The sequence below is a fragment of the uncultured Arcticibacterium sp. genome, from assembly GCF_964021845.1.
GTDB lineage: Bacteria > Bacteroidota > Bacteroidia > Cytophagales > Spirosomataceae > Arcticibacterium.
Genome location: NZ_CAXHZC010000001.1, coordinates 1384116 through 1555923 on the forward strand (window position 1 = coordinate 1384116; position 171808 = coordinate 1555923).

Annotated in this window: 161 protein-coding genes, 1 other RNA gene and 1 pseudogene; 105 read left to right on the plus strand and 58 right to left on the minus strand. The window is 37.1% G+C overall.

Annotation, left to right across the window (positions count from 1 at the left end):
• Positions 1-68 precede the first annotated feature (68 nt).
• Genes AADJ06_RS05925 through AADJ06_RS05940 form a run of 4 tightly spaced genes read right to left on the minus strand, consistent with a single transcriptional unit; the run spans position 69 to position 1909 of the window.
• The gene (locus AADJ06_RS05925; protein WP_341225487.1) at positions 69-272 is read right to left on the minus strand and encodes a hypothetical protein; all 204 of its coding nucleotides are present in this window, start codon (positions 270-272) and stop codon (positions 69-71) included.
• 17 nt (positions 273-289) lie between these two features.
• The gene (locus AADJ06_RS05930; protein WP_341225488.1) at positions 290-769 is read right to left on the minus strand and encodes a hypothetical protein; all 480 of its coding nucleotides are present in this window, start codon (positions 767-769) and stop codon (positions 290-292) included.
• 2 nt (positions 770-771) lie between these two features.
• Complete coding sequence (locus tag AADJ06_RS05935) at positions 772-1392, minus strand: hypothetical protein (protein ID WP_341225489.1); 621 nt, start codon at positions 1390-1392, stop codon at positions 772-774.
• A 28-nt stretch (positions 1393-1420) separates the two neighbouring features.
• Positions 1421-1909 carry a sigma-70 family RNA polymerase sigma factor gene (locus tag AADJ06_RS05940; protein ID WP_341225490.1) on the minus strand — a complete coding sequence of 163 codons (489 nt, stop codon included), beginning with the start codon at positions 1907-1909 and terminating at the stop codon, positions 1421-1423.
• Positions 1910-2053: 144 nt separating this feature from the next.
• On the opposite strand from AADJ06_RS05940, the gene nagA reads away from it, so the two are divergent.
• Positions 2054-3154, plus strand: a complete 1101-nt coding sequence (gene nagA / locus AADJ06_RS05945) for an N-acetylglucosamine-6-phosphate deacetylase (protein ID WP_341225491.1) — start codon at positions 2054-2056, stop codon at positions 3152-3154.
• Here the strand turns inward: nagA and AADJ06_RS05950 are convergent.
• A complete protein-coding gene (locus AADJ06_RS05950) occupies positions 3151-4572 on the minus strand; it encodes a S41 family peptidase (RefSeq protein WP_341225492.1) in 1422 nt (473 codons plus the stop codon). The genes nagA and AADJ06_RS05950 overlap by 4 nt on opposite strands.
• A 156-nt stretch (positions 4573-4728) precedes the next feature.
• Between AADJ06_RS05950 and nusB the strand changes: the two genes are divergently transcribed.
• The 5 genes from nusB to AADJ06_RS05975 all read left to right on the plus strand — a co-directional run bounded on the left by nusB (position 4729) and on the right by AADJ06_RS05975 (position 7386).
• Positions 4729-5835 (plus strand): transcription antitermination factor NusB, encoded by a 1107-nt coding sequence (gene nusB, locus AADJ06_RS05955; protein ID WP_341225493.1) that lies wholly within the window; start codon positions 4729-4731, stop codon positions 5833-5835.
• Positions 5836-5898: 63 nt separating this feature from the next.
• Positions 5899-6228 (plus strand): YtxH domain-containing protein, encoded by a 330-nt coding sequence (locus AADJ06_RS05960; protein ID WP_341225494.1) that lies wholly within the window; start codon positions 5899-5901, stop codon positions 6226-6228.
• Positions 6225-6662 carry a DUF1573 domain-containing protein gene (locus tag AADJ06_RS05965; protein WP_341225495.1) on the plus strand — a complete coding sequence of 146 codons (438 nt, stop codon included), beginning with the start codon at positions 6225-6227 and terminating at the stop codon, positions 6660-6662. Before AADJ06_RS05960 ends, AADJ06_RS05965 begins: the two co-directional genes overlap by 4 nt.
• A 32-nt stretch (positions 6663-6694) precedes the next feature.
• A complete protein-coding gene (gene yajC / locus AADJ06_RS05970; RefSeq protein ID WP_341225496.1) occupies positions 6695-6976 on the plus strand; it encodes a preprotein translocase subunit YajC in 282 nt (93 codons plus the stop codon).
• Between the two features lie 107 nt (positions 6977-7083).
• The gene (locus AADJ06_RS05975; RefSeq protein WP_341225497.1) at positions 7084-7386 is read left to right on the plus strand and encodes a DUF721 domain-containing protein; all 303 of its coding nucleotides are present in this window, start codon (positions 7084-7086) and stop codon (positions 7384-7386) included.
• A gap of 22 nt (positions 7387-7408) precedes the next feature.
• Here AADJ06_RS05975 and arsB read toward each other — a convergent pair whose 3' ends face one another.
• Genes arsB through AADJ06_RS05990 form a run of 3 tightly spaced genes read right to left on the minus strand, consistent with a single transcriptional unit; the run spans position 7409 to position 9441 of the window.
• Positions 7409-8458: an ACR3 family arsenite efflux transporter gene (gene arsB / locus AADJ06_RS05980; RefSeq protein ID WP_341225498.1), complete on the minus strand. Its 1050-nt coding sequence runs from the start codon at positions 8456-8458 to the stop codon at positions 7409-7411.
• Between the two features lies 1 nt (position 8459).
• Positions 8460-9077, minus strand: coding sequence for a protein-tyrosine-phosphatase (locus AADJ06_RS05985; RefSeq protein ID WP_341225499.1), 618 nt, complete (start codon positions 9075-9077; stop codon positions 8460-8462).
• Between the two features lie 34 nt (positions 9078-9111).
• Complete coding sequence (locus AADJ06_RS05990; RefSeq protein WP_341225500.1) at positions 9112-9441, minus strand: metalloregulator ArsR/SmtB family transcription factor; 330 nt, start codon at positions 9439-9441, stop codon at positions 9112-9114.
• A 274-nt stretch (positions 9442-9715) separates the two neighbouring features.
• Here AADJ06_RS05990 and AADJ06_RS05995 point away from each other — a divergent pair, with 274 nt between their 5' ends.
• The 6 genes from AADJ06_RS05995 (at position 9716) to AADJ06_RS06020 (ending at position 18933) form a co-directional block, all read left to right on the plus strand.
• Positions 9716-10273, plus strand: a complete 558-nt coding sequence (locus AADJ06_RS05995) for an RNA polymerase sigma-70 factor (RefSeq protein ID WP_341225501.1) — start codon at positions 9716-9718, stop codon at positions 10271-10273.
• A 9-nt stretch (positions 10274-10282) separates the two neighbouring features.
• The gene (locus AADJ06_RS06000; RefSeq protein ID WP_341225502.1) at positions 10283-11275 is read left to right on the plus strand and encodes a FecR family protein; all 993 of its coding nucleotides are present in this window, start codon (positions 10283-10285) and stop codon (positions 11273-11275) included.
• A gap of 114 nt (positions 11276-11389) precedes the next feature.
• Positions 11390-14770, plus strand: a complete 3381-nt coding sequence (locus AADJ06_RS06005) for a TonB-dependent receptor (RefSeq protein WP_341225503.1) — start codon at positions 11390-11392, stop codon at positions 14768-14770.
• Between the two features lie 11 nt (positions 14771-14781).
• Positions 14782-16287: a RagB/SusD family nutrient uptake outer membrane protein gene (locus AADJ06_RS06010; protein ID WP_341225504.1), complete on the plus strand. Its 1506-nt coding sequence runs from the start codon at positions 14782-14784 to the stop codon at positions 16285-16287.
• Between the two features lie 130 nt (positions 16288-16417).
• Positions 16418-17716, plus strand: a complete 1299-nt coding sequence (locus AADJ06_RS06015) for an ADP-ribosylglycohydrolase family protein (protein ID WP_341225505.1) — start codon at positions 16418-16420, stop codon at positions 17714-17716.
• A 305-nt stretch (positions 17717-18021) separates the two neighbouring features.
• Positions 18022-18933, plus strand: a complete 912-nt coding sequence (locus AADJ06_RS06020; protein WP_341225506.1) for an EamA family transporter — start codon at positions 18022-18024, stop codon at positions 18931-18933.
• Positions 18934-19292: 359 nt separating this feature from the next.
• On the opposite strand, the gene AADJ06_RS06025 is transcribed toward AADJ06_RS06020, so the two are convergent.
• Together AADJ06_RS06025 and AADJ06_RS06030 are read right to left on the minus strand one after the other, a co-directional pair.
• Complete coding sequence (locus AADJ06_RS06025) at positions 19293-20843, minus strand: RagB/SusD family nutrient uptake outer membrane protein (RefSeq protein ID WP_341225507.1); 1551 nt, start codon at positions 20841-20843, stop codon at positions 19293-19295.
• A 12-nt stretch (positions 20844-20855) separates the two neighbouring features.
• On the minus strand, positions 20856-23966 hold the full coding sequence (locus tag AADJ06_RS06030) for a TonB-dependent receptor (RefSeq protein ID WP_341225508.1): 3111 nt from the start codon (positions 23964-23966) through the stop codon (positions 20856-20858).
• Positions 23967-24458: 492 nt separating this feature from the next.
• On the opposite strand from AADJ06_RS06030, the gene AADJ06_RS06035 reads away from it, so the two are divergent.
• Positions 24459-25493, plus strand: coding sequence for a transcriptional regulator (locus AADJ06_RS06035; protein WP_341225509.1), 1035 nt, complete (start codon positions 24459-24461; stop codon positions 25491-25493).
• Between the two features lie 3 nt (positions 25494-25496).
• Here AADJ06_RS06035 and AADJ06_RS06040 read toward each other — a convergent pair whose 3' ends face one another.
• Both AADJ06_RS06040 and AADJ06_RS06045 read right to left on the minus strand, forming a co-directional pair.
• Entirely contained in the window at positions 25497-26054 is a 558-nt protein-coding gene (locus AADJ06_RS06040) for a hypothetical protein (protein WP_341225510.1), read from the minus strand.
• Between the two features lie 122 nt (positions 26055-26176).
• A complete protein-coding gene (locus AADJ06_RS06045; protein WP_341225511.1) occupies positions 26177-28636 on the minus strand; it encodes a glycoside hydrolase family 95 protein in 2460 nt (819 codons plus the stop codon).
• Between the two features lie 392 nt (positions 28637-29028).
• Here AADJ06_RS06045 and AADJ06_RS06050 point away from each other — a divergent pair, with 392 nt between their 5' ends.
• The 5 genes from AADJ06_RS06050 to AADJ06_RS06070 are packed head-to-tail and all read left to right on the plus strand — an operon-like array spanning position 29029 to position 35168.
• A complete protein-coding gene (locus AADJ06_RS06050) occupies positions 29029-30276 on the plus strand; it encodes a ribulose-bisphosphate carboxylase large subunit family protein (RefSeq protein WP_341225512.1) in 1248 nt (415 codons plus the stop codon).
• Positions 30276-31625 carry a four-carbon acid sugar kinase family protein gene (locus AADJ06_RS06055; protein WP_341225513.1) on the plus strand — a complete coding sequence of 450 codons (1350 nt, stop codon included), beginning with the start codon at positions 30276-30278 and terminating at the stop codon, positions 31623-31625. The genes AADJ06_RS06050 and AADJ06_RS06055 overlap by 1 nt, the downstream gene beginning before the upstream one ends.
• 18 nt (positions 31626-31643) lie before the next feature.
• Positions 31644-32306 (plus strand): aspartate/glutamate racemase family protein, encoded by a 663-nt coding sequence (locus AADJ06_RS06060; RefSeq protein WP_341225514.1) that lies wholly within the window; start codon positions 31644-31646, stop codon positions 32304-32306.
• A 1-nt stretch (position 32307) separates the two neighbouring features.
• Positions 32308-33585: a bile acid:sodium symporter family protein gene (locus AADJ06_RS06065; protein WP_341225515.1), complete on the plus strand. Its 1278-nt coding sequence runs from the start codon at positions 32308-32310 to the stop codon at positions 33583-33585.
• Positions 33582-35168: a nucleoside hydrolase-like domain-containing protein gene (locus tag AADJ06_RS06070; RefSeq protein WP_341225516.1), complete on the plus strand. Its 1587-nt coding sequence runs from the start codon at positions 33582-33584 to the stop codon at positions 35166-35168. Before AADJ06_RS06065 ends, AADJ06_RS06070 begins: the two co-directional genes overlap by 4 nt.
• A 28-nt stretch (positions 35169-35196) precedes the next feature.
• Here the strand turns inward: AADJ06_RS06070 and AADJ06_RS06075 are convergent, their stop codons facing one another.
• Positions 35197-37413: an ATP-binding protein gene (locus tag AADJ06_RS06075; RefSeq protein WP_341225517.1), complete on the minus strand. Its 2217-nt coding sequence runs from the start codon at positions 37411-37413 to the stop codon at positions 35197-35199.
• 159 nt (positions 37414-37572) lie between these two features.
• Between AADJ06_RS06075 and AADJ06_RS06080 the strand changes: the two genes are divergently transcribed.
• Positions 37573-38136 carry a biliverdin-producing heme oxygenase gene (locus AADJ06_RS06080; protein ID WP_341225518.1) on the plus strand — a complete coding sequence of 188 codons (564 nt, stop codon included), beginning with the start codon at positions 37573-37575 and terminating at the stop codon, positions 38134-38136.
• Positions 38137-38231: 95 nt separating this feature from the next.
• Here AADJ06_RS06080 and AADJ06_RS06085 read toward each other — a convergent pair whose 3' ends face one another.
• Both AADJ06_RS06085 and AADJ06_RS06090 read right to left on the minus strand, forming a co-directional pair.
• Positions 38232-39938 (minus strand): hypothetical protein, encoded by a 1707-nt coding sequence (locus AADJ06_RS06085; protein WP_341225519.1) that lies wholly within the window; start codon positions 39936-39938, stop codon positions 38232-38234.
• A gap of 336 nt (positions 39939-40274) precedes the next feature.
• Positions 40275-42242 carry a VCBS repeat-containing protein gene (locus AADJ06_RS06090; protein WP_341225520.1) on the minus strand — a complete coding sequence of 656 codons (1968 nt, stop codon included), beginning with the start codon at positions 42240-42242 and terminating at the stop codon, positions 40275-40277.
• A gap of 302 nt (positions 42243-42544) precedes the next feature.
• On the opposite strand from AADJ06_RS06090, the gene AADJ06_RS06095 reads away from it, so the two are divergent.
• Together AADJ06_RS06095 and AADJ06_RS06100 are read left to right on the plus strand one after the other, a co-directional pair.
• Positions 42545-43939, plus strand: a complete 1395-nt coding sequence (locus AADJ06_RS06095) for a sulfatase (protein ID WP_341225521.1) — start codon at positions 42545-42547, stop codon at positions 43937-43939.
• 329 nt (positions 43940-44268) lie between these two features.
• The gene (locus AADJ06_RS06100; protein WP_341225522.1) at positions 44269-44946 is read left to right on the plus strand and encodes a hypothetical protein; all 678 of its coding nucleotides are present in this window, start codon (positions 44269-44271) and stop codon (positions 44944-44946) included.
• Positions 44947-45019: 73 nt separating this feature from the next.
• On the opposite strand, the gene AADJ06_RS06105 is transcribed toward AADJ06_RS06100, so the two are convergent.
• The 3 genes from AADJ06_RS06105 to AADJ06_RS06115 form a co-directional block, all read right to left on the minus strand.
• The gene (locus AADJ06_RS06105) at positions 45020-46717 is read right to left on the minus strand and encodes an amidohydrolase (RefSeq protein ID WP_341225523.1); all 1698 of its coding nucleotides are present in this window, start codon (positions 46715-46717) and stop codon (positions 45020-45022) included.
• 151 nt (positions 46718-46868) lie between these two features.
• Positions 46869-49466, minus strand: coding sequence for a sodium-translocating pyrophosphatase (locus AADJ06_RS06110; RefSeq protein WP_341225524.1), 2598 nt, complete (start codon positions 49464-49466; stop codon positions 46869-46871).
• 108 nt (positions 49467-49574) lie between these two features.
• Positions 49575-52442 carry a S8 family serine peptidase gene (locus AADJ06_RS06115; protein WP_341225525.1) on the minus strand — a complete coding sequence of 956 codons (2868 nt, stop codon included), beginning with the start codon at positions 52440-52442 and terminating at the stop codon, positions 49575-49577.
• Positions 52443-52470: 28 nt separating this feature from the next.
• Here AADJ06_RS06115 and AADJ06_RS06120 point away from each other — a divergent pair, with 28 nt between their 5' ends.
• The 6 genes from AADJ06_RS06120 (at position 52471) to AADJ06_RS06145 (ending at position 59239) form a co-directional block, all read left to right on the plus strand.
• A complete protein-coding gene (locus tag AADJ06_RS06120; RefSeq protein ID WP_341225526.1) occupies positions 52471-54945 on the plus strand; it encodes a PIG-L family deacetylase in 2475 nt (824 codons plus the stop codon).
• An 80-nt stretch (positions 54946-55025) separates the two neighbouring features.
• The gene (locus AADJ06_RS06125; RefSeq protein WP_341225527.1) at positions 55026-55901 is read left to right on the plus strand and encodes a VWA domain-containing protein; all 876 of its coding nucleotides are present in this window, start codon (positions 55026-55028) and stop codon (positions 55899-55901) included.
• Entirely contained in the window at positions 55898-56569 is a 672-nt protein-coding gene (locus tag AADJ06_RS06130) for a hypothetical protein (protein WP_341225528.1), read from the plus strand. The genes AADJ06_RS06125 and AADJ06_RS06130 overlap by 4 nt, the downstream gene beginning before the upstream one ends.
• Before the next feature lie 6 nt (positions 56570-56575).
• Entirely contained in the window at positions 56576-57520 is a 945-nt protein-coding gene (locus AADJ06_RS06135) for a phosphoribosylaminoimidazolesuccinocarboxamide synthase (protein WP_341225529.1), read from the plus strand.
• 3 nt (positions 57521-57523) lie between these two features.
• Positions 57524-58756, plus strand: a complete 1233-nt coding sequence (locus tag AADJ06_RS06140; protein ID WP_341225530.1) for a pyridoxal phosphate-dependent aminotransferase — start codon at positions 57524-57526, stop codon at positions 58754-58756.
• 3 nt (positions 58757-58759) lie between these two features.
• A complete protein-coding gene (locus AADJ06_RS06145) occupies positions 58760-59239 on the plus strand; it encodes a DUF456 domain-containing protein (RefSeq protein WP_341225531.1) in 480 nt (159 codons plus the stop codon).
• A gap of 72 nt (positions 59240-59311) precedes the next feature.
• Here AADJ06_RS06145 and AADJ06_RS06150 read toward each other — a convergent pair whose 3' ends face one another.
• From AADJ06_RS06150 to AADJ06_RS06165, 4 genes are all read right to left on the minus strand, one after another.
• A complete protein-coding gene (locus AADJ06_RS06150) occupies positions 59312-60904 on the minus strand; it encodes a LysM peptidoglycan-binding domain-containing protein (protein ID WP_341225532.1) in 1593 nt (530 codons plus the stop codon).
• Positions 60905-61333: 429 nt separating this feature from the next.
• Positions 61334-62986 (minus strand): glucose-6-phosphate isomerase, encoded by a 1653-nt coding sequence (gene pgi / locus AADJ06_RS06155; RefSeq protein ID WP_341225533.1) that lies wholly within the window; start codon positions 62984-62986, stop codon positions 61334-61336.
• 52 nt (positions 62987-63038) lie between these two features.
• Positions 63039-63836 (minus strand): GH25 family lysozyme, encoded by a 798-nt coding sequence (locus AADJ06_RS06160; protein WP_341225534.1) that lies wholly within the window; start codon positions 63834-63836, stop codon positions 63039-63041.
• A gap of 125 nt (positions 63837-63961) precedes the next feature.
• Entirely contained in the window at positions 63962-64597 is a 636-nt protein-coding gene (locus tag AADJ06_RS06165) for a peroxiredoxin (RefSeq protein WP_341225535.1), read from the minus strand.
• A 129-nt stretch (positions 64598-64726) separates the two neighbouring features.
• On the opposite strand from AADJ06_RS06165, the gene AADJ06_RS06170 reads away from it, so the two are divergent.
• The 11 genes from AADJ06_RS06170 to AADJ06_RS06220 all read left to right on the plus strand — a co-directional run bounded on the left by AADJ06_RS06170 (position 64727) and on the right by AADJ06_RS06220 (position 72175).
• Positions 64727-65359 (plus strand): ATP-binding cassette domain-containing protein, encoded by a 633-nt coding sequence (locus AADJ06_RS06170; RefSeq protein ID WP_341225536.1) that lies wholly within the window; start codon positions 64727-64729, stop codon positions 65357-65359.
• A 1-nt stretch (position 65360) separates the two neighbouring features.
• On the plus strand, positions 65361-66542 hold the full coding sequence (locus tag AADJ06_RS06175; protein WP_341225537.1) for an FtsX-like permease family protein: 1182 nt from the start codon (positions 65361-65363) through the stop codon (positions 66540-66542).
• A gap of 46 nt (positions 66543-66588) precedes the next feature.
• Positions 66589-67038, plus strand: coding sequence for a DUF3299 domain-containing protein (locus AADJ06_RS06180; RefSeq protein ID WP_341225538.1), 450 nt, complete (start codon positions 66589-66591; stop codon positions 67036-67038).
• A gap of 24 nt (positions 67039-67062) precedes the next feature.
• A complete protein-coding gene (locus AADJ06_RS06185; RefSeq protein WP_341225539.1) occupies positions 67063-67653 on the plus strand; it encodes a hypothetical protein in 591 nt (196 codons plus the stop codon).
• Positions 67654-67735: 82 nt separating this feature from the next.
• Positions 67736-68782 (plus strand): putative zinc-binding metallopeptidase, encoded by a 1047-nt coding sequence (locus AADJ06_RS06190; protein WP_341225540.1) that lies wholly within the window; start codon positions 67736-67738, stop codon positions 68780-68782.
• A gap of 71 nt (positions 68783-68853) precedes the next feature.
• Positions 68854-69189, plus strand: a complete 336-nt coding sequence (locus AADJ06_RS06195; RefSeq protein ID WP_341225541.1) for a LysR family transcriptional regulator — start codon at positions 68854-68856, stop codon at positions 69187-69189.
• A 19-nt stretch (positions 69190-69208) separates the two neighbouring features.
• Positions 69209-69943 carry a molybdate ABC transporter substrate-binding protein gene (gene modA, locus AADJ06_RS06200; protein ID WP_341225542.1) on the plus strand — a complete coding sequence of 245 codons (735 nt, stop codon included), beginning with the start codon at positions 69209-69211 and terminating at the stop codon, positions 69941-69943.
• Entirely contained in the window at positions 69936-70337 is a 402-nt protein-coding gene (locus tag AADJ06_RS06205) for a TOBE domain-containing protein (protein WP_341225543.1), read from the plus strand. Before modA ends, AADJ06_RS06205 begins: the two co-directional genes overlap by 8 nt.
• On the plus strand, positions 70334-71008 hold the full coding sequence (gene modB / locus AADJ06_RS06210; protein ID WP_341225544.1) for a molybdate ABC transporter permease subunit: 675 nt from the start codon (positions 70334-70336) through the stop codon (positions 71006-71008). The genes AADJ06_RS06205 and modB overlap by 4 nt, the downstream gene beginning before the upstream one ends.
• The gene (locus tag AADJ06_RS06215) at positions 71005-71871 is read left to right on the plus strand and encodes an ATP-binding cassette domain-containing protein (protein ID WP_341225545.1); all 867 of its coding nucleotides are present in this window, start codon (positions 71005-71007) and stop codon (positions 71869-71871) included. Before modB ends, AADJ06_RS06215 begins: the two co-directional genes overlap by 4 nt.
• A 133-nt stretch (positions 71872-72004) precedes the next feature.
• A complete protein-coding gene (locus AADJ06_RS06220) occupies positions 72005-72175 on the plus strand; it encodes a hypothetical protein (RefSeq protein WP_341225546.1) in 171 nt (56 codons plus the stop codon).
• Positions 72176-72326: 151 nt separating this feature from the next.
• Here the strand turns inward: AADJ06_RS06220 and AADJ06_RS06225 are convergent, their stop codons facing one another.
• Together AADJ06_RS06225 and AADJ06_RS06230 are read right to left on the minus strand one after the other, a co-directional pair.
• Positions 72327-73343 (minus strand): hypothetical protein, encoded by a 1017-nt coding sequence (locus tag AADJ06_RS06225; RefSeq protein WP_341225547.1) that lies wholly within the window; start codon positions 73341-73343, stop codon positions 72327-72329.
• A gap of 135 nt (positions 73344-73478) precedes the next feature.
• Positions 73479-74381, minus strand: a complete 903-nt coding sequence (locus AADJ06_RS06230; RefSeq protein WP_341225548.1) for a TIM barrel protein — start codon at positions 74379-74381, stop codon at positions 73479-73481.
• A gap of 147 nt (positions 74382-74528) precedes the next feature.
• Here AADJ06_RS06230 and AADJ06_RS06235 point away from each other — a divergent pair, with 147 nt between their 5' ends.
• Positions 74529-75575 carry a 6-bladed beta-propeller gene (locus AADJ06_RS06235; RefSeq protein WP_341225549.1) on the plus strand — a complete coding sequence of 349 codons (1047 nt, stop codon included), beginning with the start codon at positions 74529-74531 and terminating at the stop codon, positions 75573-75575.
• A gap of 284 nt (positions 75576-75859) precedes the next feature.
• On the opposite strand, the gene AADJ06_RS06240 is transcribed toward AADJ06_RS06235, so the two are convergent.
• From AADJ06_RS06240 to AADJ06_RS06250, 3 genes are all read right to left on the minus strand, one after another.
• A complete protein-coding gene (locus AADJ06_RS06240) occupies positions 75860-76606 on the minus strand; it encodes an SDR family NAD(P)-dependent oxidoreductase (RefSeq protein WP_341225654.1) in 747 nt (248 codons plus the stop codon).
• A 68-nt stretch (positions 76607-76674) separates the two neighbouring features.
• Positions 76675-77022, minus strand: coding sequence for a gliding motility protein GldC (gene gldC, locus AADJ06_RS06245; protein WP_341225550.1), 348 nt, complete (start codon positions 77020-77022; stop codon positions 76675-76677).
• Positions 77023-77135: 113 nt separating this feature from the next.
• Positions 77136-77858 (minus strand): DUF4197 domain-containing protein, encoded by a 723-nt coding sequence (locus AADJ06_RS06250; RefSeq protein ID WP_341225551.1) that lies wholly within the window; start codon positions 77856-77858, stop codon positions 77136-77138.
• A gap of 131 nt (positions 77859-77989) precedes the next feature.
• Between AADJ06_RS06250 and AADJ06_RS06255 the strand changes: the two genes are divergently transcribed.
• The 11 genes from AADJ06_RS06255 (at position 77990) to AADJ06_RS06305 (ending at position 90150) form a co-directional block, all read left to right on the plus strand.
• The gene (locus AADJ06_RS06255; RefSeq protein ID WP_341225552.1) at positions 77990-79243 is read left to right on the plus strand and encodes a competence/damage-inducible protein A; all 1254 of its coding nucleotides are present in this window, start codon (positions 77990-77992) and stop codon (positions 79241-79243) included.
• Positions 79244-79256: 13 nt separating this feature from the next.
• Positions 79257-80489 (plus strand): dihydrolipoamide acetyltransferase family protein, encoded by a 1233-nt coding sequence (locus tag AADJ06_RS06260; RefSeq protein ID WP_341225553.1) that lies wholly within the window; start codon positions 79257-79259, stop codon positions 80487-80489.
• A 3-nt stretch (positions 80490-80492) separates the two neighbouring features.
• The gene (locus AADJ06_RS06265) at positions 80493-81923 is read left to right on the plus strand and encodes an MBOAT family O-acyltransferase (RefSeq protein ID WP_341225554.1); all 1431 of its coding nucleotides are present in this window, start codon (positions 80493-80495) and stop codon (positions 81921-81923) included.
• Positions 81924-82928, plus strand: a complete 1005-nt coding sequence (locus tag AADJ06_RS06270) for a hypothetical protein (RefSeq protein WP_341225555.1) — start codon at positions 81924-81926, stop codon at positions 82926-82928.
• A 1098-nt stretch (positions 82929-84026) separates the two neighbouring features.
• Complete coding sequence (locus AADJ06_RS06275) at positions 84027-84920, plus strand: c-type cytochrome (protein WP_341225556.1); 894 nt, start codon at positions 84027-84029, stop codon at positions 84918-84920.
• Positions 84920-85327, plus strand: a complete 408-nt coding sequence (locus AADJ06_RS06280; protein ID WP_341225557.1) for a DsrE family protein — start codon at positions 84920-84922, stop codon at positions 85325-85327. The genes AADJ06_RS06275 and AADJ06_RS06280 overlap by 1 nt, the downstream gene beginning before the upstream one ends.
• A gap of 84 nt (positions 85328-85411) precedes the next feature.
• A complete protein-coding gene (locus tag AADJ06_RS06285) occupies positions 85412-86758 on the plus strand; it encodes a hypothetical protein (RefSeq protein ID WP_341225558.1) in 1347 nt (448 codons plus the stop codon).
• Between the two features lie 16 nt (positions 86759-86774).
• A complete protein-coding gene (locus AADJ06_RS06290) occupies positions 86775-87341 on the plus strand; it encodes a YeeE/YedE thiosulfate transporter family protein (RefSeq protein ID WP_341225559.1) in 567 nt (188 codons plus the stop codon).
• Positions 87342-87343: 2 nt separating this feature from the next.
• Complete coding sequence (locus tag AADJ06_RS06295; protein ID WP_341225560.1) at positions 87344-87826, plus strand: DUF6691 family protein; 483 nt, start codon at positions 87344-87346, stop codon at positions 87824-87826.
• Between the two features lie 75 nt (positions 87827-87901).
• Complete coding sequence (locus AADJ06_RS06300; RefSeq protein ID WP_341225561.1) at positions 87902-88696, plus strand: sulfite exporter TauE/SafE family protein; 795 nt, start codon at positions 87902-87904, stop codon at positions 88694-88696.
• Between the two features lie 47 nt (positions 88697-88743).
• The gene (locus AADJ06_RS06305; RefSeq protein ID WP_341225562.1) at positions 88744-90150 is read left to right on the plus strand and encodes a rhodanese-like domain-containing protein; all 1407 of its coding nucleotides are present in this window, start codon (positions 88744-88746) and stop codon (positions 90148-90150) included.
• A gap of 93 nt (positions 90151-90243) precedes the next feature.
• Here AADJ06_RS06305 and AADJ06_RS06310 read toward each other — a convergent pair whose 3' ends face one another.
• Together AADJ06_RS06310 and AADJ06_RS06315 are read right to left on the minus strand one after the other, a co-directional pair.
• A complete protein-coding gene (locus AADJ06_RS06310; protein WP_341225563.1) occupies positions 90244-91056 on the minus strand; it encodes a hypothetical protein in 813 nt (270 codons plus the stop codon).
• Between the two features lie 95 nt (positions 91057-91151).
• A complete protein-coding gene (locus tag AADJ06_RS06315; RefSeq protein ID WP_341225564.1) occupies positions 91152-93881 on the minus strand; it encodes a DEAD/DEAH box helicase family protein in 2730 nt (909 codons plus the stop codon).
• A 330-nt stretch (positions 93882-94211) separates the two neighbouring features.
• On the opposite strand from AADJ06_RS06315, the gene AADJ06_RS06320 reads away from it, so the two are divergent.
• Together AADJ06_RS06320 and AADJ06_RS06325 are read left to right on the plus strand one after the other, a co-directional pair.
• Positions 94212-94544, plus strand: coding sequence for a type II toxin-antitoxin system RelE/ParE family toxin (locus AADJ06_RS06320; RefSeq protein WP_341225565.1), 333 nt, complete (start codon positions 94212-94214; stop codon positions 94542-94544).
• On the plus strand, positions 94528-94830 hold the full coding sequence (locus AADJ06_RS06325) for a helix-turn-helix transcriptional regulator (protein WP_341225566.1): 303 nt from the start codon (positions 94528-94530) through the stop codon (positions 94828-94830). The genes AADJ06_RS06320 and AADJ06_RS06325 overlap by 17 nt, the downstream gene beginning before the upstream one ends.
• A gap of 270 nt (positions 94831-95100) precedes the next feature.
• On the opposite strand, the gene AADJ06_RS06330 is transcribed toward AADJ06_RS06325, so the two are convergent.
• The 8 genes from AADJ06_RS06330 to AADJ06_RS06365 form a co-directional block, all read right to left on the minus strand.
• Complete coding sequence (locus tag AADJ06_RS06330; protein ID WP_341225567.1) at positions 95101-96018, minus strand: SDR family NAD(P)-dependent oxidoreductase; 918 nt, start codon at positions 96016-96018, stop codon at positions 95101-95103.
• Between the two features lie 76 nt (positions 96019-96094).
• Complete coding sequence (locus tag AADJ06_RS06335) at positions 96095-96661, minus strand: Crp/Fnr family transcriptional regulator (RefSeq protein WP_341225568.1); 567 nt, start codon at positions 96659-96661, stop codon at positions 96095-96097.
• A 591-nt stretch (positions 96662-97252) separates the two neighbouring features.
• The gene (locus tag AADJ06_RS06340) at positions 97253-98479 is read right to left on the minus strand and encodes a DUF418 domain-containing protein (protein ID WP_341225569.1); all 1227 of its coding nucleotides are present in this window, start codon (positions 98477-98479) and stop codon (positions 97253-97255) included.
• 117 nt (positions 98480-98596) lie between these two features.
• A complete protein-coding gene (locus AADJ06_RS06345) occupies positions 98597-98878 on the minus strand; it encodes a hypothetical protein (protein WP_341225570.1) in 282 nt (93 codons plus the stop codon).
• Position 98879: 1 nt separating this feature from the next.
• A complete protein-coding gene (locus AADJ06_RS06350) occupies positions 98880-99236 on the minus strand; it encodes a hypothetical protein (protein WP_341225571.1) in 357 nt (118 codons plus the stop codon).
• Positions 99237-99610: 374 nt separating this feature from the next.
• Entirely contained in the window at positions 99611-100573 is a 963-nt protein-coding gene (locus tag AADJ06_RS06355) for an NAD(P)-dependent alcohol dehydrogenase (protein ID WP_341225572.1), read from the minus strand.
• 5 nt (positions 100574-100578) lie between these two features.
• The gene (locus tag AADJ06_RS06360; RefSeq protein ID WP_341225573.1) at positions 100579-100788 is read right to left on the minus strand and encodes a hypothetical protein; all 210 of its coding nucleotides are present in this window, start codon (positions 100786-100788) and stop codon (positions 100579-100581) included.
• A 129-nt stretch (positions 100789-100917) separates the two neighbouring features.
• On the minus strand, positions 100918-101838 hold the full coding sequence (locus AADJ06_RS06365; protein WP_341225574.1) for a helix-turn-helix domain-containing protein: 921 nt from the start codon (positions 101836-101838) through the stop codon (positions 100918-100920).
• A 450-nt stretch (positions 101839-102288) separates the two neighbouring features.
• On the opposite strand from AADJ06_RS06365, the gene AADJ06_RS06370 reads away from it, so the two are divergent.
• The 9 genes from AADJ06_RS06370 to AADJ06_RS06410 all read left to right on the plus strand — a co-directional run bounded on the left by AADJ06_RS06370 (position 102289) and on the right by AADJ06_RS06410 (position 110493).
• Positions 102289-102600, plus strand: a complete 312-nt coding sequence (locus AADJ06_RS06370; protein ID WP_341225575.1) for a hypothetical protein — start codon at positions 102289-102291, stop codon at positions 102598-102600.
• A gap of 182 nt (positions 102601-102782) precedes the next feature.
• Positions 102783-104876 carry a phosphate acetyltransferase gene (gene pta / locus AADJ06_RS06375; protein WP_341225576.1) on the plus strand — a complete coding sequence of 698 codons (2094 nt, stop codon included), beginning with the start codon at positions 102783-102785 and terminating at the stop codon, positions 104874-104876.
• Between the two features lie 2 nt (positions 104877-104878).
• Entirely contained in the window at positions 104879-106066 is a 1188-nt protein-coding gene (locus AADJ06_RS06380; RefSeq protein WP_341225577.1) for an acetate kinase, read from the plus strand.
• Positions 106067-106286: 220 nt separating this feature from the next.
• Positions 106287-106901, plus strand: coding sequence for a hypothetical protein (locus AADJ06_RS06385; protein ID WP_341225578.1), 615 nt, complete (start codon positions 106287-106289; stop codon positions 106899-106901).
• A gap of 236 nt (positions 106902-107137) precedes the next feature.
• A complete protein-coding gene (locus tag AADJ06_RS06390; RefSeq protein ID WP_341225579.1) occupies positions 107138-107461 on the plus strand; it encodes a hypothetical protein in 324 nt (107 codons plus the stop codon).
• A gap of 4 nt (positions 107462-107465) precedes the next feature.
• Positions 107466-108065 (plus strand): hypothetical protein, encoded by a 600-nt coding sequence (locus AADJ06_RS06395; protein WP_341225580.1) that lies wholly within the window; start codon positions 107466-107468, stop codon positions 108063-108065.
• Positions 108066-108324: 259 nt separating this feature from the next.
• Positions 108325-108822 carry an antitoxin Xre/MbcA/ParS toxin-binding domain-containing protein gene (locus tag AADJ06_RS06400; RefSeq protein WP_341225581.1) on the plus strand — a complete coding sequence of 166 codons (498 nt, stop codon included), beginning with the start codon at positions 108325-108327 and terminating at the stop codon, positions 108820-108822.
• Positions 108822-109289: an RES family NAD+ phosphorylase gene (locus AADJ06_RS06405; RefSeq protein ID WP_341225582.1), complete on the plus strand. Its 468-nt coding sequence runs from the start codon at positions 108822-108824 to the stop codon at positions 109287-109289. Before AADJ06_RS06400 ends, AADJ06_RS06405 begins: the two co-directional genes overlap by 1 nt.
• Before the next feature lie 631 nt (positions 109290-109920).
• Entirely contained in the window at positions 109921-110493 is a 573-nt protein-coding gene (locus AADJ06_RS06410; RefSeq protein WP_341225583.1) for an N-acetyltransferase, read from the plus strand.
• A 109-nt stretch (positions 110494-110602) separates the two neighbouring features.
• On the opposite strand, the pseudogene AADJ06_RS06415 reads toward AADJ06_RS06410, so the two are convergent.
• Positions 110603-110748, minus strand: a pseudogene (locus AADJ06_RS06415) (transposase); the annotation flags it as partial.
• Positions 110749-111043: 295 nt separating this feature from the next.
• On the opposite strand from AADJ06_RS06415, the gene AADJ06_RS06420 reads away from it, so the two are divergent.
• The 5 genes from AADJ06_RS06420 (at position 111044) to AADJ06_RS06440 (ending at position 114785) form a co-directional block, all read left to right on the plus strand.
• Entirely contained in the window at positions 111044-111277 is a 234-nt protein-coding gene (locus AADJ06_RS06420) for a thioredoxin family protein (protein WP_341225584.1), read from the plus strand.
• A gap of 75 nt (positions 111278-111352) precedes the next feature.
• Positions 111353-112072: a hypothetical protein gene (locus AADJ06_RS06425; protein WP_341225585.1), complete on the plus strand. Its 720-nt coding sequence runs from the start codon at positions 111353-111355 to the stop codon at positions 112070-112072.
• A 590-nt stretch (positions 112073-112662) separates the two neighbouring features.
• Positions 112663-113268 carry a MarR family winged helix-turn-helix transcriptional regulator gene (locus tag AADJ06_RS06430; RefSeq protein WP_341225586.1) on the plus strand — a complete coding sequence of 202 codons (606 nt, stop codon included), beginning with the start codon at positions 112663-112665 and terminating at the stop codon, positions 113266-113268.
• Between the two features lie 550 nt (positions 113269-113818).
• Positions 113819-114181: a hypothetical protein gene (locus AADJ06_RS06435; protein WP_341225587.1), complete on the plus strand. Its 363-nt coding sequence runs from the start codon at positions 113819-113821 to the stop codon at positions 114179-114181.
• Positions 114182-114281: 100 nt separating this feature from the next.
• Positions 114282-114785, plus strand: a complete 504-nt coding sequence (locus AADJ06_RS06440) for a hypothetical protein (protein ID WP_341225588.1) — start codon at positions 114282-114284, stop codon at positions 114783-114785.
• Positions 114786-114851: 66 nt separating this feature from the next.
• Here the strand turns inward: AADJ06_RS06440 and AADJ06_RS06445 are convergent, their stop codons facing one another.
• Together AADJ06_RS06445 and apaG are read right to left on the minus strand one after the other, a co-directional pair.
• Positions 114852-115622 (minus strand): class I SAM-dependent methyltransferase, encoded by a 771-nt coding sequence (locus AADJ06_RS06445; RefSeq protein WP_341225589.1) that lies wholly within the window; start codon positions 115620-115622, stop codon positions 114852-114854.
• The gene (gene apaG / locus AADJ06_RS06450; RefSeq protein WP_341225590.1) at positions 115622-116008 is read right to left on the minus strand and encodes a Co2+/Mg2+ efflux protein ApaG; all 387 of its coding nucleotides are present in this window, start codon (positions 116006-116008) and stop codon (positions 115622-115624) included. The genes AADJ06_RS06445 and apaG overlap by 1 nt, the downstream gene beginning before the upstream one ends.
• Before the next feature lie 71 nt (positions 116009-116079).
• On the opposite strand from apaG, the gene ung reads away from it, so the two are divergent.
• From ung to AADJ06_RS06470, 4 genes are all read left to right on the plus strand, one after another.
• Positions 116080-116745 (plus strand): uracil-DNA glycosylase, encoded by a 666-nt coding sequence (gene ung / locus AADJ06_RS06455; RefSeq protein WP_341225591.1) that lies wholly within the window; start codon positions 116080-116082, stop codon positions 116743-116745.
• Positions 116746-116866: 121 nt separating this feature from the next.
• Positions 116867-117205: a metalloregulator ArsR/SmtB family transcription factor gene (locus AADJ06_RS06460; RefSeq protein WP_341225592.1), complete on the plus strand. Its 339-nt coding sequence runs from the start codon at positions 116867-116869 to the stop codon at positions 117203-117205.
• Positions 117189-117644: an SRPBCC domain-containing protein gene (locus AADJ06_RS06465; protein ID WP_341225593.1), complete on the plus strand. Its 456-nt coding sequence runs from the start codon at positions 117189-117191 to the stop codon at positions 117642-117644. The genes AADJ06_RS06460 and AADJ06_RS06465 overlap by 17 nt, the downstream gene beginning before the upstream one ends.
• A gap of 11 nt (positions 117645-117655) precedes the next feature.
• Positions 117656-117892 (plus strand): DUF1059 domain-containing protein, encoded by a 237-nt coding sequence (locus AADJ06_RS06470; protein WP_341225594.1) that lies wholly within the window; start codon positions 117656-117658, stop codon positions 117890-117892.
• 76 nt (positions 117893-117968) lie between these two features.
• Here AADJ06_RS06470 and lepB read toward each other — a convergent pair whose 3' ends face one another.
• The 5 genes from lepB to AADJ06_RS06495 form a co-directional block, all read right to left on the minus strand.
• Positions 117969-119093: a signal peptidase I gene (gene lepB / locus AADJ06_RS06475; protein ID WP_341225595.1), complete on the minus strand. Its 1125-nt coding sequence runs from the start codon at positions 119091-119093 to the stop codon at positions 117969-117971.
• Positions 119094-119173: 80 nt separating this feature from the next.
• The gene (gene dapB / locus AADJ06_RS06480) at positions 119174-119890 is read right to left on the minus strand and encodes a 4-hydroxy-tetrahydrodipicolinate reductase (protein WP_341225596.1); all 717 of its coding nucleotides are present in this window, start codon (positions 119888-119890) and stop codon (positions 119174-119176) included.
• A gap of 72 nt (positions 119891-119962) precedes the next feature.
• Entirely contained in the window at positions 119963-120790 is an 828-nt protein-coding gene (locus AADJ06_RS06485; RefSeq protein ID WP_341225597.1) for a DUF5683 domain-containing protein, read from the minus strand.
• Positions 120791-120824: 34 nt separating this feature from the next.
• The gene (locus AADJ06_RS06490) at positions 120825-121700 is read right to left on the minus strand and encodes a ParB/RepB/Spo0J family partition protein (RefSeq protein ID WP_341225598.1); all 876 of its coding nucleotides are present in this window, start codon (positions 121698-121700) and stop codon (positions 120825-120827) included.
• A complete protein-coding gene (locus tag AADJ06_RS06495; protein ID WP_341225599.1) occupies positions 121697-122320 on the minus strand; it encodes a hypothetical protein in 624 nt (207 codons plus the stop codon). The genes AADJ06_RS06490 and AADJ06_RS06495 overlap by 4 nt, the downstream gene beginning before the upstream one ends.
• Before the next feature lie 520 nt (positions 122321-122840).
• Between AADJ06_RS06495 and AADJ06_RS06500 the strand changes: the two genes are divergently transcribed.
• Entirely contained in the window at positions 122841-123830 is a 990-nt protein-coding gene (locus AADJ06_RS06500) for an alpha/beta hydrolase (protein ID WP_341225600.1), read from the plus strand.
• A gap of 4 nt (positions 123831-123834) precedes the next feature.
• Here the strand turns inward: AADJ06_RS06500 and AADJ06_RS06505 are convergent, their stop codons facing one another.
• Entirely contained in the window at positions 123835-126180 is a 2346-nt protein-coding gene (locus AADJ06_RS06505) for a T9SS type A sorting domain-containing protein (protein WP_341225601.1), read from the minus strand.
• The gene (locus AADJ06_RS06510) at positions 126177-126518 is read right to left on the minus strand and encodes a transmembrane 220 family protein (protein WP_341225602.1); all 342 of its coding nucleotides are present in this window, start codon (positions 126516-126518) and stop codon (positions 126177-126179) included. The genes AADJ06_RS06505 and AADJ06_RS06510 overlap by 4 nt, the downstream gene beginning before the upstream one ends.
• Before the next feature lie 162 nt (positions 126519-126680).
• Between AADJ06_RS06510 and ffs the strand changes: the two genes are divergently transcribed.
• The 3 genes from ffs to AADJ06_RS06525 all read left to right on the plus strand — a co-directional run bounded on the left by ffs (position 126681) and on the right by AADJ06_RS06525 (position 128227).
• Positions 126681-126765: signal recognition particle sRNA small type (ffs, locus tag AADJ06_RS06515), an RNA gene on the plus strand.
• A gap of 45 nt (positions 126766-126810) precedes the next feature.
• Entirely contained in the window at positions 126811-127467 is a 657-nt protein-coding gene (gene fsa, locus AADJ06_RS06520) for a fructose-6-phosphate aldolase (RefSeq protein ID WP_341225603.1), read from the plus strand.
• Between the two features lie 40 nt (positions 127468-127507).
• Positions 127508-128227 (plus strand): ATP-binding cassette domain-containing protein, encoded by a 720-nt coding sequence (locus AADJ06_RS06525; protein ID WP_341225604.1) that lies wholly within the window; start codon positions 127508-127510, stop codon positions 128225-128227.
• Here AADJ06_RS06525 and AADJ06_RS06530 read toward each other — a convergent pair.
• The 3 genes from AADJ06_RS06530 to kdsB are packed head-to-tail and all read right to left on the minus strand — an operon-like array spanning position 128211 to position 131268.
• Positions 128211-128900: a hypothetical protein gene (locus AADJ06_RS06530; RefSeq protein WP_341225605.1), complete on the minus strand. Its 690-nt coding sequence runs from the start codon at positions 128898-128900 to the stop codon at positions 128211-128213. The genes AADJ06_RS06525 and AADJ06_RS06530 overlap by 17 nt on opposite strands.
• Complete coding sequence (locus AADJ06_RS06535; protein WP_341225606.1) at positions 128900-130465, minus strand: PglZ domain-containing protein; 1566 nt, start codon at positions 130463-130465, stop codon at positions 128900-128902. Before AADJ06_RS06535 ends, AADJ06_RS06530 begins: the two co-directional genes overlap by 1 nt.
• A 59-nt stretch (positions 130466-130524) precedes the next feature.
• Positions 130525-131268 carry a 3-deoxy-manno-octulosonate cytidylyltransferase gene (kdsB, locus tag AADJ06_RS06540; protein ID WP_341225607.1) on the minus strand — a complete coding sequence of 248 codons (744 nt, stop codon included), beginning with the start codon at positions 131266-131268 and terminating at the stop codon, positions 130525-130527.
• A gap of 113 nt (positions 131269-131381) precedes the next feature.
• Between kdsB and AADJ06_RS06545 the strand changes: the two genes are divergently transcribed.
• From AADJ06_RS06545 to AADJ06_RS06590, 10 genes are all read left to right on the plus strand, one after another.
• Positions 131382-132233 (plus strand): LysM peptidoglycan-binding domain-containing protein, encoded by an 852-nt coding sequence (locus AADJ06_RS06545; RefSeq protein ID WP_341225608.1) that lies wholly within the window; start codon positions 131382-131384, stop codon positions 132231-132233.
• A gap of 158 nt (positions 132234-132391) precedes the next feature.
• Positions 132392-133168: a TIGR02757 family protein gene (locus tag AADJ06_RS06550; protein ID WP_341225609.1), complete on the plus strand. Its 777-nt coding sequence runs from the start codon at positions 132392-132394 to the stop codon at positions 133166-133168.
• A 146-nt stretch (positions 133169-133314) separates the two neighbouring features.
• Positions 133315-134190 (plus strand): aldose 1-epimerase, encoded by an 876-nt coding sequence (locus AADJ06_RS06555; protein ID WP_341225610.1) that lies wholly within the window; start codon positions 133315-133317, stop codon positions 134188-134190.
• A gap of 23 nt (positions 134191-134213) precedes the next feature.
• Positions 134214-134807: a bifunctional nuclease family protein gene (locus AADJ06_RS06560; protein WP_341225611.1), complete on the plus strand. Its 594-nt coding sequence runs from the start codon at positions 134214-134216 to the stop codon at positions 134805-134807.
• A 51-nt stretch (positions 134808-134858) separates the two neighbouring features.
• Complete coding sequence (locus AADJ06_RS06565) at positions 134859-135713, plus strand: lysophospholipid acyltransferase family protein (protein WP_341225612.1); 855 nt, start codon at positions 134859-134861, stop codon at positions 135711-135713.
• Between the two features lie 64 nt (positions 135714-135777).
• Positions 135778-136656 (plus strand): permease-like cell division protein FtsX, encoded by an 879-nt coding sequence (locus tag AADJ06_RS06570; RefSeq protein ID WP_341225613.1) that lies wholly within the window; start codon positions 135778-135780, stop codon positions 136654-136656.
• Between the two features lie 12 nt (positions 136657-136668).
• Positions 136669-136944 carry a DUF3098 domain-containing protein gene (locus AADJ06_RS06575; protein WP_341225614.1) on the plus strand — a complete coding sequence of 92 codons (276 nt, stop codon included), beginning with the start codon at positions 136669-136671 and terminating at the stop codon, positions 136942-136944.
• Positions 136945-136947: 3 nt separating this feature from the next.
• On the plus strand, positions 136948-137736 hold the full coding sequence (locus AADJ06_RS06580) for an undecaprenyl-diphosphate phosphatase (RefSeq protein ID WP_341225615.1): 789 nt from the start codon (positions 136948-136950) through the stop codon (positions 137734-137736).
• Entirely contained in the window at positions 137736-138419 is a 684-nt protein-coding gene (truB, locus tag AADJ06_RS06585) for a tRNA pseudouridine(55) synthase TruB (protein WP_341225616.1), read from the plus strand. Before AADJ06_RS06580 ends, truB begins: the two co-directional genes overlap by 1 nt.
• Positions 138406-139332, plus strand: coding sequence for a bifunctional riboflavin kinase/FAD synthetase (locus AADJ06_RS06590; RefSeq protein WP_341225617.1), 927 nt, complete (start codon positions 138406-138408; stop codon positions 139330-139332). Before truB ends, AADJ06_RS06590 begins: the two co-directional genes overlap by 14 nt.
• Before the next feature lie 3 nt (positions 139333-139335).
• Here AADJ06_RS06590 and pheA read toward each other — a convergent pair whose 3' ends face one another.
• From pheA to AADJ06_RS06605, 3 genes are read right to left on the minus strand one after another with little or no spacing between them, the layout of a single operon-like run.
• A complete protein-coding gene (pheA, locus tag AADJ06_RS06595; protein WP_341225618.1) occupies positions 139336-140409 on the minus strand; it encodes a prephenate dehydratase in 1074 nt (357 codons plus the stop codon).
• Position 140410: 1 nt separating this feature from the next.
• Positions 140411-141721: a dicarboxylate/amino acid:cation symporter gene (locus AADJ06_RS06600; RefSeq protein ID WP_341225619.1), complete on the minus strand. Its 1311-nt coding sequence runs from the start codon at positions 141719-141721 to the stop codon at positions 140411-140413.
• A 20-nt stretch (positions 141722-141741) separates the two neighbouring features.
• The gene (locus AADJ06_RS06605) at positions 141742-143637 is read right to left on the minus strand and encodes a DNA topoisomerase IV subunit B (protein ID WP_341225620.1); all 1896 of its coding nucleotides are present in this window, start codon (positions 143635-143637) and stop codon (positions 141742-141744) included.
• Positions 143638-143791: 154 nt separating this feature from the next.
• Here AADJ06_RS06605 and AADJ06_RS06610 point away from each other — a divergent pair, with 154 nt between their 5' ends.
• From AADJ06_RS06610 to AADJ06_RS06640, 7 genes are all read left to right on the plus strand, one after another.
• A complete protein-coding gene (locus tag AADJ06_RS06610) occupies positions 143792-146230 on the plus strand; it encodes an SLBB domain-containing protein (RefSeq protein ID WP_341225621.1) in 2439 nt (812 codons plus the stop codon).
• A gap of 14 nt (positions 146231-146244) precedes the next feature.
• Entirely contained in the window at positions 146245-147336 is a 1092-nt protein-coding gene (locus AADJ06_RS06615) for a hypothetical protein (RefSeq protein ID WP_341225622.1), read from the plus strand.
• Positions 147337-147350: 14 nt separating this feature from the next.
• A complete protein-coding gene (locus AADJ06_RS06620) occupies positions 147351-148184 on the plus strand; it encodes an ABC transporter permease (protein WP_341225623.1) in 834 nt (277 codons plus the stop codon).
• Between the two features lie 6 nt (positions 148185-148190).
• Positions 148191-149435: an ABC transporter ATP-binding protein gene (locus tag AADJ06_RS06625; RefSeq protein ID WP_341225624.1), complete on the plus strand. Its 1245-nt coding sequence runs from the start codon at positions 148191-148193 to the stop codon at positions 149433-149435.
• Positions 149436-149488: 53 nt separating this feature from the next.
• Positions 149489-150592, plus strand: a complete 1104-nt coding sequence (locus tag AADJ06_RS06630) for a DegT/DnrJ/EryC1/StrS family aminotransferase (RefSeq protein WP_341225625.1) — start codon at positions 149489-149491, stop codon at positions 150590-150592.
• Positions 150576-151742: a glycosyltransferase family 4 protein gene (locus AADJ06_RS06635; RefSeq protein ID WP_341225626.1), complete on the plus strand. Its 1167-nt coding sequence runs from the start codon at positions 150576-150578 to the stop codon at positions 151740-151742. The genes AADJ06_RS06630 and AADJ06_RS06635 overlap by 17 nt, the downstream gene beginning before the upstream one ends.
• Before the next feature lie 206 nt (positions 151743-151948).
• On the plus strand, positions 151949-153580 hold the full coding sequence (locus AADJ06_RS06640) for a hypothetical protein (protein ID WP_341225627.1): 1632 nt from the start codon (positions 151949-151951) through the stop codon (positions 153578-153580).
• 57 nt (positions 153581-153637) lie between these two features.
• Here AADJ06_RS06640 and AADJ06_RS06645 read toward each other — a convergent pair whose 3' ends face one another.
• Both AADJ06_RS06645 and AADJ06_RS06650 read right to left on the minus strand, forming a co-directional pair.
• Positions 153638-154003, minus strand: coding sequence for a DUF779 domain-containing protein (locus AADJ06_RS06645; protein ID WP_341225628.1), 366 nt, complete (start codon positions 154001-154003; stop codon positions 153638-153640).
• Positions 154004-154061: 58 nt separating this feature from the next.
• Positions 154062-155585: an aldehyde dehydrogenase family protein gene (locus AADJ06_RS06650; RefSeq protein ID WP_341225629.1), complete on the minus strand. Its 1524-nt coding sequence runs from the start codon at positions 155583-155585 to the stop codon at positions 154062-154064.
• Positions 155586-155819: 234 nt separating this feature from the next.
• Here AADJ06_RS06650 and AADJ06_RS06655 point away from each other — a divergent pair, with 234 nt between their 5' ends.
• Positions 155820-156746 carry an AraC family transcriptional regulator gene (locus AADJ06_RS06655; protein ID WP_341225630.1) on the plus strand — a complete coding sequence of 309 codons (927 nt, stop codon included), beginning with the start codon at positions 155820-155822 and terminating at the stop codon, positions 156744-156746.
• Here the strand turns inward: AADJ06_RS06655 and AADJ06_RS06660 are convergent.
• A complete protein-coding gene (locus tag AADJ06_RS06660) occupies positions 156739-157350 on the minus strand; it encodes a DinB family protein (protein ID WP_341225631.1) in 612 nt (203 codons plus the stop codon). The two genes, AADJ06_RS06655 and AADJ06_RS06660, sit on opposite strands and share 8 nt — an antisense overlap.
• Before the next feature lie 41 nt (positions 157351-157391).
• Here AADJ06_RS06660 and AADJ06_RS06665 point away from each other — a divergent pair, with 41 nt between their 5' ends.
• From AADJ06_RS06665 to AADJ06_RS06725, 13 genes are all read left to right on the plus strand, one after another.
• A complete protein-coding gene (locus tag AADJ06_RS06665) occupies positions 157392-158282 on the plus strand; it encodes a bestrophin family ion channel (protein WP_341225632.1) in 891 nt (296 codons plus the stop codon).
• Between the two features lie 309 nt (positions 158283-158591).
• The gene (locus tag AADJ06_RS06670; protein WP_341225633.1) at positions 158592-159209 is read left to right on the plus strand and encodes an HPP family protein; all 618 of its coding nucleotides are present in this window, start codon (positions 158592-158594) and stop codon (positions 159207-159209) included.
• Positions 159210-159284: 75 nt separating this feature from the next.
• A complete protein-coding gene (locus tag AADJ06_RS06675) occupies positions 159285-159614 on the plus strand; it encodes a HopJ type III effector protein (protein ID WP_341225634.1) in 330 nt (109 codons plus the stop codon).
• A 307-nt stretch (positions 159615-159921) separates the two neighbouring features.
• The gene (locus tag AADJ06_RS06680) at positions 159922-160854 is read left to right on the plus strand and encodes a hypothetical protein (protein ID WP_341225635.1); all 933 of its coding nucleotides are present in this window, start codon (positions 159922-159924) and stop codon (positions 160852-160854) included.
• A 145-nt stretch (positions 160855-160999) separates the two neighbouring features.
• Entirely contained in the window at positions 161000-161416 is a 417-nt protein-coding gene (locus AADJ06_RS06685; protein ID WP_341225636.1) for an antibiotic biosynthesis monooxygenase family protein, read from the plus strand.
• A 135-nt stretch (positions 161417-161551) separates the two neighbouring features.
• Entirely contained in the window at positions 161552-162403 is an 852-nt protein-coding gene (locus AADJ06_RS06690; RefSeq protein ID WP_341225655.1) for a sialidase family protein, read from the plus strand.
• 75 nt (positions 162404-162478) lie between these two features.
• Positions 162479-163153: a response regulator transcription factor gene (locus AADJ06_RS06695; RefSeq protein WP_341225637.1), complete on the plus strand. Its 675-nt coding sequence runs from the start codon at positions 162479-162481 to the stop codon at positions 163151-163153.
• A complete protein-coding gene (locus tag AADJ06_RS06700) occupies positions 163150-164436 on the plus strand; it encodes a HAMP domain-containing sensor histidine kinase (RefSeq protein ID WP_341225638.1) in 1287 nt (428 codons plus the stop codon). The genes AADJ06_RS06695 and AADJ06_RS06700 overlap by 4 nt, the downstream gene beginning before the upstream one ends.
• Before the next feature lie 99 nt (positions 164437-164535).
• The gene (locus AADJ06_RS06705; RefSeq protein ID WP_341225639.1) at positions 164536-166944 is read left to right on the plus strand and encodes a TonB-dependent receptor; all 2409 of its coding nucleotides are present in this window, start codon (positions 164536-164538) and stop codon (positions 166942-166944) included.
• A 278-nt stretch (positions 166945-167222) separates the two neighbouring features.
• Positions 167223-168236 carry a hypothetical protein gene (locus AADJ06_RS06710; protein WP_341225640.1) on the plus strand — a complete coding sequence of 338 codons (1014 nt, stop codon included), beginning with the start codon at positions 167223-167225 and terminating at the stop codon, positions 168234-168236.
• Between the two features lies 1 nt (position 168237).
• Positions 168238-169158, plus strand: a complete 921-nt coding sequence (locus tag AADJ06_RS06715; RefSeq protein ID WP_341225641.1) for a hypothetical protein — start codon at positions 168238-168240, stop codon at positions 169156-169158.
• Positions 169159-169691: 533 nt separating this feature from the next.
• A complete protein-coding gene (locus tag AADJ06_RS06720) occupies positions 169692-170228 on the plus strand; it encodes a DUF2975 domain-containing protein (RefSeq protein WP_341225642.1) in 537 nt (178 codons plus the stop codon).
• Between the two features lie 3 nt (positions 170229-170231).
• Positions 170232-170441 carry a helix-turn-helix transcriptional regulator gene (locus AADJ06_RS06725; RefSeq protein WP_341225643.1) on the plus strand — a complete coding sequence of 70 codons (210 nt, stop codon included), beginning with the start codon at positions 170232-170234 and terminating at the stop codon, positions 170439-170441.
• A gap of 216 nt (positions 170442-170657) precedes the next feature.
• On the opposite strand, the gene AADJ06_RS06730 is transcribed toward AADJ06_RS06725, so the two are convergent.
• Together AADJ06_RS06730 and AADJ06_RS06735 are read right to left on the minus strand one after the other, a co-directional pair.
• Positions 170658-170954, minus strand: a complete 297-nt coding sequence (locus tag AADJ06_RS06730; protein WP_341225644.1) for an integrase core domain-containing protein — start codon at positions 170952-170954, stop codon at positions 170658-170660.
• 43 nt (positions 170955-170997) lie between these two features.
• On the minus strand, positions 170998-171192 hold the full coding sequence (locus tag AADJ06_RS06735) for a transposase family protein (protein WP_341225645.1): 195 nt from the start codon (positions 171190-171192) through the stop codon (positions 170998-171000).
• Positions 171193-171808: the final 616 nt, after the last annotated feature.

Below are 171808 nucleotides of genomic sequence, written 5' to 3' on the forward strand. Positions count from 1 at the left end.
AAAATCTACAACCTAACTCCTATGGGTCAGCCACAAATAGTAGTTCCCCCCTGTTTCACTTAATTTAGCTATCTACTACATTTATCTTTATTCATATTACTCACAGCACTTCCTGACAATAACATAATATGAGCAAACGCTCCACAAATCAGAATATTACTAATGCCTTTATAGTAACCTGATTCTTTTAAAATTGCTGAACATGCCATCATTACTCCAGCCCATATTAAAGCACTTACTATTACTGGGATTGCTTTTCTTAATTCTTTCATTTTTTCTATAGTTTAAATTATGCTGCGGAGAGCATTGCTAGCAGATAGCCCGAAGCAAATCCGCTTAGGATGCATAGCTCTTCCATATCGTTTATTTGTTTAATCGTTTCTATGTCGTAGTTGTAACTAAATCTCTTCCAATTAAAAGCGGGAATTAGTCGCAGCACCACCTCTTGCTTTTCATCATAGACATCAAATTTCCCTTTAAAAACGCCATTGTACTTTACAGAGAACTCTCTTTGACGTTTTTCAGAGTCTCTAATCTTTATTTGCATTCTCCCTCGCCAATTAAACTCCATACTTCCCACCTCTCGCTTATTTCTAAAAATCAAGATTTTCGTTCGCCAAAAATTAGCGGGCTTTATTTCAATAAGATTGCCTTTAAGCCTAGACGAAGCCTTGCTAGAATACCAATTTTCATAAACTACATCACTAATAACTTTATTTCCGTCCAGAAGCTTAAAACTTCCTTTACCTGATGTTGATTCTATTCGCATAATTATTGTTCGTCTATTTGTTCTATTGCCTCACCCGCAGCCTTCATATTTTTACTATAAAACCTAAAAAGAAAATAGACCATAGGCACAGCAATCAATATGGAAAGGCCAATTACCGAGAAGAGCTCCTCTTTAGCAGCAGCAAAGTCCGTGAAAATATCTTTTCCAATAAATACCTTCAAAACCACAGGAATAAAAAATAACATAGTAGGTAAACTACTCCAAACACCCACTTTTTTATAAAAGACCGATGCCTTTTTTAGGGCTATAAAGTTCTGTTGGCTTTCTTCTATACTGTTTTCCAGAAGATTTATCTTCTTCATTTTAGCAATGAAATCCCATGATATATATCCAGAGAAAATAAATAATGCTCCGCTCAATAAAGCACAAACCGCCAGAGGTGTAGTTTGGAAACTTCCATTCAGCATATTTAATAATAAACCTACCAGCAAGGCCATACACATACCTAAGCCACCGATAGTTTCAAAAAGAACCATCTTGCCTAAGCTATTCTTACTCTTTTCATGAGCCATTTTCAAAATAATTTCATTCGTGAGTTTTTTCTGTTTTTCTAACTCCCCACTTAGCTCTTGCCAAGTTTGTTTCATTTCTTCTAATTCCATATCTGTAATGTTTATAGTAAAGCTGTCGCTAAACTTTAGCAATACCTTTCTTCAATTTTTCCTTTATCCTGCCCATTCTAGTACCTACATTACTTACGGTCAGTCCGGTAATCTGAGCAATCTCTTGATGGCTTTTATCTTCTAAAAAAAGTAATATCACCGCCTTTTCTATGTCATTTAGCATACTAATATGTTGGTACAGGTCTTTGCTTCTTTGCTCTAAAACGGGGTCATAAGAATCTTCCAAAACATGCAGTCCTGCGTCAAAAGACACCATCTGCCCTTCTTTTTTAGTCTTTCTTAGGCGGCTGATGGCGGTATTTAGTGCCACACGATACAGCCAAGTAGAAATTTGCGACTGGTTTTTAAACTTCTCAAAAGCCTTCCACAGCTGCAGTACTATTTCTTGGTATAAATCCTTCCTGTCTTCGGAATCATTTCCATAGACAGCCGTCACCTTATAAATGAGGGCTTCATTTTCTTTAATAGTTTCTACAAATGCGTTTTCTGTATTCAAACCGTTTTTTTATGAATTCAATTAGTTAGTCGTAGGCTGTCCAAAAAAATCACAGCATCAATCAAATATTTTTAAGATTATTATTTCAACAGCCCAAAAACATTTTGATAATATTACCTTTAAGGTACAAAAACATCAGCCCAAATGCCCGCCATTTCTACCAAAAGACTTTTTACTGCAGGTACCGTTTTCAATAATAAAACCATTACCTATGAAAATGGTAAAATCACGGCCATTGAAGACTTTCAGGGTACTCCCAAATATCAGAACATCGCTGCTCCATTCTTTGACACCCATATAAATGGTGGCGAAAAGCTGTATTTGACTGAGCAAGTAAGCATGGAAGCCATTGATGATATTTTCACCGCCTCTGTAAAAACAGGCACATTCTATGTTTTGCCCTGTGTCATTACCTCTTCTCCTGAAAACATTTTGAAGGGCTTAGCCGCCATTAAGGAATACATGAGGCTAAATCCAAAATCTGGGGTGATGGGCTTACACCTAGAAGGGCCATTCTTAAATCCAGTAAAAAGGGGAGCACATTTGGCCAAATATGTCAGAAAACCGAGCAATGAAGAGCTTGCGGGCATCTTGGCGGCTGGCAAGGGAATTATCAAATTAATGACCATTGCCCCTGAACAGTTTACCGACGAACAGATAAAAATGATACAAGCCGCTGAAATTTGTATTTCGGCTGGGCATTCTGATGCCACCAATGTAGAAGCTAACCATGCCTTTGACTTAGGAATAAACTTGGTGACACACCTCTTTAATGCCATGTCTGGTTTACATCATAGAAAACCAGGTCTTGTGGGTGCCACCTTAGCACGTAAAGAAGTTTGGGCTCCCATTATTTTAGACGGCAAACATTGTGATTTTGACGCTGCCAAAGCGGCTTTCAATGCCAAACCAGATAGGCTTTTCATTATTTCTGATGCTTTATTTTTAGGCCAAAAGAAAGTAAAGTTTCAATGGAAAGAGTTTGACGCCACCCTCATTAATGGTGAATATATCAACAGCGATGGCAACTTAGCAGGCTCTGCTGTTTCTGTAGGGGAATGCATTAAAAATGCCGTGGAGCAAGTTGACATTCCGCTTGAAATAGCTATTGATATGGCTACTGAAAGACCAGCAAAGGCTATTGGCTTAGAAAAGGATATTTGTAAAGTAGACGTGGGCTATCCAGCTATTTTCACTTCGTTTAATAACGACCTAAATACATTTGAAGTATTAAACAAGGCTTAGTTGCCTTTTAACTTCTCTATCAGTATCCTTTCGTAGCTGTCTATATTTTTGTCAAAATCTTCTAAAGTATACTCTACTTTTATATCAGGTTGAATAAAAAAGGATTCATCCGCCTTCTGGCTTCTTGCATGCACTATTCTGTACTCCGGAATTCTCACGCTGATTTTACTATTCGGTAGCTTGGCTATATACCAGCTACCAGCATGGCTTCCCCAATTCGCTCCTCCAGGGATAGTTCCTATAAAAGTAGCTCTGTCCATATTATCTAAAAGTGAAATGGTAAAAGTGGTAGCCGAATATGAAGCCGCATCCATAAAGACGTAGAGTTTTTCTTTATAAACGAGCTTAGAAGGTTTCTTTTTAGCGGGTTTCCCTGTAGCTCTATATCTATATATACTATCTTTTTTATTAAAGTAAAGTGGGGCTAATAATGGCGTGATTCCCTTTAAAGGTGAAAACACTTTGAAATAGGCCGATCTTTTAAAAGCCATGGTGTCAATCAGCTTATAAGGCTCGGATGCCACATACTTCATTACTTTAGATATGTTAGGAATATAGCCACCACCATTTGACCGAAGGTCCAAAACCAAATGCTCTATTGAATCTTTCTTGGCTTGCTTTATTTGCTTTCTAAATTTTCGTTTAAACTTAGTTTGAAACAAATCTAAAGGCGAGCCTTTAAAAACAAAAGATGTCACATCTATTTTAGCCAAAGCCAATGTGGAATCAATCACGGTATAAGACAAGTTTTTTCTGATTTTCTCAGGATACCTATGTGCTAAAATAGCACCCATTTGTTTTGTGGTAATGGTGGCTAGTTTAAACTGTATTACGGAATCCTTTTCCATATTTCTTAGCACCAAATTCACAGTGTCTTTCAAATCAAAGAACTTAGGATAGTAAGCATAAAGCATTTTGGTGGCATAAAGTTGCTTGGCATTCTCATTCCCATTATCTGTTCCTATATTAGTTTTTAAAAATTCCTTAACACTTTCTATAGACTTCCCATCAATTTCCAAAAGCTCTAAACCTCTTACCAAAGTAGTATCGGCAGAAGCATTATACTGTATCAAGTTTTTGCCCTCCACCTCTGCCATAATGAATGGAAGCTTATAAGGATGCTCTTTCCGCCACTTTTTAGGATGTAAAAAACCTGTATGCAAATCTTTAATTTGATAAATTAATGGAGAGATTTTAAGAAACAAATCTACCTCTGAAATAGAATCCGTTAAAGAAGCCTTAATTTCCAAATAGTTTTTTTCGTAAGCCTCCGGAGATTGATACCTAAATAGGCCGGGATGAATTTGCTGCATTCTCTTATACAGCACGTCTATATCTTCTTTTGCCTCATCAGCACTGAGTATCTGAGCTTTTGCTCCAATAGAGAAAAGTATAATGACAAAAAAAAGACGCCACATACAGCTTAAAGTCAATTCTTAGATTAATTATATTGAATACTTTCAAAATTAGGCTGAAATAGGCGTTTATCTTCAAATCCTTTTAATTATCTTTGCGGCACATTAACAGTTCTTTGAATAAATATGCTGAACCGCCGTCTTATCCGAATTAGGGCTATGCAATCTTTATACGCCTACGAGCAGTCTAAAAAGGCTAATTTCTTACTAGCCCAAGACATGATTCATGAGGCCTTTGCTCCCGACCTAAACTCCATGGAAGTTCAAGACCGAGTAAAACTTCAGGGCTTAACAAAGTTAGGAATTCAGCAATTGGAAGATGATTTTTCTATTGAAGGTGACAAAGAAGACTTTGAGCAACCTAATGAAGTAAAACTAGCCGTTAGTAAAGCTACCAGCTACTTTCTTGAGAAAAACAAAATAGATTTTGACAGCCTTATTTTACGCACTGCGAAAGAGGCCGATAAAGTTTTTGAGATTTATTACATGCTGCTAAACCTATATTTAGCCTTGGCAGAAATGTCAGACAGAGATATAGTTCATCCAGGAAAAAGCAGATTAAGCAGTAATAAGTTAATAAAAGAATTTGCGACTAACCCTGATTTAGAGAACATGACCCTGCGTCAGACTTTTAGATGGGATGAAGAAGTTGATTTTGTAAAAAGTCTTTACAACCAAGTTTTAAAGAAAAACCCAAAGTATCTTGAATACTGCGAAAAACTAAATCATACCTTAGAGGAAGACACAGCTCTGCTAAAGTATTTAGTTAAAAACGTTTTCTTGAAAAATGAGGTTGCCGCTAATTTCTTTGAAGGACAGCACCTTTATTGGTCTGAAGACAAAGAAACGCTAAGAGCTATGGTAGCCCATAGTTTTCAAAATTTCTCGGAAGACAATAAACTAACAATAGCCAAACCAGATGAAGTTTGGCAGGAAAGAAAAGATTTCCTGATGGTTTTGTTTAAAAACGGCGTTAAAGAAGAAGAAGAGTTAATGAGAACTATTTTGCCTAGCCTTAAAAACTGGGAGTATGATAGAATAGCCGAAACAGATAAGATTCTTTTAAAAATTGCATTGATTGAAATGAAGGAATTCCCTGGAATACCTGTCAAAGTAACAATCAATGAAATAATAGAAATAGCTAAAACATACAGCACCCCTAAAAGTGGGCAGTTTGTGAATGGTGTTTTAGATAGGCTTTCAAAAGAGCTCGTTGCCAAAGGTGACATCAAGAAGACTGGCCGCGGAATGTTGGATAATAAATAAGTTAGAATCATTGCCTAAAATGGCTTTTTAAGATAATTTTAAGCACTAAATCAATAATAGATCATGAGTAAATCGTCAGGTTCATTTTTAGCATTCATAGCGGGTCTTGCAGCGGGAACTGCTATTGGAATTTTATATGCTCCGGAAAAAGGAGAAGTAACAAGAGACAAACTGGCTGATACTTTAGGGAAATATCGTATCCAGTTAGAAGAATTCATAGCCGACCTTATAGAAAGAGGTGACGAGGTAGCCATAGAAATGGCTGGTGGTGGAGATGTAGACAGCAAAGCAAAAGCTGACGGAAAAAAAGTAGTGAACGAAGCCCGTCAAAAAGCAGAAAAACTACTGGAAGATGTAGAAAATTTAATGTCACAAATTAAATCGAAAGCATGAAATATATAGCTAGTTTACTTTTGGGTGTGGTTTTGTTTTCATGCAATACCACAGCCACCCAGGAAAGCTCATCAGAAGAGGCTTCGCTTTCAAATGCTAAAATTAGCTTTGAATCACCATCGCATGACTTTGGAACCATCACAGAAGGTGACCAAGTATCGCATGCATTTAAGTTTACAAACACTGGAACTGACCCACTTCAAATTACAGCAGTGAATGTATCTTGTGGCTGTACCGTGGCTTCAAAACCAATAGGTATGGTAGGCGTAGGTCAGTCTGACGAAATCGTTATTAACTTTAACAGCACAGGTAAACCAGGTGTCAATAAGAAAACGGTTTCTGTGCTTTCAAATGCACAAAACCCTTCGGAAATACTTTCTTTTACTGCCACAGTAAATAAGGCAGCGGGAGAAACCGACTCTGAAAACCTTTAGAAAATTAACCTTAAAACCGAATAACAATCACTATGGTATTATTACAAGCAGACGCAGGAGCAGGAAATTATAGTTTTTTAATATTAATGGCAGGTATGTTTGCTGTTATGTATTTCTTCATGATAAGACCGCAACAAAAAAAGCAGAAGGAACAACAACAAATGGTTAACGAATTAAAACCAGGTGACGAAGTAGTTACTTCTGGCGGGCTTCATGGTAAAGTAGTAGCTACAGACGATGAGACTGTAACCATATCTACTGGCGGTGCAGCTAGACTCACTTTTGAGAAAAATGCCATCGGTAAGAAAAAATAAGTAAACCCACATGCTGAAGACCTGTTTGCCTAGTGTAAGCAGGTCTTCTTCTTTTTATATCCAAGTATTTTTTGTAGCTTACATACACAGTGAATCAATATAATAAAGTGAGAAGAAACGCCAGAGATAGCCAAGCTATGCCTTTAAAGGATGCCCTAGATGCATTCCTGGATTCTTTTAACTTAAAATCCAAATATAACGAGACCCAGCTAGTAGCTTCTTGGCAAAAGATAATGGGTCAAACAATAGCTTCTAGGACTGATAAAATCTTTATAAGAAGTAGCACGCTCTTTCTTAGAATTACCTCTGCCCCACTCCGTCAAGAATTGGTCTTAGCCAAATCAAAACTCATCACACTCATTAATAAGGAAATGGGTCAAGATTTGGTAAATGACGTGGTTTTCATCTAGGTTCTAAGTTTTGCAAAGTCCCCTATGTTGTAATAGTAGGAAAGTACTTTTTCCTTAACCAAAAGGAAACTCTAACTAATAGTATCAAAGCAGGCACCTCTACTAAGGGACCAATTACACCAGCAAAAGCTTCACCTGAATTCAAACCAAAAACTGCAATGGCCACCGCTATAGCTAATTCAAAGTTATTTCCTGCCGCCGTGAAGGCTACAGAAGCCGTTTTATCATAAGATGCTCCCATGGCCTTGGTCAGGAAAAATCCAATGATAAACATCAAAGTAAAATAAATAAGCAATGGAACGGCTATAATTACCACATCCATTGGAATCTCTACTATTAGTTCCCCTTTTAAGGAAAACATAACGATGATGGTGAATAATAAAGCGACCAAAGTCATAGGTGAAATAGCTGGAATAAACTTCTCAGTATACCATTTCTCTCCTTTTAACTTCACTAAAATGAATCTGCTTAAAATACCCAGAAGAAACGGAATACCTAAGTAAATGGCTACGCTCTCCGCAATAGTCCCAATAGAAATATCGACTATGGCTCCTTCAAATCCGAAATATGGAGGAAGAACCGTAATAAACAACCATGCGTAAAAGCTATAAGCAAAAACTTGGAAAACACTATTCAATGCCACCAATCCAGCTCCGTACTCATTGCTGCCTTCAGCTAGGTCATTCCAAACCAACACCATGGCAATACAACGAGCTAAGCCTATCAAAATAAGACCCACCATATAAGAAGGATAATCTCTCAAAAATGTAATGGCTAATAGAAACATTAAAACTGGGCCTATTACCCAGTTTAGCAAAAGTGAAATTGATAAGATTTTAGTGTTCTTGAAAACCTTAGGTAGTAATGCATAATTCACCTTTGCCAAAGGCGGATACATCATCAATATTAGACCTATAGCTATGGGAATATTAGTACTTCCGCTACTAAATGAATTTATGATATCAGGGAAAGTTGGAACAAAATAACCAATGGCTACTCCCACACCCATTGCCACAAAAATCCATAAGGTTAGATTTCTGTCTAGAAAGCTTAATTTCTTTGCTTGTGCCATATTATGCTTGGATTTGAGAGAATACGTAAAATAATTCTGTTGCTATTTGTAAACTTCTTTCCATATATTTTTCAGCTTGCTGAGGCGTATTGTCAAATGCTTTAGGATCTTCAAAAGTTATAGGAATTCGCTTTTCTGCTCCTTCTATAAAAGGGCAGGCACCATCTGCACTAGAACAAGTCATAATGGCAGCAAAAGCCGACTTTGGATTAAAAGCTGCATCAAGCTTCTTTGAAAAACAAATTATTGGATGTTGGTTAGCATCATACTTGACACTGTAAACCGGATTATCTCCTTTTGAAAGCGTTTCAATCTGAAAGCCCGTATTCTTTAAGGTCTCTGCAGCCATTGGAAAAAGAGCCGTAGCCTCTGTTCCTCCAGAATAAGAAAACACCTGCTTTATATTAAAATGATGAGCCAATGTTTGTGCCCAAACCTGAGATAAATGACTTCTGCGTGAGTTATGAGTACAAATAAAGTTCAGTCGTATTTCTTCATTAGCATTTACCTTTACCTGAACAAAATCTATCAATGGCTTTAGCGTCTCTTTACGTGAGGCGGAAATGGTTTCAACATTCAGTGTTGAAATGGTTTGATTAATTTTAGTAAATAATGACATCGTATATTTTTGGTTTGTTATATAAATATTTTTTTTAACAGCAGGTTTTACTGCTGATATCTTGTTCTAAAAAATCAAACATGATGGCTTTCATTTTGGCCCATTTTTCAGAATCAATGCAGTAACACACGCTAGTTCCTTCTACACTACCCTTTATGAGCCCTACCTTCTTTAATTCTTTCAAATGCTGAGAAATAGTAGCTTGAGCAAGGCCTATTTCATTCACCAAATCACCACAAACGCAGGCGTCAATTTTAAATAAATGCTGTAAAATTGCGACCCTGGCTGGGTGACCAATAGCTCTAGCAAGTACCGCTATTTCGTTTTCTTGGTCCGTAAATATTTCTGTTTTTGATAAGCCCATCTCGTTTTTTTATTACTTAATTGTAATAATACGATTAATGTATTTATTGACAAAACTATTTCTACTTACAGAAAGAGTTTTTATAATTCTGAAATAAGCTCTAAACCTTGGCTACCTTTAATAAAGAAGAATATCTCCAGTTTACCATCCCCTAAAACCAGTGGCTCAAAGAGCTTAAATGCTATAAAAGATAATTTTTCAAGTATTTTATAAAATTATTTAGGGATTTGGTGGACTTGTTCTACTCTTAACTAAACCTGTTGAAATTTAAAAAATGTTGAGCTCTAAAAATACAGAAGACCAAGAGTTGGTAGGCTTCCTTTTTGAAAGCAAGAAATGGGCTTTTGAGGAAATCTATAAGCGGTATTGGAAAAGATTATTGGGCGTGGCCTTTCACCATATAGGTGTAATGGAAGAGGCTGAAGGTTTGGTACAGGAAATTTTCTTAAGCCTGTGGAAAAGAAGAAACGACGTGGTAATTAAAAGGCTAGACCTTTATTTAACCCTCGCTATCAAAAACAAAGTTTACGATTATATCAAATCACAAATTAGCTATCGAAAATATCAAGAATACTTGATTTTTCAAGAGCTAAAAGTTCATTCCGACACCGAGAACATTGTTAATTATCTGGAATTGACAAAAGCCGTAGAAAAAGTATTGGACAGGCTTCCTGAAAAAAGTGCCGAAATTTTTAAACGAAGTAGGTTTGAAGACCAGTCGGTAAAGCAGATTGCTGGAGATTTAAACCTAAGCTCCAAAGCCGTAGAATACCATATCACTAAATCATTGAAATTTCTTCAAGAAAACTTGAAGGCTTATCACTATAACTAATCTTGAATTATGACTCTTAAAGAGTTTAACGATTTATCAAAAAAATATCTAGCTGGTAATACCAGTGAGGAGGAAGATAGGTTCCTGAGCGAATGGCAGGAACAACAGCCAAATGACGAAGAACTACCTTTGAGTAAGGTAGAGGAGTTTGCAATAGAGAAAAGAATTTGGAAAAACATCAATAAAGGTTTAAACCAAGAAAAGATATTTACACTTAAAAGATTATTTATTGCGGCCGGAATAGCCGCCACTTTACTTTTAGGTTTTATTTACTTCTCGCCTGATTTAAACAGCACAAAGGCGACACAACTTTCAGAAAACAAGAGACAAGGTATTGAGCTTAAAAACACCTCATTTAAAAAGGAAAAAGTAAAATTAGAAGATGGCACCGTAGTGGAGCTTTCAGAGAATAGCAGCCTGATTTATGGTAAAGGTTTTAATAAATCTAAAAGAGAAGTTTATCTCAAGGGAGAAGCGTTTTTTGAAGTAGAAAGAGATGTAACTAGGCCATTTATAGTTCATACTGGCGAATTAACAACTGAAGTTTTAGGCACTAGTTTCAAAGTTAAGCATAACAAAAAAACGCGTAAGGTTGAGGTAGAAGTGGCTACAGGCAAGGTATCGGTTTACAATGAAAAGAAGTCAACCAAGAATAAGAAAAATGGCGTCATAATCACACCTAATCAAAAAGTGATTTTTGATGAGGTGTCAGAAAATATAGAACAGAGTATTGTTAGTAACCCTAAGCCCTTGGAAAAAGAGAAAATGGTGACAAGTGCCTTGGTTTTCACAAGCATACCTTTAAATAAAGTACTCTCACAGCTTTCTGTTATCTACGGAATTGATTTTGTTATAAATAACTCAAAATTACAAGAATGTAAAATCACCGCAGATTTAAACGATTTAACCATGTTTACCCAGCTCGAGCTTATTTGTAAATCGATAGACTCCTCGTATGAGCAGAGAGGGTCTGTCATATTTATAAATGGCGAAGGGTGTTAAAAAAATAAGCCGAAAATGCTACGAACATTTCCGACTTAAGTGTACTGTTCATGTTTTGACCGCACGAACATATACGATTTCAGTTTCTTAATCATTAAAAAACTTTTTAAAACTATGAAAAAAAAGATACCTATTCCAAAACATCTCTGGAAGTTTATGAAAATCACTGGTCTACAGATTATTCTCTTACTTATAGGATTAAGTTTTGCCTCGGCTAAAGAATCGAGTGCACAAGAGGTTTTAGATAGAACTATTACCTTAAAAACAGACAAGCAGGAACTACGAGACGTACTTAAACAAATAGAAAAACAAGCAGAAGTTAAGTTTGTTTATAGTACTAAAATAGAACCAGGGAGACTTTTATCTATTGACCTAAAAAAAGCAAAACTCTCTCATGTACTTGACAATATCCTAAAGCCCGTTTCAGTAGGTTACGAGGTTATAGAGAATAGGATACTTCTAAAAAAGCTTTCAAAAAAACAAACTTTTTTAATAGAAGAGCCAAAAGAAAAACTATCTAATCAGGTAACCTTACTCGAAATTTCAGGTACTATAAAGGATGAAAATAACTTAACACTTCCGGGTGTTTCTGTTATTCTGAAAGGTAGTCTTACTGGAACAACCTCTGATGCAGATGGCAAATACAAAGTAGCGGTCCCTGATGAAAAGGCTACTTTAATATTCAGTTTTGTGGGTTATGTAAGCCAAGAAGTACTAGTAGGAACCAAAAGCACCATTGATATTACTTTAAAAACGGACGTACAAACACTTGAAGATGTAGTGGTGGTAGGCTATGGTACCGTAAAAAAATCAGATTTAACAGGTGCTGTATCTAGCGTTAAGGCAGAAGAAATAGCAGCATACCCAGCTGGTGGAATTACCCAAGCCCTTCAAGGTAGAGCAGCGGGCGTTCAGATATCTTCAAACAATGGTGACCCAGGTGCTTCATTTAAGATAAGAGTTCGTGGTAGTTCTTCTATTAACGCCAGTAGTGACCCCATCTTTGTGGTTGATGGTTTTGTGGGAGGCCAGTGGCCACCACCAGAAGATATTGCTTCTATTGAAATATTAAAAGATGCTTCTGCCACAGCCATATATGGTTCAAGAGGAGCTAATGGGGTAGTAATGATTACTACCAAGCAAGGGAAAGCAGGCAAAACGCAGATTAATTTCAATACTTCTTATTCTTCTCAAAATGAAATTAACCGATTAGATCTCCTTGATGCAGACCAATTTACCGATTACATTCAAGAGGTTAATCCTGATTATGTATCGCCGGGTGGCAGCACAGACTGGCAAGACCAAATGTTCAGAACTGGAGCAATTCAAAACCATCAGCTATCTTTTTCTGGCGGAAATCAAAATCTAAAATACTATCTATCAGGTTCTATTTTTGACCAAAAAGGTATCATCATTGGTTCTGACTTTGACAGATACTCCCTTACTAATAACCTATCTTTTAAAGTAAACAACAAAATCCAAATAGGGATGAACATGTTTGCTCAGCGAAGTTCCAGAAATGGAATTGTAACCCAGGAAGGGTCTGGGGGGTCTGGAGGACTAGGAGTTGTTTCGTCTGCTTTTAGATTTATGCCAAACCAAGATATTTTCAATCCTGACGGAACTTATACTACAGCCCTTTTAGGAGACCCTATTGATAATCCTTATGCTTTAGCAAGAGAACCAGAAAATGAAACAATCGCGGATAGGATACAAGTGAACTTCTCTGCAGATTTTGAAATATTGAAGGAGCTTAAATTCAGAACTACTTTGGGAGCATCAACCACCAATACGCGGGCAGCTACATTTACACCTACAACTTTAAATGCAGGTAGAAATGTAGGTGGCAATGCTACTGTAAATGGCGGTAAAAGCACCAATATTATTAATGAAAACTACCTAACTTTTAGTAAAACTTTTGCGGAGAGGCACAATGTAAATATCTTAGGAGGTTACTCCTATCAGAAAACCAACGGTGAAGGCTGGGGAGGAAGAAGTCAAGGCTTTATATCTGATGCACTTTCTTACTGGAACTTGGGAGCTGGCTCTGTATATCAAGCACCTAACTCTGGAACATCAGGAACGCAGCTATCTTCTTATTTTGGACGCGTTAATTATGGTTTTGACAATAAGTATTTATTTACTTTCAACGGACGATATGACGGTTCTTCTAATTTCAGCAAAAATAATAAGTGGGCTTTCTTTCCTTCGGGAGCATTTGCATGGAATATCATGAATGAAGACTTCATGCAAAACTTTGACCTATTTACCTCTTGGAAAATCAGAACTAGTTATGGTATAACGGGAAATCAAGCCATTAGCCCATATCAAACCTTAGCTCGTTTCTCTCCGGTATTTACCATTCTGAATGGATCTCAAGTAAATGCAGTTAGACCAACCACAGTGGCAAATGATAACCTAACCTGGGAAACCACAACCCAGTTTGACATAGGAACTGACATAAGTTTTGCTAACAATAGATTTGTTTTAACAGCAGATTATTATTCCAAAATAACCAAAGATTTACTTTTTGCTGTTCCTCTTCCTCAATATTCTGGTTATCAGACTCAACTAAAAAACATAGGTAAAGTTGGTAATAAAGGAATAGAACTTGGTTTAGATTCAAAAATATTAACTGGTGAATTTAAATGGGATTTAAATTTCAACATCTCAGCCAACAGAAACGAAATACTTGAATTACCAGAAGGCTCAGATATTCAGTACGCAGCAGGTCCCGGCCATATGGTAGGCCTTGGAAATACCAATATCCTAAGAGTAGGTGCCCCAGTAGGTAGCTTCTTTGGATGGGTATATGATGGCGTTTATCAAGAAGGAGACGAATTTCTTCCTGGTGGTGGTTTTGAACAGATAGCCGGAGGAGAAAAATTCAGAGATATTGATGGTTTAAAAGATAACAACGGCCTCTTAACCGGGCAGCCTGATGGTGTTTTAAATTCTGATGATAGAGATATAGTTGGCGACCCAAACCCTGATTTCATTTGGGGATTAAACAGTAACTTCATCTGGAAAAACTTTGACCTTAGCCTGTTTTTCCAAGGTTCTTACGGAAACGACCTATTGAGTTTTTCTTTGTTAGAAATAGAGTCTATGGCCGGTAGTTATAACTCTACCACCAGGTCTTTAGAGAGATGGACACCCACAAACACTGACACCGACATTCCAGTAAGGTCTGCAAACAGGTCTCAAAGAGTATCTACAAGGTGGGTTTATGATGGCACGTACGCTCGTTTAAAGAACCTAGCTCTAGGGTATAACTTACCTGCAAGTGTAGCTAGCAAATTAAAAATGAGTAAAGTAAGAATTTATGCTAGTGCTCAAAACATCCTAACATTCACAAAGTATCCAGGGTATGACCCAGAAGTAAACTATAACTCTGCTGGAAGCGGAAGTAGTTCTAACAGAAATCTTGGTCTGGATTACGGAAGTTATCCAAATGCCAAGTCATATACCATAGGATTAAACATAGGCTTATAAATAGTAAAGACATGAAAAAATTAATAACAATCATATTAATTGGCCTTTTAGTAAACGTAAGTTTCTCTTGTGCCGACTTAGAAGAAAACCCAGTGGGCTTACTCTCTCCTGAAGCCTTTTACAAAAGCAAAAGCGACGTAGAAAGTGCTATTTTTGGTGCCTATAGCTGGCTAGCTTCTGAAAATATATTTGGAAGACAATTTCAAGGCTCCATCATGTTAAAAAGTGACATGGTAGACATTGGTAATAGAAGTACCTCTCCTGAAAGAGTCCAAATTAATGACTTCAAAATGGACGACAGCAACGGCATGGTTGCACGGTTTTGGCCAATTTGGTTTCAGGTTATCAGTGCCGTTAACTCAGCAGAAGCTGGTGCTCTAAGTTTGGACCTACCAGAAGACGAAATAAACCCATTGATAGCTGAAGCTAGATTTGTGAGAGCCTTTAGTTATTTCCATCTGGTAAGGTGTTTTGGCGACCTTCCGTACATTGACCAGTTTGTTAATGACCCTAGTTCTGTCAAAACTGTTAGCAAAACTACCGAAGCAGAAATCTACAATAAGATTATTGCCGACATGGATTATGCTAAGCAATGGTTACCTGACAAGCAGCCTAATGATATAAGAACAAGACCAACGGCTGGGACTGCGGCCAGTTATTTAGCTTCTGTATATCTGACCTTACAAGATTATCAAATGGCTTATAATGAAGCCAAATTTGTAATTGACAATAAAGATAGATTTGGCTACCGACTAGAAAGCGACTTTCAAGACCTTTATAGAGCTGAACTTGGCGACCAAATAAAGGAAACAATATTTGCATTTGATTTCTTAGGGCAAATTAACTCAGGAAATGCCAATGACGACAGTATGCCTCCTATGGTGGGCACAAGGCATCCCCTAGTTCAAGGTTACGGTGTTTTGGTGCCATCAATGAAGGTCTATGAGACTTGGGATAACCGAGATTACAGAAAAAGAGTAAGCTTTGAGGATACTTTAAAAATAGACGGTCAGGTAGTGCCTTATTCAGAATTCCCTGACCCAAGACCTCACATTGCTAAATGGAGAAGGTTCCCAGGTAACTCTGGGTCAAATGGAAGATACTCTGACTTTAACTATCCTGATTTCAGATATGCAGAAGTTTTACTTATTGCAGCAGAAGCTTCCGCAGAAATTTCTGGACCAAACGCAGAGGCGTATGGCTATTTAAATCAAATCAGAGAAAGAGCTAGAAACGAAGCCGGGGTTCAAAACGCCTTCCCCGAAGATGTTCCTACTACTTTAAACAAAGCTGATTTCATTGATTTAGTTTTGGATGATAGAAGACTTGAATTAGCTTTTGAGTGGAAACGCTGGTACGATATCAAAAGAAGAAACCTAGGCGAGCAGGTTTTTAAAGGTGCTAACTCATTAGAACCAAGACCTGAGTTTGACGCTAGTAGAGATTATCTTTATCCATTACCAAGAACTGAGATTGACCTAAATCCAAATCTAAAACCTCAAAACCCTGGATATTAGTCATACCTAAGTTTAAAATAAAAATGGTCATTTAAGTGTTATAAATGCCGTCAAAATTGACGGCATTTATCTTTTAAACTTCTCTTAGACCACCACATATAATTTGTATTAAATTCTAAAAAATTGAAATATGAAACTAAACAAAAAGGCTTTTGCACTAATTCTGCCAGCTAGAGCAAATGCTACTTTTTCTAAACTATTACTTCTTACCTGCATTCATATTATCCTTACTGGTAGCTCAAGTTTTGGACAAGCTGTTCAAACCATAGAGAAACAGGAACTTAGAGATAAAATAGAAGCGTATTGTTTAGGTCAGCTAGTTGGTAACTATATCGGATTTCCGTTTGAAAATACGTATAAAGAAGAGCCTATTCCTATACTAATTGACCGCTACTACACCATTAAAGACCTTCAAACGCAGAACCTTCTCATGAATGAAAATGATAGACGTGCTCATGGTGATATTATGGCCGACGCAATGGGAGGAGCCTGGAGCGATGATGACACCGATATAGAATTTGTTACTCTGCATGCCGTAGAAAAATATGGACTAGACATAAATTACAGTGAAATTACTGAAATGTGGAAAGCACATATTAATAGGTTTATTTGGGGGGCAAATAGACGGGCAAGAGATTTGATGGAAGATGGAGTGCTACCTCCAAAAACAGGAAACAAAGAGAATAACCCACACTGGTACAGAATCACATCACAGTTGGTTAATGAAATATGGAGTGTTTTCTACCCTGGCATGCCAGACCATGCTGCCGAAAGAGCCGAATGGGGTGCCAAAATTATGTGTGACGACTGGGCTGTGCATGCCACTCAGGCATACGCAGTTATGTACAGTGCAGCTTTTTTTGAGAAAGATGTTAATAAATTAGTAGCTCAAGCTGCCAATAGTTTGCCTACAAACAGCCCATACAAGAGAGGTATACTAGACGTAATAAAATGGCATAAGCAGCACAAAGACTGGTACACTACTCGCCAGCTAATTCACGATAATTACTATGAATACGTAGATGACTTCAAGGTTCCCGACCCTTACCTATCTTCAGTAGTTAATGGCTTGGCTGGAGTAATGGCAATTCTTTACGGACAAGGTGATTTCCTAAAAACTGTGGCCATATCTGTAAGTGCTGGCTATGATTGTGACAATCAAGCCGCCACATGCGGAGGCTTATTAGGCGTTATAAATGGTACAAAAGGCATTCCAGAAGACCTACTTTTAGAGTTACCCTCAAGAGGGAAATGGGAAGTCCCATTTAATAACACATACATTAACTACTCAAGAGATGATTTACCTAATTACAACACCATCTCAGACATAGTTGATAGAATACTAGCGATTACCGAACAGGCTATTGTTGAAAAGGGAGGCCATAAATATCAAAAAGATGGTAAGACTTTTTATCAAATATTAAAATAGGGATTTAACATAGACTTTTGACAAGTTCCATGTTTTAAACTTAATCCAAACCTCAAAATTCTGAATAATAATTAAGTAGTACATAGAGAAAGAGTGGTTTATTAGTTTGTATAAATGCCGTCAAATTTGACGGCATTTAACTTTGGCCTATAGCCTACCATACGCCAATTTAAAAGCATACTAATAGCACTATTCCCTAGTTTCTTTTAAAGAAAACCAACTGCCTTAAAAATAAACAAGCCTTAAACTTTTTACACTTGCTATTCTTCTAATTTTGTTGACTTAAATAGTAGTAAATTTATCTGATGAACTTTTTCAACAACTACAAAAGCAATCTTTTCCTTAACCTTCTTTTAGTATACATTGTTTGGGGAAGTACCTACATGGGGGTCAAAATAAGTTTAGAAGACCTTAGCCCTCTCCTACTCACTGGCTTACGCTTTTTTATTGGTGGTCTTATCCTATTTATTTTCCTCTTGTTTGCAAAAAAAATGCCTAGTCTTAAAGACGCAAAAGGAAGTATGTTTATCGGATTACTTTTGACAGGATTTGGAACTAGTTCACTGGCTTATGCCATTCAGTTTTTACCTTCTGGCTTGGTGGCACTTTTAGTAGCACTTTTACCAATCTGGATGTTCCTTTTAGATTTCTTTTTCTTTAGCAAAGCCAAACCTTCCTTACTTTCGGGTTCTGGAATGATAATAGGCCTAATTGGAGTTCTATTTTTATTTAATCCTTTCGGCTTAAAAGGTGGTATCAGCTCTACTGAAATTATACCTATTCTAATTGTATTTTTCAGCTCGCTCATTTGGGCATTTGGCTCCTTAATGAGCACAAAAACTAGACAAGCTAAAGGCATGGCTGGCTTAAGTTTTCAAATGTTAGCTGGGGGGATTTTTGCACTCTTTGCATCCATATTTTTAGAAAGTAATCAGCTATCTGCTATTCAAACCATGTCTAGTTCTACTTTGATGGCCATGGCCTATTTGATTTTCATTGGTTCTTTCATTGGTTATTCAGCCTATATCTGGCTTATCAATAATGCTCCACCAATTTTAACATCGACTTATGCTTTTGTAAACCCCATAGTTGCCATTATTATCGGCTTTTACATCGCCGACGAGGTATTAGATTCCTCCTCTGTAATAGCCAGCGGACTAATTCTCCTTGGAGTAATAGGTATGACTTTAGGAAGAAGAAAAAAGGGAGAGTTTTAATACATATTTACGCCATCATCCGTAAAAGCAACCGTCTCTTTTCGGGTAATAATTCCTTTGACCTTGCTTACTTAAACCTCTGACAGTAAACCGTCAAACGCATTGACAATGATTATTTTTTCAGCCACGTGCTGCTACATTTTACCAATAAGCATGGTGTTTAAACATCTGAAGCGGAAATATCTATCACTTTTGGGCAGTCAATTTGCCTGTTCAAAAGCTTAAATTAAGATAAGAATTTCAATCTTCATGTTGCCTCCTGGCCTTTGTTGCTTTCACTATTGCTAAATAAAACTAAAAAGGGGAAGAAGTAAAACTTCTCCCCCAAAACACACTTCAGGTAAACTTAAACTAGGTTATTAGTAATTTGGGTTTTGAACTAGGTTTGGATTTCTATCTAGTTCACTTTGCTGAAAAGGTAATAGGTAGTTTTTAGGTAAAAACTGCATAGGCTGTGAACCTACCGTAGGCATACCATTAAGTTTTGACTCTGCCAACTTCCAACGTTTTAAGTCAAAATAACGCAAACCCTCCATAGCCAACTCCACTCTACGCTCGTCACGAATATATTGACGTAAGGCTTCTTTGGTGCTGTATTCGCTTTGTGCTACTGGCGGCATATTTACCGTAGGTCTTGCACGAACTTGGTCAATAGCAGAATACACGGTAGCATCAGGACCAGAAGCTTCATTTTTAGCCTCAGCATACATTAAAAGTACATCAGCATAACGTAAATGAACATAATCTTGGTGCGATGTAGGAGCCGTAGCACCTGAAATAGGCACCTTATTAAGGTCTACATATTTCTCCATTATGAAACCAGTCAAACTTGGATTGTCTATCACCTGCTCTACTTGGGTAGTTGGGTTGGTCCATGTTTCACTTGGAAGTTTCATGGTCATGTACAAACGAGGGTCACGGTTAGCATAATTAGTAGTATCCAACGATGTGCTGTTTGCCATTTTTCCATCTGTCATTTGATAGCTGTCCGCAAAACTTTTGAAAGGCTGTAAAAGGGCCCAGTTGGCCATTTCTATTTCATAACCTGCTGGCTGAGGAGAAGAACGCTGTGGGTTACCAATGGCATAATTGGTAGAGAACATAATCTCACAGTTTATTGACGGATTTGCCTGTCCATTCTCCAAGAAAATATCATTATAACTATTAGCCAATTGGAAATTCCCACCATCAATCACTTGTTTCAAAACGGTGGCAGCGTCATTCCATTTTTCTTGTGTTAACAATACTCTACCAAGCAAAGCCTGTGCACTCCCTTTAACTGCGTGACCCATATATTTGGTATCTGGCAATTTAGAAATTGCAAAATTCAGATCTTCCTCAATTAATGCATAAATCTCTTCTTGGCTACTTTTAGCTATTCTTCCTTCATCAATGGTAGTGAAGTATTTCTTGTAAAGAGGTACTTCTCCAAATAACTGAACTAAATCAAAGTAACTCAAGGCTCTAATAAATCTTACTTCTGCCTTATAAATATCTAACTGATTAGCAGCTACGTTTTCTTGTGCCTTGTCTACATTTTCAAGGAACACGTTACAACTGGTGATGGCACGGTATGGCGACGAATACATGTTTGAAATAGCTCCACCTGTAGTAGGTGAAATATTCCCCAAGGTCATTTCAAAAATGTTTCGTTGGTTAAAGTTTATAACACTATAAGCATTATCTGTAAGACCTTCAAAATAGATTCTTTCATAACCTAAAAAGTTACTTTGTAAACGTGAATACACACCAGCTAAGCCGGTTTCTACATCTGCCTTCGTTTTCCAGAATCCTTGACTGGCCACACTGTCCAGTGGATTTTTATCTAGAAAGTCTTTCTCACAAGAGCTCAAGAAAAATACCAACAAGACGGTAATTGAAAATTGTGAAATTTTATATTTATTCTTCATTGTAATACTTTTTTAGAATTTAAGATTTAAGCCAAAGTTCAGGATTCGAGCCTGCGGATACGACATGTAAACATTCGTATAAGAAGTTAATGAACGCTCAGGGTCTTGCCCTTCAAACTTTGTAAATGTTAACAGGTTATCACCCGACACAAAAACAGTACAATCTTTAGCTTTAATTTTACTCGTAATATTATTAGGAATAGCGTAAGACAGCATCACACTTTTCAAACGTAAGTAAGATCCATCTTGCAAGAAATAAGTAGAGTTGCTATAACTGTTTACACCAGCATATCCGTCAGTATGTAATGCCGGAAGTACATTGCTTGGGTTTTCAGGAGTCCATGCATCTCTCCATTTTGTCATTGGCGGCATTCCTCCAGCAAAAGGCTGTGGTCCCCAATATGACATCACTGATTTTTGACCTTCTATCCCTTGGAAAAAGATGTTTAAACCAAACTGCTTGTAATCAAAGTTAACACCGAAGTCATAAGCAAATTTAGGGTATAAACCATTGACCGGCTGACGGTCATCACCATTAATAACACCATCACCATTAAGGTCTTTCATCTTTAAATCACCTGGTTTTTGATTAGGATTTAAAGTACTAGTTGGTAATGAACCATTACCAATATCAGACTCCTGAATGATTCCATCAAAAATGTATAGGTTCATTTGGTTATACGGGAAACCAACAGCTCTAATAGTGTTTCCAATACTTGGAGAGCTAATATGAACTACCTCATTTTTATATTGCGAAAGCTGGAAATAAGCATTGTAGTTTAAATCGTTAATACGATTACGGTGTTTCAAAGACAATTCATAACCACGGTTACGCATTTTACCATCATTTAGGGTAGGGTCTGATAATCCCATACTAGCAGGAATAGGCTGCTTGGCAAGAATATTATAAGTAAACTTATCAAACCAGTCAAAAGTTACTCCAAATAATCCGTTCTTAACTTCTAAGTCAAATCCTACATCTGCAATTCTCGTAGTTTCCCATCTTAAACTCTGGTCTCTAAAAGTATTAACAACTGCTCCCTGCGTTAAAGAGGAACCGTATGGATAAGCCACCGTAATGTCAAGGTTATCATGATATGCATAAGCTCCAATATCGGAGTTTCCTAAAATACCATAAGAACCTCTTAGTTTTAAGTTGCTTAGCCAACTTACATTATCTTTCAAAAAGCCTTCTTCAGAAGCTACCCAACCAGCAGATACTGAAGGAAATACACCCCATCTATAATCTGGCGACACTCTAGACGTTCCGTCATAACGGATATTACCTTCAAGCAGATATTTGTGCTTAAAAGAGTAATTAACACGTCCAAAAACAGACTGTAATGACCATTCATAAGGAGCATTATAGCCCAACATTCTAGCTGTTTGTTTAAATAACTCTTGATTTTCAGCTGTATAAGCTTGTAACTCCGTAAGGTCAGGATTTACGGTATTAGAGCGTGTAGCTCTAAGCTGCTGATGCCTGAAGCTGTTCTGCTCATAACCTCCCAAAAGCATGACGTCATGGTCATCTGAAAGTGTAGTTTCATAGGTAGCTACAGAGTAAAAAGTTTTGGTATAATCTTTAGAATAATCATCCGTTACACCTAAAACATCCGCATTTTTAGGAATAGCAAGGTAATCTCCAGTTACAGGGTCTTTTTCATGTAATGAATAAGCCGTATAATTTTGCTGATGCATTTTGTAGAATATATCTACATAGTTTACCGCCGCTTTTGTAGTTAATTTAAAACCTTTAAAAGGCATGAAGTCTACGTAAATCTGAGGGTTTAAGTTAACCTCTTTGTAATACTGATTTCCCATCAGAAACGTTTCCTGAAGACTAGGTCTACCACGTATAGGAGCTTCTCCAGCATACGACCTCGTTACAGGACGGCCACTTCCGTCTGGAAGAAAAGGCTCATTAAGCGGGCTAGTAGTATAAATATACATTGGCGTAAATAATGAGTTAGCAGCAGGCTGACCTGTGTATTTGCTTGTAAGATTTACCGATGTTCCAATGGTTAACCACTTACTAAGTTCTAGGTCATTTTTAACAAGACCGTTATATCGGTCAAACTTATAACCCGGAATCATAGAATTCTGGTTAAGAGCATTGAAAGAAACACTGTATGTATTTTTTTCGCCACCACCAGATATAGACATGTTGTTATTCGTAACCGTAGCATTCTTAAACCAATAGTCAATAGCGTCAAAATTAGGATACTCGCTACTTCCTGCTGGTGCATTACGGTAAGCATCAATGTTCGCTTGAGTATAAGGCAATGCTTTTCCATCGTTGGCAGATGCCGTATTTAACATTTCCATGTACTCGGCAGAGTTCGATATTAAATCTGGCAATCTAGTGGGAGATTGAACAGATATATTACTACTAATTGTAATTACTGGAGCACCCTTTTTACCTTTTTTAGTAGTCACCAAAATCACACCATTGGCAGCACGTGCTCCGTAAATAGCCGCCGAAGAGGCATCTTTTAAAACAGAAACACTTTCAATATCTGCAGGAGAAAGGTTTGAAAGAGAACCTGATACACCATCAATCAAAATCAAAGGGTCATTCCCCGCACCAAAAGAGCCCATTCCTCTAATACGAATGTTGGGAGTATTCAAACCAGGCTCAGCACCCGGCTGTGTAACCACCACTCCGGTAAGGCGACCTTGGAGTAAGTTGGCAGAATTTGTTTGAGGTCTTGTGGTTAATACTTTCCCAGAAACGTCATCTACAGAACCAGTTAAGTTAACTTTTTTCTGAGTTCCGTATCCTATAACCACCACTTCCTCTAAGTTTAGGAAGTCATCTTGCAATACCACGTCAATATTAGATTGGTTGACAATTGTAATTTCTTGTGTTTTCATTCCTATGAAAGAATATACTAACACTGCATTATCAGGAACACTTATACTGTAACGCCCTTCTTGATTTGAAAATGTTCCGACGGTGCTGGCTTTCATTGCCACAGACACACCTGTTAAAGGCTCGCCTGATTCGTCTGTAATTTTTCCCGTTATAAGCTTTGTTTGACCAAAACCTTGCAAAACGCAAAAGGAAAAGAAAATAATAGTAAAATACCTGAGGTATTTAATAAATAGAGTTGACTTCATAATATTAAGGTTTACATTAGAAATGTGATTTTCTGGTTAAAAAGTATAGTATTTACTAGGTAAAAGTAAACCTCACAAATGAGCTGACTGTCCTGAGCCATCCTGAACCATAGACTAATTTTAAAGTACTTAATTCAACAAACTCACTTTTATAATTAAACTATTCCAATATAATACATCAATATAAGTCAACTTAGGAGATATTTAAGGTGAATATTCTTAGTTCACTTTTGAGAATGGGAGAGAAAAAAGAACACCAAATAAAGTTATTAATACTTTCTATTATTTTCTTTTACTTTCATTTATCGCAACCTTTGACAGTAAATAAAAGCAAAACGATAACACATATTCAATTAAATATGTTTTTACATCCATTTTCATCCACAATCATCACTTGTACTTAGAGCGACCGAATGGTACTTGAAAAGTATTGGAAAGAATAGTATCTTTATTGACACCTTACCATCCCTATCAAAAGCTTAGAAATAATAAATGAAAGAACACCCGCTAATACAGCTCATTTCGATAGATGGTTATTCGGCTACGCCCAAATACCTACAGCTTGCTAATTCTATATTAGCAGCCATCAGCAAGTCGGCCATGGAGAAAGATGAAACCTTGCCCTCTATCAATGAATTAAGCTATGGCTGTGATATATCAAGAGATACAGCCGAAAAGGGTTATAAGTATTTAAAAAAAATGGGAATCCTAGATTCCGTACCCGGCAAGAGTTATTTTATAAAAAGTACCACCTACCATCCTCAGCCAAACATTCTTTTACTGGCCAATAAGCTAAACGCTCATAAGAAAATCATATATGATTCCTTAGTCGCTTCTTTAGACGAAACAGTATTCATAGACTTTTACGTTTATAATAATGACTATAACTATTTCAAAAAACTCCTTAAAAACAACAACCAGAATTACACCCATTATGTAGTCATTCCGCATTTTACAGAAGGAAGCGAAAGGATACATGAGTTTATCAATTCAGAGATACCTAGTGAAAAGTTAATAGTGGTGGACAAACCTATTCAGGGAATCAAAGGCGAATACGGTGCTGTATGTCAAAACTTCAAAGCAGACATTTTCAATGCCATGGAGCAAGCACGAGACGCTCTTGCGAAGTATCAAAAGATAAAAATAATTTTCCCTCAAGATGCACATCACCCTAAAGAGATACTAGCCGGCCTATCTCGCTTTTGTGAACAATATTCTTTTGAACTGGAAGCTATCAGTGGATTATTAGAAGAGGAAATTGAAAAAGGTGTGGCCTACATCAGCATCACAGAGAGCGATTTAATATCCTTGGTAGAAAAAGCGATAGCCTCTCCCTTTAAAGTCGGAACTGACGTGGGCGTTATTTCTTATAACGAAACACCGCTAAAAAAAGTAATACTAAACGGCATTACCACCATTTCTACAGATTTCCAGATGATGGGTCAAAAAACAGCCCAATTGATTCAGAATAATACCAAAGAACATATTGAAGTTCCATTTTATTTGACTTTGAGGGCTTCGCTGTAAGGCTTAAATTTTAGGCCTCCAATTAGGGTTAAACTCCTTTGCCTGAAATCCAATGTGGCCCAGATCAACTGTAACTGTGTTTCCTTTTTTGTTTTGAGACTTTACATTATCCATAATTAGGCAAAAAGAAATCAATAGTTCTATATCAGAATCATTATCTGCAATTAGTCTGTAATTATCCCCAGAGAACCAACTTACTGCTTCTTTGTCCCACCAAGCAATTTGTTTATCATTTCTATAGATTGAATGCTTTCTCCCTCTATGCCCAAATATTTCATATAAATCGCCGGCTACCTGGCATTCATAATGTAGCTTCCAAAGATTCTTTGTCCGAAACTGGAATATATTATTATCATATCTAATTAAGTCGTAAGACGTTTTAAACCATGCCCATTTTTGATTTAGCTGGTATCTTGACTTACCTTGAGTTTTATTAAATAAATTTATTTCACTCAGAATAGTAAATAGCTCCTTCCTTGCATTAAAAGCTCCTTTACCATCTAAATGAATGTTGTACTCCGCACCAATGGATATTTTCCGTTGATTAATGTCTATTTCCATCTTTTGTTTGTGTGTTTAATCTGGCGGCCCTTCATTGAGGCATCATTTCATACCTCAAAGTCCTATTAATGTAAGTATCCAAAAACATACCAAGAACTAAAGAACATAAAAATCACATCCATTTACTTAACCAAAATCTCATACGTATCCCCTATTTCAGTATTGAACGAAGTCCTGAAATAAACCTGATTATTGACTGTCACTTTTGAAACTTCAGTTTTAACATTCTTCACTTCTAATTCAACTTTTGTTTGAAGTACGCAAGAATTTCCGTGTCCTGATGTGATAGAAGCCCCTTTCAAGCTTCCGTTTGACCAATTCATATTTATTTCAAAACCACCTCTAGCTACCAAACCATTTACATTTCCCTTGCTCCATTCTTCAGGCAAAGCAGGTAATAACTGGATAATGCCTTTATAGCTTTGTAGTAACATTTCAGAAACACCAGCAGTAAAACCAAAGTTGGCATCCATCTGGAATGGTGGGTGGCTACCGAATAAATTAGGATTGGTGCTTTTAAGAAAAACTCGATCCACGTTTTCAAGTGCCTTTTCAGCGTCTAAAAGTCGGGCATACAAACTTATCAGCCATGCGGCACTCCATCCTGTATGACCGCCACCATTTGATAATCTAAAATTCAGTGACTTTTTCGCGGCTTCAGCTAACTCAGGCGTTTCTAAAACGTTAATCTGCGAGCCAGGGTGCAATGCAAATAGGTGTGACATGTGGCGGTGACCTGCATCAGCTTCTTCAAAAGGGCTTGCCCATTCCATTAACCTTCCGTCCTCTCCAATTTTATATCCCAGTAATTGCTTTTGTGCATTTGCTACATTGGTTACAAATTCATTCGCTATTCCTAATTCTTTTGATGCCTTTAAGAAGTCATCAAACAAGCTCCAAATAACTTGTTGGTCATGTGTAGGTCCCATGCTAATTTGGCTTTTATTGCCATCAGGAGTTATGAATGAATTTTCTGGAGAAGCAGCTGGACCAGAAACTAATAGTCCGGTTTTTGGGTCTGTAACCAACCAGCTAAGTGAAAATTCTACCGAAGATTTTAACGTGGGATACATTCTTTTCAGGAAATCCTTATCACCCGTAAAAGCATAATGCTCACCTATGTGCTGACAAATCCATGCCCCCGCACCAGTGTGCATTCCCCAACTAGCGGCTTCACCTGGTGAAGTATAGCCCCAAACATTGGTAATAGGGTGCACCACCCATCCATCTGCATGGTAGTGCGTTTTAGCCGTTTTGGAGCCTGGCTCTACCAATGACTCAATTAGGTCAAATAAGGGCAAATGCATTTCTGGTAAATTGGTAGACTCTACTGGCCAATAATTCATTTGCAGATTGATATTGGTGTGATAATCGCCATTCCAAGCGGTTTTAATTTTATTAGACCAAATTCCTTGAAGATTAGCCGGCATAGTACCAGGACGAGATGATGAAATTATCAAATAACGACCATACTGAAACATGAGCTCCGCCAAATGCTTGTCGCTTTTCCGCGAATCTTTAAAAGCCATTAATCGCTCATCGGTAGGTATTAAATCCTTTTCTCCGTTTGTAATATCAAAAGCCACTCGCTTAAAATAATTTTGATAATCGGCTATATGCTCGTTTAAAAGTATGCTGTATGCTTTTTCGCTGGCTTTTTCAATGTTGCTTTTGGTTATAGTTTTATAGTCTCGCCCCTTGTAAATAGGGTATTCTAATTTATAATCTGTAGATGCGGAGAGATAAAGCGTTACTTCATCAGCATTCGAAATTGTCAATTTTCCATCTTTACTGACTACTGTTCCGTTTTTAGCAACAGCTTTTAATCTTGCCATGTATTGCAAGCCATCACCGCCTTTTCCATTTGAAAGTGCACCTGTCAATACCAATTGGTCTCCTTCCGAAAACGTAGTAAAACGTTCTGGTCTGTCCATGCCACAAGAGAAGGAAACCTTACCCTTTTTATCTGCCGTAAAATTGGCTACCATGACCTGGTCAGGAGCACTTGTAAAAATTTCTCTTTTAAACTTCACACCACCCTGCGTATAACTTACCCGTACCATGGCATCATTTAAATCAAGCTCTCTATGGTAGTTTGTGTAGGGTTCATTTTTGTTAAAATCTAACCATAAATCACCCAGTGTTTGAAAGCTTCCAAAAGGCACTTTATAACCTTGACCTTTCCCAGAGCCACTTCCAATGCATATTTGTGTCTTATTGGTAAGCTCCGTGGCTTCCTTATATTTTCCCTGAAACAGTAAGCTTCTAATTTCTGCGAGCGAATTAAAAGCATCTGGATTGTCATTATCATCAGGACTTCCAGACCACATAGTTTCCTCACTCAGCTGAATTCTTTCTTTATTCACATCACCAAATACCATTACACCCAAAGCTCCATTTCCTAATGGAAGTGCTTTTAGCCATTCTGCATCATCTTTGTAAGTGCTTATATCATCTTTGATAGAAGAATTGGCTGGAGAGCTATACCAAAGTTTTAAGGAAGAAGAATCTTCCGACTGTGCGGTAGCATTGCTAGTAAAAATGGACAAGCCAATAAGGAGATTTAGAAGCTTTTTTCTCATTTGAAGATTTTTTTGGGTTGAATAATTGAATATTTTAGGGTAAGAATCGGCTTATAAAAACTTAGTTTAATAAACTAATAAATCAGACCAAACGAGAGGCTCTTAATTTAACATTAAGACCTTTATTATAACCTCTTTGAGTATAAAAAATATTAGTCATATTAAATATATTATCACAACTCTCGAGTGTTTTTTGATTGAACAATATTGGTTTGAAATCGCTAATCTAAGCTTTTTAAAACTTTAGCCCATACGGAATTCACTTTCGTTTAATTTCTTTTATTTACGATTAATTTGCTTTCTTTACTTTTCAAATTAAGGTTTTCAAAATCATATTAGCAAGATCTTAAAAAAATAATTAGCGATAAAATAAGAAAATTGACCCTTATAAAATGGAACGTATTACGGCTACCTATTTAGTAGAAACGTGCTATGATTTAAAAGACGCTGCACACGTTTTAGCTGGCGAGCAATCAAGTGGAACTTTCGTTTCTGTCCCTGGTGAATCTGACGAATTAAAAGCCCGTTTTGCTGCACGTGTAGAGCAAATAGAGGAACTAGAATCAGCCTCACAGCCAAGTTTACCAGGTGATTTTGGCTCAAACATGACCTTTAAAAGAGCGAAAATCACAGTCTCTTGGTCTGAAGAAAACTTTGGTACCAATGTACCCGCTTTAGTTTCTACCTTACAAGGAAACCTATATGAACTGAAACAATTTACAGGTTTAAAGCTTGATAGCTTCAATCTACCAAAGTCTTTTACCGATAAATTTAAAGGACCACGGTTTGGAATAAAAGGAACTAAGGATTTAGCAAGTGTTTCTTCCGACAGGCCCATGATTGGCACCATCATAAAGCCAAGTGTAGGCTTAACGCCAGAATATACTGCAGACCTAGTAAAAGTATTAGCAGAAGCAGGAATTGACTTTGTGAAAGATGATGAATTAATGACTTCTACGTCCAATTCTCCTTTTGAAAAAAGGGTAGAAACGATTCAAAAAGCAATCAATGCTCATCAAGATAAAACTGGAAAAAGAGTAATGTACGCCTACAATATTAGTGGCGACATAGACCAAATGCAAAGCCAATATGAGTGGATAGTGAAACATGGGGGCTCCTGTGCAATGATTAGTATAAACAGCGTGGGTTGGGCTGCTACCAAGAAAATTAGTGAGATGGGTGAGCTATCTATTCATGGTCACAGAAATGGCTACGGAATGTTAAATCGTCACCCTCTTTTGGGAATCAATTTTCCTGCCTATTCCAAGATTTGGCGGCTTGCTGGTGTAGACCAATTGCATGTTAACGGTATTGAAAACAAATTTTGGGAGTCGGATGACTCCGTGGTTCGTTCTATAAATTCTTGCTTAAAACCGTTTATAAATGAGCAAGGCATTTTACCCGTAGTTTCTTCAGGTCAATGGGGCGGACAAGCTTTTGAAACTTATAAAAGAACTCAAACTACTGATTTACTCTACATGGCAGGTGGTGGAATAATGGCACATCCATCTGGCCCTGCAGGTGGAGTGAGGGCTTTGAAACAAGCTTGGAAAGGTGCTGTGGATGGCAAAACACTTCAAGAAACGGCTAAGGATTGTAAAGAATTTGGTGAGTCGGTACAAAAATTCGGTAGTAAGTAATGAACATCCAAATAGCATTTTATGGCGATGACTTTACGGGCTCTACGGATGCACTAGAATCCCTTTCAAGAGCTGGACTAAAAACGGTGTTGTTTTTGGATATCCCTACACCTGAACTTTTAGGACAATTTGAAGATTTAGACGCAATTGGAATTGCAGGATTGACACGAGCTATGCCACCTAAAGAAATGGAGGATGAGCTGCTTCCTGCGTTTCAAGCTTTTAAAAATTTGACACCAAAGTATGTGCATTATAAAGTATGTTCTACTTTTGATTCTTCCGTTGAAATTGGCAATCTAGGTACTGCAATTAACTGCGGCAACAAGGTTTTTGGGCAAAATGTAGTACCTATTCTAGTAGCTGCACCACACTTAGGGAGGTACTCGGCTTTTGGAAACTTATATGCTCGTATGGGGGCTGGTTCTAAGGGAGATATTTATAGATTAGACCGCCATCCTTCCATGAGTAATCATCCCACTACACCTGCGGATGAATCAGACTTAAAATTGCATTTATCTAAGCAATATAGCGGTAAAAGTGGCTTAATAGATTTGGTCGATATTGAAGGCGAAATTGATGAAATTTCACATAAGATTGACCAAATGATTTCAGAAGATACGAAAGTGATATTTTTTGATGCCATGTATGAAAACCAACTATCTAAAATTGGGGAATCTTTTGAGCGACTAGCGTCCAAAACAAAGACTCTTTTTTCTTTAGGCTCATCTGGTATTGCAAAAGCTCTTGGGAACTTTTGGGCACAACAAGGTACATTCAAAGAACAAAAAAACTGGAAAAATATTAAACCTGAAAAAGCTATAATCGTGCTTTCTGGCAGTTGTTCACCCATTACAGGTGAGCAGATTACATGGGCTGTAGAAAACGGATTTTATGAAATAGCCGTTGACTCTGATGTGTTAGACCAGGAAAAAACAGCTTCTAGAATAAGCGATTACACCAATAAAATGGTGGATTCGCTATTAAAGGGTAGAAGTGTAATTCTGCATACATGTAAAGGACCAAATGACCCACGTTTGGCCAAAACCAAAGCATATTCTTCTGGTGAAAATATCGCAAGCCAGTTTGGTAAGGTTTTAGGTTTGGCTGCCAGAAAAGCTTTGGAAAAAGTACCGATTACAAGGCTCGTTATAGCGGGGGGCGACACCTCTGGCTATGTCGCCAAAAATTTAGGCATAGAAGCGGTAGAGATGATTGCACCTATTTATCCAGGGGCACCATTGTGCGTGGCATATGCTCGCAACTCGCCAGTTGACAAAATGCAAATCAATTTGAAAGGTGGACAAGTAGGCGATGAAACCTATTTTGAACTATTAAGACAAGGTAATTAAACGAAAATACTTAAAACTATGAGCAAGACATTAGGACTAATTCACACTTCGGCCACGCTGGTGCCGGTATTTCAAGAGTTGATAGACCAATACCTAAAGGGTAAGGATATTAAGGTTTTTAATATTGTGGATGACAGTTTGATAAAAAATACGATAGCTAGAAACGAGTTTACTCAAGACACCGCTAGACGCGTGGTAGATTATGTGGGTTCTGCAGAAGCAGCGGGAGCAGATTATATCATGGTGACTTGTTCTTCCATAGGGTCGGCAGTGGAAACTGCTGCCGGACTAACAGGTGTGCCTGTACTTAGGGTAGACCAGCCAATGGCAGATAAAGCTGTGGAAATGGGAACGAAAATAGGTGTGGTGGCTACGCTGCCTACTACTCTAGGGCCAACAAGCGACTTGGTACTCAGACGAGCTCAAAAGGCAGGAAAAGAAATAGAATTAACTTCAAAACTCTGTGAAGGGGCTTTTGAAGCTTTAATGGGAGGGAAACCAGAAGTTCACGACAAAATGGTGGCGGAAGCACTCATAGAATTATCTACCAAAGTAGATGTGATTTTATTAGCTCAAGCATCCATGGCTCGCGTGGTAGGCCAGCTATCTGAAGAAGATAAAAAAGTCCCAATTTTGGCTAGTCCAGGGATAGCAATGGAGTATTTATCAACTGTATTTTAAAATGTTATTATTACAACGTAGTGGACTTTGGATAGCGGCATTATCGATCATTGGGCTAGTTATTAGTGTGTTTTTTGATGCTTTTGATTTAACCAAACTTTTTGCAGTATTAGGTGTTGTGTCTTTTGGTGTTGGCGTTGGTGCGGTTTCAGCACTAAAGAGTTACAGTTACACCATCTGGATTATTGTAGCCATTGTGTGTGGTATGCTTTACCCTTCCACTTTTTTGCATATCGGCGACTTTGACATGCGAAACAAGTGGCTCATTTTGATAGTGATTCAGTTGGTGATGTTTGGCATGGGTACCCAAATGAGTTTGAAAGATTTCTCGGGCATAGGTAAAATGGGGAAAGGTGTGCTGGTGGGTGTAGTGTGTCAGTTTACTATTATGCCTCTAGCTGGTTATGGACTGACAAAAGTGTTTTCTTTTGAGCCAGAAGTAGCCGCAGGAATCATCTTAATAGGCTCATGTAGCAGCGGTTTGGCTTCCAATGTTATGGTTTTCTTGGCAAAAGCTAATTTACCACTCTCGGTTACTTTAACAGCGGTAGCTACTTTACTTGCTCCTGTTATGACTCCTTTATTGATGACACTTTTGGCAGGAACTTATGTAGAAATAGATTTCCTAAGCATGTGTTTTCAAATTATTCAAATCGTAATTGTACCTATTGGTGCTGCTCTTTTGGCGGAAGCTTTGCGGACATATTCACCAAAGTTTAAGAAGCAAGTCTATTTGGCTGCTGTTTTTTCTATGGTATGGCTAGTTGCCATGATTTTTGGAGGATGGGCATTCATTTCTACCACATTTTCTGGTCTTTCGGTTCAATTATTAGAAATGGTCAATTTCGTAGCAGGAGCTATCATTTTCGGTGTGATTTATTACCATGTTTCTAAATGGCAACCCCAGTTACCTTCTTTCATGCCAATTATTTCTATGTTTGGTATTGTTTATTTCACTTTGGTAACAACGGCAGCTAGTCAAGAAAATATCATGCAAATAGGCCTTATACTTTTTTTAGTGGCCGTTATTCAAAACGCTTTGGGCTATACCTTAGGTTACTCGCTTAGCAGACTGTTAAAACTCAATAAAAACGACGCAAGAACCATAGCCCTAGAAGTTGGACTTCAAAATGGTGGTATGGCAGCAGGTTTAGCGGGTGTCATGGGTAAATTAGCCACGGTAGGTTTAGCCGCAGCAGTTTTTAGCCCTTGGATGAATATTTCAGGCTCTATTCTTGCTAATTATTGGAGGAAAAAGGAAGAACAAGAGGGACTTTGAAAAAGAAAATCTTACTTTCAAGAAAAGGCCAAACCATTTTTTTAAATAAAATCGACCCAGACGGTAATATGAAGTATGTCTTAAAAATTATAGCTTTGGCTATTGTTGTTTTTTCTTGCTCCAAAAAAGTAAGTACAAACAGCGAAGTAGAAAGTCAAAAATCCAGAACCATTGTCACCACAGATGGTGAAATAGATGATGTGGACTCTTTCATTAGAATGTTGCTTTATGCCAATGAATTTAAGCTAGAAGGTTTAGTGATAAGCAGCTCCATGTGGCATTACAAAGGTGACGGCAATGGCACTTTGTTTACTTCAGAAATGGAAATGACAAAGAAATTGTATGGAGCTATCCCAGACCTTCGCTGGCCAGGCACAGAATGGATGAATCCGCTCATTGATGCTTATGAAGAAGCATATCCAAAACTCAGCCAGCATGCGGAAGGTTTCCCAACAGCCTCACACTTAAGAAGTTTGGTAAAAGTAGGAAATATTGACTTTGAAGGAGAAATGGAGAAAGTTACAGAAGGTTCTGAGTTTATTAAGGCCAGCCTTTTGGATGATAATATGGAGCCACTTTATCTACAAGTTTGGGGTGGTACAAATACCATTGCGAGGGCCTTGAAATCTATTGAAGAAGAATATAAAAACACAGAACAATGGGAGGCTGTTTATAAAAAAGTCTGTGATAAAGCCATCATTTATGCCATACTAGACCAAGATGCTACTTATAGGAAATACATTGCCCCCAACTGGCCTGATGTTAAGATTTTCTATAATTCTAATCAGTTTTGGTGTTTCGCATATCCTTGGAAAAGTGCAGTACCTACTGAGCAGCATTATCTTTTTGAAGGTAAGTTTATGGGAGAGGAAATCATCAACAATCATGGACCCTTGCTGAAACAATATTATAGCTACGGTGATGGATTAAAGCAAGAAGGCGACGATGAACACATTCATGGTGATTTAAGTAAACTAAAAGGAACTCAATGGGGAGATTTTGGTCAATATGACTTTATCTCAGAAGGTGATTCGCCAGCTTATCTTCATTTGATTGATGTGGGATTAGATAACCTAAACAATCCGTCTTGGGGAGGTTGGGGTGGCCGCTTAGTGCAATCTACAGAGCAAGCAAACCGCTGGGAAGATGGAGACGCCGCCAAAGATTTCAGCCCATACACCAAGGAGATGGATGCCACTTATCCTCAGATTAGATGGGTAAAAGCCATTCAAGAGGACTTTGCCGCCAGAGCAGACTGGTGTATTAATGATTTTGCTGATGCTAATCATGCACCTATAGTAACAGCTGTGACTCCAAATGAAATCTCTGCAAAACCAGGCGAAACTGTCAGTTTAGAAATCTCTGCCAGCGACCCGGATGGCAATGAAATAGCGACTATTTTCTGGATTTATAAAGAAGTAGGTACTTATGAACAAGAAGCTCAGCTAAGTTCAAATGGTATGACTGCCACTATAGAACTAGCAGATTCTGATACGGGAACTCTTCATATTATAGCAGAGGTGAAAGATAACGGCGTGCACTCAATGACTCGTTATCAGCGTTTCGTAATAAAGGTTGAATAGAAAACCTTTAAGCCGTCATTGGTGATTTTCAAACAAGCTTAAAATCAATAGTAAAAGTAGCTCCCTTATCAGCTTCTCCAAAAGCGGAAATAATTCCAGAGTGCACGTCAACAACCTTTTTACATATGGCTAAACCTACACCAGAGCCAGCAATATTACTGTTGCTGTGTATTCTTTGAAAAACCTGAAAAATATTACCCGCGTATTTATTCTCAAAACCTAAACCATTATCTCTTACATTTATACGTAAGTATGGATTATTATCATTCATCACTTTTTCAAAATCAATATCTATATGAGGACTTCTAATAGGTGCAGCAAACTTGATAGAATTACTAATCAAATTACTGAATAACTGCCTCAACAACACTGCATAACCTTTGATTGCTGGAATATTAGGGGCTATAGAATATGTTAAATTTGACTCTTCAAATTCTAAAAATGCCTCCTCTATTAAACTATTCAAATCAACCTCGTCATAATCACTTTGAAGGTATTTGGTTTTATTTAATGTTAGAAGGTCATCAATAAGATTTTGCATTCTACTTGCAGAATTATTAATCTTATCAATCATTTTTTGACTAGATTCTGGAAGTTCAAATTTGTTATCATCCATCAAAATAGATGTAAAAATTCTAATCTTACGCAAAGGTTCCTTAAGGTCATGCGTGCTTATCCAATTTATATTTTCTAGTTCTTCATTAGCTTCCTTAAGTTTTTGAAGCAGGCCTTCCTGACGTTTTTGAACATGCTTACTTCTTAAATAGGTCAAATGCCTTTGCAAAGAAAATATGGTTTGCTTAGCAATATCAATTTCAACTTCATCCCACGGTCTTGACATATTAGAAACTACCTCTTGCCATGACGCAAAAGATTTCCTTGGACTTAAGCCGTCCTTGTCTTTCTCAATAGCTTTATCTGGGTTTCCAGCCCATTTTATTTCCTTTTTCACCTCTTTCCTAAACCAAATAGCATAAGTATTTACATCTAAACTAAATGCAAGAAGTCCAGCTATTTTACCACCCTCCGGACTATCATAGTCTTTCACCAAGTTGTTTGATACCTGATAATCGCTACCATCCAGGTTAAAGTACTCCATTAGCCTATTAAGTTCTTTCTCCTCTAGTACTTCGCCATGTTTTATTGGAAAAATGGTAGAATTACAAAAAAAACCGTCAGCTTGAGTTATCAATTTTAAGTTGTCCCACGGTGTGTCAAGAGAATCGCTTTCGGTTATGTTCAGTTTTTCTTGAAACAGTTTTAAGTAAACTTCCAGCGACATCTTCTTTTCATAGTTCATTGCAATTTCCTGCACACCTATTCTTGAAGTAAGAAATTGACCTTGTAAAAGAGCAGATACTCTAACATAGAAAGAAAGGTTTTTAGGCGAATAATGGTGGCACGCAATTAAACCCCAAAGTCTCCCATCTTTTATCAGTGAGATTGTCAAAGTAGCCCCCACTCCCATATTTTGTAAATACTTAATATGAATAGGCGAGACACTTCTTAACACAGACATACTCAAATCTACTTGCTCATGAGAAGCCTCAGCATTTAACGTTAATAAAGGAACCGGAGAATAGCCAATATCGGCAATCATTCTTACTAAGTTCTTCATATATAACTGCCTCGCCTGCGGTGGTATATCTGTATGAGGATAATGCAAACCTAGAAATGATTCTAATCTCTCTTCTTTAGCTTCAGCGAAGACCTCTCCGTTATACTCTTCATCAAATTTGTAAATCATTACCCTATCGTAACCCGTAATTTTCTTTATCAACTCGCTACTTCGTTGAGCCAGTTCCTTCAAATCTTTAGCCTGCGAAGCAAGCTCCGCAAACTCAAAAGACGTTGAATTTAAAAACGGGATATCCTTTGAATGACCTTCATTTGGTTCAAATTCTAAGATGTAAAAATCACCCGAACGATGAACCAACAAATCCATAGGAGAATCAAGCACATTTAGAGGTATCATACCGTTTTGAGTATAACCCTCTTTAAATACCAATTCTTCAAATTTGGAGTAATCCTCTTTTGATAAAAAAGAACTCAAGGAAGACTCAAGGAGCAATGGAGGTAAAACCTTTAGTTTAGACCAATTTTCAGAACAATACTTAATTATATGTTGATCATTAACGACTAATAAATAACCATGTGGCTGAATAGAACCAGGAACATGAATTGGCTCACTTTCGCAGTTCTCCAAATTCACCAAATCGCGATAAATAATACTTTTAGGCTCCATAGAATAAAAAATACAGCTTATAATGCCACTTTAATACAAATTAAAAATATCAAAGTTAATTAATATCGTATTCAATCGGGACTTAAAACAAGATATAAGGAGTATAATCTTTAATTTTAGAACTTAAACATATTTGACTTTAAATTCACTCGCCAAAGAATGATTGCCGAACAGCTCAAAAAAGATACGCTAGAAGAACATCAAAATCTAGAAGGAATGATAGTAAGGAGACTAAAGCAATTGGAGAACAAAGCTGACCTTGCCAAAGTTTTAAAAAGCTTTTACGGCTTTTATAATCCATTAGAAACCGCGATAGAAAAGTTCATTTTCAAAAGTTCTTTGCCAGACATGGAAACACGCCGAAAGTCCAGTTGGCTTTTACAAGACCTTCAAAATTTAGAAGTAAACAATGAGGAGCTCCCTCTTTGTGATGACATTACTACAATCTCAAACAAAAGTCAAGCACTAGGAGCTATGTATGTTCTAGAGGGTTCTACACTCGGCGGTGAACACATAAATAAAATGCTTCAAAAGCAACTTAATCTTAATGACGAGGCTGTTCTTACTTTCTTCAGTTCTTACAAAGAAAATACCTATAAGAAATGGGCTATATTTCTAAAATTTCTAGAAAACCAAACAAACTCAAAAGAAGAACAGCAATTAGCTATTCAATCGGCTAATGAAACCTTTACAAAATTTCACAAATGGTTGACTAAGGATTGATATCAGCCTATATTGACAGAGCTTATTAATGCTAATTATCAACCTTTTTCAGCTAAAACATTGGGCTCTGAAAATAAACTAACTACTAAACGCTTCTAATTTAAGGTAATAACATGCCTAAAAGGCGTAAAGCCTGTCAAGTAAACTGAAGGCGAATTTCTATCTGCTGATACGCCACCGCGTAAGGTCAGCCCCTTATGCTCTAGCTTCCCAGGCCCAAAACTCAAAGTATCATTACCAACTTTATAGCTTGCTTCATTCCCACTGAACAAAAATGCGTTTGGCTCAACTTCGGATGGCGAAACACCAGATAACTCCCCACCAGGCCTAAATATTAATTCCATAGAAACCGGAACGCCGTCAGTACCATGTAAATCAAACTCCACCTCTAAGCCACCTTCTATTTCTTTAATCTTGACGGTAGACTCTAAGTATTGAACCTCGCTCTGTTTTCTTATGCTTTTAGGCATTTTATGCCAATCTCCATTGGGGTCAATATTTTCCTTACTCACCGGTTGATAATACGGACCTTCTAACTTTTTGGTCATTACCCATGTATCTCCTTCTTTTGAAATAGAAGGTGACTCAAACTGCCCTTTCCCAAAGAATGATGCATTAATTCGCATGGCTTGTAATACAGCGTTATTCTTATGAAAAGTCAAAAAGTTAGGATTATTGATAAGCAAAGTAGCATCCCAAGAATCTCTACGGATTCGTACTAAATTAGAGAAAGGGAAAAACTTAGCATAACTAGTTGGAAATGGTTTAGCTGAAGGTAACTCTTTCCATAGGAATTTTTCCTCTAAAAAATGGTCTAGATTCCCATTCGTTTTATTAAAATACTTTTCCTCTATCAGCTGGCACATCGCAGCAAACTGAGGATTACGGTCTAAAATAGCCATGTATCGATAAGAGAAGTAATAATTTTCAAAAGTCTTAATACCGCCCTTGTCTTGCCTGTTTGAGGCATCCGTAACCACTTCGCCATTTGGATGAACAAAATACATGGTCATCTCTAGATTTTTCCTTACGTAATCTAAGAGTTCAGGTTTATTTAGCCCGATGGCCACCGTAATAAGTGCTTTGTTAACAATGGCTGAATAGATTCCAGTGCTTTTCTCTGTGTATTGACCATCAGCATCCAAATCAATGCCTTCTGCCAGCCACTCTTCTACTCGCTTTACATATTTATTGTTTGGCCATAAATCATTTATTCTAACCAAAGCAGCACTTACCACCCAGCGGTGATTTGGAGTGTGTATCCCACCTATACTTAGTGCCCCTCCTGCTGCCAACAAGAATGCTTTTAGTTCACTAAATAGCTTATCCGACTCCTCAACATTAGCTTGCTTTAGTAATTGGCAACTTGCTGTTACTCGTTCTACTATAAAGCCAGTATCAGGTGTAGAATGGAAATTAGTACTTAATAGGTCAATAGTACCATCAGCATGCTGAATTTTTCTCAGATACTTTGCTGCTAAAACCAATTTAGATTTTAAATCAGCAGATTTATAAAATTCTGATTCTTTGTTTGTAAAGCCTATAACCCCACGTGTAATCAGGGCATTAGTAGAGTGAGGATTTGGAATATCAACCCTATCTTTTACACCACCAAAAGCCTTTGAAGAATGGTCAAGGATTTGATATTTCAAAACATTACTAATACTAGTGTCATTGAGCTTTATCAAATCTAGTATCCATTGGGGCTTATTTTCCGTCAGCATAGTCGTGGCAGACATCCCTAAAACGGGCAAAATACTCAGTAACAATGTACTTAGTGTGACAAATTCTCTTCTTTTCATTTTCGGCTTTAAATTTTCTAAAATTCTAATTCATGTATTTATCTAAAATACTACTATTAAGAATCAATTTCTAAACTTTGGAAGTGCCTTATACACACTTCATCTACTTTCAATACTTTATTCCAATACTTGCCAAAAGAGCATTGACAAACACGTGGCGTAATTGCTACTAACAGTTTTCTTTATTAATTCACAGCATGAAATAATTAATAAGCCTCGTACTTCTCCTTACAGCATGTAAAGCCAATGGGAAACTATTCATGCTTACTGATGATGTAAATGGGAAATTGATTCTGATTAAAAATGGTGCTATTTAATACGGTAAACAGGCTGAGTTTACCGCTCAAACAAATACATAAAACCGTCTTCAGCTCCTACTAACAAGCTTGGTTTTCCATCCTTGTTTAAGTTAATCATAGTAGGTGACGTGGTATGTCCCGCTAGCCTTTGACTTGAAATATCACCCCTAAAAGCCAGTTGGACTAGACCATTTTCTGTTCCTAAATTTTCAAAAAGCACCACATTTAAACCATTCACCAGAAGGTCTAAATCGCCATCTTCATCCCAGTCTACAAAACACCATTTTCGTCTGCCGCTACCGCCAGCTTCCCCTACATTTAAGCGTAAAGGTCCCGTTTTGTTAACTTTTACATCATTTCTATTGGTAAAGCCAGAGCCATTCACTCCTTTAAAAATACGATTCCCTGGCATTAACTTCAGTATTCCATCTTGCTCAAAACGTTCAAAATAAGCCAAATAACCTTCATGGTCTAGCATGACCAAATCCATCAAACCGTCTTTGTTCCAATCTATGGCATTCGGCGTAGTTCGCCATTGTGTAGCTAATTCTGTTGACTTAGGATTCCACCAATTCCATTTCGGTTTTGGAACTTCCATATTGGCCCAATCCATGATGACAGGCTGAGATTCCGCTAGTTTTGGTTTCCCTATTTGACCAATATTTCTATGCCAGGTTATGGTACCCCAAATAGAATTCACCAGAACATCTTTCAATCCATCCCCATTCCAATCTGCCACCGAAAGCGTGGTATAACCCCACTTGGCTTCTGCAGGGCCTTGAATAGAACCTTTCTCTCCTGCCAAATACCGAATAGGCTCATTATTTACTTCTAAATAAGCTGGCTTTGCCCATGTTCCGTTTAAATTCTCTACAAAACCAATGTAACCAGCAGAATTTCCACATATTAAATCATCGTCGCCGTCATCATCCCAGTCTACCGCAAACGGTGTAACTAAAGCCCCAAACTTAATATGCTCGGCTTTTTGCTGAAAATATTTTGGACTTTCAAACTGCGGCATACGGTCTTTTACTGTTCCCGTATTTTCTACTAAAGCCACACGTCCATCTTCATCACCGATAATAAGATCTATGTCGCCATCTTTATCCCAATCCACAGCTGTTGGGATAATCATCTCCAAATCCATCTTTATTAAACCAGAAGCATTACTTAAAAATCTGCCTTCGGCAAAAACGGGCTTACTGCGTGAACCAACATTTTCAAACCAAGTCAATCTGTCAAGAAATTCACCACATATCAAATCAAGGTCTCCATCGCCATCAAAATCATACATATTTGGCGATGGTGCCCCATAAACGTTAATTGGCTTATTGTTGGCTAATATTTTACCTCTATTTTCATATTTACCATTTAGGTTTTCCAGATAATAAACCACACCACGCAAAGGGCCATTTGTCCAATTCCCTTCCTTATCAAAAGCATTATCCCAGCCGTAATCTGACCAATCGTCTATTCCAGCCAATAAATCTTGGTCGCCATCACCATCAAAATCCACATATTTCCATTGACTAAACCTTATCTTTTTATGATTTTTCTCTAAAGATTTATTATCAAAAATTATTTTGGGATTATTGAAAAACTCGGTTTCAAAGTTTAAATATTCAATCCCTGGTCCTAAAACTTTGGCTTGCCCATTTACATTAGAAACCTGTAAGTTTTTAAACCCTTTGGCAATCTTTCTCCCTTTTTCGAAAACTACTTCCTTATCAGTCTTTTTAGATTTGTTCTCAAAAAAGTAGGTACCATTAGAAGGCTTGTCAGGACATGAAACTATCAAATCCATGTCACCATCCTTATCAAAATCCATAGGAAGTGGCCAAGCCCAGAGCCCCACTCCTAAATCAACCACTAGGTCATCGTTTTGATAAGCAATTTTTCGAAAATCTGGATTTTCAGTAGCAACAATAGGCTTTGAAGATTTACAAGCTAAAAAAGGCAAAAGAAAAATTATAAAGTAGGCGGTCTTCTTTTTAGTTAAATTCATTTCAATCGTATCGGGTTAAATGTATACGCCTCATGGCAAGCGTTCTATTAAATTTATAGCTTTTAAAGTCATTAAGTCAAGTAAACATTCCAAAATAGATAAAAGGCAAGATTGAGAAGTTTAAGCAAAACCAACAAAAACGATTCTTGCATAACAAGCCATTAATAATTATTGAAAAAAGAAGCAAAAACCTCCAATTGACATAATTACCCCTCTTATGAGACATATGAATGTATAATTCTCATTTTCTTTGTGTTTGTCATTGTAAACCAATGCCAAGACGGTAAACCTTTATCAAAAAAATGAAACCTTCATATCTAACGCTTACGCTGTTTTTGGCTATCTGCTCCTTTTCTATAAAATCCAAAGCTCAGGATAAGCCAAACATTATCTTGATAAATGTAGATGATATGGGCTGGAAAGATGTGGGTTTTATGGGAAGCAAATACTACGAAACACCCAATATTGATAGCTTGGCAGCTATGGGGATCATTTTCACCAACGGCTATGCCGCCTCGTCAAATTGTGCTCCTAGCAGAGCTAGTCTGATGACCGGGAAATGGACACCACGCCATGGTATTTACACGGTTGATGCCTCTGAAAGAGGGCTGTCAAAACACAGAAAAATAATTCCTACCAAAAACACCGTAACCCTGAGCAGAAACTATGAAACAATACCCGAAATTTTAGGCAAAAATGGCTACCAAACTTGTCATGCAGGAAAGTGGCATTTGAGCAATAATCCATTAGAATACGGTTTTCAAATCAATATTGGTGGTGGACATAATGGTCACCCAAAAAGTTATTACCCGCCTTATAAAAACGTAAACCTTTCAGCAGATAAAGGTCAATATCTTACAGATTTAGTGATGGAGAAAACCTTAGATTTTGTAGATAGTACCGAGTTTCCATTTTTTCTTTATTATGCTCCATACGCAGTACATACCCCTATTAATCCCGTAAAGAGCCTCCTAGCGAAATACTCAGTTAAACCTGCTTCTGAGGGTCAAGACAATCCTAAATATGCCACTATGGTGGAAAATCTAGATCGGAATATTGGTTTGCTAGTTTCTAAATTGAGAGAAAAAGGAATCTTTGATAATACACTTATTATTTTCACATCCGACAATGGCGGTTTGTACGGCATCACTAAACAAGGCCCGCTTAGAGCAGGAAAAGGAAGTTATTACGAAGGTGGTATTCGTGAGCCTTATATCTTCGTGATGAAAGATAAGATTAAGCCAAACACTATCAGCCATGTACCCATTACCAATTTAGATGTTCTGCCCACCATTTTAAACTACGCAGGTATTTCAGAAAACACATCTAAAACTGATGGTGACAACCTTGCAGCCATTTTAGAAGGTTCAAAAACGGAGCTAGAGCGACCATTATTTTGGCATTTCCCTATCTATTTACAAGCTTATAATAAGAGCGATAATGAAAACCGGGATGCCTTATTTAGAACAAGACCTGGCTCTGTGGTAAGGTATGGCGATTGGAAACTACATTATTATTTTGAAAACAATGAAGTGGAGCTCTACAATTTGGATGAAGATATAGGAGAAAGAAATGACCTTACTTCTAAAGAGCCTAAAAAAGTAGAAGAACTGCTAAACTACTTAAAAGATTGGTGGGCAAGCACAAATGCTCCGATTCCTCAGGAATTGAACCCAGAATATGAAGGAGACATTTAGATTGGGGATTGTGACACTTCTTAAGTGCCCCTATCTTAGAGCTTAGTTTTTGAGGTCCTATTTTCACGTCTTCGTTTTAGTACCTAGCTAATATTCTTCAGGGTTTGACTATGTTAAGCTCAGTATCTTACAAAAACCCTTTCTAACAAGATTAGATGCCGCAATAAAGACCATATAGCTCTATCCTATTTAATTCATACCTCCACTTAAGGCTCCTCTACAGAAATATCATGTCCCGCTCAGTAAGAAAAAGCCCTATTATCAAACATAAAATTTGAATAGCGTACTAAGCGAGGGATAAATTGTGCTAACAATAAACATAGCATAAAATGAAAAAATCAATTTTACTTACCCTTTTAACATTAGGTCTTACTTCTATAAATAGCTTCTCTCAAGATTTGAAAAGTGGTAAAAACACCATCATAAAAGTAGATTACCTCTACGCCTCTTTACTTTTGAATAACCTTGATAAATATGCTCCTGCCACATCAAGAGAAAAGAAAAGTTACGACAGTATCCAGAAACAGCTTAATATAGATTGGCAGAATAATTTATACGACAAAGCCTTAGCTGCTTTGTCTGAGAATGACATTAAAACAGAACCTATAAATGCATTGGAAAACTATAAGGTTCTTTATAACAATGGCTTCCCTACTATATTGATGGCGAAATCGGCCATTAAAAAGATGGTTAAAAACGGTTATAACTCTGACAACTTTATTCTTATCAAACTCAGCACCGAAGCAGATACTGGACTTAAAGGAGCTTCCACCACTACCGTAAACAAGTTTACGCCAAAAGCCAAAGTAACTATCGATGTCTTTACTTCTGATGGTAAAAAAGTGCATTCCGCTGACCATACGGCCTCTGCACCTGAAAAAGTAACCAATAAAGCCTATTTCGGAAGTAGATTTGACAAACTAGATGATGACATGATACTTAGACTTAAAGAGCTATATGAGCCTTTGATAAGTGAGGCTATTTCTGAGGCTGTGGCTAAACTTTAGCCAATTGTCCATCCAAAGACCATTTAAGCCAAAGCTCTCTAAGTTATGGCTTTTACTTTTTTTAGTATAATAACTATTTAGCTGTATACACCACCTTACCATCAAAAATGGTCATAGCCACTTTAGTTTTTAAAATATCTGCTTCTGGAATAGTCATAATATCTTTATCAAAAATGGTAAAGTCGGCTAGTTTGCCTTTTATGATAGAACCTTTTATTTCCTCATCAAATGCTCCAAAAGCAGCATCTATAGTATAAGACTTTAAAGCCTGCTCCCTCGTCATTTTTTGCTCTGATTCATATCCATTTTCTGGTGTTCCTTTTAAAGTCTTCCTGCTCACACTAGCGTAAAAACAAGCAATAGGATTAATGGGCTCCACCGGAACATCTGTGCCATTAACAATAGGTACTCCAGATTCTAAAAGTGATTGCCACATGTATGCACCTTCTTTAATTCGCTGCTCTCCTAGCCTATCTATAGCCCAAGGCCTATCAGACGACATATGAATGCCTTGCATGGCAGGAATTACATTTAACTCCGCAAACCGGGGTATATCAGACGGATTAAGATGCTGAGCATGCTCAATTCTGAATCTATGGTTCTGACTTTTATTCGGATATTTTTCAAAACCCAATTCATATTTATCAAGAATCTCTCTGTTGGCTCTATCACCAATGGCGTGACTACAAACCTGAAAACCGTTTTCTAGTGCTTTGTTAACTATTTTCTCAACACTTTTCAAAGGAATGGTAGAATGGCCGAAATGACCAGGCATGTCAGAGTATTCATCTAATAACCAAGCTCCTCTAGAACCTAAGGCTCCATCAGAATGAATTTTTATAGCCCTGATGTTTAAGAGCTTATCTTCATCAAAAACAGGCCCTTTTTTAAACCAATCTTCCAGCAAATTGCTGTCGGTACTTGACAGCATAGCATGAAGTCTAACCTTTAGCTTACCTTCTGCTTTCATTTTCCTATAGAGCTCTACAGTTCCTTTATAAATTCCGGCATCATGAAAACTGGTTATTCCGTTTCTGTGACAAGCTGCTATAGCTGACTCAAAGGCTTGTTGAACCCTTTCAGGGCTATCTTCAGGTATGGCACGGCCAATTATAGATTGAGCCCTTTCATTAAAGATACCCGTTGGCCTTCCATCTGGGTATCTAATTATTTCGCCACCTTTTACTTTCTTGGGAGTTTTGTTAGTGACCCCAGCCATTTCCATAGCTTTGGCATTAGCAAATGCCGCATGTCCGCTGGCATGACCCAGATAAACAGGATTATTGGGAGAAACAGCACTTAAAGCCTCATGGGTTTGAAAACCTTTGACCATAGATGCTGGAAGTTCTGACCATTTACTTTGGTGCCAACCTCGTCCTAATATCCATTCGCCAGGTTTGGCATTTTTGGCAGCTTCTTCCACTACATCAATGATATCTTGATAACTGGTAGTTTTGCTTAAATCCAGTTCTAATTCATTATATCCCAATCCCATAAGATGCCCATGCCCCTCTATGAAACCAGGTGTCATAGTTTTCCCTTCCAAATCTAACATTTCGGTGTTAGCCCCTTTGAACTTCAGAGCCTCCTCCATGGAACCACAAAAGAGAATTAAATTATCTTTAATAGCCACTGCTTCTACTTTAGGCTTAGCCTCATCCACTGTATAAATAGTGCCACCATGAATGATAAAATCTGCTTGTGAAGTATCATTTCCTGCTTTAAAGGAAAAGGCTATAAATACGGACAAAACGACAAGTATAATTCTCATGGCTGATTTCGGATAATAAGATTTAAGCTAAGAGTTTATTTTGTTAAAGTAAAAATTTACCTAATAAATTATGGAAGAGGTAGTAGCAAAAAAAAGCAGGCCGCCAATAAGATTGACAGCCTGCCTTAGTATTAATTAAGAAAGAAAAGAATTACTTCTCTCTCACACTTACCGCTATTCTACGGTTTTGTTTTCTTCCTTCTTCTGTATCATTTGTAGCTATGGCGTGCTTTATGCCATAACCTTCAGACTCAATACGCTCAGCACTTATTCCCATCCCTACTAAGGCCGACTTAACCGCTGCAGCTCTATCAGAAGACAATTTTAGATTTGCATCAGCATCTCCAGTATTATCTGTATAGCCACCTATTTTAATCTTGGACGTTGGGAATGCTTTCAATACTTGAGAAATATTAGCAACCTCACCCATGGTATTCGCATCTATAGTAGCACTACCTGTAGCAAAATTTAGATTTTGAAATTCGAACCAGTTATCTTTTCCCGCTTCTGTGTTTTCATCTTCTATAAAATCAACCAATCTCTGCTCCATACTTCCTTCTACAAATCCAAGACTTATGTTCTCTCCAAACATTTTAGTTCTATTAGTAGGTAGTTCCTTAAATACTGCATAACCTTCTTTTTCAACCGTAGGTTTATCTACAGCAATATGAGGTGCAATAACTAAGGAAACGATAGACATCAACTTAATAAGAATGTTCATTGATGGTCCTGAAGTATCTTTGAATGGGTCTCCTACCGTATCTCCAGTTACCGCAGCTTTGTGAGCTTCAGAACCTTTATACTCCATTTTACCATTAATTAAGACACCTTTTTCAAAAGATTTCTTAGCATTATCCCAAGCTCCACCAGCGTTATTCTGGAAAATACCCATCAAAACACCTGAAACAGTAACACCTGCTAAAAGACCTCCTAAAACCTCTGGCCCGAAAGTAAAACCTACTATCACTGGAGTAATTAAAGTGATAAGACCGGGAAGCATCATTTCTCTAATAGACGCCTTAGTAGAAATATCTACACATTTATCATATTCAGGTTTTCCTGTTCCTTCTAAAATACCAGGAATCTCTCTGAATTGCCTTCTTACCTCTTCCACCATTTCCATGGCTGCTCTACCTACGGCAGCAATAGCCAAAGAAGAGAAGATGAAAGGAATCATAGCTCCTACAAAAAGACCAGCTAATACATTAGCCTTATAAATATCAATAGATGAAATACCTGAAAGACCAACAAAGGCAGCAAAAAGGGCTAATGCTGTTAATGCAGCAGAAGCAATGGCAAAACCTTTTCCACTGGCAGCAGTAGTATTACCTACAGCATCTAAAGTATCTGTCCTTTCTCTAACTTCCGCTGGAAGCTCACTCATCTCTGCTATACCACCTGCATTATCAGCAATAGGCCCGAAAGCATCAATAGCCAACTGCATAGCCGTAGTGGCCATCATACCTGCCGCTGCAATAGCAACACCATAAAGACCTGCAAATTCAAATGATAAAAAGATACCCGCAGCTAAAACCAAAATTGGAATAACTGTTGACTCCATTCCTACAGCCAAACCACCAATGATGTTGGTTGCGTGACCTGTAGAAGATTGATCAACTATAGACTGAACAGGCTTTTTGCCCATTGAGGTATAATACTCCGTAACAATAGACATGATAGCTCCTACCACAAGACCTAAAATAATGGCATAAAAAACATCTATGTTAGTAAATGCTTCTCCTCTAATACTCATATTTTCAGGTAAGATATACATCACCAAAGGAAATGAAGCTATACCTGTAAGAGCCATTGAGCCCCAGTTACCAATATTAAGTGCATTTTGAACGTTTCCGTTATCATCCTTTACACTCACAAAGAATGTGCTGATAGCTGAGAATACTAAGCCCATACCAGCAATAAGCATTGGTAATAAAATAGGAGCTCCTCCACCAAAATTATCAGGAGAATCAATCTCTCTACCCAATACCATGGTAGCCAAAATAGTGGCTACATAAGAACCGAATAAATCGGCACCCATACCTGCTACATCACCTACATTATCTCCTACGTTATCTGCAATAGTAGCAGGGTTACGAGGGTCATCTTCCGGAATTCCTGCTTCTACTTTACCTACTAAATCAGCTCCTACATCGGCAGCTTTGGTATAAATACCTCCACCTACTCTTGCAAAAAGTGCAATAGACTCAGCTCCTAAAGAGAAACCTGCTAATACTTCTAAAGCTTTCTCCATGCCATGTGTGTCTCCCGTACCAGAAACAAACAAATGATAGAACCAAACAAACAATAAACTAAGAAACAATACAGCTAAACCTGCCACACCAAGACCCATTACTGAACCCGCAGTGAAAGAAACTTTTAATGCATCTTTTAAAGACGTTCTAGCAGCTTGTGTAGTTCTTACATTGGCTTTAGTGGCGATGTTCATTCCTACATATCCTGCAAATGCAGAAACAAATGCACCTATAACGAACGCAACACCTATTAACCAATGAGAATTTTCAACAAGGGTTCCTGACCATGTCAAAAGTAGAGCCACCGCTACTACAAATATTCCCATCACTCGCCATTCGGCTTTTAAAAACGCTAAGGCTCCATCTGCAATAGCCTGAGCTATTTCCTGCATTTTACCTGAGCCGGCATCTTGCTTGTTTACCCAATTGGCTTTTACCACCATAAAAAGTAGTCCGACTACTCCTAAAAGTGGCACTAAATAAAATAAAGAATCCATAAAGTTTTCTGGTTTATTTTTGGTTTAATTGTATAATAGTATGTTAAAAAAGTTCAGCAAATTTAGGGTTTCCATCAAAGAAAAAAAATTTAAACAATATAGCCTCAATCAGTTAGGACAATTCCCAATTTCAGCTTTGAAATTAGTGTTTATTTTTGATTCAAATCCTGGGTTTAATAAAATTGAATTTGGAGCTGTATAATTGATATTTGAACTTTCTTTAATCAGTTGTGACGAAGAGATTGGACTTCCATAATAACTCTGTTCGCTACTTTCTATAATGGTTGACTCTAAAGTTATAGGCGTGGTGGCATCTAAGAAACTAAATGGAATATTGACCAATTCTGGGCATGACCAATACTGAAGGCAGGTAGCTGTAACAGTCAATGGAGCACTTACGTTGTTTACAAGAAGACCATCACCATACGCTGTATTACCATTGTATTTCCACTCAATGGTCCCATCACAACCTAAACCAAAAAGCAAATAACTCTCCGTGGCACATAGGGTAATGGGAGAAGTTTGGGGTGCAGTGCTTGAAATACCATAAGAATATGGGTTACCTTCTTTATCATTCCCTGATATGGTAGTCCCATTTTTATTAAACGTTGCCGAAATTTCAGACCCTTTTATTAAAGTTTCAATTTGAGTATTACTAGCATATAATGACGATGTAGGATAGGCAAAAACATCTGGAACACTTCTAATTCTCACTGTAGATTTTGCTAATGAACCTGAACATAAACCTGGACGCTCCGATATTGCATAATAATATTTAGTTCCTAGGGTAAAAGTAGGCACCACTAAAGTATCGTTGCTAGAAAGCAAGTTCGTTAAATCTGCAGCTGCGTACCATTTAACAGAGGGTTCACCAACTGGCTCTTTTGTTTTAATGATTACAGAAAAACCCGATACACATAAAGGATCCAAGGTAGAATCATCGTTTGCCTTTAAAGTCCAAACACCTACAGGAAGTTTATCTTCATACACGTTCAAATCACCAGCAGCTTTAAAGCTTCCTGAACTTGGCAAGGGGTCACCTATCAAACTAGCACCATTTACATTAAAAACTGTAGTTACCATGCCAGAGCTTGCTGTTCCTCTTCCATAGTCACTTACTCTAACCAAATCTACCTCCACACCTTCTGGCGAAACTATACTAAAAGAAACTTCTTCATTAAAAGGTGTAGCCCCACCATCAGGAATGTCACAATTGTTTTGAGTGCCTCCATCTTTCTTTTCCCAGGTAATGGAAATTGAGACCGAATCTATCAATCCTGCAATACCCGTAACATTGACCGTAGGATATTCGCCACTCTTTAAAAAACCGTCAAAACCTACTGGTGAACCTGAGTAAGATGTTTCTTTGGGTCCAAAAGCATTGGCAGGAGCGGCACCTGGCGTAGCTACTACATAATTATTCTCTCCATCACAGTAAAAGGCAGTCAAATCTGTAACAGAAGGTTTTGAACTAAAGACCTCATTATAAACAAGCTTTAAGTCGTCTGACTCCACAATACAGCTACCCAAAGTTCTTACTAGCTTATACGTACCTTCGGCCTTGGCATAAAAGCTCTTAGCATTTGAAATACTAACACCGTTCAAAAACCATTCATAATTCTCAGAAGAAACAGCATTAATATCAAATAGAGCAGAATCTCCTTCACACAAAAAATTGGTAGGGCTTATAGTTGGCTGTTCAGCAAATAAGTTTTCTCCTTTACAAGCCACCGCTTTCAATAAGTTAACTCTACCAGTACCAAACATTCCTAAGCGTGTTGGATTTTCGCTATCAATATTATCGGAGGTAATTTTAAGAATCGTTTCTAAACTATCACCACTTAATGTAGGAAAACAAGCTCTCAAATATGCTGCACATGCTGATACCAAAGGCGTAGCCATGGACGTACCGTTAAAAGAAGCATAAGTATCAAACGGAATGGTACTCAATATACCACGACCGGGAGCCGAAATATCAACGTACTCACCATAACTGGAAAAACTACTCATGGCGTCATCTATATCTAAACTGGCTACGGCTACCACATGTTCGTAAGCGGCAGGGTATTGTAAAATACTATTTCCCTCATTTCCAGCAGCTGCTATTACCATGACCCCATTGGCGTAAGCGTCATTAATCACATCTTGCTCTAACTGTGAGAAACCTCCACCTCCCCAAGAAAGACTAATTATTTTTGCTCCTTGATTTACCGCATATGCCACTCCTTCATAACCATGGGTAATAGCCCTGTTGCCACCATAATTCGCCGTTCCCTTAATAGGCATAACTTTAACCCTATTATTTCCTGCGGAGGCTATTCCTGTAATATTATTATTAACAGCAGCCACTATTCCTGCCACATGTGTTCCATGCGAAAAACTAGCGTCAGGTGGAGTTGGGTCGGCATCATTATCACCTACATCATAGCCTGTCACCAAATTGGCTGCTAAATCTGGGTGAGTTATATCAAAAGCATTATCTACCACCGCCACTATAATATTTTGTACGCCTGGGTTAACATCCCAAGCTTCTGGAGCTTTTATCTTGTCTAAAAACCATTGCTGATTATAAAGCGTATCACTAGGCACACTAATTATTTCCCTTTTTCTGATTCTTTCTACATACTCCACGGTAGGATCTTCTTTCAGATCTTTCAAAACCTGTTCAATAGCAAGATCATTATTAAGTTTAATTCTGAAAACATCCTTTATTTCATCGTTTTTAGAAAAGAAATAAGGATTTGATGCATCCTCTATTTTGGAATTCGTTTTTTCAACAATTCCATTTATTATGGGGATTTCGCTTTGAATATTTACATCATTTGTAAGTTTAACCAAACCTCTTTTAATGAAATTGGGTTTAAGCTTAACATATATTTCTCCTTCAACAAAATCGTTGTTAATTTGCTGAGCCTTGCCAATGGTCACAAATGATAACCATACTAAGCACGCCGTTTTAAAGAATCTTTTTATCAATCTAATATATTTGAATATTCGCAAATTAATGAAAAAACTAAGTTTACTCCTTCTATTACTTACTTGTTTTATTGTAAGGTCTTTTGCTCAAAACCAAAATTATAGCACTGGCTCTCTTCTTCAAGGGCTCGACAAGTTAAATGTAGTAGGAACTGCCTTATACATTGCGGCACACCCAGATGATGAAAATACGCTTTTGATTACATGGCTAGCAAATGAAAGAAAGGTAAGAACAGGCTACATAGCCATGACCAGAGGTGATGGTGGTCAAAATTTAATTGGAACAGAAAAAGGTGATTATGCTGGCTTGCTTAGAACACGAGAATTATTAGGAGCAAGAAGCATTGATGGTGGCGAACAATTTTTTACAAGAGCTAATGATTTTGGTTATTCTAAAACTACCGAAGAAGCTCTAGCTACTTGGGGCAAAGAACAAGTACTAGCTGATTTAGTTTATCGAATTAGAAAATTTCAACCAGATGTATTAATAACCAGATTCCCACCTGACGAAAGAGCAGGACACGGACATCATTCAGCCTCTTCCTTATTAGCCGAAGAGGCTTTTGATGCTGCCGCAAACCCTAAGGCTTTTCCTGAGCAATTAAATGAAGTAGATGTTTGGCAAGCCAAAAGATTGGTTTGGAATTTTTATAATAGAGGTTTTACCAATACACCTCCTGAAGATGATAGTGACTTTATCTCCATGGATATTGGAGCTTATAACCCTTATTTAGGTGAGTCATATGGTGAAATTGGTTCTAGAGCCAGAAGTATGCATAAAAGCCAAGGTTTTGGTGCGGGGCTTTTTAGAGGGGAAAGAATAGAAATTTTAAAACATACCAAAGGAGAAGCAGCAAAAGAAGATTTATTTGATGGTGTAAATACCACATGGAGCCGTATAAAAGGAGGCGACATAGTCACAAAAATCATTATTGACATCAAAAGGAATTTCAAGCCAGAAATGCCAGCCGCCTCTGTGCCTGCTTTAAATCAGCTTTATAAGTTGATACAGACCTTACCTGAAAGCCCAATAGTTGACACTAAATTAGCTGAATTAGAAAACCTGATTCTCCGCTTTTCAGGAATTCATCTTGAAATTAACGCCAAAGATTATAATGTAAGCCCTGGCGACAAGCTAAGTGGAACCCTAAGATTAATCAACAGGTCTTTTTTAAAAGCAAGTCTTGCTAGTTTCGACATACCAAGCCTGGAGTACAAGCTCAATGAAGAAAAACAACTTAGTGATGGCGAAAGACTAGAAATACCTTTCACTGTAGCCGTACCAAAAAGCATGGCTATTTCGCAGCCATATTGGTTAAAGGAGGAGCACCCGATTGGTAATTACGTAATTAGCGATGAGTCATTGAAAGGTCTACCACTCTCCCCTCCCGCTATTGTTGGTCAAATAAAACTTAACATTGAAGGTCTTATCCTGACTATTAATAAACCTATTGATTATAAGTATGTAGAACCGTCTTTTGGTGAAATATACAGACCCTTAGAAGTTAGCCCTACTATTACTTTAAGTCCAAATACAAACTCGCTTGTTTTTAATAGCACTAAGGCTCAAGATATTTTGGTAACAGTTAGAGCTTCAGAAGAGCTAGTAAAAGGAAATGTGTATTTAGAACTACCTAATGGTTGGTCATATTCACCATCAAATGCTTCCTTTAACCTTAAGGAGAAAAATAGTGAAAGTGTTATAAAGTTTAGCGTGATTCCACCAAAAGAAGCATCAGAAGGTCAAATTTTGATAAAAGCTAACGCCAATGGTCAAACTTTTGAACATGCTAGAAACAGCATTAAATATGACCATATTCCTCAAACTACTACTTTCCCTAAAGCCGAAATAGAACTAGTAAAACTTGACCTTAAAAAGAAAGGAAAGAAAGTAGCTTATATCCAAGGTGCTGGTGACGATATACCAGAAGCGTTGAAACAAATAGGTTACAAGGTTGACTTTCTGACAGAAGAAGATTTAAGTAAAGACCTGTCTAGCTACCAAGCTATTTTGATAGGAATTAGAGCTTATAACGTACATGAGTGGCTTCCGTTTTACCATAATAAACTCATGAATTATGTAAAAAATGGCGGAAACCTTATCTGTCAATACCAAACGAGTAGAGGCTCCGAGAGCTTTACAGAAAAAATGGGGCCTTACCCTTTTAAACTAAGCAGAGACCGAGTAAGTGAAGAAGACGCAGAAGTTAGCTTTTTAAGGACTGATGAGCCTATACTTAATACACCAAACAAGATAGGAGCAGCTGATTTTGACAATTGGGTACAGGAAAGAGGTTTGTACTTTGCCTCCGATTGGGAAGCCAATTACCGCGGTGTTTTCTCTATGAATGATAAAAATGAAAGCCCAAAATCAGGAAGCCTTATTTATACCAAATATGGAAGCGGAAACTATGTTTATACAGGTCTTTCCTTTTTTAGAGAGCTTCCGGCTGGTGTATCAGGTGCATATCGCTTGATGGCTAATTTGATTTCAATGAAATGAGTTGGAGTAAAACAATTTCTTATTGGGAGATAATTTTAATTCTTTCCTTTCTTCTTTTTTATGCCCTCTACTTTTTTAGAATGCATAAAATAGGAAAGCAACTGGGTAAACCTTCAAAAGCTATTTACTTTAAGTTTTTTCTAAGAATCACTTATTTAGCCTTAATGATAATTGCCCTCTTAGGGCCTAGTTTTGGTATTTCTGAAACAGAAGCACGTTCATCTGGTAAAGACATTTTCTTTGCGGTAGACCTATCAGCATCTATGGACTGTACAGATGTTTCACCTAGCCGTTTAGAGAAAGTTAAAATTGAAATTACCAACCTCATAGAGCAATCTAAGGGAGACCGCTATGGTGTCATGGTGTTTTCCTCAAAAGCCTATTGGCAAATCCCTTTGACTTTTGATGTAAACCTAGTGAAAGAATTTATAGCTGGTATGAATACCGATATGATGCCAAACCCAGGGAGTAACCTGGAGGCTCCATTATCCATGATTCAACAAAAGTTTAGCCAAAACCAAGATAAGACTCGGTCTCAAATAGCTTTTGTATTTACCGATGGAGAATCATATTCTGAAGTGACGGAAGAGACTCTTTCAAAAATGAAACAAGAACAAAAGCAGCTGGTGATAGTGGGTGTGGGTACTGAAGTAGGATCGGATATTTTAGAGAATAATAGTCCCCTACTTCTGGAAGATGGCAGCTTGGCTATATCAAGGCTTGATTTAAATGGCTTAAAAGAAGTTTCTAGAAATGCCAACGCAAAACTCTACACATTAAGCTCCGAACAAGATAATTTAGAATTGGCTGTACAAGACATCAAAAACCTTAAAAGTGCTGTTATAGACAGGAACAAACTTATGGTAGCTAATAATAAGTTTCAAAATTTTCTCTTAGCGGCTTTTATTTTAGTTGCTCTCGATATTTTAATATCCACTAAAGTATTCCAGATTTGACACCTTTTTTCTTTCATATCATCAGGTTACTTTTTAGCTTCATTTCGCCTACTGACGCAAATGAAAGGGATGCTTTGCTTAGGCAATTAAACAATGCTTTTGATGGTAAAAACTGTGAATTTGTCAAAAGCACTTTTGATACATTACAATTCAAACAACTACCCATTTCTGTGGAAGCAAGGATAAAATTGGCCGATTGTTACCTTATACTAAATGATACTGCCAGCTTAAGACAAGAGCTTTCTTTCCTCTCTTATGTTAGAACTCCCTCCCAAAAATCTATCATTCTAAATCAAAAAGCTCAGCTAGCCGCCGTTAAAGGAGATACTTTAGAAGCAATAAATCTTCTAAAAAAGGCAATTGAGACGGAAAACACTAATACCTTTGCCAAACGGAATTATGAGTTGTTAAAAAAGATTTATCATCCTAATGAAAACAGGACTCCCCCACCAACCGCTCCAAAAACTGAAGATGCAGTGGATGAAGAAGCAGGAGGAATAGTGGATGCTTCTGGAGCTAAAGATGATGAACTTAATAGCAGTACACCTCCTAAGATAGAAAGGGCACAAGCTTTAAAACTTTTAGATGCCATGAGGGCAAACGAATATAACAAATTGCCAGTGCTTATAGACGCTGCGTCTGATACACTGGATTTTGGAAATTGGTAACAAAAAATGAACGTATTAAAAGAATCAAATTTTAGTTTTAAAGGTCAGCAGAGCCTTTACCACGGAAAAGTAAGAGACGTTTTCGGTTTTGAAGATGGCTTGCTAATGATAGCATCTGACAGAATTTCGGCCTTTGATGTAATACTGCCTGAAGCCATTCCCTGCAAAGGACAAGTCCTTAATCAAATAGCAGAAAAATTCCTTAAAGCCACGGCAGACATAGTGCCTAACTGGCTAGTGGCTGTTCCTGACCCTAATGCTACGTTCGGTCTAAAGTGTGAGACTTTTCCTGTAGAAATGGTGGTTCGTGGCTATTTAGCGGGCCATGCATGGAGAGAGTATAAAAGCGGAAAAAGAGAGGTTTGTGGTGTAAGTTTGCCAGATGGTTTAAAAGAAAATGATAAACTTCCTACGCCCATCATCACCCCTACTACCAAAGCTCACGAAGGCCATGACGAAGACATTTCTAGAGAAGAAATTCTAAAGCAAGGGATTGTAGACGAAGCTAAATACGTACAACTAGAAAAATATACTTTAGCTCTCTTTCAAAGAGGAACAGAAATAGCAGCCGAGCAAAATCTCATTTTAGTGGATACCAAATACGAGTTTGGAGAGAAAGACGGCGTCATTTATTTGATAGATGAAATTCATACACCAGACTCTTCTAGGTATTTCTATAAAGATACTTACACGGAGAATCAAGAGAAGGGATTACCTCAAAAGCAGCTTTCAAAGGAATTTGTGAGAGAGTGGTTAATAGCCAATGGTTTTCAAGGTAAAGAAGGACAATCTGTGCCTGAAATGACACCTGAAAAGTGCCAAGAAATAAGTACACGCTACATAGAACTCTATGAAAAAGTAACTGGTGAGGTATTTGTTCCAGCTAATAATGTAGATATTTATAAAAGAATAGAGAAGAATGTGAATTCATTCTTGGAAAAAAGAGGATAAGAAATGGAGTATAAGAAAAGCGAACGCCTTAACAATTTATCATATGCAATTAGAGGTCCTATCTTTGATAAGGCCCAGGCATTAGAGGCAGCTGGACATAATATAATCAATCTGAATATTGGAAATCCAGCACCGTTTGGCTTTGATATTCCCGATGAGATAGTGGAAGACATGATTCTCAACATCAGAAACGCTCAAGGGTATTGTCACCATTTGGGTATTTTCCCTGCCAGAAAAGCCATCATGCATTACACGCAGCAAATTGGCATTCAAGATGTTCGTATTGAAGATATCTTCATAGGAAATGGCGTAAGTGAGCTTATTGTGATGTGCATGCAAGCTCTTATAAATCCTGGCGATGAAATTCTTATTCCTTCGCCAGATTATCCATTGTGGACTACCGCCGTGGGGCTTTCTGGTGGTAAAGCAGTGCACTATGTGTGTGACGAAGCTGCCGATTGGAATCCAGATGTAGCCGATATGGCGTCCAAAATCACTTCAAAAACAAAGGCCATAGTACTTATAAACCCAAACAACCCAACGGGTGCGGTATATGAGAAAGATGTGCTAGAGCAAATTGTAAAACTTGCAAGAGAGAAAAATTTGATGGTTTTCTCTGATGAGATTTATGACAAAATCCTTTTCGACGGCAATAAACATGTGCCAATAGCTTCTTTAAGTGATGAGGTATTCTTCATGACTTTTGGAGGTTTGTCAAAAAACTACCGTGCCACAGGTTTTAGAGGAGGCTGGGTTATAGCCAGTGGAGCCAAAGAAAAAGCTAAAAGCTATTTAGAAGGCATAAACCTGCTAGCAAGTATGCGTTTATGTGCTAATGTACCTACGCAGTATGCTATCCAAACAGCTTTAGGTGGTTATCAAAGTATTGACGACTTGGTGGCTTCAGAAGGGCGTTTAAGAAAACAGAGAGACTTAATTCATTATAGACTTACGGATATTCCGGGTATTACCTGTGTAAAACCTAAAGGCTCCCTTTATGTCTTCCCAAAAATTGACATGAAAAAGTTCAATTTTGGAACAGACGAACAGTTTACCCTAGACTTACTAACCGACCAAAAAATATTAGTAGTACCAGGGTCTGGGTTCAATGCCTTTGATAAAGACCACTTTAGAATTGTATTTTTACCAAATACAGAAACATTAAACAAAGCGGTAAACGGAATAACCGAACTTCTCGATGAAAAGAGAGTCAATATTCCGGCGGCGGCTATTTAAAAAATGGATATCTTTTTACTCATTATAGGCGGCTTATTTCTAATCATTGGTTTGATTGGTTCGGTTCTACCCATTCCAGGACCTCCTCTGACCTTTGGTGGTGTAATTGCTCTTCATTATTCAAAATACGCCAATTTTTCAGAAGACCTTTTAATAGGTTTAGGCATAGCCACGGCCTTAGTTACGGTATTAGACTACTATGTTCCTATCTGGGGAACTAAGAAATTCGGCGGTACTAAAGCAGGCATAAGAGGCTCCATGGCCGGACTCATCATCGGGCTTTTCTTTGGCCCTTTCGGAATATTTATCGGAGCATTTTTGGGTGCTCTGATAGGCGAATATATGTTTGGTGACAAACACAATGCTCTTAAAGCTGCCATTGGTAGTTTCGTTGGCTTTGCTGCTGGCATGGCCATCAAAATTACGCTATGCTGCGTGATGATATTTTATGCTGTTAAGGAGGTTTGGGGCTTTTGGGCTTAGCACAAAAAATTAGCCCCTTTCATTGAAAGGGGCCAATTTGGTTACTGAGTGAATCTATACTACTTAAAATCTTTAAATCGGTTTTACTTTTATTCTATCGCCGATTTCTATAATATTTGAGGTTAAACTGTTAAGCTTATATAACTGCTTTACCGTGACTCTGTAATTGACCGATATTCTGTAAAGCGTTTCGCCTTTTCTTACGGTATGAATAACAAAATCTTCAATCTCTTTCTTCTCCACTTTAGGTGTTCCAAGCACCTGATTCTTTAAATTTTCGGAGTAACTACTGGCCAATACTGGCTTTACACTTACTTCTTTTACTACTGGCTTCGGTTTTTCAGATTCAGCTTCTGCAACTTTACTTTCCGTTACCTTCCGCTTCGCAATTGGTTTAGCTTCTGCCACTTTTATTTCCGCTTCCTCCACTACCTTTTTTACTGTAGCTGGCTTGATAACTTCGCCTTCTGAAAAACTAAATGCCGTATGTGTACCTAAAATCGGGTCCTTCTTAATCTCTCCTTTTGTTATTACTATGTCCTTAATTTCGACATATTCCACTGGAGCGTTTTTCTCTCTTTTGTCTTGCAAGTAAACTACCCTACCGCGTTGAAACTGCTCTACAGATTCCAGTCTGTTAAACTTCAGTAGTTCGTCTAATTTCACACCGTAGAGCATCGCAATATCCCAAAGGCCTTCGCCTTCTCTTGATATGTGTGTAGCTATTGGCCCTTTATTATCTTTTTCTTCCAAGTAATAAATCTGACCTATGCTCACCACATCGTTTTCTTGCATATCATTATATTCTAGAAAACTCTTCTCTGATATCTTAGCTTTATAGGCCAAATCCACATAAGAGTCACAAAAATCAGCTTTGATGCCTTTTTTCCCATTGATTCTGAAAAACTGTCCGCCTCTTTCTTTGGCCAAACTTGGCTCTTCTGTCAGAATAGGAAAGTCTTTCTCCTCTTTATGAAAGTCTGTATTGCTAGATATCTCAGCCAATACACGAACATCATTATATCTGTCAGCCGAAACTATAATTAAAACTGGTAAAGCATCTTTAGCCATTCGTTCTTCTTTCAGCCACATATTCTGTGCTTTAAGTTCCGAAGGCTCTAACCTTAGGTCTGCGGCTATACTGTTAAGCGTTTTTCCACTTCCATAAGGATAGCTGTAAACCACTTTTTCTTCATTTGGCTTGAAAGCCCCCATGGCTTCTTCTACCACCATTTTAAAAGCTAAAAACTGAATAACAGCACTATAAGCAGGCCCATCTAATGGCAAATACTTTTTACTGTTCCAATCTTTATTTACACCTAACAGATTCACAATGTCTCTTTGAGCAAGTGCTGCAAACAAAGTAGTACCCCAATTATTATAAAGAACGTTATTGCGACGAAGCCCTATAATGGCTGCGTCCGTAGCGACAAAAAAGTTTTTACGCTCGTCTATCTTATCATTTACTTGCAAATCTAAATCTGCAGCTAAATCTTCTGTCAAACACCAAAATACTCCGTGGTCTAAGAGATTACTTTGATTCGTCTCGCTTTGGTATTTATTGTAAATCACGAGGTATCTGAAATCTACTGGAACACCAGTGTTTTTTAATACCGGATTTACTTCTGGCAAAAACAAGGAAAGTAATTCATACTGTCTCTTCATCTCAACCTTGTTAGTCTTCAGCTTCTCTACCTCTTTTTCTAAAAGAAACTTGGTAGCATCATTCAACTGAAAAACTACATCAGCAAAATTAATTTCATACAGAATTTCTGATAATTGAACTTGCCTGTTTGATTTGAATGAGGAAAGCGACACGCAAAATACAAACAGGCAAATAAAGACCTTTCGGGGTTTTAGGGGTTCAATTTGGTTTATCAAAAAAGCACGTAAGTCCATTGATTTTGACTATCAGCTCGACTAAAAGGGAGACTTATTTCCCGCCTAACGATTTGATGTTTCAAACATAATTTATTGAATTTATACTTCCAAATAAAAAGACAATAAATATTAAAAATATAGTCTTTTCAGTAAATATTGAAAATATCATACAAAAATAAATGCCTTTTTACAGGCATTTATGATAGATTTCTCTTATTTACTCCACTTTTTATAAGTGTTAATTAATCCGTTTGTAGATGCGTCATGAGAAGAAACCTCTTCCTCTGCAAGTAGCTCAGGGTAAATAGCTTTGGCTAATTGCTTGCCTAGCTCCACTCCCCACTGGTCAAAACTGAAGATATTCCAGATAACTCCTTGTACAAAAATCTTATGCTCATACATGGCTAGTAAGCTCCCCAAAGTTTTAGGTGTTAACTTCTTTACCAAAATAGAGTTGGTAGGCTTATTACCTTCAAAAACCTTAAATGCTTTCAAAGCGTCAATGTCTTCTTGTGACATTCCTGAGTCTTTCAGCTCTCCTACTACCTCAGCTTCAGTCTTACCATTCATTAAAGCTTCCGTCTGTGCAAAGAAGTTTGCCAAAAGCATTTTATGTTGGTTCCCAATTGGGTTTTGACTTTGAGCATGAGCTATAAAATCACAAGGAATAAGTTTGGTTCCTTGATGTATTAATTGATAAAAAGCATGCTGCCCGTTAGTACCTGGCTCTCCCCATATAATAGGACCCGTTTGATAATCTACTTTATCACCATTTCTAGTTACATTTTTACCATTTGACTCCATGTCGCCCTGTTGGAAATAAGCAGCGAAACGATGCATGTATTGGTCATAAGGAAGAATGGCGTGCGAGTCGGCATTAAAGAAATTATTATACCAAATTCCTAAAAGGCCTAATACCACAGGAATGTTTCTTGCCAGCGGTGTAGTTTTGAAATGATTGTCCATTTCGTGAGCACCGGTAAGTAGGCCTACAAAATTGGTATAACCAATACTACAAGCGATTGACAACCCAATGGCACTCCATAAACTATATCTACCTCCTACCCAGTCCCAAAACGGGAACATATTTTTAGGGTCAATACCGAAAGCAGCTACGCCTTTAGCATTGGTAGACAAAGCCACAAAGTGCTTCTTCACATCTTCTACGCTTCCGCCATTCGCTAAAAACCATTGCTTGGCTGCATCAGCGTTTGCCATGGTTTCTTGCGTAGTAAAAGTTTTAGAGGCTATCATAAACAGCGTACTTTCTGCTTTTAAACCTTTAAGAGCTTCCGTAACGTGGGTGCTGTCTACATTTGACACGTAGTGCACATTTAAACCTTTTTTTGCATAAGGCTTCAGAGCTTCTGTGACCATTACTGGCCCTAAATCAGAACCTCCTATACCTATATTAACTATGTCTTTAATCTTTCTTCCAGAATAACCTTTCCACTCACCAGACCTTACACTATTTGAAAAGGTTTCCATTTGAGCCAAAACAGCGTTAATCTCAGGCATCACATCTTTACCATCTACTAAAACAGGCTCGTTTGACCTATTTCTTAAGGCTGTATGCAATACCGCTCTTCCTTCTGTTTCATTAATAATGTCGCCAGCAAACATTTTTTGAATAGCATCTTCTAACTGACATTCTTCAGCCAATTTCACCAAAGCAATCATCGTTCTTCCGTTTATTCTATTTTTAGAATAATCCAGAAGAATATCTTTAAAGCGAATAGAAAACTTTTTAAACCGCTTTGGGTCATCAGCAAAAAGCGTCTTTATATCCGTTTTTGCGATGGTTTTTTGGTGGTTCTTTAATTTACGAAAAGCGTCCGTTTGAGAAAAATCAACAGATTGTAGCATAGAAAAATAGATTGACTTAGGTTATAAAACAAAGATGTTTCAAAATGCAGAACTAGCGAAGAGTAAGCCTCTCAATCTCAAAATCATCCCGCATAAATACATTAAAATCTACAGATGATTCTATTCCCTCTAATTTCCCTTTCATGCTATGTTGCCAAAAGTAAACTTTAGAAAGGTCGTATCCTTCTAATTGGGGAACTTCATATTGTGAAATCCACAGGGGATAATCAGGGAAATTATCTCTTACATAACGTAAGTAGATATGTTTATTGGTGTATATGATAGGCTTTATGCCATAGTGTTTCTCAATAATCTCTAACCACCTACCCACATTCTGCACTATTTGCCTTCTATTTCTTCCATAGCCTAGCGTTTCCCAATCTAACACAGGTGCTAAATCACCTTTTTCCAAATCTACATTTAAAATAAAATTTAAGGCTTGAAGCCTAGGGTCAGTTTGCGGATTAAAAAAATGATACGCACCTCTTCTTATATCCTTTTCCCCCAGAGCAAACCAATTGTCCTGAAAACGCTTGTCAACAAAATCTATTCCTTCTGTAGCTTTTACAAAGCAAAATCGAACAGACGAACGATGCTTATTATAGGAGCTTACCTTATCCCAATCAATGTCGCCATTATGATGAGAGACGTCAATCCCGTGAGTTTTGTATTTTAAGGGTATTCTAACTTTTACCTCTTCTTGTTGGTCAGAATTTCTCATTCCGTCAATTACGGACGAGGGATACCATACCAGCAAAAACAGTAATGTTAATGCATAAAGCGTTTTGAGACGCCACAGTTTATTAAGCAAGCGGTCTAAGACCGTAGAATTATTTTTTCTTTTTTTCACTCGTTCACAAAGCTAGAAATATTCGTTTTCAGAATCAATAGCATAAACCTTAAAAGTTTGTCTTTCAACTAAAAAGGAGTTACTCATAAAATGAATAACTCCTTTAAAATATTGCCTTAGAAATACTATTTATTAGGCTGAGGCGTGTATCTCAAATATGGTTTAACCTCTCTAACTCCTTTTGGAAACTTCTTGATAGCATCTTCCGTAGAGATACTTGGTACCACTATGGCGTCATCTCCATCTTTCCAGTCTGCCGGAGTAGCTACACTGTGGTTATCAGTAAGCTGAAGACTATCTATCACTCTTAATAACTCCGTAAAGTTTCTTCCTGTAGAAGCTGGGTATGTTAATGTAAGTTTGATTTTCTTATCAGGTCCGATAATAAATACCGAACGTACTGTAGCCTTGGCAGAAGCATTAGGGTGAATCATATCATATAACTCAGCTACTTGTCTGTTCTCATCGGCAATAATCGGGAAATTCATTTTCACATTACTTACCTCCTCAATATCCGGAATCCATTTATTGTGAGAATCCAAACCATCTACCGATACAGCTAAAACTTTTACGTTCTTCTTTTCAAACTCTCCTTTTAAAAGGGCTGTCTTACCTAGCTCGGTAGTACAAACTGGCGTAAAATCAGCAGGGTGAGAAAAAAGCATTCCATAAGAATCGCCCAACCATTCGTGAAAACTAATTTTTCCTTGCGTAGTATCCGCTGTAAAATCTGGTGCAATATCTCCTAATCTTAGTGACATGGTATTGTTGTTTTATTTAAAATTTACTTTTCTATTCTTAAACAAGGGCGGTCGGCTAATAAATCCCGATTGCCGATATTTTTGCCATTTTATTTAATCGCTGTTGCTATTGACTATTTTTGCAGTGAAATGGCTATACTTCAAACGAAAAACCTTCAGCACTCGTATACCAAAGGTATTGACTTTGTATACCCTGATTTGCATTGCAATGCAAACCAGCAACTCCTCATTTTAGGTGAAAGTGGAAAGGGAAAATCTACATTGCTACATTTATTAGGACTTATTCTGCCTATTCAGCAGGGTTCAGTAAGTATCAATGGTATAGAAACCAGTCAATTAAATCCCAGCAAAGCGGCGGCCTTTAGGGCAAACAATGTTGGAGTCATTTTCCAGCAGCACCAGTTTGTCAAATCCTTAAGTGTTTTAGACAATATTCTCCTTGCAAATTATTACGCCAAGAGAAGCCTAGATAAAAACAAAGTCAATCAAACAGCCGACCGTTTAGAAATAAGTGACTTGCTGCATAAAAAGGTATATGAATTAAGCGGAGGCGAAATGCAGAGAATAGGCATTGCCCGGGCTTTACAAAATGAGCCAAAATTACTATTAGCAGATGAGCCTACCTCAAACTTAGATGATGTAAACTGTGAGCGAGTTTATCAACTTTTGGCAGATACGGCTGCGGAACAGAAAGCCGCATTAGTTATTGTAACGCACGACCAACGTTTGAAAAATAAAATTGCTAACCAAATCCATTTATAACATGCTATTAAAACTGGTTTGGAACAAAATATGGCATAAGAGACTCAGCAGTTTTCTGTGTATTCTTTTAATGGGAATTGGTGTGGCTATTATTTCATTGGTAGCAAACCTATCAAAACAACTGGAGGGTAATTTTTCTAAATCAATATCTGGAATAGACATGGTGGTGGGTGCTAAAGGCTCTCCTTTGCAATTAATTTTATCTTCTGTTTTTCATATTGATGCCCCCACTGGTAACATTCCACTCTCAGAGGTTAATAATTTAAAGCGTAATCGCCTTGTCAAAACATTAATTCCCCTTTCTTTTGGAGATAATTATAGAGGATACAGAATAGTAGGCAGCGAGCTATCTCTTTTAAAGCACTATCAAGCAGAATTAAATGAAGGCATACTTTTCAAGGATGATTTAGAAGTGGTGCTAGGCTCTTACACTGCTAAAGTGCTTGACCTTAAAATTGGCGATAGCTTTGAAAGTTCCCATGGCTTAGATAGCGAAGGCGAAACCCACGAAGAAAAAGCCTATACAGTGGTAGGAGTTTTAAAACCCACAAATACAGTTTTAGACAAGCTCATCCTTTCTAACCTAGAAAGTATTTGGCATATTCATGAGCATGAAGGCGAAACCCATGAACATGAGGACCATGAGGTAACTGCGGCTTTAGTAAAATTCAGGTCACCCATGGGACTGATGACTATCCCCAGAATGGTGAATGAAAATACCAGCATGCAGGCTGCACTACCTTCTATAGAGGTGAATCGCCTTTTCCAACTCTTCGGTACGGGTATTGAAATCATGAAATACCTTGCTTATCTTATTGTAATTATTTCTGGCATAAGTGTTTTTATATCGCTTTTTAATTCACTTAAAGACCAGAAGAATGAAAAGGCATTGATGCTAACGCTGGGAGCTAGCCGCACTAAGGTCTTCACACAGCTTCTATTAGAAGGTTTACTATTGAGTTTTATTGGCTACTTCCTGGGTATTCTTTTGTCAAAGCTTGCTCTATTTTCAATTTCTAAACTATTGAGTGAAACCAACTTCACCGAAATTAATATTTGGCAATTCGGTGCCGTGGAAATTTATTTGCTAGCTATGGCGTTACTTATAGGTATAGTTTCGGCAGCACTTCCGGCTTTGGGCATATATAAAGTCAACATTTCCGAAACCTTATCAAGGGAATAACGGTTCTTATTTCTACATTTTAATTGGTTCTAAAATCAAATAGACAATGACATTCAAATCATTACTTCTTATATCTACTCTTTTTTGGGGAACAGCTTTTACGCTAGACGAACCGACGGTAATTACTTGGAAGACCTTGACAGACGTAAGTTTTGATAAAAAATGGAATCAAGAAGAAGGCATGTTCATACTCATTCCTAAATTTGGAACGTCAGTTACTCCACTGAAAGACAAACAAGTACAAATAACAGGGTATATGATTCCGATCGATATTGAAACTAACTATTACGTACTTTCGGCAAATCCTTATGCGTCTTGTTTCTTTTGTGGCGGAGCCGGACCAGAATCAGTCATGTCAATAAAATTTAAAGGCCCTGTTAAACGTTTTGATACGGACGACAGAGTGACACTTTCTGGAAAACTTACCCTAAACAGAGACAACCTAGAGGAGCTAAACTACATCTTAAGTGAAGCTACGCTAGTAGAAAAAAAATAACTTAAACTCTTTTATTTAGATAGAATGAAAAAATCATTTTTACTGGGAATCATTGCAATACTCTTAATTAATTTGGACGCAAGGGCACAATACGATAACAATATTGCCATTGGCTTAAAAATTGGTGAGCCTATTGGTTTAAACGTTAGGAAATACTTCCAGTATGGGGATAAAACTTTTGATGTAAACATAGGTACTTATGGGCTTTTATATGGTCAGCACAGAAAATACAGAGACGGCCCATATCATCTTAAAAACGTAAATAGTGGAAAATATACCGCTTCGCAACCAGCGGGAGTCATGTTTCAGGGTATATATTCTTGGCACAGACCTGTAGGAAAGGGCGACGCTTTAAAAGTATATTATGGCTTTGGGGGACAGATAAACTACCGAACTTATGTTTCAGAAGATAACCTTATAGGCACCAATCAAAATGGAGAAAAACATGTTTCTATGGGGCCAACAGGGAATGCTGGTGTGGAATACAATTTACCGGGCAATGATTTAGGGATTTTCCTAGATGCGGGAGGTTTTATAGAAATAGTACCTGATTTACTTTTTATGCACCCACAAATTAGTGCTGGTGTTAGAGTAAATCTTATCAGAGGAAAATAAAGGATTAAGAAAATAGAATATAGGCGGAGTAATTCTTTAGAGTTACTCCGTTTCTATTTTTAACAGTCATAGCTTAACAAAAATGAAAGTTTATAATTGCGACAACTGCCAAAATCACCTCTACTTTGAAAACGGTAGATGTTTAAAATGTAGACATAAGGTAGGTTTTGACCCTCAAAAACTACGCTTTATTTCGCTTATACACGAAGCTGATAATGTGTATTTAAACCATCAAAACCGAGACGAAAAATTTAAGTTTTGCAAAAACGCAGACCACAGCACCTGCAACTGGATACTTCCTACATCGTCTTCCCATACTTTTTGCAGAGCCTGTACACTAAACAGAACCATCCCAAACTTAGCTACCGAAAAGAACAAAAAGCGATGGAATTTGATTGAAAACGCAAAGCATCGGCTTGTTTACTCCTTACTGAGAATGAATCTCCCAGTTAATCCTAAAATTGGTGATGAAAAAGAAGGCATAGCTTTCAAATTTGTGGAAACGCTATCTCCTGATAAAATAATGTACACAGGACATAGCAGTGGTACTATTACTATTAATATAGAAGAAGCCGACGAAAAACTAAGGATTAGCAATAAGGCTGATTTGGGCGAAAAATACAGAACTTTACTAGGTCATTTCAGGCATGAAATAGGTCATTACTACTGGGATGTTTTAATAAAAGACAAGCCAAGAGTGGAAGATTTTAGATGGAACTTTGGAAACCACAGAGAAGATTATGGTAAAGCCATGAAAGCTTACTACGCCAATGGTGCACCAGAAAACTGGCAAAAGTATTTCATTAGCCCTTATGCCACAGCACACCCATGGGAAGACTGGGCTGAAACCTGGGCACATTACCTCCACATGATGGATACACTAGAAACTGCCTTTTCTTTTGGCATAGGGCTCACAGGAGGAAAACGAAATGTTAACATTGATAGCGACCCATATTCGGTAGAATCTTTTGACAGAATTATGGAACTGTGGTTACCGCTGACTTACGCATCAAATAGCCTTGCCCGTAGCATGGGTCATACAGATTTTTATCCATTTATAATTACCACTCCCGTAAAAAAGAAACTGGCTTTCATTCACAAATTATGTTACTCCTTTAGAAACTATTAAAATCAATGCTTTGGCCCGTCAAGTTGAATGCATTTTTTCGTTATGTTTGCAAAGGAATAACGAAATGAGTAATGAATCTTGGCATCAAAAGTAGATTCTGGATAGAGTCAGAAAATGAAAAATTTTTAGGCTCTGGGCGAGTAGAACTATTGGAAAAAATAGATCGACTCGGTTCTATTAGCAAAGCCGCCGCCGAAATGAAAATGGCTTACCGCAAAGCATGGGGCTTAATAAAGTCCATGAATGAACTTTCTGATAAGCCATTGGTAATAAAGCAAACTGGGGGAAAACATGGCGGAGGAACTGTAGTAACAACTGAAGGAAAAAAAGCCATAATTCTATACAAAGAATTTGAAGAGGACCTTAATTTTTTCTTGGAAAGTAGAATGTCAAAATTAAAGCTCTAGTCAATATTGAAACCAAAGAGTGAGAAATCTAATTTATATATTTTTAGCTAGCATAGCTTTTCAAAGCTGTAAAGAAAATGAGCAAAAACTAACCATTGCCACGGCCGCAAATATGCAATTCGCCATGGATTCATTGACCCACTATTTTTCTAAACAAACGGGCATTCCTTGTCAAGCAGTGATTGGTTCCTCTGGCAAATTAACTGCTCAAATCACCGCTGGAGCACCCTATGATATTTTTGTGGCGGCAAACATGAAATATCCAAACAGCCTGTATAAGCAAGGATTGACATTTAACAAACCTAAAGTTTACGCCAAAGGCACGCTCATTTTATGGACGCTTAAAGATTCTTTAATTCCGAGCATTAAATATTTAGAAAATCGAGAAATCAACCATATAGCTCTAGCAAACCCCGATACTGCTCCGTACGGTACTGCGGCCATGGAAGTGTTAAAACATTATCAATTAGACCTAAAGCTTAAAAACAAACTCGTTTTTGGTGAGAGCATAGCTCAAACAAATCAGTTTATTCATTCAGAAGCAGCTGAAATTGGCTTTACTTCTTTATCAACTATTAAAGGCTCTGAATTGACTGATAAAGGCAATTGGTTAGCGATTGACACGAGTATTTATAAACCCATAGAACAGGGCGTAGTTATGCTAAAAAATCAACACAAAGACGCCCAACAGTTTTACGATTTCTTGTTTACAACAGAAGCCAGAAACATTTTAAATCATTTTGGGTATGAATAGCTTTTCAGGACAAATTGACCAAATAGAAAGCAGTGGAAACATCTCCATAGTAAGTGTAAGGATTGGCGAAGGCGTAGTTATAAAGTCGGTAATTATCGACACGGAAGAAACTGCTCCATATTTGGCGAAAGCAACTGCTGTTAAAACGCTATTTAAAGAGACCGAAGTTATCCTTTCTTTAGAAGAAAACCCCTCAATAAGCCTTCAAAACAAGATTTCAGGGACAATTATAGCATTAGAACAAGGTGCATTACTTAGCCGAATAGAAGTTCAGACTTTGTATGGAAATTTAGTTTCCATTATTAGTAGCAATGCCGTTAAAACACTCAAACTTGATGTGGGAACGCAAGTGACCGCCATGATAAAACTTAATGAAATAACACTGGCTCCATGATAGATTGGCAACCCATCATATTGACACTCAAACTTGCAGGATTGACCAGTTTAATCCTCTTTGTGATTGCCATTCCTTTGGCCTACTGGCTCTCCTTTACCAAATCAAAATGGAAACCAGTTTTTGAGACTTTGATAAGTATGCCGCTGGTACTCCCTCCTACTGTACTTGGTTTTTATCTTTTGATAGCTTTTAGCCCTTCAAATGCCTTCGGAAACTGGCTGAACGAATGGTTTGGCATCAAATTCATTTTCTCTTTTGCTGGCTTAGTCATAGCCTCTATTATATATAGTTTGCCATTTATGGTGCAGCCCATTCAGGCTGGGCTTTCTGCTTTACCAACTTCGCTTAGAGATGCTTCCTATACCTTGGGAAAAAGCCGTTTTGAAACATTGGCTAAAGTTCTTTTGCCAAACATCAAACCTGCTATTTTAACGGGAATAGTGCTGAGTTTTGCCCATACTGTAGGCGAATTTGGTGTAGTACTCATGATTGGCGGCAATATTCCCGGCAAAACGAAAGTGGCATCTATTGCTATTTATGATGAAGTGGAAGCCTTGAATTATGGTGCTGCCAACCAATATTCTTTGATACTTTTCGCCATTACATTTTCCATTTTACTTACGGTCTACTTAGTAAATGGAGGATACTTAAAGCGTATGAAAGCATGATTAAAATCGACATAAAAAAAAGCTTTCCGTCAGACCTTTGCCTTGATTTACATCTAGAAATTAATAAAGGTGATTTCGTCACGCTTTTTGGGGCATCTGGAGCAGGTAAAACTACTACACTTAAAATGATTAGTGGTTTATTGAAACCTGACTCAGGGCAAATTCTAGTCAATGATTCCACTTGGTTTGACTCTGAGAATAAAGTTAACCTCCCCACACAGAAACGCAGTTTCGGTTACGTTTTTCAAGATTTTGCTTTGTTTCCCAATATGACCGTTAGGGAAAATTTAGAATTTGCCCTTCTAAAAAGTCAAGATAATGGTATAATTAATGAGCTCATAGAACTCACCGAGTTAGAGAACCTACAAAACAGAAAACCAGAGACGCTTTCTGGCGGTCAAAAACAGAGAGTTGCTTTAGCTAGAGCATTGGTACAGCAGCCTGAAATTCTACTTTTAGACGAACCGCTTTCTGCTTTGGATATGCATATGAGGCAGAAGCTGCAAACCTATATCTTAAAACTGCATAAAAAGTACAATTTGACTACTATATTGGTAAGTCATGATATTGGTGAAATAGTAAAACTCTCCGACCATATTTTTGAAATAGAAAATGGTCAAATAGCAAAGCAAGGAAATGTAAAAGAGTTTTTTGGCCTGAATAAGACCAGTGCAAAATTCAAGTTTAGTGGTGAAATTATAGAGATTACTAAAGAAGACGTTATCTATGTAGTATCCATTTTGATAGGAAACGATTTAGTTAAAATAGTGGCAGACAAAAATGAGATTGAGCCCCTGAGCAAAGGCGACAAAGTCTTTGTGGCCTCTAAAGCATTTAATCCAATTATTCACAAGGTGAATTAAAGAACCCTTTCATTTCGTATACCCTTTAGCTGTATTAGCACTTAAAAAAGTTTCATTTATACTATTCCAAGACTAAATTCTTTTAAGATTCAAATATTTTGGTTAACTTACTTACAATAAACCTCATACAAATATGGAATCTAACTTAAATGTCGGAATTATTTTCGCAGTGATTGGCTGCATTTGTGCCATTTTAGGCTTTCTACTTTTCACTGAAAGTGCCGTAATCCAATATTCTAGCTTGGGTGTAGGAGCTATTATAGCTTTATTCGGTTTGTTATTAAGTAAAAGCAAAAAGAAGTAAGAAACTCTCGATTGGAATAGTTTTATGAACAAAACAGCTGTCAATAACAATTGTTTTGAATGGAAATATATGGTCAAAGCATAAACCAAAAAAAGTGACCCTGGAAAACCAGAGCCACTTTAACGCTAAACATATTAACCCAAACAATCAATTAATTCTTATATAGGTATACAGAAGAAGCTGATGCTAGTGTTTGGTCCATACTTGGAGTTAAATTCCCTCCAGAACCAATGTTTGAGAAAGCTAAAATTCTTCCGCCTCCGTTTCCAGCTTCTGCTATATAAACTGTTCCAGTTTCACCATCGTAAGCCACATCTACAGGATTACCTAATTTTGTATTGCTACCACTTACTCTTATTTGGTCTGAAAGTGCTATAGTTCCACCAGAAGATGTTGAGTTAAATTTGCTCATAAAGTCCCCTATCACATGGAATCCACCGTCATCTTGTCCGTTAGATGCTGCAGCAATATCCGTAAGTACCATTGTTCCAGTCATGCTATCATAAGTTAAACCATGTGTTCTTACTAAACCTTCTATAGCTACCGTTTTAGATGCACTCATAGATGTGGTAGAACTATTTGAAAGGAAATCAGTATACACAGCTAGCTTATTTTCTGTGTCTACCACAGCGTATAGGTCGTTTCCTATAAAAGTGATACCCCAAAGCTTTATATCAGTTGTGATAGTATTTCTCAAGGTAAAACTGTTTCCAGATTTTTGATAAACGAAAAGCCTACCATCTTTGGTAGCATCGTTTCCATCTGCATCTGCATTATCAGCAACTACATAAAGGTTGCCATTAACAGCAAGCTCTCTTGGACTAGTCATATCACTAGTACCTGATAAATCTACATTCACATCAATGATTCCGCCAACAGAGGTACTAGCCATAGCTGTAAAACCTTCAATACTGTTATTAGATCTTGAAACTTGAAACACAGAACTTCCGTCATAGTAGGCTCCATCAGCAGCCGTAGAGGACGTTTTCAAAGTAGTAGAAGTAGTAGAAGAACCACTAACATCATAAACTGTAACATTACCGTCTGAGTTATTGGTAGCATAAATACTAACCATAGATGGCGTTACTTCATTTTCGTTGTCGTCACAGGAAGTTAGGAAAACAGCCGTTCCTAAAATCATTCCTAAAGTCATTTTTAAGTTTTTCATAATTTGAGATTGTTTAGGCCTCATGTACGCCTAGGCTCAAAATATAGATCGACTCAAATACCCCTAAATGACGAATAAAGACTTTCTATCGACAAAGTTACCAAATACTTCTACCTATCTAATAAACTTTAAGCCTTATGTTCCAAAACAAGCCTTTAAAGCCTCTAAACCTTCCTTATGGGCCGAAATTGCCGTAAAGTTTTCAGTACTCTCCTTTTCAATACTTTGCTCCAAAACAATATGAGCATGAATATTCTTAGCACCTAAGTATTCCGCGGCTTTATTATAATCAATATCCCCATTTACAGTAAACTCTTCTTTCCATACACCACTTTCAGACTGACGAATATGGAGCTCTACTATCCTATCCTCATACATTTTCATTATATCAAACACCGCAATTTCAGAATCTCTAGAACCTCTAAATATCCAATGAAGGTCAAAACAGAAACCAACATTTTCAGGGCGAGTGTTTTGAAGCATGTGGTGAATCTCTTTAGCTCCTGCCAGCATTTCCGTAGTATGCGTATGGTATGCCAGTTTTATTCCCATTTTTCTTAATTCGGCACCCAGTTTATCCAAAGCTTTCACCTGCCTTTTTAACTGTTCATCCGTCTTGAATATTTCTTTGTTCCAATCAATAGGATTAGGGTTGGTAACAATAATTTTAGTACCATACGCCCTCACTACCTTTGCTATCTCTAGGATGGTCTTGATAGATTTATCCTCCTCCCCTTCTACATGTAAAACACTGTTTACATAAATAGACGGCATCTTTATGTCAAATTTCTTTAAAACAGAAATCAAGCGTTTAGCCATTTCTGGGCTTGTAATACTGTACTCAATGTTTTTAAAACCCGACTTAGAAAATTGCGTCAAATCAAAATCTAAGTCTTCGCCCCAAACTTTCCCCTCTCTTTTAAAGAAAGTACGCCAGTTATAAGAACTGCATGAAAAAACGTTCTCGTTATTTTCTATTTGAAGCTTATTTACCACAGCCACAGCAGGTACTGTAGCCAAAAATGTTCTCCTTTTCATATATTATATAGGGTTCAATATTTAATACTAGCTAAAATTCTTCCTTAATATTGGCAATTGCAAAATTATCACAGCCAGAAAATCAGAAATAAATCAAACAACCTTTGACTTAAAAACGCTAATTTTATAGCAAATCAACCTATAAATATGACATACCTCAGCAGAAGAAACGCCTTAAAACTCACTGGAACAGCCCTATTGGGTTTAGGTACCAGCAATTTTAGTTTTGGAATGAATGATGAAATTTTAATTGGCCATGGCGACTTTAAATACAAAGTCAATATGGGATGGGGAATGTTAGACGCAGGAAAAAATCCTGTAAACGACTGCCACGAAATGGTGGAAGACAGCTCAGGAAGGTTATTTATGCTGACCAACGAGACAAAAAACAATGTCTTAATTTATAGTAAAAATGGAAAACTACTGGACTCATGGGGACATACCTACCCTGGTGCTCATGGTTTAACAATAGCTGGTGAAGGCTCAGACCAATTTCTTCTTATATGTGACAATAACCGTCACCAGGTCATCAAAACGGACCTAAAAGGAAATGAAATTTTCAAAATAGAGTATCCTAAAGAAACTGGTGAATACGAATACCCAACTCAGTTTGTCCCTACAGAGTCTGCTGTAGACAAAGAAACCGGCGAAATATATGTGGTAGATGGCTACGGCCTAAACTTCGTGATAGTATACGACCAAAACGGAAAATACCTGAGACATTGGGGTGGCCGGGGAGAAGGAAATTATCAATACAAGTGTAACCACGGCGTTCTTATAGATGAAAGAAAAGGACAAGAAAGAAGTTTAATTATAACTTCGCGTCAAGAAAACTGCTGGAAACGTTACAGCATGAATGGTAAATTTCAAGAAAGAATAGAAATGCCTGGTAGCTTTATTTGCCGACCAGTTATGAGAGGAGAGAATCTTTATGGAGCGGTTTTTCGTTCAACTTTGGAATCGAACCAAAACTCTGGTTACGTACAAATAGTTGATAAAAACAATAAGGTAGTAAGTACGCCAGGTGGTAGTAAGCCCGTTTATGAAAACGGTAAATTAAATGCCCAAAAGAAAGAAGACCCTGCCAATGTATTCATGCATCCGCATGATGTATATGTAGACGCTGACGAGAATATTTACATTGCCCAATGGGCGTCTGAGAAAACCTATCCTATTAAATTGGAAAGGGTTTAGCAATAGATGTTTGTCATGATTTTGGCATTTCGGCCAAAATCCCGCCAAACGAAATTGCGGCTTCGATTTTCCAAAAGGGTTACACCCTTTTTCTACCGAGATTTAGCCCCTAAGGGGCTAGAAACACGGCTTACATAAAGTCTCTGGATTTTTTGATAACAGCCTATTCCGCTGCAAACTGCCCCGTAGGGGCATAACATCGGTAAAAAAATCAAAACTGAAAACCCTCCGTTTTGGCGTGTCTTTTTGTCCTCAAAGCAAAAAGCATGACAAAACGGTTTTTCTTACTTCCTGTAAACTGTAGTAGGTGCGGCTTGTGCCTTAGCGTAGATAGTCATATCAGCTATTGTCACATGGTCTGGGACAGAAACAGCATAGGCGATAGCATCCGCGATATCCTCTGCCAGTAAAGGTTCAAAACCCGCATACACACTCTTCGCTTTAGCCTTATCTCCCTTAAAGCGAATTTCAGAAAACTCTGTTTCTACCGCTCCAGGTGCAATGTTTGTGACTTTCACCCCGTGCTCTGTATGGTCTAATCTTATTCCTTCCGATATCGCTTCCACCGCTTTTTTAGTGGCACAGTACACTGTACCGTTAGCATAGGTTTGTTTCCCTGCTACCGAACTCAGGTTTACTACATGACCGCTTCCTCTTTCCACCATTCCTGGCAAAACGGCTTTGGTTACATATAAAAGGCCAGTCACGTTACTATCCATCATAGCATCCCAGTCTGCCAAGGCTCCTTCTGCCACTGGGCCATGCCCGTGAGCATTTCCAGCATTATTTACCAAAATATCAATATTTTTAAAGCTTTCAGGTAGCGAACCAATAGCTTTTAAAACAGCATCTTTATCTCTTACATCAAAAGTTAAAATGGTACTTTCTACACGAAGGTCATGTTGAAGTTCTTCTAGCTTCTCCTTTCTTCTTCCGCATAAAACTAAGCGAATATTAAGTTTAGCTAAAGCTATGGCTGTGGCTTTTCCTATTCCAGAAGAGGCACCTGTTATTAAAGCAGTTTTCATGATATCTTGGGTTTGATTGACTTAAAACAAAAATCCCAAGATTCTGTGAGAAACTTGGGATTTTTAAGAAATTATTGTTGTTGCTGTTGCTGTGCCTGCTCTTCAAGGTGTTTTGTTATTTCCTTTCCAGCAGAGTGAAGTACTTCAATAACCTTAGGGTCATTTGTGCTATCTTTTATCATTTGAGCCAAATTACCTATCAAATCCACCGTGAAATGATTCATCTCATCTACTGGCATATCTTTGGTCCAAAGGTTAATTCCTAAAAGGCCTTTGTGGTATTGGTCCCAAACACCCACACAAATGGCTTTGGTCTCATTTATACCCTCATTTGGGTTTTCTGTAGCGTCCCAAAAAATCTTATCTGGAATTCTATTGTCGTCTAACTCTACGGTTATATTAATTTCTGATTTGTTCATTCAGCGTTTATTTTTTTGCAAAGGTAATTTTTTGGAGGCAATCATTCCCCAATAACAGTCGCAAAACATTGGACTCTTTAAAATAGTTTAGTCAAAATCAATATTTGATTTACCTAAAGATTACTACCAAAAACCTTTTTCAATAAATCAGACGTTCTAGCCAAAGGGTCTTTTCTGATTTTGGCTTCCTCCTCTGCTATCATGATAAACAAACCATCGATGGCTTTTTGCGTAGCATAACCCACTAAATCTGGGTCTACCTTTTTAGTGAAAGGTATTTGATTATAGGTATTTGCCAAATCTGAGTAATTCTTGGTAGCTCCAGTTTTTGACAAAGCTTTTTCCACTACAGGAGAGAACAAATTAGTCAATTCAGCTGTAGTTGTTCTTGTTAAATATTGCGTTGCTGCATCTTGCTCACCTTTCAGGATACTAAGAGCATCCGTAATGGTCATTTGCTTAATAGCACTTACAAATATTGGTTTGGCTTCTTTGGCAGCCTCTTCAGCACCATGATTAAGGGCCATTACAAATTTATCAACCTCGTTTCCAAGACCTATCTTACGCAAAGCTGTTTCTACTCGCTGCACATCTTCAGGAAAAGGAATTTTGATTTTAGCATTACCCAAGTAGCCATTTTCTTTTGAAACCACATCAGCCCCTACAGATGCACCCTTTACCAAAGCCTCTTTTAAGCCTGCGGCAATATCATCACTACTTAATGCACCTCCAGAACTACCTAAAACAGCCTCGGCTACTTTGCCTAGGTTAATGCCTTGTGCACAGGAATTGAGCATAAAAGAAGAAAATAGAAGTGCTATAAATACTTTTTTCATTTTTGAATTATTGGTTTATAAGAAGTGTTAATTGGAAAATTGACCGATTTTCGGGAAATTTGACCCAATTTAGTAACGCAAAAATAGCTAGGGTATTCTTTTGACCAAGCCCAATTAATATTTATTAATATATGAAGCATATCAATGCTGAAGTAATTACCATCGGAGATGAGATTTTATACGGTCAAATTACAGATACAAATAGCCAGTGGATAAGTGGCGAATTAGATAAAATTGGCGTACGAACTATTCGTAAAACCAGTATTGGTGACGAAAAACAAGAGATTCTTGACATTCTCACAGAAGCTCAAAAAAGAGCTGATATCTTAATTTTTACGGGTGGCTTAGGCCCGACCAAAGATGATATTACCAAAAAGACCATTGCTGAGTTTTTCAATGACACCTTAGCTTTAAATGAAACCGCTCTGGAAAATGTCAGAGAGCTTTTCGAAAGCAGGGGTTTTGAATTGACCGAAATAAACAGGCAACAGGCCTTTATTCCTACTAAAGCTACCTACCTAAATAATGCAGTAGGAACAGCTCCTGGCATGTGGTTTAATGAAAACGGCAAGATTATCGTGTCAATGCCGGGTGTACCTTTTGAAATGAAATACCTGATGGAAAATGAGGTATTACCACGACTCAGAAAACATTTCAAAACGCCGTTTATCCTTCATAAAATTATCAGGACTATAGGTATAGGTGAATCATTTTTAGCTTCCAAAATTGAAAATTGGGAAGATGCCTTACCTCCACATATCAAATTAGCTTACCTACCAAGTTTAGGTCAAGTAAAGTTAAGATTGACTGGTTTTGGTGATGATAAAGAAAAACTAAAGGCGGATATTGAAGCGGAAGCCGAAAAAGTTTATCCAACTTTAGGTAAAAACCTTTTCAGTAAAGATAATGAGGAATTAGAGTTAGTTTTGGCAGATTTGCTGCTTAAAGAAAAAGCTACTTTGGCTACCGCCGAAAGCTGTACAGGTGGTTATTTGGCTCATACCCTTACGGCTAATTCAGGTAGTTCTGCTTATTATTTAGGCTCTGTAATTTCATATTCCAATGAAGCCAAGATGGATTTACTTGGGGTAAAAAAAGAAACTTTAGAAGCACACGGTGCTGTATCTGAAGAAACTGTGATTCAAATGGCAGAAGGAGCTAGAAAAGCATTAAATAGCACATATGCTTTAGCCACAAGTGGCATAGCGGGCCCAGGAGGTGGAACAGATGAGAAACCAGTAGGAACCATTTGGATAGCCTGTGCTGGTCCAGAAAAAACGGTAGCAAAAAAGATATTGTCTACCAAAACACGTTTAGTAAATATCCAATACGGCAGCAAGTCAGCTTTGGGTTTACTAAGAAAAATGATTTTAAAGGAAATTTGATTTAAGATAATCAATGGCAGAAATAAAAATGAAATTGCCCTCTATGGGCGAAAGTATCTTCGAGTGTACTATTCTTAATTGGTTAGTAAAAGAAGGAGATACGGTGGCAGTAGATGACATGGTTTTAGAAGTAGCAACGGATAAAATCGATACGGAAATAGGCTCTACGCATACTGGTAAAATTATCAAGTTTTTAGTACAACCTGGAGAAGTAGCGTCTATAGGGAAGCCATACTGCATTATAGAAAGTGATGGAGAGGCTCCACAAGAAGAAAACATAGCAGAAGAGCTAGAAGAAAGTATTTCTGAAATAGATGTTCAAATAAAAGAGCCTGTAAGCAAAAGTACCGGCGACAAATACTTTTCTCCTTTAGTATTAAGTATAGCCAAAGAAGAAGGGATAAGTAAAAGTGAGCTGGGCCAAATAGATGGCTCCGGCATGCATGGTAGAGTTACTAAGGATGATATACTAGCTTATATTAAAAAAGGTAAAAAAGGAAACACGTTCAAGCTTCAAAAAGAAGAATTTACCGCAGGAGAAGACACCGTCATAGAAATGGATAGGCTCAGAATGATGATTTCTGACCGTATGATAAGTTCAAAAAGGACTGCCGCTCACGTAGCCTCTTTCCATGAAACAGATATGACGCCAATAGTAAGATGGCGTGAAAACAATAAAGATGCTTTCTTTAAAAAATATGGTGAAAAAATAACCTTCACCCCTATTTTGATAGAAGCCGTGGCTAAGGCTATCAGAAACTTCCCGATGATTAATATTCAAGTGGATGTACCTAGAATTATCAAAAAAGGAGACATCAATATTGGTATGGCAGTAGCCCTGCCCAATGGTAATCTTATAGTACCAGTCATTCATCATGCCGACCAGTATGATTTACCTGACTTGGCAAAGAAGGTTAATGACCTTGCTTTAAGAGCCAGAAATAACAAGCTAAAACCTGATGAACTAATGGGCGGAACTTACACCATTAGTAATATTGGAATGTTTGGAAACTTAGCCGGCACACCTATTATTATGCAGCCGCAGGTAGCCATTATGGCCTTTGGTAAAATAGCCAAAAGAGCCTCTGTGATAGAAACGCCAGACGGAGATATGATTGGCGTTCGTCAAAAAATGGTCATTTCTCACTCTTATGACCACAGAATAGTCGATGGTTCTTTGGGTGGTCTGTTTGTTAAGCAGGTTTCTGATAATCTTGAAAACTTTGACACCCACAGAGTAATATAAAGCATGGTTTTTAACTCCTTCGCTTTTCTTATTTTCTTTCCGCTGGTAACGCTGCTTTATTTTTGGTTACCTCACAAATATAGATGGTGGCTACTTTTAGCATCCAGCTGTGTTTTCTATGCTTGGTTTAAGGTCTCTTATCTTTTGATACTGGTCTTCACCATTATAGTGGACTATTTTGCGGGTTTGTGGATAGAAAGAGAACAAGGAAAAAGACGGAAATGGGCTTTGGTGATTTCGATTTTGGCCAATGTGGGTGTCCTAGCCGTTTTTAAATATGCCAATTTCATGATAGGAACGGTTAATGCCGTTCTTTTTAGAGTTGGTCAAGAAACCTTTGACCTTTGGGAAATTTTATTGCCAATTGGCCTCAGCTTTCACACCTTTCAAGCCATGAGCTATACCATAGAGGTGTACCGTGGCAGAGTGCCAGCAGAGCATAATATTTTCAGATATGCCCTTTACGTGATGTTTTACCCTCAGCTGGTCGCTGGACCTATTGAGCGTCCGCAAAATGTCATTTATCAGTTTTACGAAGAGCACAAATTTGATTTCCAACGTGTAGTAAGCGGTCTTAGACTCATGCTTTGGGGCATGTTTAAGAAAGTGGTGATAGCAGATAGGCTCGCCATTTTTGTTGATTTAGTTTATGACAATCCTTACGAATACAGTGGTATGCCTATTATCATTGCCACCATATTTTTCGGTTTTCAGATTTTCTGTGATTTCTCTGGCTATACTGATATCGGCTTAGGAGCAGCCAGAGTCATGGGTTTTGATCTCATGAAAAACTTTGACAGGCCATACTTTTCAAAGAGTATTTCGGAGTTTTGGCGTAGATGGCACATTTCACTTTCCACCTGGTTTAAAGACTACGTTTACATTCCTATGGGCGGAAACAGAGTTTCCAATTTCCGTAAATACTTTAACCTCTTCTTTATCTTTATGATAAGTGGGCTGTGGCACGGAGCCAGCTGGAACTTTGTCATTTGGGGTTCTTTACATGGTGTTTATCAAATAGTTGGTAGGTTTACGGGCGAGTTCCAGAAGAAAGTAATAGGACTTCTTAAAAATGAAACCTTAGAAAAAATGATACATGCCAGTATTGTATTTTTCTTGGTAAGTATAGCTTGGGTATTTTTTAGAGCCCGTCAATTTGGCGAATCCATGTATCTATTGAAAAACATGGCGGCAAAATCAAGTCATAGCTTTACCGAAATAGTTAACCTGATTGGTCAGCAAGACTTAATAGTGGCCATATTAGCCGTAGCACTAATGGAAAGAGTACATTGGATGCAAAGAAACATCAATATAGCCGAGTGGTTTGATGCCAAACCAAAATGGCAAAGATGGAGTGGCTATTACCTTTTATTGGGGGCTATTGTCTTTTTCGCAGTTTATTCTAATACGCAGTTCATTTACTTTCAATTCTAAATGGAGCAAAGAAAACAATTCCTTATTTTCTTAAAGAAACTACTCGTTTTTGGTAGTCCGATGCTTCTTTTGGTGGCTTCCTACTTTGTTTTTGACCCTTTTCACGTAGTCAGAAATTATGAAGCCTACCCTGATAATTATCTAGAGAGTTATAACCGAAACAGAATTAGCACGCAGGTTTTCTTAAACAATAACGCCGAGCAAGATTATAAATCATTCGTTTTTGGAAGTTCAAAGAGTAGCGTTTTCTACACGGAAGACTGGGCAAAATATATAGGCGACCCAAATCCTTATCATTTTGATGCTTCCAACGAAATTATCTCAGGAATAGCGAGCAAAATTGACTTTATAGACCAGCAAGGAAACGACATCAAAAACGCTCTAGTCATTTTTGATGGGGAAACTTTTAATTCTACCATAGATACCGCCAATTCTATAATCCATATTCAAGATTATAACTGGAGTGGGCAGCATCCGTTTCTTTATCAATTGGTGTTTTTTAAGGCATTCTTTAAAGACATGTACTTCGTCAAATTCTTTGACAAGCTTATTTTCAAAAAGTACCGAGCATATATGTATGGAGCTTTTGAAAACAAACACATGCTTTACACGCCCGTAAACAATGATTTCATTTTTCAGGGATACATAGACCAACTAAAGGAAGATTCTTTAGCTTATTATAATCGCGATTTGTTTTACAAAAGAAGTGAGGAAGAAACAACAGCAAGTGCGGGTATAAAACCTTACCAGGTCAATTATCTCAATAACATGAAGGCCATTTTTGATAAACACGGCACCAAGTATAAAATAGTTTTTGGACCAAATTATGACCAAAAGCTAGTTAATCCAGAGGATTTGGCCATCGTCAATAAGATTTTTGGCAATGCCAATGTCTATGATTTCACAGGGCAGAATGAGCTGACCAATCCCCTACCAAACTACTACGAAATCTACCATTATAAACCTACCGTAGCCAGAAAGGTTTTGGAGGAGATTTATCAATAGAGCTTTTACATTTGAAGATTACTTTTGTCACCTTTTTTTACGAAAAAAGTCGCCAAAAATAAATGGATATTCGCTTTGTATTCTACCAATATTTAACCCCTACGGGGTATGAATAACCCATCAAATCTTCCTGAAAAATATCGCTAAATACCATTTGAGGAATAGTTTTGTCTTTTTTTTGCATGAATGGCAAAAAGATCGCCTAAACCAACATTTGGGATTTTCGTCTACATGAATTTTATCCTTTTTTACCCCTTCAGGGTAGGAGGCTACCATAATCTTACCCTTCATTTTCTATTCATATTTTACCCCTTCGGGGTAAGAAACTCCCGTAATTTTCTCTTTCATTTTCTATTCATTTTTCACCCCTTCGGGGTAAGAGACAACAGTAATCTTCTCCATTATTTTCTATTCGTTTTTTACCTCCGCAAAGTAAGAAACCAATTATTCAGCTATAATTCGAAACATGGTAAAAGCGAATAAAGGATAAAACGAGATAAAAATTCGACGATGAAATGTCCCGTAGGGACAAAACATCGGTAGATATAATCAGTTGATAACGAAATGTCTCTTAGCGACGAAACATTGGTAGCAATTAAACATTCAGCAAAAAAAAACGTCCCTTAGGGACGAAGCATCGGCAGACAGAATCTTTCTACAAGAAAATGTCCTGTAGGGACAAAACGTCGGTAGCAATTAAACAATCATCAAAAAAAATGTCCCTTAGGGACGAAACATCGGCAGACAGAATCATTCGACAATGAAATGTCGATAAGCCTACAGCAATACCTTGATAATAAGCCATACCTCCGTAAAAAAAAGTGATTGTAGCTAAAGGCCTAACTTCCATATAAAAAATAGCCAGAAGTAATAGAAAGTCGTCCTTATGTGACAGCTCTCACTTTAGACAAGTTTAGATATACCTAGTTTTAAAACTTCTTAAAGTAATGGCAATTGAAACAAGACGAAAAATTAATCAAAGAGGGTAAAATAATCCTGACAATCCTAAAGCTCTTATTGCTGTTTTTAGTAGGGCTTTACCCTATTATAAAACTCTCCGTATTTTTTTCAGAAAATTGGCCTGAAAAAAATGTACAAATGGAGCCATCAACGCAATACGTACCCGAAATAAAACTAGCTGCAGCTCCATCACAGAATAGAATGAATAGAGCCGAAAACAAAGAACAATTAAAATATGGAGAGGAATTAATACGAAACACAGCTCACTACATAGGTTTTAAAGGGACGGAAAAACAAATAACAAACGGACTTAATTGTCAAAACTGTCATTTGGACGGAGGACAAAAACCATGGGGAAACAATTACCTTTCTGTGGCAGCAAACTATCCTCAAATAAGAAAACGCTCGGGCAAAGAAACAGATGTTTACGGTAGAATAAATGGCTGCTTACAAAGAAGTCTAAACGGCTCCCCATTAGACAGCACCGTTAAGGAAATGAAAGCCATGGCTGCCTATATCCTCTGGTTAGGACAAGACGTTCCAAAAGGAAAAAAAGCAAAGGGTTCTAAGATTTATCCATTAGCATTTTTAGATAGAGCGGCAGACCCTATAGCCGGAAAACCTATTTATGAAAGTAAGTGTGCCAGCTGTCATCAAAGTAGCGGTGAAGGCTTTTTAACACCAGACGGAAGAGCATTTACCTACCCTCCACTATGGGGTCCATTATCTTATAATGACGGTGCAGGTTTGTATCGAATCTCAAAATTTGCCGGCTATATAAAAATGAATATGCCCTTTGGCGTGAGCCATAAAAACCCACAATTAAGTGATGAAGAAGCCTGGGACTTAGCGGCCTATGTAGACAGCATGCCTAGGCCTGAAAAAGATAAAACAAATGATTGGCCAAATATAGCGGACAAACCTATTGACCATCCTTTTGGACCTTTTGCAGATCCTTTTCCTAAGAGTCAGCATAAATATGGTCCATTTAAACCTATTCAAAATTGGTACGAAACTCAAAAAACAAAATAATGAAACAAGCACTCGCTCTTGCCCTAATTTTCCTTGCTTCTCTTGGAGTTCAAGCTCAAGATAAGCACAAAATAGTCTTCCATTTAGCCACAGGAGACACCAAGGAACAGCAATCTCTTACTCGTCAATTAAACAATATGCACAACTACTGGCCAGAGGCAGAAATAGAAGTGGTAATACACGGTGGAGCCATAGCCTTTATGATGAATGAAAAAAGTGTAGCCAAAGAAGCCATTATTAAAAACATGGAAAACGGAGTCGTTTTTGCGGTTTGTCAAAACACGATGAGAGGCAAAAATGTAACAGAGAAAGAGATTATACCAGGTGCCATTTTTGTACCCAATGGAATTGGCGAAATAGTACTTAAACAAGAAGAGGGCTACGCCTACATTAAAGCTGGATATTAAGCTTAGTAAGGCCCATGTGACAAAAGTTACATGTTTCCATTTAGGATGATGATAGCTTTGTAATTCCACTTTTTAGTACTTTCTGTGAAAGCCTTATTACACTTCATCATTACATTTTTGATAGTCTTTCATGTTTCCGCTCAAGAAAATGAGCCAGTGAAGCATGAGAGTCTATCTGCTTTTTTGGCCAAAGGCAAAATAAGTGGTAAAACACGCTTTTACTTCATGGCCACAGACAATGAAAGCACACTCAACGACTACCAAGCTTTAGCTGTAGGAACAGGGATAGCATATGCTACCCCTACATTTAAAGGGTTTTCTGCTGGAATTAGTGGCTTTTTTATAGTCGATGTCTTTTCGTCAGACCTTTCCGTTTTAGACCCATCTACAGAGAATCCTAGCAGATACGAATTAGGCCTTTTTGATGTAACAGCTCCAGAGCAAAAAACTAATCTGACTCGACTGGAAAACCTCTTTATTCAATATGAAAAGAAAAACATCAAACTAAAGTACGGCCAATTCACTCCAAAATACCTTTTCATAAACCCTCAAGACGGAAGAATGAGTCCGACTATGGTTCGTGGTTTTGAAGGGAATTTAAAGACTAATAAATCAAATTTGATGCTTGCATTTATTCATGGAGTATCTCCCCGTTCCACTGTAAGTTGGTATAAGGTTTCTGACACTTTTGGTATATACCCAGTGGGAAGAGCTACTGATGGCACGGCTGGTAATTATCAAGGAAATATTAGTACCCCTGGTATCCTACTAGCCGAATGGAATCAAAAAACAGAAAACGGAATTCAGCTAAAATTAGGCTCTATGTCTGTTCTGGACGTTTTCCAAACTTGGTATACTAATATTGGTCTCAGCAAAAATGGCTGGAATCTAAACGCCATGGGTATTTACCAGCACGCTTTAAACGGAGACACTAACCAATCTTATATTGACAGCGACGAAAAAGCCTTAGTTTTTAGTGGGCAAATATCCAAAGATATTAATAAATGGAAGGCTAGTATCAACTATTCTAGAATAGCCGACAAAGGAAGGTTTTTAATGCCAAGAGAATGGGGACGCGAACCGCTTTATACTTTCTTACCTAGAGAAAGAAACGAAGGTGCCTCAGATGTACATGCCGCGAGTATCAAAATACAAAATACCATATCCAAAGAACTAAACTTTAAGCTAGGCGTAGGCAAATATTGGCTACCCGATGTTACAGATGCTAGTAAAAATAAATATGCCATGCCTTCTTATACGCAAATAAACCTAGAAGGCAACTACGCCTTTCAAGGCTGGTTAAAAGGAGGCACTATAAAAACATTATTTGTCAGGAAAATAGGCACTGAAGACAGCTATGCTAATCCAAAACAAGTTTTCAACAAAGTGAACATGAGCACTTTAAATTTAATTTTCAATTACACTTTCTAACAATCTACTTAATTGTATGCTTGATTTTTTAAAACAACCGTGGCCTTGGTACGTGGCCGGCCCATTGATTGGCCTTACTGTACCTCTTTTATTGCTTTTAGGTAATAAATCACTCGGAATTTCATCTTCTCTTAGGCATGTATGTGCCATGTGTATTCCAGCAGGAATCAAATTCTTTGATTACAACTGGCGTAAAGAAGTTTGGAATCTATTTTTTGTAGTTGGTGTGGCTGGCGGAGCATTTTTAGCCACATTTTTATTGGCAAATCCAGACCCAATTCTCATAGGGGAGCGAACCCATGAATTGCTGCTTTCTTATGGATTGACAGATTTTTCAGGACTAATTCCAAACGAATTATTTGGCACAGCCCAAATACTTTCTTTGAAAGGCTTGATTTTCTTTGTTATTGGTGGCTTTATGGTGGGTTTCGGAACTCGCTATGCAGGTGGCTGCACCAGTGGACACACCATCATGGGCTTATCTAATTTACAGTGGCCTTCTTTAGTAGCTACTTGCTGCTTTATGGTAGGTGGCGTAATCATGACACACTTAATTCTTCCTCACATTTTTAAACTTTTTTGATAATGAATAATACAACAGAAAAACTACCTGAGGCTTGCGAAGCCCCAAACTCTTCAAAATCAAACGAGAGTTTCTTTTCTAACCTCAAGTACCTTCTTATAGGTGCTATGTTTGGTGTGGTCTTTATTAAAGGAGAAATAGTTTCTTGGTTTAGAATTCAGGAGATGTTCCTTTTTGACAGTTTCCATATGTATGGCGTGATTGGCTCTGCCGTTATCACCGGAATTATTTCCGTTTGGCTTATTAAGAAGTTTAATATTAAGACTATAAACGGCGAGCAAGTGGTTATTAATCCTAAGATATTTAACAAAGGACAGATTTACGGCGGACTAATATTTGGACTTGGCTGGGCACTTACCGGAGCATGCCCTGGTCCACTTTATGCACAGTTAGGTGCTGGTTATATGGCTATTATAGTAACTATTCTCTCTGCCATAGCTGGTGTATGGGTATTCGGAAAGTTTCGTGACAAGCTTCCAATGTAGCTATGTAACAAGCGTCACAGGATGCGGAGCATGAAGCAGGTACATTTGTATTAGATAAATCACAAAGAAGAAAAGATGACAGAAATTATAGGATTTGCATTGGCCACAGTAATAGGAATAAGCTTAGGGCTTATTGGCGGTGGCGGAAGCATTTTAACCTTACCAATTTTGGTTTACTTACTGGGTTTTAATCCAGTGCTTAGTACAGCCTACTCGCTTTTCATAGTTGGCTCTACGTCCTTAATTGGTTCGTTTAACTATATGAAGAAGGGCTTAGTGAACTACAAAACGGCCATCATTTTTGCCATTCCTTCTTTTATAGCGGTTTTCTTAACCAGAAAATATTTGATGCCGGCCATACCAGAGGAGTTATTTACTCTAGGTGGCATGGTCATCACTAAAGACCTGGCCATCATGGTGCTTTTTGCCTTAGTAATGTTAATGGCATCTTACTCCATGATTACAGATAACAAACCTGAATCTGACGAAAACGAAGCCCTTAAGTACAAAATCCCGCTGATTGCGGCAGAAGGCTTGGTGGTAGGAACATTGACAGGTGTGGTAGGTGCAGGTGGCGGTTTTTTGATAATACCTGCTTTGGTTTTATTGGTGAGATTGCCCATGAAAATGGCGGTAGGCACCTCCCTTTTGATTATTGCGGCTAAGTCATTAATTGGCTTTGTGGGTGACCTCGGAAACCAAGTAATCGACTGGAACTTCCTTTTGATTTTCACAGGACTTTCCATTGTCGGAATATTTATTGGCACTTATTTGACCAAGTTTATTCCTGGCGGAAAGCTGAAGAAATCCTTTGGATGGTTTGTCTTAATTATGGCTGTTTACATCCTGCTTAAAGAGATTGTACTATAAACTTAATAGAGAAAAATAGAGTTATTTAACTAATAAATATTACATCAATGAAAATAGAACAAATATATACTGGCTGCCTTGCACAAGGAGCGTACTACGTAGAAAGTGAAGGAGAAGTGGCTATTATAGACCCACTACGTGAAGTAGAACCTTACCTAAAAAAAGCCGAAAAAGAGAATCATAAAATCAAGTATGTTTTTGAGACGCATTTCCATGCGGATTTCGTTTCTGGTCACTTAGATTTATCAAAGAAGTCTGGTGCTCCAATAGTTTATGGACCAAACGCCGTAACGGGTTTTGATGCCATTATAGCTACAGACGGACAAACGTTCCAATTAGGTAATGTAAGCATCAAAGTATTACACACTCCGGGACATACCATGGAATCTACCTCTTATCTTTTGATAGACGAGAATGGTAAAGAAACTGCTCTTTTTAGTGGAGATACCCTTTTCATAGGAGATGTAGGAAGACCAGATTTAGCTCAAAAATCAGACTTGACTATTGAAGATTTGGCTGGTCATTTATTTGACTCCCTAAGAAACAAAGTGATGGTACTGCCCGATGACGTTACGGTATATCCTGCTCATGGTGCGGGGTCTGCCTGTGGTAAAAACATGAGTAAAGAAACTACCGACTCGCTGGGCAATCAAAAGCAAACCAACTATGCTTTAAGAGCTAATATGACCAAAGAGGAATTTATAAAAGAGGTAACAGACGGACTAGCTCCACCTCCACAGTATTTCCCTGAAAACGTCAAAATGAACAAAGAAGGTTACGAGTCTATAGACATGGTGATGAACAGAGGTGCTCAGGCTTTAAGCCCTGCCGCTTTTGAAGCTGCTGCTAATGAAACCGGTGCCGTGGTTTTAGATACCCGCGACGCTCAGGACTTTGCAGCCGGATTTATCCCGAATGCCATAAACATAGGCCTTAACGGCCAGTTTGCCCCGTGGGTAGGTGCTTTAATTCCAGATTTAAGACAAGAGATTCTTTTAATTACCGAGCCTGGTAAAGAAGAAGAAACCGTGATTAGACTAGCCAGAGTGGGTTATGATAACACCATTGGCTATATAAAAGGTGGTTTTGAGGCATGGAAAGAAAGCGGTGCCGAAGTAGACACTATAGAGTCTATAGATGTAAGCGAGCTAGCCAAAAGAATGGAAGGCGACATCAATGTAATAGATGTGAGAAGACCTGGCGAATACGAAGCGGAGCACGTAGAAGATGTGCCAAACTTTCCCTTAGATTTCATCAATGATAACATGGCAGAGCTAGACCGTGACAAAAAATACACCATTCACTGTGCAGGTGGCTACCGCTCTATGATGGCAGCTAGTATCTTAAAAGCCAGAGGCTATGAGGTGGTGGATGTAATGGGTGGCTTTGGAGCCATTAACAAATCAGGTTTGTTTAACACAACGGCCTACGTTTGCCCAAGTACTTTGAAGTAAAACCCCTAATATAGTGACTCCCCTAATTAGTTTTAGGGGAGTTTTTTTTGTTTTTGGGGCTGTCTAAAAAAAGGAAGACTACAGTAGCTGTATTTAATATTCGTAAAATTCTTTTATAGTAAAATTGAACTCTTCTTCTTTAGGCTTAATTAAAGAGTTCAAATAATACCTGTGAAAATAACCATTCAATACGATTATTTTCTTACCATGATATTCTCTAACAAAGTGCAAAATATTTTTAGACATTGTTTGGTTTCTTAAATCCCAAAATTCTGATGCCTTTTTGAAACCTTCAAAATAACTAATGCTATCACCATCACTTTTAACGTAATATGTGTCGGAGAAAATCGGATATTCAGACATGATGCCCAAAAGTTTTTTATAATGATATTTTTGCCTGACTTTAGCAGCTTTATCTGTTTCAGGATTATTAAAGGCTCGGGCCCCTAAATAGGCAAATGAATTAAGGGTATCATTTGCTTCAAGGAAGTTTTGGTAAATTCGATTATCCAACGAGTTCAACTGTTTATTTCTATAAAGACTATCCAATAATTCGAATGCTTTGCTATCTGTTGGTCGAGACCCAATTTTTATTCTGTATTCATTTCTACCTGTGAATTCGTATGGCCTTACATCCACATCAAAGTTGTTCATGTATTTTACAGTAGCAATATTTTCATTGCTTTCCCACGTTTTCTTAAAGTCAAACTCTTTGTTAAAGAATGAAGAATCCACCTCGAAAAGTATCAAGTCCGGCTTGACCTTAGTCAAGATATTGTAAAGGCTATCAGGTGTGAAATTTTGGACAGGTTGATGAACAGTTCCAAGAAGCACCAATTCAGTTCTTTTACTTGTACAACTGCAAAAAAGCAAGCCAATAAAAATAAATTCTAAAAATCTTTTCATTTTAATAGGTTCTCAATATTGCTATCAACGGTTAGTATATGAAGCGTAGACTGCCGATAGGCGGCTATGATTTATATACCCTGTTGTAGTCTGTTTTATTTCCATTTATTTACTCGCTCAATTCTACCTTCTAACTCTGTCGCCAAGGAGTTTAGTCGAGAACGAAGCAGAATCTTTCTTCCTTCTATGTTCCTTGTGAAAATCAGTTCGCAACTACCAACGTAATTTCTCCAATTTTTCTCAAACTTCTGAGCCATATTTTTAAGTCGTCCGATACTCTCTGGAACCGAATGATAATCCCGTTGCTCTTTTAAGCTTAGCAATGAACTTTTTCGGACTATCAAATACCTAGGATTGTCTATTTCATCAACAATCTCCATTAGTGACTGAATGAACAACGACTTTTCAAAAGTCGAACCTCCTTCCAAATGACAATATACCACTCCATATTCGCTCTGAGTAGCTTCAACGTCTAGCTTGTTTCGGTCAGTGGTAATTTGCTTCAGCTCACATAGTGTATCCAATAAAGCGATTCCAATATTCTTCAGGTCTTTTGAAATATCTCTATACTTTAAGAAAAGCCTTAACGACTTAAACAGTAGACGACCAAATATCCCGAGTCCAATAACTCCAAGAATTCCAATCCACCATAACAAGTCTTCAGGTCTTCTTATGTTTCGCATATTCCTCATTAGAATTTCAAAACTGGTTTCACCAAAGGCCATCAAGCCTGAACCAAGCACAGCGAATAAGTACGCCATTGTTCTGTTTAGGCTCATAGATTTAGCTTTTTGGTAATCACCTTTAGGAAAGGGAATCTTTATTTCTTCGACTAGGATGTTCCCATCTTCCAGTGCCTTTTTCCATGCGGATCTCAAACCATCTCGATTCTTGGCTAGTTCGTAAATTTTCTGGTTGAATGCTTCAATATCGTTTTGAGAATGAAATTGACTAGGAATTGACATTCTATCAATTCCGCTTTCTATCGAAGGATTTAATGAATATGATACACCCACAAAGGCCTTGAATCGCCTTTTTAGAAGTTCTATATCAGCCCCTCCTTCTGTTTCACCAAGGTCAACACAGACCAGATGCCAGATGTTTCCTGTCTTATTGTCGTCACTTGTCAATTTTCGAATAGCTCGTCCTCTCATCTGGTTAGAAAGAACATAAGAGCCTACAAAGCTTGCAAGTATGAGTGAATTGATGGCAGGTGCGTCCCAGCCTTCTCCTAGTAATGATTTTGTTCCAATTAAAATTCGAATATGCCCTTCCTCGAAGAGATGAGTTATGATATGTACAATCTCATGCTTGAGCCTTTCAGAATTTCTTATCTGAGTAAATGCTGAATCATAGGGTAAATCGCTGGTAGAAATAGAGTCAATACCATGTTGTGAGCATATGTGCTTGAATTTGGGAACGATAATCGTTGGAATGATGATTATTGAGCCTGTGAGTACCCCAATATTTCTGTCTACTCCCTTATTTCTTCGGAGCTTCTCAAAGATAGGGAGAACACCAATTTTATTAATTGGTAGAGAGTTCTCTGAGCCACTGACCAAATACTCTTTTCGTATATAGTCGGTCAGAATTACCATCCGCAAGGATTCATCAAGTTGTTCTGATTCGAACTCAACAATCTTATTTACGCTCTCTAGTTTGCTTAAACTAGAACTCAGAAGCTTTCTTCTCTTTTCGACACTTCTTAGTGTTATACTCTTTCGCTCAATAGCTCCATGCCTTTTTAGCTTATTTAGTAGCTCCTCTCTATGTTGTTCATTTCCTTGAAGGAAATCAGCAGTCGAGTACAAATAGAATTTCAGGAGTATTTCTAACCATTCATAGTCTAGTGCTGGAATTTCAATTTTGGAATCTCCGATTACCTCCAAGTGAACTGTACTTATTTCACCACCTATTGAATTGAGGAAGATTATGGTCGCTGAATACTCTTCAAGATTAGAGTAAATCCATTCAAGCTCTTGCTCAGGATGAGTGAATATTTGAAGGTTAGAGAGTGTCTTTTTTAGTGCTGAATCACTTTTTATTGATTCTACTAACTGCTCAATTGTGTTTCTGAATTCGACTAGCTTGGTGTTTTCTTCAGGAGTTGGACTAGATAACAGCAAATAGTCCTGATGGGGACATAAATCTCCTTCCACAACCAATTCGGGAACTGAAATTTCTGCATCAACTGGGCCATTCAAATCGAGATATCGTTTCCATTCGGTATAACTGACATCATACGGAGGAGTTGCTGTAAGTCCAACAATGGTTGGGGAAAGATGGAACTTCACTTCATCGAGTGATTTCCACCATGCATTTTTTAGGTGGTGGGCTTCATCAACTATTATGGTTCCAATACCTTGTTTTATGAGTCGAGCAATAACTTCACTTGCTTCTTTTGAAGAATATCGTGCATTACTTTCAGAAAATCCTTCTTCTCTTTCCTCTTCATTCGCTTCGTTTTCGGTTTGTTCTTTTATGCCTGAACATGCAGCAAAAAGTCCTTGATACGTTGAGATGGTAAGAAATTGGGGCTTCTTTATATCATGAGATATCCAAGAAGGCACTTCGTCAGATTGAAGGAACAACTCCGTAAACCGTTTAATCCATTGATTTCGAATAGCAATGGTCGGTGCAAAAATCAGTGTTGGCTTATTCAATCTTAAGGCGACTTCTAATCCAAGTATTGTTTTCCCCGAACCTGGCGGTGCGATAACATGAAGATGATCGTCTTCGAGATGAGTTTCCAATTCATCAAGCACCCTTTGCTGATAACTCCTCCATGAGTACTTGAATTTTATATCTTTTGGAAATTCCTTCAAATGCGGTTGGTTTTAATAGACTACAACGAATGGATATAACACATATTAATCATACCCATTTTGTATGATACACTAATCTAATAGTTTATTTAATGATTTAGGCTCCCTATATAACTTTAAATTAAAGACCTATCCGTTTGTAAACGTTTCTTAAGGGTTAATAAACATTATAAAAAAGCAATCAAGCTTCTTTTAATGCTATAAAAATCACTGACGTCTTTTCTACCTAGAAATGATGTTCATTGGTCTTAATACGGATTACAATCAAAACTAAAGAACCAGAAACTTAATTGATTTTGAAAATGTTGTCTAAGTAGTTAACTTTATTCTGTGGATAGAAAAGTAATAGCATACAAACACTACTTTTTGGACTTTTATAAAGCACAAGACAACAAAGTTCAGCGTAAAATAGAATGGACTTTAAAGCTTATTGAAACCAATAATCAAGTACCTATTAAGTATTTCAAACACCTCACGAATACCAAAGGACTTTATGAAGTCCGAGTAGAGGTCGGTTCAAATATTTACAGGATATTTTCCTTTTTTGATAAAGGAAACTTAGTGGTTTTAGGCAATGCCTTTCAAAAGAAGACTCAAAAGACACCAAAACAGGAGATTGAAAAAGCACTTAAAATAAAAGAAGAATATGAAAGAGGTAAATAACATTACTACGCTTGACCAAATTTTGGACGACAAGTATGGCAAACAAGGTGAGCCTGCTAGAGAAGCTTGGGAACAAGAGTTTGAAGCATTTAAACTTGGTGTGCTTTTGGAGGAAGCGAGAACTAAACTTGGTATGACTCAAGAAGAACTCGCCATTAAATGTGGTACCAACAAATCATATATTTCTAGAATTGAAAACAACAATTCAGACATCAGACTTTCCACTTTAATGAAGATCATCCAGAAAGGTCTCGGTGGGCATTTAAAGCTTTCATTGGAAGTTTAAATTGCACTCTTTTAGTCCGCTTACCCTACCTGAGAGCCTAAGTGACAAAAGCACCTTGCCTAAACTTTCTGTTCGGGCAAGGTGCTCGCAAGTTTCTCCCCTATTGGTTTAGATTCACGGAAACTCCAATATTAGCCGGGGGCTGATAACACCTTCAACAAAACTAGATTTACCCACCATTGAAGGAAACCTTCTAGAACATGGTAAAAAGGGTCTTAATCGCTGCATTCGAGCCTAATTTTTAGCTGTTTTTTTTTAAGTTTCTTTATATTAAAACTTAAATGTGTTTTTTGTCAGTTCGAGGCTACCATTCCACATGCTTTTGTGAAAATCCCTGTTGTAAGAATCAACAGATGTTTTAACTACTTTCCCATCCGAGAAATAAACTCCTTTTAAGTTTTTGTACTTTTCAGAATAAGCAAGGTTTGCTAAATTTCTTCCTGCTTGGGCTGGTGTATGTACGTTGCTTTTTAATATTGTCAAAACAGGGAATACGTTTTTCCATAAAAATCGCATAACAGGTGAATAAGTTTTGGCAAGTCCTGTTCCTGGTGTCATTCCTGGGTCATAGGCATTTACCCTAATGTTTGTTTTTTTTAATCGCTCTTGTAATTCATAAGCGGTCATTATGTTACACAATTTTGATGTAGAATACCTTCTTTGTCCTACTATGTTAGGTTTTTCGGAAGTTTCTTTTGGGAAAGCAAGCTCTTGAACACTGGTGTAAATAGGTGGTTCTATTGGCGTTTTGAGTGCTGGGTCGTGAGTTTCGCTAGATGTGAATGTTATGTGTCCGTCATTTTTCACGAAGGGTAATAATTGCATAGTCAAGGCAAACGAACCGAGATGATTTACACCAAACGTTTGTTCAAATCCATCTGCCGTAAATTGTGTTTCGCCAATATTCTGTACTCCTGCATTATTTATCAAGATAGAAATGGAATTGTTTTTTTCTTTGGCAAATGATTCAGAGAATTTTCGTATCGATGCTAAAGAAGCCAAATCTAATTCCAAGCATTTTAGGTTTTTATGACCTGTTTTGGTTTTTATTTTTTCTATTACTACTTTTCCTGCTTTAATATTTCTGGCAGGAATGATAATTTGTTCGTTCTTGGCAATTTGAGCCATTTGTAAAGCACACTCAAAACCAATTCCACTGGTTGCTCCTGTAATAATTATTGAATCCATGTTTTTTTATTAAAATGATGAAACAAAGTTCAGCACTTCAAAAGCAAAAACTTTTGCCATTTGGCAAATAATGAATTCAGATGCTTTTTCGAATTCTGCTTAATGATGATTGCGTGATTCCTAAATAAGAAGCGAGATAGGAAAGCGGAATTCTGTTGGCTAAATTTGGAAATTTTTCAAGAAAATTTAGATACCTTGTTTTGGCATCTTCGGCTAACATCGGACTTAATTTATTTACCTTTTCAACCAATGCCTTTTCTGTTATTTTATTGATAATGCCGTCCCACAGAATGATAGTATTTGACAAATCGTTAAGTGATTCTATAGAAAATACAAGTAGTGTACAATCTGTTACAGCCTGTACATATTCTGAAGAGGGAATTTTTTGATTGAAGCTGTTTATGTCCACTACAAAATTGTTTTCATCAACAAAGTATTTGGTGATTTCATCCCCTTTGCTGTTATAGTAACATACCCGTAAAATACCTTCTTCAATAAAAGCTACTTGTTTTGGTATTTTTCCTGCTTCGGAAAAGTAATCGCCCTTTTTCAACTCCAATACCTGTGCTTTTCTCTTTATCAAGTCAATTTGCTGTTGATTTAGCTGCCCAAATTCCAACAGATAGTTTATTAAATTGTCCATAGTCACAAAGGTTGTCATTGCATTTTACTGGGAGTTTGTCAAATGACAAAAAAGATTGGTTGATTTTCGTATTATGTTATCTGTACGGTTTTTCTGGTAGCAGGTAACGGTTAGATATAACACCCATTCTATATGACACTAATCTAATACTTTATTTAATGATTTAGGCTCCCTAGAAAACACTTTAAATTAAAGACTTATCCGTTTGTAAACGTTTCTTAAGGGTTAATAAACATTATAAAAAAAGAATCAGACTTCTTTTAATCCTATAAAAATCACTGAGGTCTTTTTAACCTAGAAATGATGTTCATTGGCCTTCATACCGATACTAGGAAATACACCAGATTCAAACCAAAGTAATAAGAGTTCAACCAAAAGCACCTTGCCTAAACTTTCTGTTTGGGCAAGGTGCTCGCAAGTTTCTCCCCTACTGGTTTAGATTCACGGAAACTCCAATATTAGCCAGAGGCTGATAAAACCTTCAACAAAAGAGATTTACCCGCCATTGAAGAAAACGTTCTAAAACATGGTCGAAAGGGCCTTAATCGCTACATTCGAGCCTAATTGTTACCATGCCTCAACTTCATCAGTTTAGTTATTTGGATAACGGATATTTATCCACTTTTTATAAGTCAGGCTACGCCAAACCCATTCCAAGGGGCCAAATTTGAAATGTCTTAACCAGATAGTGCTAAGAATAATTTGCGATGCTAAAACAAGAACAGCAATACCTGATGTATGTAATAAACCGATTTTACCAATTAAATTAAATCCAAAATTGTAAAATATAATAATCATAATTATAGTCTGAAACAAGTAATTGCTCAGAGCCATTCTCCCCATAGGAATTAAATATCTAAATGCTCTTCTACCTATCGAAGTTTCAGCAATCTTAAATATGGAAGTTATATAGAAAATGCACATAAATATCTGGCCAGCTAATACTAATAGCTTATAAAGAATATTTAATAAAGTTGGCGGGAACATAAAGGAACTTCCACCAATTATTTTAGCTGAAAAAGTAGCCAGAAGACCTACGGTTAAACTGGCTATTAGCAATAATGTTGATTTTGATTTTTTTGTAAAAAAATCAATGGAAGCGAAATAGTAACCAAGAAGAAAAATTCCAAGGAATCTAAAATACCCCCCTGACGGAATATAACCTAAGTATTTCCAGACAAGATTATGAATGTTTAAAAAGAATATGTCTGCAAGTGAACCATTCTGGAATGTACTTATAACTGCTTCAACTGTCATATCCGGATACTGAACATGTGCAATGGCAGCTGTTTTTTCAGGACTAGCAGAACTCAAAGCCTCAGAAAATGGCAAGAGAGACAAATCAATTAAAAGTGGAAAAAGCAGGAAAAATAACGACCAAAGAAATAGATTTTTCGACTTGACATTCCGGAATAAAATGAGGATAAAACCAAATATTGAATAGGCAAGTAAAATGTCTCCAAACCAAATTAAACTGTGCAAGAGTCCTATCAATAACAAAAAAAACAGCCTTCTTCGATATGTCTTTAAAAAATTAACAGAATCTTCTTTATTCTTTTCATATTGAATATAAAATCCAACAGCAAAAAGAATGGAGAAGAGGGTGTAAAACTTTCCTGTTACTATGATACCTAAAAACGAATATAATTTTTCATCTAACTGAAAATCAGTTATTTGTTTAAGATCATCAAAGGGCATAAAAACGTATCCGCTAAAAAATGCCATGTTCATGAAAATGATTCCAAGTAAAGCGAAACCTCTTAGAATGTCTAGAATTTCAATCCTTTGTTTTGGTTCTATTGGCTGATTAGATGTCATTAGGTCAATATTTTATTTGAAAGAGAAATTATATTCATGGCAAAAATTCCAATAAATGTGGTTTTGACTTATGCCTGGTAACGGCCACTTTATAGTGCGTATCCCGAAGGGTATGCCCTATACAGAATGTTGTAGGGCGTTTTTTCTTATTATTTTTATCACTCTGTAAATCACATATCCAATTACAATAAGATTAATCAAATGCCATATATTCAATCCGATGTAATTTGCTTTTTGCCAAAAGTCCATGCTTTCCAAACTCCAATATTCACCTTTGGATTCATCGTAGAAATCGTCATAATTCATTAGCAATAATCCAAGGAATACGTAGACACTCAAGTCGAAAAGAATTATTCCGATAGCAATTAAAATGTTCTTTATTGTCAAATATCTTTTCATTCTATCCGTCCCAAACTGAAAAGTCAGTGACTTTGTTCTTTTCAAAATTAATTGTCATTCTTCCTGTGTTTATTCCGCGTTTTGAATATCCCAAAAAATAGCCAAATTCGTTCTTTGTTTTAGATTCAGGTTCACCCAATAATTCTATAATTTGAGCTTTTGTCAATCCCTTTAGTTCGTAATTATTTCTCAAACTATTCATCATTTCCCAACGTAGTGACCATTCAGTTTCCGATTCAGTCCAATTTTTCCACCTGTAGGAATCAAATTGTTCGTGAGTAATTCTCCCTTTAAGTCCAAATCCGATTAGAACTATTACTCCAATCATCAAAATCCCATATTTAAGTTTCTTGCTCAATATTTAGTTTCTTTAAATGCCCTACAACGGTAAGATATAATACACATTCACCATACCCATTCTGTATGATACACTAATCTAAGATGTTTTTTATTTATTTGAGCTACTAGGGGCCATTATACTAGATAATTATCCGTTTGTAAACGTTTCTTAACGGTGAATAAACTTATATTTCTGAAGAGAGAAGACTACACTTTTAATTCTACATACTTCACGCTGTCTGTAGAGAAATTTCTATTTTAGAACTTAACAGCATCCAGATGAAAAATTAAGACTTAGTATATTAATTATTGTGGGTCAGACCTTTTGGACCCAGTAAACTTCCCAACAAGACAGGCCTCTGCCCTGTTCGTTTAGATTTACCTAAAGTATTGTCATACATGAATTACCACGTTTCCTTTTTTATGTCCTTTCTCTACGTATTCATGAGCATTTACAATGTCTTCCAGAGGATAAGTCCTATCTATTATTGCTCTTAATTGTCCCGCTTCAAAAGACGCTTTTAGTTTTGGTAAATAATCGGGTTCTATTTTTAAAAAACCATCATCCACAGATACATAATTTCCGTTTGGGCTAAGTGAGTTTTTACAGGCATCTTTTAAATCGGAAGTTTTATTTTTTCCCACCGCATCTAAAATAAAATCGTATTCTTCTAATTCATTTCTTGCATCTTTATTGGTGTAATCAATCATTAAAGTAGAACCAAGTGAAGCCATTAAGTCAAAATTTCTTTCACTACACACGGCCGTAACTATTGCTCCATGATGTTTGGCTATTTGAATAGCTGCCGTACCTATTGCACCTGAAGCACCATAAATCAGGACTTTCTGTCCTTTTTTAATAGCTGCATTTTTCATAAAGTGTAATGCCAATGTTCCTCCATAAACAACAGCGGCCGCATCTGCATGACTGGCATTTTTAGGTTTCAAAAACACCTCTCCCGAAGAAATTTCTTTAGCAGACACACATTTATACTCCGCATAAGTTCCTCTACTTATTCCTGTAAATCCGAATACTTCATCCCCTTCCTTCAAGATTTCAATATTCTTATTAGTTGCCTCTATTCTACCAGAAAAGACCAAACCCAATATAGGATTTCGTGGTTTTGAAAACCCCATAAACAGTCGCATTCCAAATTTCATCAACTGTTTCATTGGAAATTTATGACCACCAGGAGGGTTTAATCCACGAATAACACAATCACTTGCAGTTACTGCCGTAGCATGAATTTTTACTAATAGTTCATCTTCTTTCGGAATAGGTTTATCTAGCTCAGTAACTTGCAATACTTCTGGTTTTCCATACGCTCTGCATAAAACGGCTTTCATCTTTGTCATATTTTTTATTCTAACTCTTCACACTCAAAACTTGATTCAGCTAAAAGATTGATAATTGCCATAGGCGAGATGCAAAAACCTTCAACTCTTAAAACCTTATCACAATCCTCTAAATCAAAATTCCACTCTAAATCAGCGGACAAATCATCAAGTTTAGGTTTTAATTTTCGGATATCTTCGTCAGTCTCCACTGTGGTTTTGAATACAAGAATCACTATTATTTTCTTTAAAATGGGTTCTAATTAGTGCCAAACACAATGATTATTGACCCTGCCTAGAAATCTTCAACAAAGATATAGGCGGAAGATGCTTAGGATTCTGTAAGAAACAATTTGATATTAGGACTAATCAATCATTTTTCTATAATGAGCGGGTGTTAAACCTTCCTGCTTTTTGTATAAGCGGCTAAAGTAGGATGGGTCATTAAATCCTAATTCAAAAGCGATTTCTTGAATGGAAAGGTCTGTCTGAAAAAGTAAAACTTTCGCTTCGCTAATTATAGACTCTTTAATCCAGCCAGATGGAGATTTCTGCGTTATTAATTTAATGCTTTTATTCAGATGATTAGGGCTGATATTAAGCATAGAAGCATAGCTTGATGCCTGATGTATGGACTTTACATTTTTATGAAGCAATTCTATAAACCTGTTGGTCAGCTCAATGGCAGTTTTGTTTTTATGACTAGAAAGAGGCCGATAATCCACATTTATATCACAAAGAGTAGCAATAAGATGAGATTGAAGGATAAGTTTATTTTGTAGCCCTTTAGTGCTGTACTCATCCAGCATTCTAACTAGTGCTTGGGCTAAATATTTTGCCGATTGGTTTTTGAGTTTAATAATTGGATTCCCCCAAACAGTCAAAAATTCGAATGATTTCAATAATTCCCGACTTCCAATTTGTCCGATTAAAAAATCATCACTAAAACCACAAATAAAACCTTCTCCCTCCTCTCCTTCTTTGAAGTTTTCTTCACTATGGCTAAAAACCTTTCCTTCAGGAATAATAATACATTCATTCTCATGAATTTTAATTGGTTCTGAACCCGCTTTCATTGTCAATACGCCACTTGTCAGAAAAATGAGTGAATGCGTTTTTGCCTTTACGGGCGGCACCGGAGGTTTAGAGATTTCGGTTAAATCTTGTAAGCGTGCAATATAAAAATCTTCGTAACCCTGTCTGAATATGTCATTTCTTTTTGACCCAAAGCTCATGAAAGACTCTAAAAATTCATTTGGTTTAAGCGTTTCTATTTTGGATTTCATCTGTTTGACTTTTCGCCTGCGGCTATCGTTTGTAGATAATAAGTAGAGCAATAATAATGGAAACTATTCAAATATATTCTTTCTTAAAAGTAAATCCATATGGTCTAAAAGGCAGCCTCACACTAGAGAAATTTCTATTTTGGACCTTAAACAGCATCCAGATGAAAAATTAAGACTTAGTACATCGATTATTGTGGCTCTTGGGCTTTCGCTTTTAAGTTTGATTCAAGACAAACCGAAGGTCTTAATTATAGGTGATTCCATTTCTATAGGTTAGACGCCTTTTGTAAAGGACAAACTAGCAAACCGTGCCCAAGTTTTTCATAATGCCGACTTTTTGAAAACGGAGTTGGGCAATTAATTGCTAAAAATCTTATTAATCCCCCTCCCACAAAACGAATGCGGTAATTTTTAGCACTACTTACACACATTCTTAGCATACCTTTGGGCATGCGATTAAAAAACCTTGATAAAGTCTGGCATAGAAATGAGTCTTGCTCCATTTTCAATCTGCCATTTGCCTGCTATTCTGTTCAGCCTCTTTTTCACCAAAAAGGAATTAAGGTTCAGAAATATGTAGTAAGCTTTAAAGCCTCCGTCCTATTTCCAGAACCCATGGATAACATTTTTGACACCGTTACCGAAGCCGAAATAGCCTGCGAAAACCATTTGACCAAACTGATGAATTACCTCTTTGGCAAAATGGAACACATCATAGAGCAGGATTGCGATAAATGTAATGCGGAGCTCGTGACCTCTTAATATGCGTATCAGTCACCTTGGTGCAAAGTATGTAGCATAGCTTAAATCTTTACTACCAATACTTATTCCCAAAACCTGACCATAGTCATGCCGGGTCTAATATTGTTTTAAGACTTTTGCCATTTTAAAAATCAACAGAATTAGTTTTTTGGTATCTTGAAGCCAAGCTAATGACATAGAAAATGAGCAAAGGAATTTATATAACCACAACTGGCCCAAACAGCGGCAAATCGATTGTATCACTTGGCATGATGCAAATGCTTTTGGGCAAAGCAGCCAAAGTAGGCTACTTCAGGCCTATTATTGACAACCTAAAGCAGGGTAAAATGGATAATCACATCAGCACCATGATTAATCATTTTGAACTACTTATCAAACCAAAAGATGCCTACGTATTTACCAGAGGAGAGCTAATTGAAAAGCTAAATCAAGGAAAAGAAGACGAGATTATCAGTAAAATAATTGACAGATACAAAGCCCTGGAAGAGCAGTTTGATTTTATCTTAGTAGAAGGTTCTGACTTCTCTGGCGAAAGCTCCATTATAGAGTGGGACATCAATGTTTTGATTGCCAAAAACCTTGGTATTCCGGCCATAATATTGGCTACAGAGACAGGTAAAACAGTGGAAGAACTTGCCGGTAATTTACAAATGGCCAGCGACTCCTTTAAGGGAAATGGTGTTTCTGTTTTGATGGCTATTGCCAATAAAGTTTTGCCCGAAAACCAAAAAGCAGTAGAGCAAGTTTTAAAGGAAAAACTCCCTGAGAGCGTATTAATAGAGGTAATTCCTAAAAACACAAGCCTTTCGCAGCCATCTTTAAAAGAGATAGTGGATGACCTAAACGGTAAGGTGCTCTTTGGAAAACAGTACCTAAATAACCAAGCCGGTTTTTTTAGTGTGGGAGCCATGCAGCTGAGAAATTACCTAACGCACCTCAAAGAAAGCAGCCTTGTGATTACCCCTGGCGATAGGGCCGATATTATCTTGGGAGCATTGCAAGCAAACCTTTCAGCCAATTACCCTGCTATTTCAGGCATAGTGCTTACTGGTGGTTTAATACCAGAAGAAGCTATTTTGAAACTAATAGAGGGTTTGTCTGATGTGGTGCCAATCATTTCTGTAAGTGAAGGTACTTATTCCATCACCAACAGAATTGGCGACATCAAGCCAAAAGTATATGCCGAAAACACAGAAAAGATTAATGTTTCTATTCAGGTTTTTGAGCAAAATATTGACGTAGAAAGCCTTGCCAATAAACTTATCACGTTTGAACAAAGCGGCATAACGCCAAGAATGTTCCAGTATAACCTGGTCAAAAGAGCTAAAACCAACAAAAAGCATATAGTACTGCCAGAAGGTTATGACGAAAGAATTCTTAAAGCGGCTAAACAACTGGTGGATTTAGAGGTGGTAGAAATAACCATTTTAGGAGAAGCTTCCAAAATAGCCCACCGACTAGCCAACCTAGATATACAGCTAGATTTGTCTAAAATAAACATTGTAAATCCTACAGAATCACCAAACTTCAAAGCTTACGCCAATACCCTATTTGAATTGCGTAAGCACAAAGGCCTTAACGAAGACATGGCCAAAGATTTAATGGCAGATGTATCCTACTTTGGTACTATGATGGTGCACCTGGGCGACGCCGACGGAATGGTTTCTGGTGCTGCTCATACCACCCAGCACACCATTAGGCCAGCACTGCAGTTTGTCAAAACCAAGCCAGATGTGTCTGTGGTTTCTTCGGTATTTTTTATGTGCCTGCCAGACAGAGTTACCGTTTATGGCGACTGTGCCATTAATCCAAATCCGTCGGCAGAAGAACTGGCAGAGATTGCTATTTCTTCCGCAGAAACGAGTCTTAACTTCGGAATTGAGCCTAAAATAGCCATGCTTTCTTATTCTTCTGGAGCTTCTGGCGTAGGGGCAGATGTGGATATTGTTAGAAAAGCGACCGAAATAGTAAAGGGCAAAAGACCTGATTTAAAAGTAGAAGGCCCTATCCAGTACGATGCCGCCGTAGATATGAAAATAGGTAAAAGTAAACTACCAGATTCTGAAGTAGCAGGTCAGGCGAGCATCTTCATTTTTCCAGATTTAAATACAGGAAATAACACCTACAAAGCTGTGCAAAGAGAGACCGGAGCACTGGCGATTGGCCCAATATTACAGGGCCTAAACAAACCTGTAAACGACCTCAGTAGAGGCTGCACCGTCAATGACATTTTTAATACCGTAATCATAACAGCTATTCAAGCACAAGGGCAATAAATATGAATATTTTAGTTTTAAACTCTGGGAGTTCTTCTATCAAATATCAACTGTTTCAAATGCCAAAAGCTGTGGTACTGGCTTCTGGCTTGGTAGAGCGAGTAGGTCAAAAAGACGCTCGACTCAGCCACAAATCTATAAACGGCAAAAAAGAGCTAGAAGCAGAAATCCCTGACCATAAAACAGGTTTAAAACTCATTGCGGATTTAATAGTGGACAAAGAGGTAGGAGCCATAAAAAATGCGGATGAAATAGCAGCCGTAGGCCATAGGGTGGTACATGGCGGCAGCAAACATGGCGATACTACCAAAGTGGACAACAAAGTAAAAGAGGAAATAAAAGAACTATTTTCGCTCGCTCCATTGCATAATCCGGCAAACTTGGAGGGAATAGAAATTGCAGAACAAATTTTCGACAAATCTGCTCAGGTGGTAGTTTTTGACACCGCTTTTCATCAGACCATATCAGAGAAAGCTTATAAATATGCCATACCAAATAAACTATCAGATGCTGGTATTAGGCTCTATGGTTTTCATGGTACCAGTCATAAATATGTCACCAAAAAAGCTCAAGAATACTTAGGCAAAACCGAAAGCAAAATCATAAGCATACACCTAGGAAATGGCTGTAGTATGACTGCTATAGAAAACGGAAAAAGCGTAGACCACAGTATGGGTTTCACACCTTCGCAAGGCTTAATTATGGGAACCAGAAGCGGCGACATAGACCATAGTCTTATATTTTACATGGTAGACACGCTAGGCTATGAGCTAGACAAAGTAAACAAGCTTTTGACCAAAGAAAGTGGCATGCTAGGCCTAACTGGGCATAGCGATTTAAGAGATATTCAGAAAGCGGCTGAAGCGGGTGATGAGAATTGTATTTTGGCCTTAGAAATGAATGCTTATCGCATCAAAAAGTACATAGGCTCTTATGTAGCAGCTATGAACGGCCTGGATGCCATTATTTTCACGGCAGGGATAGGAGAAAATTCTAGCTTTTTAAGAGCAAAAACTTGTGAGCAAATGGACTACCTAGGCATTGAAATAAACGCAGAAACTAATACTCAAAAATTAGATAGCCTTCTAGACATTAGTGCTGAAAATGCCAAAGTCAAAACCTTAGTTATTGCCACCAACGAAGAGCTAGAAATTGCCAGTCAAACCTACCGCTTGCTTAGCTTAAAATAAGCTTCAAAGTTTTGTAGGAAGAGCTAGCGAACCCAAGTTCATCTTACCGAATAATAAATGCTTTTGGCAGTACCAAGGTTTTTCTCCAACTTCACTTATTAGACGGGCACATTTACCCGAAAACAGACGCTTAAAAGTACATATATTAGAGATATAGACGCTACTCGGTTAGGAGCTGGGGGCTATGCTAATGTTAGCTTTCATTTAAAAGACAAACAAAATGTCCATACAATTTGACTTAATCTCCCCTTCTATTACAAACTTAGTATCCGAATTTATTAGGCTGAGACAGAGCCAAAAAAAGGAAGAGCTTGAGTCCACAGATTGGAAAACCCTTGAGAAGGCCTACTATAATCATCTGAAATGGAGATTTGAGTATCCCAAAAAGGTATTTAGTCAACAAATTACCACCGGAATAGTAATAAGTCTAGTCGTTCTCATATTAATAATTTCTGGATTAGCTTTTTCATTTTGGCAATTGCACTATGCCTTAACTGTAGGAGACTTTTCATCGTTAACAACTGAAGCCTCCATAGAAACCGCTGGAAAGGCTTCAATAAACTCATCAATCATTGGAGCGGTAGTTTTAGTAATATCCTTAGCCTTCTTCTATTTATACTTAAAGAATGTTTTTCAAATCCAATACCCAACTCCTCCACACGTAGGATTTGGCGAAACGGACTTGAAAGAGGGAATTAAATCAAAACTTTTTGGTTCAAAGGGAAATAGCAATTCGGAAAAAAACAGAGATAAAGTGTATGAAAAAATAATCCTTGAAAAGTATTTGAAAGCACTAAGTCAAGAATTATACAAGAACGAAATAATTGATAATTAAATAGAAAACAAATAAAAAGCATTGCCACAATTAGGCCCGAATGCAACGATTAAACCCCTTGAGCTAAGCTAAGAACTCCGCCACTTTCGGACAGGAACACCTAAACTTTCACCCTTTAGATTGTTCTTTCTATAGAACTAAATTTTTCATTCAAGGCACACATAATATATAAGACGAAATATTCCCTTCGGTCATACTCCGCTTATAATCACCGTTACCTGCAAACTAAAAAAACTATGAATACAGAAGATTTTGTAAAAGGAGTTTACCAAACAAAAGAGGAAATGATTAAAAGTTACTTCGACAATACAACTAAGACTTATGTTGGAGAATTAATTAAGTCGCTTAATATAGATTCCAAACAAATGGAAACCTTAAAAAAAATTATTGATGGAACCCTTACGGATGGATTTTATTCTTTGCTTGTCGGAATTGATGGTGGTGCTTCTATTGGGAATAACTTGCAACAAGAATATAAATTGTTTGACGAAGAAAACAATTCTCTAACCGAAGATATTACAGGTTTTGCTTATGACTATTTTCAAGAATCCAATTTATAGATAAATGAATTTTGATTTAGAAGATAAGCTTAACGAATATGTAAAGCGGAATGATTTAGATTCTGCGATAAAAATTACGGAATCGGAATTGAGCAAGATTCCTGAAACGGAATTTCATCAATTAATTGGAATGACTCTTCTTCATTTGGAATCAGAATTAAGTGAATTTATTTCCAAATTCTATTCAAGTGTAAAACTGAAATACACTTTTAATTTTTCAAAAAAGCTCAAAGCCTTTTACTGCGAAATGAACGGATTTACTATAAATTATGATAGATGGTTTATAGACCTATTTTCATTTAGCGAAATCGGACAAGAAGATTATGAATGGTTAGCAGATTTTGAGCACAGTACGAATAAGGACTTGACTATAACCGGATTTGAAAACCTTCAAAAAGTTTACGAAGACGTTTATAAAAATCAAAAACACGACATTCTAGAAATTGAACAAGCCTATGAGGTTGCGGAATTGTTAGTCATTTTACGTTTGCAAGAACTCTTTAGAGAAACCTATAAAAGGGCTAAAGAAAGCGAAAAAAAGTGGAGTAATTATCCAATGTTCGTGACAGCTCACGATTATGAAATAATTTACAAAATAAACTGAATAGATAAAAGCCAGCACCTAACAATTAGGCTCGAATGCAGCGATTAAGGACCTTGAGCTAAGCTAAAAACTCCGCCACTTTCGGACGTGAACGCCTAGACCTTCACCCTTAAGGTTGTTCTTTTAAAAAACTACATTGTTCGTCAAGGCACACACAAAATATGGCAGTCAAGCAGGGCCGTCTGCGGCTATACGGAACCTTGGCGGCAATTTTGCAAAACCAACAATTTGATTGTACCTTCACAGCAAATACACTGCAATGAACAATTCAATAAAAACTACCCGATTTAACACAAAAGATAGTATCGACAGAGCGAAACTTCGAAGAAAAGACATTCGAAAGTGGACTTTAATTGCTGACGGAAAAACTTTTACTTGGTCTAATCGATTAGAAAGAGTTCAAGTTATTCGTGGAGGTGTACCATATGGCTCCTTAGAAACAATCAGCAAAAAAATTAACAGTCCTGTTAAAATGGTATTAAATATTGTAGGTGTACCTCAAACTACCTATAATAAAAAGAAAGGCGACCATGCTCTTCTAGATAGTAGAGACAGTGAGCTCGTCTTGAGAATATCGGAATTGATTGATTTTGGGCTTGATGTATTTAATAAAGAGAATGAGAAATTTCAGCGTTGGCTGAATAAACCAAATCTATCATTAGGTGGTATAGCTCCAATAAAATTTCTTGATACAATAAGCGGAATTAACGAAGTGAAATTTTGCCTTAACAGAATAGAGTACGGAAATTTTGCATAATGAAACTCTACCGTATAGAAAGAAAAAAATATCTTAAAACAACTTTATCTGGTATTGGAGCTTCCAAGTCTAAAGGTTTCAGATGGAACAGTGAAGATACAAGATTGGTTTATACAGCCGAAAGCAGAGCTCTCGCTATGTTAGAGGTTTCTGTTCATCTTGATCTTAGTGAAGACTTACCTAAAGACCGTTTTTTTATTGAAATAGAAATTCCCGACGACATTACTGCACTGGAAGTTTCCATTAATGACTTACCTCCCAACTGGGATTCAAAACCTCCCCTACTTGTAACACAAATTATCGGAGACGACTTCGTTTTAAACAATGACGCAGCAATATTGAAAGTTCCAAGTTGCATAGTTCATCAAGAATACAATTACTTGATAAACCCATTACACCCTGATTTTAAGAAGATTAAAGTGATAAGTGAAACTCGAATGTCATTTGACGAAAGAATGAAAAATTAATTACCACCAACAATTAAGATTAGGCTCTTGAGCTAAGCTCAGGACGGGCTTAATGTAGCTTTAGTTTCGATAAAGCCTCTTTGGTTTTCGCAGCTAGTCCTTGCTTTTAGATAGCTCTTTTTATTAAAAATGTAAGCATCAGACATACCTCTCCCACCTCCTAATTTTGGAGTAATTTTGTCTCTTACCCTGCCTTTCCTCCTTGCGGCGGATAGGCTTTTTGTCTTTTCCCATCGCTTTAAATTTGGTTTTACGCGAACTGGCGATCCTACCCAGGGTGGCCCTCTTTCTGGTTCTAAGGTCCTTATAATCTTCCATGTCTTGCTATGGCCATTCGTTTGCATTTACCCATAGGCATTCTTTGCAAATTTGCTCTATACTGTACTTTTGCTTCTGGCATTCAGGTTCATTCAAGTCCGCTTTAGTCCTGTTTAATTCCTTTGTCATAAAAAACAGAATTGCGAAACGCCGCCAAAACAAATCGGTACAAAATGTTTCAGCATTCCGGCCGATTTATAAAGATGTATTTTCAAATTCAATAAAAAACCTATTAGCTTAGTGTATCCTACAAGAAGGATATAGTTAATATGTATTATATCCAGTCGAGGTGTGTAATTTAAATAAAAAAAAGATGCATTTTAAGACTAGATTTGCACGTTTGGATGACAAAAAAAGAATATTAAATCTTTATAAGAAAGTTTCAAAAAACATTGGAGGTATTGCTAGAACTGAAAATGAAATTACAGAAAATTATATCGAAACAAACCTAAAGAAAGCAATAAGTAATGGAGTTTGTTTAGTAATTGAAAATTTAAATACGAATCAGCTAATAGGTGAAATACATTGCTACAAGTTAGAGCCAAATGTTTTTAATCATATTCTATCTGAATTAACAGTTGTTGTTGATTGCGAATACCAAGGTCAAGGACTTGGTAAGTTACTTTTTACATCTTTACTTGAAAATGTAGAAAACAAAAGAATAGAAATATTAAGAATTGAACTTATTGCAAGAGAAAGCAATAAAAAAGCAATCAAATTTTATGAAAAATTAGGATTTAAAATTGAGGGACGGTTTGAAAAACGAATTGACAATGGAACTAAAAATTTCGAAGCTGATATTCCAATGGCTTGGTTTAATAAAAACTACACACAACAATTAGACTCGAATGCAGCGAATAAGGTCCTTCGGCGAAGCTCAGGATAGGCTTAATTTAGCTTTAGTTTTGATTAAGCCTCTTTGATTTCCCCTCTCCTCGGTGCTATTCCTTGCTTTTTGCTGGTCCTCTGTAGAAAGGCTGCAATTCTCTTCTACTTAAGTAGCGAAGTCTTCGGAGTTCGGAAACCCCTATTTGGCCATACTTCTTTCTCCAGTTATAGAATGTGGCATCACTAATTCCCATCTTCCAACATACTTCATAAACAGAGACCACAGTCTCGCTTGTTTGAGAGCAAACACTATCTGACCCTATGTAAATTTGGAGCGTTTCCTACGCAAATTGTTTGTTTAAAATTAAAAATAATTTGCTCGAGTTTCTCTAATTAAGAACGGTCTGATTTACCGTGAAGAGGTCAAGGATGGCTACACTTCAATTAAACCAAGAAAAAGAATGAACCTTTTCAACGATTCAAAAAACATTCATTTATAAAGTCTTATAGAATATATCATCAAAATTCATCAAAATTATTTGTATAGTTAGGAGTCCTTACGATATTTGTGGTGGTAATAATACCAAAACACTTAAAAAGTTAAGAAAATGACAAAATCAGTTTTCTATCACGCAGGTTGTCCTGTTTGCGTAAGTGCAGAACACGACATCGTTAATCTAATCGGTGCAAAAAATGTTGAAATCGTAAACATTGGCGAAGCCCGTAACCGAATTTCAGAAGCAGAAAAAGCAGGAGTAAAATCTGTTCCAGCTCTGCTTACAACAAATGGAAATGTGCTACACATTAATTTTGGTGCCTCAATGGCAGATGTAAAAGGCTAAAAAATTTAAAAACAAAAGTTAGGAATCCTAATTAAAAAAGATTCCTAGCTTTTTCTAAAATCAAAAATTACTAAAATGAAACATTTACTTCTTCTTCTCGGCGTTTGCCTTTTTACAGTTCAAGCTTTTGCTTGCAACAAATGTGGTAACTACAACAATGACGACTTCCAAATCAAAAAGGTAAGCGTAAAGCATTCCCCAGAAATCGGTGCGACAATTTGGGAAATTACTGTAAAGGGATTTGCTGGGAGAACGACACCAAAAGCAGTAGGTCAACTAAACGGTGCACCTGTTTTGGGCTATGTTTTTCCAACTACTTTAAAACCAACTGACGTTGGTTTTGGAGACACCGAAGGCATTGTTGCACTTGCCTTGACTTCTCATCCCGATTTTGATGACACACCACTTTGGGATGAAAACACTGATAGTAATTATGCTAATGACGGAATAATTTGGCATCCGCATTGGGTTATTCTAACAGAAGACAAGCGTGTGGAAGGCGGTTTGGCCGTAAAACAGTTTGACTCAAATGACACAAGTGTTGTGTTACCTAAAACCAATCCGGGAATGCCAATGTATATGGATTCTCCAGGTTTTCAGGTCATCACAAAGGGAAGTACCATAAAAGTTATTGTTCCTGATTACAGAATGAACAACAAAACTGATTTTTCTTATGATGGCGTTGCTGCTTTTATGCAAGTAAATACAGGTGGAGGTGACAAACCAATGCTTGGTGTATACAAAGTGTATTCGGTAGCAAGTGGAAATTTATCTTTACCATACCAAGTAAAGTAATTTTATTTGCCTTGTAAAGTTAGGACTCCTACCTTTGCAAGGCTTTTATTTATAATTATGACATAAGCAATAATATTGTTGCAATTGCCCTTTTTAGGGGTTTAACTATAAAGGCACAATCGCACGATAAAAAAGTAAGAAAATGAAAGTAGCAGTTTAGGACACTTATGTACCAAAAAAAGTAGCGTGATGCACTTTGACATGATTGCAGCTGCAGAAATAAAAGGCTAGTTCATCATTGATATGGAAAATTACAAATGAAACTCTTGCTTTTTCCTTATGGAACTTCACAGTTTAGAGAAAGTTCAGCTTGAAAAATACAATGGAACATAAAAGGAGAGCGAGAAAAATTAGCAGGCTAAAAAATTGAGTATTTACAAATCAAAGAGACAACTATACTAGCAAAAGGTCAAATAGAGCATTATCCTTTTGTTGCTAAATCTGAAAATGGAAGTAATTTTATTGATGGTCTATTATTTAAAGTGAACTTTTTGAACCGATAAGTACGAAGTAAATCAATATAAAAGAATACTTGAAACATTTGTATCAGGCACACAGGCTTGGTTATTTGTAGCTAAAAATATTAAAAAATGAAATACTCATCATTCAATTTAAACGAACAAAATCAAAAAATTGAAAGCCGAATTGTAGTGGCTTTGGAGCGAATATCAGAAGCTTTTCGAGTGTTGCTATGGAACGAAAGCAAAGAAAATTCATTAAGCCCAATACAGATTCAGATTTTAATATTTATCTATTTTCATTCGATAGAAAAATGCAAAGTAGGATATTTAGCAGACGAGTTTAATATGACCAAAGCTACCATTAGCGATAGCGTAAAAGTTTTACTTACAAAAGATTTAGTCAGTAAAGAAACCGACCCATCGGACACAAGAAGTTATTCCCTCTTACTCACATCAGAAGGGAAAAGAATAGCTAAACAAGCATCACTCTTCGCTTCTTCAATTGAACAGCCAATTGACAAACTTTCTGATGAACACAAAACAATAATGCTTAACGGATTGCTTAAGTTGATTTATGACCTTAATAAATCCGGAATTATTACTATTCAGCGAATGTGTTTTACTTGTTCTAATTATAAGGTTGACAAGGGAGTTCATTACTGCAAACTTTTAAAAACTCAACTTGCTGAAAACCAATTGAGGGTAGATTGTGCGGAACACGAAATAATTACATAAAAATCAACGAAAGGCCAGCTTACTAAAATTAAGCTCAAATCCAACGATTAAGCCCCTGTTTCATTTTAATCCCGATAGCTATCGGCTTTAGCTTGGTTAAAGTCCGCTTTAGTCCTGTTTAATTCTTTGGACTTATTCTTTGAAGCCAAAAAGCCATCATACGGAACGCCGCACGGCCGAATCCTCACAAAACCATGACGTAATATATGCTGTACAAATCGACGCAAAAACTCTAAGCCAGAGACTTCATTAGCTTATTTTGAGAGCTATCTCGGTAATCTTTGTAGCTAAAACTTACTTGTTTAATATCTGTTATAATTAAAACTTTAAAACCTAAGCATATTAACTGGTCCGCCTCAAAAACCAAGGTCGTTTTGCGTATACCTTCCGAATAACCTATGGTGTTCTGATGCCAGAATGCTCCCAAATAAATGCTTAGAAAAAAACAAGGAACATTGCATTTGACCTGAGTGCGGTCATAGGTGTACACATTTATACAAAATGTCGATACCGTACCGTGAAATCAATGCTTTATAGCTAATTTTACAACGTGAAAAAGGCGTTAAAATATTTCGGTGTTTTACTCTTTGCAACAGTTTACTGCTTTGCCGTAGGCCGTGTGAGCACATCAGACGTTACCTACCTCGCTCTGAAGACTGAAAAAGGTAAACACATTACCTCCGTTTCTACTGATCTTTTTTCTGGTTTAGTCTCTTCCTACAGGAACTCCTCCCCTTCTCATAGTCTTAAGAATCCTGATTTAAAAGACTCACTTAGTGGACCTTGGATTTTAGAAAAGACCCACAAAGCGGTTTTTATTAGCAAATACTCACAGTATGTGAGTTCTGCCAAAAACCTGCTTATTAGGCATAGAAAAGCAGACATTATTTTCCCCTTCCATTACTTCTGGTAATCTATTTTTTATTTAATCAGCTGCCTTAAAAGGCATTTTGACAAATATTTCATGGGCTTTGCATACGGCATTGCCCTAAAAAACTATATAAAAAATAAAAATGGATTTAGATTTAGGAACTATCATAGTGGGCATAATATGCACCGCCATCTGTGTGGTACCATTCCTTTTAATGGGAAAAAGCCGCAAGAAAAAAGATCAACAGAAATTACAGTCGCTCACAAGCACTGCCAACACACACGAAGGGCGTATTACATCGTACGAGTTTTGTGGCAACTTTGCTATAGCCATAGACAACAAAAAAGGTTTAGTTTTCTTTCATAAAGAAATTAACGGAGAAACAGTGTTAGAGGCTGGAATAGACCTCAACCATATTCAGGAGTGCAGACTCCAAAGCACAAGTATTTCGGTCACTAAGAATAAAGAAAACTATAAAATGATAGAGCGTTTAGAGTTATGTTTTACTCCGCTCAGCAAAGGCGAAAAAGAGATGAAATGGGAGCTTTTTAGCAGAGAAAATAACCGACAGCTTTCTGGAGAGTTACAGGCTGGCGAAAAATGGAGCAAGCTCATTAATCAGCAAATTCATGTTAAGGTTTGGTAAAAAAATAAGCCCTGTGGAAACACCTCAGGGCTTTATAATGCTCTCAATAATGTTCTAATCTATATTTTATGCCCTTAATACAAAGTTTTGCTTGGGCTGATTCTTTCTGAAGAAAACTATTCCGAGTTGGAAAAAGTCGAGGCTGATAGTCACTTCTGAATGAGCCTTTATCTCTTCCCAAGCCTGTTTCATACCTTCTGACCAGTAAATGTCATCAAAAATAAAACAGCTATTTTCATGCGATTTTTCTAGGCAGCGTTTGAAATAACGCATTGTAGGTTCATACTGATGATTGGCATCAAAAAACACAAAATCTAAGGTAGGAAGTTGGCTAGAACAATTCTGTAGCGAATCATCTATATCGCCTAAAAGTGGGGTAATATTATTTAAACCTAAGGTTTTAAAACCCTCTTTTGCTATGGTCATGGTATTAGCACAGCCTTCAAATGTATATACTTTGCCGTATTTGGTAGCTTTTGCCAGCATGGCGGTAGTTACTCCTAAAGAGGTTCCAAACTCCACCACAGTCTTATAATCATATTTGGCAATGATTCTAGCCAAGATACTTGCCCACTTCTTTGACTTTTTAGCTGTCTTGGCTATATCTGCTACTTTTTTATGACTTTTATTAGAGTGTTTTGAGCCAGCACCTAAATCATTAATCTTAATTTCTCTTGGGTCAGAAAGAAGTTGATTTCTTAGTCTTATAATATCGGTATCATCAAAAGGCAACGATTTGTCTTTTATAACATCACGATAAAACTCGAATAAAAAAGGAGAATGAAGACCATGCTCATTGGTAGCTTTTAAAGCATGTTTCAGAAAATCAGCAACCATTAATTTTGAGAAAACGGTGTCATGAGATTAAACTCAGGAATATCCACTTCTATGCGTTTTCCGTCAAGCTGTCTTTCCATTAAAAATGTACCGTACATTTTGCCCAACATGGTAGTAAGGTTACAGCCAGACACATATTTATGGTTTTGACCTGGCTCTATTATGGGCTGTACGCCAATCACACCATCACCTTTAACTTCTCTTTTATAACCATTAGCATCCACTATATGCCAATGTCTTTTTAGAAGCTGTATAGTATACTGGCTATTGTTTTCAATAGATATTTCATAAGCAAACACAAAGTTCATCTGACGTACACTTGAGTAGTACGGTTGATACTTCGTTTTTACGCTCACTTTAATACCTTCTGTAACTGCAGTAACCATTATTTATAATTTCTAAACACAAAAATAACTAATTTAGCTTATTCAAAAAACGTACCCAACATACCATTAGTATGGATGTAAAAATAGAGAGCTCTTGGAAAGAGGTTTTAAGTAAGGAATTTAACAAAGATTACTTTGAAAATTTAATCCAATTTGTAAGACAAGAGTACGCTCAAACTCGCTGCTATCCGCCGGCAAAACTAATCTTCAATGCTTTTGACAGCTGCCCTTTTGATGACGTAAAAGTAGTCATTTTAGGGCAAGACCCCTACCATGGTCCCAATCAAGCTCATGGGCTTTGCTTTTCTGTAAATGATGGCGTGCCTTTACCCCCTTCTTTAAAAAATATTTTCAAAGAACTAAAGGACGATATAGGAAAAGAAATTCCAGATTCTGGAAGTTTACAAGCTTGGGCTAATCAGGGTGTTTTACTTCTTAACGCTACCCTTAGTGTGAGAGCAAACCAAGCTGGTTCGCATCAAAAAAAAGGTTGGGAAAATTTTACAGATGCTGTTATTGACCACATTAACAAAGAAAAAGAAGGTGTAGTATTTATGCTTTGGGGCAATTATGCCCAAAACAAGGGAAAACTAATTGACCAAACTAAACACTTGGTTTTAAAAGCCAGACACCCCTCCCCTTTGGCAGCCAACTTTGGCGGTTGGTTTGGTCAAAAGCACTTTTCGCAGTGTAACACCTATCTAAAAAACTTAGATAAGCAGCCTATAGTCTGGTAGTTAACTCCTTTCTTATTAATCTAAAACCATATTTTAATCGGTCATATCGAAAATAATGTCGAAACATTTGCGTAACCAAACGATTACGCATAGATTTGTAACCAATTAGCTACATAAAATTATGCGAAGGGACGTTTTTCAGGCCATTGCCGACCCTGTAAGAAGGGACATTATTGAATTATTGGCAGAGGAATCACTTTCGGTAAACTCAATAGCCGAGAAATTTGAAATTAGCCGACCCGCCATTTCTAAACATTTAAAGATTTTAAAGGAATGTGAAATAATCGATTATAAAAAAGACGGCAGAGAACGGTTTTGTTACATACAAGCCAAAAACTTAATTCCTGCCTTTATGTGGATAGAGCAATACCGCAAACTATGGGAAGGCAAATTAGACTCATTTGAAAAGTACTTATACGAACTACAATCCAAAACGAAAGAGAATGGAACAACCGAGTAATAGAACAATATCAATCAATAGAACCTTTAACGCCCCCATTGAATTGGTGTGGGAGGCATGGACACAGGCGGAGCACATTGCCAAATGGTGGAGTCCAAAGGGAATAGAGACTAAGGTAATAGAGCACGATTTTAGTGTAGGCGGAAAATGGAAATACATTATGCCAATGCCAAACGGTCAGGAATTTACTGCAGAAGGCCAATACACCGAAATAGTAAAACTCAAGAAAATTATTTCATCAGCCAATTTTAGACCCATGACCGAGGGAGTGGAAATACAATCGCTCTTTAAAGAAAATGGCGATAAAACAGACTTTACTTTTAATGTGATTCACCCTACAGAAGAATACAAAATCCAACAAGAGAAAATGGGCATAATGAACGGCTGGGGTTCTGTATTTAACAGACTAGACGAACTATTAAAAAACACCAAACAATAAAATATAAGAATATGAAAACAATGACCTGCAAACAGCTGGGAGGAGCGTGCGACAAAGAATTTCACGCCGCTACATTTGATGAAATTGCCGAAATGAGCAAAGCTCATGGTACTGAAATGTTCCAAAACGGTGATAAAGTACATTTAGAAGCAATGAACAAAATGGGAGAATTGATGCAATCGCCCAATGCAATGATGGAGTGGTTTAACAATAAAAGAAAAGAGTTCGACGCCTTACCTGAAAATTAACAAACGCAGCTCCATCTTTTAACATAAAAAAAACGACCTCTTTTGGAGGTCGTTTTCTGTATAAATGGTTTCAGTTTTACTTAATCAAACTGAATAATCTTTTCCATCTGATTTTATTAAGGAAGGTTCCTTCCGCATCAATAGACATCCAGATAAATACTGCTTTACCTACGATATGGTCAGCAGGTACAAAGCCCCAGAAACGGCTATCGTCAGACTCATAACGGTTATCACCCATCATGAAGTAGTAATCTTGTTTAAATGTATATTCTGTTATAGAAGAACCATCAATGTAGATTTTACCGTCTTTAACCTCCGCATTATCATTATGGTCAAAAGTGGTGATTACACCTTTATAAAGAGCAAAGTTCTTTTCGTCGTTAAGGTCTACAGTCATACCCTTTTTAGGAATAGTTACTGGGCCAAAGTTATCTCTGTTCCAGTTCATCAATTCCGGTTTATAAGGGAAGGTTTTATAGGGTGTAGTTTCGTCACCTGCTTCTATGATATCTGGGTAGATATTAGAAATAAAATCAAGTCCATTAAGATTATCAACAGCACTTTCAGTAGCGTTTATGGCGTAATAGTATTTGCCATCTTGCGTTCCTGAGCCACGTTCTGTAACATCATACTTTTTCCAAAGATTAGGATTGATATTCGTATTACTTTCTACGGTATACCATTTTTGAAGCCCGTCTGGGTCTTCCACAGCTTTATCGTTAACATAAACCTGAGCATCTTTAATACTTACCACATCTCCAGCTATTCCAATACACCTTTTAATATAGTTCGTTCTTAGGTCTACGGGGTATTTGTCAAAACCACCAAATTGGTCTGGTCTTTCAGGGCAACCTGGATAGTTAAAAACCACCACATCATTATTCTTTACGCTGGTAAAGCCTGGTAGTCTGTAGTTTGGTAATTGTATTGCTGTAGAATACGAAGGGATATCTGTAAACCAGATTTTTTGGTGCGTAAGAGGAACTTGTAAGATAGTTCCTGGTGTACGAGTACCGTAATGCACCTTGCTCACAAACAAGAAATCATTAACCAACAAGCTTTTTTCCATAGAGCCTGTAGGGATGGTGTATGCCTCCAAAAGCAGCCATCTTATTAAAGTGGCGGCTACTACCGCAAATAATACAGAATCAAACCATTCTCTGATTGGACCTTTCTTTTTCTTTACTTCTTCTGTTGCCATTTAGCTATTAAAATTTGGGCGAAACTAATTTAATTATTTCAATAATACCTTAAAAATTGTAGGAAGGGTCAATATTGAGGCTAAAAACCAAGCATTTCATCCATTCCCACTACACCTTTCTGATTTTTGACCCATTCTGCAGCTATTACTGCACCTAGTGCAAAACCCTGTCTGCTCTTGGCTTCATGCCTAATCTCAATCTCATCTACATCAGAAATATACTTGATAGTGTGCGTTCCCGGAACCTTCCCTTCACGCAAACTCCAGATAGGAACTTCGTCTGCTTTAGGAATGGCCTGATTAACCCAAGACTTTTTAGATTCATTGTTTTCCATAATGCCTTCGGCCAATGTAATGGCTGTTCCGCTAGGTGAATCTAGTTTTTCAGTATGATGAATTTCGGAGCTTGTAATTTCATATTGTGGCTGCCCATTCATCAATTTTGCTAATTGCTTATTTAGCTGAAAAAATAGGTTTACCCCTACACTATAATTACTGGCGTAAAAGAAAGTAGTATCGTTTGCTGTGCAAAGGCTTTCAATTTCCGTTCTGTGTTCTAACCAGCCTGTAGTTCCTGAAACCGTTTTCAAACCCTTTGACATACAAAACTTCAAGTTTTCATAGGCTGATGCTGGCGAGCTAAACTCAATCACCACATCCGTATTTTCAGGACTCATCTTTTCCCTATCGGTCAAATTAGAAACATCTATTTTAAAAGAAATCTCATGGCCTCGGTCTAAAGCTATTTGCTCTATAACCTTTCCCATTTTCCCATAACCTAACAGTGCAATTTTCATCTTTTATATTTTCTAAAATTCTAAAACAAACATCGTCAAACATTCCTAAGCAAACCCAAACGCGAAAGGATTTCATTTAAAACTAAAAGCCACTTTAACGCCAGAAGCATGCATACCGAAAGTTTCGGGCCCTGCTGGTGAAACTCGCCATGATATATCATCTGACACATCAAAAGACTTTAAATGGGCTGCCACATTAGCTTCTAAAGCAAAGAACAACCAACCCGCAGCAAAACCTATAATAGAGGCATCTCGCCATCTTCGATACTGGTCTTTGGCAGATTTAAAAGTAGCTGTGCTAAACGCACCAACCACATCATCGTTTTCAGTACTTTGAGCTATATAGTAGTCTTCTACAAAACCGTCAACTTCTCCATTTTGAGCCAACAAGACAAATTGGTTTCCTTCGGTATCTTGTAAGTAAAAAGTACTGTTATCGGCATCATTTGACAAGAAAAACTCAAAACCAGCAGAAGGTACAGCATTGGTAGAAGTAATGGTAGTTCCTTCATAAAAAACCAAGCCTCTGCTAAGAAGCGTAGCACGGCTGTAGTGACCTAAATACTTTTGGTATCTTATATTATTAGTATGTGCTCCAAAATACCAACCAGCTCCTGCTGCTCCGTATACCAAACCCATTTTCCAATAATCTCTATTGGTATATTGTCCCCAACCAGGCAAAAACAACGAACGAACAAAAGCAATCTTTGGCTTTTCGTCTGGCTCATAAGGCTGAAAGCCGAATGTTTTAGCCAATGTTTTCAGAAATACTTTTGAGGTATCTTTCGACTTTAACTCCACATTTTTAACCAGTGAATCTAATTGAATCACTGTAGAGTCTTTTTGCCCAAGGGCGGTAAAACTCAATAGAAAGAAAAATAAAAGATTAAAAGACCTCATAGGGGTATAAAACGGAATAGCAGACCATAAAATTCTACTTCTTTTTGAGCCTGTTTAATATTTCTTCCAATTGTTCTGTCGATTTGAACGGAATCTTAATTTCACCTTTGCTTTTTGCATCAGACTTCACCAAAACTTTAGTTCCAAACCACGAAGCCAGGCTCTCCTGAAGGTTTAAGTGCTCATTCCTTAAGGTCGACACTTTCTTAGGTGCTTTTTCTTCTACTTCTTTTTGATTAATAGTTCTTACCCACTCCTCTATTTTTCTTACAGAAAGCTGGTCTGTCACGGCCTTTTTAAAAACCTTTGACATCATGGCCTCATCGTCTAAACCCAAAATGGCTCTAGCGTGCCCCATTGAAATAGCTTTTTCTCGCAATCCTTCCTGAACCTCCGCCGGCAACTTTAGCAAACGTAGGTAATTATTAACCGTAGAGCGTTTCTTACCTACTCTATCGCCTAGGTCTTCCAAATTTAAACTACAGTCCACCATAAGTCTTTGATAGCTCTGAGCTATCTCTATGGCGTTTAAGTTTTCTCTTTGAATATTCTCTATCAATGCCATTTCTAGCATTTGCTGACTATCCGCCGTTCTGATATAGGCAGGAATATTTTTTAAATTGGCCAGTTTAGAAGCCTGCAAACGTCGCTCTCCAGAAATCAGCTGATATTTTCCTTCAGAAATTTCTCTCACCGTAATTGGTTGAATTATTCCTTGGGTTCTAATAGAATCGGCCAACTCTTGTAAAGCCTCCTTATCAAAATGCGTTCTTGGTTGGTAAGGGTTAGTTTCAATAGCCGTCAAAGCTATATCCGTACTGAGTACGGCTTTTTCTTCTTTCTTTTCTTCTACTTCCTTTTCAGGTAATAACGCTCCTAAACCTCTACCAAGTCCTCTTCGCTGTTTCATCTATTTATATCTAAAAGGTTATTTGCTAAATTTAAATAAGTAACGGCTGCCTTCTCTGTCATTTTACTTTGAGAAAAGGTCTTAAAATCTTTTTGTCTTGCCAAATAATAATTTCGCTGAATAGCTGGCTCAAAAACTGATGTACCAAAATACTCTGTCAAATTTAACACTGCATTTTCACTCGGTTTTGAATCCTTTCTTAGCATTACTGGAATAATTCCCTCCAGTTCTATCTTTAACTCCGAAACTTTTTGAAAGAAAGGTTTCAAACTATTCAGACCATAATACTCTGCTTCTACAGGAACAATTAGTTTGCTTTCTGAGCCCAACCGCTCCGTTACCTTGTCAAAACTATTTATGCTTGCATCTACCAGAATAAATTGAAACTCATCAAATTTAACAGTATCAAAAGCATCCATTTGACAAAAGCTCATAAACGGTGATATGTATATTACATCATCACTATTTTTAGGATTAAGCAAACTATTAACCCAGCTTTTATCTGTCCCTACAAGTAGGGTCTTTTTGCCCATTGCCGCAAAGCACAACGCCAAATTAAAAGCTGTGGTGGTTTTACCAGATTTGCTGGCATTATTAGAAATAATGTATGTTTTCGCCATAATTCTCCACAAATTTCTTCTTAAAAGATGGCATTGCAAACTTTTGTTCCACGATTTTTCTCACAAATGTTCCACGGCCATGAATATCAGGTCAAAAGCATTTTGACATGGATAAGCTAAAACCATTTAAGTGATTAGTTTTTAGCCCGCTTTTGTATATTTCTCAAACCTATTCTTTTTTGACCAAACTATTTTCGCTGTTAAATACTTAGTTAGAAGTAAAACTGAAAAATGTTTAAACTGAGGATTTCTAATTTAATTAGAAGCAAGCAATAGGCAAAGTGTTAGAGGCTTCTGATAGCTACTTTTGAGCCTTTAAGTTTTACAAAGAAAATCTTTGTAGAGTTTCATTGGTATCATTAAACATTTGATAAAGATTCTTGGCTTAAATCTTACTTTAAAAAGTAGCATGAGTAAAAAAAACTAAACTCTATTATAAAACGGGGCCAGAAAATTAGGACCGTAAAAATCAAAGTAATTCTTAACTTTCGTTTTTAAACTCATCAACTAAACCCTAATAATGAAAAAGACCTTAATTATTTTACTAGCTTTAATAGGCATCGGTTACGCTTTTTATATAAACGGCCCAAAACCTATAGCCCCAGATTTAAACCAAACTTACAATTTCAAACTTCCTTCTAAGCTTGATGATTTGGAAAAATTCATTTCAGAAAGAGAAGCCATCATACCTGGAATTAGAACCGCAAACAAAGCCGAATTTGTTTGGGCCGATGACTCCGCAAAAACCGTTACTGCCTACGCTATAGTTTATATTCATGGGTTTTCTGCGTCTCACATAGAAGGAGCTCCTGTTCATGAAAACTTGGCTAAAAAATATAATGCTAATTTATACAAAGCTCGGCTTTCAGAACATGGTATAGACCTTGGCGATGAAACCATGGCAAACATGAATGCTGATGATTACATTGCCTCTGCAGAAGAGGCATTAGCTATTGGCAAAAAAATAGGTCAAAAGGTCATTTTAGTAGGAACATCGGCAGGTGGTGCTTTAACTACATTCTTAGCTTCTAAACATCCCGAAATAGAAGCTGTAGTTCTTTATTCGCCATGTATTAAAATATATGACGATAATGCCGAACTTATTGATAACCCATGGGGAAGAGATTTGGCCGAGCTAATTCAAGGAAAACCTTTTAATGATATTACTCCAAAAAATGATGACCAGCCAAAATACTGGACCATGCATTACAGGTTAGAAGGTGTGGTAGCTTTGCAAAACTTCCTCACGCATGCTATGACTCCAGAAACTTTTAATGCTGTAAAGTGCCCTGTGTTTATGGGTTATTATTACAAAGATGAGGCCCATCAAGATAACGTAGTTTCCGTACCTGCCATGCTAGAAATGTTTGACGACTTAGGAAGTACGGATAAAACTAAGATGGCTTTCCCAGAGGCTAATAATCATGTACTAGCCTCTTGGGTACTATCCGAAGATGTTGAAACTGTTCAACAAGAAACAGAGAAATTTTTGGACAGAATTATAAAGTAAAATATCAAATTTTGACAAAACGTGAGAAGGAATAAGAGTCGTCTGCATTTCTTATTCTAAGGATATATGCTCCAGCCGAAAGCTCAGAGATTTTTATTATTCGTTGCGTTTTGTCAAAGTATAATTTAAATTTCTCTCCTGCGGTATTAATCACAGAAACATCTTTTATACTAATATTTTCAGCATACTTAAGTACTTCTGATGCTGGGTTAGGATAAATCTTTAATCCTAATGATGATTTCTCTACACCTAAAACTTTTCTTACGGTAACTTGGGTACTTGCTAAGGCAGAGCAGCCAGCATTTGAACCTACTATAACTTCGTAGCTTCCGCCATGTGTTAAGAGAGCATTCGGAATGCTTGGATTCTGCAAGTCGGATGTAAAGCCATTTGGTCCAGACCAAGAATAAGTATCTCCGCCAGAGGCACTTAATTCTATAGTTTGACCTTCATTATATTCACCACCGCTATTTGCCTGAGCATTTACAGTGATTACATTAATATCAATACTTGTTGGTTCTGTGGTTTGACAGCCTTCTAAGCTACAAGTTGCTGTAAAACTAGTTGACGCCGATGGCGATACCTGTATCTGGTTAGTTGTTTCCGCAGTAGACCATAGTAAGTTTCCTCGGTCACATTGTCCATTTAGGGCAAGGGTATTATCTGTTTCAGCACATTTCTCTAATATATCGCCAGACAATATAGGCTTTGCGAGTTCTTGAATCGAAAAAGAAATTGGCTCAGAAGACAAACCGCTCTGATTTGTAAAGGTTATGCTGTAAGAACCATCTCCTAAAAGCGAGTCTAGCACAAACTCATTATACGCATCTCCCTGCATTAGTGTGTAGGAATCCTCTCCCTGATTTACAGTAGCGGTATAATTACCCTCCTCTAAAGTGGCTACAATAGTTTCTTGAGGGCAGTAAACTTCTTTATTAATTGAAGCGGCCAACTTCTGGTCTAATCCAAACTCTCCGTTCGCCGAAATGTAATTAGTATAAAGGTTATAGGTTTCATTTGCACCTATATCGGCATTAGTTCCAGAATAAAGTGCAATCACTCCTCCATCTATATGCGGTAAAATTCTAAAAACTCCGTACCAATTAAATGCTGTTATTGATTTACCTGTTTCTCCAAATATTTGATTTCCGTCTCCATCAATATGCTGTATAGATAAATCATACCCGCCTGACTTTGAGGTAAACCAAAGATTATACAAACCGTTTTTACCATCCGAAGCGTACTTATTTGGTACCACATAGTTTTTACCTGGTTGTACAGCATAAATTTGCTTCTGCCATAAAACATTTCCAGCAGCATTAAACCTAGCTGACATCATCCTATGAACAGCCCCAGGCTCTATCCAAGCCACAGAGCCACCACCATCTTCATTTAAACTTGCATGAATATCGTAACTGTCAGAAGTACCCAGCTGTACTCCACCAGCTCCCCAAACATTATTTAAACTCTCGTCCAAACGTTGTGCTATAACCTTTCTCCCCGCATCAGACTTCAAAGTTCTCCCAATTATTACCTGTCCATTTACTACAGTAAAGTCATCAAACCTGGATTCTCCTGGAAATGGGTTTTGAATAAAACTGTCGTTTGAAAACAATTGCTGATTGTCTTTATCGTAACTCGATATTTTGTAGTTTCCAAAACCTTTATTTATTAGAACAATCAATCTTTTGTTAGTCTCATCAAACGCAACCTTTGAACCTTCAAAATATGTTTCATCAATCAGAAACCAGTTACCTTCTATTACTCCAGACAAGTCCATATGTACTCCAACTATGGAATTTGCACCTGAACCTAATCCTGTATTAAACACTACTTTAATTTTGTTCGCTGCAACTTCCGAAATAGCCAAAGTTCCCATAGTTACATCTGAATTAGTAACCACTCTGTCCACGTTTATTTTTTTACTTTGAGCTAATACCGTAACTCCAGAGGCACTAATAAAGTTATAATGCACCTCTTTCTGGGTAGTAGAACTAGGATTGACTACTTTATGCCAAGCCACCATAAGGTCGCCACTACTTAAGAGGTACATGCTCTTAAGGGTTAATGTATAATTGACGGCGTCTTCTACCGTTCCTACTTTCACCCCGTTAGATTCCCATTGGGCTTCACCAAATTTGTTTAATTTTTGAACAAAGAGTTCTCCTTTACCATTTCGGTTGTCCGTCCAGCAGTAGTAAGTATTACCAAATTCATCTGAGGTATACTCCGCATCAAATTCTGAATTATTTTCAATTCCTAAAGGGTTGGGTTTGGAATCTAATTTGCTCCATTGAGAAAAGCCAGCTAGAAATATAAACTGGAATGCAAAAAGAAGTAAGTTTTTCATTTCTTATCTATAAAACTGTAAATGGTTAAAACGGCTGCACAAATAATGAGCCCTAAAGATTCTCTTCCTAATTCAATGTTAAGCGTTTTCATGCCCACTTGATCTAGTAAAACACCCTCCCACTCTGGAGGAAACTGATTAATTCCCCAAATGAGATAAATTATGGCTACTGCCCAATAAGAATCCGTGGTATTTCCTCTAATTTTCCTAAATCCGAGAAATGCAACTAGCAAATATGCCGCTATCCAAGTAAAAGGATCTGGATCGTTCAATTGGACTATGGCAGAAAGCACCATTATAAGAACTGAGAGCCAGAGTATTATATTTTTGTAAGCCATAATTTATTATCAATTCTAAGGCAAAATTAGTAAATCAAAGCCTTTGAAACTTCAAAATCCTGAGTTTTAATCTATTAAAGGAGTCTCAAAATGGCAACAAAATATTTTTATGAAATTATCTAGTCAATCATTGGGCTAGATAAGAGAAAGTACTACTTTTGTGGCGGCAAATTACCAGCTCCTGCTGAATCCCCCAGGGCCGGAAGGCAGCAAGGGTAGGTGGTTGAGCGGTGAATTTGCCATTTTTTTTTCTCTACTTTTTTTTATTTCAAACCTATCATACATTTTTCACATGAAATTCTTTATTGATACCGCAAGTTTAAAAGATATTCAAGATGCTCAAGACTTAGGTGTTTTAGATGGTGTAACCACTAATCCATCATTAATGGCCAAAGAGGGAATTGGCGGAGCAGAAAACGTAAACAATCACTATAAGGCAATTTGCGAAATAGTAGATGGCGACGTAAGTGCTGAAGTTATTTCTACTGATTTTGAAGGAATAGTTAGAGAAGGAGAAGCTTTAGTAAAACTTCACGAGCAAATAGTAGTAAAGGTTCCTATGATACCTGAAGGAATTAAAGCTATAAAATACTTCACGGAAAAAGGAATTAGAACTAACTGTACCTTAGTATTCTCTGCAGGTCAAGCTCTTTTAGCTGCCAAAGCAGGTGCTACGTATGTATCGCCTTTTATAGGACGTTTAGATGATATTTCTACTGATGGTCTTCAGTTAATTGAAGATATCAGATTGATTTTTGATAATTACGGCTACCCAACCCAGATTCTAGCTGCTTCTGTACGTCACCCAATGCATATTTTAGAGTGTGCTAAAATTGGTGCTGATGTAATGACAGGGCCACTTTCTGCTATCATGGCTTTAGCCAAGCATCCTCTTACAGATAGCGGTTTAGCTAAATTCTTAGCTGACCACGCTAAAGTAAACGGATAGTCTTTATAAGATTAATTTCTTAAGAAGGTTCAAGAAATAGATGCCAAAGTTTATCTTTGTGTCTATTAAACTTGAACCTTTTTTTATGGTAATTTCTGTAAGCAACGCCGACATCTATCAAAAAGAGAACTTAATCCTGTCTGATGTTAATTTAAATATCAATGAAGGCGAGTTTGTATTTATGATTGGTAAAACTGGAAGCGGGAAATCGTCGCTTCTGAAAACCCTCTATGCCGACTTATGGCTAGAAAAAGGCAGAGCTACTGTAGCAGGTTATAACCTTCATGAAATCACCAGAAAAGAAATCCCAATGTTGAGAAGGCAAATAGGAATTGTGTTTCAAGATTTCCAGCTTTTGACCGACAGAAATATTAAGAAGAATTTGGTATTCTTTATGAAAGCTATGGGCTGGAAAGAAGAGTATGAAATTAATGCTAGAATAGCCGAAGTAATGGTTTTGGTAGGAATGCCAGAAATTCTAGAGAAAATGCCTCATCAGCTTTCTGGTGGAGAACAGCAGCGAATTGCGATAGCAAGAGCCCTTTTGAATAATCCACAAATTCTAATGGCCGATGAGCCAACAGGAAATTTAGACCCAGAAAAATCAATAGAAATATTGAAACTTTTCTTGAAAATTAATCAGGATTCAGGCACCGCTGTTTTAATGGCTACTCACGACTTAGAGCTTATAGAACGTTTCCCGAAAAGAACAGTTTTTTGTGACAAAGGAACCCTAAGCGACCTTACAGAAAACCTGTAAATCCTAGTTTCACCTGAATAGTGGTGGGCTTAATGATAGTCTCTATATAATCTGTGGTACCATCAGAAAGTATAAAAGCAGAATTCCTTCTTATGCTTCTCACCTTTTCGGCATATTGATAATAAAATCCGATATCAATATAACGGAGCTCCCCGTTTCTGTTTTCTCTTTTTATACCTAAACCAGCCCCTAGTCCATAATTCTTAGTGGTTTTGGCTACTTTAATAATGTTGGTTGTTTCGTCTGTAGACAGTACCTCGGTTATGGTAGAATTTACGAACTCCGGTCCCATAAATAAATCAAAGAAAGGATTTATTTTACTCGCAGCTAAAATTGGCCTATAACGAACCACGCCATTTATCCAGAAAGACCTGTGACTATTGCTAAAGCTACCTCCTATTTGACTGTCGACGGGGTCTGTTCCCCAAGGCATAAAGCCCACCTCTGCTCCTATTTGCACTGGCGAATTAATACCTGACTTTCGCTGAAGATTAAAAAGAAAACCTCCATCAAATCCAATTTTGGAGGTTTTCCTATTAAAATTATCTAGGTAGGTTTTGTATTCGCCTGTAGCAGAACCTGAAACTAAATGTACGTACCAGGAGCCCTTATCCACTTCTTGAGCATTTGCCTTAAATCCGATAAGCACTACTAGAACTAAAAAATAACGCATTACTTAGCTTTTAAATAAACAAAGGGGATAATCATTTCTTCCATTGACACTCCTCCATGCTGGAAAGTATCTTTATAGTGACTTACATAATAATTGTAGTTATTTGGGTAAGCAAAGAAATGGTCGTCAGTAGTAAAAAAATATGAAGTAGAAACATTAGGACTTGGTAATCCAAAATCGTCAGGTCTTCTTACTTCTATTACATGGTCTTTCTTATCAGTAAGATTCAGGTTTTTCCCTTGCTTATAACGCAAATTGGTGTTGACATTTCTGTCTCCCACTATCTTCTTCGGATTTTTAACACGAACCATACCATGGTCTGTTGTGATTACTAAACGAGCCTTGCTTTCTGAAATCATTTTCAATAAATCAAGCAACGTAGAGTGCTCTAACCAAGATTTAGTAATAGAACGGTAAGCGGCTTCATCAGGAGCCAGCTGCTTAATCATAGCTGAATCTGTTCTTGCATGAGAAAGCATATCCACAAAATTATAAACAATGCAGTTTAAATCGTTTTGAAGCATATTATTGAAATTATCATTCAATGATTTGCCGTGGGCATTAGTAATAATCTTATGATAAGAATATCTAATTTTCTTATTGGCTTTTTTCAATTGCCTTTCTAAAAACTCCTTCTCATTCTTATTAAGCCCATCTTCATTATCTCCTTCGTCATTTACCCATAAGTCTGGATGCTTTTTTGACATTTCTAAAGGCGTCATACCTGAGAAAATTGCATTACGAGCATAAGATGTTGCCGTAGGCACAATAGAATAATACGTTTCTTCGGTTTCAACCGTAAAATACTCCGTCAAAACATCTCTAATAACTTGCCATTGGTCAAGCCTAAAATTATCAATCAGAAGAAAGAATAAGGGAGAATTATCTTCCAAAAGTGGAAAAACATTCTTCTTCATCAAATGATGCGACATTACTGGCCTATCAATGTTCGGGTTACAAATCCAATCTTCATAGTTATCTTCTATAAATTGAGAGAATTTATTATTGGCTTCCACCTTTTGCATTTCAAAAACTTCTTCCATAGACTTATCGGAAGATTTTTCTAACTCTAGCTCCCAATAAACAAGTTTCTTGTAAATGTCAGCCCACTCATCATGGTCAATGTGGTCATTATACTGCATTGCCAAATTTCTGAATTCTTGCGAGTAACTGGAGTTAGTTTTTTCAGAAACTAATCTCTTATTATCCAAAAGCTTCTTAACCGACATCAAAATCTGATTTGGATTAATTGGCTTAATCAGGTAATCAGCTATCTTGGAGCCGATTGCCTCTTCCATAATGTGCTCTTCCTCTGATTTTGTAATCATCACACATGGAATAGAAGGCTTAATTTTCTTAATCTCAGCTAGCGTATCTAGGCCACTCATTCCGGCCATCATTTCATCTAAGAAAACAATATCATAATTGTTATTTTGAACCTTATCTAATGCATCAGAGCCACTTGGTACTGGAGTCACATCATATCCCTTGCCTTCTAAAAAAACAATATATGGTTTTAGTAGGTCTATCTCATCGTCTGCCCACAGTATCGAATATCTATTCATAATTTAGTAGCTTATTTACTTTAGTTTTATTGCTAATAATAATGACTAAAACCGCCGTTTTATTGCTGCTTAAAGCCTAAACCTTTCAAATCTTCTGGCGTGTCAATTCCAACACTATCATACTCAGTCTCTTTGACCATAATTTTATACCCGTAACCTATCCATCTCAGTTGTTCAAGTTTTTCGGTATTCTCCAAAACATTGGTTGGTAACTTTACTATTTGTTCTAACACGTCATTTCTAAAGGCATAAATTCCTATATGCTTAAAAAACTCTCCATGCTCTAACCAATCTTCCCTTTCCACACCTCTAACAAAAGGGATAGCTTGTCTACTAAAATATAGAGCTTGCTTTCTCATAGTGAGCACAGCCTTTACCACATTAGCGTCTTCTAGAGTCTCTAAGTCCTTTATTCTTTTTACCGCCGTTGCTATTTCCGTTTTGAAATCTAAAAGATCAATAACCTCGTCTATAAGTTCCGTTCTTATAAAAGGTTCATCACCTTGAATATTTAAGATATAGTCATAGTCATTATCAATTTTCAACTGAAGGTACGCCTCAGCACAGCGGTCGGTTCCACTTGGGTGAGTTTCCGATGTCAAAAGAGCTTTTCCACCAAAAGACTCCACATGATCTTTAATTCTAATATCATCTGTAGCCACCACTAGGTCTGCAATAAGGTCTGATTTGATACTTTGTTCATACACCCGTTGAATGAGTGTTTTCCCTCCTACATCCACTAATGGTTTTCCTGGAAATCGAGTAGATGCGTATCGTGCTGGAATAATTCCTAGTATTTTCAATATTCTTTAAATTTGGAAGTTTTAAATATACAAGATTTGTTTTTTTTCGGGCTCCTACACCACCTTAAATGGATAAATTCTTTACATTTGTTACAATAATGCTTCCTAATAAAATGAAAACACTCACTGCAACGATTTTGAGCTTACTGCTCTGTTCGCAAGTTTTTGCGACAATCACTATTCCTAACGATTCTTTGGTGTCTCAAAACGACAGCAATAAAAAATTTCTAGAGCACAAAGTTAGTTCGGATGAAACACTTTATAGCCTGCTTCGCAAATATAATTGCACAGCAGATGAAGTTTTTAGTGCAAACCCATCCCTTCACGGTAGTAGCAATATTTATGTCAATCAAATTATAAAGTTCCCTACCGCTGTGCCAAATACGTCCATAGTAAGTAGCAGAAAAGCTTCTGAGGTTAATACCGAGGGAGAAATAAGTACTGTGCACCACGTTCGAGCTAAAGAAACGCTATACAGCATTAGCAAGCAGTACAATGTTGATATTGAAAAATTAAAGTCTATCAACAAAATTCAAGAAAACGAAATCAGTATCGGGCAAACTTTAATAATTAGAAGTTCGCTAAAAAATTACGAAGAACATATTGCAAAAAGTGTTTCAAGTAGATTTCCAGACAATAAGATACCAGAAAAATTTGTAGTTCCGAACGCCCCTATGGGCGAAAAAATAAGTGAAATTGGTATTGCCGAGTTAATCTCAACCGACAGAAGTTCTACCAGAATGCTTGCCTTACACAAAACAGCTCCTTTGGGTTCGCTTATGACCGTAAAAAATGAAGCTACTGGTGACCGCATAGTGGTTAAGGTGATTGGTAAACTTCCTGATACTGGAAATAATGCCAATACTATTGTAAGGCTTTCGCCTACGGCTTTTTACAAGTTAAACCCTAAAGACATTAAATTCAGAGCAGAAGTGGCATACTTTGTAGCTCCTAACGTCAACTAATTGGAAAAATTCAAGCGTATTATCTGGAATATAGTTTTTGGGCTATTCTATCCTATCATTACGGTTTTTTCGTACATATTAACCGCGTTTCTTTCTGTATTCTCGAGGTTATCTACCTTGATAGTTAAACTATTAAGTTCTAAAGGGAATAAGGATTGATGTTGCCATTTGAAGAATTAAAGGATCTTTTAGACGAAAAATACATTCATTTCAATCGTCCTAACTTTATTCCGAACGACCCAATTTCTATTCCTCACAAATTTTCTAATAAAGAAGACATCGAAATTGCAGGTTTCTTTGCATCAATATTGGCTTGGGGACAGCGTAAAACCATTATCAATAAATGCGTTGAACTTTTAGAATTGATGGATAATGCTCCGCATGAGTTTATTACCAGTTTTGAACCTCAAGATTTAATGCCATTTGAAGCTTTTAAACATCGGACTTTTAATGGTACAGACTGCCTTTATTTTATGGAGTCTTTGCGTAATATTTACGAAAACCATGAAGGTCTAGAAGGTGTGTTTTCAAAGGCAATAAAAGAAAGTGACGCATCTATAGAGAAAGGGCTCATTCATTTCAGAGAAACCTTCTTTGAGCTTGAGGATTCCCCCGCCCGAACTACCAAACACATAGCGTCTCCATTGAAAAAATCTGCTTGTAAAAGAATTAACATGTACCTCCGATGGATGGTTAGGAAAGACAATAATGGTGTAGACTTTGGCATCTGGAATAAGATAAAACCTAGCCAGCTAGTGTGCCCATGTGATGTACATGTAGAACGTGTAGCTAGAAAGCTCGGATTAATCCAATTACCTAAACCAAATTGGAATATGGCCACAGAATTAACCGAAAATTTAAAAAGCTTTGACCCTAATGACCCAGTAAAATACGATTTCTCCCTTTTTGGCCTTGGTGTAGAAGGTTACATGTAAATCACTCAAAACCATGCCTTTGAAACTTAAAAAAAAATATCAAACCTCATTCTATGAAATTTATATGGTGCCCTCTTTCTTTTTAAGAAGATTTTAAGTTTCTACTAAGGGGATTATTTCTATTTTTGCACCGCAAAAATACTTACATGGCGAATCTAATACTTAAAAATAAAATAGGGAGTACTGTAGAAATAGATCTATCACAAGGTGCTACTATTACTGGACTACACCTTGGCGGAGAAGATGTAATAAAATATCCGTTAAAAGAAGATGACCCAAAAAAGGGCTACCCATCCGCACTCTTATTTCCTTTTCCTAATAGAATTAAAGATGGTACTTATACTTTTGAAGAAAAGGAATATACCTTAGAGTTAAACGATATTGATAGTCATAACGCAATTCATGGCTTTATTGCCTTTGAAAGTTTTGACTTAATTTCACATACAGCGAGTAAATTGGTGGCTCAGTATAATTATGATGGTTACAAAGAAGGTTACCCCTTCCCCTTCCAATTTACAGTTACTTATACACTGAAAGAAAATACTTTAAACCTTACAGTGGATGTGCTAAACTCAGGTAATGGAAATATGCCAATGGGGTTTGCTTGGCATCCTTATTTTGGTTTTAACAGTTGTGCTATTGGCGATATGACAGTCAAGGTGCCAAGAAGAAGGAAAATTGAACTTAACGATAGGTATATTCCAACAAGTGAATTTGAAGTTGAGCGTTCTGAAGTAGTCAAATTAAAAAATACCATTTTGGATAATGTCTATTTTTTTGAGAAAGACACAGACGTTTCTGAAATAGAACTTCGTTGGAAAAAGAAAAAGCTTAAGGTAAGCCAGAAGACCGGAAAGAATAAGTTAAATTATTTTGTATTATATACTCCAGCTAGTAGAGACTGCATAGCTATAGAGCCGCAATCGTGTAATACAAATGCTTTTAATAACGAAGAAGGCTTGATTATTCTGAAAGAAGGAAAGAAAGCTAAATTTGAAATCTCAGTTTCAGTAGAAGGTTAAAGGAGTCTTTTTATATTTGTGCAGTGGATAAAATAAAACTAGAAATACTCGATATATCACCTAGCCAAGTTCAGGCAGGTTCTTTTACTATGGTACTGGGCGAAGAAGGTGGAAATCTTCGTTTACCTATTATCATTGGAATGTTTGAAGCTCAGGCCATAGCCATTGCTTCTGAAAACATTGAATCAAAAAGACCGTTAACGCATGATTTATTTGTGTCATTTTCTAGTTCTTTTGACTACACGGTCGAAGAAATATTAATTACAAACATAGATGACGGTGTTTTCTATTCAAAAATAGTTTGTTCTGATGGTATTCGTCAAAAAAACATTGATTCTAGACCTTCAGATGCCATAGCAATTGCTTTGAGGTTTAATGCTCCTATATATACCACCCGACATGTACTAGACGAAGCTGGCGTAAATACCGAGGATATTGGGGACGAAAGCGAGCAAGAAGAAAAACCTAAGAAAACGGTGACAGTAAAAGTTGAAGGGGCAAAACCGCTTTCAGAGTTTACCATGTCAGAACTTACCTCAAAACTGAACGAGTCACTTGAAAATGAAGAGTATGAAAATGCTGCTAAAATTCGAGATGAAATAGAACGTAGAAATTAATCTACGTACAATCTCCAATTATTTGCCTATTTTGGAGAATAGAAAAACCATATGCTAAAAATCTTAAGAAACTTTCTGCCTTTTCAGGCTATTGGCGATAAGCCATTGTCTAGGATATTGAATTATCTTGATATTTTTGGTTTGTTCCAGTCTGACCCTTTTGGTTACCCGCTGCTTCTTAAAAGGGTGGTAATTTTTGTGGCTGGTTGGCCCACATATTGGCGATTAGCCGTAGCCAACAAACTAACTATAGAAGGTGGTAATTATTTAAAAGAACTACCTAACACCAACGTACTCTTTATTTCAAATCATCAAACGTACTTTGCTGACGTTATTACGTTTTATCATATTTTCTCTGCCGCCAAATGGGGAATGTTTAGAAAACTTTATCCTTTCTACCTATTTTCACCTAGAGCTAAAACCTTTTATGTGGCTGCTCGTGAAACCATGAAATCCGGGTTTATTCCTAAACTATTTGCCTTGGCTGGTGCCATTATGGTAGATAGGTCTTGGCGGGCTAAAGGAGAAAACGTACAACGAGATGTAGACACTTCTGCCGCCGATAATGTACAGAAAGGGCTTAATTATGGTTGGGTTGTTACCTTTCCACAAGGAACCACCACTGCCTATGCTCCTATAAGAAAAGGAACTGCTCATCTTATAAAAGATAATAATCCTGTGGTGGTACCTGTGGTTATTGATGGTTTCAGAAGGGCTTTTAATAAAACGGGTTTGACCTACAAAAAGCGTAACACCAATTTAAAAGTTAGGTTTAAGCAACCCATATATTTTGATAAAGATCAACCTCTGGAAGAGATAGTTGCCATGGTTACTAAGATTATTGAGCAGAATGTTCCCGAAAATATTGCTGAATGGAAAGCGGAAGCTGAAAATTTAAATTCTTAAAAAAGCCTAAACCCCTATTCCTTTTCCATTTACAAGATTATCTTTGTTTAACCTTTTCAAATAGATGAAGTCAAACAAAAAACTAGGTAGTTATCCCGGAATCCTTATCACCGTAAGTCTTACAGTGGCACTTTTTCTTATTGGCTTCTGTGGATGGGTGGCATTTTCATCCAAAGAGCTTATAAAGTACATTAAGCAAAACATAGAGGTTCAAGCATATCTTGACCGAAACCTTAGTGAAACCAAAATTGATTCTATTCATCAGGTAATTGCTTCATTCCCCGAAATTGAGAAAAAAGGAGATACCAGTTTAATAACTTTCATTTCTAGTAAAACTGCAGCAGAAAACTTCTTAGCTGAAACCAATGAGAGTTATGAAGAAATTTTAGGGGACAATCCTTTTAGAGATGCCTTTAACCTAAAGGTCAAAGAGGAATTACTTACTGATGGCGAGTTAGCTATTTTGAAGCAAAAAATTGAAGCTGTGCCGGGGGTTTATGAAGCTGATTATGCAAAAGACTTTGTCAATGGCATAACAGAAAATGCTAATAAAGCCTATTTAATTTTATCAGCTATTGTACTCATATTCTTGATTGCAACTATATTATTGATTAATAACACCATAAAGCTGGCACTATATTCACAGCGTTTTATCATTAGAACCATGCAGCTAGTGGGTGCCACAAATGGCTTTATTCAAAAACCATTTATTTCTAAAGGATTACTCCAAGGTTTTATTGCTGGGATAATAGCATCAGCTCTTATTTTGATAACACAGCAGCTAGCCTTAAAACAAGTAGATGGTTTAAGTATAATTCAAAATCAGCAAATGATGATTTATGTCATTGTTGTCATGATAATTCTTGGGCCTCTAATAGGTTTAGTCAGTACTTTTCAGTCGATAAATAAATATTTAAACGTAGATTTAGACGATTTATATTAATAAGCAGACCTTATGTCAAAAAATAAAAAAATAGCCAATAAAACATCCGTTGATGCACCGCCAGCTACAAAAGCGTCACAGACTTCTCCAGCTTCAGGCTTACCATTTGGTAAAAGTAATTTCCAATTTATGCTAATTGGAATCGGAGTGATTCTTGCAGGTTTTATTATCATGACCTTAGATAAAGAAGAATTCGGTTTCGGATTTTTAGGAATTACACTAGGACCAATCGTGGTCTTTTGTGGTTTCATGATAGAACTATATGCCATCTTAAAGAAAAAAGCGTAAAGAATGGATTACATACAGGCCATCATTTTGGCTATTATTGAAGGTATCACTGAATACCTTCCGGTTAGTTCTACGGGGCATATGATTATTGCATCCTCTATAATGGGGATAGATAAGGAAGATTTTACTAAGATCTTCGAAGTTCAAATTCAGTTTGGTGCTATACTATCTGTGGTAGTGCTTTATTGGAAACGCTTCATACAGTCTTTAGATTTTTACTATAAGTTATTTATTGCATTTATTCCGGCTGCTGTCATTGGTCTTTTATTGAATGATTACATTGACATGTTGCTTGAAAATGTAATTGTAGTTGCCGTGATGCTAGTTCTAGGTGGTATTGTCCTTCTTTTTATTGATAAGGTTTTTGAGGATAAACCACAAAAAGATGATATCAGTTATGGTACGGCTTTGAAAATTGGTTTCTTCCAATGCATCGCCATGATTCCTGGCGTATCAAGGTCGGCGGCATCTATAATTGGAGGAATGACACAAGGTTTGACTAGAAAGTCTTCTGCAGAGTTCTCTTTCTTTTTGGCTGTACCTACTATGTTTGCAGCAGCAGCATATAAAATGTTAAAAGGTTATCTTGATGGCAACTTATCATTTAATAATGAAGAGATTAAACTCTTAATCATTGGAAATGTAGTTGCCTTTATTGTAGCCTTAGCTGCCATTAAATTCTTCATTGAGTTTCTTCAAAAATATGGTTTTAAAGTATTTGGCTATTACAGAATAGTAATTGGTCTAATTATTCTTGGTATGTTAGCCATGGGATACGATTTAAGCGTTTAATGGATTATTTCGACGAAAACGGTACTGTATTACTTATTGACAAGCCGCTCAAATGGACTTCTTTTGATGCAGTAAAAAAGATAAGATGGGCTGGAAAGTTTAAGAAAGTAGGCCACGCTGGTACTTTAGACCCTTTAGCTACTGGCCTCCTTATTCTATGTACTGGAAAAAAAACGAAGCAAATAGAACAATATCAAGCTCAAGAGAAAGAATACACGGGCACGTTTACTTTAGGTACTACCACCCCATCGTATGATTTAGAAACTGAGTTTGACAAAGAATTTCCTACAGAGCATATCACCAAAGAGGCTCTTGAAGAAGCTGTTAGTAAAATGACAGGGCTAATTGAGCAAACTCCTCCCATCTTTTCTGCTGTTAAAGTAAACGGAAGAAGGGCATATGATGCTGCTAGGAAAGGTGAAGAAATTAAATTAAAGATTAGGGAGGTGGAAATCAAAGCTTTTGAAATTGATGATTCCAACTTCCCTGTAATTGCCTTCAGAATTGTTTGTTCAAAAGGAACCTACATCAGAAGTATGGCTAATGACTTTGGCAAACTACTGAACTCTGGAGCCCATTTATCAAGCCTGAGAAGAACTAAGATTGGTGGTTTTTCTGTGAATGATGCAGAAGATATCTTGGCCGTGGCTGAAAAAATTAGAACTATACGTGAAAGTTTATAGAGAGTTAAGCGAATTTACCCCTTTAAAAAATGCGGTGGTAACCTCTGGTACCTTTGATGGTGTACATATAGGTCATCAAAAAATCATTTCTCGGCTTTTACAAGCCGCAAAAGAAACCCAAGGCGAAAGTGTGGTTATTACATTTTGGCCGCATCCTAGGCTTATTGTTTCTCCTGACCGTGAAAACCTAAGGTTACTTTCAAACTTAGATGAGAAGATTGACTTATTAGCCAATTTAGGGGTAGACCATCTTATAGTTTTGCCTTTTACCAGAGAGTTTTCAGAGTTAAGCTCGGAGAAATATGTAGAAGATATTCTAATCTCAGGAATAGGTACGGAAACTTTAGTGATTGGTTATGACCACCGTTTTGGAAAAAACAGAGAGGGTGGTTTTGATTACCTAAAAAAGAACTCAGAACGCTTCAAAATAGATATTGTTGAGATTCCTAGACAAGAGATTGACAGTTTAACTATCAGTTCTACCAAAATCAGGAATGCTTTACAAAAAGGAGAGGTTAAGGTTGCCAATGAACTTTTAGGAAGAACCTACTCTTTTCAAGGTTTAGTAAAAAAAGGACGTCAGTTGGGTAGAACAATTGGCTTCCCTACCGCAAATGTTAACGTATCAAAGAAGTATAAGCTAATTCCTGCTACAGGTGTCTATGCGGTCAAAGTGCACCTTAGAGGTGAAATTCTAAACGGTGTAATGAATATAGGAAATCGCCCAACCGTGGAAGGTACGGGGATTACGCAAGAAGTACACATTCTAGATTTTGACGACGACATTTACGGCGAAAACCTCAAAGTAGAAACTATTGATTATATCCGCCCGGAACTAAAATTTGACGGTGTAGATACCTTGGTAACCCAGATTAATAAGGATTGTGAAGCAGCTAGAAGCATATTGACCTAGCTCTTAAATATTCTTCACGTAACTCCCTAAAATCTTAATCTCTTTAGGATATTTTGCGAGAACATCTGCAAGGTTTTTCTCTTTGTAGTTACCCATTACTTCAATAAAGAACCAGAAGTTAAATTCCTGACTACCTTTATAAGGACGGCTTTCTATCTTAGTAATATTAATTTCATTCTGCTTAAACTCATTTAAGAAATCAGCTAAAACACCCGAGGTCTCTGTATTTTGAAGCCTTGCTATCATGGTAGTCTTATCGTTTCCACTAGGCTGATTTTCAAACTCCTTTGCAAGAATAAAGAAACGGGTTCTGTTATTGCTGTTGTCTTCTATGTTTTGAAAAACCATAGGGAGACCAAAAAGTTTAGCTGCTATTTCAGAGCAAATTGCTGCACTTTCAGGATCTTCAGAAGCCATTTTAGCAGCTTTTGATGTAGACTCTACCTGAATCTCTTCAATATCTTGTTGTTCAAAATACTTATTCAAAAATCCACGACACTGTCTAAAAGCGATATCTTTCGAATAAATTCTTTTGATATCAGTCATTTTATTAGCCATAGACCCCAATGCAAAATGAATGGATAACTTTAATTCAGCTACTATACTGACATCCATTTCATTGAGTAAATCTACCGTTTCATAAACTATTCCTGCCTGATTATTTTCAATAGGAATAACCCCAAAACGAGCTCTTTCTGTATCAACGGCTTCAAAAACAGACTTTATAGAAGGAAGCATAATGTAATCTCCCAATGCTCCAAATCTACTTTCCGCGGCTTGATGTGTAAAACTCCCCTTAGGCCCCATGTAGGCTATTTTCTCAGGGAGCTCTATGTTTCTAGCTGTGGCAAAAATTTCTAAAAAGATGGCTTCAATAGCCTTAGGGCTTAGGAGACCGTTATTCTCAGTAGACAACCTTGAGATAATTTCTTTCTCACGCTCTGGTCTGTAAACAACCGTATTGGTCTTATGTTTTAATACACCTACCTTTTTAACCAGTTCCATCCGCTCATTAAGAAGTTTGAGCAATTGGCTGTCAATTGTATTAATGCCTAATCTTAGTTCGTCTAAATTCAATTTAGTCTTGAGGTTTATAGTGGTCGTCCCAGTTTTTGACATTTGGGTCTTTAATTTTACCCAGACTTTTACCTACTAGCAAAGCTACGGTAGCGTCACTGGTAACATTGACAGCGGTTCTCACCATGTCTAATGGTCTGTCTACCGCAAATATAAGAGCAATTCCAGCAGGATTAACACCAATGGATTCCAAAACTATTACCAACATTAAAATACCTGCACCAGGCACAGCGGCCGTACCTATAGAAGCCAAAGTGGCTGTAAGCACTATAACTAGCTGGTCGGAAAGTGTCAAATCATTCCCAAAAACTTGGGCAATAAATACTGCAGCAATTCCCTGATATAGACTTGTACCATCCATATTGATGGTGGCCCCTACCGGGCAAACAAATGAGACAACGTCTTTTTCAACTCCCAGATGCTCCTCTACCCTTTCCATTGTAACTGGCAAAGTGGCAGCACTAGAACTGGTAGAAAACGCCAACAACTGAGCTGGCGAGATTCCATTTAAGAAGGTTTTAAAGTCAATACCAGTAAATACTTTTACCACAGATGGATAAAACACAAATAATAAAAATGCTAAACCAAAAACTACCGTTAATGCATATGCACCAAGTGCAATAAATACATCTGAAGAAGGAGCCTCCACCATTAAGGTAGCTAGCAATGCAAAAACACCAAATGGAGCAAAAAGCATGATGATGTCAATCATCTTTAATATCACCTCATTAAGACCATCAAAGAAGTCTTTGACCGGCTTAGATTTACTAGGTTCAATCAAGATAATGCCTATTCCGAAGAATACAACAAAGAAAATAATCTGCAACATATTTCCATTAGAACTAGCAGCAGCCACTATATTATCTGGAATGATATCAACCAGTGCGTCTAATGGTCCTCTTTCTTTTGTTTCGTTTGCAGAGGCTATTCTAGTATCAGCTTCGCCCGCAAAACTCTGCATCATTTCTAGGCGTGTAGTTTCTTCAATGAAACTACCTGGCTTAATAATGTTTACTAGTAAGAGCCCTATCGATATCGCAAAAATGGTAGTTAGGATATACATCCCGATGGTTCTAGAGCCCATCTTAGACAATTGACGAATATCATTTAAATCTGAAACACCTTTTACTAGAGAAGCAATAATTAAAGGAATGGCTATTAATTTCAGGGAATTAATAAAAATGGTTCCGAAAGGTTTTATCCAATCGACCACAAAATCTTTTCCCCAAGGGAACATAAGAAATAGAGCCCCAATAAGTAGACCCGCGAACATTCCAATAATAATCTGCCAATGCAGAGCAATTTTTCTCATAGATATAATTTTTTCAGAGCTTAAACAGTTTCTAAATCCTCTGTTGGAATCTGGTCTTCTTCTACTATATCTTTTTCTACTTTCAGGTTTTCAATGATGAACTTCTGCCTTTCAGGAGTATTCTTTCCCATAAAGTATCCTAAGATTTTAGCAATGCTAGATTCTTTTTCGAGTATTACGGGATCCAATCTAATATCTTTTCCTATGAAACCTTCAAATTCGTGCGGAGAAATTTCACCAAGCCCTTTAAATCTAGTTATTTCAGGTTTTCCTCCAAGTTTTTTAATTGCATGCTGCCGTTCATCGTCAGAATAGCAATAGATGGTTTCCTTCTTATTACGTACTCTAAACAGTGGTGTTTGAAGAATATATAGGTGTCCACCCCTAACCACATCCGGAAAAAACTGTAAAAAGAAAGTTAACAGCAATAATCTAATGTGAGAACCGTCAACATCAGCATCTGTAGCTATCACCACTTGGTTATATCTAAGACCATCCATACCGTCTTCTATATTTAGTGCATGCTGCAATAAATTGAACTCTTCGTTCTCATAAACTACTTTCTTACTTAGGCCAAAACAGTTCAAAGGTTTCCCTCTCAAACTAAATACGGCTTGTGTTTCTGGGCTTCTAGCTTTGGTTATACTTCCTGAAGCAGAATCACCCTCTGTAATAAAGAGGGTAGTATCTAACCTATCCTCATATTTGGCATCTGTCAAATGATACTTGCAGTCTCTTAGTTTTTTATTATGTAAACTTGCTTTTTTGGCTCGTTCATTTGCTAATTTTTTAACACCAGCTAATTCCTTTCTCTCCCTTTCAGATTGCTCTATTCTCTTCTTTAAAGCATCTTTTGTCTCTGAGTTCATGTGAAGGAAATTATCAAACTGCTCTTTCACAAAATCATTTATGAAAGTTCTGACAGTTTGAGCATTATCTTCTGGTGAAATGGTAATAGAACCTAGTTTTGTTTTAGTCTGAGACTCAAAAACTGGTTCCTGAACTCTTATTGAAATTGCCCCTATAATAGACGCTCTAATATCTTCTGCGGCATAATCTTTACCATAATGGTCTCTAACCGTTTTTACTATAGCTTCTTTGAAGGCAGAGAGGTGCGTTCCTCCTTGTGTGGTATTTTGACCGTTTACAAAGGATGAATATTCTTCACCATATTGATTACTGTGTGTAAGAGCCATTTCAATATCCGCTCCTTTCAAATGCACAATAGGGTATCTAAGGTTTGCCTCCTCGGTTTTTCTAAGAAGCAAATCCAAGAGACCATTCTGAGAAACGAACTTCTTTTTATTGAAACTGATTGTTAAACCGGCGTTCAAATAACAGTAATTCCAAATCATACTCTCAATATATTGAGGTATATAATGGTAATTTTTAAAAACAGTATTGTCAGGAACAAACTCTATAAGCGTTCCATTCTTCTCTGTTGTTATTTCTAATTTTGATTGCTCCTGAAGCACTCCAACATTAAATTCAGCCCAAGCAGTTTGACCTTCTCTAAAAGCTTGAACCCTAAAAAACGAAGACAAAGCATTCACTGCTTTGGTACCAACACCATTGAGACCAACAGACTTTTGAAAGGCCTTGCTGTCATATTTTGCCCCCGTATTAATCTTTGATACTACGTCTACTACTTTCCCTAAAGGAATTCCTCTACCATAATCTCTAACGGTTACGCTTCCGTCATCTATTACTATATTAATGGCTTTCCCGTGTCCCATTGCATATTCATCAATACAATTATCCATCACCTCTTTAAGTAATACATAAATGCCATCGTCTGCAGATGCTCCATCACCTAACTTTCCGATATACATACCTGGTCTAAGTCTTATGTGCTCTTTCCAGTCTAATGAGCGTATACTATCCTCATTGTATTGCGGTTCTTTTTCTTCAGCCATTGTTAATATATCAGCAGTAGTATAATTATTAAATCATTAAGCAATATTTAAAACCTATTTGAGTTCTCAAAACCAAAAATCTTCCGTTATTTTGCAGGAATTTAATACTAAGAGAGGCCCAAAAGTGGTTTACAATATATTTAAATGTTTGTCTATGAATTTGTCCAAAGTTAGGAATTCAGATTTAATCTCGAAAGTTCTAATTGGTATTATACTACTTACTTTTTTTTCAAGCTCAAGCTGGGCTCAAACCTACCCAGGTTATCCTCAAAACATCCCCAATACTGGTACAGCTTTACCTGGCTATCCACAGCAAGGTTTGCCTACAGGTCAAACCCAAGGTAAAACTATACAGCAAACACCGCAAGATGGTTTTAGAACGAATGATCTAACAGAAGAAGATACTGAGGCCATGACTCATGAAGACTCTGTAGCCTTGGTTATGGAAGAAAGAGAAATGGAGGACATTGCCGTTGAAACGCTTAGAAGAAAAATATTTGGTTACAAGCTTTTCAACCTTCAAAATTTTGACCCGAATGCTGTTCATAACATTCCTACCCCAAACAATTACGTTTTAGGAGCAAATGATCAACTTATCATTGATATCTATGGATATCTACAAGAACACCAAGAAGCAGTCATAAATCCAGACGGATACATTACATTAAATAGAGCTGGCCTAATAAAGGTTTCTGGTCAAACTATTGAAGATGCCACAGATAATATCAAAAGAGCACTTACAAAGATTTACCCAGGTATTAGTAATGGCACCATGAAGCTTAAAATTTCTCTTGGAAATGTTAGAAGTATAAAAGTAAGTGTAACGGGTGAGGCAGTTGCTCCAGGAACTTATACCATGAGTTCTTTAAGTACTGTTAGCTCAGCCCTCTACAGAAGTGGTGGACCTAACGAAATTGGCTCTTTCAGACAAATTAAGGTTATACGTAATAATTCAACTGTAGCCACACTTGACCTTTACGATATTCTAATGAAAGGTTTTTCTAAAGATGATATTCTTTTAAAAGACCAAGATGTTATCCTTATAGGACCATTTGTGAATAGAGTTATTGTAGGTGGGGGAACTAAGAGAGCTGGCTATTTTGAATTACTCCCTAATGAAACTTTATCAGATGCCATCACTTACGCTGGCGGTTTTGGAACGAAATCATACACTCATAGGCTAAAAATTTACAGAAATACTAGCAAAGAAAAAGAGATTGTAGATGTAATGAACACAAACTACGATAGCTTCACCATGACAAATGGTGACTCTGTTTTTGTCAATGAAGTTTTAGAGAGGTTTTCAAACCTAGTAAGTGTAGAAGGTGCGGTTTACAGACCTGGAGAGTACTCTTTAAATAGTAATCCGACACTTAAAGCTCTAATAGAATCTTCTGATGGCCTTATGGACGACGCCTTAATGGGAAGAATATCCATAGTAAGAACAAACGCTGATTTATCTACTGAAAACCTTTCTGTAAATTATAAAGACATTTTGACAGGAAACTCTCCCGATTTACCACTTAGGAGGGAAGACCGAATTATTGTTCCTTCTATATTTGATTTGACGGAGGTAGCCTTTGTTAGAATCCAAGGTGCTATAAATAATGAAGATGCCGAAGAGGGTGTTGAACTCCCATATGCCAAAAATTTAACGTTAGAAGACGTAATAGTTAGGGTTGGTGGTTTAACAGAAGCTGCAAGTTTATCAAGAATTGAGATAGTTCGAAGAAAAAGAAACGTTGATATAACTAAAGTAAATGCTCAAATTTCTGACATTATCAGATTAGACGTAACACCAGATTTAGAAGTAGTAAGTGGAAAAGAAAATATCACTCTACAGCCATTTGATGAGATTTTTGTTCGCTCTTCTCCAAATTATGAAGAGCAAACTTATGTTAAAATTGAAGGTGAAGTTTTTTACCCTTCTACTTATGGAATAGCCAGTAAAGATGAAAAGATTTCTGATTTGATAAAAAGAGCAGGAGGCTTGACTTTACAAGCTTATAGCCCGGGAGCTACCCTTGTAAGAACAGTACAGCTTTCTGAATTAGAGTTAGAGCAAAAAAGAAAAACACTTGAAGCTCTAAATACTGGAGGAACAGATACACAAGTAATTGAAATTGACGAAGTGGAAGAAACTAGAGAAGAGGCTATTGATATTGACTTAGCTGCTATTCTTAAAAACCCCGGAGCGGTTGGGGATTTAACACTTCAAGATGGCGATTTAATCAAGGTTCCTAAGCTTTTAGAAACCATAAGAATTCAAGGTGAAGTACTATACCCAACCACAGTGAAATTCATGAAAGGTTCTGCCTTTAAAAACTACATTTCGGGAGCAGGTGGATTTACAAAAAGATCAATGAGAAGAAAATCTTATGTTCTTTATCCAAACGGTTCGGTAGACAGAACCCGAAAATTCTTAGTTTTTAACATTTATCCAAAAATAGAGCCCGGTTCTGAGATAATAGTACCACAAAAAGTACAGAACAATGCTGACCAATTAGCTAGCTTTGCAAATGTATTAGGAACGCTTAGTGCTACCCTTGGTACAATCTTCAGTATTTATGGATTCATTAGTCTAGGTAAATAGTTTAAAAAGCCCTTATGGAATTAGAAAGTAACACAGAACGTCAGGTTTCTACAAAAGAACTGATGAGTCAATTTTTTGACTTTTTAGATCTTCTGGCTAGCAAATGGCGAATTTGGCTTGCAGCCCTTTTAATAGGAGCTTCCCTCAGCCTTACCATGGACTTTTTTGTAGAAAAAGAAAGTCTTTACAGAAGTACCATTATTTTTAACTTAGAGTTAGGTGGTGGCAGCGGCCAAAGCCAACTAGGAGGATTGGCTAGTACCTTCGGTATTTTCAATCAGAACACAGCTTCTGGCGGTGACCTTTTTACCGCACAGAATTTCCCAACTTTGTTACGTTCAAGGGCGGTAATGGAACGAGCTCTTATGAAAACCGTAGTGGTAAACGGAGATTCGCTTTTGATGATAAACTACATAGCAGATAGTAGTAATATCAAAACGAACGAATGGGGTGGCAGTTTATTCAGAAAACCTTTTCAAGCCGCCATTGACCATAAATTTGAAGACAAAGATATTAATGAGTTTTCTGAATTGGAAAACTTAATGGTAAATGCTATTTACGATAAGGTAAAAGAAACTACTTCTGTAGAGTTGGTAGAAACCACAAGCAGTATTATGGTTTTAACGGCAAAACTTACTAATGAAATGCTTGTTAAAAAATGGGTGGAAGCCGTATTAGAAACCACAGAAGAGTTTTATGTGGAGATGAAAACGAAGAAGACTAGAGAACTGCTAAAAACTCAAATAGAACAGTTAAATAAAATAGAGGCTGACCTAACCAGAACCGACAGCAGAATGGCGAGGCTGTCCTTTGAAAATCCTAATGTCGTTGACCCTAGAGGTACATTTAATCAAACACAAGTCCAAAGGCAAAGCAGTTTCTTATCAACCCAATATGTGGCACAACTAAACACAATTAAGGGTTTGGAAAGAGTAATAATTGAACAAACTCCAATTTTCACTATTGTAGAAGAAACCAGATTACCACTAGAAAGAGAAGATGCTGAAACTGGTTTAAATTTAAAATTAAGTAGTTTAGCACTTTTGGTGCTTACCATCATTGTTATAAGTTTGGCAGATTCTTATAAAAAAATCATGCAAGACTAATAAACCGGAGTATTTTGAACAATAAGAAAGTAAAAGTTATATCTTCATATCCCTCCTTTTGGGACTACTGGAAAGAAGTATTTGATTATCGCGAGTTATTTTGGATTTTAGCTAAGCGAGACATCATGGTCAGATATAAACAAACCATTTTTGGTGTTTTGTGGAGTATCTTAAGACCATTAATTTCCTCAATGGTTTATGTTTTTGGGGTAAACAGAATTGGTACGCTCGGAGAAAACTCAGAAATACCCTACATCCTGGTTATCTTATCTGGTAATATACTCTGGCTCTTTTTCTCGCAATCGCTTATGACTATAAGTCTAAGTGTGGTGACCAATAATAACCTTGTTTCTAAAGTCTTTTTCCCAAGAATTATTATACCATTTAGTTCCTTCTTTTTAGGCCTGTTAGATGTTATTATAGGAATGTGTGTCTTTATTGGTTTTTGCTTTTACTATAGCTACATACCAGATTATAAAATAATTTTTGCTCCTATATTTATCATTCTAGCATATTTGGGAGCAAGTGGCATTGGTCTATTTGCAGCTGTACTTAATGTAAAATATAGAGATATTGGCCAGCTTATTCCTTTTGTCATAAGTTTTGGTTTGTTTATCTCTCCAGTACTTTACACCACAGATACTGTAGCATCTCACTGGACCTACAAATTATTTGTGCTTAACCCTGTCACAGGTTGTATTGATGCATTCAGATGGGCTCTTTTAGGAGATGCCTTTACCTTTAACTGGGACAGTTTTATTCCCCTATTAGTATTTTGTTTTGTTACTCTTTTTGTGTCAATTCGTTATTTCAGAAAACACGAAAGTTCTTTTGTAGATTACATCTAATATTTTATGCCTGCTATAGAAATAAAAAACGCTTCAAAAAGCTATCTTATTAAACACAAGCTTAGCAAGAGTAATACGCTTAGAGAAGATTTAGTCAACTTTTCAAAGTCGGTTTTCTCCAAGAAGAATCCCTCTGAGAAAGAGCTCTTTTGGGCTTTGCAGAACATAAACTTGACCGTAGAACGAGGTGATAGGTTAGGCGTAATTGGCTCAAATGGAGCAGGTAAATCAACACTACTAAAAATACTTAGCAGAGTAACAGCACCCACTACTGGCGAAATAAGAATTCAAGGAAGAATGGCCAGCCTCTTAGAAGTAGGAACAGGCTTTCACCCAGAACTTACGGGAAGAGAAAACATCTATCTGAATGGTTCTATACTTGGCATGAAAAACTATGAGATTAATGCTCAGTTTGATGCCATTGTGGAATTTGCTGGTATTCAACAGTTTTTAGATACTCCTGTAAAAAGATATTCTTCAGGTATGTATGTGCGTTTAGGTTTTGCTATTGCGGCTCACCTTGAACCGGAGATATTAATTGTTGATGAAGTTTTGGCCGTTGGTGACGCCGATTTCCAAAAGAAAAGTATTGGAAAAATGCGTGATGTTTCAAAAAGCGGAAGAACAATTCTGTTTGTAAGTCACAACTTAACTGCAGTTCAAAATCTTTGCAATAAAGGTGCATTTCTCCGCAAAGGCGAACTTATTGACTCTGGTGACATAAATTCAGTAATTAATAATTACGTTCAAAATGTAGCTTCTTTTCAGGTCAAACAAGAATGGGTAGATCAATCAAAAGCTCCTGGAGACAATGGAATTTTGGCTAAAAGAATTGAGCTAAAATCTAATGAGGAACTAGAAACTGGTACTCAGCTTACTACAGCTACGCCTTTGAAAGTAGAATATGAGTTTTGGAATGACCACGATGATATTAAACTCAATGTTAGTATTTTCCTTTATACCATGACTGGTCAATGTATTTTCAACATTGCCAATGAAGGTAAAATATATAAAAAAGGACTTATTGCTACCGAATTTAATATTCCTGGAAACTTCTTAAATGATGGTTCTTACTTCATCTCCATGATGGTGGTTAAAGATGAGTCTAAGCCTTTATTCTTCTTTGAAGAGGCTCTTATGTTCGATATTCAAGATTTTAGAGAAGACATAGAATGGGTGGGTAAATGGCCCGGTGCTATTAGACCTTTAAACCTAAAATTAAAAACCTGGCAAAAAGAGTTTAATAAGTAGTATTTTGCTTAAAGCCTTTTACTAATTTTAAGAAACTTCATAATCCCATTGAATTGAGAATTTTTGTTACCCAAGCTTTTTTACCACCTAAGGAAGAGTACCAAGCATTCATAGACAAAATCTATGAAACAAATTGGTTAACGAATAATGGTCCATTACTTCAGGAGCTAGAGGCGAAACTTAAAGAGTACCTTGGTTTAGAAAGTTTGATTTATGTATCTAATGGTACTATTGCTCTTCAACTTGCCATAAAATCCCTTGAATTATCTGGCGAAATAATTACTACGCCATACTCCTACTGTGCTACCACTACTTCCATACTTTGGGAAAATTGTAAGCCAGTTTTTGTGGATGTCAACTCGAATGATTTCAATATAAATCCAGAATTAATTGAAGCTAAAATAACCGATAAAACATCAGCCATTTTAGCTACACACGTTTATGGAAACCCATGCGATGTTCTGGCTATAGAGAAAATCGCCAAGAAATATAGTTTACCAGTAGTTTATGATGCCGCTCATGGCTTTAATGTTAAACTAAATGGAAAATCTCTTTTATCTTATGGGGATATTGCGACATGTAGTTTTCATGCTACTAAAGTTTTTCATACGGTAGAAGGTGGTTCTATTTCTGTAAATGGAAATCCCAAGTTGGCTAAAAAAATATGGTATTACAGAAGTTTTGGGCATGTTAACGACGATTATGTAAGCCTAGGCATTAATGGTAAAAATTCTGAATTTCACGCTGCCATGGGATTGACAAACCTTCCCCATGTAGAAGAAATTATCAGTAAGAGAAAGGCCATCTTTGACATTTATGATGCCCAGTTAAATTTTGACCATATATTCAGGCCTTATACAGAGCAAAAGGACTTTGAATACAATTATGCTTACTACCCAGTAGTATTTGAAACCAAAGAAGTTACAGATGAAATAATAGCCAAACTTAAAGAAGCTGATGTATTCCCAAGAAGATACTTCTACCCTTCTTTAAACACATTAGGCTATGTAAATAGCTCAGATAAATGCCCTGTTTCTGAATCTGTTTCTCATAGAGTGCTTTCTCTTCCTCTCTTCCCTGGATTGCCTGAAAATGATGTAATCAGAATTAGTCAAATTATTAATAAAGTACTTCAAAAGAATGGCCAGCAAACCTAATATCCTATTTGTAAGCCACGATGCTAACCGTGCTGGTGCTCAGTTATTTCTTCTAAACATAATGAAGGATTTTAAAGCTGCGGGGTACGGAGTTCAGCTGCTTTTCCTTTTAAAATGGGGGCCACTGTTAAGTGAATTTGAAGAAGTATGTGAGGTAAAAGAATCTCCAAAGCAATCGAAAAAGAAATCTAAAATTCTCTCAAAACTTATAAAGACAGACTCTAAAAAGGACTTTAAAGAATTTATTAAAGAAGGTTATAGTTCTGAGAAAATTGACTTTATATATGCTAATACAATAGCCACTGCATGCTCTGCCACGCAAATCAAAGAGGTACTTCAAGTTCCACTGATTTCTCATATTCATGAACTACAATTTTCTCTTGATCTTTATGCTGGAAAGTCTGAGAAAGAAAACCTTCTTAAATCTTCTGATGGTATTATAGCATGCTCTCAAGCAGTAAAAGATAATCTAGTAGAGGGCGACTCTAGATTGGCAGCAAAAACGACTGTGATTCATTCTTTTGTAGACAATGAGTCTGTGTTGAAGCTCTTTAAAAATGCTGTACCTAAGAGTATTAAAGAAGAGTTCAAACTTCCTCAAGATGCTTTTTTGGCAGGTGCCTGTGGAAATGCTGAATGGAGAAAAGGACTTGATATATTTATTAGTTTAGTAAATGCCATTAAACAAAAAAATCCTTCTAAAAAGATTCATTTTGTGTGGATTGGGCTGAAGCCTGAAGGAAAATACTACGAGCAAATTATGTATGATGTTCGTAAAATGGGTATTGCGGATTATGTTACTTTTATTAGCCCTACTCCTAAAGCCGTTGAAATCATAAATGCCTTAGATGTATTTGTGGTAAGTAGCAGAGAAGACCCGTTTCCTCTTGTAATGCTAGAGGCCGCACTTTGTCAAAAGCCAATTTTGGGTTTTAAAAATACAGGTGGCTGCTCAGAGTTTGTGAAAGATGAAGCTGGAATTTTGGCCGAATATCTTGATGTGGATGGTATGGCTAAAAACCTACTATATCTATCAGACCATAAAGATATAGGGGAAACTAAAGGTAAGAACGGACATAATTCCATTCTTAAAAACTATAGTTTTGAGCATTCAGTAGAAAAACTAAAAACATATTTAGCTAACTTCTAGCTCAACTTGTTTACTTCCCAGACACCCTTGGTCGTTGTTTTTTTAACAATGCACGAAACCGTTGCTTATACAAAAACCAAACTCAAAGGTTAATTAGGAAGATGTGCAACAATTAAACACCTTTTTGATTGATATTGGCACCCACCAAAAATAGCAATGGGTTTTAGAGAAGCATACTTTTGATTCGTATAAAAACGAAATCATAAATGAAAACCCTACTCTCTAGTTTACTATTATCGCTTGTACTTTTTCAGTGCAGCGTCCAAAACGAAAAAATAAACCTAGTTCCGACCGAACCTAGTACTGCCGCCAATTACTGGTGTACCTGGTATTGGCAAAACTATCTCATTCTAGCTGGTCAACCCGTAGAAAAAGCCGACGCAGGTACTGTTTATACCAATCCAGCGGCCAGAGAACAAATGAATGAAGAAACCATTTTTGGAGAACAAGGCATGGCTAAAATCATGTTACCAAAAACTAGAAGTGACTACTATTTTGTGATTGACCATGGCTGGCAAGATAAATCAATAAAGAAAAATACATTTTTCACTTCCATTATGGATACCCTTGATTTTCCTAGATACGCCCATCTAGAACCTAAAGAACGTATCAAACAAATGAACGTTGACATTAAAGACATTGGTTGGAAAGGTCTTGGACTTTGGGTAAGAGGAAACCCTTCTGAAGATGAGATGAGAAGAATGGTAGAGTGGAGTAAATATGCTGGTATAGAATACTGGAAAATAGACGGCGGTGATACCAAACATTATTATGCTTCTAAAATAAAAAACGAGATTTATCCGGAGCTTACTTTGGAGCACATTACAGGAGCTGGGCCTATAAACCCAAAATGGGATATCCCTGGCTTAGACCTTTATCCTTCCATCTATAATATAGACGAGAAGGTTTCTCAAGAACTAGACGCTTCTCTTGATAAAACCACTCAAAAAGTAGAGGCTTCATTAAAAGCTATTAAAAACACCGATGTATTCAGAACATATGATGCTGCACCGTTGCTGGTAAGCACTACCACCATGCAGCGAGTTCATGACATTTTGGTTCAAACAGCCGGAGAGCCAGCATACAAAGCCATGCTGAATATTCAGGACGACTGTAACATTGCGGCAGGTTTAGGACTATTAGTAGCAGTAAAAAGGCACCCCATGAATACACCAAGAATGTATAAAGGAAAAGACTTACACTATCAAATTTCTGGAGACCGTCATGTAGATAAACGCCTTAACGAGATGGATAGGCTGGCTTATTGGCAACGCCTAGCTCCTCCTATGTCGGCAGGTTATGGCAGCTATCAATTTTCCGATAATAACCTTATTGACAGTATAGTTTTTAAAGATAGCGACACTTGGTACAAACCAACTTATGACAAAATGGTAAGACAAAGTGCCCCCGCTATTATGGCAAGAAACATCAAACTTCCAGAGGTTAAATTTTCGGGTCTTGCACCTTATGTCATGGCTTCCAAGTTCCCCGATGGTCAATTAGCGATTGCTACCGAAGGAAGAGTAACACCTACAGAAAGTTGGATTCATCCAAAAGCTGACATTACTGTGCAGCAAGCTGAAATAAACAAACCTATTGGCATTTTTGGTTTCTATAAATCACTAACTATTAAGTTTGATACAGAGCTACCTAAAAACATCAAAGTTCTAGCACAAGATTTGATGAGTACAAAAGCCTTAGACGTCTCTGACCAAATCAAAATTGGTAAAAATAGCATTACGCTATCAGGAGACTTAATTGAAAAAATTGGTACAATGGCGGCAGACGATGGTGATATTTCTGCACCTGGATTAGTTCTGAAAGTAATAAGTTATTAATAAAAAATCTCTGGGGTATAACACTCCAGAGATTTAACTCACTATCCTTTTCTATTTCTAATCTTGCAAAGTCAAGGAATCGCTTTCCTCTTTGGTTAATAATCTAGATTTAATAATAAAACGAACTCCTAAAGGTATTTCTAAGGAAAAACTTGAGCCTCTCCCCTCTGTTACATCTAAGGTAAGATGCGTGTGTTTCCAATACTCATATTGATCACGAGCCATATAAAAAGGGCAATCTGCAACCTCTCCTAATTGGATGTCCGTTTCATTTATGTAAAAATCACCCGATGGGTAGCACATAGGAGCGGAACCATCGCAGCAGCCGCCGCTTTGATGAAAAATCAAATCGCCGTACTGTTTTCTTAGTTTTTTAATAAGTTCAATTGCCTTTTCGGTTGCTACTACTCTTTTTGAATTCATATTAAATAGGTTTAAGCTGAATAAGGAGGCTCGAGCGAGCCTCCTTATGGTTAATTTCTTAAAAGAAACCCATCTTCTTTTTGTCGTAAGAAATCAACATATTTTTAGCTTGTCTGTAGTGTCCTAACATCATCTTGTGGTTCTCTCTACCAATTCCCGACTTCTTATACCCTCCAAATGGAGCATGTGCAGGATAATTATGGTAGCAGTTTACCCATACACGACCAGCTTCTATAGCTCTAGAAACTTTGTACGCTTCATGCGTATCTCTGGTCCAAACACCAGCACCTAAGCCGTATAAGGTATCATTTGCTATTTCAATGGCTTCGGCCTCGTCTTTGAACGTAGTAAGGCAAACCACTGGGCCAAAGATTTCTTCTTGGAAAATTCTCATTTTATTATTGCCTTTGAAAACAGTTGGTTTTATATAATAACCTTCTCCCAAACCATCAACATTGGCCGCAGCACCACCTGTTAAAAGCTCTGCTCCTTCTTCTTTTCCTATTTCTATATAGTTCAAAATTTTCTCGTATTGGTCTTTTGAAGCTTGAGCACCCATCATAGTTTCAGAATCTAGCGGATGGCCCATTTTGATGGCTTCTACTCGCTCAATAAACCTCTCAATAAAAGCATCGGCAATAGATTCTTCCACTAATATTCTAGACGGACATGTACATACTTCGCCTTGATTAAGAGCAAAAAGTGTAGCTCCTTCTAAACACTTATCAAAAAACTCATCGTCTGCCTCCATGATACTTTTGAAAAATACGTTAGGTGACTTTCCTCCTAATTCCAGTGTCACAGGAATTATGTTTTTAGAGGCATATTGCATGATTAACTGCCCAGTGGTAGTTTCACCAGTAAAAGCTATTTTATTAATTCTAGAGCTTGAAGCCAATGGTTTACCAGCCTCTAGACCAAAACCATTTATTACATTTAAAACACCTGATGGGAGAATATCCTTAATCAAATCCATCAATACCATGATTCCTACTGGCGTCTGCTCTGCTGGCTTTAAAACCACGCAGTTTCCGGCAGCTAATGCCGGAGCCAGCTTCCATGTAGCCATAAGTAACGGGAAGTTCCAAGGGATAATTTGACCAACAACTCCAAGAGGCTCATTTATGACAAGTGAAAGTGTATTGGCGTCTAGCTCAGAAGCCGAACCCTCTTCTGCTCTTATAACACCAGCAAAATACCTAAAATGGTCAACCGCCAAAGGCATATCTGCCGCCCTTGTTTCTCTAATGGCTTTTCCATTATCCCAAGTTTCCACTCTGGCTAATAAATCTAAATTAGCTTCTATAACATCAGCTATTTTAAGAAGCATATTGCTTCGTTCCGTAGCAGAAGAATTATTCCACTGTGGTGCTGCTGCCCACGCAGCATCAATAGCCAGGTTGACATCTTCCTCTGTAGAACGAGCAACTTTGGTAAAGGCTTTTCCATCTACGGGAGAATTGGCATCAAAGTATTGCCCTTTTAATGGGGCAACCCATTTGCCTCCTATAAAATTATCGTATTGCTCTTTGAACTTTGGCTTGCTTGCAAGAGTCTTGCTTATCATTTGTACGTCAGACATAATCTATGTTAGGTTTGATTAAATAAATATTATAATACAAATCAATCATAGAAAATTTACATTCAGTAGCACGATTCTCTTAGTTCATTTCAAAATCACGCCAAGCTATGTCATTATTCTCTCAAAGGTTTCACTTTACTCTCAAATACAGGTTCAAGAGCCATTCATAAAGTCATATTTCTTGGTAGAATTTTACAATTTAAGTACATTTATAACACAAGAAACAGGAATTATATGCTCTCATTATCATCTTCTTTCTCTTCCAGAAGAAAACTGGAAACCTTGGTGGAAAACAGAACTATCCACACGCTAAATAATGCGGAGCTTAATATCTTTGAAACTCATCAACAAGCTCAAGAGGTTCTGTTAAAATTTCCTGACCCGGTATTAGCAAGTATGCTAACTGGTAAAAAAGTAATGCATCTTAAAGGTTTAGAATCCTTTGATTTTTTCCCTGGAGAGTCAGTCATTCTACCACAAAACGAATTAATGTGCATAGACTTCCCTGAGGCTACTGCCACTAAACCCACTCAGTGTTTGGCATTGGCTTTTTCCACCGATTTGATAAAATCTACTATTCAAATCTTGAACGAAAAAAGCCCGAAGCAAGAGGGAAAAGAGTGGAAAATGACCGACTATAATTTTCACTTCACTAATGATATTGCCATTCAACAAATTCTCCAAAGACTGATTTTCATTTTTGCCGAAAACCATCCTTCAAAGGATATTTTTGCGGACTCGCTGCTCCAAGAACTTCTAATTAGGATTGTTCAAACAGAATCAAAAGGTCTACATTTAAAGAATGCCGCGGGAAACTGTACTGATGATAGAATAAGTTTTATTATCAAATTCATTAAAGAAAATATTACTAAACATCTTTCGGTTGAAGATTTAAGCGGCAAAGCCTATATGAGCGAGTCTAGTTTCTACAGAGTATTCAAAAGTGAAATGGGCATTTCTCCGAACGACTTCATTATTGAAGAACGCATTAAAATAGCGGAAGAAGTACTTAAAAGAAAGAAAACGAGTATAAAAGAAGCCTATCTTGCCAGCGGTTTTAACAGTTTCTCATACTTCTGTCGCGTGTTCAAAAAGAAGAAAAATGTCTCTCCGTCCCAATATAAGGCCAAAGAAAATTCACTAGCACAATGGGTTAATTAGCTGTACTCTTCAAAAACGAAACTGTTACTAAAAGCTGGCCTAGATGCCGCTGTGCATGCTCCGCTGCATGAAATAGTAATCCAATAACGGTGGAAGGTAATTGTTTTCTACCCACGCCCCTTGCCTCTGTAAGCTTGGCTTCATCTAAAGATTTAAAGTAAATAAGGGCTTCACTGACTTTAGTTTCAAAAGCATTAATCAATTCCTCCTTGATAGGTTTTGGTTCTAATAACTTTTCATTCCTTAAGTAGTCAAATTGCTCTTTACTTAGAGATTCTCCTTTGGCATAGGTCAGCATTCTGTCTAAAACCCCGGTCAAATGTTTTAAATGAAATGAGGGTGTAGCTCTTCCTCCTATTTCTTGTATCAACAATTCATTAGAAATATCTTCAAGTATGATATGAAGTTCTTCTACTGTTTGAAGTAAGGCATGAGCGGCTGGCTGCAATAATGCCGGAATTTCGGCAATAGAACCTCTAAGCCACACTTCGGGAAGGTTTTCTTTTGACAATGCTCTTGGTTTTGATTTGACTAAATTAGTAAAAGCATACCTTTTCGTAGGTACTATGACCTCACATTTCTGTACTTTTAATTCCGCAGGCACTAATATTTGTGCATAATGAGCCTTCGTTTAAAACTTATAACATGATAATTTCAAAAAAAGTAAGCATCACCAGAATTATTTCCGGAACCGGAAGGCACTTTCTCTTTGACTTAGTTACTTGCGTACTTACTTTTTTTATTTTTAGCCGTTTTCAAGCTTTTGGTATAGAATTACCCGTTTTAATTCCATCTGTTTTGGGTACTGCCTTAGCTTTCTTTATTGGTTTTAATAATAACCAAGCTTATGATAGATGGTGGGAAGCCAGAAAAATTTGGGGTGCTTTGGTTAATGACTCCCGTACTTGGGCAAGAGAGGTTCTTTTCTTTTATAAAGATAAGCCTGAAATGTCTAAAATAGCCATTGACAGGCACATAGCTTTTATATATGCTTTAAAAGAGAACTTACGTGATAGTAACACTAAAGAATATTTGAAGTATTTAAGTGAAGAAGACCAAGCTTATATAGCTAACGAATCTAACAAGGCTAATGCCATTTTATCCATCCAGACTAGGGAGCTGAATGAGGCTTACCAGAATGGAGATATTGACGGATTTAGATTTTTAGAACTTAATAAAATGTTGGTCAATTTTTGTGATGAAATGGGAAAATCAGAACGAATTTCAAATACCGTTTTCCCTACTACTTATAATTACTACACCAGTATTTTTATTTGGGTATTTATTGTCACGGTCACTGCTGTAGCTTCGCAAAGTGTAGGGGTTTTATCCATTCCTGTAGGTACCTTAATAGGTTATGTATTTCTGACCACCCATAAAATTGGTCAGTCATTGTTAAATCCTTTTGAAGAAATCCCAACGGGTATTCCTATCACTCAAATAAGTAGAACTATTGAAATTAACATGTTGCAAACTCGTAAAGAAACGGTGCTTCCGCCTGTTATTGAGAGTGTAGATGGCGAATACATTATGTAATATTTAACTACTTTTCCTTTGTCTAAAACAACTGCCACGAAAAGTATATTTGTTAAGAAAAAAGGCGAATTTCTAAAGAGTAAAAGATTTTTTGAAGAAATAATTTCAATTACACTTTAAAAAGGAGGCTAATCAAACTATATAATCTATAGACTATAAGTATAAGTCTTTGAACTCTCTTTCTTCATGCTTCCTTTGACTAAAAATTCACCAATCCTTCTTAATTTTGGGTACAACAAAACTTACAATTCTTAAAGTGGGCTATCTGTTTAGATAGCTATTCATAAATGCTTTAAGTTCATATAACTCGTGGTAAAAAATAAAATTAAGCGTGGAATACGCGTCTCACGTTATATCATTTATAAAGAGACCTTAGTTGACAGTAAAGAGCACTTTTGGTCTTTTCTTGGAGCTTTTATAGGGATTGCAATTATTGCATTTTTACAAAGCTATATTTTAACAAAAGACGAAAACATTTTCTTAATAGGTTCTTTTGGAGCATCAAGTGTCCTTATCTATGGAGCCATTCAGAGTCCTTTATCTCAGCCCAGAAACTTAATTGGAGGTCATTTGATTTCTGCTATTCTTGGTGTAACTATTTATAAGGTCTGCCCTGACATTATTTGGATTACAGCTCCCCTAGCCGTTTCCCTGTCTATTGTAGTCATGCAAATCACCAAGACACTACACCCTCCTGGTGGTGCCACATCCTTAATAGCAGTAATTGGCTCTGATAACATAACAGAATTGGGATATTTCTATGTGTTATCTCCGGTACTATCAGGCACCTTAATACTTTTTGGCGTAGGAATCATATTCAACAATATAACGCCGTATAGAAAATACCCAACAAGCAGGAGATTTACCAATTCTATAAAAAAAATATTCAGAGGAAAACTCACCAAGTCTCTTTTTAGTCGCTCCTAACAAAGGTCAAAATCCCATAGCAATAGTTTGTCCACCTTCTCGCTAATAGTATCTTCGCAGAAAAAGTAAAATACAGTGATAGAAAAAATAAAAAACAAGCCTGAAAGCATTCAATTCAAAGAAGTAATAGATTTCATAGAATCTAACTATGACTTTAGCCCCACCGCCTTCAAAAATGGCGAAATTGAAAATAAAGTTGGTGAAAACAATGGTTCTTGCAAAGTTTTTGCTTTTGGTTTATTAAACCAACTGAGCAAAGACCAAACATTAGCCTGTTTTGGTGATTACTATCGTAAAGATGTTTTAGAAAACCCAGAAGGTGCTGACCATCAAAATATTAGAAACTTCATTAAAACTGGCTGGGCGGGTATCTTGTTTGAAAGCGAAGCTCTGAAGAAAAAATAGAAAGCATTTATCCTCAACCAAAAAACTGAGGCTCATGGTATGAGTATATAGTAAGCTTAATGTCTTTAAATAGCTGCTTCTGTAAAAAAAGACTAGAAATAAGAGGTTAAAATTCCACATTTAGAGAGAATTTAAAGGATATCAGTATATACCTTTTTCTCTTTCGGACAATATTTACAGGCCTTCGGACAATAAAACGTGGTGTTCGGACAATATCGGTTGGTTTTAAAAATTTAAAACGGGAAAATGCAATCGTTTTAAACCTAAACCGTGCCTTGTCAGCATTACCAAGAACGACACACCTACCATGAGAAAAATTACACTATGTTTGTTGATGCTATTACCGTTTGTAGGTTTTAGCCAAAAGAAAGAAAATGGAACTATCTACATTGAGCACCCTGCCATTGATATAGTAGATGCCTTCACCAAAGCAATGGTCAAAGGCGATACTGCCGCCATGGCCGAACTGATGACCGACGATTTCAAAGCCTATGATGCCGTTCCTTCCACTCCATACAGTAAAGGAGACGACAAAGCAAGCTATTTAGCGATGGCTAGTTTTTGGTTTAATAATTTAGATTACTACTCCATAGAAGCTATGGGAGATTCTTATCCTGATGCCTTTGAATACCTAAAAGACCCATCGGATGATAATGCGGTAACCGTAGAATCGTGGGATATCCTAAAAGGTGTTCACAAAACTACTGGCGTGAAGATAGATTCTTATTTTCATCGTTCCTTCACGCTGACCAAAGGAAATAAGATCAGAAGACTGATAGATTACCTGAATCCAGAAATTGGGAATAATATAAGAAGGGCTTACTCTAAAAGAACCAATGGTATTATCTATAGCGAGCATGAAAATATTAACATGCTGAGACTTATGATAGCTGCCGCAGAAAATGGAGACGGAGTAAAGTATTATAGCTTCTATGATGAAAAAGCAAGCTTTTGGGATTTAAACCTTGGCGATGATGCCATGCTTAGCTTGGAAGAACAAATAGAGCAAACCAATAAAATTTTAGAAAGCTTTGATATTGTCAGCATTGAGCAAGTGGGTTATCCTGATTACATGGAATATGAAATGGGCGGCACTGGCGTTTTATACTCTTGGTGGAACTACCACTTAGAAAGAAAATCAGACAAAGAACATGTTAAAGTGCCTATGCATTTTGAGCATACAGTTAATGAGGAAGGAAAAATAGTGAATCAGATTTCCTTTTATGTGACGCCAAAATAAACTTAGCGTTTATTGACAAGAAAGGCTTTTGGGTGACCAAAGGTCTTTTTTTATGCTGAAAATTAAAGAGGTACTTTAAGCAGCTAGCCTTCCCAAATTCTGTCTACTTTTATACTAATTTAGTTCTCAAAGATTAAAACCTAAAATGAAATACTTAATACCTGCTTTAACATTATTAATCCCATCCATCTTTATTTCTTCTTGCAGTTCTGCTTTAAAAGGAGACTTTGACACCAGCAAAATGATGGTGAGAATAGCGGCTATTGAAATAAAGCCTGAGTTTTTAGAGGAATACATGGCGATTTTAAAAGTAGAATCGGAAGCATCTGTAAGGCTCGAACCTGGTGTGATTTCTATCTTCCCAATGTTTGAAAAGGAAAACCCAAACCTAATAAAGCTTTTGGAAATTTACGAGACAAAGGCTGCTTATGAAGCACACCTGAAAACACCTCATTTCCTTGAATACAAAACATCTACTTTGGAAATGGTAGAATCCCTTGAGCTTATCGAGATGGGCTCCATTGACCCTGAAACGATGCCAGCCTTATTTAAGAAGTTATAGTAATCATTGCTAATGGTTATTAAAAAATCAAATAATATGAATTCCTTATTATGCCCTGTACTGTCTGAGGACGAACAAAATTCTTCCTTAAATTGCTGGTTTTAGATTATAGATGTTTAGAATTTTGATTGACCGATTTTACAGGCGGTAAGAGTAGTAGATTACCCCTTAGGCAAATCAGCTTCCGACCCATCTATGATAGTTGACAAAAACACAGGAGCCATTTTTCTATTCTTTAATTACATGAATTTAAATATTGAAAAAGATGTCTATTATTTATACGTGATGAAGAGTACAGACAATGGAAAAACTTGGAGTAAGCCGCTTGACATTACGGCTCAAATTACTAAACCCGAATGGCACACTGACTTTAAATTCATCACATCAGTAAGAGGTACTCAGACCAGTACCGGAAAGCTAATTCATACTTTGGTAAATTTAGAGAAAGGCTTGTTCCTTTTTGGAAGTGAGGACCATGGCGAAACTTGGTACTTTATTGATACGCCAATAAAACCAGCTGATGAATCGAAATTTTTAGAACTAGCCGATGGCACCTGGATGGTAAATAGCAGAGTACCCGAGCTTGGATTCAGATACATTCACACCTCTTCCGATGAAGGAAAAACTTGGGTTTCTGAGCCAAACTCCCCACTTACCGAGCCTAATTGTAATGCCAGTTTCATAAGGTACACTGCCGTTAAGAATGGCTATGATAAAAACAGATTACTATTTGCCAACGCCAACGACAAGGCTGACCGTAAAAACATGAGCATCAAAATCTCTTATGATGAAGGGAAAACTTGGATCACTGGAAAAACCATTTACCCCGAAAGTGCGGCCTACCCTTCCATGACTATTCTGTCAAACGGAGACATCGGCTTGTTCTTTGAAAAAGACGATTATCAGAAGAATGTGTTTACCCGTGTAACACTTGATTGGCTTACCGATGGGAAGGACAAGTATGCTCCTCCGATTACTAAAGACTAGATAATTAGAAAACCTAAATTTAGGAGTTCTAGAGAATTCTAAATTTCTACCAAATCTGTTCGTTTCTTTGTTGTCATGAAAATCTTGATAATAGAAGATGAAACGGATTTAGCTCAAGACATGGTGAAATACCTCACCAGTGAGCAATACCGCTGTGAGTGGGTAGCTGATTACCCGTCTGCCCTGGAACGGATTTTCTCACATGAGTATGACTGCATTCTTTTAGACCTCATGCTTCCGGGTGGCGATGGATTGATCATTCTGGATGAGCTCAAAAAGCAAAACAAACAAGAAGGCGTCATTATCATTTCTGCCAAAAACGCCATTGATGATAAAGTAAAAGGGCTAAAGTTAGGTGCTGATGACTATTTGGCAAAGCCATTTCATCAAGCCGAATTAGCAGCTAGAATAGCTTCAATCATTAGAAGAAAGCAGTTTGACAACACCAATGTAATTTCACAGAACGAACTCTCTATAGACATAAATTCGAAGACAGTTACGGTAAACCTGGTTCCATTGAACCTCACCAAAAAGGAATTTGACCTACTTTTATTTTTTATCGGAAACAAAAACAGAGTGCTTTCTAAAAGTGCGATAGCCGAACACCTTTCTGGCGATTTTGCCGACATGTTTGACAATCACGATTTTGTGTATGCCCATTTGAAAAACCTCAAAAGAAAACTAAAAGAAAGTGGCTGTGGCGATTATATCAAAACCATTTATGGAACAGGATACAAATGGGAACTATGAACAAACTACTTAACAGACCACTTAAAGCTTTTATCATTTACGCCCTATTGGTGCTGCTGGTAAGTATTCCAGTATATGTGCTGGTGGTAGACCGTATTTGGGTGGGTGAGTTGGATGAAAACAACTGGCTTACCTTACAGCATACTAAAAATCGACTTCAATCAAACACATTTACTCCTGAAGATTTAGAAAAAATAAATCAGATTTGGGGACAGTTACAACCCGGTGTTTCCATTACCAAAACTGAAGATTTTCGAAGCAAGCAAGATAGCGTATATGAAGCCATACGGCCAAATGAGTATGATTTGGACGATGGCGAAGACCGTTTTCGTGGACTTATTTCCTATCTCAAAATAAACGGACAACCCTACAAAATCACCATAGAAACCAATGTGGAAGAGGCCGACCAAACCCTTTTGGCGGTGACTGTGGTGACTTTTCTGTTTTTTGTAATTTTAATCATTGGTTTCATTTTGCTCAACCGCAAAATATCAGCCAACAGCTGGCGTCCATTTTATAAAACATTGCGTTCCTTACAAGCTTTTGACCTTACCAAAGACCAAGAATTAAACCTTCCTCTTACCGATATTCAAGAGTTTGAGGAGTTGAACAAATCCATTCAGAATTTAGTAAAAAACAATATTACGGCCTATAAGCAGCAAAAATCATTTACAGAAAACGCTTCACATGAACTTCAAACACCCATTGCTTTACTTAAATCTAAGTTGGATTTACTGATTCAGGAAAAAGGTGTTACACCAGAAATTTCACAGTTATTAAACAGTATCGAAGCTCCTCTTGCTCGATTGTCACGAATTAACAAAAATCTGCTGCTACTCGCCAAGGTGGAAAACCATCAATATAGCGAGCTAGAAAAACTGAAAGTAGCCGAATACATGGAGTCTGCCTTAGTTCTTTTTGAAGATTATATCAGTACCAAACAGCTAAAAGTGACAAGCCATTTAAAAGAAGGCTTAAACATAAATTCCAATGCCTTTTTACTGGAAACACTGCTCCAAAACCTGCTTTCTAATGCCATCAGGCACACTTCTGATAAAGGTGAGATACATATCAACATTGAAGGCAATTCCATTTCCCTTGCGAATTCAGGCGTAAATGCATTGGACCAAAATCAGCTCTTTCAGCGGTTTGCGTCCGCATCAAAAGACAAAGTCAGTAGCGGCTTAGGTCTTGCTATTATTAAGGAGATTGCTAGTAAGTACAACTTGCAAGTGGACTATACTTTTGAAAACAGATTTCACAAATTTTCTGTAGTCTTCTAAAAATTCCAAATTTCTTCTAAATCGTAAGCGATTTTTGTAGCAAAGTTTCAGAAAACTAAAAGTATAAAGCGAGACTTATGTCAACCATAAAGCAAACAAATGATTAAGAATATTCTATTCCTCGGCCTGCTCCTATCGCCTCTTGGTTTGGTGGCACAAAAAACATCAGTTACAGTATCTGGAACACTAAAAGATAAGGTGAGCAGTGAGCCCCTACCCTTCGTGAATGTGGTTTTGAAAAAAGCGATTGACTCGGCTTTTGTGTCTGGAACCATCACAAACGACAAAGGACTTTTCACCCTAGATAATGTAAAACCTGCGGACTATATCATAGAAATGACCTACATGGGTTATGCCAAGTATGCGGCTCCGCTTTTTGTGGGTGCTAATTCTGATTTTATTGACATAGGAGCTATATTCCTTACAGAAAACGCTCAGCAGCTTAATGAAGTAGTGGTAACCGCCAGTCAAGATGCCGTGGCCACCACCATGGATAAGAAAACCTACACGGTAGATGATAACATTAGCCAAGGCGGCGGAAGTGTGCTGCAGTCTTTGAATAATTTGCCTGGACTCACCACCACAAACGGCCAAGTACAGCTCAGAGGAAACGACCAAGTCACCATTCTGATTGATGGCAAACAAACGGCTATCACAGGTTTTGGAAACCAAAACGGACTGGACAATATTCCGGCTTCTGCGGTAGCCAAAATTGAAATAATTAATAATCCTTCAGCCAAATATGACGCCAACGGAAATGCAGGTATTATCAATATTATTCTCAAAAAAGAAGAACAAAACGGCCTCAACGGAAAAGTAGGTTTATCTACAGGTTTGGGGGCTTTATGGGTGCGTAGAGAAAACCTACCTGGCATACGTCCACAATATCAGGCTACGCCAAAAATCAACCCTTCGGTGGCTCTGAATTATAGTAAAAACAAAGTCAATCTCTTCTTACAAGCTGATAACCTCTATACCGAAACGCTGAACAAAAATGAATTTGTCACCAGAACTTATGCCGACGGCACCGTGATAAATCAGCAAATGAAGCGGAATAGAGACACCAATTTTTTCACCTCAAAAGCAGGTTTAGATTGGTTTATGAATGACCAAAACACGTTAACCATCTCAGGGCTTTTCTCTCAGGAAAGCATCAAAGATTATGGCGACCAGCCATTTTTTAGTGGAAACACGGGCGAGAGTTTAAGACTTTGGCAATTTTTAGAAGATGAAGTACTCACCGCCGCCATGGCTTCTGTGGCGTACGAGCACAAATTTGAGCAGCCTGGCCGTAAATTAAACATAGGCTTTAATTATACTTTTGACCGTGAAGACGAGAAATACTTCTTCACCAACACCCAGCCTACTTTTAGTAATAAAGAGTCGTTCTTTTTAATAGCCGACCAAAAAGTGGCCGATTTTACGCTGGACTATACCAGACCTATGAAACATGGTTTGCTAGAAACGGGTGTAAAATTCAGAAGAAGAACCATCCCTACGGATATGCAGTTTAACCCTGCCGCCACCAACTCTGTGCTAGATACCGGTGCCGACGGCAAAGCCACCTATACCGAAACCATTCCGGCTCTTTACGGTAACTATACCTACGAAGTCAAAAAACTAGAAGCGGAATTAGGACTAAGAATGGAGTACGTAAACTTGAGCTATGCAGTAGACCCAAACCATAATACGTATACCAGTAATGGTTACAATTATTTACAACCCTTCCCTAACGCCAGAGTCGCCTATAAACTAAACGACCGTAACAAACTCTCTGCTTTTTATAACCGCAGAGTAGACCGACCTGACGAGGGAGACATCAGGATTTTCCCGAAATACGACGACGCCGAAATCATAAAAGTGGGTAACCCTGGCTTGCAGCCACAGTTTACCAACAGTTTTGAGTTGGGCTTTAAAAACGACTGGGACAAAGGCTATTTCTACACCGCCCTGTATCATAGAATTTCTGATGGCACCATTACCAGAATAGGTACTACGGTAGACGCCAGCAATCTCATTTACAACATCTCACAAAACGCAGGAAAAAGCTATAACACAGGCCTAGAGGTGGTACTGAGCAGAGAACTTAGTGAAAAGGTAAACATGAACTTAAACCTGAACGGATATCATAACCAGATAGATGCTTTTACGGTGATAAACCAATACCCTGTGGTGAATACTTTTACGGCAGCTAAGCAAGAAATATTTGCAGGAAATGTGAAGCTGAACACCAATGTTAAGTTTAGTAAAAACACCGAAGCACAGCTCACCGCCATATACCTAAGCCCAGATATTATACCTCAAGGAACCATAGACGCCAGGTTTTCGCTAGATGCAGGTGTGAAAAAGCTGATCCAAAGCGGCAAGGGTGAGCTTTTCTTAAACGCCACCGACCTCCTAAACACCATGGTTATCAAAACCAAAGTAACCGGAAACAACTTTAATTACACCAGCAAAAACTATTACGAAACGCAAGTGATAAGATTGGGCTATAGCTATAAGTTTTAGGTTCTTCTTTAAGCCATTTTTTGCACCTCATCGGGTTTCTGGTGGGGTGTTTTTTTATGCATTTTTAAGCCTATGATAATGATAAAATTAAATTAATTTCACTACCAAATATTAATTATGTTTTTGCCGTGTAAAAAAAACGACATATTCATAAATTCAAATGCGAAAACAAATATCAACAAGAATTTATAATCGCTTGCACGTGTAAAGAAATAGATGCATGTTTAAGATGTTATCACGGCTGGATTAAATGCTAGCATAAAAAAAAGAAGTATAGAATGAAAATATTTAATGAATATAAAGATGAAGTAATCAAGAGTCAAGTATTGCTAGCCGATGTGACATATAAGGAAGCAATGAAGGACCTATTTCCTCTTGTTAATAGACTAGATGCACAAAGAAAACTTCTGGACAACAAATTCTACAAGCGTTTAGAAAGAGACATAATAGATGGATGTATAATGCCTCCGATTACTATCGCGTTTGTAAATACAAGTTCCGAAGAGATTAAAAATATTGAATCTTACGTAACAGAGAATATTAGTCATGCATACATTCTAGATGGAATTCAAAGACTAAACACATTGAAGAGAGCACAAAATCAATTAGGTTTTAATGGTGACCGTACTCTTCTGTTAAACATAATAATATCCCCTTCTAAGGATATGCTGCTTTACAGAATGATAACTCTTAATAATGGTCAAAAACCAATGACGCCGAGACATCAAATTGAGATGTTAACACAAGAGTTATTTGATTTTTCTTCATTAGATATAACTGTTCAAACTGAAAAAGAAAGGTCTGAAAAAATTATTCAAGGCTCATTTAATCTCGGTGATGTTTCAAGAGGGTACTTGGCTTTTTTAACAGATAATGTTCATAATGAAAATACAAAAATTATTGGTGAAAAAATGGATCAAATTCTTGTTGGCAGAATTTTAGATTCCAACATCACATCTTCAAAAGTTGAATTCCAAGATGTGATAGCACAAATTGATAGGCTTGCCAATGAAAACGAAGCAATAAAAAAATGGTTAAAGACCTCCAATAACCTCATTGGTTTCTGTGTAGGAATTAAGGACAATATAGATTCAATCAGATCGACCTCAATTGAAGATTTCAACGTGCAAATAGAAAAATTTGAAGATGCCTTTAAAGCTATAAATCCCTCTAAAGTAAATCTTGGGAAATTCAGAAGAGATTTATCAAAATACTTCATCACTAACTATAATGAAGTGCTCCAAATGGATAGCGATGAATTGATTGAAAGATTTGCGGAAATAACTGTTTAGTATGTCCATATTATTTGAAATAACCGAAAAACCATTGGAGGGGCAATCGCCTGTTTCTGATAAATTTGTTCTTTCCGATTCAACACCCTCTAACTACAATATTCTTCGAATAATAATGGGAGGGGTATCCGTTACGAATAATGACACTTCTATTATCTCAGATTTTACAACTAATTATTTGGGACTTTACTATTCAATTGACAATTCTCGTAGTCCGGAAGAAAATTTGGCCGAAATTCTTAATGATTCAATCGAACTAGAGGACCTCGAAAAATTCTTCTTTGACAGGAGGTATTCAATAAAGAACAAGGAGTTCTTTAATCGGTTGGAAAATGAATTTTGCAATTTCCTCACTTACCAGTCAAAAGGAAACTACACTACGGCATTTATATTTCTTTACCGTATCTTAGAAGTTATCTCATTTTCCTTTCCATTAATTTATGCATCGAAAACTTATGATTTCAAGCATACTTACGGGAAACTAAAAGAAATCTTCTCTAATAACTCTGGAAATACAAAAGGAGAACTTGGCTTTTTAAAAAGTGCTATCAAAGTAATGTTTGAAGATTCCAGTTTGTTGGAAACATCGATTGATATAGATTTAAATGATGAACATGAGAAAAACGTCAAAATATATAAAGCCATAAAAAGTGTTGTTGACCATAAAATATATCATACCGACACAATCGAGAACAGTAAAATATCAATTTGCTTCGGAGATGTGAGCTCATTTATTATTACTTTAAGAAATCGTTTTTTTCATTTGTTCAATCGTGGAGATAAAAATTTAGAGTCAATAGAAATAATAGACCCAGATTATCTTTTTTCGAAAATAAACGAACCAGTTTTTACCTGGATATGTGTTGTTTATATTGAAATTAACAAGTTCTTACTGGAAGAACATGTTAAATACCTCCGTTAATCGAAAAGATGACATTTGTAAGCTGTTCGAGGTCTTCCAGTCAGACGATTTATCCACCATTATGGAGGGCAGGCAGGTTCGACCTTGTACTATCGTTAACAGGTCTTAAGACCTATATTAGGAAATGCACTTCCACTCGATCAATCAACAATACGAAATCTTTCCGACCTCGTACTATCGTTAACAAGTCTTCAGACTTATATAAGGAAATCCACTTCCACTCATTCAATCAGCTGTATGAAATCTCCGATCACGTACTAGCCCTCAGCAGTCTTCAAACCAATAGCAAGAATACCCACAAAACCACCACAAAAAAGCTACAAATTAAAACCCTCAGCTGTCCGAGGTCTTCTTATCCACCGACAGGTAGGTTTGACCTCGTACCCACGTTAACAAGTCTTCGGACTTATATTAGGAAATACAGAATAAAAACAAAAACCATAAGCAAAACATACACATCGCAAAAGAATATATTTTTATTGTTTTTCAATAAATAATTATTACCTTTCGGCATAATTTAAAATTTATCAATTATGTCAAACAGCGATACTTTTGTTTTTACGGCTCTTAAAATAGTGGCTTGGATAATCTTTGTGGGTTTAGGCATTGAAGCTGGGGGCTTACTTATCAATTTTATCTTCACTATCTATAACCCCGCCTTTATAGAAAACCTATATCAGAAGCTAGACCTTAGCGATATGTATAGTCGTGGTAAATGGGCATTTTTCAGCATGTATAGTTTTATCTTGGTGATTGCCTTTTTAAAAGCCCACCTCTTTTATGTAGTTATTAAACTTGTGAGCAATTTTGATTTGGCTAAACCTTTTAATGAATTCGTGTCGGAGCAAATCTCACAAATTAGCTATTACACTTTCTCCATAGGTATGTTAAGTTATTTAGCTCGTCAGTCGGCCAAAAGCTTAAATCATCATGGTTTTGAGACGTATAATCTAAATCCTTTTTGGGCAGATAGCCAAGCATTTATCTTAATGGCGGCTGTGGTTTATATCATTGCCATTATTTTCAAACGAGGCATAGCCATTCAAAACGAAAACGACTTAACCGTATAAAATATGCCAATCATTGTAAACTTAGACGTGATGATGGCAAAGCGTAAAATCTCCCTGAATGAACTTTCAGAGCGAGTGGGCGTGACATTATCAAACCTCTCCATCTTAAAAACAGGCAAAGCAAAAGCAGTACGATTCAGTACACTTGAGGCTATCTGCAAAGCCTTAGACTGCCAGCCTGGGGATATATTGGAGTTTAGTGAGGAGGAATAGGGCATTGGAATTTATTCCTCATTTAAGCTGTTGAAACCTCGAATTCCTTTTTCCAAAACCATCCGCTATGAAAAACCTCCTATGCTATATTCAATCACGCTTTCCTATTTCCGAGGAGGACATCAGCATGCAGGAAAAGTGTTTGATAAGTGAAAACGTTCCGGCACACTGTAGTACTCCCCATTCTTAGGACAGAAAATCAATAAGATTAAGTTACTACTTCTGTTGTAAAGTTTTCTTTTTCAATTCCATTGCGGACTCCGTTTTCTTATGTTCATAAGTGTCAATATTGTGGATAATCGTCTTTGACTTTAAATTTCCACTATGATAAAGGTCAATTGGTCTTTGATATTCAATTCCTTCGTGTCGTCTTTGATTATTATAAAAGTTAAAATATTCAACCAATTTTAAATGCAAATCAAGTCCATCCTCTGGAGAGTTAAGATAAATTTCTTCGTACTTAACGTTTCTCCAAAGTCGCTCAATAAATGCATTGTCGGTGGCTCTTACCATCCATACTTAGATTTCATTTTCTAAAACGCAACTAGTAAACACCTCAAATGTATATTGACTTCCTTGCACTAGGCGTGCCCGTCATATTGATGATTTCTGGAAGTCCATAAAGCTCAATAGCTTCCAGTAATGTTTCTTTGCACCATTCCGCATCCATGCTATTGGATACATTCCAACTTAGTACTTGTCTACTATAGACGTCTATAAATGCTGTTAAATAGCGGTACGCCGCCCGCATAAGCCCTTCTTGATTGGCACATAGGTGATATCTGTTGCCCAAACTTGATTAGGCCTTTCGATGGTCAAGTTTCGCAGTAAATAAGGATATACCTTGTACTCTTTACTTCGCTTTGTCGTATGTTTTCCTGGGAGAACAGACTACAATCCCATCACTCCATAATACAAGCGAGTAATTCGCTTAACATTAACCTTGTAACGCATATCCATAGTGAGCCACTTGTGCATCCTCTTAGCACCATAATAAGGGTGTTTAAGATAACATTCATCCATTAAACGCATCAATTCAAGATTCAAAGAGCTCTCGCAGTTTGTTTGTTGGTCTTAAATACACCCTCGCCATCTGATAAAAATGCTCGTTTCCAAAGGCTGATTTGCTGTGGAGAAACTTTAAACTTCTGTCCTAGTTAGGCAAGAGATTCTCGCTCTTTCAAGGCTTCTAAAACTACCTTGAATTTGGATGTAAACTTTCTTCTGGTCATAATACTGTAAATTTAAGATGAAAAATTATCATAACTTAATGTCCAGTTTATTGGGAGACCATCACTTTGAGTTTATTGACAAAAGAGGCTGTCTCAAAAGGGCAGTCTCTTTTTTTATGTTTAAATTTTTGTAAC

Bases quoted from the DNA above. Each gene is read 5' to 3' on its own strand.
- AADJ06_RS06110 (WP_341225524.1), bottom strand. From the start codon at position 49,466: ATGGATTCTTTATTTTATTTAGTGCCACTTTTAGGAGTAGTCGGACTA.
- AADJ06_RS06705 (WP_341225639.1), top strand. From the start codon at position 164,536: ATGATTAAGAATATTCTATTCCTCGGCCTGCTCCTATCGCCTCTTGGT.
- AADJ06_RS06345 (WP_341225570.1), bottom strand. From the start codon at position 98,878: ATGAAAAGATATTTGACAATAAAGAACATTTTAATTGCTATCGGAATA.
- AADJ06_RS06460 (WP_341225592.1), top strand. From the start codon at position 116,867: ATGCGAAGGGACGTTTTTCAGGCCATTGCCGACCCTGTAAGAAGGGAC.
- AADJ06_RS05935 (WP_341225489.1), bottom strand. From the start codon at position 1,392: ATGGAATTAGAAGAAATGAAACAAACTTGGCAAGAGCTAAGTGGGGAG.
- AADJ06_RS06700 (WP_341225638.1), top strand. From the start codon at position 163,150: ATGAACAAACTACTTAACAGACCACTTAAAGCTTTTATCATTTACGCC.
- AADJ06_RS06300 (WP_341225561.1), top strand. From the start codon at position 87,902: ATGACAGAAATTATAGGATTTGCATTGGCCACAGTAATAGGAATAAGC.
- gldC (WP_341225550.1), bottom strand. From the start codon at position 77,022: ATGAACAAATCAGAAATTAATATAACCGTAGAGTTAGACGACAATAGA.
- AADJ06_RS06150 (WP_341225532.1), bottom strand. From the start codon at position 60,904: ATGAAGAGACAGTATGAATTACTTTCCTTGTTTTTGCCAGAAGTAAAT.
- nagA (WP_341225491.1), top strand. From the start codon at position 2,054: ATGCCCGCCATTTCTACCAAAAGACTTTTTACTGCAGGTACCGTTTTC.
- AADJ06_RS06215 (WP_341225545.1), top strand. From the start codon at position 71,005: ATGATTAAAATCGACATAAAAAAAAGCTTTCCGTCAGACCTTTGCCTT.
- AADJ06_RS06610 (WP_341225621.1), top strand. From the start codon at position 143,792: ATGAATTTGTCCAAAGTTAGGAATTCAGATTTAATCTCGAAAGTTCTA.
- AADJ06_RS06230 (WP_341225548.1), bottom strand. From the start codon at position 74,381: ATGAAAAGGAGAACATTTTTGGCTACAGTACCTGCTGTGGCTGTGGTA.
- AADJ06_RS06355 (WP_341225572.1), bottom strand. From the start codon at position 100,573: ATGACAAAGATGAAAGCCGTTTTATGCAGAGCGTATGGAAAACCAGAA.
- AADJ06_RS06035 (WP_341225509.1), top strand. From the start codon at position 24,459: ATGAAAGAACACCCGCTAATACAGCTCATTTCGATAGATGGTTATTCG.
- AADJ06_RS06635 (WP_341225626.1), top strand. From the start codon at position 150,576: ATGGCCAGCAAACCTAATATCCTATTTGTAAGCCACGATGCTAACCGT.
- AADJ06_RS06055 (WP_341225513.1), top strand. From the start codon at position 30,276: ATGAACATCCAAATAGCATTTTATGGCGATGACTTTACGGGCTCTACG.
- yajC (WP_341225496.1), top strand. From the start codon at position 6,695: ATGGTATTATTACAAGCAGACGCAGGAGCAGGAAATTATAGTTTTTTA.
- AADJ06_RS06280 (WP_341225557.1), top strand. From the start codon at position 84,920: ATGAAACAAGCACTCGCTCTTGCCCTAATTTTCCTTGCTTCTCTTGGA.
- AADJ06_RS06190 (WP_341225540.1), top strand. From the start codon at position 67,736: ATGAAAGTTTATAATTGCGACAACTGCCAAAATCACCTCTACTTTGAA.
- AADJ06_RS06170 (WP_341225536.1), top strand. From the start codon at position 64,727: ATGGCTATACTTCAAACGAAAAACCTTCAGCACTCGTATACCAAAGGT.
- AADJ06_RS06400 (WP_341225581.1), top strand. From the start codon at position 108,325: ATGAACAATTCAATAAAAACTACCCGATTTAACACAAAAGATAGTATC.
- AADJ06_RS06085 (WP_341225519.1), bottom strand. From the start codon at position 39,938: ATGAAAAGAAGAGAATTTGTCACACTAAGTACATTGTTACTGAGTATT.
- AADJ06_RS06005 (WP_341225503.1), top strand. From the start codon at position 11,390: ATGAAAAAAAAGATACCTATTCCAAAACATCTCTGGAAGTTTATGAAA.
- AADJ06_RS06545 (WP_341225608.1), top strand. From the start codon at position 131,382: ATGAAAACACTCACTGCAACGATTTTGAGCTTACTGCTCTGTTCGCAA.
- AADJ06_RS06140 (WP_341225530.1), top strand. From the start codon at position 57,524: ATGGAGTATAAGAAAAGCGAACGCCTTAACAATTTATCATATGCAATT.
- AADJ06_RS06510 (WP_341225602.1), bottom strand. From the start codon at position 126,518: ATGGCTTACAAAAATATAATACTCTGGCTCTCAGTTCTTATAATGGTG.
- AADJ06_RS06505 (WP_341225601.1), bottom strand. From the start codon at position 126,180: ATGAAAAACTTACTTCTTTTTGCATTCCAGTTTATATTTCTAGCTGGC.
- AADJ06_RS06050 (WP_341225512.1), top strand. From the start codon at position 29,029: ATGGAACGTATTACGGCTACCTATTTAGTAGAAACGTGCTATGATTTA.
- AADJ06_RS06380 (WP_341225577.1), top strand. From the start codon at position 104,879: ATGAATATTTTAGTTTTAAACTCTGGGAGTTCTTCTATCAAATATCAA.
- AADJ06_RS06370 (WP_341225575.1), top strand. From the start codon at position 102,289: ATGCGATTAAAAAACCTTGATAAAGTCTGGCATAGAAATGAGTCTTGC.
- AADJ06_RS06000 (WP_341225502.1), top strand. From the start codon at position 10,283: ATGACTCTTAAAGAGTTTAACGATTTATCAAAAAAATATCTAGCTGGT.
- AADJ06_RS06735 (WP_341225645.1), bottom strand. From the start codon at position 171,192: ATGCGGGCGGCGTACCGCTATTTAACAGCATTTATAGACGTCTATAGT.
- AADJ06_RS06120 (WP_341225526.1), top strand. From the start codon at position 52,471: ATGAAAAAACTAAGTTTACTCCTTCTATTACTTACTTGTTTTATTGTA.
- nusB (WP_341225493.1), top strand. From the start codon at position 4,729: ATGCAATCTTTATACGCCTACGAGCAGTCTAAAAAGGCTAATTTCTTA.
- AADJ06_RS06060 (WP_341225514.1), top strand. From the start codon at position 31,644: ATGAGCAAGACATTAGGACTAATTCACACTTCGGCCACGCTGGTGCCG.
- AADJ06_RS06185 (WP_341225539.1), top strand. From the start codon at position 67,063: ATGAAAAAATCATTTTTACTGGGAATCATTGCAATACTCTTAATTAAT.
- AADJ06_RS06095 (WP_341225521.1), top strand. From the start codon at position 42,545: ATGAAACCTTCATATCTAACGCTTACGCTGTTTTTGGCTATCTGCTCC.
- AADJ06_RS06615 (WP_341225622.1), top strand. From the start codon at position 146,245: ATGGAATTAGAAAGTAACACAGAACGTCAGGTTTCTACAAAAGAACTG.
- AADJ06_RS06395 (WP_341225580.1), top strand. From the start codon at position 107,466: ATGAATTTTGATTTAGAAGATAAGCTTAACGAATATGTAAAGCGGAAT.
- AADJ06_RS06040 (WP_341225510.1), bottom strand. From the start codon at position 26,054: ATGGAAATAGACATTAATCAACGGAAAATATCCATTGGTGCGGAGTAC.
- AADJ06_RS06225 (WP_341225547.1), bottom strand. From the start codon at position 73,343: ATGAAAAACTTAAAAATGACTTTAGGAATGATTTTAGGAACGGCTGTT.
- AADJ06_RS06235 (WP_341225549.1), top strand. From the start codon at position 74,529: ATGACATACCTCAGCAGAAGAAACGCCTTAAAACTCACTGGAACAGCC.
- AADJ06_RS06500 (WP_341225600.1), top strand. From the start codon at position 122,841: ATGAAAAAGACCTTAATTATTTTACTAGCTTTAATAGGCATCGGTTAC.
- AADJ06_RS06485 (WP_341225597.1), bottom strand. From the start codon at position 120,790: ATGAGGTCTTTTAATCTTTTATTTTTCTTTCTATTGAGTTTTACCGCC.
- AADJ06_RS06715 (WP_341225641.1), top strand. From the start codon at position 168,238: ATGTCCATATTATTTGAAATAACCGAAAAACCATTGGAGGGGCAATCG.
- AADJ06_RS06015 (WP_341225505.1), top strand. From the start codon at position 16,418: ATGAAACTAAACAAAAAGGCTTTTGCACTAATTCTGCCAGCTAGAGCA.
- AADJ06_RS06295 (WP_341225560.1), top strand. From the start codon at position 87,344: ATGAATAATACAACAGAAAAACTACCTGAGGCTTGCGAAGCCCCAAAC.
- AADJ06_RS06645 (WP_341225628.1), bottom strand. From the start codon at position 154,003: ATGAATTCAAAAAGAGTAGTAGCAACCGAAAAGGCAATTGAACTTATT.
- AADJ06_RS06105 (WP_341225523.1), bottom strand. From the start codon at position 46,717: ATGAGAATTATACTTGTCGTTTTGTCCGTATTTATAGCCTTTTCCTTT.
- AADJ06_RS06470 (WP_341225594.1), top strand. From the start codon at position 117,656: ATGAAAACAATGACCTGCAAACAGCTGGGAGGAGCGTGCGACAAAGAA.
- AADJ06_RS06650 (WP_341225629.1), bottom strand. From the start codon at position 155,585: ATGTCTGACGTACAAATGATAAGCAAGACTCTTGCAAGCAAGCCAAAG.
- AADJ06_RS06080 (WP_341225518.1), top strand. From the start codon at position 37,573: ATGATTGCCGAACAGCTCAAAAAAGATACGCTAGAAGAACATCAAAAT.
- AADJ06_RS06730 (WP_341225644.1), bottom strand. From the start codon at position 170,954: ATGGTAAGAGCCACCGACAATGCATTTATTGAGCGACTTTGGAGAAAC.
- AADJ06_RS06445 (WP_341225589.1), bottom strand. From the start codon at position 115,622: ATGGTTGCTGATTTTCTGAAACATGCTTTAAAAGCTACCAATGAGCAT.
- AADJ06_RS06330 (WP_341225567.1), bottom strand. From the start codon at position 96,018: ATGGATTCAATAATTATTACAGGAGCAACCAGTGGAATTGGTTTTGAG.
- apaG (WP_341225590.1), bottom strand. From the start codon at position 116,008: ATGGTTACTGCAGTTACAGAAGGTATTAAAGTGAGCGTAAAAACGAAG.
- AADJ06_RS06405 (WP_341225582.1), top strand. From the start codon at position 108,822: ATGAAACTCTACCGTATAGAAAGAAAAAAATATCTTAAAACAACTTTA.
- AADJ06_RS06605 (WP_341225620.1), bottom strand. From the start codon at position 143,637: ATGGCTGAAGAAAAAGAACCGCAATACAATGAGGATAGTATACGCTCA.
- AADJ06_RS06125 (WP_341225527.1), top strand. From the start codon at position 55,026: ATGCATAAAATAGGAAAGCAACTGGGTAAACCTTCAAAAGCTATTTAC.
- AADJ06_RS06640 (WP_341225627.1), top strand. From the start codon at position 151,949: ATGAAAACCCTACTCTCTAGTTTACTATTATCGCTTGTACTTTTTCAG.
- arsB (WP_341225498.1), bottom strand. From the start codon at position 8,458: ATGGCACAAGCAAAGAAATTAAGCTTTCTAGACAGAAATCTAACCTTA.
- AADJ06_RS06410 (WP_341225583.1), top strand. From the start codon at position 109,921: ATGCATTTTAAGACTAGATTTGCACGTTTGGATGACAAAAAAAGAATA.
- AADJ06_RS06390 (WP_341225579.1), top strand. From the start codon at position 107,138: ATGAATACAGAAGATTTTGTAAAAGGAGTTTACCAAACAAAAGAGGAA.
- AADJ06_RS06490 (WP_341225598.1), bottom strand. From the start codon at position 121,700: ATGAAACAGCGAAGAGGACTTGGTAGAGGTTTAGGAGCGTTATTACCT.
- AADJ06_RS06535 (WP_341225606.1), bottom strand. From the start codon at position 130,465: ATGAATAGATATTCGATACTGTGGGCAGACGATGAGATAGACCTACTA.
- AADJ06_RS06425 (WP_341225585.1), top strand. From the start codon at position 111,353: ATGAAACATTTACTTCTTCTTCTCGGCGTTTGCCTTTTTACAGTTCAA.
- AADJ06_RS06180 (WP_341225538.1), top strand. From the start codon at position 66,589: ATGACATTCAAATCATTACTTCTTATATCTACTCTTTTTTGGGGAACA.
- AADJ06_RS06525 (WP_341225604.1), top strand. From the start codon at position 127,508: ATGCCAAAGTTTATCTTTGTGTCTATTAAACTTGAACCTTTTTTTATG.
- AADJ06_RS05925 (WP_341225487.1), bottom strand. From the start codon at position 272: ATGAAAGAATTAAGAAAAGCAATCCCAGTAATAGTAAGTGCTTTAATA.
- AADJ06_RS06725 (WP_341225643.1), top strand. From the start codon at position 170,232: ATGCCAATCATTGTAAACTTAGACGTGATGATGGCAAAGCGTAAAATC.
- pta (WP_341225576.1), top strand. From the start codon at position 102,783: ATGAGCAAAGGAATTTATATAACCACAACTGGCCCAAACAGCGGCAAA.
- AADJ06_RS05930 (WP_341225488.1), bottom strand. From the start codon at position 769: ATGCGAATAGAATCAACATCAGGTAAAGGAAGTTTTAAGCTTCTGGAC.
- AADJ06_RS05950 (WP_341225492.1), bottom strand. From the start codon at position 4,572: ATGTGGCGTCTTTTTTTTGTCATTATACTTTTCTCTATTGGAGCAAAA.
- AADJ06_RS06305 (WP_341225562.1), top strand. From the start codon at position 88,744: ATGAAAATAGAACAAATATATACTGGCTGCCTTGCACAAGGAGCGTAC.
- AADJ06_RS06025 (WP_341225507.1), bottom strand. From the start codon at position 20,843: ATGAAGAATAAATATAAAATTTCACAATTTTCAATTACCGTCTTGTTG.
- AADJ06_RS06265 (WP_341225554.1), top strand. From the start codon at position 80,493: ATGGTTTTTAACTCCTTCGCTTTTCTTATTTTCTTTCCGCTGGTAACG.
- fsa (WP_341225603.1), top strand. From the start codon at position 126,811: ATGAAATTCTTTATTGATACCGCAAGTTTAAAAGATATTCAAGATGCT.
- AADJ06_RS06310 (WP_341225563.1), bottom strand. From the start codon at position 91,056: ATGAAAAGATTTTTAGAATTTATTTTTATTGGCTTGCTTTTTTGCAGT.
- AADJ06_RS06260 (WP_341225553.1), top strand. From the start codon at position 79,257: ATGGCAGAAATAAAAATGAAATTGCCCTCTATGGGCGAAAGTATCTTC.
- AADJ06_RS06430 (WP_341225586.1), top strand. From the start codon at position 112,663: ATGAAATACTCATCATTCAATTTAAACGAACAAAATCAAAAAATTGAA.
- AADJ06_RS06020 (WP_341225506.1), top strand. From the start codon at position 18,022: ATGAACTTTTTCAACAACTACAAAAGCAATCTTTTCCTTAACCTTCTT.
- AADJ06_RS06030 (WP_341225508.1), bottom strand. From the start codon at position 23,966: ATGAAGTCAACTCTATTTATTAAATACCTCAGGTATTTTACTATTATT.
- AADJ06_RS06720 (WP_341225642.1), top strand. From the start codon at position 169,692: ATGTCAAACAGCGATACTTTTGTTTTTACGGCTCTTAAAATAGTGGCT.
- AADJ06_RS06045 (WP_341225511.1), bottom strand. From the start codon at position 28,636: ATGAGAAAAAAGCTTCTAAATCTCCTTATTGGCTTGTCCATTTTTACT.
- AADJ06_RS06145 (WP_341225531.1), top strand. From the start codon at position 58,760: ATGGATATCTTTTTACTCATTATAGGCGGCTTATTTCTAATCATTGGT.
- AADJ06_RS06570 (WP_341225613.1), top strand. From the start codon at position 135,778: ATGAAGTCAAACAAAAAACTAGGTAGTTATCCCGGAATCCTTATCACC.
- lepB (WP_341225595.1), bottom strand. From the start codon at position 119,093: ATGGCAACAGAAGAAGTAAAGAAAAAGAAAGGTCCAATCAGAGAATGG.
- AADJ06_RS06325 (WP_341225566.1), top strand. From the start codon at position 94,528: ATGAAAGAGGTAAATAACATTACTACGCTTGACCAAATTTTGGACGAC.
- AADJ06_RS06195 (WP_341225541.1), top strand. From the start codon at position 68,854: ATGAATCTTGGCATCAAAAGTAGATTCTGGATAGAGTCAGAAAATGAA.
- AADJ06_RS06090 (WP_341225520.1), bottom strand. From the start codon at position 42,242: ATGAATTTAACTAAAAAGAAGACCGCCTACTTTATAATTTTTCTTTTG.
- AADJ06_RS06580 (WP_341225615.1), top strand. From the start codon at position 136,948: ATGGATTACATACAGGCCATCATTTTGGCTATTATTGAAGGTATCACT.
- AADJ06_RS06275 (WP_341225556.1), top strand. From the start codon at position 84,027: ATGGAGCCATCAACGCAATACGTACCCGAAATAAAACTAGCTGCAGCT.
- AADJ06_RS06665 (WP_341225632.1), top strand. From the start codon at position 157,392: ATGATAATTTCAAAAAAAGTAAGCATCACCAGAATTATTTCCGGAACC.
- AADJ06_RS06695 (WP_341225637.1), top strand. From the start codon at position 162,479: ATGAAAATCTTGATAATAGAAGATGAAACGGATTTAGCTCAAGACATG.
- AADJ06_RS06100 (WP_341225522.1), top strand. From the start codon at position 44,269: ATGAAAAAATCAATTTTACTTACCCTTTTAACATTAGGTCTTACTTCT.
- AADJ06_RS06440 (WP_341225588.1), top strand. From the start codon at position 114,282: ATGGATTTAGATTTAGGAACTATCATAGTGGGCATAATATGCACCGCC.
- AADJ06_RS05985 (WP_341225499.1), bottom strand. From the start codon at position 9,077: ATGTCATTATTTACTAAAATTAATCAAACCATTTCAACACTGAATGTT.
- AADJ06_RS06565 (WP_341225612.1), top strand. From the start codon at position 134,859: ATGCTAAAAATCTTAAGAAACTTTCTGCCTTTTCAGGCTATTGGCGAT.
- AADJ06_RS06495 (WP_341225599.1), bottom strand. From the start codon at position 122,320: ATGGCGAAAACATACATTATTTCTAATAATGCCAGCAAATCTGGTAAA.
- AADJ06_RS05965 (WP_341225495.1), top strand. From the start codon at position 6,225: ATGAAATATATAGCTAGTTTACTTTTGGGTGTGGTTTTGTTTTCATGC.
- AADJ06_RS06710 (WP_341225640.1), top strand. From the start codon at position 167,223: ATGAAAATATTTAATGAATATAAAGATGAAGTAATCAAGAGTCAAGTA.
- AADJ06_RS06385 (WP_341225578.1), top strand. From the start codon at position 106,287: ATGTCCATACAATTTGACTTAATCTCCCCTTCTATTACAAACTTAGTA.
- AADJ06_RS06550 (WP_341225609.1), top strand. From the start codon at position 132,392: ATGTTGCCATTTGAAGAATTAAAGGATCTTTTAGACGAAAAATACATT.
- AADJ06_RS06250 (WP_341225551.1), bottom strand. From the start codon at position 77,858: ATGAAAAAAGTATTTATAGCACTTCTATTTTCTTCTTTTATGCTCAAT.
- AADJ06_RS06220 (WP_341225546.1), top strand. From the start codon at position 72,005: ATGGAATCTAACTTAAATGTCGGAATTATTTTCGCAGTGATTGGCTGC.
- AADJ06_RS06465 (WP_341225593.1), top strand. From the start codon at position 117,189: ATGGAACAACCGAGTAATAGAACAATATCAATCAATAGAACCTTTAAC.
- pgi (WP_341225533.1), bottom strand. From the start codon at position 62,986: ATGCTACAATCTGTTGATTTTTCTCAAACGGACGCTTTTCGTAAATTA.
- AADJ06_RS06165 (WP_341225535.1), bottom strand. From the start codon at position 64,597: ATGTCACTAAGATTAGGAGATATTGCACCAGATTTTACAGCGGATACT.
- modB (WP_341225544.1), top strand. From the start codon at position 70,334: ATGATAGATTGGCAACCCATCATATTGACACTCAAACTTGCAGGATTG.
- AADJ06_RS06255 (WP_341225552.1), top strand. From the start codon at position 77,990: ATGAAGCATATCAATGCTGAAGTAATTACCATCGGAGATGAGATTTTA.
- AADJ06_RS06075 (WP_341225517.1), bottom strand. From the start codon at position 37,413: ATGGAGCCTAAAAGTATTATTTATCGCGATTTGGTGAATTTGGAGAAC.
- AADJ06_RS06335 (WP_341225568.1), bottom strand. From the start codon at position 96,661: ATGGACAATTTAATAAACTATCTGTTGGAATTTGGGCAGCTAAATCAA.
- AADJ06_RS06420 (WP_341225584.1), top strand. From the start codon at position 111,044: ATGACAAAATCAGTTTTCTATCACGCAGGTTGTCCTGTTTGCGTAAGT.
- AADJ06_RS06555 (WP_341225610.1), top strand. From the start codon at position 133,315: ATGGCGAATCTAATACTTAAAAATAAAATAGGGAGTACTGTAGAAATA.
- AADJ06_RS06575 (WP_341225614.1), top strand. From the start codon at position 136,669: ATGTCAAAAAATAAAAAAATAGCCAATAAAACATCCGTTGATGCACCG.
- dapB (WP_341225596.1), bottom strand. From the start codon at position 119,890: ATGAAAATTGCACTGTTAGGTTATGGGAAAATGGGAAAGGTTATAGAG.
- AADJ06_RS06600 (WP_341225619.1), bottom strand. From the start codon at position 141,721: ATGAGAAAAATTGCTCTGCATTGGCAGATTATTATTGGAATGTTCGCG.
- AADJ06_RS06530 (WP_341225605.1), bottom strand. From the start codon at position 128,900: ATGCGTTATTTTTTAGTTCTAGTAGTGCTTATCGGATTTAAGGCAAAT.
- AADJ06_RS06270 (WP_341225555.1), top strand. From the start codon at position 81,924: ATGGAGCAAAGAAAACAATTCCTTATTTTCTTAAAGAAACTACTCGTT.
- AADJ06_RS06065 (WP_341225515.1), top strand. From the start codon at position 32,308: ATGTTATTATTACAACGTAGTGGACTTTGGATAGCGGCATTATCGATC.
- AADJ06_RS06010 (WP_341225504.1), top strand. From the start codon at position 14,782: ATGAAAAAATTAATAACAATCATATTAATTGGCCTTTTAGTAAACGTA.
- AADJ06_RS06625 (WP_341225624.1), top strand. From the start codon at position 148,191: ATGCCTGCTATAGAAATAAAAAACGCTTCAAAAAGCTATCTTATTAAA.
- AADJ06_RS06175 (WP_341225537.1), top strand. From the start codon at position 65,361: ATGCTATTAAAACTGGTTTGGAACAAAATATGGCATAAGAGACTCAGC.
- truB (WP_341225616.1), top strand. From the start codon at position 137,736: ATGGATTATTTCGACGAAAACGGTACTGTATTACTTATTGACAAGCCG.
- AADJ06_RS06685 (WP_341225636.1), top strand. From the start codon at position 161,000: ATGAAATACTTAATACCTGCTTTAACATTATTAATCCCATCCATCTTT.
- AADJ06_RS05990 (WP_341225500.1), bottom strand. From the start codon at position 9,441: ATGGGCTTATCAAAAACAGAAATATTTACGGACCAAGAAAACGAAATA.
- AADJ06_RS06205 (WP_341225543.1), top strand. From the start codon at position 69,936: ATGAATAGCTTTTCAGGACAAATTGACCAAATAGAAAGCAGTGGAAAC.
- AADJ06_RS06655 (WP_341225630.1), top strand. From the start codon at position 155,820: ATGCTCTCATTATCATCTTCTTTCTCTTCCAGAAGAAAACTGGAAACC.
- AADJ06_RS06290 (WP_341225559.1), top strand. From the start codon at position 86,775: ATGCTTGATTTTTTAAAACAACCGTGGCCTTGGTACGTGGCCGGCCCA.
- AADJ06_RS05960 (WP_341225494.1), top strand. From the start codon at position 5,899: ATGAGTAAATCGTCAGGTTCATTTTTAGCATTCATAGCGGGTCTTGCA.
- AADJ06_RS06680 (WP_341225635.1), top strand. From the start codon at position 159,922: ATGAGAAAAATTACACTATGTTTGTTGATGCTATTACCGTTTGTAGGT.
- AADJ06_RS06135 (WP_341225529.1), top strand. From the start codon at position 56,576: ATGAACGTATTAAAAGAATCAAATTTTAGTTTTAAAGGTCAGCAGAGC.
- AADJ06_RS06365 (WP_341225574.1), bottom strand. From the start codon at position 101,838: ATGAAATCCAAAATAGAAACGCTTAAACCAAATGAATTTTTAGAGTCT.
- AADJ06_RS06340 (WP_341225569.1), bottom strand. From the start codon at position 98,479: ATGACATCTAATCAGCCAATAGAACCAAAACAAAGGATTGAAATTCTA.
- AADJ06_RS05995 (WP_341225501.1), top strand. From the start codon at position 9,716: ATGTTGAGCTCTAAAAATACAGAAGACCAAGAGTTGGTAGGCTTCCTT.
- ung (WP_341225591.1), top strand. From the start codon at position 116,080: ATGGATGTAAAAATAGAGAGCTCTTGGAAAGAGGTTTTAAGTAAGGAA.